This window comes from Dietzia sp. IN118 (assembly GCF_032905965.1).
GTDB classification, from domain to species: Bacteria; Actinomycetota; Actinomycetes; order Mycobacteriales; family Mycobacteriaceae; genus Dietzia; species Dietzia kunjamensis.
Genome location: NZ_JAUMSR010000001.1, coordinates 1,205,608 through 1,433,405, shown reverse-complemented (window position 1 = coordinate 1,433,405; position 227,798 = coordinate 1,205,608). Strand labels below are relative to the sequence as shown.

The 227,798-nt window shown below is 70.5% G+C and carries 213 protein-coding genes, 1 tRNA gene and 4 pseudogenes (2 of these 218 only partly in view); 75 read left to right on the top strand and 143 right to left on the bottom strand.

The window, feature by feature from the left end; translation table 11 throughout:
- Window positions 1-284, bottom strand: partial view of an Asp-tRNA(Asn)/Glu-tRNA(Gln) amidotransferase subunit GatC gene (gene gatC / locus Q2K20_RS06975; RefSeq protein WP_067718272.1) — the 5' portion only. The gene continues 16 nt to the left of window position 1, outside the view; the window shows 284 of its 300 coding nt (coding positions 1-284); it begins with the start codon at window positions 282-284; its stop codon lies off the left edge, out of view.
- A gap of 77 nt (window positions 285-361) precedes the next feature.
- Here gatC and Q2K20_RS06970 point away from each other — a divergent pair, with 77 nt between their 5' ends.
- Window positions 362-1,018 carry an amino acid-binding protein gene (locus Q2K20_RS06970; RefSeq protein ID WP_096907214.1) on the top strand — a complete coding sequence of 219 codons (657 nt, stop codon included), beginning with the start codon at window positions 362-364 and terminating at the stop codon, window positions 1,016-1,018.
- Window positions 1,019-1,066: 48 nt separating this feature from the next.
- Here Q2K20_RS06970 and Q2K20_RS06965 read toward each other — a convergent pair whose 3' ends face one another.
- Both Q2K20_RS06965 and ligA read right to left on the bottom strand, forming a co-directional pair.
- Entirely contained in the window at window positions 1,067-1,441 is a 375-nt protein-coding gene (locus Q2K20_RS06965) for a hypothetical protein (RefSeq protein ID WP_096905276.1), read from the bottom strand.
- Window positions 1,438-3,636 (bottom strand): NAD-dependent DNA ligase LigA, encoded by a 2,199-nt coding sequence (gene ligA / locus Q2K20_RS06960; RefSeq protein ID WP_096905275.1) that lies wholly within the window; start codon window positions 3,634-3,636, stop codon window positions 1,438-1,440. The genes Q2K20_RS06965 and ligA overlap by 4 nt, the downstream gene beginning before the upstream one ends.
- A 59-nt stretch (window positions 3,637-3,695) precedes the next feature.
- Here ligA and Q2K20_RS06955 point away from each other — a divergent pair, with 59 nt between their 5' ends.
- Window positions 3,696-4,391: an exonuclease domain-containing protein gene (locus tag Q2K20_RS06955; protein WP_096905274.1), complete on the top strand. Its 696-nt coding sequence runs from the start codon at window positions 3,696-3,698 to the stop codon at window positions 4,389-4,391.
- A gap of 31 nt (window positions 4,392-4,422) precedes the next feature.
- Here the strand turns inward: Q2K20_RS06955 and Q2K20_RS06950 are convergent, their stop codons facing one another.
- From Q2K20_RS06950 to Q2K20_RS06925, 6 genes are all read right to left on the bottom strand, one after another.
- Complete coding sequence (locus tag Q2K20_RS06950) at window positions 4,423-5,496, bottom strand: cobalamin-independent methionine synthase (RefSeq protein WP_240341310.1); 1,074 nt, start codon at window positions 5,494-5,496, stop codon at window positions 4,423-4,425.
- Between the two features lie 5 nt (window positions 5,497-5,501).
- Window positions 5,502-6,632 carry a tRNA 2-thiouridine(34) synthase MnmA gene (gene mnmA, locus Q2K20_RS06945; protein WP_132060994.1) on the bottom strand — a complete coding sequence of 377 codons (1,131 nt, stop codon included), beginning with the start codon at window positions 6,630-6,632 and terminating at the stop codon, window positions 5,502-5,504.
- Window positions 6,629-7,840, bottom strand: a complete 1,212-nt coding sequence (locus Q2K20_RS06940; RefSeq protein ID WP_096905271.1) for a cysteine desulfurase family protein — start codon at window positions 7,838-7,840, stop codon at window positions 6,629-6,631. Before Q2K20_RS06940 ends, mnmA begins: the two co-directional genes overlap by 4 nt.
- A gap of 92 nt (window positions 7,841-7,932) precedes the next feature.
- Entirely contained in the window at window positions 7,933-8,883 is a 951-nt protein-coding gene (locus Q2K20_RS06935; protein ID WP_096905270.1) for an electron transfer flavoprotein subunit alpha/FixB family protein, read from the bottom strand.
- Window positions 8,884-8,935: 52 nt separating this feature from the next.
- Window positions 8,936-9,721 (bottom strand): electron transfer flavoprotein subunit beta/FixA family protein, encoded by a 786-nt coding sequence (locus Q2K20_RS06930; RefSeq protein WP_067718293.1) that lies wholly within the window; start codon window positions 9,719-9,721, stop codon window positions 8,936-8,938.
- A gap of 175 nt (window positions 9,722-9,896) precedes the next feature.
- On the bottom strand, window positions 9,897-11,528 hold the full coding sequence (locus tag Q2K20_RS06925) for an AMP-binding protein (RefSeq protein WP_096905269.1): 1,632 nt from the start codon (window positions 11,526-11,528) through the stop codon (window positions 9,897-9,899).
- 251 nt (window positions 11,529-11,779) lie between these two features.
- Between Q2K20_RS06925 and Q2K20_RS06920 the strand changes: the two genes are divergently transcribed.
- Complete coding sequence (locus Q2K20_RS06920; protein WP_269501151.1) at window positions 11,780-13,102, top strand: PQQ-binding-like beta-propeller repeat protein; 1,323 nt, start codon at window positions 11,780-11,782, stop codon at window positions 13,100-13,102.
- On the opposite strand, the gene Q2K20_RS06915 is transcribed toward Q2K20_RS06920, so the two are convergent.
- From Q2K20_RS06915 to Q2K20_RS06905, 3 genes are read right to left on the bottom strand one after another with little or no spacing between them, the layout of a single operon-like run.
- A complete protein-coding gene (locus Q2K20_RS06915) occupies window positions 13,087-14,304 on the bottom strand; it encodes a THUMP-like domain-containing protein (protein ID WP_269501150.1) in 1,218 nt (405 codons plus the stop codon). The genes Q2K20_RS06920 and Q2K20_RS06915 overlap by 16 nt on opposite strands.
- Window positions 14,305-14,314: 10 nt before the next feature.
- Window positions 14,315-15,061, bottom strand: a complete 747-nt coding sequence (locus Q2K20_RS06910) for an NUDIX hydrolase (RefSeq protein WP_256819668.1) — start codon at window positions 15,059-15,061, stop codon at window positions 14,315-14,317.
- Window positions 15,058-15,909 (bottom strand): ABC transporter ATP-binding protein, encoded by an 852-nt coding sequence (locus tag Q2K20_RS06905; protein WP_067718305.1) that lies wholly within the window; start codon window positions 15,907-15,909, stop codon window positions 15,058-15,060. The genes Q2K20_RS06910 and Q2K20_RS06905 overlap by 4 nt, the downstream gene beginning before the upstream one ends.
- A 151-nt stretch (window positions 15,910-16,060) precedes the next feature.
- Here Q2K20_RS06905 and Q2K20_RS06900 point away from each other — a divergent pair, with 151 nt between their 5' ends.
- Both Q2K20_RS06900 and glgB read left to right on the top strand, forming a co-directional pair.
- Window positions 16,061-18,079 (top strand): maltotransferase domain-containing protein, encoded by a 2,019-nt coding sequence (locus Q2K20_RS06900; RefSeq protein ID WP_269501149.1) that lies wholly within the window; start codon window positions 16,061-16,063, stop codon window positions 18,077-18,079.
- 11 nt (window positions 18,080-18,090) lie between these two features.
- Window positions 18,091-20,472: a 1,4-alpha-glucan branching protein GlgB gene (gene glgB / locus Q2K20_RS06895; RefSeq protein WP_194307346.1), complete on the top strand. Its 2,382-nt coding sequence runs from the start codon at window positions 18,091-18,093 to the stop codon at window positions 20,470-20,472.
- An 18-nt stretch (window positions 20,473-20,490) separates the two neighbouring features.
- On the opposite strand, the gene Q2K20_RS06890 is transcribed toward glgB, so the two are convergent.
- Window positions 20,491-21,435, bottom strand: a complete 945-nt coding sequence (locus Q2K20_RS06890) for a tetratricopeptide repeat protein (RefSeq protein ID WP_154827822.1) — start codon at window positions 21,433-21,435, stop codon at window positions 20,491-20,493.
- 35 nt (window positions 21,436-21,470) lie between these two features.
- Window positions 21,471-22,670 carry an acetyl-CoA C-acetyltransferase gene (locus Q2K20_RS06885; RefSeq protein ID WP_163375937.1) on the bottom strand — a complete coding sequence of 400 codons (1,200 nt, stop codon included), beginning with the start codon at window positions 22,668-22,670 and terminating at the stop codon, window positions 21,471-21,473.
- Between the two features lie 75 nt (window positions 22,671-22,745).
- On the opposite strand from Q2K20_RS06885, the gene mce reads away from it, so the two are divergent.
- Window positions 22,746-23,216 carry a methylmalonyl-CoA epimerase gene (mce, locus tag Q2K20_RS06880; RefSeq protein ID WP_269501140.1) on the top strand — a complete coding sequence of 157 codons (471 nt, stop codon included), beginning with the start codon at window positions 22,746-22,748 and terminating at the stop codon, window positions 23,214-23,216.
- Window positions 23,217-23,250: 34 nt separating this feature from the next.
- Window positions 23,251-24,129 carry a hypothetical protein gene (locus Q2K20_RS06875; protein ID WP_235027794.1) on the top strand — a complete coding sequence of 293 codons (879 nt, stop codon included), beginning with the start codon at window positions 23,251-23,253 and terminating at the stop codon, window positions 24,127-24,129.
- Here the strand turns inward: Q2K20_RS06875 and Q2K20_RS06870 are convergent.
- The 17 genes from Q2K20_RS06870 to rho all read right to left on the bottom strand — a co-directional run bounded on the left by Q2K20_RS06870 (window position 24,110) and on the right by rho (window position 39,353).
- Window positions 24,110-24,412: an ATP/GTP-binding protein gene (locus Q2K20_RS06870; RefSeq protein ID WP_244294106.1), complete on the bottom strand. Its 303-nt coding sequence runs from the start codon at window positions 24,410-24,412 to the stop codon at window positions 24,110-24,112. The genes Q2K20_RS06875 and Q2K20_RS06870 overlap by 20 nt on opposite strands.
- Window positions 24,413-24,427: 15 nt before the next feature.
- Entirely contained in the window at window positions 24,428-25,108 is a 681-nt protein-coding gene (gene nucS, locus Q2K20_RS06865) for an endonuclease NucS (RefSeq protein ID WP_154827828.1), read from the bottom strand.
- Window positions 25,109-25,158: 50 nt separating this feature from the next.
- Entirely contained in the window at window positions 25,159-25,617 is a 459-nt protein-coding gene (locus Q2K20_RS06860; protein WP_194307303.1) for a DUF2550 family protein, read from the bottom strand.
- A gap of 46 nt (window positions 25,618-25,663) precedes the next feature.
- Window positions 25,664-26,035: a F0F1 ATP synthase subunit epsilon gene (locus tag Q2K20_RS06855; RefSeq protein ID WP_067718322.1), complete on the bottom strand. Its 372-nt coding sequence runs from the start codon at window positions 26,033-26,035 to the stop codon at window positions 25,664-25,666.
- A 9-nt stretch (window positions 26,036-26,044) separates the two neighbouring features.
- On the bottom strand, window positions 26,045-27,493 hold the full coding sequence (gene atpD / locus Q2K20_RS06850; protein WP_067718325.1) for a F0F1 ATP synthase subunit beta: 1,449 nt from the start codon (window positions 27,491-27,493) through the stop codon (window positions 26,045-26,047).
- A 3-nt stretch (window positions 27,494-27,496) separates the two neighbouring features.
- Window positions 27,497-28,489: a F0F1 ATP synthase subunit gamma gene (locus Q2K20_RS06845; RefSeq protein ID WP_096905258.1), complete on the bottom strand. Its 993-nt coding sequence runs from the start codon at window positions 28,487-28,489 to the stop codon at window positions 27,497-27,499.
- A 54-nt stretch (window positions 28,490-28,543) separates the two neighbouring features.
- A complete protein-coding gene (atpA, locus tag Q2K20_RS06840; RefSeq protein ID WP_096905257.1) occupies window positions 28,544-30,181 on the bottom strand; it encodes a F0F1 ATP synthase subunit alpha in 1,638 nt (545 codons plus the stop codon).
- A 90-nt stretch (window positions 30,182-30,271) separates the two neighbouring features.
- On the bottom strand, window positions 30,272-31,090 hold the full coding sequence (locus Q2K20_RS06835; protein ID WP_069389645.1) for a F0F1 ATP synthase subunit delta: 819 nt from the start codon (window positions 31,088-31,090) through the stop codon (window positions 30,272-30,274).
- A 14-nt stretch (window positions 31,091-31,104) separates the two neighbouring features.
- A complete protein-coding gene (locus Q2K20_RS06830; RefSeq protein ID WP_096905256.1) occupies window positions 31,105-31,677 on the bottom strand; it encodes a F0F1 ATP synthase subunit B in 573 nt (190 codons plus the stop codon).
- A gap of 25 nt (window positions 31,678-31,702) precedes the next feature.
- Window positions 31,703-31,942, bottom strand: a complete 240-nt coding sequence (locus tag Q2K20_RS06825) for an ATP synthase F0 subunit C (RefSeq protein ID WP_067718337.1) — start codon at window positions 31,940-31,942, stop codon at window positions 31,703-31,705.
- A gap of 98 nt (window positions 31,943-32,040) precedes the next feature.
- Window positions 32,041-32,724, bottom strand: coding sequence for a F0F1 ATP synthase subunit A (gene atpB / locus Q2K20_RS06820; RefSeq protein WP_235027792.1), 684 nt, complete (start codon window positions 32,722-32,724; stop codon window positions 32,041-32,043).
- 363 nt (window positions 32,725-33,087) lie between these two features.
- Entirely contained in the window at window positions 33,088-33,531 is a 444-nt protein-coding gene (locus Q2K20_RS06815) for a hypothetical protein (protein WP_067718342.1), read from the bottom strand.
- Between the two features lie 10 nt (window positions 33,532-33,541).
- A complete protein-coding gene (locus Q2K20_RS06810; protein ID WP_067718345.1) occupies window positions 33,542-34,708 on the bottom strand; it encodes a glycosyltransferase family 4 protein in 1,167 nt (388 codons plus the stop codon).
- A 3-nt stretch (window positions 34,709-34,711) separates the two neighbouring features.
- A complete protein-coding gene (locus Q2K20_RS06805) occupies window positions 34,712-35,365 on the bottom strand; it encodes an L-threonylcarbamoyladenylate synthase (RefSeq protein WP_159148354.1) in 654 nt (217 codons plus the stop codon).
- Window positions 35,362-36,315, bottom strand: a complete 954-nt coding sequence (prmC, locus tag Q2K20_RS06800) for a peptide chain release factor N(5)-glutamine methyltransferase (protein WP_269501121.1) — start codon at window positions 36,313-36,315, stop codon at window positions 35,362-35,364. The genes Q2K20_RS06805 and prmC overlap by 4 nt, the downstream gene beginning before the upstream one ends.
- A 3-nt stretch (window positions 36,316-36,318) precedes the next feature.
- Window positions 36,319-37,404, bottom strand: coding sequence for a peptide chain release factor 1 (gene prfA, locus Q2K20_RS06795; RefSeq protein ID WP_067718354.1), 1,086 nt, complete (start codon window positions 37,402-37,404; stop codon window positions 36,319-36,321).
- Window positions 37,401-39,353, bottom strand: coding sequence for a transcription termination factor Rho (gene rho / locus Q2K20_RS06790; protein ID WP_269501117.1), 1,953 nt, complete (start codon window positions 39,351-39,353; stop codon window positions 37,401-37,403). Before rho ends, prfA begins: the two co-directional genes overlap by 4 nt.
- A 433-nt stretch (window positions 39,354-39,786) precedes the next feature.
- On the opposite strand from rho, the gene Q2K20_RS06785 reads away from it, so the two are divergent.
- Entirely contained in the window at window positions 39,787-41,448 is a 1,662-nt protein-coding gene (locus Q2K20_RS06785) for a long-chain-fatty-acid--CoA ligase (protein WP_269501115.1), read from the top strand.
- Window positions 41,449-41,512: 64 nt separating this feature from the next.
- Here Q2K20_RS06785 and thrB read toward each other — a convergent pair whose 3' ends face one another.
- Genes thrB through argS form a run of 5 tightly spaced genes read right to left on the bottom strand, consistent with a single transcriptional unit; the run spans window position 41,513 to window position 47,967 of the window.
- On the bottom strand, window positions 41,513-42,475 hold the full coding sequence (gene thrB / locus Q2K20_RS06780; protein ID WP_096905249.1) for a homoserine kinase: 963 nt from the start codon (window positions 42,473-42,475) through the stop codon (window positions 41,513-41,515).
- A complete protein-coding gene (gene thrC / locus Q2K20_RS06775) occupies window positions 42,472-43,554 on the bottom strand; it encodes a threonine synthase (RefSeq protein WP_069389615.1) in 1,083 nt (360 codons plus the stop codon). Before thrC ends, thrB begins: the two co-directional genes overlap by 4 nt.
- Window positions 43,551-44,903, bottom strand: a complete 1,353-nt coding sequence (locus Q2K20_RS06770; protein WP_163375942.1) for a homoserine dehydrogenase — start codon at window positions 44,901-44,903, stop codon at window positions 43,551-43,553. Before Q2K20_RS06770 ends, thrC begins: the two co-directional genes overlap by 4 nt.
- Window positions 44,900-46,318: a diaminopimelate decarboxylase gene (gene lysA / locus Q2K20_RS06765; protein WP_067718365.1), complete on the bottom strand. Its 1,419-nt coding sequence runs from the start codon at window positions 46,316-46,318 to the stop codon at window positions 44,900-44,902. The genes Q2K20_RS06770 and lysA overlap by 4 nt, the downstream gene beginning before the upstream one ends.
- A complete protein-coding gene (argS, locus tag Q2K20_RS06760) occupies window positions 46,315-47,967 on the bottom strand; it encodes an arginine--tRNA ligase (protein ID WP_132060919.1) in 1,653 nt (550 codons plus the stop codon). Before argS ends, lysA begins: the two co-directional genes overlap by 4 nt.
- 193 nt (window positions 47,968-48,160) lie before the next feature.
- On the opposite strand from argS, the gene Q2K20_RS06755 reads away from it, so the two are divergent.
- Window positions 48,161-48,233, top strand: a tRNA-Arg gene (locus Q2K20_RS06755).
- Between the two features lie 61 nt (window positions 48,234-48,294).
- On the opposite strand, the gene Q2K20_RS06750 is transcribed toward Q2K20_RS06755, so the two are convergent.
- From Q2K20_RS06750 to Q2K20_RS06730, 5 genes are all read right to left on the bottom strand, one after another.
- On the bottom strand, window positions 48,295-48,774 hold the full coding sequence (locus Q2K20_RS06750) for a MarR family winged helix-turn-helix transcriptional regulator (protein ID WP_227022013.1): 480 nt from the start codon (window positions 48,772-48,774) through the stop codon (window positions 48,295-48,297).
- A 76-nt stretch (window positions 48,775-48,850) separates the two neighbouring features.
- Window positions 48,851-51,487: an AAA family ATPase gene (locus Q2K20_RS06745; protein WP_132060916.1), complete on the bottom strand. Its 2,637-nt coding sequence runs from the start codon at window positions 51,485-51,487 to the stop codon at window positions 48,851-48,853.
- A complete protein-coding gene (locus Q2K20_RS06740; RefSeq protein WP_119191787.1) occupies window positions 51,484-52,671 on the bottom strand; it encodes an exonuclease SbcCD subunit D in 1,188 nt (395 codons plus the stop codon). Before Q2K20_RS06740 ends, Q2K20_RS06745 begins: the two co-directional genes overlap by 4 nt.
- Before the next feature lie 50 nt (window positions 52,672-52,721).
- Window positions 52,722-53,477, bottom strand: a complete 756-nt coding sequence (locus Q2K20_RS06735) for a hypothetical protein (RefSeq protein ID WP_269501093.1) — start codon at window positions 53,475-53,477, stop codon at window positions 52,722-52,724.
- Window positions 53,474-56,362, bottom strand: a complete 2,889-nt coding sequence (locus Q2K20_RS06730) for a DEAD/DEAH box helicase (protein ID WP_269501092.1) — start codon at window positions 56,360-56,362, stop codon at window positions 53,474-53,476. Before Q2K20_RS06730 ends, Q2K20_RS06735 begins: the two co-directional genes overlap by 4 nt.
- Before the next feature lie 157 nt (window positions 56,363-56,519).
- Here Q2K20_RS06730 and Q2K20_RS06725 point away from each other — a divergent pair, with 157 nt between their 5' ends.
- Window positions 56,520-57,275, top strand: a complete 756-nt coding sequence (locus Q2K20_RS06725; RefSeq protein ID WP_206472388.1) for an HNH endonuclease family protein — start codon at window positions 56,520-56,522, stop codon at window positions 57,273-57,275.
- A 9-nt stretch (window positions 57,276-57,284) separates the two neighbouring features.
- Here the strand turns inward: Q2K20_RS06725 and Q2K20_RS06720 are convergent, their stop codons facing one another.
- The 5 genes from Q2K20_RS06720 to Q2K20_RS06700 are packed head-to-tail and all read right to left on the bottom strand — an operon-like array spanning window position 57,285 to window position 63,788.
- A complete protein-coding gene (locus Q2K20_RS06720; protein ID WP_159148515.1) occupies window positions 57,285-59,342 on the bottom strand; it encodes a DEAD/DEAH box helicase in 2,058 nt (685 codons plus the stop codon).
- Between the two features lie 55 nt (window positions 59,343-59,397).
- Window positions 59,398-60,633, bottom strand: coding sequence for an MFS transporter (locus Q2K20_RS06715; RefSeq protein ID WP_067718383.1), 1,236 nt, complete (start codon window positions 60,631-60,633; stop codon window positions 59,398-59,400).
- Window positions 60,630-61,964, bottom strand: coding sequence for a M20/M25/M40 family metallo-hydrolase (locus Q2K20_RS06710; RefSeq protein WP_159148516.1), 1,335 nt, complete (start codon window positions 61,962-61,964; stop codon window positions 60,630-60,632). Before Q2K20_RS06710 ends, Q2K20_RS06715 begins: the two co-directional genes overlap by 4 nt.
- The gene (locus Q2K20_RS06705; RefSeq protein WP_159148517.1) at window positions 61,961-63,157 is read right to left on the bottom strand and encodes an amino acid deaminase/aldolase; all 1,197 of its coding nucleotides are present in this window, start codon (window positions 63,155-63,157) and stop codon (window positions 61,961-61,963) included. Before Q2K20_RS06705 ends, Q2K20_RS06710 begins: the two co-directional genes overlap by 4 nt.
- Entirely contained in the window at window positions 63,150-63,788 is a 639-nt protein-coding gene (locus Q2K20_RS06700) for a TetR/AcrR family transcriptional regulator (protein WP_067718391.1), read from the bottom strand. The genes Q2K20_RS06705 and Q2K20_RS06700 overlap by 8 nt, the downstream gene beginning before the upstream one ends.
- 142 nt (window positions 63,789-63,930) lie before the next feature.
- Here Q2K20_RS06700 and Q2K20_RS06695 point away from each other — a divergent pair, with 142 nt between their 5' ends.
- The 3 genes from Q2K20_RS06695 to Q2K20_RS06685 all read left to right on the top strand — a co-directional run bounded on the left by Q2K20_RS06695 (window position 63,931) and on the right by Q2K20_RS06685 (window position 69,998).
- On the top strand, window positions 63,931-65,265 hold the full coding sequence (locus Q2K20_RS06695) for a D-arabinono-1,4-lactone oxidase (protein ID WP_069389882.1): 1,335 nt from the start codon (window positions 63,931-63,933) through the stop codon (window positions 65,263-65,265).
- An 83-nt stretch (window positions 65,266-65,348) separates the two neighbouring features.
- Window positions 65,349-66,044 (top strand): hypothetical protein, encoded by a 696-nt coding sequence (locus tag Q2K20_RS06690; protein WP_159148518.1) that lies wholly within the window; start codon window positions 65,349-65,351, stop codon window positions 66,042-66,044.
- Window positions 66,045-66,173: 129 nt separating this feature from the next.
- Window positions 66,174-69,998 (top strand): multifunctional oxoglutarate decarboxylase/oxoglutarate dehydrogenase thiamine pyrophosphate-binding subunit/dihydrolipoyllysine-residue succinyltransferase subunit, encoded by a 3,825-nt coding sequence (locus tag Q2K20_RS06685; RefSeq protein ID WP_269501069.1) that lies wholly within the window; start codon window positions 66,174-66,176, stop codon window positions 69,996-69,998.
- Between the two features lie 98 nt (window positions 69,999-70,096).
- Here the strand turns inward: Q2K20_RS06685 and Q2K20_RS06680 are convergent, their stop codons facing one another.
- Window positions 70,097-71,083 (bottom strand): glycine betaine ABC transporter substrate-binding protein, encoded by a 987-nt coding sequence (locus Q2K20_RS06680; protein WP_269501067.1) that lies wholly within the window; start codon window positions 71,081-71,083, stop codon window positions 70,097-70,099.
- Window positions 71,084-71,152: 69 nt separating this feature from the next.
- On the opposite strand from Q2K20_RS06680, the gene Q2K20_RS06675 reads away from it, so the two are divergent.
- A complete protein-coding gene (locus Q2K20_RS06675; protein ID WP_376780858.1) occupies window positions 71,153-72,226 on the top strand; it encodes a magnesium and cobalt transport protein CorA in 1,074 nt (357 codons plus the stop codon).
- Here the strand turns inward: Q2K20_RS06675 and Q2K20_RS06670 are convergent, their stop codons facing one another.
- From Q2K20_RS06670 to Q2K20_RS06660, 3 genes are read right to left on the bottom strand one after another with little or no spacing between them, the layout of a single operon-like run.
- Window positions 72,227-72,832: a suppressor of fused domain protein gene (locus tag Q2K20_RS06670; RefSeq protein ID WP_235027826.1), complete on the bottom strand. Its 606-nt coding sequence runs from the start codon at window positions 72,830-72,832 to the stop codon at window positions 72,227-72,229.
- Window positions 72,832-73,338 carry a general stress protein gene (locus tag Q2K20_RS06665; protein WP_182640350.1) on the bottom strand — a complete coding sequence of 169 codons (507 nt, stop codon included), beginning with the start codon at window positions 73,336-73,338 and terminating at the stop codon, window positions 72,832-72,834. The genes Q2K20_RS06670 and Q2K20_RS06665 overlap by 1 nt, the downstream gene beginning before the upstream one ends.
- Window positions 73,335-74,369, bottom strand: coding sequence for an HpcH/HpaI aldolase/citrate lyase family protein (locus tag Q2K20_RS06660; protein ID WP_269501054.1), 1,035 nt, complete (start codon window positions 74,367-74,369; stop codon window positions 73,335-73,337). The genes Q2K20_RS06665 and Q2K20_RS06660 overlap by 4 nt, the downstream gene beginning before the upstream one ends.
- 69 nt (window positions 74,370-74,438) lie before the next feature.
- Between Q2K20_RS06660 and Q2K20_RS06655 the strand changes: the two genes are divergently transcribed.
- The 4 genes from Q2K20_RS06655 (at window position 74,439) to Q2K20_RS06640 (ending at window position 78,703) form a co-directional block, all read left to right on the top strand.
- Window positions 74,439-75,752, top strand: a complete 1,314-nt coding sequence (locus Q2K20_RS06655; RefSeq protein WP_119191780.1) for a magnesium transporter MgtE N-terminal domain-containing protein — start codon at window positions 74,439-74,441, stop codon at window positions 75,750-75,752.
- Window positions 75,749-76,300, top strand: a complete 552-nt coding sequence (locus Q2K20_RS06650) for a DUF1003 domain-containing protein (RefSeq protein WP_067718401.1) — start codon at window positions 75,749-75,751, stop codon at window positions 76,298-76,300. The genes Q2K20_RS06655 and Q2K20_RS06650 overlap by 4 nt, the downstream gene beginning before the upstream one ends.
- A 168-nt stretch (window positions 76,301-76,468) precedes the next feature.
- Window positions 76,469-77,524 carry a lytic transglycosylase domain-containing protein gene (locus Q2K20_RS06645; RefSeq protein WP_269501048.1) on the top strand — a complete coding sequence of 352 codons (1,056 nt, stop codon included), beginning with the start codon at window positions 76,469-76,471 and terminating at the stop codon, window positions 77,522-77,524.
- Between the two features lie 39 nt (window positions 77,525-77,563).
- Window positions 77,564-78,703 carry an Mrp/NBP35 family ATP-binding protein gene (locus Q2K20_RS06640; RefSeq protein WP_067718407.1) on the top strand — a complete coding sequence of 380 codons (1,140 nt, stop codon included), beginning with the start codon at window positions 77,564-77,566 and terminating at the stop codon, window positions 78,701-78,703.
- 97 nt (window positions 78,704-78,800) lie between these two features.
- Here the strand turns inward: Q2K20_RS06640 and tatB are convergent, their stop codons facing one another.
- The 4 genes from tatB to sigE form a co-directional block, all read right to left on the bottom strand.
- The gene (gene tatB, locus Q2K20_RS06635; RefSeq protein WP_119191777.1) at window positions 78,801-79,271 is read right to left on the bottom strand and encodes a Sec-independent protein translocase protein TatB; all 471 of its coding nucleotides are present in this window, start codon (window positions 79,269-79,271) and stop codon (window positions 78,801-78,803) included.
- Window positions 79,272-79,331: 60 nt separating this feature from the next.
- On the bottom strand, window positions 79,332-80,849 hold the full coding sequence (locus Q2K20_RS06630; protein ID WP_269501040.1) for a S1C family serine protease: 1,518 nt from the start codon (window positions 80,847-80,849) through the stop codon (window positions 79,332-79,334).
- 10 nt (window positions 80,850-80,859) lie between these two features.
- A complete protein-coding gene (locus Q2K20_RS06625; protein ID WP_206472408.1) occupies window positions 80,860-81,291 on the bottom strand; it encodes an anti-sigma factor family protein in 432 nt (143 codons plus the stop codon).
- A gap of 139 nt (window positions 81,292-81,430) precedes the next feature.
- Window positions 81,431-82,051: an RNA polymerase sigma factor SigE gene (gene sigE / locus Q2K20_RS06620; protein WP_119191775.1), complete on the bottom strand. Its 621-nt coding sequence runs from the start codon at window positions 82,049-82,051 to the stop codon at window positions 81,431-81,433.
- Between the two features lie 202 nt (window positions 82,052-82,253).
- On the opposite strand from sigE, the gene Q2K20_RS06615 reads away from it, so the two are divergent.
- Window positions 82,254-82,862, top strand: coding sequence for a hypothetical protein (locus Q2K20_RS06615; RefSeq protein ID WP_317176757.1), 609 nt, complete (start codon window positions 82,254-82,256; stop codon window positions 82,860-82,862).
- 41 nt (window positions 82,863-82,903) lie between these two features.
- Here Q2K20_RS06615 and glgC read toward each other — a convergent pair whose 3' ends face one another.
- Complete coding sequence (gene glgC, locus Q2K20_RS06610) at window positions 82,904-84,130, bottom strand: glucose-1-phosphate adenylyltransferase (protein WP_119191774.1); 1,227 nt, start codon at window positions 84,128-84,130, stop codon at window positions 82,904-82,906.
- A 143-nt stretch (window positions 84,131-84,273) separates the two neighbouring features.
- On the opposite strand from glgC, the gene glgA reads away from it, so the two are divergent.
- Window positions 84,274-85,440, top strand: coding sequence for a glycogen synthase (gene glgA, locus Q2K20_RS06605; protein WP_069388937.1), 1,167 nt, complete (start codon window positions 84,274-84,276; stop codon window positions 85,438-85,440).
- Here glgA and Q2K20_RS06600 read toward each other — a convergent pair.
- The 8 genes from Q2K20_RS06600 to dapE form a co-directional block, all read right to left on the bottom strand.
- Window positions 85,429-86,394 (bottom strand): putative RNA methyltransferase, encoded by a 966-nt coding sequence (locus Q2K20_RS06600; RefSeq protein ID WP_241504315.1) that lies wholly within the window; start codon window positions 86,392-86,394, stop codon window positions 85,429-85,431. The genes glgA and Q2K20_RS06600 overlap by 12 nt on opposite strands.
- Window positions 86,391-87,866, bottom strand: a complete 1,476-nt coding sequence (locus Q2K20_RS06595) for a leucyl aminopeptidase family protein (protein WP_269501022.1) — start codon at window positions 87,864-87,866, stop codon at window positions 86,391-86,393. Before Q2K20_RS06595 ends, Q2K20_RS06600 begins: the two co-directional genes overlap by 4 nt.
- Before the next feature lie 78 nt (window positions 87,867-87,944).
- Window positions 87,945-88,112 carry a DUF3117 domain-containing protein gene (locus tag Q2K20_RS06590; protein ID WP_067718434.1) on the bottom strand — a complete coding sequence of 56 codons (168 nt, stop codon included), beginning with the start codon at window positions 88,110-88,112 and terminating at the stop codon, window positions 87,945-87,947.
- A 92-nt stretch (window positions 88,113-88,204) separates the two neighbouring features.
- Window positions 88,205-88,573 carry a DivIVA domain-containing protein gene (locus Q2K20_RS06585; RefSeq protein WP_067718436.1) on the bottom strand — a complete coding sequence of 123 codons (369 nt, stop codon included), beginning with the start codon at window positions 88,571-88,573 and terminating at the stop codon, window positions 88,205-88,207.
- A 75-nt stretch (window positions 88,574-88,648) separates the two neighbouring features.
- On the bottom strand, window positions 88,649-89,545 hold the full coding sequence (gene folP, locus Q2K20_RS06580; protein WP_119191771.1) for a dihydropteroate synthase: 897 nt from the start codon (window positions 89,543-89,545) through the stop codon (window positions 88,649-88,651).
- Window positions 89,542-90,099, bottom strand: a complete 558-nt coding sequence (locus Q2K20_RS06575; protein ID WP_269501017.1) for a TIGR00730 family Rossman fold protein — start codon at window positions 90,097-90,099, stop codon at window positions 89,542-89,544. The genes folP and Q2K20_RS06575 overlap by 4 nt, the downstream gene beginning before the upstream one ends.
- Window positions 90,096-90,896, bottom strand: coding sequence for a TIGR00730 family Rossman fold protein (locus tag Q2K20_RS06570; RefSeq protein ID WP_067718445.1), 801 nt, complete (start codon window positions 90,894-90,896; stop codon window positions 90,096-90,098). Before Q2K20_RS06570 ends, Q2K20_RS06575 begins: the two co-directional genes overlap by 4 nt.
- An 85-nt stretch (window positions 90,897-90,981) precedes the next feature.
- Window positions 90,982-92,199, bottom strand: coding sequence for a succinyl-diaminopimelate desuccinylase (gene dapE, locus Q2K20_RS06565; RefSeq protein ID WP_269501548.1), 1,218 nt, complete (start codon window positions 92,197-92,199; stop codon window positions 90,982-90,984).
- A 7-nt stretch (window positions 92,200-92,206) separates the two neighbouring features.
- On the opposite strand from dapE, the gene dapD reads away from it, so the two are divergent.
- The gene (dapD, locus tag Q2K20_RS06560; RefSeq protein WP_067718447.1) at window positions 92,207-93,175 is read left to right on the top strand and encodes a 2,3,4,5-tetrahydropyridine-2,6-dicarboxylate N-succinyltransferase; all 969 of its coding nucleotides are present in this window, start codon (window positions 92,207-92,209) and stop codon (window positions 93,173-93,175) included.
- Between the two features lie 120 nt (window positions 93,176-93,295).
- Here the strand turns inward: dapD and dapC are convergent, their stop codons facing one another.
- The 3 genes from dapC to Q2K20_RS06545 all read right to left on the bottom strand — a co-directional run bounded on the left by dapC (window position 93,296) and on the right by Q2K20_RS06545 (window position 97,403).
- Window positions 93,296-94,408 carry a succinyldiaminopimelate transaminase gene (dapC, locus tag Q2K20_RS06555; RefSeq protein ID WP_268099746.1) on the bottom strand — a complete coding sequence of 371 codons (1,113 nt, stop codon included), beginning with the start codon at window positions 94,406-94,408 and terminating at the stop codon, window positions 93,296-93,298.
- A gap of 5 nt (window positions 94,409-94,413) precedes the next feature.
- A complete protein-coding gene (gene fdxA / locus Q2K20_RS06550; RefSeq protein ID WP_067718452.1) occupies window positions 94,414-94,737 on the bottom strand; it encodes a ferredoxin in 324 nt (107 codons plus the stop codon).
- An 86-nt stretch (window positions 94,738-94,823) separates the two neighbouring features.
- The gene (locus Q2K20_RS06545) at window positions 94,824-97,403 is read right to left on the bottom strand and encodes a bifunctional FO biosynthesis protein CofGH (protein ID WP_067718602.1); all 2,580 of its coding nucleotides are present in this window, start codon (window positions 97,401-97,403) and stop codon (window positions 94,824-94,826) included.
- A gap of 99 nt (window positions 97,404-97,502) precedes the next feature.
- Here Q2K20_RS06545 and Q2K20_RS06540 point away from each other — a divergent pair, with 99 nt between their 5' ends.
- Both Q2K20_RS06540 and Q2K20_RS06535 read left to right on the top strand, forming a co-directional pair.
- Complete coding sequence (locus Q2K20_RS06540; protein WP_096905226.1) at window positions 97,503-98,159, top strand: PH domain-containing protein; 657 nt, start codon at window positions 97,503-97,505, stop codon at window positions 98,157-98,159.
- Window positions 98,156-99,841 carry a PH domain-containing protein gene (locus Q2K20_RS06535; RefSeq protein WP_269501014.1) on the top strand — a complete coding sequence of 562 codons (1,686 nt, stop codon included), beginning with the start codon at window positions 98,156-98,158 and terminating at the stop codon, window positions 99,839-99,841. The genes Q2K20_RS06540 and Q2K20_RS06535 overlap by 4 nt, the downstream gene beginning before the upstream one ends.
- Here the strand turns inward: Q2K20_RS06535 and Q2K20_RS06530 are convergent.
- The 4 genes from Q2K20_RS06530 to typA are packed head-to-tail and all read right to left on the bottom strand — an operon-like array spanning window position 99,812 to window position 104,926.
- Window positions 99,812-100,240 carry a hypothetical protein gene (locus Q2K20_RS06530; RefSeq protein ID WP_120283651.1) on the bottom strand — a complete coding sequence of 143 codons (429 nt, stop codon included), beginning with the start codon at window positions 100,238-100,240 and terminating at the stop codon, window positions 99,812-99,814. The genes Q2K20_RS06535 and Q2K20_RS06530 overlap by 30 nt on opposite strands.
- The gene (gene mshB / locus Q2K20_RS06525) at window positions 100,237-101,133 is read right to left on the bottom strand and encodes an N-acetyl-1-D-myo-inositol-2-amino-2-deoxy-alpha-D-glucopyranoside deacetylase (RefSeq protein ID WP_269501008.1); all 897 of its coding nucleotides are present in this window, start codon (window positions 101,131-101,133) and stop codon (window positions 100,237-100,239) included. Before mshB ends, Q2K20_RS06530 begins: the two co-directional genes overlap by 4 nt.
- Window positions 101,130-102,992 carry an ABC transporter substrate-binding protein gene (locus tag Q2K20_RS06520; protein WP_269501007.1) on the bottom strand — a complete coding sequence of 621 codons (1,863 nt, stop codon included), beginning with the start codon at window positions 102,990-102,992 and terminating at the stop codon, window positions 101,130-101,132. The genes mshB and Q2K20_RS06520 overlap by 4 nt, the downstream gene beginning before the upstream one ends.
- A gap of 11 nt (window positions 102,993-103,003) precedes the next feature.
- Window positions 103,004-104,926 (bottom strand): translational GTPase TypA, encoded by a 1,923-nt coding sequence (gene typA / locus Q2K20_RS06515; RefSeq protein WP_067718464.1) that lies wholly within the window; start codon window positions 104,924-104,926, stop codon window positions 103,004-103,006.
- Between the two features lie 357 nt (window positions 104,927-105,283).
- On the opposite strand from typA, the gene Q2K20_RS06510 reads away from it, so the two are divergent.
- The 3 genes and pseudogenes from Q2K20_RS06510 (at window position 105,284) to aqpZ (ending at window position 107,671) form a co-directional block, all read left to right on the top strand.
- Window positions 105,284-105,964: a hypothetical protein gene (locus Q2K20_RS06510; RefSeq protein WP_082924021.1), complete on the top strand. Its 681-nt coding sequence runs from the start codon at window positions 105,284-105,286 to the stop codon at window positions 105,962-105,964.
- On the top strand, window positions 105,961-106,734 hold the full coding sequence (locus tag Q2K20_RS06505) for an SIR2 family NAD-dependent protein deacylase (RefSeq protein ID WP_390890237.1): 774 nt from the start codon (window positions 105,961-105,963) through the stop codon (window positions 106,732-106,734). The genes Q2K20_RS06510 and Q2K20_RS06505 overlap by 4 nt, the downstream gene beginning before the upstream one ends.
- 149 nt (window positions 106,735-106,883) lie before the next feature.
- Window positions 106,884-107,671, top strand: a pseudogene (gene aqpZ, locus Q2K20_RS06500) (aquaporin Z).
- 99 nt (window positions 107,672-107,770) lie between these two features.
- Here aqpZ and Q2K20_RS06495 read toward each other — a convergent pair.
- The 8 genes from Q2K20_RS06495 to Q2K20_RS06460 form a co-directional block, all read right to left on the bottom strand.
- A complete protein-coding gene (locus Q2K20_RS06495) occupies window positions 107,771-108,625 on the bottom strand; it encodes a hypothetical protein (protein ID WP_269501002.1) in 855 nt (284 codons plus the stop codon).
- A 127-nt stretch (window positions 108,626-108,752) separates the two neighbouring features.
- Window positions 108,753-109,982: an acetyl-CoA hydrolase/transferase family protein gene (locus Q2K20_RS06490; RefSeq protein ID WP_083249746.1), complete on the bottom strand. Its 1,230-nt coding sequence runs from the start codon at window positions 109,980-109,982 to the stop codon at window positions 108,753-108,755.
- A 122-nt stretch (window positions 109,983-110,104) separates the two neighbouring features.
- Complete coding sequence (locus tag Q2K20_RS06485) at window positions 110,105-111,091, bottom strand: TIGR03560 family F420-dependent LLM class oxidoreductase (RefSeq protein WP_269500999.1); 987 nt, start codon at window positions 111,089-111,091, stop codon at window positions 110,105-110,107.
- Window positions 111,092-111,170: 79 nt separating this feature from the next.
- Entirely contained in the window at window positions 111,171-112,409 is a 1,239-nt protein-coding gene (locus Q2K20_RS06480; protein WP_269500997.1) for a glucose-1-phosphate adenylyltransferase family protein, read from the bottom strand.
- Between the two features lie 150 nt (window positions 112,410-112,559).
- Window positions 112,560-113,429, bottom strand: coding sequence for an ABC transporter ATP-binding protein (locus tag Q2K20_RS06475; RefSeq protein WP_096905219.1), 870 nt, complete (start codon window positions 113,427-113,429; stop codon window positions 112,560-112,562).
- Between the two features lie 14 nt (window positions 113,430-113,443).
- The gene (locus tag Q2K20_RS06470) at window positions 113,444-114,493 is read right to left on the bottom strand and encodes an iron chelate uptake ABC transporter family permease subunit (RefSeq protein ID WP_096905218.1); all 1,050 of its coding nucleotides are present in this window, start codon (window positions 114,491-114,493) and stop codon (window positions 113,444-113,446) included.
- Window positions 114,486-115,508: an ABC transporter permease gene (locus tag Q2K20_RS06465; RefSeq protein ID WP_067718483.1), complete on the bottom strand. Its 1,023-nt coding sequence runs from the start codon at window positions 115,506-115,508 to the stop codon at window positions 114,486-114,488. Before Q2K20_RS06465 ends, Q2K20_RS06470 begins: the two co-directional genes overlap by 8 nt.
- 19 nt (window positions 115,509-115,527) lie before the next feature.
- Window positions 115,528-116,439, bottom strand: coding sequence for a siderophore ABC transporter substrate-binding protein (locus Q2K20_RS06460; RefSeq protein ID WP_269500994.1), 912 nt, complete (start codon window positions 116,437-116,439; stop codon window positions 115,528-115,530).
- 196 nt (window positions 116,440-116,635) lie between these two features.
- Here Q2K20_RS06460 and Q2K20_RS06455 point away from each other — a divergent pair, with 196 nt between their 5' ends.
- From Q2K20_RS06455 to Q2K20_RS06445, 3 genes are all read left to right on the top strand, one after another.
- Window positions 116,636-116,935, top strand: coding sequence for a hypothetical protein (locus tag Q2K20_RS06455; RefSeq protein ID WP_096905216.1), 300 nt, complete (start codon window positions 116,636-116,638; stop codon window positions 116,933-116,935).
- Between the two features lie 56 nt (window positions 116,936-116,991).
- A complete protein-coding gene (locus Q2K20_RS06450; RefSeq protein WP_256819740.1) occupies window positions 116,992-117,558 on the top strand; it encodes a protein-L-isoaspartate O-methyltransferase family protein in 567 nt (188 codons plus the stop codon).
- 62 nt (window positions 117,559-117,620) lie between these two features.
- Window positions 117,621-119,318 (top strand): fumarate hydratase, encoded by a 1,698-nt coding sequence (locus Q2K20_RS06445; RefSeq protein WP_269500988.1) that lies wholly within the window; start codon window positions 117,621-117,623, stop codon window positions 119,316-119,318.
- A 124-nt stretch (window positions 119,319-119,442) separates the two neighbouring features.
- Here the strand turns inward: Q2K20_RS06445 and Q2K20_RS06440 are convergent, their stop codons facing one another.
- Entirely contained in the window at window positions 119,443-119,928 is a 486-nt protein-coding gene (locus Q2K20_RS06440; RefSeq protein ID WP_269500987.1) for a VOC family protein, read from the bottom strand.
- Window positions 119,929-120,085: 157 nt separating this feature from the next.
- Between Q2K20_RS06440 and Q2K20_RS06435 the strand changes: the two genes are divergently transcribed.
- The 3 genes from Q2K20_RS06435 (at window position 120,086) to Q2K20_RS06425 (ending at window position 123,478) form a co-directional block, all read left to right on the top strand.
- Window positions 120,086-120,592: an LGFP repeat-containing protein gene (locus Q2K20_RS06435; RefSeq protein ID WP_067718496.1), complete on the top strand. Its 507-nt coding sequence runs from the start codon at window positions 120,086-120,088 to the stop codon at window positions 120,590-120,592.
- Between the two features lie 28 nt (window positions 120,593-120,620).
- Complete coding sequence (locus Q2K20_RS06430) at window positions 120,621-122,204, top strand: cation:proton antiporter family protein (protein ID WP_067718499.1); 1,584 nt, start codon at window positions 120,621-120,623, stop codon at window positions 122,202-122,204.
- A gap of 83 nt (window positions 122,205-122,287) precedes the next feature.
- On the top strand, window positions 122,288-123,478 hold the full coding sequence (locus Q2K20_RS06425) for a multidrug effflux MFS transporter (RefSeq protein ID WP_235027729.1): 1,191 nt from the start codon (window positions 122,288-122,290) through the stop codon (window positions 123,476-123,478).
- Here the strand turns inward: Q2K20_RS06425 and Q2K20_RS06420 are convergent.
- Window positions 123,453-124,190 carry a CPBP family intramembrane glutamic endopeptidase gene (locus Q2K20_RS06420; RefSeq protein WP_067718502.1) on the bottom strand — a complete coding sequence of 246 codons (738 nt, stop codon included), beginning with the start codon at window positions 124,188-124,190 and terminating at the stop codon, window positions 123,453-123,455. The two genes, Q2K20_RS06425 and Q2K20_RS06420, sit on opposite strands and share 26 nt — an antisense overlap.
- Before the next feature lie 82 nt (window positions 124,191-124,272).
- Between Q2K20_RS06420 and Q2K20_RS06415 the strand changes: the two genes are divergently transcribed.
- From Q2K20_RS06415 to Q2K20_RS06400, 4 genes are all read left to right on the top strand, one after another.
- Window positions 124,273-125,148 (top strand): oxygenase MpaB family protein, encoded by an 876-nt coding sequence (locus Q2K20_RS06415; RefSeq protein ID WP_069389791.1) that lies wholly within the window; start codon window positions 124,273-124,275, stop codon window positions 125,146-125,148.
- Window positions 125,149-125,236: 88 nt separating this feature from the next.
- The gene (locus Q2K20_RS06410) at window positions 125,237-126,277 is read left to right on the top strand and encodes a DUF808 domain-containing protein (RefSeq protein WP_067718505.1); all 1,041 of its coding nucleotides are present in this window, start codon (window positions 125,237-125,239) and stop codon (window positions 126,275-126,277) included.
- A complete protein-coding gene (locus Q2K20_RS06405) occupies window positions 126,277-126,804 on the top strand; it encodes a DUF488 family protein (protein WP_067718508.1) in 528 nt (175 codons plus the stop codon). The genes Q2K20_RS06410 and Q2K20_RS06405 overlap by 1 nt, the downstream gene beginning before the upstream one ends.
- Before the next feature lie 39 nt (window positions 126,805-126,843).
- The gene (locus tag Q2K20_RS06400; RefSeq protein WP_069389787.1) at window positions 126,844-127,326 is read left to right on the top strand and encodes an FABP family protein; all 483 of its coding nucleotides are present in this window, start codon (window positions 126,844-126,846) and stop codon (window positions 127,324-127,326) included.
- 88 nt (window positions 127,327-127,414) lie between these two features.
- Here Q2K20_RS06400 and Q2K20_RS06395 read toward each other — a convergent pair.
- Window positions 127,415-127,687: pseudogene (locus tag Q2K20_RS06395) on the bottom strand (ABC transporter permease); the annotation flags it as partial.
- Window positions 127,688-127,811: 124 nt separating this feature from the next.
- Here Q2K20_RS06395 and Q2K20_RS06390 point away from each other — a divergent pair.
- Complete coding sequence (locus Q2K20_RS06390; protein WP_096905210.1) at window positions 127,812-128,498, top strand: phosphate signaling complex PhoU family protein; 687 nt, start codon at window positions 127,812-127,814, stop codon at window positions 128,496-128,498.
- 63 nt (window positions 128,499-128,561) lie between these two features.
- Window positions 128,562-128,918, top strand: a pseudogene (locus Q2K20_RS06385) (VOC family protein); the annotation flags it as partial.
- An 88-nt stretch (window positions 128,919-129,006) separates the two neighbouring features.
- On the opposite strand, the gene ilvD reads toward Q2K20_RS06385, so the two are convergent.
- From ilvD to Q2K20_RS06360, 5 genes are all read right to left on the bottom strand, one after another.
- The gene (gene ilvD / locus Q2K20_RS06380) at window positions 129,007-130,746 is read right to left on the bottom strand and encodes a dihydroxy-acid dehydratase (RefSeq protein ID WP_096905209.1); all 1,740 of its coding nucleotides are present in this window, start codon (window positions 130,744-130,746) and stop codon (window positions 129,007-129,009) included.
- A gap of 109 nt (window positions 130,747-130,855) precedes the next feature.
- Window positions 130,856-132,217 (bottom strand): cryptochrome/photolyase family protein, encoded by a 1,362-nt coding sequence (locus Q2K20_RS06375; protein WP_200841542.1) that lies wholly within the window; start codon window positions 132,215-132,217, stop codon window positions 130,856-130,858.
- A gap of 99 nt (window positions 132,218-132,316) precedes the next feature.
- Entirely contained in the window at window positions 132,317-133,354 is a 1,038-nt protein-coding gene (locus tag Q2K20_RS06370) for an LLM class oxidoreductase (RefSeq protein WP_269500964.1), read from the bottom strand.
- A 244-nt stretch (window positions 133,355-133,598) separates the two neighbouring features.
- Window positions 133,599-134,219: a hypothetical protein gene (locus Q2K20_RS06365; protein WP_067718525.1), complete on the bottom strand. Its 621-nt coding sequence runs from the start codon at window positions 134,217-134,219 to the stop codon at window positions 133,599-133,601.
- Window positions 134,220-134,233: 14 nt separating this feature from the next.
- Window positions 134,234-135,151: an endonuclease/exonuclease/phosphatase family protein gene (locus Q2K20_RS06360; protein WP_067718528.1), complete on the bottom strand. Its 918-nt coding sequence runs from the start codon at window positions 135,149-135,151 to the stop codon at window positions 134,234-134,236.
- A gap of 110 nt (window positions 135,152-135,261) precedes the next feature.
- Here Q2K20_RS06360 and Q2K20_RS06355 point away from each other — a divergent pair, with 110 nt between their 5' ends.
- Both Q2K20_RS06355 and Q2K20_RS06350 read left to right on the top strand, forming a co-directional pair.
- Window positions 135,262-135,438: a hypothetical protein gene (locus tag Q2K20_RS06355; RefSeq protein ID WP_156523619.1), complete on the top strand. Its 177-nt coding sequence runs from the start codon at window positions 135,262-135,264 to the stop codon at window positions 135,436-135,438.
- Window positions 135,435-136,317, top strand: a pseudogene (locus tag Q2K20_RS06350) (pseudouridine synthase). Before Q2K20_RS06355 ends, Q2K20_RS06350 begins: the two are co-directional and overlap by 4 nt.
- A 91-nt stretch (window positions 136,318-136,408) precedes the next feature.
- On the opposite strand, the gene Q2K20_RS06345 reads toward Q2K20_RS06350, so the two are convergent.
- Complete coding sequence (locus Q2K20_RS06345; protein WP_067718532.1) at window positions 136,409-136,936, bottom strand: DinB family protein; 528 nt, start codon at window positions 136,934-136,936, stop codon at window positions 136,409-136,411.
- 58 nt (window positions 136,937-136,994) lie between these two features.
- Window positions 136,995-137,771 carry an isocitrate lyase/PEP mutase family protein gene (locus Q2K20_RS06340; protein WP_259870867.1) on the bottom strand — a complete coding sequence of 259 codons (777 nt, stop codon included), beginning with the start codon at window positions 137,769-137,771 and terminating at the stop codon, window positions 136,995-136,997.
- A 118-nt stretch (window positions 137,772-137,889) separates the two neighbouring features.
- On the opposite strand from Q2K20_RS06340, the gene Q2K20_RS06335 reads away from it, so the two are divergent.
- From Q2K20_RS06335 to Q2K20_RS06315, 5 genes are all read left to right on the top strand, one after another.
- On the top strand, window positions 137,890-138,096 hold the full coding sequence (locus tag Q2K20_RS06335; protein WP_007629964.1) for a dodecin: 207 nt from the start codon (window positions 137,890-137,892) through the stop codon (window positions 138,094-138,096).
- Between the two features lie 121 nt (window positions 138,097-138,217).
- Window positions 138,218-138,646, top strand: a complete 429-nt coding sequence (locus Q2K20_RS06330) for a hypothetical protein (protein WP_067718538.1) — start codon at window positions 138,218-138,220, stop codon at window positions 138,644-138,646.
- An 87-nt stretch (window positions 138,647-138,733) separates the two neighbouring features.
- Complete coding sequence (locus Q2K20_RS06325) at window positions 138,734-140,326, top strand: ABC transporter transmembrane domain-containing protein (protein ID WP_096905204.1); 1,593 nt, start codon at window positions 138,734-138,736, stop codon at window positions 140,324-140,326.
- On the top strand, window positions 140,323-142,146 hold the full coding sequence (locus tag Q2K20_RS06320; RefSeq protein WP_317176756.1) for an ABC transporter ATP-binding protein: 1,824 nt from the start codon (window positions 140,323-140,325) through the stop codon (window positions 142,144-142,146). Before Q2K20_RS06325 ends, Q2K20_RS06320 begins: the two co-directional genes overlap by 4 nt.
- Before the next feature lie 232 nt (window positions 142,147-142,378).
- Window positions 142,379-144,613, top strand: coding sequence for an NADP-dependent isocitrate dehydrogenase (locus tag Q2K20_RS06315; protein WP_067718640.1), 2,235 nt, complete (start codon window positions 142,379-142,381; stop codon window positions 144,611-144,613).
- 103 nt (window positions 144,614-144,716) lie between these two features.
- Here Q2K20_RS06315 and Q2K20_RS06310 read toward each other — a convergent pair whose 3' ends face one another.
- Entirely contained in the window at window positions 144,717-145,088 is a 372-nt protein-coding gene (locus tag Q2K20_RS06310; protein ID WP_067718544.1) for a carboxymuconolactone decarboxylase family protein, read from the bottom strand.
- Between the two features lie 194 nt (window positions 145,089-145,282).
- Between Q2K20_RS06310 and Q2K20_RS06305 the strand changes: the two genes are divergently transcribed.
- On the top strand, window positions 145,283-146,257 hold the full coding sequence (locus Q2K20_RS06305; protein WP_269500946.1) for a hypothetical protein: 975 nt from the start codon (window positions 145,283-145,285) through the stop codon (window positions 146,255-146,257).
- 29 nt (window positions 146,258-146,286) lie between these two features.
- Here Q2K20_RS06305 and Q2K20_RS06300 read toward each other — a convergent pair whose 3' ends face one another.
- The 5 genes from Q2K20_RS06300 to Q2K20_RS06280 all read right to left on the bottom strand — a co-directional run bounded on the left by Q2K20_RS06300 (window position 146,287) and on the right by Q2K20_RS06280 (window position 149,341).
- Window positions 146,287-146,460 carry a hypothetical protein gene (locus Q2K20_RS06300; protein ID WP_241504306.1) on the bottom strand — a complete coding sequence of 58 codons (174 nt, stop codon included), beginning with the start codon at window positions 146,458-146,460 and terminating at the stop codon, window positions 146,287-146,289.
- Window positions 146,461-146,543: 83 nt separating this feature from the next.
- On the bottom strand, window positions 146,544-147,188 hold the full coding sequence (locus Q2K20_RS06295; RefSeq protein ID WP_119191749.1) for a mismatch-specific DNA-glycosylase: 645 nt from the start codon (window positions 147,186-147,188) through the stop codon (window positions 146,544-146,546).
- Window positions 147,189-147,282: 94 nt separating this feature from the next.
- A complete protein-coding gene (locus Q2K20_RS06290) occupies window positions 147,283-147,723 on the bottom strand; it encodes a YtoQ family protein (RefSeq protein WP_067718552.1) in 441 nt (146 codons plus the stop codon).
- A gap of 220 nt (window positions 147,724-147,943) precedes the next feature.
- Entirely contained in the window at window positions 147,944-148,240 is a 297-nt protein-coding gene (locus Q2K20_RS06285) for an SMI1/KNR4 family protein (protein ID WP_067719213.1), read from the bottom strand.
- Window positions 148,241-148,489: 249 nt separating this feature from the next.
- Window positions 148,490-149,341 (bottom strand): SDR family oxidoreductase, encoded by an 852-nt coding sequence (locus Q2K20_RS06280; RefSeq protein WP_317176755.1) that lies wholly within the window; start codon window positions 149,339-149,341, stop codon window positions 148,490-148,492.
- 109 nt (window positions 149,342-149,450) lie between these two features.
- Between Q2K20_RS06280 and Q2K20_RS06275 the strand changes: the two genes are divergently transcribed.
- The 5 genes from Q2K20_RS06275 (at window position 149,451) to arfB (ending at window position 151,913) form a co-directional block, all read left to right on the top strand.
- The gene (locus Q2K20_RS06275; protein WP_067719208.1) at window positions 149,451-149,846 is read left to right on the top strand and encodes a winged helix-turn-helix transcriptional regulator; all 396 of its coding nucleotides are present in this window, start codon (window positions 149,451-149,453) and stop codon (window positions 149,844-149,846) included.
- Between the two features lie 262 nt (window positions 149,847-150,108).
- The gene (locus Q2K20_RS06270; RefSeq protein ID WP_182640314.1) at window positions 150,109-150,441 is read left to right on the top strand and encodes a hypothetical protein; all 333 of its coding nucleotides are present in this window, start codon (window positions 150,109-150,111) and stop codon (window positions 150,439-150,441) included.
- Between the two features lie 173 nt (window positions 150,442-150,614).
- Window positions 150,615-150,851, top strand: a complete 237-nt coding sequence (locus Q2K20_RS06265) for a hypothetical protein (protein WP_200841554.1) — start codon at window positions 150,615-150,617, stop codon at window positions 150,849-150,851.
- Window positions 150,852-150,884: 33 nt separating this feature from the next.
- Complete coding sequence (locus Q2K20_RS06260; RefSeq protein WP_200841553.1) at window positions 150,885-151,427, top strand: hypothetical protein; 543 nt, start codon at window positions 150,885-150,887, stop codon at window positions 151,425-151,427.
- Window positions 151,428-151,472: 45 nt separating this feature from the next.
- Window positions 151,473-151,913: an alternative ribosome rescue aminoacyl-tRNA hydrolase ArfB gene (arfB, locus tag Q2K20_RS06255; protein WP_119191747.1), complete on the top strand. Its 441-nt coding sequence runs from the start codon at window positions 151,473-151,475 to the stop codon at window positions 151,911-151,913.
- On the opposite strand, the gene Q2K20_RS06250 is transcribed toward arfB, so the two are convergent.
- Window positions 151,879-152,874: a LysR family transcriptional regulator gene (locus Q2K20_RS06250; RefSeq protein WP_096905197.1), complete on the bottom strand. Its 996-nt coding sequence runs from the start codon at window positions 152,872-152,874 to the stop codon at window positions 151,879-151,881. The genes arfB and Q2K20_RS06250 overlap by 35 nt on opposite strands.
- 125 nt (window positions 152,875-152,999) lie before the next feature.
- Between Q2K20_RS06250 and Q2K20_RS06245 the strand changes: the two genes are divergently transcribed.
- Window positions 153,000-153,992 carry a putative oxygenase MesX gene (locus tag Q2K20_RS06245; protein ID WP_119191746.1) on the top strand — a complete coding sequence of 331 codons (993 nt, stop codon included), beginning with the start codon at window positions 153,000-153,002 and terminating at the stop codon, window positions 153,990-153,992.
- 20 nt (window positions 153,993-154,012) lie between these two features.
- Window positions 154,013-155,065 (top strand): methionine synthase, encoded by a 1,053-nt coding sequence (locus Q2K20_RS06240; protein WP_067715552.1) that lies wholly within the window; start codon window positions 154,013-154,015, stop codon window positions 155,063-155,065.
- An 86-nt stretch (window positions 155,066-155,151) separates the two neighbouring features.
- On the opposite strand, the gene Q2K20_RS06235 is transcribed toward Q2K20_RS06240, so the two are convergent.
- A complete protein-coding gene (locus tag Q2K20_RS06235) occupies window positions 155,152-155,688 on the bottom strand; it encodes a dihydrofolate reductase family protein (protein WP_067715554.1) in 537 nt (178 codons plus the stop codon).
- A 245-nt stretch (window positions 155,689-155,933) separates the two neighbouring features.
- Here Q2K20_RS06235 and Q2K20_RS06230 point away from each other — a divergent pair, with 245 nt between their 5' ends.
- Complete coding sequence (locus tag Q2K20_RS06230) at window positions 155,934-156,083, top strand: VOC family protein (protein ID WP_156523563.1); 150 nt, start codon at window positions 155,934-155,936, stop codon at window positions 156,081-156,083.
- A gap of 9 nt (window positions 156,084-156,092) precedes the next feature.
- Here the strand turns inward: Q2K20_RS06230 and ychF are convergent, their stop codons facing one another.
- Window positions 156,093-157,172, bottom strand: a complete 1,080-nt coding sequence (ychF, locus tag Q2K20_RS06225) for a redox-regulated ATPase YchF (protein ID WP_119191793.1) — start codon at window positions 157,170-157,172, stop codon at window positions 156,093-156,095.
- 99 nt (window positions 157,173-157,271) lie between these two features.
- On the opposite strand from ychF, the gene Q2K20_RS06220 reads away from it, so the two are divergent.
- Together Q2K20_RS06220 and Q2K20_RS06215 are read left to right on the top strand one after the other, a co-directional pair.
- Entirely contained in the window at window positions 157,272-158,777 is a 1,506-nt protein-coding gene (locus tag Q2K20_RS06220) for an AI-2E family transporter (RefSeq protein WP_269500939.1), read from the top strand.
- A gap of 11 nt (window positions 158,778-158,788) precedes the next feature.
- Entirely contained in the window at window positions 158,789-159,286 is a 498-nt protein-coding gene (locus Q2K20_RS06215) for a DUF6542 domain-containing protein (protein WP_259839696.1), read from the top strand.
- Between the two features lie 71 nt (window positions 159,287-159,357).
- Here the strand turns inward: Q2K20_RS06215 and Q2K20_RS06210 are convergent, their stop codons facing one another.
- Window positions 159,358-160,338 (bottom strand): 4-hydroxy-3-methylbut-2-enyl diphosphate reductase, encoded by a 981-nt coding sequence (locus tag Q2K20_RS06210; protein ID WP_069390312.1) that lies wholly within the window; start codon window positions 160,336-160,338, stop codon window positions 159,358-159,360.
- Window positions 160,339-160,411: 73 nt separating this feature from the next.
- Here Q2K20_RS06210 and Q2K20_RS06205 point away from each other — a divergent pair, with 73 nt between their 5' ends.
- From Q2K20_RS06205 to Q2K20_RS06195, 3 genes are read left to right on the top strand one after another with little or no spacing between them, the layout of a single operon-like run.
- Complete coding sequence (locus Q2K20_RS06205; protein ID WP_269500938.1) at window positions 160,412-160,801, top strand: hypothetical protein; 390 nt, start codon at window positions 160,412-160,414, stop codon at window positions 160,799-160,801.
- Window positions 160,798-162,090 carry an exodeoxyribonuclease VII large subunit gene (gene xseA / locus Q2K20_RS06200; protein WP_069390313.1) on the top strand — a complete coding sequence of 431 codons (1,293 nt, stop codon included), beginning with the start codon at window positions 160,798-160,800 and terminating at the stop codon, window positions 162,088-162,090. The genes Q2K20_RS06205 and xseA overlap by 4 nt, the downstream gene beginning before the upstream one ends.
- Window positions 162,090-162,323 carry an exodeoxyribonuclease VII small subunit gene (locus tag Q2K20_RS06195; protein ID WP_067715599.1) on the top strand — a complete coding sequence of 78 codons (234 nt, stop codon included), beginning with the start codon at window positions 162,090-162,092 and terminating at the stop codon, window positions 162,321-162,323. Before xseA ends, Q2K20_RS06195 begins: the two co-directional genes overlap by 1 nt.
- A gap of 74 nt (window positions 162,324-162,397) precedes the next feature.
- Here Q2K20_RS06195 and Q2K20_RS06190 read toward each other — a convergent pair whose 3' ends face one another.
- A complete protein-coding gene (locus tag Q2K20_RS06190; protein ID WP_119191745.1) occupies window positions 162,398-162,958 on the bottom strand; it encodes a DUF4245 domain-containing protein in 561 nt (186 codons plus the stop codon).
- Window positions 162,959-163,123: 165 nt separating this feature from the next.
- Between Q2K20_RS06190 and glpX the strand changes: the two genes are divergently transcribed.
- The gene (glpX, locus tag Q2K20_RS06185) at window positions 163,124-164,134 is read left to right on the top strand and encodes a class II fructose-bisphosphatase (RefSeq protein WP_067715604.1); all 1,011 of its coding nucleotides are present in this window, start codon (window positions 163,124-163,126) and stop codon (window positions 164,132-164,134) included.
- A gap of 74 nt (window positions 164,135-164,208) precedes the next feature.
- Window positions 164,209-165,612, top strand: coding sequence for a class II fumarate hydratase (locus Q2K20_RS06180; RefSeq protein ID WP_067715607.1), 1,404 nt, complete (start codon window positions 164,209-164,211; stop codon window positions 165,610-165,612).
- Between the two features lie 88 nt (window positions 165,613-165,700).
- Here the strand turns inward: Q2K20_RS06180 and Q2K20_RS06175 are convergent, their stop codons facing one another.
- The 5 genes from Q2K20_RS06175 to Q2K20_RS06155 form a co-directional block, all read right to left on the bottom strand.
- Complete coding sequence (locus tag Q2K20_RS06175; RefSeq protein WP_163375979.1) at window positions 165,701-166,294, bottom strand: LGFP repeat-containing protein; 594 nt, start codon at window positions 166,292-166,294, stop codon at window positions 165,701-165,703.
- A gap of 86 nt (window positions 166,295-166,380) precedes the next feature.
- Window positions 166,381-167,736: a PhoH family protein gene (locus Q2K20_RS06170; protein ID WP_067715613.1), complete on the bottom strand. Its 1,356-nt coding sequence runs from the start codon at window positions 167,734-167,736 to the stop codon at window positions 166,381-166,383.
- Window positions 167,737-167,958: 222 nt separating this feature from the next.
- Window positions 167,959-169,197, bottom strand: a complete 1,239-nt coding sequence (locus tag Q2K20_RS06165; RefSeq protein ID WP_269500937.1) for an acetyl-CoA C-acetyltransferase — start codon at window positions 169,195-169,197, stop codon at window positions 167,959-167,961.
- A 29-nt stretch (window positions 169,198-169,226) separates the two neighbouring features.
- Entirely contained in the window at window positions 169,227-169,679 is a 453-nt protein-coding gene (locus Q2K20_RS06160; protein WP_069390320.1) for a MaoC family dehydratase, read from the bottom strand.
- A gap of 13 nt (window positions 169,680-169,692) precedes the next feature.
- Entirely contained in the window at window positions 169,693-170,847 is a 1,155-nt protein-coding gene (locus Q2K20_RS06155; RefSeq protein ID WP_069390329.1) for an acyl-CoA dehydrogenase family protein, read from the bottom strand.
- A gap of 182 nt (window positions 170,848-171,029) precedes the next feature.
- Between Q2K20_RS06155 and Q2K20_RS06150 the strand changes: the two genes are divergently transcribed.
- Window positions 171,030-172,046, top strand: coding sequence for a MaoC family dehydratase (locus Q2K20_RS06150; RefSeq protein WP_269500936.1), 1,017 nt, complete (start codon window positions 171,030-171,032; stop codon window positions 172,044-172,046).
- 26 nt (window positions 172,047-172,072) lie between these two features.
- Window positions 172,073-172,831, top strand: a complete 759-nt coding sequence (locus Q2K20_RS06145) for a FadR/GntR family transcriptional regulator (RefSeq protein WP_159148176.1) — start codon at window positions 172,073-172,075, stop codon at window positions 172,829-172,831.
- 19 nt (window positions 172,832-172,850) lie between these two features.
- Here Q2K20_RS06145 and fabG read toward each other — a convergent pair whose 3' ends face one another.
- From fabG to Q2K20_RS06130, 3 genes are read right to left on the bottom strand one after another with little or no spacing between them, the layout of a single operon-like run.
- Window positions 172,851-173,591: a 3-oxoacyl-ACP reductase FabG gene (fabG, locus tag Q2K20_RS06140; protein WP_159148175.1), complete on the bottom strand. Its 741-nt coding sequence runs from the start codon at window positions 173,589-173,591 to the stop codon at window positions 172,851-172,853.
- Entirely contained in the window at window positions 173,578-174,771 is a 1,194-nt protein-coding gene (locus Q2K20_RS06135; protein ID WP_317176754.1) for a CaiB/BaiF CoA-transferase family protein, read from the bottom strand. Before Q2K20_RS06135 ends, fabG begins: the two co-directional genes overlap by 14 nt.
- Window positions 174,768-176,012 (bottom strand): acyl-CoA dehydrogenase family protein, encoded by a 1,245-nt coding sequence (locus Q2K20_RS06130; protein WP_269500935.1) that lies wholly within the window; start codon window positions 176,010-176,012, stop codon window positions 174,768-174,770. Before Q2K20_RS06130 ends, Q2K20_RS06135 begins: the two co-directional genes overlap by 4 nt.
- Before the next feature lie 121 nt (window positions 176,013-176,133).
- Here Q2K20_RS06130 and Q2K20_RS06125 point away from each other — a divergent pair, with 121 nt between their 5' ends.
- The 3 genes from Q2K20_RS06125 to Q2K20_RS06115 are packed head-to-tail and all read left to right on the top strand — an operon-like array spanning window position 176,134 to window position 179,603.
- Window positions 176,134-177,300, top strand: coding sequence for a CoA transferase (locus Q2K20_RS06125; protein ID WP_269500934.1), 1,167 nt, complete (start codon window positions 176,134-176,136; stop codon window positions 177,298-177,300).
- Window positions 177,297-178,478, top strand: a complete 1,182-nt coding sequence (locus Q2K20_RS06120) for an acyl-CoA dehydrogenase family protein (RefSeq protein ID WP_067715640.1) — start codon at window positions 177,297-177,299, stop codon at window positions 178,476-178,478. Before Q2K20_RS06125 ends, Q2K20_RS06120 begins: the two co-directional genes overlap by 4 nt.
- Window positions 178,479-178,499: 21 nt before the next feature.
- Entirely contained in the window at window positions 178,500-179,603 is a 1,104-nt protein-coding gene (locus Q2K20_RS06115; RefSeq protein ID WP_067715642.1) for a zinc-binding dehydrogenase, read from the top strand.
- 214 nt (window positions 179,604-179,817) lie between these two features.
- Here Q2K20_RS06115 and Q2K20_RS06110 read toward each other — a convergent pair whose 3' ends face one another.
- The 6 genes from Q2K20_RS06110 to Q2K20_RS06085 form a co-directional block, all read right to left on the bottom strand.
- Window positions 179,818-180,960 (bottom strand): thiolase family protein, encoded by a 1,143-nt coding sequence (locus Q2K20_RS06110; RefSeq protein WP_069388699.1) that lies wholly within the window; start codon window positions 180,958-180,960, stop codon window positions 179,818-179,820.
- Window positions 180,961-181,029: 69 nt separating this feature from the next.
- Window positions 181,030-182,235, bottom strand: coding sequence for an acyl-CoA dehydrogenase family protein (locus Q2K20_RS06105; protein WP_067715648.1), 1,206 nt, complete (start codon window positions 182,233-182,235; stop codon window positions 181,030-181,032).
- Window positions 182,236-182,335: 100 nt separating this feature from the next.
- Complete coding sequence (locus tag Q2K20_RS06100) at window positions 182,336-183,097, bottom strand: SDR family NAD(P)-dependent oxidoreductase (RefSeq protein ID WP_067715710.1); 762 nt, start codon at window positions 183,095-183,097, stop codon at window positions 182,336-182,338.
- Between the two features lie 77 nt (window positions 183,098-183,174).
- Entirely contained in the window at window positions 183,175-184,248 is a 1,074-nt protein-coding gene (locus Q2K20_RS06095) for a phosphotransferase family protein (protein ID WP_269500933.1), read from the bottom strand.
- A 67-nt stretch (window positions 184,249-184,315) separates the two neighbouring features.
- A complete protein-coding gene (locus Q2K20_RS06090) occupies window positions 184,316-185,683 on the bottom strand; it encodes an MFS transporter (RefSeq protein ID WP_269500932.1) in 1,368 nt (455 codons plus the stop codon).
- Between the two features lies 1 nt (window position 185,684).
- Window positions 185,685-187,373 (bottom strand): class I adenylate-forming enzyme family protein, encoded by a 1,689-nt coding sequence (locus Q2K20_RS06085; protein ID WP_269500931.1) that lies wholly within the window; start codon window positions 187,371-187,373, stop codon window positions 185,685-185,687.
- A gap of 118 nt (window positions 187,374-187,491) precedes the next feature.
- On the opposite strand from Q2K20_RS06085, the gene Q2K20_RS06080 reads away from it, so the two are divergent.
- Window positions 187,492-188,109 carry a TetR/AcrR family transcriptional regulator gene (locus tag Q2K20_RS06080; RefSeq protein WP_269500930.1) on the top strand — a complete coding sequence of 206 codons (618 nt, stop codon included), beginning with the start codon at window positions 187,492-187,494 and terminating at the stop codon, window positions 188,107-188,109.
- Window positions 188,110-188,169: 60 nt separating this feature from the next.
- On the opposite strand, the gene Q2K20_RS06075 is transcribed toward Q2K20_RS06080, so the two are convergent.
- A complete protein-coding gene (locus Q2K20_RS06075) occupies window positions 188,170-188,886 on the bottom strand; it encodes a LysR family transcriptional regulator substrate-binding protein (protein ID WP_317176753.1) in 717 nt (238 codons plus the stop codon).
- Between the two features lie 68 nt (window positions 188,887-188,954).
- Here Q2K20_RS06075 and Q2K20_RS06070 point away from each other — a divergent pair, with 68 nt between their 5' ends.
- Window positions 188,955-189,416 carry a MaoC family dehydratase gene (locus Q2K20_RS06070; RefSeq protein WP_269500928.1) on the top strand — a complete coding sequence of 154 codons (462 nt, stop codon included), beginning with the start codon at window positions 188,955-188,957 and terminating at the stop codon, window positions 189,414-189,416.
- 92 nt (window positions 189,417-189,508) lie between these two features.
- Complete coding sequence (locus tag Q2K20_RS06065; RefSeq protein ID WP_269500927.1) at window positions 189,509-190,258, top strand: SDR family NAD(P)-dependent oxidoreductase; 750 nt, start codon at window positions 189,509-189,511, stop codon at window positions 190,256-190,258.
- A 104-nt stretch (window positions 190,259-190,362) separates the two neighbouring features.
- On the opposite strand, the gene Q2K20_RS06060 is transcribed toward Q2K20_RS06065, so the two are convergent.
- From Q2K20_RS06060 to Q2K20_RS05945, 24 genes are all read right to left on the bottom strand, one after another.
- Complete coding sequence (locus Q2K20_RS06060) at window positions 190,363-191,394, bottom strand: MBL fold metallo-hydrolase (RefSeq protein ID WP_269500926.1); 1,032 nt, start codon at window positions 191,392-191,394, stop codon at window positions 190,363-190,365.
- Window positions 191,391-191,717, bottom strand: coding sequence for an EthD domain-containing protein (locus tag Q2K20_RS06055; RefSeq protein ID WP_269500925.1), 327 nt, complete (start codon window positions 191,715-191,717; stop codon window positions 191,391-191,393). Before Q2K20_RS06055 ends, Q2K20_RS06060 begins: the two co-directional genes overlap by 4 nt.
- 79 nt (window positions 191,718-191,796) lie before the next feature.
- Entirely contained in the window at window positions 191,797-192,411 is a 615-nt protein-coding gene (locus Q2K20_RS06050) for a TetR/AcrR family transcriptional regulator (protein WP_269500924.1), read from the bottom strand.
- A gap of 95 nt (window positions 192,412-192,506) precedes the next feature.
- Window positions 192,507-194,009 (bottom strand): class I adenylate-forming enzyme family protein, encoded by a 1,503-nt coding sequence (locus tag Q2K20_RS06045; protein WP_317176752.1) that lies wholly within the window; start codon window positions 194,007-194,009, stop codon window positions 192,507-192,509.
- An 85-nt stretch (window positions 194,010-194,094) separates the two neighbouring features.
- Entirely contained in the window at window positions 194,095-195,183 is a 1,089-nt protein-coding gene (locus Q2K20_RS06040) for an NAD(P)-dependent alcohol dehydrogenase (RefSeq protein ID WP_269500922.1), read from the bottom strand.
- The gene (locus tag Q2K20_RS06035; RefSeq protein WP_269500921.1) at window positions 195,180-195,944 is read right to left on the bottom strand and encodes an SDR family NAD(P)-dependent oxidoreductase; all 765 of its coding nucleotides are present in this window, start codon (window positions 195,942-195,944) and stop codon (window positions 195,180-195,182) included. The genes Q2K20_RS06040 and Q2K20_RS06035 overlap by 4 nt, the downstream gene beginning before the upstream one ends.
- Window positions 195,944-196,708, bottom strand: a complete 765-nt coding sequence (locus Q2K20_RS06030; RefSeq protein ID WP_269500920.1) for an SDR family NAD(P)-dependent oxidoreductase — start codon at window positions 196,706-196,708, stop codon at window positions 195,944-195,946. Before Q2K20_RS06030 ends, Q2K20_RS06035 begins: the two co-directional genes overlap by 1 nt.
- Window positions 196,705-197,928: an acyl-CoA dehydrogenase family protein gene (locus Q2K20_RS06025; protein WP_269500919.1), complete on the bottom strand. Its 1,224-nt coding sequence runs from the start codon at window positions 197,926-197,928 to the stop codon at window positions 196,705-196,707. Before Q2K20_RS06025 ends, Q2K20_RS06030 begins: the two co-directional genes overlap by 4 nt.
- Before the next feature lie 28 nt (window positions 197,929-197,956).
- A complete protein-coding gene (locus tag Q2K20_RS06020; protein WP_269500918.1) occupies window positions 197,957-198,937 on the bottom strand; it encodes a phosphotransferase family protein in 981 nt (326 codons plus the stop codon).
- Window positions 198,934-200,172 (bottom strand): acyl-CoA dehydrogenase family protein, encoded by a 1,239-nt coding sequence (locus Q2K20_RS06015; RefSeq protein ID WP_269500917.1) that lies wholly within the window; start codon window positions 200,170-200,172, stop codon window positions 198,934-198,936. Before Q2K20_RS06015 ends, Q2K20_RS06020 begins: the two co-directional genes overlap by 4 nt.
- Window positions 200,169-201,326, bottom strand: coding sequence for a thiolase family protein (locus tag Q2K20_RS06010; RefSeq protein ID WP_269500916.1), 1,158 nt, complete (start codon window positions 201,324-201,326; stop codon window positions 200,169-200,171). The genes Q2K20_RS06015 and Q2K20_RS06010 overlap by 4 nt, the downstream gene beginning before the upstream one ends.
- Window positions 201,326-201,703: a Zn-ribbon domain-containing OB-fold protein gene (locus Q2K20_RS06005; RefSeq protein WP_269500915.1), complete on the bottom strand. Its 378-nt coding sequence runs from the start codon at window positions 201,701-201,703 to the stop codon at window positions 201,326-201,328. The genes Q2K20_RS06010 and Q2K20_RS06005 overlap by 1 nt, the downstream gene beginning before the upstream one ends.
- A 52-nt stretch (window positions 201,704-201,755) precedes the next feature.
- A complete protein-coding gene (locus tag Q2K20_RS06000; protein ID WP_269500914.1) occupies window positions 201,756-202,544 on the bottom strand; it encodes an enoyl-CoA hydratase/isomerase family protein in 789 nt (262 codons plus the stop codon).
- A gap of 121 nt (window positions 202,545-202,665) precedes the next feature.
- Window positions 202,666-203,775, bottom strand: coding sequence for an ABC transporter ATP-binding protein (locus tag Q2K20_RS05995; protein WP_269500912.1), 1,110 nt, complete (start codon window positions 203,773-203,775; stop codon window positions 202,666-202,668).
- Between the two features lie 82 nt (window positions 203,776-203,857).
- Complete coding sequence (locus Q2K20_RS05990) at window positions 203,858-205,489, bottom strand: ABC transporter permease (protein WP_269500911.1); 1,632 nt, start codon at window positions 205,487-205,489, stop codon at window positions 203,858-203,860.
- Window positions 205,490-205,631: 142 nt separating this feature from the next.
- Window positions 205,632-206,684, bottom strand: a complete 1,053-nt coding sequence (locus Q2K20_RS05985) for an ABC transporter substrate-binding protein (protein WP_269500910.1) — start codon at window positions 206,682-206,684, stop codon at window positions 205,632-205,634.
- 130 nt (window positions 206,685-206,814) lie between these two features.
- The gene (locus Q2K20_RS05980) at window positions 206,815-207,870 is read right to left on the bottom strand and encodes an ABC transporter substrate-binding protein (RefSeq protein ID WP_269500909.1); all 1,056 of its coding nucleotides are present in this window, start codon (window positions 207,868-207,870) and stop codon (window positions 206,815-206,817) included.
- Between the two features lie 115 nt (window positions 207,871-207,985).
- Complete coding sequence (locus Q2K20_RS05975; RefSeq protein WP_269500908.1) at window positions 207,986-208,780, bottom strand: SDR family NAD(P)-dependent oxidoreductase; 795 nt, start codon at window positions 208,778-208,780, stop codon at window positions 207,986-207,988.
- A 61-nt stretch (window positions 208,781-208,841) separates the two neighbouring features.
- Window positions 208,842-209,810: a zinc-binding dehydrogenase gene (locus Q2K20_RS05970; protein ID WP_269500907.1), complete on the bottom strand. Its 969-nt coding sequence runs from the start codon at window positions 209,808-209,810 to the stop codon at window positions 208,842-208,844.
- A gap of 37 nt (window positions 209,811-209,847) precedes the next feature.
- Window positions 209,848-211,794 carry an FAD-dependent oxidoreductase gene (locus Q2K20_RS05965; protein WP_269500906.1) on the bottom strand — a complete coding sequence of 649 codons (1,947 nt, stop codon included), beginning with the start codon at window positions 211,792-211,794 and terminating at the stop codon, window positions 209,848-209,850.
- A gap of 45 nt (window positions 211,795-211,839) precedes the next feature.
- Window positions 211,840-213,156 carry an FAD-dependent oxidoreductase gene (locus tag Q2K20_RS05960; protein ID WP_269500905.1) on the bottom strand — a complete coding sequence of 439 codons (1,317 nt, stop codon included), beginning with the start codon at window positions 213,154-213,156 and terminating at the stop codon, window positions 211,840-211,842.
- A 113-nt stretch (window positions 213,157-213,269) separates the two neighbouring features.
- Complete coding sequence (locus Q2K20_RS05955) at window positions 213,270-214,886, bottom strand: MFS transporter (protein WP_269500904.1); 1,617 nt, start codon at window positions 214,884-214,886, stop codon at window positions 213,270-213,272.
- A complete protein-coding gene (locus tag Q2K20_RS05950; protein WP_269500903.1) occupies window positions 214,883-215,560 on the bottom strand; it encodes a nitroreductase family protein in 678 nt (225 codons plus the stop codon). Before Q2K20_RS05950 ends, Q2K20_RS05955 begins: the two co-directional genes overlap by 4 nt.
- A gap of 12 nt (window positions 215,561-215,572) precedes the next feature.
- Entirely contained in the window at window positions 215,573-216,697 is a 1,125-nt protein-coding gene (locus Q2K20_RS05945; RefSeq protein WP_269500902.1) for an acyl-CoA dehydrogenase family protein, read from the bottom strand.
- A gap of 117 nt (window positions 216,698-216,814) precedes the next feature.
- On the opposite strand from Q2K20_RS05945, the gene Q2K20_RS05940 reads away from it, so the two are divergent.
- A complete protein-coding gene (locus Q2K20_RS05940; protein WP_269500901.1) occupies window positions 216,815-217,204 on the top strand; it encodes a nuclear transport factor 2 family protein in 390 nt (129 codons plus the stop codon).
- A gap of 17 nt (window positions 217,205-217,221) precedes the next feature.
- Window positions 217,222-217,590 carry a hypothetical protein gene (locus tag Q2K20_RS05935; protein ID WP_260488048.1) on the top strand — a complete coding sequence of 123 codons (369 nt, stop codon included), beginning with the start codon at window positions 217,222-217,224 and terminating at the stop codon, window positions 217,588-217,590.
- A 93-nt stretch (window positions 217,591-217,683) separates the two neighbouring features.
- On the opposite strand, the gene glyA is transcribed toward Q2K20_RS05935, so the two are convergent.
- The gene (glyA, locus tag Q2K20_RS05930) at window positions 217,684-218,988 is read right to left on the bottom strand and encodes a serine hydroxymethyltransferase (RefSeq protein WP_269500900.1); all 1,305 of its coding nucleotides are present in this window, start codon (window positions 218,986-218,988) and stop codon (window positions 217,684-217,686) included.
- Between the two features lie 136 nt (window positions 218,989-219,124).
- On the opposite strand from glyA, the gene coaA reads away from it, so the two are divergent.
- Complete coding sequence (coaA, locus tag Q2K20_RS05925) at window positions 219,125-220,057, top strand: type I pantothenate kinase (RefSeq protein ID WP_119191733.1); 933 nt, start codon at window positions 219,125-219,127, stop codon at window positions 220,055-220,057.
- Here the strand turns inward: coaA and Q2K20_RS05920 are convergent.
- A complete protein-coding gene (locus Q2K20_RS05920) occupies window positions 220,054-221,169 on the bottom strand; it encodes a tocopherol cyclase family protein (protein ID WP_269500899.1) in 1,116 nt (371 codons plus the stop codon). The two genes, coaA and Q2K20_RS05920, sit on opposite strands and share 4 nt — an antisense overlap.
- 139 nt (window positions 221,170-221,308) lie before the next feature.
- Between Q2K20_RS05920 and Q2K20_RS05915 the strand changes: the two genes are divergently transcribed.
- Window positions 221,309-221,707 carry a PH domain-containing protein gene (locus tag Q2K20_RS05915; protein ID WP_269500898.1) on the top strand — a complete coding sequence of 133 codons (399 nt, stop codon included), beginning with the start codon at window positions 221,309-221,311 and terminating at the stop codon, window positions 221,705-221,707.
- Complete coding sequence (locus Q2K20_RS05910; protein ID WP_269500897.1) at window positions 221,704-223,311, top strand: PH domain-containing protein; 1,608 nt, start codon at window positions 221,704-221,706, stop codon at window positions 223,309-223,311. The genes Q2K20_RS05915 and Q2K20_RS05910 overlap by 4 nt, the downstream gene beginning before the upstream one ends.
- Before the next feature lie 74 nt (window positions 223,312-223,385).
- Here the strand turns inward: Q2K20_RS05910 and Q2K20_RS05905 are convergent, their stop codons facing one another.
- The 3 genes from Q2K20_RS05905 to Q2K20_RS05895 all read right to left on the bottom strand — a co-directional run bounded on the left by Q2K20_RS05905 (window position 223,386) and on the right by Q2K20_RS05895 (window position 226,044).
- Window positions 223,386-224,078, bottom strand: a complete 693-nt coding sequence (locus tag Q2K20_RS05905) for an MOSC domain-containing protein (RefSeq protein ID WP_269500896.1) — start codon at window positions 224,076-224,078, stop codon at window positions 223,386-223,388.
- A complete protein-coding gene (locus Q2K20_RS05900) occupies window positions 224,078-224,845 on the bottom strand; it encodes an isoprenyl transferase (RefSeq protein ID WP_269500895.1) in 768 nt (255 codons plus the stop codon). Before Q2K20_RS05900 ends, Q2K20_RS05905 begins: the two co-directional genes overlap by 1 nt.
- A gap of 125 nt (window positions 224,846-224,970) precedes the next feature.
- Window positions 224,971-226,044 (bottom strand): 3-deoxy-7-phosphoheptulonate synthase, encoded by a 1,074-nt coding sequence (locus Q2K20_RS05895; protein WP_317176751.1) that lies wholly within the window; start codon window positions 226,042-226,044, stop codon window positions 224,971-224,973.
- Between the two features lie 542 nt (window positions 226,045-226,586).
- Here Q2K20_RS05895 and Q2K20_RS05890 point away from each other — a divergent pair.
- Window positions 226,587-227,798 carry the 5' portion of an LLM class flavin-dependent oxidoreductase gene (locus Q2K20_RS05890; RefSeq protein WP_269500893.1) on the top strand. 39 nt of this gene lie beyond the right edge of the window, so 1,212 of the gene's 1,251 nt are visible here — the first part of the coding sequence; the start codon lies at window positions 226,587-226,589; the stop codon falls past the right edge of the window.

Sequence of the window (227,798 nt, the reverse complement as noted above, 5' to 3'; positions counted from 1 at the left end):
AGGATCTGCGGAACCTCGAAGCGCTGTTCGTCGGCTGCCGGGGCCTGGTCGAGTGCCTGCTCCGGGGTGAGGCCGGGCGTGACCACGTCGTCGCGGTAGACGTTGGTGATCGCGGTGGGGTGGCTCATCGCGGGCACGTCCTCCGCGGCGACCTCGGACACCGCCTGCACGTGGTCGAGGATGTCGGTGAGCTGCTGTGCGAACGAGTCCAGCTCGGAGTCGCTCAGTTCCAGGCGGGAGAGCCTGGCCAGATGCGCGACGTCCCCGCGTGAGATCGAGGTCACGTGCCTGCCCCTTTCCGTGACGTGGTCGGTACCGGCCCAGCCTAGTCAGCCCGAATGCGTGCGGCACAATGGGCGTCATGTCTTATCTGCTCCGTGTCATGCTGCCCGACCGACCGGGCAGTCTCGGCTCCCTCGCGGTGGCGCTGGGGACCGTGGACGCGGACATCATCAGCCTCGACGTGGTGGACCGGTTCGACGGGGTCGCCGTCGACGACATCGTCGTGGAGGTCCCGCACGGCACCTTCCCGGACGCCCTCATCACCGCCGCCGAGCGCCTGGACGGCGTGATGGTGGACTCCCTCCGGCCGTTCGGCGGGATCCTCGACGCGCATCGGGAACTCGAACTCATCGACGCCGTCGCCGGGGCGGGTGCCGGGGCTTCCCAACTGCTCGCCGACGAGCTCCCGGCCGCGCTGCGCGTCGGCTGGGCGCTGGTCGTGGAGGTGACCGCGGACGCGCGGTGCCGTCTGATCGCGCGGGGCGAGTCCGCACCGATGTGGGAGGGCGGCGAGGTCTCCGTGCTGTGCGGCCTGGAGCGGGTGACCGCACTGGACGACGACGACGACGGCGTGCCGGCGGAGTGGACGGCCATGGACACCTCGCTCGCGGCCGCGCCGTTGAACTCGGGACACATCCTCGTGGTGGGCCGACCGGGCGGTCCCTCGTTCAGGCCGTCCGAGGTCGCTCGGCTGGGGTACCTCACGGGGATCCTGCGGTCCCTCGACGCCGGCTGACCGGGCGGGCCCGCCGCTCCCTCGACGCCGGTCCGGCACGGATGTCGGTCAGCGGCGGGGTCCGCGTCGCCACGGCCACACCGCGACCGCCGCGAAGAGGAACGCCGTGACCGGCAGGACCCATGCCAGGTCCGTCATGAGGACGATCTGACGGAACTGTTCGTTCGACAGGAACTGCGCGACTTCGTTACAGGAGTAGAGGCAGGAGACCGGGTTCGACATCGGGCCGACCCAGAGCCACACCAGTCCGGCGAACGCTCCGGTCGATGCCCCCGCCACGGCGGAGGCCGACACCGCGAGGATGCGCCGGCGACGCTCGCTCCGCAGACCACGGAGGGAGACACCGACCGCGAGCGCGAGACCGACGCCCGCTCCGAGGAACAACGGCCAGGGGAACTGGACGAGGGGCGTCATCGGGGTCACGGGTCGGTCTGCTCCGGTTCCGCGTCCACCTCCGGGTCCAGGTCCCCTTCCCCCGCCCCGGCCGGACCGTTGTCCATCAGGTCGACGAAGCCGGCCTCGTCCAGGATCGTCAGGCCCAACTCCTCGGCCTTGGCCGCTTTGGACCCCGGGTTGTCGCCCACCACGACGTAGTCGGTCTTCTTGGAGACCGACCCGGAGGCCTTGCCGCCGCGAGCGATGATCGCCTCCTTGATGCCGTCGCGCGTGAAGCCCTCGAGTGAGCCGGTCGCCACGATCGTCAGTCCCTCCAGCGTCCGCGGGATCGATTCGTCACGCTCGTCGGCCATCGAGACACCTGCGGCGGTCCAGCGGTCGACGATCTCGCGGTGCCAGTCGACGTCGAACCACTCGACCACCGAGGCCGCGATGGTCGACCCGACCCCGTCCGTCTCCGCCAGTTCCTCCTCGGACGCGGCGCGGATGGCCTCCATGGTCCCGAACCGGGTCGCCAGGGCGCGCGCGGCCGTGGGGCCCACGTGTCGGATCGACAGCGCGACCAGTACCCGCCAGAGCGGTCGGTCCCGGGCGGTGGCGAGGTTGGCCAGCAGCTTGCGACCGTTCTCGGTGAGCACGGTGCGTTCGGGTTCGGCCCCCGCCTCGATCTGCTTGCGGGTGGCCTTGTCGACGCGGGTGTAGAGGTCTGTCCTGAGCAGGTCGGCTTCGGTGAGATCGAACAGTCCGGCCTCGTTGACCAGCACCCCGCTGGTCAGCAGATCCGAGGCGCCCTCGTACCCGAGCGCCTCGATGTCCAGGGCGTTGCGCGAGGCCAGATAGAACAGCCGCTCCCGCAGCTGGGCGGGACACGAACGCTGGTTGGGGCAGCGCCAGTCGGCGTCGCCCTCCTTCGCCGGGGCCAGGACCGTATCGCACTCCGGACAACGTTCGGGGAAGACGAACTCGCGCTCGGTGCCGTCGCGCCGCTCGACCACCGGGCCGAGGACCTCGGGGATCACGTCACCGGCCTTGCGGATCACCACGGTGTCGCCGATCAACACGCCCTTGCGGATCACCTCGGTCTGGTTGTGGAGGGTGGCCAACGAGACCGTCGAACCGGCGACCGTGACCGGCTGCATGTGGGCGAAGGGGGTGACCCGCCCGGTGCGCCCGACGGAGACCCGGATGTCCAGGAGTTCCGTCATGACCTCCTCCGGTGGGTACTTGTAGGCGATCGCCCACCGCGGCGCGCGGGAGGTCTGACCGAGTCGCCGTTGGACCGCGCGGTCGTCGATCTTCACGACGAGACCGTCGATCTCGTGTTCGGGGTCGCTGCGGTGCTCACCCCAGAACCTCATCCGCTCGACCACCTCCTCCACCCCGGTGGCGGGCGCGGTGTGCGGTGAGACGGGCAGGCCCCACTCGGCGAGGGCGAGGTAGACGTCGTGGAGGCTCTCGAAGGTCGCGCCCTCGACCGCGCCGAGACCGTGGCAGTACATGCCGAGTCGACGTTGGGCGGTGATGGCGGGGTTCTTCTGGCGCAGTGACCCGGCCGCACTGTTGCGCGGGTTGGCGAACGGTGCCTTGCCCTCGGCCACGAGACGAGCGTTGAGCTCGGCGAAGTCCTCGAGCCGGAAGAACACCTCGCCCCGCACCTCGATGAGCGAAGGCAGCGGGCGGTCGTCCGACGGGGTGAGCGTGACCGGGATGTCGTCGATGGTCCGCGCGTTGAGGGTCACGTCCTCCCCCGTACGCCCGTCACCGCGGGTGGCGGCGCTGACCAACCTCCCGTCGCGGTAGACCAGGTCCAGGGCCACCCCGTCGATCTTGACCTCGCACAGGAACGGCAGCCGGTCCTCCGATACTCCCGCCTGCTCGACGGCGGAGGCGACCCAGTCGCGCAGCTCCTCCTCGGAGAACACGTTGTCCAGGCTGGTCATCCGCTCGAGGTGCTCGACCGGGGCGAAATCCGTCGAGAAGCCACCGCCGACCAGTTGGGTCGGCGAATCGGCGGTCCGCAGCCCCGGGTGCGTCACCTCGAGCGCCTGCAACTCCTCGAAGAGCCGGTCGAACTCGGCGTCGGAGACGATGGGCGCGTCCTTGACGTAGTAGCGGAACTGGTGATCGCGGACCGTCTCCGCGAGCTCGGTCCACTCCTGCCGCACCTCGGGCGGGATGTCCCCCGTGCCGACGGGCTGACTGTTGTCATCGGGAAGGCTCACGAGGACAGGGTAATGCCGGGCAGGGCCTCGATGTCGGAGCGCTGCCCTACGGTGAGCCCATGACAACCCACACACAGCCACCCCTCGCCATCGACCGGAACCGACTGCTCGCGTTCGACCTCGAGACCACGGGCCCGGACCCCCGGACCGCCCACGTCGTCTCCTCCGCCCTCATCGCGATAGACGGGCAGCACAAGAAGGAACGGAACTGGCTCGCCGACCCGGGCATAGAGATTCCCGAGGGGGCGACGGCGGTCCACGGCATCACCACGGCCCATGCCCGCGAGAACGGCCGCCCCCACGCCGAGGTCATCGCCGAGACGGTGGCGGCCATCCGCCGCGGATGGGGCGAGGGACGCACGCTGGTGGTGTTCAACGCTTGCTACGACCTGACGATCCTGCGCCGGTGGGACCCGTCGTTCGAGATTCTGGGACCCGTGATCGACCCGTACGTCGTGGACCGCGCGGTGGATCCCTACCGGAAAGGCAAGCGGACGCTCGAGGCCCTGTGCGGTCTACACGGGGTACGACTCGACAGCGCCCACGAGGCCGCGGCGGATGCGCTCGCCGCCGCCCGGCTGGCGTGGAAGATGCTCGGCGGACAGCCGGAGTTGTCGGGTCCGGACTGGCGGGAGGTCAATGCGCGCCAGGCGAGCTGGCACGAGACGCGCCAGCGGGACTTCGTCGCGTACCTCGAGCGGTCCGGCAAGGACTCGTCCGACGTCAACACCCTCTGGCCGATGGCAGTGCTGTAGCGCCGCGTTGTCTGTTACTCCGCGTCGTCTGTTACTCCGCCACCCGCGGGGTGGTCTCGGCCACCAGACGGGCGCCCCGGAGGGCGGCCGCGGCTCGGCCCTCACCGGTCGAGGTCTCCTCGGCGGTGGGCGTGAGGATGACGCGGTCCAGGGTGGAGTACCTGGGCGCGCTCAGTCGGTCGAGCAGAGCCAGCAGTCCCACTGCGGTGTCCTCGGCCTCCGCCACGGTGCGTGGCGGCGGGCCGCCGCCGGGTAGACCCTCCAGGTGGAGGATCCCGCCGTTACCGAGGACCGTCCCGGCTGCATCCAGCGCGGCATGCGACCGGGCTGTGTGCAGCGGCGCGGTCGCCAGGCACACCCCGTCGAGAGGCGTCTCACCCCGCGGGGGGTCGCTGACGACCTCCCAGACCGGAGGTGCCCCAGGGTCGGAGGTGACCGGGAGCCGGATCAGGACCTCTGCGGCCCCGGCGTCGCGGAGCGCAGCGGCGAACCGGCAGAGCGACAGGGCGAGTCGATCGGGCGGGACGGCCGCGATCGGGTCGAGACGGCTGGGCGAGCGGACCGTCCCGGCGGCGACATGCCAGAGCAGGGGCTCGTCCACCAGGATCCGTGCGCCTGCCCCTATCCGGCCCGCCAGCCGCACGGCTCGCGCACTCGCGCCCTCCGCCAGGGAGGCGGCCAGGTCTCGCCGGGCGCCGCGATCGCTGAGCACGGGGAATCCGCCGGGCAGTTCCACCCCGGCCGCGAGAGACCACGGGCCCACCACACGGACCTGCAGGCGGCGGGAGTCGATGGCGGGGTCCCCCTCGGGATCACGGGCCCGCTCGTCGGCCTCCTCGAGGGCGTCGGCGTCCCGGTCGAGGAAGTCGGCGGCACGACGGGCGAGGCGGCCCGGGGCGTCGGCGAGTCGCCATCCGCGTGGCGAGACGTCGACCGGCAGGTCGGCGAGCATCGCCAGCGTGCGGCCGACCTGGTCGGCCCCGGGGCCGCGATCCGGAAGCTCGGGCAGGAACGGCAGCGCGTGGCATTCCCCCATGATCACCCGCGCCGATTCCCGCGGGTCGGTGCCGGGCATGGGGCCGGCCCCGGTGCTGGACGGTCCCACCGGCGTCACTCGGTTCCCGCGGCCGGACGGGACGCGGAGATGGTGCCGCTGCCCAGAACGCGGTCGCCGTCCGGTTCGGGCCGGTACAGCACGGCGGCCTGCCCGGGGGCGACGCCGCGGATCGGCTTCTCGAGCGTGATCTCGAGCCGGGCATCCGGTCCGTCGCCGAGGCGGCGGACGTGGCCCGGGGTCGCTTCGCCGTGGGCGCGGATCTGCACCAGGCAGTCGGTCTCGTGGATGTCGTCGTCGACGAGCCAGTAGGGCGAGGACGCGGTCATGCCGGACGAGAGCAGATGGTCCGCGCCACCGACGGTGACGGTGCCACTGTCGGCGTCGATCGCGGTGACGTAGCGGGGGCGGCCGTCCGCCGCGGGTCCGCTGACCCCGAGGCCCTTGCGCTGGCCGATGGTGAACCCGTGGATGCCCTCGTGGCGGCCGAGCTCGTCGCCGGTGTCGGCGTCGACGACCGCTCCGGGACGCATGCCGATGCGCGCCCCGAGAAAGGCGCGGGTGTCGCCCGAGGGGATGAAGCAGATGTCATGGCTGTCGGGCTTGGAGGCGACGGGCAGCCCGGCGGCCTCGGCCTCGGCGCGGACCTGCGACTTGAGTGAACCCCCAAGGGGGAACATCGAGTGCGCGAGCTGCTCCGGGGTGAGCACGCCGAGGACGTACGACTGGTCCTTGGCGTCGTCCACGGCGCGTCGTAGGACCGGCCGTCGGGTGCCGTCGGGCAGTTCCTCGGACGACAACCGCGCGTAGTGGCCGGTGGCGACGGCGTCGAAGCCGAGCGCCATGCCCCGGTCGAGGAGGGCCTCGAACTTGATCCGCTCGTTGCACCGGAGGCACGGGTTGGGGGTCTCGCCTCGGGCGTAGGACTCGACGAAGTCGTCGATCACGTCGGCACGGAAGCGCTCGGCGAAATCCCACACGTAGAACGGGATGCCCAGCAGATCGGCGACCCGGCGGGCGTCCCCCGCGTCCTCCCGCGAACAGCACCCGCGCGAACCCGTTCGCAGGGTCGCCGGATCCGCGCTGAGTGCGAGGTGGACGCCCACGACGTCGTGTCCGGCGGCGACGGCTCGGGCAGCGGCAACGGCGGAGTCCACTCCCCCGCTCATGGCGGCGAGGACCCTCATGACGCGGCCACCCCGGTGCGGGCCATCCCGGTACGGGCGAGCCCGAGGCCGGCGACGCGGGCGCGTTCGGCCGCGGGCCCGATGGCCGCGACGGCGGCGTCGACGTCGTCCTCTGTGGTGGTGTGCCCCAGGCTCAGGCGCAGACTGCTGCGGGCAGCGGCCTCGTCGGCACCGAGGGCCAGCAGGACGTGACTCGGCTCTGCCACACCGGCCGTACAGGCCGAGCCCGTGGAGCATTCGATCCCCGCGGCGTCGAGCAGCAGGATGAGTGACTCGCCGGAACAACCCGGGAAGGTGAGGTTGGCGATGCCCGGCAGGCGCTCCCCGCCCCCGTTGGCGATCGCGCCGGGGACCTCGGCGAGCACACCTGCGACGAGCCGATCGCGCAACCGGCTCAGACGCCGGGACTCGGACTCCATCTCGCGGACCGCTTCCTCGAGCGCGGCGGCCATCGCGACGACCCCCGGCACGTCCACGGATCCGGACCGCAGGTCCCGCTCCTGGCCACCCCCGTACCCGATCGGCACGCAGTCGGCACCGCGGTCGAGGAGCAACGCACCGACGCCGAGCGGTCCACCGAACTTGTGCGCGGAGAGACTGAGAGAGGTCACGCCCAGGGCGGAGAAGTCGACCGGGACGTGCCCGACGGCCTGGACGGCATCGGTGTGGACGGCCGCGCCCACCGCGCGGGCCGGGCCGGCCGCCGCCGCGACATCCGTGAGGGTGCCGATCTCGTTGTTGCCGAGCATCACCGCGACGAGGGCCAGTCGCGGGCCGAGCTCGTCGGCGAGGTCGCGGACCGTTGCCGGGGTGACGGCGCCGCGGGGGTCCACGGGCAACACCCGGACGGCCTTCCGACCGCCACGGTCGGTCGCCAGGTGGGCGGCGGCGTCGAGGACGGAGTGGTGCTCGGTCGCCCCCACGGCCACCACGTCGCCCGCCGAGGCACCCACCTGCCCGAGAACGGCGAGATTGTCGGACTCCGTCCCGCCTGAGGTGAACACCACCTCGGACGGTCGACAGCCGAGGTGGTGCGCGAGGGACTCGCGGGCCTCCTCGACGCGGCGGCGGGCGCGGCGTCCGGAGCCGTGGAGCGAGGACGCGTTGCCGACCGAGGAGGACGCCTCGGCGTAGGCGTCGACGGCCGCCGCGCGCATCGGGGTGGTCGCGGCGTGGTCGAGATAGTGCACAGAGCGGGTGGTGGGCATATCGCTGGCAAGGATACGCACGAACGCGCCGGACCCCGGCACCGCAGGGGTGCCGGGGTCCGGGCGACGCTGGTGGACGCGGTGCGTCCTGCTCACTTACGAGCGTTGATGGCCTCGGTGAGCTGCGGGGCGACGTTGAACAGGTCGCCGACGATGCCGTAGTCCGCGATCTCGAAGATCGGGGCCTCCTCGTCCTTGTTGACGGCGACGATGGTCTTCGACGTCTGCATGCCGGCGCGGTGCTGGATGGCGCCCGAGATACCGAGGGCGATGTACAGCTGCGGCGACACGGTCTTGCCGGTCTGGCCGACCTGGAACTGGCCCGGGTAGTAGCCCGAGTCCACAGCGGCGCGCGACGCGCCGACGGCGGCCTTGAGCGAGTCGGCGAGCGGCTCGACGACCTTCTCGAAGTTGTCCGCGGAGCCGACGCCACGACCACCTGAGACGACGACGGTCGCCTCGGTGAGCTCGGGGCGGTCGCCGCCCACGATCGGGTTGCGCGAGATGACCTTGGCGGCGTTCTCGGGCTCGGGGACCTGCACCTCGACGACCTCGCCGGCGCCGGCGGCCGGGGCGGCCTCGACGGAGCCCGGACGCAGCGTGTAGATCGGGGTCTCGCCGGAGACGGTCGCCTCGACGGTGAAGGCGCCACCGAAGATCGAGTGGACGGCCGAACCGTCGGACTTGATCTCCACGACGTCACACAGGGTGCCGGAGCCGGTGCGGGCCGCGAGACGACCCGCGACCTCCTTGCCCTCGAACGTGGCGGCCAGGACGATCGCGGCCGCACCCTGCTCGGCGAGGCCGGCCAGGACGTCGACCTTGGGGGTGACGAGGTAGTTTTGGACCGCGTCACCCTCGGCGACGTAGATCTTCTCCGCGCCGGCCTCCTTGAGGGCATCGGTGAGCGCGGCGGCGGTGCCGGTCTCACCGAAGACGACCGCGGAGGGCTCTCCGAGGGCACGAGCGGCGGTCAGCAGCTCGAGGGACACCTTCTTGAGTTCGCCGTCGACGTGCTCGACCGCGACGAGGACTTCAGCCATGGTGGATTCTCCTTGAAAAAGACTGGGATGAGTCGGTCGGGGTGAGTTCGCGTCAGATGAGCTTCTGCGACACGAGGTACTTGGCGACGTCGTTGCCGCCTTCGCCCTCGTCGGTGACCTTCTCGCCGGCGGCGCGCGGCGGCTTGGGGCTCGCGGAGGTGACGCTGGACGCGGCGTTGTCCTTGCCCACCTGGGCGGCCTCGACGCCGGCGTCGGCCAGCGTGAGGGACTCGACCGGCTTCTTCTTGGCGGCCATGATGCCCTTGAAGGACGGGAACCGCGGCTCGTTGATCTTCTCGCCGACGGAGACGACGCACGGCAGGGTGGCCTCGACCTCGAAGATGCCCTCGTCGGTCTCACGCTCGCCCTTGGCGACGCCGTCGGCGATCTCCAGGGTGCGCATGTGCGTCAGCTGCGGGAGGCCGAGGTACTCGGCGAGGATGGCCGGGACGGCACCCATGCGGCCGTCGGTGGCCTCGTTGCCGGCGATGACCAGCTCGGTGCCCTCGATGGTGCCCAGCACGTTGGCCAGCGCCCACGAGGTCTGGACGACGTCGGAACCGTGCAGGGCCTCGTCGTTGAGGTGGACGGCCTTGTCGGCGCCCATGGACAGGGCCTTGCGGATGGCCTCGGTGGCGCGGTCCGGACCGGCGCACAGGACGGTCACCTCGCCGCCGTGGGCCTCCTTGATCTGGAGCGCCTGCTCGACGGCCTTCTCGTTGATCTCGTCCAGGACCGCGTCCGCGGCCTCGCGGTCCAGGGTGTAGTCCCCGTCCGTGAGCTTGCGCTCGGAATAGGTGTCGGGAACCTGCTTGATCAGTACGACGATGTTCGTCATGGGCCTGCGTCGACCTCCTGCGAGTCGGGGCGGGGTGCGCCCCCGTCTAGACCGGGCGCACCGGATTGTGGTCCTGCCAGACACAATAACGCGGCCGTGGCCGCGGTGACGGTGCCGGGGCGGTCGGTGGCGGGGCACGGCGCCCGGTCGGCGGCCACCGGGTGGGGCGGGTGGTTCAGTTGATGCGCTTGTCCCAGCCGGACCAGGCGGCGTCGCGCAGTTCGTTCTTGCGGACCTTTCCGGTCGACGTCCGGGGCAGGGCCTCGGTCAACTCCACCGCACCGGGCACCTTGTAGCGCGCGATCCTGGTCCGGCAGTGCTCGATCACGGCGGCCTCGTCGAGCGTGGAGCCCGGCCGGACCACGACGTAGGCCTTGGGACGCTCGCCCCACTTCTCGTCGGGCATGGACACGACCGCGCAGTCGACCACGTCGGGGTGGGACACGACCGCCTGCTCGACCTCGATGGTGGAGATGTTCTCGCCGCCGGAGACCACGACGTCCTTGGCGCGGTCCAGCAGTTGCACGTATCCGTCCGGGTGCATGACGCCCAGGTCGCCGGAGTGGAACCACCCGCCGGCGAACGCGGTGGCCGTGGCCTCGGGGTCGCCGAAGTACCCCTTCATGACCCCGTTGCCGGTCATGACGACCTCGCCCATGGTCACGCCGTCGGCGGGGACGTCGACCAGCCGGCTCTCCCCCGGTGAGGTGCGCTCGACCACACGCACGGTGTCGGCGTGGATCATGGCGACGCCCTGGCGCGACTTGAGCCCGGCCCGCTCGTCCGGATCCAGGTCGGCCCATCCGGGCTGCGGGGTGCACACCGTGAACGGGCCGTAGGTCTCGGTCAGTCCGTACACCTGGGTGACGTCGATGCCGAGGTCCTCGAAGCGGCGCAGGATGGTCGGCGAGGGCGGCGCCCCGGCGGTGACCATGCGGATCCCGTCGATCGGCCGGGCGGCCGGGTCGTCGGCGATGGTGGACAACACGGCTGGTGCACCGGCCAGGCGGTTGACCCCCTCGTCGTCGAACAGTCTCCAGATCTCGTCCCCGCGGACGGCGCGCAGACACACGTGGGTCCCCCTCGCACCGGTCAGCGCCCAGGTCGTGCACCACCCGTTGCAGTGGAACATGGGCAGCGTCCAGAGGTACTTCGAGTCGGCGTCCAGGCCCTGGGTGACGATCTCGCCGAGGGAGTTGAGGTAGGCGCCCCGGTGCGTGTACATGACGCCCTTGGGTCGGCCGGTGGTGCCGGAGGTGTAGTTGACCGCGATGACGGAGTCCTCGTCGGCGACCGTCCACGAGACCGGCTGCGGGGAGGCGGACGCGAGGGCGTCCTCCATGGCCTCGGCGCGCGGGCCGAAGCGGGCCGGGTCGGGTTGCGTGCCGTCGGCGTCCGGGGCGACCAGGACGAGACGCAGCGCGTCGGGGACCTCGTCGCCCAGCCCCGCGAGGAGTTCCGCGTCGGCGATGAGGACGGCGATCCCGGCGTGCTCCACGATGTAGGCGATCTCGGCCGGGGCGAGGCGGGTGTTGAGGGCGACCACGGCGCCGCCCGCGAGGGGGACGCCGAACTGCGCGAGCAGCGCCTCGGCCGAGTTCGGCGCCAGGACGCCCACCCGGTCACCGCGCGCCACGCCGCGCATCTTCAGCAGGGAGGCCAGCCGGGTGGCCCGGTCGGCGAACTCGGCGTAGGTCTGACGGCGCGGGCCGTCGACGACCGCGGTGGCGTCGGGTGAGACGCGCGCGGCCTTCTCGAGGAAGCTCAGCGGGGTGATCGCGGTGTCGAGTCCGGAGTTCGCTGTCATCGGGGTGTGGCCGCCTTCCGTGGGCACGGGTGATGCCCGTCACGGTAGCCGCGGAGTGCACTCCGAGATCCGTGATTCCCCCGCCCCGCACCCCTGCCCGTCGGTCCCCGCGTCCGCCACGTCGGAGCGCCGGTCGGGTGGGCGGCGGGCGGCGGACTACTCTCTCGTGTGACTGTCTCGACTCGACGGGGGGACCTGTGGCACCGGCACCGGCACCGACACCGGCACTGACACCGCGCACCGCGCGGGCCTTGGTCGCCGTCGCGCTGGCGGCGGGGGTGGCCGCCGGCTGCGCCTCGGATACGGAGAGCGGCGGCGCCCGCCTGGGCCAGGCCGCGAGCTGGTCCTCGCTCGCGGGTGGCCCGCCGAACTCCGGTCGCGCACACTCCGGGGTCTCGGACGCCCCCGGACTGCTGTGGTCACGCGCCCTCGGTGCGCCCGCGGTCGGCGTGGCCTCCTCGGACGGCATCGGCACGTCGTTCCAGGCCACGATCTCCGAGCGCGGGTGCAACCTCTTCGCACTGACCGCCGACGACGGCCGCAAGCGGTGGTGTCTGCGCCTGCCGACCGACGGGCCGCGGATCACCGCGACAGTCGACGGGCGCGGTTCGCTGTTCGTGCCCCTCTACGGCGGGGTCGGCGCCCTGACGGCCGAGGGCGAGAACCGATGGACCGCCGCGACCCGGGGCGTGCCCACGACCGTGACGTTGCTGGACGGACGCCACCTGCTGCTCGTGTCGCACCTGGGGGCGGCACGGGTGATCAACGCCCACACCGGTCTGGACGTCACGCCCGAACTGCGGATCGCCGGCGACATCTCCACGGACGACCCGGCGTACGGGCTCCCGTGGTGCGCGACCGGCGCGCGGGGTTGCCCGGTCCCCGCCCCCGCGGCCGTGGACACGGACACGGCCACCGCCTACCTCACCGCGTGGACGCCGGGCGCCGACGATCCGGAGTTGGTGGCGGTGCGACTGGTCGCCGGTGAGTTCACTGCCCTCGACGTGCTGTGGCGTGCACCCCTGCCCGACGGGCGCCTGGGGACGCCGGTGGTGCTGTCGAACGACCGGGACGAGGTCTACGTCCACGCGGCCGACGGCGATCTCGCCGCGTACTCGACGTCCGACGGCGCGGCACTGTGGACCGCCCCCGTCGGGTACCGACCGGACACGCCTCCCGCCCTGTTGCCCGACGGCACCGTGGTCAGCGGCGGTCGCACGACGACCGTGTGGAGGGGACCCGACGACGACCACGACGACGACGCGGGCCCGGCGCCGGTGGTGGCCGTTCGCGGGCAGGACGGAACCGGCCGGGTGGTCTGGCGCCGGGACGACCTGCGCCAGCTCACCAACCCCGCCGCGACGCCGGACGGGCGGGTGCTGGTGGCCGTGCGCTCGGGCGGATCCGACGACGAGCCCGGCATCGCGGTCCACCTGCTCGACGGCACCGACGGCGCCACCCTCCACCGGATCGAGGTGCCCGCCGCGACGGGCCCGGTCTCGGGACTCAGCGTCGACGCGGACGGCCGGATCGCGCTGACGACCGCGGTGGGCGCCCTCTACGTGTTCGAGTGAGCGGTGCGCGGCCCGCACACGAACACCACGGCGGAGCTGCCGATCCGGGTCACCACCAGCGCGAGTGGCCGTGACCCGCTGAGCGAGAGCGAGCGCCGCAGCACGTCCGGGTCCGTGTCCACGCCGCGGACGAGGATCTCCAGCGACCCGCAGTCGCGCTGACGCAGCACGCGGCGCAGCTGCTTGCGGTCGAGCCTGCACTTCTCGAGCACCTCGAACCCGGTGTAGCCGTCCGGGATCCGCGGGCCGGTCAGGTGGGCGATCCTCGGGTCGAGCTGACGGAGCCCGTGGCGGCGGGCCCAGTGCCGCACGAGTCCGGCGCGGACGACCGCCCCGTCGGGGTCCACGATGAACCGCTCGGCCTCCTCGTGGGCGTCGACCTCGTCGTCGTCGCCGTCGGTCACCTCCTCCACGTGGACCGCGACCCCGTCCGCGACGAGACGCGGTGGTCCCCACGGCCCGGCCGCGTCGGCGGCGGCCGTGCGCACCACGGTCGCACGGCGGCGCACACCCGCGGACAGTCCCGGCGACCACAGGCACGCCTCCCGCACCGAACCGTCGAGGGACACCAGTTCGACCTCCCCGCAGTGGTCGAGCACCGAGGTGTCGAGGCCCGGGGCGCACTTGATGACGTGATCGCGGTCGGCGGCGACGGCGAGCAGGTCGGGCAGCGGCGGGCTGAGCCGCGCCGGGTCGTGGACCCGACGGCCCCCGGACCGGCGGGCGGGGTCCGCCACCAGGACGGCGTCGCGGCTGGGCGGGGCGAGCGCGTCGGCCACGCACACGAGTGCGTCGGGGACGTTGTGGGCCGCCATCCGCGCGCGGACCGGATCCAGATCCGAGCCGATCACCCGGTCGGCCCTCCGGACGAGTTCGGCGAGCTCGGCGCCGACGGAACAGGTGACGTCGTGGACGTCCCGTCCTGCCAGGCGCCCGGCCCGCAGGGCCGCGACGGGCCACGCGGTGGCCTGCTGGACGGCCTCGTCGGTGAGCAGCATCGCCCCGGCGCCCCGGATCCCACCCCTCGCGCGCGCCCGGGCGGTGACGACGTCGATCGCCGCCGCCGCATGCACGGGATCCGCGCGCCGGACGGCCGCTGTCGAGGCCACGAGGTCCGCGCGGGACCACGCCAGGCCGGCGGCCAGGTCGAGCAGGTCACGTCCGGCGGCGGTGCGCAGGAACTCCAGGTCCTCGGGGGTCACCGACGCAACGTTAGTTCCCGCCCGGAGCGATGGCCCGCGGGGTGGCCAGGACCTCGTCGACATCGGCGGCGGCGGCCAGATCGGACAGCACGTCGAGGGTCGGGCGCAGCATGCCGAGCCGGCCGAGGGTCCCCGCCTGCGCGGCGTCGTCGGCGCGGATCCACTCGGTCGCGCGCGCCTCGGTCGTGCCGCCGTCCGGTTCGACACCGTCGGGCAGGGCCGCCACGAAGAACAGGGTGTCGTACCGGCGCGGGGGTCCGACCGGGGTGGTCCACCGGTCCCATGGGCGCAGCAGGTGCGCGGACAGCACCAGGCCGTGCGCGGCGAGCAGCGAATCCAGGTCGCCCTCCCCCGCGTCGAGTGCGCGCCGCTCGTCGGGGCCCGGCGGGTCGGCCGGTGCGGCGGCTCCCGGCCCGGTCGCCGGCTCGGCGAGCAGCACCCCGGTCTCCTCGAACAGTTCCCGCGCCACCCCGCGGACGGCCGCAGCGGCGCGGTCCGCGTCGATCCCGAACCGCCCGGCCCACCACTCCGGCTCGGGCCCGCGCCAGGGGCGGGTGCCGTGGTAGTCCCGCGGTTCGACGCCTCCGCCGGGGAACACCGACATCCCGGCGGCGAACTGCATGGTCGCCACCCGGTGCTGCAGGAAGACCTCCACTCCCCCGCCGACCCGCGCGTCGCGGACCAGGGCGACCGTGGCGGCCTCGCGGACCGGCACGGACTCCGGCGCGAACGCCGCGGGAGCCTCACGTGCCGTCATGCCCGTGGTGCCCGCCGGTGCCGGCCCGAGCGGCGCGCCCGGCGCGCGAAGTAGCGTCCGTCGATCGCGTCCACGACGATCGACTGGGAGAAGGCCCTGCTGAGATTGTCGGAGGTGATCACCTCGTCGATCAGCCCCATCGCGGTGACCTCGCCCTCCGCCAGGAGCATGGCGTGGGTGAACCCCGGGGGGATCTCCTCCACGTGGTGGGTGACCAGGACCGTGGCGGGGGCGTCCGGATCCATCGCCATGTCCCCGAGGCGGGCGACCAGGTCCTCCCGGCCGCCCAGGTCCAGCCCCGCCCCCGGCTCGTCGAGGAGCAGCAGTTCGGGATCGGTCATCATGGCGCGGGCGATGAGCACGCGCTTGCGCTCCCCCTCGGAGAGGGTGCCCCAGGTTCGCTCGGCCAGGTGCTCCGCCCCGATCGACTCGAGGGTGTCCGCGGCGCGCTCGAAATCCTCCGGGTCGTACTTCTCCCGCCAGCGGCCCAGCACGGCGTATCCGGCGGAGATGACCAGATCCTGCACCACCTCGTCGCCGGGGATGCGACCGGCCACCGCGACCGACGACAGGCCGACACGGCTGCGCAGCTCGGTCACCTCCGTCCGGCCCAGCTGCTCCCCGAGGATGACGGCCGTCCCCGTGCTCGGGTACTCCAGGGCCGAGGCGATCCGCAGCAACGAGGTCTTGCCCGCGCCGTTGGGGCCGAGAACCACCCACCTCTCGTCCAGTTCCACCTGCCAGGACAGGGGCCCCACGAGGGACGTGCCGTCCCGCCGGAGCGAGACGTCGCGGAGGTCGAGGACGAGGTCGGGGTCGATGTCGATCAGGGTGCTCACGACGCCCATCTAACCGGTAATCGGGAGGACGGGTGGCGAAGAACACGGCCGTGCAGGTGAACGCCGACTCGGGCACCCCTGAAGGATCGGCCCGACTTCGCTAGCGTCGTGGAGGTGACGCCGCCCACCGCGGCGCCCACCCGCCGAGAGGAGCACCGACGTGAACGACCGTCTGGCCATCGATGAGGTCCGCCCCCTCGTCTCCTGCGGGAGGTTCCCGTCCAAGTCCGTGGTCGGGGAGATCCTGCCCGTCTCCGCGATCGTCTGGCGCGAGGGCCACGACGCCCTGTCCGCCAGCCTGGTCGTCCGCCGACCCGGCGGCGCGTCCTCCCGCACCACGATGGTGCCCGGCACCGAGCCGGACACCGTCCACGCGCTGCTGCCCACGGATGTGGCGGGGATGTGGTCGTTCCGGGTGGAGGCGTGGTCCGACCCGTTCGCCACGTGGCGCAGCGGCATCGTCAAGAAGATGGCCGCGGGCCTGGACTCGGGCGAGCTGGGCAACGAGTTCGAGGTGGGCGCCCGCGTGCTCGACACCGCGATCGCCCGGGCGACGGTCGCCGGCGCCGCCGCCCGGGTCGACCTGCTGACCGGGGCTGCCGCCGCGCTGCGCGGCCCGGGCGACGCGGCCACCCGGACCGCCCCGGCGCTGTCGGACGAGGTCGCGGCCGCGCTGGCCGCCGATCCCGTCCGCGAACTCGTGACCGTGGGTCAGACCCACCGCGTGTGGGTGGACCGTCGCGAGGCGCAGTTCAGCTCCTGGTACGAGTTCTTCCCCCGCTCCACCGGCGGGTGGGACGACGAGGGCCGTCCCATCCACGGGACGTTCACCACCTCGCGCTCCTACGTCGATCACGCGGCCGACCTCGGGTTCGACGTCGTGTACCTGCCGCCGATCCACCCCATCGGCGAGATCAACCGCAAGGGCCGCAACAACACCCTGACCCCCGGGCCCGACGACGTCGGGTCACCGTGGGCCATCGGCTCCGCCGAGGGCGGACACGACGCGGTCCACCCCGACCTCGGCACCGTCGACGACTTCCGGGACCTGGTGACCTACGCCGGGGAGCGCGGCGTCGAGGTCGCACTGGACCTTGCCCTGCAGTGCGCGCCCGACCACCCGTGGGCCGCCGAACACCCCGAGTGGTTCACCGTGCTGCCCGACGGGCACATCGCCTATGCCGAGAACCCGCCCAAGAAGTACCAGGACATCTACCCGGTCAACTTCGACACCGACCCCGAGGGCATCTACGCCGAGGTGCTGCGTGTCGTCCGGCTGTGGACGTCCCTCGGGGTACGGATCTTCCGGGTGGACAACCCGCACACCAAGCCGGCCGACTTCTGGAACCGCCTCATCAGCGAGGTGAAGCGGACCGAGCCGGACGTGCTGTTCCTGGCGGAGGCCTTCACCCGGCCGGCCCGGCTGTTCGGACTGGCCAAGCGCGGGTTCTCGCAGTCCTACACCTACTTCACGTGGAAGACCACGAAGGCCGAGTTGATGGAGTTCTGCGAGCAGTTGCTAGCCCACGTCGACGAGGCCCGCCCCAACATGTTCACCAACACCCCGGACATCCTCCACGAGTCGCTCCAACGTGGCGGCCCGGCGATGTTCGCGATCCGGGCGGTGCTCGCCGCGACGCTCTCGCCCGCGTGGGGCGTGTACTCCGGCTACGAGCTCTACGAATGGCAGCCCGTCGCCGACGGCAGCGAGGAGTACCTCGACTCGGAGAAGTACGAGCTGCGGCCCCGTGACTTCGCCGCCGCGGAGGCCGCCGGGCAGTCGCTCGCCCCGTGGCTGCGCACCCTCAACCGGGTCCGCCGCGAGCACCCCGCCCTGCAGCAGCTGCGCACCCTGACGTTCCACGACGTGGACAACGACCAGATCATCGCCTACTCCAAGGTCGACCCGGCCACCGGAGACTGCGTTCTCACGGTGGTCTCCCTGGACTCCCTCGGCGTCCAGGAGGGCACCCTCCACCTCGACATGGCGGCCCTGGGGTACGACGCCGACGCCCGGTTCAGCGTCCGCGACGAGGTGACGGGCTCCGAGTTCCACTGGGGGTCGAGCAACTACGTCCGGCTCGAGCCGTGGACCGCCGTCGCACACATCATCGCGATCCCGCCCTGCGACGAAGCACGTAGGGTCGAACAGTCCTACCGCACGCACACCGTGGATTGAGGCGAACGGCCATGGCACAGCACAAGAAGAAGGACCGCTCCACCGACCGGCTCCAGCCGGAGCAGACCTCGTCGTCGTCGCCCTCGTCGTCGTCGCCGCCGTCTTCATCACCGCCGTCACCGCCGTCACCGACACCGCCCGCGCCGGCCACGGCGCCCGTCGCGTCCCCCGGGCCCGTCACTCCCACGGAACCGACGCCGATCCCGCACGACGTCCTCGGCCGGCTCCGGTCCGGTACCCACCACGACCCGCACTCCGTCTACGGCGCGCACCGCGACGGCGACGGCTCGGTCGTCCGCACCGTCCAGCCGGGCGCGGTGGAGGTGGAGATCGTGTTCGACGACCGCACCGTCCCCATGACCCCGGTCGGCGACGGACTGTTCCACGCGGCGGTGCCCGAGACGGAGGTGCCCGACTACCGTTTCCGGGTCCGCTACCCCGACGGCCACACGCGCACCGTCGCGGACGGCTACCGCTTCCTCCCGACGCTGGGCGAGGTCGACCTGCACCTCATCGGCGAAGGGCGCCACGAACGACTGTGGGATGTCCTCGGCGCCCACGTGCGCACCTACGAGACCGCGGGCGGACCGGTCACCGGCACGTCATTCGCCGTGTGGGCGCCCAACGCCCGCGGGATGAGCGTCGTCGGCGACTTCTGCGGATGGAATCCCACCGCGCTGCCCATGCGCTCGATCGGGTCCTCCGGGGTGTGGGAGTTGTTCGTCCCCGACGTCGCCGACGGCGCCGTCTACAAGTACTGCGTCCGCGGGGCCGACGGCCGGACCATCGACCACGCCGACCCCATGGCGGTGGCCACCGAGGTGCCGCCCTCGACCGGGTCGAAGGTGTTCACCTCCGGCTACGAGTGGAACGACGACGAGTGGATCGCCGCCCGCGCGACCCGCGACCACTCGCACTCCCCGATGACCGTCCTCGAGGTCCACGTCGGCTCCTGGCGGCCCGGCCTCGACTACCGCGAGTTCGCGCACGAACTCGCCGACCACATCATCGAGACCGGGTTCACCCACGTGGAGTTGATGCCGGTCGCCGAGCACCCCTTCGGCGGCTCGTGGGGCTACCAGGTCTCGTCGTACTTCGCCCCGACCAGCCGGTTCGGCACCCCGGACGACCTGCGCTACGTCATCGATCACCTCCACTCCCGCGGTATCGGAGTCCTGGTGGACTGGGTACCCGCCCACTTCCCCAAGGACGAGTGGTCGCTCGGCCGGTTCGACGGCACCCCGCTCTACGAGCACGCCGACCCCCGACGCGGCGAACAGCCCGACTGGGGCACCTACGTCTTCGACTTCGGCCGCCACGAGGTGCGCAACTTCCTCGTCGCCAACGCCCTGTACTGGGCCGAGGAGTTCCACATCGACGGACTGCGGGTGGACGCCGTGGCCTCGATGCTCTACCTCGACTACTCCCGCGAGGCCGGCGAGTGGACCCCTAACATCCACGGTGGACGGGAGAACCTCGAGGCCATCTCGTTCCTCCAGGAGGTCAACGCCACCTTGGCCCGGGAGCACCCCGGTTTCCTCACCGTGGCCGAGGAGTCCACGTCCTGGGGCGGCGTCACGTCGCCCACCTACACGGGCGGCCTCGGGTTCTCCATGAAGTGGAACATGGGCTGGATGAACGACACCCTGCGCTACGTGGGGCTCGACCCGATCTACCGCGGTTTCCACCACGGCGAGATCACCTTCTCGATGATGTACGCCTGGAGCGAGCGCTTCGTCCTCCCCCTGAGCCACGACGAGGTGGTCCACGGCAAGGGATCGATGTGGGAGCGTATGCCCGGCACCTCGTGGGACCGTGCGGCCGGCATCCGCAGCCTGTACGCCTACATGTGGGCGCACCCCGGCAAGAAGCTGCTCTTCCAGGGCCTCGAGTTCGGGCAGACCACCGAGTGGGACGCCGACAAGGGTGTCGCCTGGGAGAATCTCGAGGGCTGGGAGGGCGAGTATCACCGTGGCATCCTCGCCTGCGTGCGGGACCTCAACGCCCGCTACGCCGACAATCCCGGCCTGTGGTCGCTCGACGACGACCCCTCCGGCTTCTCGTGGATCGACGCCAACGACGCCGCCCACAACACGCTGTCCTTCCTGCGGACCGACCACGCCGGCAACACCGTCGCGTGCGTGGTCAACTTCTCCGGCGCCGCACTCGGCGATTACCGCATCGGGCTCCCCGAGGACGGGTACTGGGAGGAGATCCTCAACACCGACGCCTCGGCCTACGAGGGCTCGGGCGCGGGCAACCTCGGCGGTGTCCACGCCGAGCCGGCACCCCACCACGGACGGCCCTATTCCGCGGCGATCACGGTCGGCCCCCGCGCCACCGTGTGGTTCCGACACGCGGCACCGACGACGACGGAGATCGCGGGCGCCTGAGCGGCCGGGAGCCGAGCGTCAGTAGAGCGCGCTCGCGAGGTCCCGGCGCGCGGCCAGCACGCGTGCATCGTCCACCGGCAGCGCCTCGAGGAGCTCGAGCAGGCGCGCACGCAACGTGGCCCGCTCGTCACCACCGTGGACACGGATCGCGTTCACCAGCGTCGCGAACGCGGCCTCGTACTCGCCGCCCACCAGGGCGGCGTCGGCGGCCCGCAGGGCGTCGGGGACGGACCCCTCGCCCGTGTCGGCCGCCTCCACCGAGCGGCGAGAGGCCTGGACGTAGCGCAGCGCCTCCACCAGGGAGTGCTCTCCCGGGCGGGAGTCCACGAGCGCCGTGAAGCGCTCCTCCGCGGCCGCCAGGTCGCCCTCGGCGAGCGCGTCCTCGGCGGCATCCCGCTCGGGGTCGGTGGGCTCCTCCGGCTCCACGTCGTCGGTGTCCGGTGCGGGCCCACCCAACTTGCCCTCGGTCGCCCGGAGCACGGCCGCGAGCCACTGACGTAGGGCCTCCTCCGGCTGCTCACCCTCGAAGTCGGCGAGCGGGCGGCCCGCCGCCACCGCGTACACGGTCGGCACCGCCCGGGCCTGCAGCGCCTGCGCGATGCCCGGGGAGACGTCGACGTCGACGGTCGCATGGACCCACTGACCGCCGGCCTCCATCGCCAGTGCGTCCAGCAGGCTGGTCAGCGCGGTCGGCGCCCGCTGGGACACCAGCTCGAGGATCACGGGAACCTGGGCGGACCGGGCCAGGACCTCCTGCTCGAAGGAGGCCTCGTCCACCTCCACCAGGACCGCCGGACCGGAGCCCGGCGGCGGGCCGCCCTGCCCCGGGGCGCGACCGGTCTCGGTCGCGCCCCGGCGGGTCTCGGCCCGCTTCTTCAGACCGGACAGGTCGACGGCGCCTGCGAGCGACGCCGCGAGCTTCTGTTCGGCGGCGGACGGGGGTCGGTTACCTGGTCTCGTCACGGCTCCGATCCTGCCACGACGGGCGCGCGGGGGTGTCAGCCGGCCGCGGGCACCCGGATGATCAGGGCGTCACCCTGGCCGCCGCCGCCGCACAGGGCAGCCGCTCCGAGCCCGCCGCCGCGGCGTGCGAGCTCGAGGGCCAGGGTCAGCACCACGCGGTTGCCGGACACCCCGATCGGGTGACCGATCGAGATGGCGCCGCCGTTCACGTTCACCTTGTCGGGGGTCAGGTCGAGCATGCGGGTCGAGTGCAGTCCGACGGAGGCGAAGGCCTCGTTGAACTCGAACAGGTCGATGTCGGAGACGTCGACTCCCGCCCGCTCGCACGCGTTCAGCACCGCGTCGGCGGGCTGGTGCTGGAGGGTCGAGTCGGGGCCCGCGACGGTGCCGTAGCCGACGATCTCGGCGAGCACGGGCCAGCCCTCGGCCTCGGCACGGGCCGCGGACGTGATGATGGTCGCCGAGGCGCCGTCCGAGATCTGCGACGACGAACCGGCGGTGATGGTCCCGTCCTTCGAGAAGGCCGGACGGAGCTTGCTCATCGACTCGGGGGTCGAGTCGGCGCGCACGCCCTCGTCGGTGTCCACGACGGTGTCGCCCTTGCGGCCCTTGACCGTCACCGGCACGATCTCGTCGGCGAACCGCCCCTCCTTCGCTGCCGCGGCCGCGCGCTGGTGGGAGATCGCCGCGAACTCGTCCTGGTGCTCACGGGTGATCTCCAGCTCGACGTTGCGCGCCTCCGTGAGCGCACCCATCGGCTGGTCGGTCGGAACGTCGTGCAGGCCGTCGTACGCCATGTGATCGAGCACCTCGATCGAGCCGTACTTGTACCCGCTGCGACTCTTGGGAAGCAGGTGCGGGGCCTGGGACATCGACTCCTGACCGCCGGCCACGACGACCTCGGAGTAGCCGGATCGGATCGCCTGGTCCGCCAGGGCGATCGCCGTCAGGCCGGACAGACACATCTTGTTGATGCTCAGGGCGTCGACACGCTTGGGCAGACCTGCGGCGAGCGAGGCCTGCCGCGCGGGCATCTGGCCGTTTCCGGCCGAGAGCACCTGCCCCATGATGACCTGGTCGACGGCCTCCGGGGACACACCGCCCCGCTCGAGGGCCGCACTGATCGCGATGCCGCCCAGCTCCGGGGCGGACAGCGAGGACAGTCCGCCCTGGAGCCGGCCGAAGGGGGTGCGGGCGCCGGAGACGATGACGGTACGGGTGGGGTCGGCGGTCATGGGACACCTTCCGATGGAGGGGATGAGACTGTGGGGCCAAACTACCGCGAGTGGGGACCGACTAGCGTGGGAGGTATGACGACTACCCCAGCAGGCCAGCCCCTCCTCCTCTCCGAGCTCGTCGTGGCGATCGACCACGTCGGCGTCGCGGTCCCCGACTTCGACGCCGCCGTGGCCTGGTATCGCGACAACCTGGGAATGGAGAATCTCCACGAGGAGGTGAACGAGGAGCAGGGCGTGCGCGAGGCGATGCTCGGCTCCCCCCGTCGTCCCGATGGCAGCGCCCTGTTGCAGATCCTCGCGCCCCTGGACGAGTCCTCCACGATCGCCAAGTTCATCGACCGCAACGGCCCCGGCATCCAGCAGATGGCCGTCCGCGTGACCGACATCGACGCGATCACCGCCCATCTCACGGGCCGGGGCGTCAGGGTCCTCTACCCGGCACCCAAGAGGGGCACCGCGGACTCGCGGATCAACTTCGTCCACCCCAAGGACGCGGGCGGCGTGCTCCTTGAGCTCGTCGAGCCGGCCGACGGGCAGCACTAGTCGCTCGCCCGGCTCCCGCCGCTAGGGTGGGGACATGTCGAGCATGCACACGTCACCCACCACCGCGGAGTCCTTCGCGGTGGTGCGCAAGGGATTTGACCGTGAGCAGGTGATGGGAGCACTCACCCGTCTCGAGACGGAGACGGGGGTACTGCGCGCTGACCGGGATGCCGCCGTCGCCCGGGCTGAGCGGGCCGCGGCGGACGCAGACCGGGAACGAGCACGGGTGGCACACCTCGAGGCCAGGGTCGCCGAACTCGGTCGGGCTCCCGTGACCAGCGGTCAGATGTCGGACAGGTTGTCGACGATGCTCTCGCTGGCCACCGCCGAAGCGGAGTCCATCCGTGACTCCGCGCACGCCACCGCCGACCGGATTCGCGCGGAGGCCGAGGAGGACGCGTGGCGGCTACGGGAGACCGCGGGCGCCGAATTGGCCGCGGTCCGCAGGAGTGCCGAGGCGGTCCGCACCGAGCACTCGTCCGTCCTCGATGCGGCACGCGCCCGCGCCCGGGAGATCATCCTCGCCGCGGAACGAGAGGCCCGGCGACTGGACGACGAGGCGGCGCGCCGGCGGCACGAGATCGATGAGGACCACCGACTGGCCTCGGATCTACGCCGGAGCGAGGACCTGCGCGCGGCAGCGCAACGCCAGGACGCCTCGCTGGCGGCCGCGGAGTCCACGCGTCGCGAGGCCGAGGAGGAGGCCCGTCGGCTCGTCGACGACGCCCGCCGCCGGGCGGAGCGTCTGGTCTCCCGGGCACGACGGCATGTGGACGACCTGCGCGTGCTCCGCGAGCGTGTGCTGGACGAGCTCGGCGCCATCCGGGCGACACTCGAACCCATCCCCGGGGCGCGCGACGACGGGGAGTACGACCTGCCGGAGGAACCGGACCTCAACTCCAGCGACGGGTGAGCCCCCTCCGGCCACGACCGGACCAGCACCCCGTGTGCCAGTGGCGACGTTCCTCGTCTCCACCGGGACGGTCCGGCCACGCCACGACGTGCGCGGTCCCGGACATCACCAGGTGATCGCAACCGGGGCACCGGTAGTCCTTGCCCGCTCTGGCCCCGGGGATCCGCCGCACGTGGTACGAATCGGGGTCACCGGCCGGCCCGGGTTCGAGCGCCGACCCCCCGAGTCCGTGCCGCGGCGGTAGCGGCCGGTCGGCTTCGCCGCGTCGGTGTCGCCTGGGCATCCCGATGGCCTGCGGTCAGAAGAGTCGGAGATCGGTGGACTCGATCCCGCGCAGCGAGTCGTAGTCCAGGGTCACGCATCGGATCCCGCGGTCCTCGGCAAGCGTGCGCGCCTGGGGCTTGATGATCTGGGCGGCGAAGATCCCACTGACCGGCGCGAGCAACGGGTCGCGGTTGAGCAGTTCCAGATAGCGGGTCAGCTGCTCCACGCCGTCGATCTCACCGCGGCGTTTGATCTCGACGGCGACCGTCGTCCCCGTACCGTCGCGGCCGAGGATGTCGACGGGGCCGATCGCCGTCATGTACTCCCGGCGGACCAGGCTGTACCCCTGCCCGAGCGTCTCGATGTGCTCGGCGAGCAGTTCCTGCAGGTGTGCCTCGACGCCGTCCTTCACCAGTCCCGGGTCCACGCCCAGTTCGTGTCGGGAGTCGTGGTGCACCTCGGCGACGGTGATCCGTAGCTGCTCCCCCGCCTTGTTCTCCACCACCCACAGCTGCTGCTCCGGGTTCTCCGGGTGATCTCCCTCCACGAGGGAACAGGGTGGGGTCATCCAGTTGAGCGGCTTGTAGGCACGGTCGTCCGCGTGGACGCTCACCGACCCGTCGGCCTTGACCAGCAACAACCGCGGGGCCATCGGAAGATGAGCCGTGAGGCGACCGACGTAGTCGACCTGGCACGTGGCTACGACGAGACGCAACGGTTCCTCCTGGGTACGGGCACCGCCCCCGGCACGCGGCGCGGATGGTGTCAGCGGTGGGGACGCCGGGGGCGGACCTGCTCGGTGGAGCAGGCCTCGACCCACGCGAGCATCCCGGTCAGTTTTGCGAGGGCCACGCAGAGTTCACCTTCGACCGGACGGGCGCGGCGGTCGTGTCCGGAGAACGGAACGATCACCTCGCCCTCCTCTGCCACGTCGAGCTCCGGACCGGTGGGCTGTCGACGCGGGCCCAGCACGAGGGTCCGCCGGTCCAACCGCACGTCGGCACCGAACTTCACGCTCAGCAGACGGTATAACGCGACCTCGGTATCCGAGTACCGGACGGCGCCGTATCCCCACGCATCCTCCCCGGCCCTGCGAACGAGGACCGACGTGGAATTACGACGCACGACGACCAGTCGATACACGACGGCCGCGACCACCGGGACGAGCACGAGCAGGATGACGAGCCCGAGAATGATCTCGATGGGAGCCGTCACTCTGCTCATCCCCTTCCGGCGGTCGCGGCCGTGTGTGACGGGCGGACCGTGCGTACTAGGCGCCGGCCTTCTCGATGGCGAGGAGTCGGCCCCGGGCGGTGGCCGCGGCGGAGGCGTCATCGCCGGCCTCGGACAGCTGCCGCTCCGCGGCGGCGCGATCGATCGCGTCCGACCACTCTGCGGACTCCCCGAGGATGCTGACCTTGTTCGCGGTCACCGACAGGAAGCCGCCCTGGACGGCAGCGACCTTGCGCCCCTCGTCCGTGTACACCGTGACGGTACCGGCGGCATCCAGCTCACCGAGCAGAGGCTCGTGACCGGCCTGGATACCGATCTCACCCTCGCTGGTCTTGGCGACCACCATGGATGCGGTCCCGGACCAGAACCTGCGCTCGACGGTGACGAACTCGACTTCGATCTCAGCCATGGACGACCGTCACTTCCCGGAGAGCTTCTTGGCGTTGGCCTCGACATCGTCGAGACCGCCGATGCCGTTGAACGCCTGCTCCGGAAGGTGGTCCAGCTCGCCCTTGCAGAGCTTGTCGAACGCCTCGATGGTGTCCGACAGCGGGACGACCGAACCGACCTGACCGGTGAACTTCTCGGCGACCAGGAAGTTCTGGCCGAGGAAGCGCTCGAGGCGACGGGCACGCTGAACCGTGACCTTGTCCTCCTCGGACAGCTCGTCCATACCGAGGATGGCGATGATGTCTTGGAGTTCCTTGTACTTCTGGAGGATCTGGATGACCTCCTGGGCGACGCGGTAGTGCTCCTCGCCCACGATGCCCGGCTCGAGGATCCGAGAGGTCGAGGTGAGCGGGTCGACGGCCGGGTAGATGCCCTTCGACGCGATGGAGCGGGAGAGCTCCGTGGTGGCGTCGAGGTGGGCGAACGTCGTGGCCGGCGCCGGGTCGGTGTAGTCGTCGGCGGGGACGTAGATCGCCTGCAGCGACGTGATCGAGCGACCACGCGTCGAGGTGATTCGCTCCTGCAGCTGACCCATCTCGTCCGCGAGGGTCGGCTGGTAACCGACGGCGGACGGCATGCGGCCGAGCAGCGTCGAGACCTCGGAACCGGCCTGCGTGAAGCGGAAGATGTTGTCGATGAACAGGAGGACGTCCTGGCCCTGCACGTCGCGGAAGTACTCGGCCATGGTGAGGGCCGAGAGGGCGACGCGCATACGCGTCCCCGGCGGCTCGTCCATCTGACCGAACACCAGGGCGGTGTCCTGGAGGACGCCCATCTCCTCCATCTCGAGGAAGAGGTCGGTGCCCTCACGGGTGCGCTCACCGACGCCGGCGAACACCGACGTACCGGAGAACTCACGCGCGATACGGGTGATCATCTCCTGGATGAGCACCGTCTTGCCGACACCGGCACCACCGAACAGACCGATCTTGCCGCCCTTGACGTACGGGGTCAGCAGGTCGATCACCTTGACGCCGGTCTCGAGGATCTCGGTCTTGCCCTCGAGCTGGTCGAAGGCCGGCGGCTCGCGGTGAATACCCCACTGCTCGCCGTCCCGGCCGGTGCCGGGCGCGTCGAGGCAGTCGCCCAGGGCGTTGAAGACGTGGCCCTTGACGACGTCGCCGACCGGAACCGAGATCGGCTGACCGGAGTCGACCACCTCGGCACCGCGGACGAGTCCGTCGGTGGACTGCATCGAGATGCAGCGCACCATGTTGTCGCCCAGGTGCTGGGCGACCTCGAACGTCACGGTCTTGGCGACCGCCGCGAGGGTGATCTCGGCGGTGAGGGCGTTGAAGAGGGCCGGGAGGGCGCCGCGCGGGAACTCCACGTCGACGACCGCACCCAGGACGCGGGCGACCCGACCGGTGAGACCGGCCGTGCCCGTCGTGCTCTGATCGGTAACAGCTGTGGTCATTGCTTAGTCACTTCCTGCGCTAGCGGCGAGCGCACCAGCGCCACCGACAATCTCGCTGATTTCCTGGGTGATCTGTGCCTGGCGTGCCTGGTTCGCCTCGCGGCTCAGGCCCTCCACCAGCTCGGTGGCGTTGTCGGTCGCCGACTTCATGGCGGTCCGTCGTGCCGCCGACTCCGACGCCGCCGCCTCGAGGAGCGAGGCGAAGGCACGGGTCGACATGTACCTCGGGAGGATGTTGTCCAGGAGGGTGTCCGCATCCGGCTCGAAGGAGACCTCCGGCTTGAATTCGGACTCCGACCTGGGGCTGTCGTCCATCATGCCGTCGCCCAGGTCCAGCTCCTCGATCTCGACCTCGGTCTCGATCGGGGCCAGTCGACGCGCCCGCGGGGTCTGCGTGAGCATCGACTTGAACTGGGTGTAGACGATGTGGACCTCGTCGACGCCCTTGCGGGTGGTGTCCGTGCCGTCCCCCTCGAGGAACTCGGAGGCGTCGAACGTCGACTCGCCGCCGGCCTTGAAAGCCGCCGACAGGAGCTGAAACGCCGGACGCGCTTCCTGGTAGTCCGGCTTCTGCGAATGCCCGTGCCAGGCACCGGCGAGCTCGACCTCGCGGAACGTGTAGTACACGATCCCCTTGTTGCCCATCACGTAGATGTCGACCTCACGCCCTTCGCTCTCGAGGTAGGCGATGAGCTCGGCGGCCTCCTTGAGCACGTTGTGGTTGTAACCACCACACATGCCCCGGTCGGAGGTCACCACCAGCACGGCGGACCGCTTCGGGTTCTCCGGCTCGTTGAGCATCGGGTGCTTGAGCGACGAGGCACTCGCGAGATCGGTGAGGATCGCGGTGATCTGGTCCGCGAAGGGCTTGGCCTCCGCGACCCGGGCCTGGGCCTTGGAGATCTGCGAGGTCGCGATCAGCTCCTGGGCCTTGGTGATCTTCTTGGTCGAGTTGACCGACTTGATCCGGTCGCGTAGTTCACGCATGTTGGCCATGGGCGTGGATCACTCTCCTCTCGACCTTGAATCGGATGGCTGTCATCGCAGGCCTCAGGCCTTCTTCTTGGTGACCGTGAGCTTCTCACGATCGATCTCGTCCTCGGACAGCGCCTCGGCCTCGGGCTCGTTGACCACACGGGAACCGTCGGTGGCGACGAAGCCCTCCTTGAACTCGTTGGTCTTGGCCTCGAGGGTCGACTTGGACTCGTCGGAGAGCGCGGCTCCCCCCTCGATCTGGCTGTAGACGTCGGAGGCGGAGTGCCGCAGGGTCTCGAGCAGCTCGCCCTCGAAGCGACGGACGTCCTCGACCGGGACGGAGTCGTAGAAACCCTCACCGGCGAGGTAGATCGAGACGATCTGGTCCTCCACGGCGACCGGCGAGTTCTGGTCCTGCTTGAGGATCTCGACCAGACGCTGGCCACGCTCGAGCTGCGCCTTCGAGGCGGCGTCGAGGTCGGACGCGAACGTCGCGAACGACTCGAGGTCGCGGTACGCGGCCAGGTCCAGACGCAGCGAGCCGGAGACCTTCTTCATGCCCTTGGTCTGCGCGGCACCGCCGACTCGGGAGACGGAGATACCGACGTTGACGGCCGGACGCACACCGCGGTTGAACAGGTCGGACTCGAGGAAGACCTGACCGTCGGTGATCGAGATGACGTTGGTCGGGATGAACGCCGAGACGTCATTGGCCTTGGTCTCGATGATCGGGAGACCCGTCAGCGACCCACCGCCCATCTCGTCCGAGAGCTTGGCGCACCGCTCGAGCAGGCGGGAGTGCAGGTAGAAGACGTCGCCGGGGTACGCCTCGCGACCCGGGGGGCGACGGAGCAGCAGCGAGATCGCGCGGTACGCGTCGGCCTGCTTGGACAGGTCGTCGAACACGACCAGGACGTGCGCACCGTCGTACATCCAGTGCTGCCCGATGGCCGAACCGGTGAACGGCGCGAGCCACTTGAAGCCGGCCGAGTCAGAGGCGGGGGCGGCGACGATGGTGGTGTACTCCATCGCGCCGTTCTCCTCGAGCGTCGCCTTGACACCCGCGATGGTGGAGCCCTTCTGGCCGATCGCGACGTAGATGCACCGGAGCTGCTTGGTCTTGTCGCCCGACTCCCAGTTGGCCTTCTGGTTGAGGATCGCGTCGATGCAGACCGCGGTCTTGCCCGTCTTGCGGTCACCGATGATGAGCTGACGCTGACCGCGACCGATCGGCGTCATGGCGTCGATGGCCTTGATGCCGGTCTGCATGGGCTCCTCGACCGGCTGGCGCTCCAGAACGGACGGCGCCTGCAGCTCGAGGGCGCGGGTGCCTTCCGACTCGATGTCGCCGAGGCCGTCGATGGGCTGCCCGAGCGGGTTGACGACGCGACCGAGGAAGCCGTCGCCGACCGGAACGGAGAGGACCTCCCCGGTGCGACGCACCTCCTGGCCCTGGGCGATCTCATCGAAGTTGCCGAGCACGACCGCACCGATCTCGCGGTCCTCGAGGTTCAGTGCGACGCCGAGGATGCCGCCCGGGAACTCCAGCAGCTCGTTGGCCATCGCGGACGGGAGTCCGCTGATGTGGGCGATACCGTCGCCCGTGTCGGTGACGATTCCGACCTCCTCGCGCGACGCCTCGTTGGAGACCGTCGAGGTGTAATTCGCAATCGCACTGCGGATCTCGTCGGAGGAGATAGTCAGCTCCGCCATGTCATTCCTGCTCTCACTAAGTGTGGTCTGGATGTGTCTTGTCAGGTGAGCATCGACCGAGTGCGACCGTTGCTCGTCGGGTGTCGAGGCCTAGGGAAGCGCCCGTCGTACGGCCGAGAGCCGCCCGGCGACGGAACCGTCGATGATCTCGTCACCGACGCGGATCACCATGCCGCCGAGGACCGCTTGGTCGACCTGGACGTGGACCGCCATCTCCCGTCCGTAGATCTCGGCGAGCTTGCCCTCGAGTGCGGCCCGCTGCTCGGTGGTGAGTTCCGTGGCACTGGTGACCACGGCCACCGACTGTCCCTGGAGTTCGGCCGCCTGCCTGGACAGCGCGTCCAGATCGTCGGCGGGCATGGCGTCCGGCCGGGCGATCGCCTGCCCGGCGAGCGCCTCGGTGACCGCGGTCACCTTGCCGTAGAGGACATGACCGAGGAGTGCGCGCTTGGACTCCGTGGTGGTCGTGCGGTCGGACAGAGCCTGCTCGAACTCCGCGTCGCCCGCGACGATGCGGCCCAATCTGAACAGTTCGTCCTCGACCGTCCCGAGCTGACCCTGCTCCCGGGCCGAGAGCAGGAGCGCTTCCCGGCCGAGGGTGACGAGGCCCTCACGGAGATCCCGCGGGGTGGACCAGGACAGTGCGACCGCAGCAAGCACGACCGCGAGGGTCGACTCGTCGATCTTCCAGCCGAACACCGAACGGGCGAGGTCCTCGCGGGCCTCGACCGGTGCGGACGAGTCCGCGACGGCGACACGCAGGGAGCGGTCACCCTCCAGGACGTCGACGACCCGGAAGAGCTCGGCACCGACCTTGGCGCCCGTGGCGCCCCCGGCCGGGTTCGCGGAGAGCGTGGACTGCAGGACCGACCGGGACTGCTCGAGGGCGTCGCGGCTTGCTGCGTGCATAGTCTGCTTCTTCCTTACTTCTGGCCCGCCCCGGCGACCTTGTCCAGGTCGGCGAGGAAACGGTCGATGGTGCCCGAACGGCGGACCGGATCGGACAGCTGCTCACCCATGAGCCGCTCGGCGAGCTCGACCGACTGGCGTCCGAGGTCGCCACGGAGCTCCGTGACGATCTGCTGACGCTGCGCGGCGAGCTGCTGCTGCCCGGCGGCGACGATGCGGTCGCTCTCGGCCTGGGCCTCCGCCTTCATGTCGGCGAGGATCTGCTGCCCCTGCGCACGCGCGTCGTCGCGGATCTTCGCGGCTTCGCCACGCGCCTCGGCGAGCTGGGCGTTGTACTTGTTCAGGGCCGCCTTCGCCTCGGCCTGTGCGGCCTCCGCCTTCTCGATGCCGCCCTCGATGCGCTGGGTGCGCTCGTCCAGGACCCGCTTGAACATCGGGAGGACGAACTTCCAGAACACGAACAGGACGACAGCGAACGGGATCAGCGACCAGACGATGTCGTACAGCGCCGGCGAGAGGACGTTGGGCGTCTCCTCCAGCGGGAGCCCCTCGGTCTCGCTCGCGGCGAGAATGTGGATCGGATTCATGTCGTTGACCTTCGCCAGCCGGCGATCAGAAAATGAAGCCGGTGACGATACCGATGAGCGCCAGGGCCTCGGTGAAGGCGATGCCCAGGAACATCGTGGTGCGCAGCTGGCCGGCCATCTCGGGCTGGCGGGCCATGCCCTCGATCGCCTTGCCGACGACGATGCCGATGCCGATGCCGGGGCCGATCGCGGCGAGGCCGTAGCCGATGGCGCCGTAACCGCGGGCGGTCGTCTCGGTTGCCTGGGCGAGAGTGACGATATCCATGTGGGTTTCCGTTCCCTTTCAGATGGCCGGTGCGGGATGTCCGCACTCGGTCGTCGGTGTGGTCTGGGTGTCCCGGCGCTCGCGGCGCCGGAAGTCTTTTAGTGACTGTCGGCGTGCAACGACAGGTCGATGTACACCGCGGTGAGCAGCGCGAAGATGTACGCCTGCAGGAAGATCACCAGCAGCTCGAAGAACGTGAACGCCACCGACACGATGATGGTCACGAGGCTGACCGCGGTCCACCCGTTGAACTGCCAGAAGAAGAAGTTCGTGGCGGAGAACAGCAGCACGATCATGATGTGCCCGGCCAGCATGTTGGCCATCAGACGGATGGTCAGCGTGGCCGGCCGCAGGATGAAGGTCGACACGAACTCGATCGGCACGACCAGCAGGTGCAGCGCCGGGGGAAGGTTCGGCACGACGACCGACTTGCCCACGAAGGAGAAGAAGCCGTACTTCTTGGCTCCCGCATAGATGAAGACCACATACGCGACCGCGGCCATGACCAGCGGCATGCCGATCCGCGCGTTGGGCGAGATGTTGAAGCCCGGGATCACGGCGGGCAGGTTCATGAACAGCGTGAGGAAGAAGATCGTCGCGATGACCGGGAGGAACCGGTCACCGTCCTTCTTCCCGATGATCTCGTCCGAGATGTTGTTCTTGACGAAGTCCAGCGCGATCTCGCCGACGTTCTGCAGTCCGCGCGGCACGACGGCCGACCGGCGCATCGCCAGGTAGAACAGCACCGCGACGACGGCCGCCGCGATCAGCCGGATGATCATCAGCCGGTCCAGAGCGAACGGAGTCCCCTCGAAGAGCACGGCCGGCGGGAAGAAGTCATTTAGTGACGGCGGATGGAACTCGCCCTTGAATGCCAGCAGTGACGTGCTCAGCGCTCTCTCCCCTGTTCGGGCCGCCTGCAGAGACGGTGGTCATGTCCAGTGTTTCGTTCCGACCTGCGGAACCCGGGAGGGCCCGGGGATTCTCGCGGCGTGTACCGCCGCGCCCTTTTCCGGTTTCCCTCCGCAGAGCATCGTAGCAAAGGCCATCCCCTGCGGACCCCTGGGGGCACCTCACGCCGTTATCAGCTCCACATCTTTCCGAAACCAGTCCGTGACCGATCGGGAGTGCCGGAAAATCCCAGCTCAGGGCTCCACGTACGGGGCGCGCGTGCGCAGAATGGCCACCGTCTCCGACGCGAGGACCACGACCATGGCCACGACGATGGTCGTGGCGAACGCGGGCTTGGAGTAGAAGTCGAGCGGCTTGAGAGCCGCGACGACCCCGATCGCCACAATGAGCTTGAGGAGCCACGTTCCCAACAGGACGGCTCCGGTCACCTGGGGTGAGGTTCGGGCCGTGGCGATCACCACCACCGCGGTGAGGAGGACGAACACGCCACCGATCGCGGCCCCGAGCAGGGCGCCCCACAGGCCGGAGCGACCATCCACCGCCCACCACAGCCCTGCGCTGATCACCATGAGCACGGCGAGCGCGGCGGCGCCGAGGGTCACCGCCCTGCGTAGTCCGATGGTGTGGGCGCTCTCGACCTGGTGTCCGGGGGCGTCGTGTCCGGGGGTGTCGTCCATACCCCGCAGCCTAGTCGCCCGGGGATCGGGGCCCGTCGGCCGTCCGGTGCTTCCCGCGCGAACTGCGGAGGCGAGGGACGAGGGTCGCCGCCAGGACGGAGAGGAGACCGGCCGCGATCGCGGGGACGATCACCTCGGTGGGCAGCATCGTCGCCCCGACGGCCCCGAACGCGATGAGGGAGACCCACGCGTAGATGACCAGCGCGACCCTCCGGTGGGAGTGCCCCAGCGCGAGCAGCCGGTGGTGCAGGTGCATCTTGTCGGGTGCGAAGGGGCTACGGCCGGCCCCGACCCGCCGCACCACCGCCATGACCAGGTCGAGCATCGGCACGAACATCGCGGCCGCGACCACGATCACCGGCGAGAGCAGGACGATCATGTCCTGGGGCCCGTACAGGCTCTGCGAGATCTTCCCGGAGGCGCTCGTCGAGGCCGCGGCGAGGACCAGTCCGATCAGCATGGACCCGGAGTCGCCCATGAAGATCCGGGCGGGTTGGAAATTGTGGGGCAGGAACCCGATGAGCGCCCCGGCCAGGACCGCGGTGACCAGTGCCGGCGGGTAGGCCCCGACGGTCCCGCCCTGGTCCAGCATGATGCCCACGGAGAACACGCAGATCGCCGTGGCCGCGATGGCCCCGAGTCCGGCGGCGAGCCCGTCGAGTCCGTCCACGAAGTTCATCGCGTTGACGATCGTCAGTGTGAACACGACCGTGAGCAGTCCGGCCTGGAGCTGGTCGAGGACGAGGATGTTGCCGTCCCCGAAGGGGATGTACAGCAGCGTCCACGACACGCCCATCGCGACCAGGACCCCGGCCGCGGCGGCCTGGCCCGCGAGTTTGGTGACGGCCCCGAGCCCGAGGATGTCGTCCACGATCCCCACCAGCACGATCACCCCGCCGGCGACGATGGTGGCCTCCACGTCGGGGGCGAAGGGCGGGAAGGCCCGGTTCAGGGCCGGCAGCTGCGCGGCGAGGTAGACGGCGATGAGCATCCCGGTGAAGATGCCCACCCCGCCGAGCCGGGGGGTGGGGACCTGGTGCACGTCCCGCTCCCGCGGGTAGGCGAGCCCGCCGATCGCGGGTGCCACTCCCCTGACCAGACCGGTGACGACGAAGGTGACCAGTCCGGCGGTGACCGCGATGAGCAGCAGCTCCCGGAACGGGACCCCGGCACCCATGGTTCAGCCGTGCAGGACCGCGGGGTCGACGCCGAGGACCTCTCCCACGCGCTCGGCGGTCACCGCGCCCTCGCGGACGATGCGCGGACCGGGCCCGGTGAGGTCGACGATCGTCGAGGGCTGGCCGATCGCACACGGGCCGCCGTCGAGGTACACGGCCACCGAGTCGCCGAGCTGCTCCCGGGCCTGGGCCACGGTGGTGGCCGGCGGTTGACCGGAGACGTTGGCACTGGACACCGCGAGCGGGCCGACCTCGCGCAGGAGTTCGATGGCGACGGGGTGCAGCGGCATCCGGAGCATGACCGTGCCGCGGGTCTGGCCGAGGTCCCAGCCCAGGGACGGTGCCTGGTGCACGATGAGACTCAAGCCCCCCGGCCAGAAGGCGCGGATGAGGTCGCGGGCGGCGGCCGGGGTGCTCACGACGAGGCCGTCGATGGTCTCCCACGAGCCGACCAGGACCGGCACCGGCATGTCCGGGCCACGGCGCTTGGCGGACAGCAGCGAGACCACCGCGTCCGGGTCGAAGGCATCGGCGGCGATGCCGTAGAGCGTGTCGGTGGGGGTCACGACCAGCCGGCCCGAGCGCAGGGCGCCGGCAGCGGAACTGAGACCGACCTCGCGGCCGGTGTCCTCGGTGCAGTCGTAGGTGATGGTCACCGGGTGGTCCCCTTCCGGACTGTCGTGTCGACCTTGTCGTCGTCGTCGTGTGTGTCGTCGTGGCCCGCGTCGAGTCGCGTCGCGGTGACGAATCGCGGTCGGCCGGCGAGGTCGGTGTGCTGCTCCACGGTACCGAAGCCCCCCTGCGCGGCCACGACCGCGGCGACCGCGGCGCCGGTGGTGTCGTCGTGCTCGACGGCGAGGTGCCCTCCCGGGACGAGGAGGGCGGCGGCCACGCCGACGAGGGGGGTGACGACGACGAGGCCGTCCCGTCCCCCGAACAGCGCCGTCGCCGGCTCGTGCGCGAGGACGTCGGCGGGGAGATCATCGGTGACCGGGATGTACGGGGGGTTGGACACCACAGCGGCGGCGCTGCCCCGCAGGTGCGAGAAGACGTCGGCGTCGGTGGCGTCGGCGTGGTGGACCTCGATCGGGGTGTCCCCGGCGGCGGCGCGCTCGGCGGCGTTGCGGCGCAGCCACTCCAGCGCGGCCTCGTACAGTTCGACGGCGTGGACGCGGGCGTCGGGCCGGGCGTGGGCGATCTCCAACGCGAGGGTGCCGCTGCCGGCGCAGAGGTCCACCACGACCGGGCCGGGGCCGGGGCCCGGTGCGGGCAGGGCCGCGAGCGTCGACTCGACCAGCAACTCGGTCTCCGGTCGCGGGATGAACACCCCCGGCCCGACGGCCAACTCGAGCCGTCCGGAGACCGCGCGGCCGAGCAGGTACTGCAGGGGGGTCCGGTCGCGGGCGCGGGCGGCGACGATCCGCTCGACCTCGCTCACCGCGGCGGCGTCGAGGTCGTCGGCGAGCATGAGCCGGGTGCGGTCGATGCCGAGCACGTGCGCACAGATGAGCTGGGCCTCGACGTGCGCGGAGTCGACGCCCGCCGCACCGAGCGCCTGCGCGGCCGAGCGCACGACCCCGGTCACCCCGGCCGGGCGCGGGTTCATGGACTAGGCCTCTTCCATTCGTCGCCGCCGTTCCTCGGTGGCGAGGGCGTCGAGCACCGCGTCGAGGTCCCCGTCGAGCACCGCGTCGAGGTTGTGCGCCTTGAACCCCACCCGGTGGTCGGCGATGCGGTTCTCCGGGAAGTTGTAGGTGCGGATGCGCTCCGACCGGTCGACGGTGCGGACCTGGGTGGCCCGGCCTTCAGACGCCTCGGCGTTGGCGGCCTCCTCGGCGGCGGCCTGGAGTCGCGCCGCGAGCACCTGTAGCGCGCGTTGCTTGTTCTGCAGCTGACTGCGTTCGTTCTGACACGTGACGACCGTGCCGGTGGGCAGGTGGGTGATCCGCACCGCGGAGTCGGTGGTGTTGACGCCCTGCCCGCCCTTGCCGGATGAGCGGTAGACGTCGATGCGCAGGTCGGACTCGTCGATCTCGACCGGACCCACGTCCTCGGGCTCCGGGTAGACGAACACGCCCGCGGCCGAGGTGTGGACCCGGCCCTGGGACTCGGTGACCGGCACCCGCTGGACCCGGTGCACCCCGCCCTCGAACTTGAGGCGGGACCACACCCCGTCGCGAGACGGCTGGCGAGCCCGGATGGAGAAGGTCGCGTCCTTGTACCCGCCGAGGTCGGACTCGGTGAGGCCCAGGACCTCGATCACCCATCCGTGTTTCTCGGCGTACCGCGTGTACATGCGGGCGAGGTCGGCGGCGAACAGTGCGGACTCCTCGCCGCCCTCCCCCGACTTGATCTCCATGACCACGTCGTCCGCATCGTGTGGGTCGCGGGGCGCCAGCAGGTCGGCCAAGCGGGTCTCGAGCTCGGCCGCCTCAGCCTCCAGCTCCTCGGCCTCCCCGGCGAACGAGGAATCGTCGCCGGCGAGCTCCCGCGCCGCGGCGGCGTCCTCGCGCGTGGACACCAGCGCACGGTGACACTGCACGATCGGGGTGAGCTCGGCGAAGCGTTTGCCCACCCGGCGGGCGGCGGTGGCGTCCTCGTGCAGAGCGGGGTCGGACAACTGCGTCTCGAGGCCCCCGTACTCGGCCAGGACGTCGTCGATCGAGGACGGCGACCGTCCCTCGCTCCCGGTCACTCCTCGTCCTGCGGCAGGGTGGGCGTCGTCTTGGCCACCTGCAGCAGGAATTCGTAGTTGTTGTTGGTCTTGCGCAACTGCGACATGAGCAGGTCGATGGCCTGGTGGGAGTCCAGCCCCGAGAGCACGCGGCGCAACTTGTGCATGATCCCGGCTTCCTCGGGGGTCATGAGCAGCTCTTCCTTGCGCGTCCCCGAGGGTCCCACGTCGACCGCGGGGAACACCCGCCGCTCGGCGATGCGACGGTCCAGTTTGAGCTCGGCGTTGCCGGTGCCCTTGAACTCCTCGAAGATCACCGTGTCGCCGGCCGAGCCGGTCTCCACCATCGCGGTGGAGATGATCGTCAGCGATCCACCGTTCTCGATGTTGCGCGCCGCGCCGAGGAACCGCTTGGGCGGGTACAGGGCCGTGGAGTCGACGCCGCCGGACAGGATGCGACCCGAGGCGGGCGAGGAGTTGTTGTAGGCGCGGCCGAGTCGCGTGATGGAGTCGAGGAGGACGACGACGTCCTGCCCCATCTCCACCAGACGCTTGGCCCGCTCGATCGCGAGCTCCGCGACCTGGGTGTGGTCCGACGGCGGACGGTCGAAGGTCGAGGCGATGACCTCGCCCTTCACCGAACGCTGCATGTCGGTGACCTCCTCCGGCCGCTCGTCGACGAGGACGACCATGAGGTGGCACTCCGGGTTGTTGACCGCGATCGAGTTGGCGATGTTCTGCAGGATCGTGGTCTTACCGGCCTTGGGCGGGGAGACGATCAGCGCGCGCTGCCCCTTGCCGATCGGCATGATCAGGTCGATCACGCGGGTCGAGATGATGTTCTTCTCGGTCTCGAGGCGCAGTCGCTGGTTGGGGTACAGCGGGGTGAGCTTCGCGAAGTCCGGGCGATTGCGGACCTGGTCCACCGGGCCACCGTTGACGGTGTCGATGCGAACCAGCGGGTTGAACTTCTGACGGTTCTTGCCGCCACCCTGGCCCCCGCCGCCGCCTTGGCCGCCGCCCTGGCCGTCGTTCTGGCCGTCGCGGGGCATCTTCACCGCGCCGGTGATCGCGTCACCGCGACGCAGGCCGTGACGACGGATCATGTTCATGGAGACGTAGACGTCGTTGGGTCCCGCCAGGTAGCCGGACGTGCGGACGAACGCGTAGTTGTCCAGCACGTCGAGGATGCCCGCGACCGGCTGCAGGACGTCGTCGTCCCGCACCTCCGTCTCACCCTCGGCCGGGCGCCCCCCGCCGCGATTGCGCTCGCGGCGCCGGCGGCTGCGACGGCCGCGGCCCCCTCCGTCGTCATCACGGTTCTGACCGTCACCGCGCGGGCCGTTGTCGCCGCCGCCCTGGTCGGACTGGTCGTTGCGTCCGCCCTGCTGATCGCGGTTGCCGCCCTGGTTGCCCTGGTCGTTGCGGCCGCCCTGCTGATCGCGGTTGCGGCCGCCCTGCTGATCCCGGTTCTGCTGGTTGCGCCCCTGACGCTGCCCGCCACCGCGGTTGCCGTCCTCGCGACTGGAGCGGTCCCCCTGGCGACCGGAGTCGGAGTCATCCGACCCGCCCCGGGGGTTCTCCGCACCGCCCCCGGCCCTGTCGCCACGATCCCGTCGGCCGGACTCGGTCGGCGGGGCGGGCGCCCCGCTCCGTGCAGACGCCTCGTCTCGTGCAGACGCCTCATCGCGGTCCGGCGTCTTCTCCGGAGCCGACTCGGCCTTCGCCGCAGGCTCGTCGGCCACCGCGGGTTCGGTTTTCGGGGCGGGCGCGGTCTTCGGGGCGGGCTCACGGGCCGGCGCGGGCCTGCCACCCCGGGCGCCCTCGATCATCGCGACGAGGTCGCCCTTGCGCTTACCCGACAGGCCTTTGAGGCCCATCTGCTGGGCCAGCGACTTGAGGTCGTTGAGGCGCATCGCCGACAGCGAGGCACCCTGTGCTGGCGTGGAAGTGGTGTCCGTCGAGGTCACGGGGATCCTTTCTGGGCCCGGGGCCGGGGCGGTGTACGCCGCCTCGCATCGAGCAGGTGTCCGGGAAGCGGACTCGGCGTCCCGGGGTGGCCGCTGGGGCCTTCCGTGGCGGCAACGTGGCCGGACACGGATCTTTCGTCTGAGGGGGATCCTCGTGAGGGGAGAACCGCTCGATAGTGGGGATCCCTGTACGCCACTCGCCGATCGGCCTGTCCCACCGAGTCCGATCCACACCACACCGACCTGGTGCGGAGGGTGCTGCGAGGATTGACTCGGAATGCTGGGACGACCGGGCGCCCGTGGCTGGGTGCAAGCATACTACTCTGTGGCCGATCGCGCGCAGGTCCCCCTTCCGCGAGTCGCGACTGGCGGTCACCGCGTCGGATGCGGGCGGTAACGTACAGCACACGACAAGGGCCACACGACCTCGGAGGTGACCGTGCTCGGAACGATGCTGGACACGCCACTGCTCGTGTCCCGGATCCTCGAGCACGCGGCGGAACGACACGGTGGGTCCACTGTCACCGGATTCGTCGGCGACCTGGAACCCCGTCCGGTGCGATACGACGTGCTGGCCTCCCGCGCGGCCGCCACCGCGCACGCCCTCGCCGGGCTCGGGGTACGACCCGGCGATGTGGTGGGCATCCTGTCCGGCAGCCGCACCGAGGTCGTCGAGGCGATGTTCGCCCTCCCCGCGATGGGCGCGGTCGCCCTCCCGGTGAACGTCCTCCGATCAGTGGAGTTCATGGTCTCCGTCCTGAGCGACAACCGGGTCGGAGTCGTCCTCGTGGACCCCGAACTGCTCCCCGCGGTCCTCCCGGTGGCCGCACAGGTCGAGTCGCTGCGCCACCTCGTCGTCGTCGACAGTCGGATACCCACCGACTGCGGTGACATCGGCGCGGAGGTCCACGCCCTCGAGGCCCTCCTCGACGGCCAGCCCACCACCTACCCGTGGCCCGACCTCGACGAACGCTCCGCCGCCGCGATCGCCTACACCTCCGGCACCACGGGCGCCTCCAAGGGCGTGGCCTACACCCACAGGTCCATCTGGCTCCACTCGATGCAGATGTCCATGGCCGAGAGCGCCGCCCTGCGCAGTGGCGACACCGTCCTGACGACCGTCCCGATGTATCACGTCATGTCCTGGGGACTGCCGTACGCCGCCTTCATGACCGGCGCCGGCCTCATCACCGCCCGGCCCCGCCCGGGTCGGGTGATCAACACTGGGCACGACATGGCCGACCTCCTCCGCGAGTTCCGGCCGAACAAGATGGCCACCACGCCGGCGACCCTCCAACGACTCCTCCGGCGGCTGGAGACCCACCCGCAGCCGATCGGCCATCTCAGCGAGGTCCTCGTCGGCGGATCACCCGTCCCCGAGGCCCTGTTCGACGCGTTCGTCGAGCGTCACGGGGTCACGATCATGCAGGCCTACGGACTCACCGAGTCCAGCCCCATCGCGACGTTCGCGCGACCGGACCCCCACTCCTCCGCGACCCGGCGACGCGCACAGATGCTCGGTCAGGGACGGTTCCCCGCCGGAGTGAAGGCACGCATCGTGGACGGCGGCCGGGTCCAGCACAACAACGGGTGGTCCGTCGGCGAACTCCAGATCCGCGGCCCGTGGGTGACGGCCCGCTACCTCGGCGACGAGGCCTCCGATCGCTTCGTCGACGGATGGCTACGCACCGGGGACGTGGCCAGCATCTCCCCCAAGGGCTACCTCGACGTGGTGGACCGGGTCGACGACATCATCGCCTCCGGCGGTGAACTGATCTCGACGGTCGAACTCGAACACGCGGTCCTGCTCGACGACCGGGTCGCAGAGGTGGCCGTGGTCGGTGTCCCGGACGAACGCTGGGGCAACCGGCCGCTCGTCCTGGTCCAGCTCAAGACCGGGGCGACCGCGTCCGCCCGCGCCCTCTGGGAGGGTCTCGAGGGCGTCGTGGAGAACTGGAAGCGCCCGGATCACTGGGCTTTCGTCGACCACATCCCGCAGACCACGGTCGGAAAGTTCGACAAGATCAGGATCCGGGCGCGCCACGCCGCGGGCGACTACGAGATCACGACGATCGCCCCGGAGGCGTCCGACTGAATCCCTCCGACGGGGTCTCGAAGGGACGCTCTACCGATCGGACGGGGCGTCGCCCGACCGGGTGTCAGTCTCCGGCCACGACCCGGGCACCGTCCGCGATCTGCAGGTCCAGCACCGTCCATCCCTGCGCCTCGGCATCGGCGCGCAGGTCGGTCGGCAACCCGTCGGTGCCCAACACCAGCACGGTCGGGCCGGCGCCGGAGACCGTCGCCGCGAGACCCCGCTCACGCAGTCTGGTGACCCACTCGGTGGTGCCGACCAGGGCCGGGGCCCGGTAGGACTGGTGGAGCCGATCCTCGGTCGCGGCCAGCAGGAACTCCGGATGGGCCGCGAGCGCGACCGACATCAGCGCGGCGCGGCTCGCGTTGAAGGCCGCGTCCTCGTGCGGGACGGTGGCCGGGAGCAGGCCGCGGGTCTGCGCGGTCGACGACGTCTCGGACGGCACCAGAACGGTGGCGACGATCGAGGGATCCACCTCCATGCGGACCGCACGGTAGTGCACGCCGGTCGCCGAGCGCTCCGTCCACGACACCACGACCCCGCCGAGGACACTGGCCGCCGCGTTGTCCGGGTGGCCCTCGAACTCGCTCGAGAGCTGGACCAGGTGGTCGTTCGTCAGCACCCCGCCCATCAGACCGTTCGCCGCGACCAGTCCGCCGACCGCGGCGGACGCCGACGACCCGAGACCGCGGGAGTGCGGGATCGCGTTCCGGCAGGAGATCCGTACGCCCGGCACACCCACGCCACCGGCACGCAGCCCGGCCTCGACGGCCTTGGCCACCAGGTGCGAGGCGTCCTCGGGAACCTGACCGGCGCCCTCCCCCGACACCTCCAACTCGAGGCCGGAGTCGATCGTGGTCACCGTGATCGTGTCGTACAGCCCCAGGGCCACCCCGAGAGCGTCGAAACCCGGCCCGAGGTTCGCGCTGGACGCCGGTACCTCGATCGTGACCGTGCGCCCGACCGGCAGGATGTGCCCACCCGAGCTGCCGAAGACCTCCGGGCCGGGACCGCTCACCTCGCTCACTGCAGGCCGAGGGCGCCGGCGACGGCCGACGGATCCACCGGGATGGCCTCGACCTCGGGCATCCCCAGTAGGGCGGTGTCGGGGTCCTTGAGTCCGTTGCCGGTCACGGTGCACACGATGGTCTGTCCCGCCTCCAGCTCACCGCCCGCGTGCGCGTCGAGCAACCCCGCCACCGAGGCCGCGGAGGCGGGCTCGACATAGACGGCATCCTTGCCGGCGACCATGCGGTACGCCTCGAGGATCTGCTCGTCGGTGCGCTTGCGGAACGTCCCCCCGGACTCGTCGCGGGCGGTCACCGCGCCGTCCCACGACGCCGGGGAGCCGATCCGGATGGCGGTGGCGATGGTCTCGGGGTTCTTGACCGGGGCGCCGTCGACCAGCGGTGCGGCGCCGGCGGCCTGCACACCCATCATCCGCGGGCGGGACGAGATGATCCCATCGGCGTGGTACTCGGTGTAACCCTTCCAGTACGCGGTGATGTTGCCCGCGTTGCCGACGGGCAGGAAGTGCAGGTCGGGGGCGCGCCCGAGAACATCGACGATCTCGAACGCCGCCGTCTTCTGTCCCTCGATCCGGACCGGGTTGACCGAGTTGACCAACCCGATCTCGGCGTAGGTGGCGGTGGTCTTGCGGGCCAACTCCAGGCAGTCGTCGAAGTTGCCGTCGACCTGGATGATGGTGGCCCCGTGCATCACGGCCTGGGCGAGCTTGCCGGCGGCGATCTTGCCCTGCGGGATGAGCACGGCGCACTCCATCCCGGCACGGGTGGCATAGGCGGCCGCCGATGCGGACGTGTTGCCAGTCGACGCGCAGAGGACGGCCTTCTGGCCGCGAGCCTTGGCATCCGTCACCGCCATCGTCATGCCCCGGTCCTTGAAGGATCCGGTCGGGTTGAGGCCCTCGACCTTGAGGTACACCTCGCAACCCGTCACGGCGGACAGGTGGGTCGCGCGAATGAGCGGGGTCCCGCCCTCGTAGAGCGTCACCGGCTCCCAGTCGTCCCCGATCGGGAGTCGGTCGCGGTAGGCCTCGATGAGGCCGGGCCACCGGCTGTGCACGGGCTGGTGGGTGTTGCTCATTCGGTGTCCACTCCCTCGAGACGGATGACGCTGGTGATGGCCGTGACGGCGTCCTGATCCGACAGTGCTGCCACGGTGTCGGAGAGCGCGCGCTCCGACGCCCGGTGGGTCAGGACGGTGAGCTCCGCGGAGGGCTCGACATCGTCGAGCTCGGTCTCCGGCAGTTCGACCTCGGTCTGTCGCACCTGTGCGATGGAGACGCCGTGCCGCGAGAACTCGGCGGCGACGAGGGCGAGCACGCCCGGCTTGTCGGCGACCCGCATGCGCACGTGATAGCGCGTCGAGATCTCGTCCATGGAGGCGACCGGAAGATCGGCGTACGTCGACTCCCCCGGGGCGCGACCCGCACCGACCTTGTTGCGGGCGGCGGCGACCATGTCGCCCAGGACCGCGGAGGCGGTCGGGGAACCTCCCGCACCCTGACCGTAGAACATGAGTCGACCGGCGGCCTCCGCCTCGACGACGACGGCGTTGAACGCCCCGTTCACCGTGGCGAGCGGGTGGGTGTTGGGCAGCAGCGCCGGGTACACGCGCGCCGACACGGCCTCGGACCCGTCCGACTGGGTGAGCTTCTCGCAGATGGCGAGCAGCTTGATGGTGCAGTCCATGTCGCGGGCCGACTCGAAGTCGTCCGGCGAGATCCGCGAGATGCCCTCGCGGTAGACATCCCCGGCGGTGACGCGGCTGTGGAACGCGATCGACGCGAGGATGGCGGCCTTGGCGGCCGCGTCATACCCCTCGACATCGGCCGTGGGGTCGGCCTCGGCGTACCCGAGACGGGAGGCCTCCGCGAGGGTCTCCGAGTAGTCGGCCCCGGTCGAACCCATCTCCGACAGGATGTAGTTGGTGGTGCCGTTGACGATCCCCAGCACGCGCTCCACCTGGTCGCCGGCCATCGATCGGCGCAGCGGGCCGATCACCGGGATAGCACCGGCCACGGCCGCCTCGAAGTACAGATCGGTGTGCGTGGAGTCGGCCACCGCCGCCAGTTCGTCCGTGTACTCCGCGAGCAGCGCCTTGTTGGCCGTCACCACGGCCTTGCCGTGGCGCAGCGCCTCGAGGAGGAGCGGACGCGGCACGTCGATGCCGCCCATGAGCTCGACGACGACGTCGACGTCGTCGCGCGCGACCAACGACGACGGGTCCGCGGTGAGCAGGTCCGGATCGAGCCCGCGATCCTTTGTGAGATCGCGCACCGCCACGCCGCGGAGGGCCAGGGGCGCGCCGATGCGGGCCGCTAGTGCGTCGGCGTTCTCGGTCATGTAGCGGATGACCTCGGATCCGACGGTGCCCATCCCGAGCACCGCCACCCCCACGGGTCGCACGCCTGACGCGCTTGCGTCGCTCACTGTCCCACCTCCAGGCTCGTCAGATCGTCCAGGGTCTCACGGCGCAGCACCAATCGTGCCCGCCCGTCGCGCACCGCCACCACGGCGGGTCGCCCGATCATGTTGTATCGGCTCGACATGGAGTAGCAGTATGCGCCCGTGGCCGCGACGGCCACCAGGTCACCGCCACCCACGTCCTCCGGCATCCACAGGTCGCGCACCACCACGTCGCCGCTTTCGCAGTGTTTGCCGACCAGCCTGGACACCACTGGCTCGGCGTCTGACGAGCGTCCCACCAGCCGGGCGTCGTAGACGGCGTCGTACAGGGCCGTGCGGATGTTGTCACTCATCCCGCCGTCGACACTGATGTAGCGCCGGTTCTCCCCGCCCGCGAGCTCGACGTCCTTGACCACGCCCACCTCGTACAGCGTGACCGTGCCCGGGCCGGCGATGGCACGACCGGGCTCGACGACCAGCGTCGGAGGGACGAGGCCGGCATCCCGGGCGAAACCCTCGACGATCTCCCGCAGGGACGCCGCCAACTGGGCCACCGGCGGCGGATCGTCCGATGAGACGTAGCTGATGCCGAGACCGCCGCCGAGATCGAGGTGGTCGAGCTGAGCTGTCCGCTCGGCGCCGAACTCGTCGACGATCTCGCGCAGCAGTCCGATCACCCGTCGCGCCGCGAGTTCGAACCCGTCGATGTCGAAGATCTGGGACCCGATGTGACTGTGCAGCCCGGTCAGCCGGATGTTCGGCGCGTCGAACACCGCGCGGACGGCCTGCATCGCCGCACCGCCCGCGAGCGAGAAGCCGAACTTCTGGTCCTCGTGGGCGGTCGCGATGAACTCGTGGGTGTGGGCCTCGACGCCGACCGTGACCCGGATGAACACGTCCTGGACGACGCCCTCCTCACCGGCGATCCGGTCGAGGATCTCGATCTCCGACATCGCGTCGATCACGACGTGGGCGACGCCACTGCGGACGGCCAGGCGCAGCTCGTCCGCTGACTTGTTGTTTCCGTGGACGGTGATCCGTTCGGGCGGGAACCCGGCCCTCAGCGCGATCGCGAGCTCGCCGCCCGAGGCGACGTCCAGCCCCAGCCCCTCCTCGGCGACCCAGCGAGCAGTCTCCGTGGTCAGGAACGCCTTGGATGCGTAGTGCACGCGGTCCGCCCCGCCGAACGCTTCCGCCATCTCGCGGCACCGGGAGCGGAAATCGTCCTCGTCGATCACGAACAGTGGCGTACCGAACTCCGCGGCGAGCTCGCTCGCGGTGACACCCGCGAACTCCACCACTCCGTCGTCGCGCCGGTCGGCACCGCGTGGCCACACGGAGGGCGCCAGTGCCATGACGTCGTTCGCGTCGGCGGGCCGCTCACCGATCCCCGGCGCGTGCGGGACCTCGTGCCGGGCCCCGGCGGGGTGGGCGCTCACATCTTCTCCGGTGCGCTGACGCCGATCAGGCGGAGGCCGTTCGCGAGGGTCTGCCGGGTGGCCGTACTCAACGCGAACCGGGCGGCGTGCAGCGGGCCCGGCTCCTCGTCACCCATCGGCAGCACACGACAGGTGTCGTAGAAGCGGTGATACGCGGCGGCCAACTCCTCGAGGTAGCGCGCGATGCGGTGGGGCTCGCGCAGGTCCGCGGCGCTGGCGACGACCCGGGGGAATTCACCGATGGTGCGGATGAGCGCACCCTCCCGGTCCTCGGTGAGCAGCGCCAGGTCCGCGCCCTCGGGGGTGACCCCCAGATCGGCGGCGTTGCGCGCCAGGGAGCAGAGACGGGCGTGCGCGTACTGCACGTAGAAGACGGGGTTGTCGTTCGTCGCCGACGTCCACAGCGCCAGGTCGATGTCCATGGTCTGGTCGACCGAGGACCGGATCAGCGCGTACCGCGCGGCATCGACGCCGATGGCGTCGACGAGGTCGTCGAGCGTGATGACGGTTCCCGCCCGCTTGCTCATCTTGACCGGGGCGCCGTCCCTGACGAGGTTGACCATCTGACCGATGAGCACCTCGATCGTCGCCGGGTCATCGCCCAGGGCCGCTGCGGCGGCCTTGAGCCGGGCGATGTACCCGTGGTGGTCGGCTCCCAGCATGTAGATGCACAGGTCGAAGCCGCGTTCGCGCTTGTCCAGGAAGTAGGCGATGTCGCCGGCGATGTAGGCGGCGTCGCCGTCGGACTTGAGCACGACCCGGTCCTTGTCGTCACCGAACGCGGTGGACCGGAGCCACCAGGCGCCCTCGGACTCGTAGAGGTTCCCGTTGCCCTTGAGCGTCTCGATCGCGCGGTCCACCGCACCGGAGGTGAACATCGAGTTCTCGTGGGTGTAGACGTCGAAGACGGTTCCGAACTCGGCCAGCGAGTTCTTGATGTGGCTGAACATCAGGTCCACGCCGAACGCTCGGAACGTCTCGAGGGCCTCGGACTCCGGCTGCTCCAGCACGTCCGGGTGCTCGGCGACCACGTTCGACGCGATGTCCTGGATGTACGCCCCCGCGTAGCCGTCCTCGGGGGTCGCCTCGCCGCGAGCAGCCGCGGCCAGCGAACGGCTGAAGCGGTCGATCTGCGCACCGTGGTCGTTGAAGTAGTACTCACGCGTGACCGCTGCGCCGGAGGCCTCGAGCACACGACCGAGGGCGTCACCGACCGCCGCCCAGCGTGTTCCGCCCAGGTGAATGGGCCCGGTAGGGTTCGCGGAGACGAACTCCAGGTTCACCCGGCGGCCGGCCATCGCGCCCCCGTTGCCGTACTCCTCGCCCGCGGAGAGCACGGTGGCAACGAGCGAGCCCTGGGCCCCGGAATCGAGACGGATGTTGAGGAACCCCGGTCCCGCGATCTCGGCCGAGGCCACGCCCGGGTCGGCCACCAGCGCGGTCGCGAGATCCTGCGCCAACTCGCGAGGGGCCGACCCCACCTTCTTGGCCAGTTGGAGAGCGATGTTCGTCGCGTAGTCCCCGTGCTCGGGGTTGCGCGGCCGCTCCACCGTCACCGACTCCGGAACGACCGACGTGTCGGCCCCGCGGTCGGCGAGAACGGAGATGAGGGCGGCGCGGATGACGGCGGCGAGATCGGCGGGAGTCACGTCTTCCTATCCTAGGTGTCGGCACGTCGCGGGGGGAATCGGACGTCTGTCCGGGCGACCCGTCCGAGCCCCGACGGGCCCGATGCGGCCCTGCCTGACCGCCGGTGCTACGATCAGTCTCGCTGTTCGAGCGATCCCCGCCAGTGCGGGGTGTCCGCTGGAGCGGCCTCCGGCCCGTGAGGGTCGGTATCCCGCCCTCGTAGCTCAGGGGATAGAGCGTTGGTTTCCGGTACCAAAGGTCAGGGGTTCGATTCCCTTCGGGGGCACAAGCAAGACGAGAAGGGCCCGGGCGGTTGCCCGGGCCCTTCTCGTCTCTCCCGCTCCGCGTCAGGTGGGCCGGGTGATTCCGTCCACCTCACCGATGCGGTCGACGACTCGCTCGTAGATGTCGGTGAGTGCGAGTACCTCGTGCTCGGAGAGCACGTCGATGAACAACTCCCGGACCTTCTCGACGTGCTTGGGGGCCACTGACGCGATCGCCTGGGCGCCCGCCTCGGTGAGGGTGACGACGGTCCCGCGACCGTCCTCCGCGCATTCTCCCTTGGCCACCAGGCCGCGCCCCTCCATACGCCGGACCTGGTGAGAGACCCGGCTGCGGTCCCAGCCGAGTGCGGCGCCGAGTTCCCTCGCCCGGAGTCCCCGGTTGTCGGCCTCACTGAGGCTCACCAGAACCGAGTAATCGGATTGAGACATCGAGGCGTCCCGCTGGAGTTGGCGCTCCATGGCGAGTTCGAGCAGTTGGTTCACATCGCGGTACCGGCGCCACATGCGCTGCTCTTCATCGCTCAACCAGCGTGTCTCCGTCATGGGGCTATTACAGCACGACGACCCACTCGGCATTCCTCCACCACCGCTCCGGGGCGCCCGCCGCCGTCAACGGCGTTCACTCGCGATCGGCGCCAGACCTCTGCATGACGTGGGTGTGTGCGCCCCCGATGCCCGCGAACCGGGCGCGGTCGCACGTGAGCACGATGACCTGTGACGTCGCCGCAGCCGCGGCGATGACCGCTCCCATGGTGAGTCGGCGAGAGGGATCCGTATAACCCATGGTGTCGTCGAGGAAAACGGGGACGCCGTCGTCACCGACGAGTCGCGCACAGGCGATCCGGACGATCACCGCCAACTGCTCCCTGGCGCCCCCGGACAGCGATTCGTAGTCGACGGTCACATCCCCGACCCGCCTGGACAGGATGGTCAGATCCTCGCCGAGCCTGACGTCGAAGTCACGCCCGTACACGAGGGAACCGAGTTCGACGACCGCCCTGTGGAACGGGGCCTGGTACGCGAGCAGAGCCTCCGATCGACGCGCCGCGAGTGTGCGGTGGAGCAGGTCCGCCGCACGGGCTCGGCGCCACAGCGCGGCGTTCTCCCTCTCCGCCGCCTCGAGTTCGCGCTCGGCGGAAGCGACCCCCTCGAGCCGGCCCTGGTCGCCGATCGCGTTGACCCGGCCCATCGACGTGGCGACGGCAGCAGCCGATTCGCGTTCCTCGGCGGCCAGTGAGGACAGTGAGGCCCGGGCGTTGTCCAGCAGACCGGGCGGCGCGTCGGCGAGCGCCTCGTCCAATTCCGCCTTCGCCTCCCGTGCCTTCCCACGGGCGGTCTCTGCCCGGAGGCGCGCCTCCCCCGCCCTCTCCTCGAGGCTGAGGTCCGGGGCGGCGTCACGCGCGGCCGACAGCGCCTCCCCGCACTCACCGTGCCGGCCGGCTGCCTCGTCTGCCAGTGCGATACGGGTCGCGTACTCGGTGCGGAGTGTTTCGGCCTCGGCGGATGCGGCGCGATCCTCCGCCCTGCAGCGGACGACCGATTCCTCCGCGGCGGCGTACTCGGTCTCCGGATCGCCCTCCCCCTCCGCGACGGCCCCGCCTTCCCGCCCCTCCGCGACCTGGCCGGACGGCACGGTCCCGGCCGGGACCCGTGAGCGCAGGTCGTCCCGCCTCGCGGTGAGATCATCCGCCGTCTCGCCGCCGAGGAGGTCCGATCGCCGTCGACGCAGTGCCTCGATCTCGGCACGCAGGGCGCCCGCCCGCCGGGAGCGTTCCTCCGCCTCCGTGGGGTTCTCCACACCGAGCTCCGCGAGAAGGTGGTCCAGCCGGAGGCGAGCGGACTGCTCGTCCCGTCGGACGGAGTCCGTGTCACCCGCGGGGACGACAGTCAGCGAGACCGTCCCGACCTCGAAGACGGTGTCCTCCACGATCTCGTGCGTCCACCCCGCAGAGGCGTCGAGTCCCTCCCCTCCGACCCGGAACTCGCCCTCACCGGTGATCTCCACCCGGGGAGCACTGGCTGCGGACCGGATGACGGCCTCCCGCAGCGTCTCGTCCGCGCGGCGGATGGCGTCGACCGAGTCATCGGCGACGTCGACCGCGGCGAGCTCCGCCTCCTTGCGGCGCAGCTCGTCCCCCACCTCTGTCAGGATCCCGAGGAGTCGTTCCAGGTGCTCGAGGTCCGCACGCCTGCGGTCGCCCTCCTCGACCGCGCGTGCGGCATCGAGGCGGGTGCGGGCCCGGATCACTCGCTTCTCCGCCGCCTCCAGTTCGGCCCTCGCCCGACGGGCCCGCTGCTGGGCGGGTTCCAGCCTCTCGGCCGCGGTGGCGGCGGCCGCCCGCAGATCGGTCTCCCTCCGCTGTTCGGTCATCGCCCTGTCGATGAGTTCCCGACGCTCTCGTTGCTCGCGCAGCGCGGCGTCATGCGCGGCCACCGCCCGGTCGACCTCGGCATCGGCGGATGCGCTGACCCCTCTGAGGTCCGCGACTGCCCGGCCCGCGGCCTCGAGACGCCCGACTTCCTTCTCGAGCGTGGCGAGCGAGTCGAGTCGCGCGCGATGGACGGCGGACCGGGCTTCGTGGTCCGCGACCGCCGCGTCGAGTTCCGAGTGCCGGGCCCGTGCCTCGGACAGCGCGGCCCGCGCCTCGATGAGCCGGGACTCCGACCGCGCCAGGTCGCCGGTCGGCTCGCCCCGCCGCGCAGTGAGATAGCGATTGCGTTCCTCGGCGACGCGCTCGACCAGCGAGTCGTCGCCGGTCGGGTCCTCACCGCCCGCCGCGGCGTCCAACGCGCGGCGGAGAGAGTCCATACCCTTGGCCGCGTCGACCTGGCCCAGAGGTTCGTCCTGGGCTATGCGCAGGGCGCGCCACAGTGACCTGTCGACCTGACGGTCCAACAGGTCGCGGACGAAGTCGTGGGCGTCGTCTCCCGCCATCGCCGTGCGTGCCGAACCCGGGAACTCGAGGGAGGTGCGTTTGCCGCGGACGAACTCCTTGCGGTAGCGCATCCGTTCGCCGTCGACGGAGAACTCGGCCTCCACCACCACGGGAACGTCCCTGCCGACAGGGCTGGCGGCCTTGATCTCGGCACGCCCGGACGAGGCCTTGTGCTCGAGAAGCATCTCCAGGGCGTCCATGAGGCTGGTCTTCCCCGACTCGTTGGGGCCCTCGATCACCAGCACCCCACGCGGGGGCAGGTCGACCTCCTCGCGCACCACCCCGCGGAAGTCCTCGATCGTCAACCGGTGCAGGATCATCGCGTTCCCCCGTCCACGAGCCGGTACAGCAAGCTCAGGGCGTGCCCGGCGTCCTCGGCGTCCACCCCGCCGGTGGCCGCCATGTCGACGAGGTCCGCGACCGCGCGGCCCGCGTACCCGTCCACGAGATCCGTGAAGTCCGAGTCCTCCGCGCGGACCACGAGGTGGGTGCGTGACTGGCGCAGAAACGCGGAGGCGAACACCGCGTCCCAGGTCTCCAGGAGCGCATCGATCCGCGCGCGCAGGGCCACCCCGACGGTGCCGGTCAGCCCGAGTTTCAACACGGTGCGCGGCTTGTCCTGCACCGCCTCGATCCGCTCGGCGAGGGAGTCGAGGTCCCCGTCCGTATCAATCTCCGCGTCCACCGCCAGGAAGGACCACCGGCCCGTCGCCAGCGGGGTGACCTCGCACGCTCGCCTCTCGCCCGACGGATCTCTCCCACCGAGCTCGACCAGCAGGACGTTGCCGGAGTCCTTCTCCACGTCGTTGAAGTCCGTGGTCTCCGGACTCCCCGAGAACCAGATGCGCCCGCCGGAGCCCACGCGGGTGACCGAGTGCCTGTCCCCGAGCGCCACGTAGTCCAGGCGGCGGGACTCGGTCGCCTCCTCGAGCGAAGCCACGGCGATCGCCTCGACCGACGGGGAGTGCCCGCCGTAGATCTCGTCGGTACCCCCGTGCGCCACGAGGACCCGCACGGAGTCAGTGGGTTCGAGAGACGCCAGAAGCGCCGGTAACCGCGATGGGTCCGGGCGCTTGGACGTCCACGGGACGCCGACCACCTCGACGCCGGGGACGACCTCGACCGGGCCCGAACCGTCGAGGACCACGACGGCCCCGCCCTCGAGCGCCGGGGAGAAGTCCCTGCACCGGAACACCGAGGACACGTCCAGTGGGTCGTGGTTGCCCGGCAGCACCAGCACCGGCACCGGGAACGCGGACAGGGCCTCGACCGCGCGGAGTACCACCGACCGGGGCACCGCGTTGTCCTCGAACACGTCGCCCGCGACCACCACGAACTGTGCCCCGTGTCGCTCCGCCAACCCACCGAGTGCCTCCACGGCCGCGAGCCTGTCCGCCGTGAATACGGCCTGGGACTCGTCTCCGAGGAACCGCCGGGTCATACCGAGCTGCCAATCGGCTGAGTGGAGGAATCGGATGGCGTCGCCGTCCCGTGGGTTGGTCATGGCCGCATCGTAGGACGCGGGTCCGACAGGCTACGCATCGGCGGCCCGCCTCACCGCGGTCGGTACCGGCCGAACGCGTCGAGGAAGTCCTCGAGGTCCGCCACCACCCGGAGTTGCTCGAGCGCGTCGTTGGTCGCCGCCGCGGCGAGCCTGCGGGTGACGGGCGCGTCCAGCAGGTCCTCGAGACCGGCCGGTCCGGGTGACGGCGACGCCGGCAGGTTCGGCTCACCACCCCACAGCGCCTCCTCCACGTCGAAGGACACCTCGTCGTCGTCCCCTCCGCCCCGGAGGACGGCGCCGAGTTGCTCGGGTCGCAGACCCCTGAGCTCGAACAACACCTCCGGCCGGGAGTCCCACCACTCGACCATGATGTAGGCGGCCGCCAGCACGTGTCGGCAGGGGCCGGGTTGCACCGGACAGTGGCAGGTGAACGCGGTTGCCCCGTGCACCGCGGGCAGGAGGAGGAACCCGACGGTGTCGGAGAAGTCCCCGGCCAGGGCGCCGAGCACGCCCCGTTCCTCCCGCCTGAGGGCGGTGCGCAGGGCGTCGGAGTCGGTGTCGTCAAGCGGGGCGAACGTGAACTCCACTGTGAAGGGTTCCGGTCTGCTCCCGTCGACGTCGATCCGGACCGACCGGCCCGAGTGGTGCAGGGAGAGGACCTTGTCCTTGCGGGCGTCCTGTCGGGCCATGTGGGCGTCACCCCGGGAGACCCCGGATTCGATGTCACTCGCCCAGCGTCTGCTCCACATGTGTGCGCCGAACTGCCCGGCCCGGGACCTCGCCCGGATGCCCGCTTCGCCGCTCACGGTTCGTCCCGCCCCACGTCGGTGAACTCGACGAGTGCCGCCAGGTCCGCGTCCGCGAGCTCGGTCAGCGCGCCTGCCAACGGTCCCAGCGTCAACTCCGCGAGGTCCCGCTTGGCTTCGAGGAGTTCGTCGATACGGTCCTCGACCGTGCCCGGTGCGACGAGCGTGCGCACCTGGACCACCCGGGTCTGGCCGATGCGGTGGACCCGGTCGGTGGCCTGGTTCTCCACCGCCGGGTTCCACCAGCGATCCAGGTGTACGACGTGGTTGGCCTCGGTGAGGGTCAGTCCGGTCCCTCCCGCGCGTAGCGACGCGAGCATCACCGGTGGGCCGTGCGATGCCTGGAACTCCTCGACCATCTGAGCCCGTCCGGCCGCGGTGACCCCGCCGTGCAGGAATGGCACGGCGGTGGCGGCCCGACGCTCGAGTAGGGGCAGGATCAGATCGCCGAACGCCCGGTACTGGGTGAACAGCAGCACCTTCTCCCCCGCGTCGAGGATCTCGGTGAGGACCTCGTCGAGTGCGGCGAGTTTGCCCGAACGGTGGCGGCCGCCGCGCAGGAGTGCGGACCCGTCCCCGAGGTAGTGGGCGGGGTGGTTGCACACCTGCTTCAGGGCTGTGAGCCCCGAGAGGATGGCGCCCTTGCGGGCGGCCCCCTCGGACTCCTTGACCTGTTCCATCATGTCCTCGACGACCGCCCGGTACAGGGTCGCCTGCTCACGGGTCAGCGGCGAATCGACCCTGATGTGTTGCTTGTCCGGGAGATCGGCGACCACGCGGGGGTCGGATTTGAGGCGGCGCAGCACGAACGGTGCGGCGAGTGCCCGGAGCCTCGATGCCGCGGCCTCGTCGCGGTGGGACTCGATGGGGATCGCGAACCGGGCACGGAAGGTGCTGGCCGAACCCAACATCCCCGGATTGGCGAAGTCCAGGACGGCGCGGAGCTCGTCCAACCGGTTCTCCACCGGTGTCCCGGTCAGCGCGATCCGGTGCTCCGCCGGGATCGAGACGACGGCGCGCGCGACCGAGGTGGAGGGGTTCTTGATGGTCTGGGCCTCGTCGGCGACCAGCCGCCGCCAGGCCACCCGGGCGAGGAGTTCCGCGTCCCGGGACGCCGTCCCGTAGGAGGTCAGCACGAGGTCGGCGGCTCCGAGTAGTGTGGCCGCGTCGTCACCCCGTTCGCGGGCCGGTCCGTGATGGACGTGGATCCGCAGCTCCGGGGCGAACGTCGCCGACTCCCGGGCCCAGGTGGCCACCAGGGTGAGCGGCGCCACGACGAGAGTGGGGCCGGTCCGGCCCGCCGCGTGCTCGGACGCGGTGAGCGCGAGCACCTGCATGGTCTTTCCGAGCCCCATGTCATCGGCCAGCACGGCGCCGACATCGGCGCTCGACAGCGCGGTCAACCACCGCACCCCCTCCAGTTGGTACGGACGGAGCGTGGCGCGGAACCACGGTGGGAGGTCGACCGGGATCGACGACGACGAGGGGATCCAGTCGATGGTCGTGGGCGCCTCCACCTCGACGCCCTCGCCTTCCTCGGACATCAGGGCGGCGACCAGTGCGGGTGCCGTGACCCGCCCCCCGCGCCGCGCGGCGAGGAAGCGGGCCGCCCGACGCAGTGCACCGGGGTCCGCCCGGACCCATTGTCCGCGGAGCTTGACCAGATCGGACGCGGCGTCGAGGAGCATCTGGGCCTCGGCGGGGTCGAGGGGGACGTCGTCGACGACCATCTCCCAGTTCACGTCCGCCAGCTGATCGAGCCCGAGCCGGCGACCCGAGTCGACGTTCTCGGTGCCCGGCTCCGTGACCGCGACCCGGACGGCGGTCCGCACCCTGGTCCAGGCTCGCGGCAGGAGGATCTCGACACCTCTCCCCCGTAGTGCCTCCACCCCCTCGTCGACCAACTGCACCACCAGGTCGGTGGGCATCATCAGGTCCGGACTGCCGGCGGTGTGGGTGGCACGCCCCAGCGGTGGCCACGACCGGACCGCCCGGTCGACGACGTCGCGCACCGCGTCACCCACGGCCGACGTATCGGGCAGCTCGGTGAAGGGCCGAAGGGAATCGATGCCCGTGCGCACCAGCGTCTCCAGCCGCCACAGGATCTCCCCGGGCGCGGCGTGCCCGGCCCCGCCGTCGGAATCGCCCGGGCCCTCGTCGTCACCGCCGGTCGGCTCGACGATCCGGAACACCACCTCGACGTCCCGTGCCGCCGCCGCCCGTCCGAATTCGCCGATCGCTTCCGCCAACGCCTGGCCCCCGGACGTCACGCCCCCGCCCGTGATCAAGGCCGTGCCCAGGTCGCTCCGGCGATCGCCCGCCAGGGGCCCCAGGGCCATCCGCGCGTGCTGGTCCGCCAGGGCGGCGAGTAGTCGGTCGAGGTCCTCGCGGTTCGCCACCAGCCCGTGGCACCGGGACAGGCTCTCCGCTGCCCACGCCGACACCACGGGTGAGGCGGCGAGAGTCCATGACGCGTCCCATGCGCCCTCCGCACGGCCGAGGACGGGGACGACGTGCCCCGCACGCACGAAGGCGGCCACGCCCGACGAGAGCGCCGCGAGGGCCCGCAGCCCGGATCCGACCCAGTGGTCGGTGGCGTCGACCATCCCGCACAGATCCACCGCCGCGCCGACCGAGACCCGGATCCCCGGCACCGTCGCGGTCCGGACCCGGCCCTCGACCGGGGCACGAACCCCGATCCGGTGCGTCAGCGAGTAGCGCTCCAGGAACCGGATCACCTCCGGCGGGGCTCCGGCCCGGCCCACAGCCGTGACCTCGGCGGCGGGGGCGATCGATACCGGCCTACGCAATCCCGTCTCGCACCACAAGCCGACGACCCCGGACTGCCACACGGCGTGTAGTCGGGGTGCGGCGGTCGGGGTCACGTGCACATGTAAGCACGTGGGTCCGACAGCGGGCCGGCGTGCTCCCCTGAGAGGTACGGGCGAGGCCGCTGTCCACAGGCGCCCACCTGTCCACAGTCCCGCCCTGCCGACCCCCTCGGCGGGCGGGAGCCGGCGACCCCCGCGTCAGACTCGAGGCGTGAGCCATGATCCCCGTACCCGGAGGCACCTTGCTGGCCGAGTCGTGCCGCCGCCCGCACCCCGGGCGCTCGCCCTGGCCCTCGTCGTGCTCGGCGTGCTCGCCGCCGTGTGGTGGTCCGGCCAACCGCCCCGCTCCGTCCCGGGCAGCCCACCGCGGGACGCGGTGGGGGCACTGCTCGACGCGGTCGAGGTGGTGGAGTCGCGGAACCCCGCTCCCGGGTACGAGCGGGACTGCTCGGGCGCGTCAGGGTGCGTGTTCGGCCCGGCCTGGAGTGACACGACCGGGGCGCCGGGGGCCGGAAACGGGTGCTCCACCCGTCACGATGTCCTGGCCCGCGACCTCGTCGGCGGCACCAGGACACCCGGGGCACGGTGCGAGGTGTCTGGCGGAGTCCTGACCGATCCGTACACCGGCAGGCTCGTCGACGCGGGCACCACGGGGGTGCGCGGCATCCACGTCGACCACGTCTACCCGCTCTCGGCAGCGTGGGACCTGGGGGCGTGGTCGTGGCCGGCCGGGCGCCGTGCCGCGTTCGCCAACGACATCGACCGGAACCTGCTCGCCGTCACAGCGTCGGTCAACACCGGCAAGAGCGACTCGACCCCGGCGGACTGGCTACCCCCGGATCCCGGTCGACACTGCTTCTACGCCTCCCGGTACCTCACCGCGGCCGTCGCCTACGGCCTGCCGGTGACGAGGGCCGACCATGACGCTCTCGCCGGTGCGGTCCGGCGGTGCCCGACCGGCCCGTAGGGCCCGGCGTCAGTGGCGGTCCGGGCCCCCGCCGGAACGCCCGCGGAACCCGCCACCGCGGCGGTCGTCGTCACCGCGGCGGAAGCCCCCACGGTCGTCGCGCTTCTCGTCACGGCCGCCACGCCGGTCACCACGGTCACCTCGGTCGCCACGGTCATCGCGACGGGGTCCGCCGCCACGCGGCTTGCCGCCCCTGTCGTCCCGGAACGACGACGGACGACCCGACGGAGCGCCGGAGTCGGGGCGGATGTCGATCTCGGAACCCCCGACCCGGATTCCCTTCATCGAGTTGAGCTGGTCCGCGGGGAGATCCGCCGGCAGCTCGACGATCGAGTGGTCGAACCGGATCGAGATGCGTCCGATGTCACCGCCCCGGAGCCCGGCCTCGTTGGCCAGGGCGCCCATGATCGAGCCGGGCTTGACGTTGTTCCGCTTACCCACGGCGATCCGGTACTGCCCCATGTTCTTCCCCGACCGCGACGGACGCGGCCCGTCCGAGAAGTCGCGTGCCGGCCGCTCGCGACGGTCGTCCCGGCGCGGCGGGCGCTCGGGCTCCCGCATGAGGAAGTCGTCCGAGTTCCGCGACTGGGTCGCCAGAGCGGCGGCGATGTCGGACATCGAGACCGAGTGCTCGGAGGCGTACTCCTCCACCAGTCGGCGGAAGAGCGCGATGCTCGGGTCCTCGAGGCTCTCGGTGATCGACTGTGCGAACTTGGCCATCCGCATCTCGTTGACGTCGTCCACGCTCGGGAGCTGGATCTCGGTCAACGGTTGGCGGGTGGCCCGCTCGATCTGGGAGAGGAGCCGGCGCTCGCGCGGGGTGACGAAGAGCAGCGCCTCACCGCTCCTACCGGCGCGACCGGTCCGGCCGATCCGGTGGATGTAGGACTCGGTGTCGTGCGGGATGTCGTAGTTGACGACATGGCTGATCCGGGGGACGTCGAGACCTCGGGCGGCCACGTCGGTGGCGACGAGGATGTCCGTGCGACCGTCCTTCAGCGCCTCGATCGTGCGCTCACGCAGGTTCTGCGGGATGTCGCCGTTGATGGGCGCGGCGGAGAACCCCCGTGCACGGAGTCGCTCGGCCAGCTCCTCGGTGGCGGACTTCGTCCGGACGAACAGGATCATCGCGTCGAAGTCCTCGACCTCGAAGATCCTCGTCAGAGCGTCGAGCTTGTCGCGGTGATTGACCAGGACGTAGCGCTGCGTGATGTTCGGCGCGGTCGAGGTCTTGGACGCGACCTTCACCTCGGTCGGATTGGTGAGGTACTTCTGCGAGATCCGCCGGATCGCGGCGGGCATGGTCGCCGAGAACAGGGCCACCTGGGTCGTCTCCGGGGTGTCCGACAGGATCCGCTCGACGTCCTCCTGGAACCCCATCGCGAGCATCTCGTCGGCCTCGTCCAGGACGAGGTGCCGCAGACCCGACAGGTCCAACGTGCCCTTCTTCAGGTGGTCGATCACACGCCCCGGGGTGCCGACGATGATCTGCGCACCGCGTCGCAGCCCCGAGAGCTGGATGCCGTAGGCCTGCCCGCCGTAGATGGGCAAGACGTTCACCTGCGGCATGTTCGCCGAGTACGTGACACAGGCCTCGGCGACCTGGAGGGCGAGCTCTCGGGTCGGCGCCAGGATGAGGGCCTGGGGGCTCTTCACCGCCGGGTCGATCAGCGACAGGATGGGCAGCGCGAACGCGGCGGTCTTACCGGTGCCGGTCTGTGCCAGGCCGACCACGTCACGCCCCTCGAGGACCAGCGGGATCGTCGCGGCCTGGATGGCGGAGGGGACTTCGTAACCCACGTCCCTGACCGCCTGCGCGACCGCGGGGGCCAGCCCCATGTCGGCGAACGTCACCTCGGGCTCGTCCTCACCGCCGGCTGCAGGGGCGGCGGCGCCGGTGCGCGCGGGCGCGGCCGTGTCCGCAGCGCCGTTGTCCGCGGCGCCATTGTTCGCGGCGCCATTGTTCGCGGCGCCGTTGTCCGCGGCGGAGGCTGGTTCGGGATTGCTGGCGTCGGTGTCGACCTCGTCGCCGGCGGTGGCGGTACGGTCCTCGTCGTTGTTCTCCATGAGGTTTTACATTCTACGGCGTCCGGGGGCTGTTGAGCGACACGGCTGCCGCAGGTCACTCCCCCGTGGTCACCGGGTTCGTGGCCTCACGGGTCTCCTCGGCGATGATCCACGGGATCGCGGCCCCCAATAGGAGCACACCGGACACCGCGAACCCCGCCTTGTAGCCCAGCAGGTCCACCACCAGCCCCACCACGACCGGTCCCAGGATCGCTCCGGAGTCGCTGGCCATCTGGAAGGTGGCGAGGACCTTGCCGCCTGCCCGGTCCGCGCCGATCACGTCCGCGACAGCGGCCTGTTGCGACGGGTTGAGGATCCCGGCGCCCATCCCGGCGATGACCGAGGCCGCCACGAGCAACGGCACGGTGTCACACCAGCCCAGGACGAGGGTGGTGACACCGGAGATCACCAGACCCAGGATCACCATCGGACGTCGCCCGTACCTGTCGGACAACCACCCGGCCGCGGAGACCACCGAGGCGGTCCCCACCGCGAACGACGCCAGCGCGGTGCCGGCGATACCGGCGCCGGCATCGAAGTTGGCCGCGGCGAACAGCGGGACGATGGCGACCCGCACACCGAACGAGGTCCACCCGTTGACGAAGCTGGAGATCAGCGCGGCACGGTACCCGCTGTGCCGTAGCGCCTCGGCGACCGGGAGGGGTTCCTGCTCGGGGGACCCGTCGTCGGGTGAGGGCCGTCGGCCCCCGCGGAGGAAGACCGCCACCACGCCGGTCGCCACCAGCAGCGTGCCGGCGTAGACGAAGAACGGGATGCGCATGCCGAAGCCCGCCAACAATCCGCCCAGAACCGGACCGCCGATATTGCCGATGAGGAACGCGGTCGCGTACAGGCCGGCGATCCGTCCCCGGGCGCCGGGCGGGGACAATCTGGTGAGCAGGGCCATCGCGGAGATCGTGAACATCGTCGACCCGAGACCGCCGAGACCGCGGAAGACCAGGAGCTGCCAGTAGTTCTGCGCCAGCCCGGTCGCCAACGTGGAGACCACCACGATGAGGAGACCGGACATGTAGACCCACCGCTCGCCGAGTTTGTCGACGAGGAACCCACCGGCCGGCGCGAACACCAACCTGAAGAACGCGAATGCGCTGACGATGACCGACGCCGCCGTGACCGACACGTCGAAGCTGCGGGCGAACTGCGGCAGCACCGGCGCGACCAGGCCGTAGCCGATCGCCACGGCGAACGCGGCCGCGACGAGGACCCAGACGTCCGCGGGCAGGCGGGTCCGCGCAGACGGCGTCGGATGTCCGGTGAGCGCGCCCCTCACGCGGATCGGAGCACTCGGGCGAGCACGTCGGCACCGAAATGCAGTGCGTCCACCGGTACCCGCTCGTCCACGGCGTGGAAATGGCCGAAGACGTCGAACTCGTCGGGCACGCGCAGTGGGACGAACCCGTAGCCGTCGATCCCGAGCGGGGCCAGATGCTTGTTGTCCGTGCTCGCGGGCAACAGGTACGGCACGACCATGGCATCGGGGTCGGATTGCCTGACGGCCTCGCGGATCACCTCCACGAACGGGGCGTCGGCCGGTGCGGCGATCGGTGGTTCCCAGATCCACTCGACCGTCACGTCGGGGCCGAGCTCCTGCTCGATCTCGGCACGGAACGTGTCCTCACCTCCGGGGAGTACTCTGCAGTCGATCTCCGCGCGTGCCTCGGTGGGGATGACGTTGGTCTTGTACCCGGCGGACAGGACCGTCGGTGAGGCGGTGTGGGACAGCGAGGCGGAGACGAGGGGCCCGAAGTGCCCGAGGACCTCGAGCCGATCCGGCAGTTCGGCGACCTCGCCGCTTCCTCCGGCCAGCCGACCGACCGCCGCGGCCAGCGCGGTGTTTGCCTCGGTCGGCTGCACCGGAAAGTCGAGATCGGCCACGCGATGAACCGCCCCGGCGATCGCGGCGACGGCGTTGTCCCCGGTCGGGCGGGACGCGTGTGCGGCGGTCCCGTGTGCGGTCACCGTGGCCCAGGCGACGCCCTTCTCGGCGACGGCGATCGGGTAGAGGCGGCGGCCGTCGACCGGTACCGACCAGCCCCCGACCTCGCTGAGCGCCTGGGTCATGCCGTCGAAGATCTCGGGCCGCTCCCGGACCACCCACTTGGCACCCATGATCCCCGCGGCCTCCTCATCCGCGAAGAACGCGAGCAGCAGCGGCCGCCGGGGCACGATCCCCTCCCGGCGGTAGTGGCGGACCACCGCGAGCATCATGCCGATCATGTTCTTCATGTCGACGGTGCCTCGACCATAGAGCCAGCCGTCGCGGATCTCACCGTCGAACGGCGGGACGGTCCAGTCCTCGGCGACCGCGGGGACGACGTCGACGTGTCCGTGCACGACCAGTCCGCCCGCGTCCGGGTCGGCTCCCTCGATCCGGGCGAACAGGCTCCCTCGTCCGGGAACAGACTCCACGAGTTCGCTGGAGATGCCGACCTCGTCGAGGTACTCGGCGATCCGGCGGCACACCCTCGTCTCGCCGTCGCCGATCGTCGCGGGGTCACCGGTGTTGGTCGAGTCGATCGACACTAGGTCCGCCGTGATCGCGACGGCCTCGGCATGCATCCGCTCCCGCGCCTGCCCGGACATCTGCTGGGCGTCGGTCATCCGAAACACTTCCCTTCACCACGGTAGGTGGGCCAGCGATCCACCACGACGGGCCCGTCAGCAGTCTCGTCCACCACGTGGAGAGTGTCGAACCGCTCGCACAGTTCCCCCGCCTTCGCGTGACGCCACCATGCGCTCTCGCCGATGGCCACCTGCCCCCGCACGGGCGTCTGGACCTCTCCGGCCCCCTCCCGACCGAGGTATCGCAACCCCGCCGGGGCGGCGGGCACCGGGAGCCGGTCGCGCCCCGGGACGCCGGACGCGACGTATCCCCCGTACAGGAACGTGGTGAGACCACGGGCCGGCGTCCGCACGGCGGGCAGTGCGAACAGCAGCGCCGGCCGCGGGGTGAAGGTCCGATAGGCGTCGAACAGCCCCGGCACGTACAGTCCCGATCCCGCGGTGACCTCGGTGACGGCGGGCGCCCCGGCGCTCTCGGCGACGGACCCGGATCCCCCGGAGTTGATGATCTCCGGCGGTGTCCCGGTGACCGACTCGATCGTGGACGCCACCGCCGGTCGCACATCCCGCAGCCGCCGCATCGAGAGCCGTTTGACGACGCCGATCCCCGGTACGTCATCGGGCACTCCGGCCACCTGCGCCTCGTAGAACATCGCGCCCACCACGCGGAAGCCGGTGGCGACGGCCCGCCGTACCAGCGGCTCGACGTCGTCCGGTCCGCGCAGCGGGGAGCGGCGCACGCCCAGGTGGGCGGGCCCGAGCCGGAGGGAGCAGTCGACGTCGATGCACACCCGCGCCCCGGACGCCCCCGCCTCCCGCGCGATCTCCAGCTGACGCGGATGGTCGACCATGAGTGTCACGCACTCCAGCGCCTGCGGATCTGCTCCGAGGCGTCCCAGGGCCGAGCGGTCGACGGTGGGGTACCCCATCAGGACGTCGTCGCACCCCGATTCCACCAACCACAACGCCTCGTCCAGCGAGTAGGCCATGATTCCGCGGACGGAGTCGTCGCCGCGCAGCCGGTCGCCGAGCACCTCCCGCAGCACGCCTCGGGATCTCACTGACTTGCTCGCCACCCGGATCCTGGTGCCCCCTGCCCGACGGCATAGGTCGTCCACGTTCGCCCGCAGACTCGGCAGGTGCAGAGCGGCGAGGGGCGCGTCGAGGCCCGCGGTCGCGACCCGGAGCGCGTCGACGACCACGGGGAGGCCGTCCGCCTCCCTGCTAGGCACCGTCGACCGGTCGCGCGTCCCGTACGACGAGGTCGACCGCCCGGTGGAGGAGGTCGTTGGCCTCGTCGTCGTTCCGGTAGATCTGCCACCGCAGGCTGATGCCGGTGATGATCGACAGGACGACGCGCACCATGTCGTCGAGGCCCATCGCCCACTGCACGTCGGCGGACTGCGCCGTGCGCTCGAGCACCGAACGCACGATGGCCTCGTTGGATTCCTGCTGGTCGCGGGCCAAGCCGACTTCGGGCAGCCCGTGGGTCCTCAGCGAGTACGACACGATCTCGTAGGTGAGGAGCTGCCGGTCGGGCGATGCGGAGATCACCGCCCAGATCAGGTCGATCGCCTCGTACAGCCGTCGCCGCAGGCCCTCGGTGCCCCGGATCCCGGAATCGAAGTCGACGCTCACGAAGGCCCGGGCGGCCTGGTGGACCTCCGAGTTGACGGCGCCGATGACCTCGCGGAGAAGCTCTTCCTTATCCGTGTAGCAGTAGTGGACGACCCCCAGCGACACGCCCGCCCGTTCGGCCACGCCGCGGACGGTCACCGCACCCAGTCCGTCGTGTTCGGCGATCTCGAGGGCGGCCTGGAGGAGCTGCGCCCGGCGCTGATCGGCAGGAAGTCGTCTGGTCACCCGTCCATGGTACGACGACGAGGTGGACGTGCACACCGTTCACGGCACCCGCTCCCCCGGCGTGCCGGGCGTCCGCCCCCACTCCGGGTCGATGGTCCAGGACCGCCTCCCGCCCCGCCTCGCGCGGGTACCCTCTCCTGCCATGACGACCTCGGTGGCCCCCTGGCAGAACTGGGCCGGCAATGTCCTGGCCTCTCCCTCGGGCCGGTCGCTCCCGACGACCGTTGCCGAGGTGAGCGACGTGGTCACGCGGGCGGCCGAGCGCGGAACCAGGGTCAAGTGTGTCGGCGCGGGCCATTCCTTCACGCCGGCGGCCGCGACGGACGGCGTGCTCGTGTCCCTGGACGACCTGGCCGGCGTGGAATCGATCGTGCCGACCCGTGGTGCTGACGGTCGCGTCGACGGCGCGGACGTGACCGTCTGGGCGGGTACCCGGCTGCACCGACTGGGACCGCTGCTGTGGGAGCTCGGTCTGGCACAGCCGAACCTCGGGGACTTCGCCGAACAGTCCCTCGCCGGGGCGGTGTCGACCGGGACCCACGGCACGGGATGTGCGGCACCGGGCCTGCCCGCCACGGTCGTCGGCCTCCAGCTCGTCACCGCCGACGGTTCCGTTCTCACCTGTTCCCGCGAATCCGACCCCGAGGTGTTCGAGGCGGCCCGCCTCGGGATCGGCGCACTGGGGATCATCACCAAGATGACGGTCCGATGCGTCCCGGCCTTCGCACTGCAGGCCGAGGAGCGTCCGTGGACCCTGACCGCCGCACTGGCGGACCTGGAGGGTTTCGCACGTTCCGCGGACCACGCCGAGTTCTTCTGGTTCCCCCACACCGACGCGATCAACGTCAAACGCAACACCCGGTTGCCCGGGGACGCCGAGCTGCACCCGGTGGGACGCATCCGGGGTCTGATCGGCGACGAACTCCTCTCCAACGAGGTCTTCGACGTGGTGTGCCGAGCCGCGACCCGACGTCCGGCGCTGACCCCCCGGCTCAACCGGGTCGCCTCACGGGCTCTGTCCGCACGGGACTTCACCGACCGGAGCTACCGGGTCTTCGCCTCCCCGCGGCGGGTCCGCTTCCGGGAGATGGAGTACGCCGTGCCCGTCGCGGCGGCGGCCGGGGTGTTGCGCGACCTCCGCGACACCATCGACCGCTCCGGCATCGTAACCCCGTTCCCCGTGGAGGTGCGGTTCGCCGCCGCCGACGACGTGTGGATGTCCACGGCGTACGGACGCGAGGTCTGCTACATCGCCGTGCACCAGTACCACCTGATGGATCACACCGAACTGTTCCGTCTCGCGGAAGGGATCTTCCTCGCCGCCGGCGGGCGACCGCACTGGGGAAAGATGCACACCCGCACCGCGGAGGACCTGTCCGCCATGGTGGACCGCTTCGACGACTTCGTGTCCGTCCGTGACCGTCTCGACCCGGAGCGTGTCTTCGGCAACGACTACACCGAGCGTGTGCTGCCCTGAGCCACCACCCCGCGCGCCTTACGTACGGTGGAGGTTCGAGCCCGGCCCGCCCCCCGCGCCGCCTTGACCTCCAGGAGTGCCCAGTGCCCGATCGAGTGCCCGCTGAATCCGACGTCTCCGGCCCGGCCGCGGGGGTGATCACTGCCGCCCTGCGCCGGGCGATCCGGAGCCAGACCGGTGCCGCCCGTGCCTACGTACGCACACTCCGGGCCCATCACCCCGACGAGAGCCCGGCCCGGATCCGCCAGCGTCTCGACGCGCGGTTCCTGAACACCGTCACCGCGTCCGGTGCGGCCGTGGGTGCCACGGCCGCGGTGCCGGGTCTCGGAACCATCGTCGCCTTCGGCGCGATCGGCGCGGAATCGCTGGTGTTCCTCGAGGCCGCCGCGTTCTACACGCTCGCCGTGGCCGAGGTCCACGGCGTGGACGTCCGCCACGACGAGCACGAGGAACTGCTGGTCATGACAGTCATGTTGGGTGCGTCCGGCACCGCCATCCTGGCCAACGCGGTCAGCTCGTCGGGAGGGGCGGCCACGGGCGGCTCGTTGGCCGGCCGTGCACTCCGGGTACCCGGGCTGAAGGAGATCAACCGTCGGATGATGACCCGCTTCGTCAGGAAGTTCGCCGTGAAGCGGGCAGGGCTCGCCGTGGGCAAACTGGCACCCGCGGGGCTCGGCGCCGCCGTGGGTGGATGGGGCAACCGGAAGCTGGGGCGGACGGTCGTGGAGACCGCTGATGCCGCGTTCGGCACGCCACCGGACTCGTGGCCCGCCACGTGACCCTGCCGTGACGGGCCGGGGGCATCCCCCTGTCAGGTGAGATCGGAGAGCCCGGCTCGGGCAGAAGGTCTAGCCTGGATCCATTGACGTGTGAAACCCACCACAGAACCAGAGAGGCACCAAGAGATCGTGAGCAACAACGTCTCACAGTTCGGACAGAACCAGTGGCTCGTAGACGAGATGTACGAGCGGTTCGCCAAGGACCCGTCCTCCGTGGACAAGTCCTGGCACGAGTTCTTCGACGCCAACCCGGAGGCCGCCTCCTCCTCCGGTGGTGACTCGACCAACGGCACCTCCCCCGGCAGCTCGGGCGGGAAATCCGGCAAGAGCAGTCGGCCCCGATCGGGAGGTGGGAGCAGTGGGGAATCGGTCACATCAGACAAGAAGCCGTCCGAGATCACCGTCGACGATTCCACCCCCGAGGCGTCCGTTAAGGACATCGCGGCGAAGCCCGCTGCCGACGCCTCGCCCAAGCGCAAGGCCCGCGGGGAGGGGGTGCCCGCCCTGGAGCACAAGTCGGAGGCGCGGAAGAAGTCCGACACCGCGGCGACGAAGAAGCCGTCACGCCCCGAGTACGAGCCCCCCGCGGAGCAGGAGAGCAAGGTCATCCGGGGCGCGGCCAACGCGATCGTCAAGAACATGAACGCGTCGCTGTCCCTCCCCACCGCGACCTCGGTCCGCGCGGTCCCGGCGAAACTGATGGTCGACAACCGGGTGGTCATCAACAACCACCTCAAGCGCACCCACGGCGGGAAGATCTCCTTCACCCACCTCATCGGGTACGCCATGGTCCAGGCCGTCAAGGCCTACCCGAACCTGAACAACCACTACGAGGAGGTCGACGGCAAGCCGAACGTCGTCACCCCGAACGGGATCAACCTCGGTCTGGCGATCGACATGAAGACCAAGGCCGGCCGGTCCTTGGTCGTGGCCGCGATCCGCAACTGCGAGAAGCTCGACTTCCGCGGATTCCTCGACGCCTATGAGGACATCGTCGCCCGCGCCCGCGAGGGCAAGCTGACGATGGACGACTTCTCCGGCGTCACGATCTCGCTGACGAACCCCGGCGGAATCGGCACGGTGCACTCGGTCCCGCGCCTCACCGTGGGCCAGGGCGCCATTCTCGGCGTGGGCGCGATGGAGTACCCCGCCGAGTTCCAGGGCGCGAGTGACGAGCAGTTGGCCAACAACGCCATCGGCAAGATCACCACCCTCACCTCCACGTATGATCACCGGATCATCCAGGGCGCCGAATCCGGCGAGTTCCTGCGTGAGATCCACCGCCTGCTGATCGCGGACGAGTTCTATGACGAGATCTTCGACGTACTCGGCATCCCCTACGAGCCGGTCCGGTGGCGTCAGGACATCACCGACCCGCGGGTGGACAAGGACGCACGCGTCCTCGAGCTGATCGCCGCCTACCGCGACCGCGGCCACCTCATGGCCGACATCGACCCGCTCGACGGGAAGCACGCCAAGCGGCGTCGCACGTTCCACCCGGACCTCGACGTCAACTCCCACGAGCTCACCCTGTGGGACCTCGACCGCAAGTTCTCCGTCGGCGGGTTCGTCGGCAAGGACAAGATGCGGTTGCGGGACGTACTGTCCGCGTTGCGTGCGGCCTACTGCCGCAAGATCGGTATCGAGTACACCCACATCCTCGAGAACGAGCAGCGCCAGTGGATCCAGGAGCGCCTCGAGGGGGTCGACGACAAGCCGACCGTCGCCGAGCAGAAGTACATCCTGTCCAAGGTGAACGCCGCGGAGGCCTTCGAGACGTTCCTGCAGACCAAGTATGTCGGCCAGAAGCGCTTCTCCCTCGAGGGCGCCGAGTCCGTCATCCCGATGATGGACGCGGTGATCGACGAGGCCGCCGAGTTCGGCCTCGACGAGGTCGTGATCGGCATGCCCCACCGCGGGCGGCTCAACGTGCTCGCCAACATCGTGGGCAAGCCCTACCGGCAGATCTTCACCGAGTTCGAGGGCAACATGGACCCCTCCGCCGCGCACGGGTCGGGTGACGTCAAGTACCACCTCGGGGCCGAGGGCATCCAGTACCAGATGTTCGGCGAGAACGAGATCAAGGTGTCGCTCACCGCCAACCCGTCGCACCTCGAGGCCGTCGATCCGGTCCTGGAGGGAATCGTCCGCGCCAAGCAGGACCTCATCGAGGATCCGGAATGGCGCTCCGAGTACCCGGTCGTGCCGCTCATGCTGCACGGTGACGCGGCATTCGCCGGACAGGGAGTGGTCGCGGAGACCCTGAACCTCTCTCAGATCGACGGTTACCGCACCGGCGGCACGATCCACATCGTCGTCAACAACCAGATCGGGTTCACCACGGCGCCCGAGGCCGGGCGCTCCAGCCAGTACTCCACGGACGTCGCCAAGATGATCGGCTCGCCGATCTTCCACGTGAACGGTGACGATCCCGAGGCATGCGTGCGGGTCGCCCGGCTGGCGATGGACTTCCGCCAGCAGTTCAAGAAGGACGTCGTGATCGACCTCGTCTGCTACCGCCGCCGCGGTCACAACGAGGCCGACGACCCGTCGATGACGCAGCCGCGGATGTACGAGGTCATCGACGACAAGAAGAGCGTCCGTCAGTCCTACACCGAGGATCTGGTCGGTCGCGGCGACATCACCGAGAAGGAGGCCGAGAACGCTCTCCGCGACTTCCAGGGTCAGCTTGAGCGGGTCTTCAACGAGGTCCGCGAGCTCGAGAAGCACCCGGTGAAGGCATCCGAGTCGATCCTGCCCAACCAGCCGCTGCCCAAGCGCCTGGTGACGGCGGTGGACGAGTCGGTCGTCCACGCCATCGGCGACGCCTTCGGCAACCTGCCCGCGGACTTCCACATCCACTCGCGGGTGAAGCCGGTCTACGAGGCGCGCCAGAAGATGGCCTACAACGGCAACATCGACTGGGCGTTCGCCGAGCTGCTGGCGATCGGTTCCCTCGTCCTGGAGGGCCGGACCGTGCGTCTCGCAGGTCAGGACTCGCAACGCGGAACCTTCACGCAACGCCACGCCGTGGTGGTCGACAAGACCACGTCGGAGCCCTACTCGCCCCTGCAGAACCTCGAGGACGCCGAGGGCCGCTTCGAGGTGTGGAACTCCGCACTCACCGAGTACGCGGGCGTCGGATTCGAGTACGGCTACTCGGTCGGGGACCCGGAGGCACTGGTGCTGTGGGAGGCGCAGTTCGGTGACTTCGTCAACGGCGCGCAGACCATCATCGACGAGTACATCTCCTCCGGTGAGGCCAAGTGGGGTCAGAAGTCCTCCGTCACCCTTCTCCTGCCGCACGGGCACGAGGGGATGGGCCCGGACCACACGTCCGGCCGCATCGAGCGGTTCCTCCAGCTGTGTGCCGAGGGCTCGATGACCGTCGCGCAGCCGTCGACCCCGGCGAACTACTTCCACCTCATGCGTCGTCATGCCACCGACGGCATCAAGCGGCCGCAGGTGGTCTTCACGCCGAAGTCGATGCTGCGGAACAAGAAGGCCGTCAGCGCGATCTCGGACTTCACCAACGGCAAGTTCCGTTCGGTTCTCGACGACCCGACGTTCGCCGACGGTTCGAAGGACCCGGGCAAGGTCAAGACCATGCTGCTGGTGTCCGGGAAGCTCTACTACGAGCTCGCCGCCCGCCAGGAGAAGGAGGGCCGCGACGACATCGCGATCGTCCGGGTCGAACAGATCCACCCGGTGCCGCACCGCCGGCTGCGCGAGGCGCTGGACCACTACCCGAACCTCACCGAGGTCCGGTGGGTTCAGGAGGAGCCGGCGAACCAGGGAGCGTGGAGCTTCCTCGCCCTGGAGCTGCCCGAGCGCATCGAGGACTTCCCGCCGCTCAAGCGGGTCTCGCGTCGCCCGATGGCCGCGACCTCGACGGGTCTGAGCAAGGTCCACGCCGTCGAGCAGAAGGCGCTGGTGGACCAGGCGTTCGAGTAACCGCCGAATCGGAGGACCGCGGACCTCGAGTGACCGCGTAGGAGGAAGGGCCCGACCACCAGGTCGGGCCCTTCCTCGTGTTCCACACCTCGCGGAGGTCAGTAACCGTGCTCGTCCAACCAGTAGTTCGCCAACGCGACGGGGGTCGCGGAACCGAATTCGACCCCCAGCAGGAGCTCGCGGACGTCCTCGGTGGTCAGCTCCCCGCTGATCCGGTTCACCAGGGCGAGCTGATCCTCCGAGAGCGAGCCCTTGCGGAACACGGGCACGAGGTGCTGGGCGAGGACGGCGTCCTCGTCGTCGTCCAACGCGACGATGTCCTCCGGATGGAGGACGGGGTCGGCCGACTGGACCAGACCCACCCCGATCTCCCCTTCCCGCAGGGCGTCGAACACCGCGCGGGGGTTGGGACCCAACGCCACGCGACGGCCGAAACCGCAGTCGTAGGTGGTACCGACGGATGTGGCGAGCTCCCGGTCCGCGAGGGCCTCCTCGCGTGCGCCGAGGGTGAACTCACCGCACCTCCCGGCCAGGTCGGACATCGTCCGCAGGTCTCGCGATTCCGAGGTGTGCCGGGTGACCGCGTACACGGGGGCGTCCTCGGCGGGCGCAGGATCCGCCGCGGTCACGCCCTCCGGGAGGGCGGCCATCATGGCGGTGTACACCTCATCGGCCTCGACCTCGGTGGAGTTCTCGTCGAAGGTCCGGAGCAACTCACCGGTGAACCCGATCGTGAACGTCGCCTCCCCGGTCACCACGGACTCCACGACCTCGTCCTGGGTCCCGGCCTGCGGGCGGGCGGTCACCCGCGACCCCGACCGCACCAGGGCGTTGCCGTAGATATGACCGACGATCTCGACCTCGCCGAAGGATGCGGTCTCGACGACCACCACCGGATCGTCCCGGTGCGCGGGAACGATCGAGGACTGCGCCTGGCAGCCGGACAGTGCCATCGCGCCGACCCCCGCGAGCACCATCGCGCACCGCCCCGCCCGATCCCCCGTCCGCAGCATCCGACCACGCCCTTCCTCACCCCGGCCGCGCCGGTCGGCGCGGATCACCTCGAGGGACAGTCTCCCAGCCACGCCCGCCGGTCGTCACTCCGAGGGCCCGCACGGCGGATATTGTCAGGCGAGACGAGGAAAGGGGACCGGGTGCCCGCGATCCCACCACGACGGCCGTCGACAACCCGAGCAGATGCCACGCCACGAGGCCCGGCCGGGTCGGCTCACCACGCGACCGTGGACTGCGTCATCTACACCGACGGTGTCGGTGAACGCGGCCGGGTCCCGCACCGCGAGGCGATCCGCCGTGTACGCGACGCCGGTCGAGGCTTCGTCTGGATCGGCCTCGATGCCCCGGGGCGCGACCAGATGGAGGCGCTGTCCCGGGACCTGGGGCTGCACGAGCTCATCACCGAGGATGCGACCAGTGGCCGGCAGCGTCCCAAGTTGGAGGCCTACGACGACGCTCTCGTGCTCAACATGTCGACCGTGCGGTACCTGGCCCACGAGACGGTCACCCAGGTCACCGACATCGTGTCCACCGGCGAGGTCATGGTGGTCCTGGGCCGGGACTTCGTGGTGACCGTCCGCCACGGGGACCAGATCACCCCGACGGACTTCGTCGGCGAGCCCGGGTACTCCCAGGAACGGTTCGCGACCGGGCCGGCGGCGGTGATGCACGCCGTGGCGGACCGTGTGGTCGACAACTACATCGAGGCCGCCGAGGGGATGGCCGCGGACATCGACGAACTCGAGTCGGCGCTCTTCACGCCACGCACCCGGGTGGACATCGAACAGATCTACGTCCTTAAACGAGAACTACTCGACCTCAAGCACGTCATCGGGCCATTGACCACGCCCCTGCAACGCCTGTCGTTCGATCATCTCGACCTCGTCCCGGCGGAGGCCCGCCACTACTTCCGCGACGTCCAGGACCACCACGCGCGGGCAGCAGCGGTGGTCGCGACCCTGGACGAGCAGGCCACCTCGCTCGTCAGCGCGGCGGCGACGATCGTGGGAATCCAACAGAACACCGACATGCGCAAGATCTCCGCCTGGGTCGCGATCGCGGCCGTACCCACGATGATCGCGGGCATCTACGGCATGAACTTCCGACACATGCCCGAACTCGAGACACGGTACGGGTACTTCGTGGTGCTGGGGATAATGGTCGCGATGTGCGCCGGGCTCTTCCTGCTGTTTCGCCGGAACCGCTGGTTGTGATCAGCGGTTCAGCCCGGGGTTGACCGCCGAGCGCCCGGGATCGGTGACATCGATGCCGGCCTCCGCCCACGCCTCCTCCAGTTCCGCCGCGCCCTTCATCCGTACCCACGCCGCCTCCGTGTGGGTGACCGGAACGGCCCGGAACACGGTGACCGGCGCGGCGTCACCGGGCAACGGCACGTCCGGGATCTCCGGAGCCCGCAGGACGACCCCCGTGAACGACGCGCCCGGCCAGAGCGGCTCGCCCAGGTCGATCAGTGCTCCCTCCGACAGGACGAGGCCCTCCACCGCGGGTGCGGCCGCGAGCACCGCCAGCGCGCGGACCAGACCGTCCACCCCGCCACGCAGGATCAGACTCAGCTCCGCCCGCGGCGCGGTGGGGTCGGGAACAAGGGCCGAGGGGTCCCCCATCGGTTCGGCTGAACACCCCAGTGAGACATACCGCACCACGCCGGACTCGATGTCCACGAACCGCAGGATCCTGATCGGAGACGCGCCGAGGAATGTCACCGACGCCTCCTGGGGCTCCGGGCCGTGGTGCTCGATCAGATGCGCCCGCACCACGGAGAGCACGTCCGAGGAGCTCGTCGGACCGCCGGGCAGCACTACTTCAGCCCGAGGCGGGCGAGCTCGTCGCGCACCCGTTCCGCGTTGGCGGGCTCACACAGGACGTCGTACCGTCCCGCGACGAGCTGCGAGGTGGACGCGAAATCACGCTTACCCCGGGTGGCCGCGTAGGACAGCGAGGCCGAGACGACCCCGAACACCGACCCGCCCACCAGGCCCGTCAGGACGACTCCCCACATGGGCTGCGTGAAGATGCCGAGCAACAGGCCGATGAACAGCCCGAGCCAGGCGCCGGTGGCCAGGCCACCGAGCAGGACCTTGGGCCATGTGAGCCGGCCGGTCACCCGCTCGACCTGCATCAGGTCCACTCCCACGATCGTGACCTCATGGACGGGGAACTCCTCGTCCGCGAGATGATCGACCGCGGCCTGGGCCTGCGCGTAGGTGGGGTACGACCCGACCACCCAACCGGTCGGCGGCGTGGGCAGGCCCGGGGTCTGACCAGCCCGGGTCCTACCGCCTGCCGGATTCACGCGAGAGCTCATGATGTCCGTCCTTCCGGGTCCGTTCCTGCACCGGCCTGATCCGTCACGGTCATCCCGCCCGCACGACCCCGCGCGGACACGACCATCGCCATCTTACGACTGGCCTCGTCGAGCATCTCGTCGCCGAACATCACCGCACCGCGAGCACCTCCCTCGACGGACGTCGACCGCGCGTAGGCGGCGAGGATGGCCTCGGCCTGGTCGAACTCCTCCTGGCGGGGGCTGAACACCTCGTTGCCCGCGTCGACCTGGGCCGGGTGCAACACCCACTTGCCGTCGAAGCCGAGTGCTGCGGTGCGGGCGGCCGCACGGCGGAACCCCTCCACGTCCCGCACCTTCAGGAAGGGCCCGTCGATCGCCTGGAGGCCGTGGGCGCGGGCGGCGACGAGGATGGTCATGAGTACGTGGTGGTAGGCGTCACCCGGGGCGTAACCCTCCGGTTGCTCCCCGACCGTGAGGGTGCGCATCCCGACGGAGGCCATGAAATCGGCCGGACCGAACACCAGCGTCAGGACACGCGGACTGGCCGTCGCGATCTGATCGATGTTGGTCAGCCCCAGGGCGTCCTCGATCTGGGGTTCGATGCCGATGTGCCCGACCGGTAGGCCCGCCGCCTTCTCGACCTGGGTCAGCACCAGGTCGAGGGCCACGACCTCCGCCGCGGAGCGCGCCTTCGGCAGCAACAGTGCGTCGACGCGGGCACCCGCGCGACCGACTATCTCGGTGACGTCCCGCACCGTGTACTCGGTGTCCCACGCGTTGACGCGCACCACCACCGTGGGTGCGGCGAAGTCCCCGCCGTTCAGGGCGGCCACCACGTTCTGGCGGGCCTCCTCCTTGGCGGGACCCGCCACCGCGTCCTCGAGATCCAGGAAGACCTCGTCCACCGGCAGTCCCCTGGCCTTGTCGATCATCTTGACACTGCTGCCGGGCACGGCCAGTACCGTGCGCCGGGGACGGGCACGGAGTTCGGCGAGCGCCGTGGCGGCGTCCTCCGATGGCGCGGGTGTCGCGTGGGGGGCTGCGGTCATCGTGAGTGGCACTCCCTTACGTCCGGTATGGCGGGCGGGCGCCGCCCGTGGGTGACTAGCCTGGTCGACATGGCGAACCTCAACAAGGCCTTCGTCGCCAGGCTAGCCGGACTACCGGTGATCGGCCCTGACGGGGACGACATCGGACGGATCCGGGACGTCGTGGTGACGATGCGGTCTCGGCACAAGCCCCCCCGGGTGATCGGACTCGTGGTCGAACTACCCACGCGTCGCAGGATCTTCGTGCCGATGCTCAGGGTCGCCTCGATCGACCCCCGGTCCGTCTCCCTGGTCTCGGGCACCATCAATCTGCACCGGTTCCAGTCCCGACCCGGGGAGAACCTGGTGCTCGGGGCGTTGGTGGACTCCGTGATCGGAGTCGAGCGGGACCAGCTCGGTTCGGAGAAGTCGGGCGGTGACCAGAAGGACATCCGTTACCAGGTGGTCGACGTGGAGATCGAGCGTCAGCGCTCGAGGGACTGGCTCGTCTCCCGACTCGCCGTACGCGCACGACGCGGGCGCGCCTCGCTCGGCCGCCGCGGCGAGGTGTCGATCCATCCGTGGAGCCGGATCCGGGGACTCGACGACGACGCGATCGGCACCCCGGAACACAGTGCCGAGAGCCTGGTCGAGCACTACGCCGACATGCGCCCGGCCGACGTCGCGAACGCCCTGCGGGAACTGCCGGAGGTCCGTCGGCTGGAGGTCGCCCGGACACTGGACGACGAGCGATTGGCCGACATCCTGCAGGAACTGCCCCACGACGAGCAGACCGAGATCGTCACCCGGCTAGAGCTAGAGCGCGCGGCGGACGTGCTCGAGGCGATGGACCCCGACGACGTGGCCGATCTGCTCGGCGAGTTGCCGGAGCAGGACGCCGAGTCATTCTTGGAACGCATGAACCCCGAGGACTCGGCTCCCGTCCGGCGTCTGCTCACGTTCGACGCGGACACCGCGGGCGGGCTCATGACCCCCGAGCCGATCATCCTGTCTCCGCAGACGACGGTGGCCGAGGCCCTCGCCCACTGCCGCAACCCCGACCTCAGCCCGGCCCTGGCCAGCCTCGTCTTCGTCGTGAGGCCCCCCACCGCGACACCGACGGGCAAGTACCTCGGATGCGTCCACATCCAGGCGCTGTTGCGGGAGCTGCCGTCGATGATGGTGGCCGAGACCGTCGACACCAGCCTGTCCACGCTGCGCCCGTCCGACTCGACGGACGCCGTGACCAGGTTCTTCGCCACCTACAATCTCGTGTGCGGGCCGGTGGTCGACGACGAGGGACACCTGCTCGGCGCGGTGGCGGTCGACGATCTGCTAGACCATGTCCTCCCGGACGACTGGCGGGACATGGACCTGCACGACGACAGGGAGGCGACCCGATGAGCGAGCCCACCGTGCGGTCCTCGCTCTCGATGCCGGTGACCTCGCGCAGACCGAGGATCAGCTTCGACGCAGACGCGGTCGGCCGCTACAGCGAGTCCGTCGCGCGGTTCTTCGGGACCGGCACATATCTGCTGATCCAGACGATCATCGTGATCGTCTGGATCATCATCAACGTCGCGGTGGTCGCCCTGCGCTTCGACCCGTATCCCTTCATCCTGCTCAACCTCGCGTTCTCGACGCAGGCCGCCTACGCCGCTCCGCTGATCCTGCTCGCACAGAACCGGCAGGAGGACCGCGACAAGGAGTCCGTCAGGGAGGATCGCCTCCGCGCCACGCAGACCAAGGCGGACACCGAGTTCCTCGCCCGGGAACTCGCCTCGGTCCGGCTCTCCGTCGGTGAGACGGTCACCCGCGACTACCTCCGGCGGGAGCTCGACGACCTCCGTGATTCCGTCGAGCGGATCGAGACCCTCCTCTCCGGCCTCGAACCCGGGACGTGTAACGCCGATCACAACAAAACCGATTCAGACGTCAAGGGCCGGGGGTAGCCTCGGCCGGGACGGAACGTCGTGGGGCGCAGCACGTTCGCTGGGCCGACCGGGAAGTCGTAGGGGGAAGTCTTGCGCCGTTTTGCGCACAACGCCGATCGCCGGGTTCTGACCAGTGCCGCCGTTACCGCCAGCGCGATCGCTGTGCTGTCGGCCGTGGGACTGAACATGGACACCAGTCGCCCCGCGCCGCCGGACATCACTCCGCTGGCCGAGTACGCGCCCAGCACGCCGACGGTCACCGAGGCTCCCGCCACCTCCCGCACCTTAGAGCCGTCCCCGGAGGAGGAACCGGCCGCCCCGGAGGACCCCGGCGCCGCCCACATCGAGCCGGCGACCATCCCGGACGGGCCGCTGGGCATCCCCGGCATCGCCCTCGACGCCTATCACCGCGCCGCGGACCGCCTCGATGCGGAGAAGCCCGCCTGCGAGATGGACTGGACTCTCCTGGCCGGTATCGGCCAGGTCGAGTCCAACCAGGGACGTGGTCGGTTCGACGTCCACGGCAACACCATCGGCCGCATCCTGGGCCCCCGCCTCGACGGGAGCCTTCCGGGAACCGCCGTCATCACCGACACGGACGGGGGCCGGTTCGACGGCGATGCGGAGTTCGACCGCGCGGTGGGCCCCGTGCAGTTCATCCCCTCGACCTGGGCCGGTCTCGGTCGCGACGCCAACGACGATGGGGTGGCCGATCCGAACAACATCTACGACGGCGCGCTGTCGGCGGCGTCCCTGCTGTGTGGGCAGGGGGGATCGATGGCCGATCCCGCCGCCCGCACCCGGGCGGTCCTGGCCTACAACAACTCGCTGGCCTATGTCGCCAACGTGAACGCCTGGGCCCACGGCTATGCGGTCAACGCCGTCCCGCTGCCGTCGGACCTGCCGGAGATCCACCAGCCCGAACCCACCATCGAACCCCCGGAGCCGCCCGAGCGATGCCCCGAGGGGTGGGAGGGCGAGCCCACCGAGGCACCCGAGCCCGTTGCTCCGGGTGAGCCCGAGGCCCCGGTGCCCGGTTGCACGGAGGTCGAGCCCCCGGCGTCTCCCGTCCCGCCCGCGCCCAGCGCCTCCCCTTCGCCGTCGGCGACGCCGACTCCGGCGCCGTCGCCCGAACGCCCGGCGCCTCCGGCGGTGGCGCCCCCGGCTCCCGCGTTACCGGGTTTGCCCGTGATCGAGTTGCCCTGCATACCTCCGTTCTGCGTGCCGTCGCCGCCTGCCTGAATCGTCACCCGGTGCCGTGACGCCTAGACTAGGGGCATCATGAGTGCACCCAGCGAAGAACTGATCCGGGCCGCCCTGGCGAAGGTCGACGACCCGGAGATCCGGAAGCCGCTCACGGAGCTCGGCATGGTCAAGGGTGTCGAGGTGGACCCCGCCACGGGCCGGGTCGACATCGGCATCTACCTGACCGTCGCCACCTGTCCGATGCGGGACACCATCACCGACCGTGTCCGCACGGCGGTGGCCGATGTCCCGGGCGTCGGCGAGATCGCTGTCGAGCTCGACGTGATGAGCGACGAGCAGCGCACCGAACTGCGCAAGCATCTGCGCGGGGATGCCGCGGAGCCCGTCATCCCGTTCGCCCAGCCCGGCAACCTGACCCGCGTCTACGCGGTCGCCTCGGGCAAGGGAGGGGTCGGCAAGTCCACCGCGACGGTCAACCTCGCCACGGCCCTCGCCTCGCGGGGGCTGTCCGTGGGTGTACTGGACGCCGACATCTACGGCCACTCGATCCCGCGGATGCTGGGGACCGACGCGCGACCGACCCAGGTGGAGCAGATGATCCTGCCGCCCGTCGCGCACGACGTGAAGGTCATCTCGATCGCACAGTTCACGAAGGGCAACACCCCGGTGGTGTGGCGCGGGCCCATGCTCCACCGGGCGTTGCAGCAGTTCCTCGCGGACGTCTACTGGGGTGATCTCGACGTCCTGCTGATGGACCTGCCCCCCGGCACGGGCGATGTGGCGATCTCGATCGCGCAGCTCATCCCCTCCGCGGAGATCCTCGTGGTCACCACGCCCCAGCAGGCTGCCGCAGAGGTGGCCGAGCGGGCCGGATCGATCGCGCTGCAGACCCGTCAGCGCATCGCGGGTGTCATCGAGAACATGTCATGGCTCGAGCTGCCCGACGGCACCAGGATGGATGTCTTCGGAACCGGTGGCGGTGCCGAGGTGGCGGCCAATCTGTCCCGCTCGGTCGGTGCACCCGTCACGTTGCTCGGTCAGGTCCCCCTGGAGCAGGCCGTGCGCGAGCACGGGGACGAGGGCACGCCCATCGTCCTCGCCGAGCCGGATTCGCCGTCCGGGCGCGCATACCGCGAGATCGCGGACGGTCTGGCCGTGCGCCCCCGGGGCCTGGCGGGGATGAACCTCGGGATCGATACCACCCGGCACCTCTGACGGACGGCGACGGCCGGGGGCTCAGCCCCCGGCCGTTCGTGCCGTCTGTCCGCCGCGGGTCGGGCCGGACGCGCGCCGGACCGGTCGTGAGGGCGGATCAGGTGGCGTCGCTGTCCCACACGGGTCCCGATGACGGGGGCGGCGGCGCCGGGGTGTCCCGGACGGGTGCGGTGCCGGCGGTCCGCGGCGCCGTCGACCGGCGGGGGTCGGCGGAGGCCGTTCCCGCGGTTCCCGCCCCGGCGGCGACCGCGGGAGCGCCCGCCGGCGCAGCGGCTCCGAAGTCCCCGGAGAACAGGGAGTCGTCACCGTCCAGGAGATGCTTGGTGACCATCGCGCGCGGACTCAGCCCACGCAGGTCGTTGAGCTGCTTGAGGGGCTCGCGGAACTCCTCGAACTCCGTCCCGTAGTCGTCCCTGAGCTGCTGCTGGGCGTTGCTGGCGAACTCACGGACCTTGCGGATCGCCGAGGCCAGCCAACGGGCGGCCTCGGGTAGGCGCTCGGGCCCCAGGACCACCAACGCCACCACGCCGAGCACCAGGAGCTCGGACCACCCCACGTTTGTGAACATCGCAGCCAGGATACGTCGCCGGGCTCACCGGTGGGAACCCGAGTCGTCCGGTGCCCCCGGTCAGCCCAGCGCGGGGCGCACGGTCAGTTCGACCCGCGTTCCACCGCGGATGACCTCGACCGGGACGTCGACGTCCGCCCCGGCGCGACGGACGGCCACCACCAGTTCATCGGAGGAACGCACCTGCCGGTCACCGACCCTGGTCACGACGTCCCCTTCCCGGAGTCCGCCCTCCTCGGCGGGCGAGCCCTCACGCACGTTGACGATCTCGGCGCCCTCCACCGACCCGTTGTCCGCCTTGCGGGCGTTGACGCCGATCGTGGCGTGGCGGACCGCCCCGTCGGTCATGAGCGACGTCGCGATCTCGCGGACGTCGTTGACCGGGATGGCGAAGCCGAGACCGATGGAACCCCCGGACTGGGTGAAGATGGAGGTGTTGATACCGATGACCGCTCCGGTCCCGTCGATGAGCGGTCCCCCGGAGTTGCCGGGGTTGATGGCGGCGTCCGTCTGGATCGCGTCGATCACCACGTCGCCGTCCGAGGTGGACTCCCCGAGGGCGATCGGGCGCCGGGTCGCCGAGACGATGCCCTCGGTGACGGTGCGGGCGAGTCCGAGGGGCGAGCCGATGGCGATGACCTGCTCCCCCACCTGGACGTCGTCCGAGTCCCCCAGGGTGGCGACGGTGAGGTTCTGGACGTCGTCGACCTTGAGGACCGCGAGGTCGGTGGCGGGGTCACGCCCCACCATCTCGGCCGAGGCCCTGGAGCCGTCGGGGAAGATGACATCGATGTCCGCGCGGTCGGCGGCGCCGTCCATGGTGACGACGTGGTTGTTCGTCACGATGTAGCCCTGTGGGTCGATGACGATGCCGGAGCCCTCCCCCTGGGCTGACGCCGTGGACACCGAGATGTTGACGACGGCGGGTTGGACGCGCTGGGCGACCTCACCGATCGGGTTGTCGGATCGAATGACGTTCTCCGGGGCGTCGGCGATCCGGACGGTGGAGGTGGTGAGGACGCGCGCGGAGTCCGCCACGACGGCGCCGATGGCGCCCGCGACGAGGGCGACGACGGCGACGGCCGCGGTCGCGCCGGCCACGGCCTGACTGCTCAGCCGACGTTCGAACAGTGCCTCGGACAGCGAGAGCCTGGCAGCGGGGGCCCCGGCCGCGCCCGACAGGTCGACCGGCTCGTGGTCGGGAGTGGCGGGCACCGCGGGTGCGCCGTACCCGACCGGGGCGTCGGGGTCGCGCCACGGGTCCGGAGCGGGCGGCGGTGAAACCTCGGACTCGTCCTGCCACGCCGGATGCCGCTCGATGCCCCGCGCGGTCCCGGGGGCCGGGGCGAAGGCCTGCTCGAGGACCGGGTCGGCGTCGCTGCTGAGGAGCGGGCCGGGGTGCGCGGCGGCACCGACTCGGGACGGGTCGAATCCACCGGTGACACCGTCGGGTCGGGCGAACCGGGCGACTTCGTCCTCGCCCACGGCCGGCCGATGGATCGGGGCGGGTTCACGAAGCGGGCGGTCCGGTTCCCCGTCCCGCGCCGTGTGCCCGGGCGCGCCTGTGTCGTCCTCCACCCGGCCCACCCTAGTTGCCGCGTCGCCACAGCCGGCGAAGCAGTCTCGACCAACCGTGGGTCTCCTCGGACCCGGCCACCGGATCGGGGCCCGTCCGCGTGGCCGGATCGGGTGCGTCCTCGAGTGACCGCAGCCGTTCGAGGAGTTCGCGGGGCATCTGGATGGGGCCGGATCCGCGCAGTGCGCGGCGTGCCTCACGCTGGTCCTCGACCTCCCGACGACAGTGCGGACACCGGGCCAGGTGGGCGTCGGCCCGGGACTGCCCCGAGGGCGGTAGCCGACCGTCGACATAGGCTGCGGCGGCTTCCGTGGAGAGGTGGTCGGTGGACAGGAAGCTCTCTCTGGCGCGGGGCGGGCCGGTCCTGTCGACCACTTTCCGCGCCGAGTCGAACGACAGCGTGAACTCGGGGCCGGGTCCGCGTCCGTGGAGGTGTCTGTCCACGCGCCTCCCCTTCTCCGGTCATCTCGTGGGCTCGTCTGAGTCCCCGTCGAGGTGTCAACGTCCGGCGTACTCGCAGGGTTCCCGCACCGCCACCCGCTGTTCCCGGTACGGACGCGGGTTGTGCCGATCGCCCGAGGGATCAGTCGATGCGCTGGTGGGCGCCGGTGACCCCGGCCGCCTCGAGTTCCGCACGCAACGCGGCCCGTCCGCGGTGGATCCGGCTCCTGACCGTGCCCATCTTCACGCCCAGGATGCGTCCGACCTCCTCGTAGCTGAGGTCCTCGATGTCACTGAGGACCACGGCGGCGCGGAACTCCGGGGACAGGTTGGCCAGCGCGGTCTGCAGGACGGGGTCGAACGTCTCCTCCGAGATCACCTGCTCCGGGCTGCGTTCACGACCGGGCACCCTTTCGGCGTCCTCGGGCAGCGCCTCGAAGCGGATGCGCCCGCGCCGGCGTGCGGAATCGAGGAACAGGTTGGTGACGATGCGGTGCATCCAGCCCTCGAAGGTCCCCGGCTTGTAGCGGTCCAGCGAGCGGAACACCCTGATGAACGCCTCCTGGGTGATGTCCTCGGCGTCGTGGGCGTTCCCGCAGAGGCGGTACGCCAGGCGGTAGACACGGTCACCGTGCTGCGCGACGAGCTCGGACCAGGACGGCATGTCCGTAGCCTCGCCGGTGGCGTCGAAACGAGCGGTCCCGGCCGCCTCGCCGAGGGCGACCGGTGCGATCGCCGTCCCGTGCACGGTTCGTGAGTACATGCGCTGCCGCCGCCTTCCGGCCCGGGCCTGTGGGAGCCCGCGCGGTGGTGGCCGCGCCCTCGTGGCGCGACGTGTGCCCACCCTCCCCTACGGGGCTGTCCTCACGGTATACGCGTACTGAGACAGCCCTGAGAGTCTGATACCGATCCGATCACCGCGCGTTGATCACCGCTGCCTCCCCGGTCGGGGATACGCTGCTCAGGTGTCCGATTCCTCTGATGTCCCCGCCACCGATCGCTCCGGTCTCGACGGGATGGCGCAACGCAGCGCCGCCCTCGTCGACGACTCGCTCTACGCCTACGCACGGGCCGAGGCCGAGGAACTCGGGGCCGCCTCGCCAGACGCCCTGACCGCGGACGCGATCCGCCTGGTGGCCCGCTTGAACGGCACCCGCGCCGCCGTGTGCATCACCCCCGCGCCGGGAGTCCCCGCTCTGGCGATCCTCGCGGCGGCCGCGCCCGGCTCCGGAACCGTGGTCACCTGCATCACCGACGACCCGCATCACCTCGAGGCGGCGCGATCGGCCGTCCGCGGCGCGGGCCATCCCGCCTCCTCCGCCCGCTACATCGCCGCCCGGCCGCTCGAGGTGGCGGACAAGCTCGCGGACGGCGCCTACGACCTCGTGGTCGCGGACGTCCCGGCACATTCGGTGCCGCGCGTAATCTCCCGATCCCACCAGCTGTTGCGCGCCGGCGGCGCGCTGGTCCTGATGGGTGAGCACGCCCCGCTGCCCGAGGACGCGGGGCTGCCCGAGCGCGCGCACGTCACGGTGCTCCCCGTGGGGACCGGCCTGACCGTGGTCACCCTCTGAGCGGTCGTCCCCTCCCGAGGGTTCACCCCCCGGGCGCGAGGTCAACCCGGCAGTGAGGTGGTGGTGTTCTTGGCGACGCTCACCACGCCGCCCGCGCTGACCGGGAACCGGCTGCGGTCGCGTTCGTGATCCACACCGATCAGGTCCCCGTCGCCGATGTGGCAGTTCTTGTCGACGATCGCCTTGCGGACCACGGCCCCGCGACCGATGCGGACGCCCGGCATGAGGACACTGCCCTCGACGACCGCCCCGTCCTCGACGATGACGTTGTTCGACAACACCGAGTTGCGCACGGTGGCGGCGGAGACGATCGTCCCCGAGCCGACCATGGACTCCTGGGACATGCCGCCGTTGACGAACTTCGCCGGCGGCAGGTTGTCCTGCTGGGTCCGGATGGGCCACAGGGAGTTGTAGAGGTTGAACACGGGGTGCACCGACACCAGGTCCATGTGCGCGTCGTAGAACGCGTCGATGGTGCCCACGTCGCGCCAGTACCCGGCATCACGCTCGGTCTCGCCGGGGACGTTGTTCAGGGCGAAGTCGTAGACGTAGGCCCGCTCCTGCTCGACGAGGGCCGGGATGATGTCGCCGCCCATGTCGTGGGTGGAGTCGGGCTTCTCCGCGTCCGCCTTGAGCGCCTCGATGAGGGCGTTGGTGGTGAAGATGTAGTTGCCCATGGAGGCGAAGGTCGCGTCCGGATCATCCGGCGTGCCCGGGGGGTCGGAGGGCTTCTCGACCCAGCCGCGGATCAGGTCGTCGTCGCCGGCGTCGATGCAGCCGAACGCGAACGCCTCGCTGCGCGGGACGCGGATCCCCGCGACGGTCACGGCGGCGCCGGTGGAGATGTGGTGGTCCAGCATCTGCCTGGGGTCCATCCGGTACACGTGGTCCGCGCCGAACACGACGATGTGGTCCGGCTTCTCGTCGTAGACCAGGTTGAGCGACTGCAGGATCGCGTCGGCCGACCCGGTGTACCAGCGGGGGCCCAGACGTTGCTGGGCGGGGACCGGTGCGACGTACTCGCCGCCCATCCCGCGCATGTGCCACACCTGGGCGATGTGGCGGTCCAGCGAGTGGGACTTGTACTGGGTGAGGACGCAGATCTGCATGAACCCCGCGTTGACGAGGTTGCTGAGCACGAAGTCGATGAGACGGTAGGACCCCCCGAACGGCACCGCGGGTTTGGCCCGGTCCGCCGTGAGCGGGAAGAGTCGCTTGCCCTCGCCACCGGCGAGGACGATTGCTAGGACGTGCGGCTGATTCCTCACGCCCCCACCGTATCGACTCCGCCCTCACCCGGACCGGTCATCGTGGGGTTTGCCCCCGACCAGTACCGAACCGTAACCCCGCGGTCGGGCGGTGTTCGCCGGGCACGCCTCGGGCGGGGGCCCGAGCGACTACCTTGGCCGGTGTGCGAGTAGCGATGATGACGAGGGAGTACCCGCCGGAGGTTTACGGCGGTGCCGGAGTGCACGTGACCGAACTGGTGGCCAACCTACGGCCGCTGTGCGAGGTGGACGTGCTGTGCATGGGGGCCGACCGCGACACCGCCCGCGCTTTCCGACCGGATCCCGAGTTGGGCGCGGACGCCAACCCCGCGATCCAGACTCTCTCCGCCGGGTTGCGCATGAGCGTCGCGGCCGAGGGCGCGGACCTCGTCCACTCCCACACCTGGTACACGGGGCTCGCCGGGCACCTCGCGGGGCAGCTCTACGGCATCCCGCACGTTGTGTCCGCGCATTCACTGGAACCCAGCCGGCCGTGGAAGGCCGAGCAGCTCGGCGGTGGATACCGGGTCTCGTCGTGGTCGGAGCGCACCGCCTTCGCGGGAGCCGACGCGGTGGTCGCGGTGAGCGCCCGGATGAAGGACGAGATCCTGCGCGTCTACCCCGAGATCGACCCGGACCGCATCCACGTGATCCTCAACGGCATCGACACCTCCGTGTGGTCACCCGTCGAGACCTTCGCCGGCGAGGGTTCGGTCCTGCGCCGGAACGGGGTGGACCCGGACCGGCCGATCGTGGCGTTCGTCGGACGGATCACCCGGCAGAAGGGCGTGCCCCACCTGGTGCGCGCCGCCCGGGACTTCCACCCTGACGCCCAGCTGGTGCTGTGCGCCGGCGCCCCGGACACCCCCGAGATCGCCGCCGAGATGGAGTCGCTGGTGGCGGAGCTGCAGTCCACCCGCGACGGTGTGTTCTGGCTGCGCGACATGCTGCCGCGCGAGGAGGTCATCGAGATCCTCTCCGCCGCGACGGTCTTCGCCTGCCCGTCGGTCTACGAGCCACTGGGCATCGTCAACCTGGAGGCGATGGCGTGCGACACGGCGGTCGTGGCGTCCGATGTCGGCGGGATCCCCGAGGTGGTCGTCGACGGCGAGACGGGCACCCTCGTCCACTACGACGCATCCGCGACCGACGCATTCGAGGCCGGGCTCGCGGCTGCCGTCAACGACCTGGTGGCGGACCCGGGCAAGGCCGCCCGGATGGGGCTGGCGGGCAAGGAGCGGGCCCGTACCCGGTTCTCGTGGGAGGCGATCGCCGAGCAGACCCATCGGATGTACGCCTCACTGCTGTAGAGGCTCCCCCGGCCGTGGAGGCGGCCTCCCGGCCGGCAGCGCCCGGTAGGTGTGCACCTCGACGTGTATCCGGACCGGGCGGTCCTGCGGGCCCAACCGGGCCTCGAGCCCGGACCTGTCGAGGTGGACGCCGCTCGGCCCCATGAGCGCCAGGTCCACGGCCACCGGGGCGGGGACCTCGGTGAGCACGTCGACGGTACGCACCTCGCCGGGGCGGAAGTGGTCGGCGAGGTCCGCGTCCAGGCGGTCCGACTTGTCCGGGGCCGGCTCCAGCATGCCGCCGGCCGAACGCAGTGGCTCGAGATGGCCCGGCCCGGGAACGGCGACGACCAACGTGCCACCCGGCCGGAGCACCCGGGCGAACTCCGCCGGGTTCCTCGGGGCGAAGACCACCTGCACCAGGTCGACGCAGTCGTCCGCGAGCGGGAGTCCGTCCCAGGTGTCCGCGACCAGGGCCGCGACGTCATCGTGGACCCTGGCGAGTCGGCGCGCCGCCGCGGTGGAGATCTCCGTGCCGACCCCGAGCGCGCCGGCCGGTCGCCCGGCCGCGGCCAGCGCGTCGACGACACCGGCGAGGTAGAAGCCGGTCCCGGCGCCGGGCTCGAGCACCACCGGCCGGGCCGGTCCCGCGTGGACGCCGCCGGTCCCGGGCGCGAACACCTCGCGGGCGACTCCGGCGAGGATCGCCACGAGGGGGTCGAACAGTCCCGAGCCGAGGACCCGGTCGCGCGCCGCGACCTGATCCGCACCGTCGCCGGGGAAGCGCCGGCCGCGGGGACCGAAGAGGCTGAGGTGCCCCTGCCGGGCCCGGTCGAACGAATGCCCGGCAGCGCACACCACCGCCCGGTCCACGGCCTCCATACCCTGTCCGCAGACCGGACAGCGCAACAGCGGCACGACGCGGTCGAGGGCGGCCGGCCCCGAGCCCGCAGGTGCTGACGGGGAGGAACTCACGGGCGGGGCCGGTCCGCGAGGTCGCGGAGCAACGCCATGAGCGTGCGCGTCGCGAACCCCGTGGCTACCGGCCCGACCTCATCGATCTCCTCGGACGAGCGGGCCGGCCCCGCGATGTCGAGGTGCGCCCACGGCCGACCGTCCACGAAGCCCTCGAGGAACAACGCCGCGGTGATGGCACCCGGCCCCGTGGGTGCCTGCCGACGGTCGGCGATGTCGGAGCGGACCGCCGGGCGCAGATCGTCGGGGAGCGGCAGCCGCCACCATCGCTCCCCCGCCGCGGCCCCCGCCGCGGCGACCCGGTCGGCGAGGTCGTCGTCGTTCCCCATGACCGCTCCCGTGCGCATCCCCAGCGCGACCTTCATCGCACCCGTGAGGGTGGCCACGTCCACGACGACCTCCGGGTCGCACTCGGCGATGCCGTGGGCGAGCGCGTCGGCGAGGACCATCCGGCCCTCCGCGTCCGTGTTCGTGACCTCGGACGTCGTTCCGCCCACGTGCGTGACGACGTCACCCGGGCGGTAGGCGGAACCGGACAGCATGTTCTCGGCGGAGGGCACCACCACGGTCAGGTCGACATCGGCGTACCCGGGCGACCCGTCCGAACAGAACGCCGCGGCCGCCGCCACGACCGCGGCCGAGCCCGCCATGTCCGTGCGCATGAGGTGCATCCCGTCGGCGGGCTTGACCGAGATCCCCCCGGTGTCGAAGGTGATGCCCTTGCCCACCAGCAGCACCCGCGGGCCCGGGCCGGGGCGGCGGGCCACCAGGACGCGCGGGCCGGCCGCCGAGCCCCCGCCCACCGCGAGCACGCCGCCGAACCCGCCGGAGACGAGCCCCTTTCCCTCGATGACCTCGGTCCGCATGCCCGCCTCGCCCAGTGCCTCGGCCATCCGGGACACCAGCCACTCGGGTGTCTTCAGATCGGAGGGGGCCCCGGCGAGATCGCGCGCCATCGCCGTGGCCCGTGCGGCATCCTCGGCCGCCGCCACCGCGCGGGCGACGATCACCTCGTCGTCGTCGCCACTTCCCGGACCGCCTGCCACCTCCACGACCAGATCGGGAACGACCGGTGCGGGGTCCGCGGCGAAGACGTCCTGGCCCCGCGCACCCAGGAGGTACCCGATGACCAGATCGCCTACCCGGTCCGCCGGTAGGGCCCCGGGCACGGCCACGGTCACCGGCCCCTCCGCCCGCGAGTCCCGTAGGTGGCGGGCCAACGCGGCGCCCACCCGCCGGTGCCCCAGACCGTGATCCGCCGCCCCCGACCAGCCCGGACGGGGCGCGGAGTCGGCCAACTCGACCTCGACCACCGGTCGCCCGTCGTGGACGGAGACCCGCGCCTCGTCGGCGCGCCCCAGCGGCACGCGACCGGGCTCGGGAGCGCGGGTGACGACCGCCAGCGCGGCATCGGGGGCGGGACCGGAGACGACACGGACCGAGGGCAGGGGACGGCCGGGGACGGCGGACATCGACGAGGACCTTCCGGGATATGAGTCGGCGCACCCGCCACGAGGGTCGGATGCGCCGGCATCGGTGGGGCGACGAGATCAGGAGATGGCCTGCGACAGCTCCTCGCTGAGCGACTTGGCCTCATCGGGGGTCAGCTCGACGACGAGACGCCCGCCACCCTCCAGAGGGACGCGCATGACGATCCCACGGCCTTCCTTGGCCGCCTCCATCGGTCCGTCACCGGTCCTGGGCTTCATAGCCGCCATCGAGTCGTTTCCCTTCGTCCTTGTCCGCGGGGCGGCGCACTGTACGAGCGCCCGTGCCCACGATCGGTACTGCTGAGTGGATGATGTCGATTCTAGCGCGTCCGGCCGCGTCCGGACGCCGTAGCGGGACGACCGTCCACCCCGTTCTGCGCCCCGTTCGCCGCGGCGTCCCCGGCCACGGTGACGTCCTCGCCCAACCGGGCCCGGAGCCGGTCGATCTCCACCGCCGCCTGCTCGAGTGCCCAGTCGACCTCTGCCATTGTGTATCCACGGGCCGACATGCCGAATCGCACCGACCGGAGATCATCACCGGCCAGGGCCCCGTCCGGCAGGTGGGTGACCGTGTGGTCCCGGGCCACGGGCGGCAACACCTCGGAACGGCCGAACACCACGAGCGACAGCCCGAACAGCCCCGCCGCGACGACCAGGGTGACGACCACGTAGACGACGATGGTGAGCATTCCCGTGCTCCCCTCCTGTAGTGACTAGCGCCGCGACCAGTCTGGCACACGGCCCGCCCCTGGCGGTGTGGCAAGTCACGCCAGGCCGCGTACGGTTCGCGCAGGTCGGCGCGTCCCCACGATCGACGACACCATCTCGAGGGCGCGCAGTGTGCCCGGGACGTCGTGGGTGCGGAAGACCCGCGCCCCGAGGTAGGCCGCGACCGAGGTCGCCGCGAGGGTGCCCTCCGCGCGGTCGTCCACGCCCGCGTCCAGGGTCTCGCCGATGAAGTCCTTGTTGCTCAGCGCCATGAGGACCGGGTGCCCGACCGCCACGATCTCGTCCATCCGTCGCAACAACTCGAGGCCGTGGAAGGTGTTCTTGCCGAAGTCGTGGGTGGGGTCGATGAGGATGCCGTCCGGCGGGACACCGGCCGCCAGCGCGCGGTCGGCAGCTGCCGAGAGTTCGTCGACCACGTCGCGGACGACGTCGGCATACCCCACGCGGAACGGCCGCGTCCGGGGCACCGCGCCGCCCGTGTGCGAACAGACGAACCCGGCGCGCGCCTCCCCCGCCGCGGTCAGGACGCCGGGATCGTGCCCCGCCCACGTGTCGTTGACCAGGTCCGCCCCGGCCGCCAACGCGCGCCGGGCGACCTCGCCCCGCCAGGTGTCGATCGAGATCACCACGTCCGGGTGACGGTCACGCACGGCCTGTACGAACGGCACGACCCTGCGGGTCTCCTCCGCGGCGTCGACGAGGTCACCGGGCCCGGCCTTGACGCCGCCGATGTCGAGGATGTCTGCGCCGGCCGCCACCACCTCGTCGACCCGCGCCATCGCCGCCGTGTCGGTGAACGTGGCCCCACGGTCGTAGAAGGAGTCCGGCGTACGGTTGACGATCGCCATCACCAGCGGGCGATCGACCGGGACCGGGCGGCCACACAGGGTGGGCGCCGGCGCCGGCGCCGGAGCGGCACCGGCACCGGTCATCCCCGACCTCCACAGGCGTCGAGCGCGGCCTCGAGATCGTCACGCACGACCAGGCTCGCCATCGCCTCGTCCTTGACCAATCCGGCCTCCACCAACCCTCCGACCCAGTCCAGCAAGGGGCGGTAGAACCCGATCGGGTCGTAGAGCACCACCGGCTTGTGGTGGAAGCCCAGGGACGCCGAGGTCCACATCTCGAACATCTCCTCCATCGTCCCGATCCCGCCGGGCAGGGTGAGGAACGCGTCGGATCGTTCCTCCATCTCCCGCTTGCGTTCCCGCATGGTCGTGACGACGACGAGTTCGTCGGCCGCGGTGTCGGCGACCTCGCGGACCCGCAGCCCCTCGGGGATCACACCGACGGTGCGTGCGCCACCCGCGCGGGCCGACTCGGCGAGCGCACCCATCATCGAGACGTTGCCGCCGCCCGAGACGAGCGACCACCCGCGTCTGGCGATGCCCTCCCCCACCTGCGTCGCGATGGCCAGCATCTCCGGGTCGTACGTGGAGGAGGCGCAGTAGACGCAGACACGGCGACCGGCGACCGGCGCCGTCACCGCTCGACCCCGCGGTGCTCCTCGCCGTACAGGTCCTCCCGCTCCTCGGACGTCAGCGCCGCCCTGTGGTGGGCCTCGCGGATGTACTCCACGGTCTCCGCCACGGAGTCCGTCACCAGGAACAGGTCGGGGTCGGACGCGGAGATCATCCCCTCCTCCGCCAGCGTGCCGCGGATCCAGTCGGTCAGCGGGGCCCAGAAGTCCACGCCGAGCAGCACGATCGGGAACCTGGTGATCTTGTCGGTCTGGACGAGGGTGATGGCCTCGAAGAACTCGTCGAGGGTGCCGAACCCGCCCGGCGTGCACACGAAGGCCTGCGTGTACTTGACGAACATCGTCTTGCGGATGAAGAAGTAGCGGAAGTGCAGTCCCAGGTCCACCCACCGGTTCAGGCCCTGCTCGTGGGGCAACTCGATCCCGAGCCCGACAGACTCGCCATCCGCCTCCCACGCCCCCTTGTTCGCCGCCTCCATCTGCCCGGGGCCACCACCGGTGACCACCGCGTAGCCGGCCTCCACCAGCGCACGGCCCAACTCCACGGCCTGCTCGTACGCCGGGTCCCCGGGCCGGGTGCGGGCCGAACCGAACACACTGACGGCGTCCGACAGTTCGGCCAGCGCGCCGAAGCCGTTGACGAACTCGCTCTGGATGCGCAGCACCCGCCACGGGTCGGTGTGCAGCCAGTCGGTGTCCTGGTTCTTGTCCAGCAGCCGCTGGTCGGTGGTGGTGTGTTCGCCACCCTTCTCACGACGGACGAGGACGGGGCCTCGCATGTGCACGGGGTCGTTGGGGGCCATGGGCCGGGGGTCTCCTTCGATGATCTGGGGGTGGGGCCGAGAGTGGCGGTACCCGGGACATGGGCGATCCCGGGGCTCCCGCGCCCTAGCCGGTGAGGTAGGTGCGCAGCACCCTGCCGACCTCGGTGATCTGTGCCGCCGGACAGTACTCATCACGCTTGTGGGCCATGCCGGGGTCGCCGGGGCCGAGGTTGACCGCCGGGATCCCCAGGGCCGCGAAACGGGACACGTCGGTCCACCCGTACTTCGCACGGACCCGCCCGCCGGCCGCACGGACGAGTTCCGCCGCGGCCGGGGCCCCCAGACCGGGCAGCGCCCCCGGCGAGAGGTCGGTGAGTTCCCAGGACAGACCGGGCTCGGCGAGCGGGGTCTCCCCTTCCGCCACCCGTGGGAGACCGGTCAGCCCCAGTGCGTCGAGGGCGTGCGCGAGAGCGGCATCGGTGTCCCTGTCCGGGGCGGATCGGAAGTTCACGTCGAGCCAGGCCTCGTCCGGGACCGTGTTGCCGGCGACCCCCGCCGACATGCGGACGGCCTGCAGACCCTCGCGGTAGACGCACCCGTCGATGTCCACCGACCGGGCCTCGTAGGCCGCGAGTGCCCCCAGCACCGGCGCGAGCCGATGCACGGCGTTGTCGCCCAGCCAGCTCCGCGCCGAATGGGCCCGCACGCCGCGGGCGTGGACCCGGATCCGCAGGGTCCCCTGGCAGCCGGCCTCGATGAGCCCGCCGGTCGGCTCACCGAGGATGGCCACATCGCCCGTCAACCAGTCGCGGTGCGTGCGCTCGAGGACCCCCAGACCGTTGGCCGTGGCTTCGATCTCCTCGCAGTCGTAGAGCACCAGGGTGAGATCGTGCGCCAGCTCGTCGGAGTCCGCCAGCGCGGCGAAGAGGTGCAGGAACACCGCGTCCCCGGACTTCATGTCCACTGTCCCGCACCCGTGCAGGACCGTGTCCGTCCCTTCGCCGGTGACCCGGCACGGGACGTTGCCCGCCAGGGGGACCGTGTCGAGGTGTCCGGCGAGCACGACCCGGGTCGGGAGGCCCCGGGAGGTACGGGCGAGGACCCGGTTGCCGTCGCGGACCACCTCCGTCCGGTCGGCGGCGGGCCCGGTGAACCCGGCGACGGTCGCGACGAGAGCGTCGTGGACCGCGGCGGCGATCGCATCCTCCTCCCGTGAGGGACTGGGGATGTCGACGAGGGCGCGGGTGAGGTCGACCGGGTCGGCGGTCAGATCGAGGGCGGCGGTCACGGCCCCCACCCTAGTTGCCCGTGACCCGTGCCCGTCGGGGCAGACCGCTAGCATCGGGGCCATGAGTGCACATGGAGCCGTGGCCACCGGAATCGCCACCCTGACGTCCGACCACACCGTTCTCGACGTGTGGTACCCCGAGCCGGAGCTGGGCGCCGCGTCCGCCGGCGGTCACCGGGTGCTGTCCGGAGACGAGGTACCCGCCGAACTGTCGCCGCTGACCGGCGCCGACGCCGACCGGGGGGTCGAGACGGTGGCCGTGCGGGTGGAGATCGAGGACCTGACCCAGCCGCCGGCCGACGCCTACGACGCCTACCTCCGGCTCCACCTCATCAGCCACCGCCTCATCAAGCCGCATTTCGCGAACATGGACGGCTTGTTCGGCAAGCTCAGCAACGTCGTGTGGACCAACTTCGGACCGTGCGCGGTCCCGGGTTTCGAGCTGGTGCGCGCCAAGCTGCGGGCCCGCGGCCCGGTCACGGTGTACGGCGTGGACAAGTTCCCGCGCATGGTGGACTACGTGGTCCCGTCGGGCGTTCGCATCGCCGACGCCGACCGCGTCCGCCTGGGCGCCCACCTGGCCGAGGGCACCACGGTCATGCACGAGGGGTTCGTCAACTTCAACGCCGGCACGCTGGGCGCGTCGATGGTCGAGGGTCGCATCTCCGCGGGCGTCGTGGTCGGCGCCGATTCCGATGTCGGCGGCGGGGCCTCTATCATGGGCACGCTCTCCGGCGGCGGCAAGGAGACCATCTCGATCGGTGAACGGTGCCTGCTCGGGGCCAACTCGGGTGTCGGTATCTCGCTGGGCGACGACTGCGTGGTCGAGGCCGGGCTGTACGTCACCGCCGGCACGAAGGTGGATGTCCGGGCGGGCGCCTGGGCCGAGCGGGAGCCCGTGAAGGCCGGCCAGCTCTCGGGCATGGACAACCTGCTCTTCCGGCGCAACTCACTGACCGGTTCCGTCGAGGCGGTGCCGTGGAAGCGCGAGGGCGTCGAGCTCAACGCGGATCTGCACGCCAACGACTGACGCCGACGCTCATCGGCGGCGTCACCCTCCGTCGACAAGGACGTTCCGCACACATCGCCCGAGAGGCGGTGCGCGGAACGTCCTTCTCGATGGGGTGGCCGGGTGACGCGGGCGGCCTGCTCAGCCCAGTCGGCGCACGGCCTCGTCCACCGTGGCGTCGGTGGCGGTCAGCGCGATGCGGACGTGCCGCGCCCCGGCGGGTCCGTAGAACTCGCCCGGCGCGACGAGCACGCCGCGCTCGGCGAACCAGTCCACGGTGTCGCGGCAGGCCTCGTCGCGGCTGGCCCACAGGTACAGGCCGGCCTCTGAGTGATCGATCCGGAATCCGGCCGCCTCGACCGCGGGCAGCAGGCGTGCACGGCGGGCCCGGTACCGCTCACGCTGCTCGGCCTCGTGGGCGTCATCGCCCAGGGCGGCCGTCATGGCCGACTGGACGGGCAGCGGCATCATCATCCCGGCGTGTTTGCGCACCTCGAGCAGCTCGGCTACCAGGCCGGGGTCACCAGCGACGAACCCGGCGCGGTAGGACGCGAGGTTCGAGGTCTTGGACAGCGAGTGCAGTGCTAGGAGACCGGTGTGGTCGCCGTCGCAGACACGCGGATCGAGGATCGAGGGCGCCTCACCCTCCCACACCAGTCCGAGGTAACACTCGTCGGAGGCCACGATCACGCCGCGGTCGCGGGCCCAGCCGACCACCTTGCGCAGGTGGTCCACGCCGAGCACCTTGCCACTGGGGTTCGACGGCGAGTTGAGGTATAGCAACGTCGGCGAGGACGGGCCGAGCTGCATGAGCGAGTCGGCGCGAACCACCGTGGCCCCCGCCAGCAGTGCGCCGACCTCATAGGTCGGGTAGGCGACCTCGGGCACTACGACCGAGTGGCCCGGCCCCAGTCCGAGCTGGGCGGGCAGGCCCGCGATGAGTTCTTTTGTGCCGATCGCCGGTAGCACGGCGTCGGGAGTGAGCCCCGTGACGCCGTACCGGCGCTCCAGCGCGTCGACCGCGGCCCGCCGCAGAGCGGGGGTGCCGACGGTCGTGGGGTACCCGGGCCGGTCCGAGCCTGCGGCGAGCGCCTCGCGGATCACCGGGGCGACCGGATCCACGGGCGTACCGACGGTGAGGTCGACGAGACCGTCCGGGTGGGCGGAGGCGCGCGAGCGGGCGTCCGAGAGGGTGTCCCAGGGGAACACCGGGAGCGCGCGCCCGGGCGGTCGACGCTCCGGGCGCGACACCACCGGGGTCACTCCTGGTTCATGGGCGGGAGCGCCTTGACCATCGGGTGGTCGTAGTCGACCTTGCCGACCTTGGCCGCGCCGCCCGGCGATCCGAGCTCGACGAAGAAGTCCGCGTTCGCGGCGTTGTACTCGGTCCACTCGTCCGGGACGTCGTCCTCGTAGAAGATGGCCTCCACGGGGCAGACCGGCTCACACGCCCCGCAGTCGACGCACTCGTCGGGGTGGATGTACAACATCCGTCCACCCTCGTAGATGCAGTCGACAGGACACTCCTCGACGCAGGACTTGTCCATCACGTCGACGCACGGCTCTGCGATCGTGTAGGTCACGTCAGCCACCTTCCTCGTAGCGGTATGACCTGAATCGTATGTCACAGGCCACGCGGATGCGGAAGCCGCCCCGTGAGCCGATCGACCTATGTGGCGACGGTCACCCCGACGGGTCGGTGGGCGGGTCCGTAGACGGTGTCACGACGGCGGACCGGGCGTCCGATCCCGGTGGCGATCTCCTCGATCTCCTCCGGGGTCTTGGCCGAGCCGTTCTCTGCGCCGGCCATCCGCGAGATGGTCTCCTCCATCAGGGTCCCGCCCAGGTCGTCGGCGCCGGATCGCAACATGGTCCGCGTCCCCGCGACCCCGAGCTTGACCCAGCTCGTCTGCACGTGGTCGATCGCCCCGTGCAGCATGATGCGGGCCAGGGCGTGGACCGCGACGTTCTCCTCCCGGGTCGGTCCGGGCCGTGAGGCGCCGGCCAGGTACAGCGGCGCGCTGCGGTGCACGAAGGGCAGCGGGACGAACTCGGTGAAGCCGCCCGTGCGTTCCTGGATCCCGCGGAGGGTCCGCAGGTGGGCCACCCAGTGGCGCGGGGTGTCCACGTGGCCGTACATCATCGTCGAACTCGACCGCAGCCCCACCTCGTGGGCGGTGGTGACGATGTCGATCCACTCGGAGGCGGGGAGTTTGCCCTTGGTGAGGACCCAGCGCACCTCGTCGTCGAGGATCTCCGCCGCGGTACCGGGGATGGTGTCCAGCCCCGCCGCACGGAGCTCGGTGAGCCACTCCCGGACCCCCACGCCGGATCGCGAGGCGCCGTTGGAGATCTCCATGGGGCTGAACGCGTGCACGTGCATGGACGGCACCCGCTCCTTGACCGCGCGGACCAGGTCGGCGTACCCGGACACCGGCAGGTCCGGGTCGATGCCGCCCTGCATGCACACCTCGGATGCGCCGGAGACGTACGCCTCGTACGCCCGGTCGGCGACCTCGGCGGCGGACAACGAGAACGCGTCGGCGTCGCCCTTGCGCTGGGCGAAGGCGCAGAAACGGCAGCCGGTGTAACAGATGTTGGAGAAGTTGATGTTCCGGTTGACCACGTAGGTGACGGTGTCCCCCACCACGTCCGCGCGGATCCGGTCGGCGAGCCCCGCGAGGGCGGCCAGGCCGTCCCCGGTGGCTGTCGCCAGCGCGAGGTACTGCTCATCGGTGAGGCCGGCGGGGTCCGCCTCGGCGGCGCGCAGCGCGGCCACGACCTCGGCGTCGGCCCGCTCGGGGACCAGCGCCGCGGCCCCGAGCTCCGCCGCGCGGGCCCGGATGACGTCCCAGTTGCCGAAGGCCTCGCCGATGTCCGACCGGGTGTCCGTATTGCGGCCCTCGGAGTCGATCGCCGTGTGCAGATCGGTCCGTCCGCTCGAGTCCCAGTCGTCGTCGGGCTCCTGCCAGGGCCGTCCCTGCGGCTGCACCACCTCGTCGTCGTCCCCCACCACGGCGAGCCCGCTCGACGGGTCCGCCAGCGCACGGACGTGGCCCGCCACCCGCGGGTCGATCCACGCGTCTCCCGCACCGACGTAGCGGGGATGCGCGGTGAGTCGTTCGGTCAGCGTCCACCCGCGCGCGGCGAGGTCGGCGGTGAGCTCGTCGAGATGCGGCCACGGCCGCTCCGGGTTGACGTGGTCCGGGGTGAGCGGTGAGATGCCGCCCAGGTCGTCCACACCGGCGTCGATCAGGGCCAGCACGTCGTCGCGGTCGACGAGGTTGGGCGGGGCCTGCACGGCCACGCGCGGGTCGAGAACCAGTCGGGCGACGGCGATCGCGGCGAGGAACTCGTCGGTGTCCGCGTCGTCCGCGGCGCGCATCGCGGTGTCCGGCTTGGCGCGGAAGTTCTGGACGATCACCTCCTGCAGGTGACCGAACTCGCGGGCGAGCCCTGCCAGCGCGAGCAGGCTCTCCGCCCGCTCGGTGCGGTTCTCCCCGATCCCCACGAGGATCCCGGTGGTGAACGGCACGGCGAGGCGGCCCGCGTCGGTGAGGGTGCGCAGCCGTACGGCCGGATCCTTGTCGGGGCTGCCGTAGTGGCACTCGCCCGGGGTCGTGAACAGCCGGGTGGCGGTGGTCTCGAGCATCATGCCCATCGACGGGGCGACCGGCTTGAGCGTGGACAGTTCGGACCAGCTCATGACGCCCGGGTTGAGGTGCGGCAGCAGCCCGGTCTCCTCGAGCACCCGGATGGCCATGGCGCGCACGTAGTCCAGCGTCGAGGAGAAGCCGCGGGACTCGAGCCACTCCCGGGCCTCGGGCCAACGGTCCTCCGGCCGGTCCCCGAGGGTGAACAGCGCCTCCTTGCACCCGGCCTCCGCGCCGCGGCGGCACAGGTCCACGACCTCGTCGGGGTCGAGGAACATGCCCTCGCCCGCCGCGCGGAGCCTGCCCGGCACGGTGACGAACGTGCAGTAGTGGCAGCGGTCCCGGCACAGGCGGGTCAGCGGGACGAACACCTTGCGGGAGTACGTCACCACCCCGGGGCGCCCCTCGTCCACCAGGCGTGCGTCCCGGCGGCCGGCGGCGAGGGAGGTCAGCCGCGCCAGGTCCTCGCCCCGCGCGGCGAGCAGCACGGCAGCCTCGGTGACGTCCAGGGTGAGCCCGTCGGAGGCCCGGCGCAGGGCGCGCCGCATGGCCGACGCCGTGGGCCGGGGATCGGCGGGGTTCGGTGCGTGATCCATGCCCGTGATGATGCCCCACCTCGCGTGCGTGGCGAGCGGTCGGCGCTCCACGGGTGGTCAGGGGCCTGACGCGTCCTCCCGCCCACTAGTCTTACCGTCATGCCCGATCACGCAGTCCCCCTCCGCACGAACGGGGACCCCCTGGTGTCCAGCCCGGCCGCAGCCGACGGGGGTGCACACGCGCTCCGCGCGCCGCGCCCGACGCTCGACGAGCGGGACGCAGGCGGCGAACTGCCGGACACCGGCGATGCACTGCTGACGAACAACCGGGTGCTGGTCACCGCGCCGCGGCACCGGATCGAGAAGCGCACGCCGCTGCTCTTCGTGATCGAGGGGATCTGGTCCTGGGCGGTCCTCGCGGGCCTGCAGGTCGGCTGGTATTTCTGGGGCGACAACGTCATGGCGTTCTGGAACTGGGTGGCGCTGGCGGTGACGGTGCCGTTCGCGTTCATGGGCATCGTCGTGGCGCCGTGGTGGCGATACATCGTGGCCCGGTGGGACGTCTCGGACACGGCGGTGTGCTCACGCAAGGGGTGGTGGACCACCCAGTTCCGCATCGCGCCGCTGGCCCGTCTGCAGACCGTGTACACGACGCGCACGCTGTTCGAGCGGTGGTTCGGCCTGGCGACCGTCAACGCCTCCACCGCGTCCGCCCAGGGCACGGTGGAGATCCGCGGGCTCAACCTGGCCGACGCCGAGGCGCTGGCCCAGCACCTCATCGCGATCGCCAACCTGGACTCGGAGGACGGGACGTGACCGGGCCCGAGACGGCGGCCGGGGTGACGGCGGGGTCGGACGACGACGAGGGCGTCACCTCCGCTGGCATCGCCCCGGCTCCGGAAGCCGAACCGGCGGAAGAGGTCCTCTCGGCCGACGAACCCGCGATCGGGGAGAAGATCGACCCGGAGGCCCCGTGGCAGCGCCTGTCCTGGCGCATGCTGCTCGTGTACCCGCTGGGCATGCTGACCCGTCTGCTCCCGCTGTTCCTCATCTCCCTGTGGTTGGGCTCCAACCGGAGCAACTACTGGTTCGAGATTATCGTGGTCTCGCTGGTGATCCTCAGCGGTGTCCTGCGGTGGCTGTCGACCAGCTATCAGGTCGGCCGCACCCACATCATCCTGAAGAAGGGCTTCTTCAGTCGACAGGTGGTCACTGTCGCCCGTCAGCGCATCCGGAGCGTCGACACCGAGTCCGACCTGTTCCACCGGGTCCTCAAGGTCTCGATCGTGGAGGTGGGGACCGGGCGGGCCGACTCCGGGAAGTCGGACGCCGAGCGGTTCCGCCTCGACGCCATCGACACCACACTCGTCGACCCGCTGCGGGACGAGCTCCTCAAACACCGACGCGCCATGGACCCCTCGCTCGACGTGGAGGACGAGGAACAGTGGGGGTCGAAATACGGGGAGGACATCGCCCGGTGGAAGGTCACCTGGTCGCGGTTCGCGCCGTTCTCCTTCATCGGGTTCGGCGTGCTGTTCTCCCTGTGGCTCATCACCTGGCAGATGGGCGACATGCACGACCGCATCATGGACCTGGCGGTGGTCGAGGGGACCATCGACTGGCTGGATTCACTGGGGCAACCCTGGGCGTTCGTCGGCAAGGGGGTCGCGATCTGGCTGGTCGCCGGGGTGCTGGCGATCATCACCTACGCCATCCGGTACGGCAAGTACGCGCTGACCGACCGGGGCCAGCTGCTCTACGTTCAGAACGGCATCCTGCGGCGCAAGCACATCGCCCTCGACAAGGCCCGGTTGCGCGGCGTGGAGATGCGGCTGCCGGTCTACCTGCGGATGCTCGGCGGCGGCCGGCTGGAACCCATCATGACCGGCACCAAGAAGGGCGCCACCGCGTCGACCCTGCTGCCGCAGGCGCCGATCGCGGACGTGCGTCGGGTGGCGATCCGCATCCTCGGAAACGAGACGCCGGTGACCGTCCCGCTGCGGCGGCACCCGTGGAAGGCCTCCCGTCGGCGGGTCACCCGGGGCCTGCTCCCGTTCTGGATCGTCGCCGGGATCATCGTGCTGGTGCGGATCGACTCGGGCCCGTCGGCGGACATCTGGGTGCACTGGGGCATCCCCGCCGCACTGGTGTTCTTCGTGGTGCTGTCGGTGGACCGTATCCGCATGCTCGGACACGCGCTACTGCCGGAGGTGTTGGTGACCTCGAACGGGTCGTGGACCGCCAAGCGATCCGTTCTCGAGGCGGACGGGATCATCGGCTGGACCGTCACCCAGTCGGTGTTCCAGCGCACGGCGCGCGTCGCGACCGTCTCCGCGGCCACACCGGCCGGGAACGGCGTCTACTCGGTGGTCGACATCGACGCCGACGAGGCGTGGGCGCTCGCCGAGGCGCTGACGCCGGGGATCACCGACGTGTGGCACCACACCGGAGAGCCCGGGGGCCGTGTCTCACCGTCGATGGGCGTCCGACGCGGGTGACGGCCACAGCGTGGCCATCCACAGCGGGACCAGACCCCCGAACACCAGGAGCGCGAGCCCGCGCAGTCCGATCGGCACGGGCATGTCTCCCCCGGGGCCCAGATTGATCGCGACCAACGTGAGGATCCAGACGAGGGCGGGGAACGCCGCCACGATCTTCCGCTGCGACCACATCGACCCGACCCGCACCAGGAACAGCGACCACGCCCCGGCGGCGAGGACACTGATCGGGACCGGCACGAGACCGACATACATGGTCAGCCACGCCGAGGCGAGCACGCAGCTTGCCACCGCACCGATCGCGAGCAACACCAGCGCAGTCCCCAACTCGGCGACGGAAGCCGCCCGCGCACGCGGTACCACGGAGGCCCCCTGCGCGCCCTGCGCCGCGGCTGTCATGGTCGCTCCCCGCCCAGCCCGTCGAGCAGGTGCGCCGACCCGGCCGGGCACGTGACGTACGGCCCGTCGTCCTCGGCGCGGTCACGGGCGATGTACCACTCCACCTGGGGGACGGACTGCAGGACCCCGTTGGTCAGGGCGAGGAACCAGGGCTCCCCCTCCGGGCCGGGCACCAGCTCGAGCTGGGTGGCGTGTCCGGTCAGGGCGGCCAGTTTGGCGGCGTAGTCGGCGTCGTCCAGCGGGACGCGATGGGTCAGTCTCGAGTCCGGGACGGACGGCAGTTCGCCGGACTCCGGGTGCCGCAGGTGCGCGGGCGGCGCAGGGTGGGTCCGGGTGGTCTCCGACCGCGCGGTGACCGTCCAGGCCACGCGCTCCGGCCGGTGGGCGGCGTCCTCGATGGCGGCGTGCACCACCTCGTGGGCCCGGATGTGGTCGGGGTGGCCGTAGCCGCCCCGCGGGTCGTAGGTCACCACGAGATGGGGCCTGAAGTCGTCGAGGACGGCCACCACCTCGTCCACCGCCTCCCTGCCCGACTGCACGAACGCACGCGGGTGGTCGGCCGAGGGGGTCCCCGCCATCCCGGAGTCGCGCCACCGGCCGGCGCCGCCGAGGAAGCGGGTGCGGTCGACCCCGAGGGCACGCAGGGCACCCGCCAGCTCGCCGATCCGGTATCCGCCGAGTTGGTCGGCGCGGTCCGCGACGAGGCCGACGAACTCCTCGCCGAGCACCTCGCCCTCCTCCCCGAGCGTGCAGGTGACGACCCGGACGTCGGCACCGGCGGCGACCAGCGCGGCGATCGTGCCGCCGGTCGTGATCGCCTCGTCGTCGGGATGGGCGTGGACGAACAGGGCGCGCACGCCGTCGGCGGGCGGGGTCGCGGTGGTCGGTGTCATCCGGTCCTCCTCCAGGCGGGTGCGGTGTCGAACACGTCGGTGGCCGGCCTCTGGTCCGGGTCGTCGCGGGCAGGCTCCGTCCCGCTCACGTCGACCCCGTCGGCCGCCAGCAGCAGGGCCGGCCGCACGAGCGGCACCCGCAGGGCCAGTTCGGCGACCCTGTCGCCCGCGGCGGCGAGATCGACCACGGCACCCGGGGCGGGCGGGGCGCCCTGACCGGACGACCCCCCCGGCTCCGCCACGCCGAGCGCCCGGTTGAGCTCGGGGTCGCAGACTCCGGTGACGTCACCGGCCCGCGCGGCCGCGCCGCGGCCGAGTGTGCGCGAGGGGGTGGTGGGCGTCGTGGTGACGGTGGAGGTGGCACTCGTCCGTCGATCGGGGGTCTCCCCCGTGTCCGGGTCGGGCGGGATGAGGCTCGACACGGTCGTCGGCGTGCGGGACGGGGCCGCGGTCGTCGTCCCGGTGGCGGCCGGGGGGGTCGCGCAGGCGAAGCGCGACACCGCGGCGACCTCGGGCCGTCCGTCGGTCCGCTGCCAGCCCACAACGCCGTCGACGAGCCCGTGCGGGAGGGCGTCCGCGTACAGGGCGGTCGCGTCCAGCTCCCACACCCGGGCGCCGATCCCGGCAGAGCGCAGTTGGTCGGCGACGGTGTAGGCAGCGGTCACGGCCCGCTCGTCCGCACCCTCGACCCCCAGGGTCACGGCGAGCGGGGCCCCGTCACGTCGCCACCGCGTGCCCGTGCGGGTGAAGCCGGCGTCGCCCAGCGCGCGCTCGACGGCGTCCGCGTCAGCGGTGACGGTGTCGGCCGATCCCGCCGGGAACGGGAAGGATGACACGGACGGATCGGCCTCCCGCGTGACGATGCGCCCGACCACCTCGGGGTCGATCGCCGCGGCCACCGCGCGACGGACCGCCGGATCGGCCACCGCCGGCGCGACCGTGTTCAGCCCGAGTTCGAGCTGGGCCGCGCTCTCCAGGGGCGCGGTGGTCACTCCCGGGACCGTGGCGGCCACGTCTGCCGCCACCGGGTTCGCCGAGACGATCGCCATCACCCCGGGACCGCCCCTCAGCGCCTCGCCGAGCTGGCCGGCTCCGGTGGCGCGTCGCACGACGATCTGGTCGACCTCGGGCGCGCGGGCCCAGTACCGGTCGTTGCGCACGAATTCGATCTGCCCCCGGCCGATGTCGGCCGTGCGGATCATGAACGGACCCGCGCTCGTCACGGGCAGGAACTGCATCGAGCCCTGGAACCCGTCGGGCGCACCCTTGAGGATGTGCGCGGGGAGGAGGTGGGTGAACAGGCCCCGCCAGTGCTCCGGCACGACGTCGAACTCCACGTCGACGACCTTGCCGCCCGCACCGGAACGGACCTCCACGATCCTCTCGTACCCGGCCGGATCGACCACGCCGGGCTGGGTGGTCATCTGCCGCCAGAGGTACTCGAAGTCCTCCGCCGCGACGGGGACACCGTCAGACCACTGCGCCTGCTGATCGATCGTGTACCGGATGGTCGAGGGGGCCCCGGGGACCCGCGCGGCGGAGACCAGGAGATCCCGGTTGAGCGTCTGTTCGCCACCGGGGCCCGGGTCGAACGCGCTGGGCAGCAGCAGCGAGGCCACGAGGTCGGTGTCCACCCCCTGGTCGGCCAGGAGGTGCGGGTTGAACCCCGGGTCCACCCGGTTCAGCGCGAGCAGGAGACCGTCCTCCGTGAGGGTGACCGACGCGCCGTCGGTGCGCTCCTCGCCCACCACCGCCGGTGGGGGCGGGTCGGCGACGCACCCGGTGACGACGACGAGGGCCAGCGCGGCGCACACCGCGGCGGCACCCCGCCGGCGCACCGACGCCCCCCTCGTCGTCATCTGTTTCCGGTCTAGCCGACCGTCTGCTGGTCGCGCGACTTGGACCGGCTGCGGGCCTTGGCCCGCTCGTTGGCGGTGAGCAGGACCTTGCGCACACGGACCACCTCGGGGGCCACCTCGACACACTCGTCGACGGCACAGAACTCCATGGCCTCCTCGAGGGAGAGGTTCTTGTGCTTGGACAGCGTCTCGGTGGCGTCGGAGGAGGCCGCACGCATGTTCGTGAGCTTCTTCTCCTTGGTGATGTTGACGTCCATGTCCTCCGAGCGCGGGTTCTCCCCCACGACGACACCCTCGTAGACCTCGGAGCCGGGCTCGATGAAGAAGTCACCGCGGTCGGCCAACCCGAGCAGCGCGAACGTGGTCGCCTTGCCCGCACGGTCCGCGACCAGCGAACCGGTGTGCCGGGCCCGGATCTCCCCGGCCCACGGCTCGTACCCGGCGGAGTACGAGTTGGCGATCCCCGCACCCCGGGTATCGGTCATGAAGGTGGTCCGGAAACCGATGAGGCCGCGCGCGGGGACGGTGAACTCCATGCGCACCCAGCCGGAGCCGTGATTGCTCATCTGCTCCATGCGGCCCTTGCGGGCGGCCATGAGCTGGGTGACCGCGCCGAGGTGCTCCTCGGGGACGTCGATGGTCATGTGCTCGAACGGCTCGTGGAGCTTGCCGTCGATCGTCTTGGTGACCACCTGCGGCTTGCCGACGGTGAGCTCGAACCCCTCGCGGCGCATGGTCTCGACGAGGATGGACAGCGCCATCTCGCCACGACCCTGCACCTCCCAGTCGTCGGGCCGCTCGGTGTCGAGCACCTTGAGTGAGACGTTGCCCACGAGCTCCTGGTCGAGGCGCGCCTTGACCATGCGCGCGGTGAGCTTCTTGCCGCCGTTCCGGCCGGCCAGGGGCGAGGTGTTGACGCCGATGGTCATGGAGATGGCGGGCTCGTCGACCGTGATGGCCGGGAGGGCGACCGGGTTCTCCGGATCCGCCAGCGTGTCACCGATCATGATGTCGCTGATACCGGCGACCGCGACGATGTCGCCGGCGACGGCCTCCTCGGTGGGCACCCGCTCGACACCGTCGGTCTTGAGCAGCTCCGAGATCTTGACGGACTTGGTCTCCTGCTCGCCGCCCGGCAGGTTGTGGATCCACGCGACCTGCTGCCCCTTGCGCAGCCGGCCGTTGTGGATGCGCACCAGACCGATACGGCCGAGGAAGTTGGAGGCGTCCAGGTTGGTGACGTGGGCCTGAAGCGGGGCGTCGGCGTCTCCGCGGGGGGCGGGGATCACGTCGTAGAGGAGCGCGAACAGCTCGTCGAGGTTCTCCCCCTCCGGCTCCTGGCCGTTGGCCGGCTGGGTGGTGGACGCCTTGCCGGCGCGGCCGGAGGCGAAGACCACGGGCAGCTCGAGCGCGTGCTCGGCGGCGGCCTGGGCGGCGGGGTCCTCCAGATCGGCCGCGAGATCGAGGAGCAGGTCCTGGGCCTCCTCGACGACCTCGTCGATCCGGGCGTCCGGCCGGTCGGTCTTGTTGACGACGATGATGACCGGCAGGGAGGCGGCGAGCGCCTTGCGCAACACGAAGCGGGTCTGCGGCAGCGGCCCCTCGGAGGAGTCGATGAGCAGGACGACGCCGTCCACCATGTTCAGGCCACGCTCGACCTCGCCGCCGAAGTCCGCGTGGCCCGGGGTGTCGATGATGTTGAAGACGAGGTCGGCGCCACCCGCACCCGCGCCGTGTCGTCGCACGGAGGTGTTCTTGGCGAGGATCGTGATGCCCTTCTCACGCTCGAGGTCGCCCGAGTCCATGACCCGGTCCACGAGCTCCGCGCGTTCGTCGAACGCGCCGGACTGGCGCAGCATCGCGTCGACGAGTGTCGTCTTCCCGTGGTCGACGTGGGCGACGATTGCGACGTTGCGGAACTCGGTCAAGGCCATACGCTGGGTTCTCCCTCGGAGGCTTACGGGCGCCCGGGGCGGCTCGTGGGCCGCCGGGCTGGTGGTGGGAATCGACGGCGCTAGTCAGCCGCGATCCACAGGCGCGTCCGGTCGAGCGCGCGTGCGGATCCACTTTACCCGCTGATCCGGACGATTCCCCCATCCTGAGACCACCCCGACAGTGCGGACGCCCTGTGTGTTATTTACATCACGTATAACTTCTGTAACATCAGCACCAGAACGCGCGTCTGCCCGACTCCCGGTGCCCGTGACTCGGGACACTTATGAGAATATCTAGCGGTCGACCGGTCGGCCCGTCCGCCGGTCCGCCCGCCCATCCGAAGAATGGACTCGCCAGTGATCCGCCACTCGCTCAGGACCTCGTTCCGGACCATCGGTCTCGGGGCCGTCGCCGCCGTCGCGGTCGGTCTCGCCGCACCCGCCACCGCCAGCGCGCAGTCGCTCGACGAACTGGGGCGCCCGACCGAGCCCGTGCTCCAGGCGATCGAGAACCTCGCCGAGCAGCAGTGGATCCCCGAGGAGACCCGGGGCACCATCGCCCGCGCCGTCGGGTTCTTCCGTGGCACCGGCGAACCCGGCACCCCGATTCCCGAGAACGGCCCGGTCATCGCACAGTTCGCCTACCCCACGATCATGCAGCAGTGCATCGGCGGTGAGCAGACCGCCGTCGGTGCCGCGACCGCCGTGCCCGGCCCGGCCGATCTGCCGCTGCCCGGCATCGCCCCCGGCCATCTCGGTTTCATCTTCACCGCCCTGGGCACCGAGGGTGTCGCGGCCCAGCAGGCCCAGCCCATGACCGTCGACTGGATCAACGTCAACAACGGTCGTCGCGGTACCACCGTCCTCGGGTACAACGGCCTCAACGAGGGTGGCCCCGCCACCGTCAACGGGGTCGCCGACACGGGCCCGGGCCAGGTCCTCATGCTCCTGCAGGGTGGCGTCACCACGAACCTGGAGGAGGGCGGGACCGCCAACTGCGTCGCCTTCCCCACCGTGGGGACCGCGTTCGTCCGGTGACCGCCGACGGTAGCGGGCCCCACCCCGTCGCCGACCAGGACCTGACCGAGGCCCGTCTCGCCCTCGCCGGCGACGGGCCTCTGGTCGTTCTCAGTGGCGCCGGGATGAGCGCCGAGAGTGGTGTGCCCACCTTCCGCGACGCCCAGACCGGCCTGTGGGAGCGGTACGACCCGTCCGCACTGGCCACGCCGGAGGCCTGGGCACGCGACCGGGACACCGTTTGGGCCTGGTACCGCTGGCGCGAGCGCCTGGTCTCCGGCGCGGAGCCGAATGCCGGGCACGTCGCGGTGGCCCGCGCCCAGGCCCACCGTGACGTCGTGGTGGTCACGCAGAACGTCGACGACCTCCACGAGCGCGCCGGATCGAGCCGGGTGCACCACGTTCACGGGAGTCTGTTCGCCCACCGCTGCGACACCTGCGACGCTCCGATGGAGGTCGGCCCTCCTCCCGCCGAGCCCGTCGACCGCCTCACCCCGCCGAGCTGCGACCGGTGTGGCGGGCGCGCCCGACCGGGCGTCGTGTGGTTCGGCGAGATGCTCCCGGGCCGGCCCTGGGACGCGGCAGTCGACGCGGTCACCTCGGCCGCGGCGGTGCTCGTCGTCGGCACCTCCGGCCTGGTCCACCCCGCGGCGTCACTACCCGGACTCGCCGCCGACGCCCGGATCCCGGTGGTCGAGGTGAACCCGGGCCCCTCGAGACTCGGCTCCGAGGTCTCGGTTCACGTCCGGGCCACCGCAGGGCAGGCGCTTCCTCACCTCTTGGCACCCTGATCCCCTCGGGCCGCCTTACGGCCCTGCCACACACCGGCTGGCGGAAACCTCTCTGGGGCCGATAGAGCGCGCTAGCGTAGCGCGCAGGGACCCACGCCCGGAGTTCCCGCTCCTCCGTTCGCACGGAGGCCAGGACCGGAGGTCACCTCATGTCTGATTCGTCCCCGGCAACCCCGTCTACCGCCCCGGCCACCACCGCGGTCATCGCCGCCGAGCTGATCGGCACCTTCTGGCTCGTCCTCGGCGGTTGCGGCACCGCCGTGTTCGCGGCCGTCCAGATCGCCACCGCCGATACCGGCGACGTCCCCGTCGGCGTGGGATACCTCGGGGTCGCGATCGCGTTCGGACTGACCGTCCTCACGGCGCGTACGCGTTCGGCCACATCTCGGGCGGTCACTTCAACCCCGCCGTGACCATCGGCGCCGCGGTCGCGGGCCGACTTCCCTGGGCGAAAGTGCCCGTCTACATCGTCAGTTAGGTCGTCGGGGGTCTGGTCGCGGGCGCGCTGATCCTCGTCGTGGCGAGCGGAAAAGACGGATTCGAGGCCACCGGCAGCATGGCCGCCAACGGCTACGGGGCCAACTCGCCCGACGGCTACGGCCTGCTCTCGGCGCTGCTCATCGAGATCGTGCTCACGGCCCTCTTCGTGTGGGTCATCCTCGGCGCCACCGATCACCGGGCCCCCGCCGGCTTCGCGCCCGCGGCCATCGGCCTCACACTGACGCTCATCCACCTCATTTCCATCCCGATCACCAACACATCGGTGAACCCGGCACGGTCGACGGCCGTGGCGTTCTTCAACGGGGGCGGCGCACCGGGCCAGCTGTGGCTGTTCTGGGTGGCACCGGTCGTCGGTGCCCTGATCGCCGGAATCCTGTACGGCCCGTTGTTCGGCGCTCACGGGCTCAACGGTCGATCCGTGGCCGTCTCGGCCTGACGCACTGCCGACGGGGTCAACACGAAGGGCCCGAGGGAGAACTTCCTCCCACGGGCCCCTCATCGATGCGGCCGCTGCGAGGCGCGAGGCCTCCTCCGGTCAGTGGCGGGGTTCATCCCCGCGGGTCCGGCCCAGCATCTTGTCCACGATGCCCGGCTTGTCGTCAGGATGACGGTCCGGATCGACGGTGTCGCCGGGCGTCCCGGTCCGGTGCCCCGACCTCGCCTGCGGATCAGAACCACCGGGGACATCGTCGGTCCGGGCGTGGCGCCCGCCGGCGTCACCCGCGCCGACTCCGGATGCTCCCGCGGCCGCGGCACCCGCTCCGTGGCGGCCCCGGTCACCGGAGTCGTTACCGGACCCGGAAGTGGCGGACGAGCCCATACCGGTCCCGGTGGCCATCCCTCCGTGATCGGTGCCACGGCCACGCCCCTCGTCGGAGACCCGGTCACCGCGCAACGCACCGCGGTCGTGATCGTGACCGCGGTCGCGATCATGGCTCAGGTCGCCGCCATGGTCGCGATCGTGCGTGAGACCCCGATCGCCACCGTGGTCGCGATCGTGCGTGAGACCCCGATCGCCGTGGTCGCGACCGCGGTCGAGGTCATCAGCACGGCCCTTGGGATCGAGCTTCTCGGCGGTCTGTTCCATCCGCCGGACATCGTGCTTCTGCTCGTCGACGGTGCCGCGCTGCCGCTCGGCCTCCACCCGGAGCTTGTCGGCCTCGGCGGCCTTCGCACGGGCCTCCTGCTCGGCTGCACCCGCCCGGTGCTCCTGCTCGCGGACGACCGCGTCCTGCTGCTCGAGCTGCTGCTCGCGTTCTCGTGCGCTGCGCCGCAGTTCCGCGGCCTCGGTGAGCTTCTTCCGGTTGCTGCTCTTGACGGCCATCGCGATGAGCGCGATCACGATGATCAGCGCGATCACCCCGATGATGATCCAGATGATGGGGTCCACAGCTGCCTCCCTTTCAGGGGTCGGGTTGCGTCTGGAACGTAACCCCACCCCCAGACGGGTGCCACCGGTCGCGCCCGTGGCGGTATTGGCTCGGCGCCCGCGGCACCGGCCCGGCGCGCGGTGACCGCTAGTGGTGAGCCCGCGGGAGCAGTCCCGCCTCCCGCGCCTCCCGGCTGAGCCGCTCCCGGTGATCCGGGTGCGCCACAGCGATCAGCGCCGCCGCCCGCCCGGCCACCGATTTGCCCCTCAGCTCCGCGATACCGAACTCGGTGACGACGTTCTCGATGATGTTCTTGTGGGTGGTGACCGGACTGCCGGGCGTGAGCGACAGGGAGATCCTGCTGACGCCCCCGGAGGTCTGCGACGGGGTGACGATAAACCCGTGGCCTCCCGGGGAGAAGGTGCAGCCCCGGGCGAAATCCGCCTGTCCCCCGGCACCCGACCAGTACCGGCCGCCGATGGTCTCCGAGGCCGCCTGCCCGAACAGGTCCACCTCGCTGGTCGCGTTGATCGAGTAGAGATTGTGCTCCTGGCCGATCACCCTCGGGTCGTTGACGATGTCCACGGGGAGCATCGCCACCGACGGGTTGTTGTGGAGCCAGTCCATGAGTCGCTGCGACCCGAGTGCGAAGGTGGTGACGTGCTTGAACGGCCGCCCCGTCTTGCGCGACCCGTCGATCACCCCTGCCTCGACGAGGTCCATCACCCCGTCGGACAACGCCTCGGTGTGGATCCCCAGATGACGGTGATCCGTCAGTCGGGACAGGAACGCGTTGGGTAGCCTGCCGACCCCGAGTTGGAGACAGGCCCCGTCGGGGACACGGTCGGCGATGACGTCCGCGATCGCGTTGTCCGTCTCCCCCGGTGGCGGCGCCTCCATGGTGATCATCGGGGTGTCGTTACGGGTCACGCCCACCACCTGGGAGATGTGGATGTGGTTGCGCCCGAAGGTGCGGGGCATGTGCGAGTTGACCTCGACGAAGAACGGCACCTGGCCGATGAACGAGGCCACGTAGTCGGCGTTCGTGCCCATCGAGAAGAAACCGTGCTCGTCGATCTCCGACACCGTGGCGATCGCCAAGCCGGGGGGCGAGAACTCACGCAGCGTGGCCGGCACCTGCGCGAAATCGACGGGGATGAGGTCGCAGTGGCCCCGATGGAAGTTCTCCCGCGACCCGCGACCCAGGAAGTAGTCGACGTGCCGGAGCCTGCCCGGGTAGGCCCCCTCCATGAACGGCAGCGACTCCCAGGGATCCATGTGGTGGACCGTCACGTCGTCCAGTCCGGCGGCCCCGGCGTCCAGCGCCCGCAGCAGCGCGGGCGGGGCGGCGTTCTGGATGGGCACGATGACGTGCATTCCCGGCGTGATGTGGTCGAGGACCGCCTCGGCCGGACGCTCCTCGTACTCGACGTTCCTCGTCACTGACCCCTGCTCTCGTAGTTCCGGACGTCGCGGTGCGGTGACACACCCCGGCGGTTTCAGGACAGGGCCGGGATGACCTCGCGCTCGAACAACTCGAGTCCGGAGGTGTCGGTGGCGATCTCGGGGAAGTAGAAGATGCCGTACTCCATTCCCAACGCCTCGAGCTCGGTCAGCTTCTCGACGATCTGCTCCGGCGTCCCCACCGCCGGGAGCCCGCGGTACGCGCCGAGCTGGAGCTCTGCCTCGTCCTCACCGACGTGCGTCGCCATCCGGCCCTTCAGGTACGCCAGCCGATCCGCGACGTCCTTCTCGGTCTCCCCGATCGCCACGTTGTAGTTCGCGGTCCGGGTGATCTCCGCCGGGTCACGACCGACGTCCCGACAGTGCCCGAACAGCACCTTCGACTTGTGGTCGAAGCCCTCGGCGGTGCCGTCGAAGTTGGTGTAATCCGCGTACCTCGCGGCGGTGCGGAGGGTCTTGCGCTCGCCCCCGCCCGCGATCCACAGGGGTATGCCACTCTCCTGCAGAGGCGTCGGCTGCACGATCGCCCCGTCGACCCGGTAGTGCTCGCCGTCGAGTGAGACCACACCGTCGGACCACGCCTCGGACAGGATGCGCAGGCCCTCGTCGAGCATGGCCAACCGATCACCCGCGGAGGGGAATCCGTAACCGTACGCCCGCCATTCGTGCTCGTACCAGCCCGCGCCGATCCCCATCTCCACCCGGCCGCCGGAGATGTGGTCGACCGTCGCGGCGATCTTCGCCAGCAGGGCCGGGTTGCGGTATCCGAGGCACGTGCACATCTGACCCAGTCGGACCCGGGAGGTGGTCGCACCGAGCGCCGACATCAGACTCCATGCCTCGTGAGTCGCCTCGGTCGAGGTGAGGGGCGCGGTGTGCATGTGGTCGTACACCCACACCGACTCCCACGGCCCGGCGTCCGCGCGGGCGGCCAGGTCGGAGATGACCGGCCAGTGACGGGCGGCCGGCACGTCGACCAGGTCGAGGCGCCAACCCTGGGGCAGGAACAGTCCGAATCGCATGGGGCCGAGCCTAGCCCCGGAACCCGGCCCGGGTGGCCGACCCACGACCGGTTCCGACGGGTGGGCCAGCGCTACCAGATCAGACGCTGCGGTCCTCGTCGTCGTCATCGGGTGGGTCCAGCGTCCCGGCGGCGAGCGCGAACCCGGCCAGACGGGGTCCGTCCGGGGCGCTGCCCAACAGCGCGACGCGCACCGTCGACTCGGTCGCACCGGGCTGCCGTTCGCCGATCCTCGCGTCGGCGGGGACCTCCACGTCGGCATCGACGACCGCGGTCTCCACGTGCGCACCGGACCGGACCACGGCACCCGGCAGGATGACGCTGTCCCGGACCCTGGCGCCCGCCTCGATGACCGCCCCGGGCCCCACGACGGAATGCTCGACCGTCCCGTGGACCACCGCGCCGTGGCCGAGGAGTGACCCGACGACCTGCGCCGCCTCCCCGGTGCGGGCGGGACCGCTGAACGCCGACGCGGTGCGCAGCGACCACCCCGGGACGTCCAGCTCGTGGACCGGGGAGTCGCCGAGGAGGTCCATGTGGCCGGCCCAGTAGGACTCGACGGTCCCCACATCCCGCCAGTACCCCTCGTGCCGCCACTCCCGGGCGTGCCCCGCCCCGACCATGGCGGGCAGGATGTTGTCCCCGATGTCGCCCAGGTCCCCGGCGCCGCCGGCGGTGACGACGTCCTCGTGGGCCCGCTCGAGGTAGCTAATGAGGGCGGTCGTGTTGAAGACGAAGATCTCCGCGCAGATCAGGTCGCCGTCCGGATCGTCCGGCTTGTAGCGGTACTCGGTGACGGCCCTGTCCTCGCCCACCCGGACCACTCCGTAGCGGGAGGCGTCCTCGGGGGCCACGCGAGTGGTGACCATCGTGAGCTCGGCGAACGAGTCCAGGTGATCGCGGACCAGTTCGTCGTAGTCGAGGCGGTACACCGCGTCCGCACTGACCACGACCGTGACGTCCGGGGCCGCCTCGCGCAGGGGCTCGATCTGCTTCCACAGTGCGTCCGCGGTCCCCGAGTGGAAACCGTCCCGGCCCGTGCCCTGCGACGGGTGCAGCACCAGCAGACCGCCGTCGAGTCGGTCGAGATCCCACGGGCGGCCGCTCCGCAGATGGGACCCCAGGGACACCGGATGGAACTGCTGCACCACCCAGACATCCCTCAGGCCCGAGTTGGCGGCGTTGCTCAGGGAGAAGTCCACCAGCTGGTACCCGGCCCCGTAGGGAACGGCCGGCTTGGCCCGGTCCCGGGTGAGCGCACGGAGCCGGGAACCGGCTCCACCTGCGAGGACTATGGTGACGACCGACAGCGGCGCCATGCGAGGTCTCCTCTCCGGTCAGGCGTGGGACTACCCACCCCATGCGAGTACGACACTCTAACCGGACTGCGGCGTCATCCCACCGGTCGCCAGGCACCGTGTGACCGGATCAGGCCGCGGCGGCTCACGCGGTGGGCTCAGGCCGCGGGATCAGGCGGTGGACAACGCCGCGCCACACTCCTCCAACTCGTCCTCCCCGTCGAAGTACAGGGCCACGTACCGCCCGGCGACCTCGGCGACCTGCATCTCCATGTCGTAGACATCCTTGAGGACATCGGTGCGCATGATCTCGGCCGGGGTGCCGTCGGAGACGATCCGCCCGTCCTTCATGGCGATGATCCGGTCCGAGTACGCGGCGGCGATGTTGATGTCGTGGATGACGAGCACGATGGTCTTGCCCCGCTCCGCGGCGGTGCGACGCAGCAACCGCATGATCGAGGTGGCGTGCCGGAGGTCAAGGTTGTTCAGAGGCTCGTCCAGCAGGACATAGTCCGTGTCCTGCGCCAAGACCATCGCGATGTGCGCCCGCTGGCGCTGGCCACCGGACAACTCGTCGAGATACCGGTCGGCGAGGTCCTCGAGTTCCATCGCCCCCAGGGCGTAGTCGACGTGCTCGGCGTCGTCCGGTCCGGGCCGGCCACCGTTGTGCGGGAACCTGCCGAATCCGACGAGCTCCCGCACGGTGAGCCGGATGGAGACGGCGTTCTCCTGGCGGAGCACCGCGAGACGGCGGGCCAGCTCACGCCCACCGTTGACCGACACGTCGACGCCGTCGACGAGCACCGTTCCGGAATCCGCAGCCTGGAGTCGGCTCATGACCCCCAGCAGTGTCGACTTTCCTGCGCCGTTGGGCCCGATGAGAGACGTCACGCCACCGTGCGCGAAGCACGCCGTCACGTCGTGCAGGACCCGGGTGTCGCCGTAGGACGAACACACCGACCGCGCCTCGATGCCGCAACCGGCCGACCACCGGTTCTCACCGGATCGGTCGTCGCGGCGTCGGAACGGGAGAAGGGACATGATGTGCCTCTCTTTCAGCGTGCGCGGTTGGTCAGGAGCAGGAACAGGAACAGCAGGCCACCGGCGAACTCGATGACGATGCTCAGGGCGGACTCGACACCGAGGGCGCCGAGGACCATCTCGCCCCCCGCCAGGGCGATCACGCCCAGCAGCGAGGCCACCGGCAGGGTGAACCGGTGCAGGGTGGTGCCGAGCAGGGCGTACGCCGCGTTGGCGACGATGAGGCCGAAGAACATCACCGGCCCGATCAGGGCCGTGGAGGCGGACACCAGGAAGGAGACCACCACCAGGACCACGATGGTGACCCGACGGTGGTTGACACCGAGCGCGACGGCGGGATCGCGCCCCAGCAGCATCACGTCGAGTCGACGACCGAGGATCGCCACGGCGACGAGTCCACCCACGACGATGACCCCGCACGCCACCAGGACGTCGAGTTGGACCCCTCGGAAACTCGCGAACATGGCGTCCTGGACCTGCAGGTAGGCCGCCGGGTCCAGCAGGCGCTGGAAGAACGAGGAGGCGGAGCGGAAGAACACGCCGAACACCACACCCACCAGCAGCAGCAGGTGGATATCGGTTCTCCGACCCCCGAGCAGCCACAGGTAGAGCGAGGTCGACGCGACCACCATGATCGCCGTCTGACCGAGGAACCCGGAGAGACCGCCGCTCGTCAGGCCCCCGATGACGGCGGCATCGCGCGGGATCATGAAGAACACGAGCAGGGTCTGGATGAGCAGGTACAGCGAGTCGAAACCCATCAGCGCCGGCGTGAGGATCCGGTTGCCGGTGACGGTCTGGAAGATCACCGTCGAGACCCCGACCGCGACCGAGACCAGGACGATCGCCACCGCGTGGCGCGACAGTCGGTCGAGCGAGTAGGACCACGCCCTGGAACCGACGGTGTCCGGCAGCCCGGAGAGGACGAGAGCGGCCAGTGCCGCAACGGCCGCGACAGCACACACGAGGGTCACGATCCACCGTCGCCGGTGGTCGGCCTCCGCTCTCGTCCGTCCCCGGGTGAGGCTCTCCGGCGGTGCGACGAGGATGGCGGTCTCAGGCATTGCGCACCCCTCTCAGCATCATGGCCAGGAACACGGCGCCGCCGAGGATCCCGACGATCGTCCCGACGGGGATCTCGCCGGCACCGGGGGCGCCGCCGGCGAACAGCCCGGGCAGCGACCGGCCCACCATGTCGCAGATCAGGACGGTGACCGCCCCGAGCAGTGCCACGAGAGGCAAGCCCCGGCGGGCGTCGTCTCCCACCAGGCGTGAGACGACGTTGGGAACGACGAGCCCGAGGAGCGGGAGGGCACCGACGGTGACGACGACGACGGCGGCGACCGCCGCCACGATCGCCATCCCGGCGGCGACGACGGTCTTGTGGTCGAGCCCGAGACCGGTCGAGACGTCCTCACCCAGGCCCGCCACGGTGAAGCGGTCGGCGGCGATGTAGGCGAGGACACCGAGGACCGCCACCAGCCACAGCAGCTCGTACCGCCCGGCCAGGACCGCCGAGAAGTCGGCGAGCATCCACGAGTTGAGCATCTGGAGAAGGTCACGCGACAGGGCCAGAAAGGCTGCGACCGCCCCGATCACGGAGCCGAGCATGATGCCGATGAGGGGCACCACGAACGAGTCCGACACGGGGACGCGACGGATGCAGGCGAGGAACAGGGCGGTCCCGGCGAGCGCGAACACCATGGCCACGAGCATCTTGGCCACGATCGGGGCGCCCGGCGCGATGATCGCCACCACCACGAGTCCCAGCCCCGCCGATTCGACGGTCCCCGCGGTCGACGGTTCGACGAAGCGGTTGCGGGTGAGCAACTGCATGAGCAGACCGGCGATCGCCAGGGACGCCCCCGCGAGGGCGGCGGCGGCGGTGCGGGGCAGACGGGCCTCCACGAGGTAGACACGGTGCGCCTCGGTGAGCCCTCCGGTGAGCGCGTCCCACACGGTGATGTCGGCCGCGCCCACGAACACGCTCGCGACGAGCGAGAGCACGAGCGCGACGACGCCGAGCGCCGGCCACAGCGAGTGACGCTGCGGTCGGCGCTCGACCAGGGTGGTCGTCATGAGAAGTGGACTCCCACCGTCAGGAGACGGCGGAGTCGATCTCGTCGATCATCGACTCGAGGACGCCGATGCCGCCCCCGACGAGGTACCAGTTCTGGCCGTCCAGGAAGTGGACGTTGTCGTTGGTCGCGGCGTTGGTCCGGTTGAACAGCGGGTTGTCGAGCAGGGCGGTGGCCGCCTCGCCCTCCGCACCGATCGCGGCGTCGCGGTCGATGACGAAAACGTGGTCGGGGTTCAGCTCGGCGATCTGCTCCCAGCTCAGCGGCGCGCCGTGGCTGCCCTCGGACTCGAGCTCACCGGCGGGCGTCATGCCGAGCTCGTTGAAGATGAGGTCGAAGCGTGAACCCGGTCCGTACCCCGTGACCTTGCCACCGGAGGTCATGAGCACCAGCGCCGTACCCGCGCCCTCGGCCTTGGCGCGGGTCTCGGTGACCATCTCGTCGATCTCGGCGAGCTCGTCCGCGGCCTTGTCCTCGGCCCCGAACAGCGCGGCGATCTCCTCCACCTTGGCGCGGTTGGAGGCGATCGTCTCGGCGGTGTCCGGATCACCGGCGATCACCTGGTCGGAGATCTTGGCGAACTCGGGCTCCATCGCGCGGGTGCGGTTGCCGAACAGGATGAGGTCGGGCCCCAGTTCCGCGATCACATCCATCTTCGGCTCCTTGAGGCTGCCGATGTCCGTGTACTCGTCGCCCACGTAGGCGTCCAGCGCCTCCGGGAAGACCCCGGTCTTGACCAGGCCGACGACGCGATCCTCGAGATCGAGCTCATCCAGCGTGTCGGCAGCGGCGTGGCTGGTGAGCACGACGCGGGTCGGCCCCTCACCCTCGTTTCCGGCGGACTGTGCATCCGAGCTCCCGCAGGCGGTCAGTGCGCCACCGGTCAGCGCGATGGCGGCCGTCGCTGCGACGATCTTGGGGAATCGCTTCATGTCACTCCAAGGTTGGTTCGGAAGGTTAGGCTCACCTTAAACACCCTCGCGGCTCCTGGGCAAGTCTCAAGTATGGCTTACCTCACTTCGAGAGTATTGCCAGCCTCACGGCCCGGACAATCCGGGGCCCTCCGACTCCCCCGGGGTGCGGGGCGACCGGATGCGACGGGCCGGCGGACGACGCACAATCGACGGTATGAGCACCGAACGCGAGTACGACCAGGACACCGACGGCGACTACGACGAGAACACGCTCGACGGCAGCGAGGGTCTCGACGCCGACACCATCTCGACCGACGGTGAGGACCTCACCGTCGACGCGCCGGAGTCGTGGAAGCCCGTCGAGGAGAACGACACCCTCGACGAGAAGCTGTCAGCCGAGCGCCCCGACGTCGACGCCGCGGAGCGCGAGGACAAGGGCGTCGCCGAGGAGCCCCACGACCAGATCGACGACCTCGACCCCGAGGGCGAGACGCGCGTCCTCGGCGAGGCGTAGAGCCAGGGCGGGGCGATCAGCCCCGCCGCCATGCCCCGGCGGGAGGAGGTCTCGCGGTGAGCACCCCGAGCATCCCGGAGGCGATGCGCGCGCAGGATCGCCGCCGATTCCTCCCGCCGGAGGTCGTGGCCGACCACGAACTCGACGCCCCGCTACCGATCGGGTTCGGGCAGACCAACTCCCAGCCGTCGACGGTCGCGGCGATGCTCTCGCTCCTCGAGCCGTTCCCCGGGATGCGGGTGCTCGACGTGGGCTCGGGCAGCGGGTGGACCTCGGCGATCCTCGGCGAACTCGGGGGGCCGGATTCCTCCGTGTCCGCCGTCGAACTCGTCCCCGAGCTGGTCGAACGCTCCCGGGCGGCGATACGTCAACCGTGGGTGCGAGTCCACCCCGCCGAGCCCGGGACACTGGGACTTCCCTCCCTCGCCCCGTTCGACCGCATCCTCGTCTCCGCGATGGCCGACGACCTCCCCTCGGAGCTCGTCGAGCAGCTCACCGCGAACGGGGTCATGGTGGCGCCCTGGGCCGGGGTGATGCACCGCGTACGCCGTACCGATGACGGCATCGACGTGACCGAGCACGGCGGGTACCGGTTCGTCCCCCTCCTCCACACCCGATTCTGACCCCGTGACCCCGGCCACTATCCTGGGGGAAGTTTGTCCACCTCCAGAACCAGGAGCCCCTGATGGCCGACTTCCTCTACGAGGACCTTCTTCCCGTCGGGGAGGACACCACCGAGTACCGCCTCCTCACCACCGAGGGCGTCTCCACGGTCGAGGGTCCTGACGGCCTGACGTTCCTCCGGGTGGATCCCGAGGCGATCCGTCTGCTCACCGAGACGGCGATGCACGACATCTCCCACTACCTCCGTAGTGACCACCTGGCCCAGGTCGCCAAGATCCTCGACGACCCCGAGGCCAGTGACAACGACAAGTTCGTCGCCCTGGACCTGCTCAAAAACGCCAACATCGCCGCGGGTGGGGTGCTCCCGATGTGCCAGGACACCGGTACGGCCATCGTCAAGGGTGAGCGCGGTCAGCACGTTCTCACGCCCGGTCCGGACGAGCAGGCCGTCGCCCGCGGCGTGTACGACGCCTTCACCCGGCTCAACCTGCGCTACTCGCAGAACGCCCCCCTCACCATGTGGGACGAGAAGAACACCGGGTCCAACCTGCCCGCGCAGATCGAGATCGGCGCCAACACCACCCCGGGCGACGAGAACGCCTACAAGTTCCTCTTCATGGCGAAGGGCGGCGGGTCGGCCAACAAGTCGTTCCTGTACCAGGAGACCAAGGCGATCCTGAACCCCGACCGGATGATGCAGTTCATCGAGGAGAAGATCCGCTCCATCGGCACCGCCGCGTGCCCGCCGTACCACCTGGCGATCGTCGTGGGCGGCACCTCCGCCGAGTTCGCGGTCAAGACCGCCAAGCTAGCCTCGGCGCACTACCTGGACGAACTCCCCCGCGAGGGGGCCATGACGGGCCGCGGTTTCCGCGACGTGGAGCTGGAGGAGAAGGTCTTCGAGCTCACCCAGCAGATCGGGATCGGCGCACAGTTCGGCGGCAAGTACTTCTGCCACGATGTCCGCGTCGTCCGCCTGCCCCGCCACGGCGCCTCGCTGCCCGTCGCGATCGCGGTGTCCTGCTCGGCGGACCGTCAGGCCAGGGCCAAGATCACCCCGGAGGGCGTGTTCCTCGAGCAGCTCGAGTTCGACCCGGGCCGGTTCCTGCCCACCACCACGGACGCGGAGCTCGACGCCGCGACCGACGGCATCTCCGGCACCGGCAAGGGCGCCGCGGTGCGGATCGACCTCAACAAGCCGATGCCGGAGATCCTCGCCGAGCTGAGCAGACACCCGGTCAAGACCCGCCTGTCCCTGACCGGCCCGCTGGTCGTGGCCCGCGACATCGCGCACTCCAAGATCAAGGAGCGGCTCGACGCCGGCGAGGAGATGCCGCAGTACCTCAAGGACCACCCCGTCTACTACGCCGGTCCGGCCAAGACGCCGGAGGGCATGCCGTCGGGGTCGTTCGGGCCCACCACCGCCGGCCGCATGGACTCCTACGTCGAGCAGTTCCAGGCGGCGGGCGGATCCATGGTGATGCTCGCCAAGGGCAACCGCTCCAAGCAGGTCACCGACGCGTGCGCGACCCACGGCGGGTTCTACCTGGGCTCGATCGGTGGTCCGGCCGCGCGCCTGGCGCAGGACTGCATCAAGCACGTGGAGATCCTCGAGTACGAGGAGCTCGGGATGGAGGCGGTGTGGAAGATCGACGTCGAGGACTTCCCCGCCTTCATCGTGGTGGACGACAAGGGCGAGGACTTCTTCGCCCACACCGGTGAGGTCACGCTGACGATCGGCAAGCGCCCCGGCCTCTGACCCGCCCGCGTTCCCGCGTTCCCGCAGATCCGCTACTCGTTTTCCGGATCCGCTACTCCATATCGAGTAGCGGATCCGGAATGCGAATAGCGGATTTCGTAGGGCCGACGAGTGGGAGTCCGAGTCAGGCGTCGGTGCCCGCAGCCGCCGCCTCGATGGCCGCCACGTCCAGCTTCACCATGTCCATCATCACCGCGAACGCGCGCGCCGCCGACTCCCGGTCCTCGCCGCGCCACAGATCGTAGAGGGACTGCGGCGCGACCTGCCACCGCACTCCGAAGCGGTCGATCAGCCACCCGCACTGCACCTCACGGCCCCCTCCCGCGAGCAGACCGTTCCAGTAGTGGTCGATCTCCGCCTGGTCGGCGCACCGGATCTCCAGGGAGATCGCGTCGGTGTACTCGGGGTCCGAGCCTCCGTTGAGCGCGATGAAGGGCCGCCCGTCGAGCTCGAACTCCACGGTGAGCACGTCCCCCGCCTTCGGTCCCGGGGTGTCGACGGGGCTGGTGTCCACGGCGACCACGCGCGAGTCGGGGAAGACCGAGCAGTAGAACTCGGCGGCCTCCTCCGCCTGGGTGGCGAACCACAGACACGTGGTCATCACGGCCATCGCGGCCTCCTCCCGGGGCTCGCCCGGTCGGGCGGGTCGCCCGCTCCCAGTCTCCACGGCCCGGCGCCCCCCGGAAAGGACTCGGGCATCACGGTTCGGCATCGGCGGCGGCGGTGGGCGGGGTGGGCCCGGTGGGCGGGCGGCTAGGATCTCCGGCATGGACAGGATCACGCGTGTCCTCGCCCCCCTCGCTCTCGCCGTCGCCCTCGGTACCGGCCTGGTCGCCTGTTCCGCCGACGACGGTGGCGGCGCCGGTGAGTCCGCCGCACCGGTGTCCTCGACGGAGACGGCGACGACGACGAGGTCGACCCCCGTCCCGGGGCCCGCGGACTCGGGCGTCGACATCCCGGTGGCCGTTGCGGACCGCTGGAACGAGCTCGGCGGCGAGCAGAGCGATCTCGGCCGGGTGACGGGGCCGCCGACGGCTGTGGAGGGCGGCTCGGTCACCGACTTCGAGCGGGGGGCGATCGTGCTCACACCGTCCGGGAACGCGTTCGTGGTCCAGGGCGAGATCCTCGCCGCCTATCGCGAGGCGGGCGGCCCCGCCGGTGAGCTGGGCTTCCCCGTCTCGGACGAGACGACGACCGACGGCGGGTGGATCTCGGCGTTCGAGAACGGCACGATCGCGTTCCTGGACGGTCGGCCGGTCGTCGAGGTGCGGTGACGACCACCGCGCCGGGCGAGTAGCACCGTTGGAGACCGTCGCGATCTACCTCGTCGTGGTGTTCGGGTGCGGGTTCGTCGCCCGGATGATGCGCCTGCCCACCCTCATCGGCTATCTGGCCTCGGGGTTCATCCTCCACGCGCCCGGCATCGAGGCCCTGCCCGTGGTGGACTCACTCGCCGACCTCGGCGTGACGATCCTGCTCTTCACCATCGGGCTCAAACTGGACGTGCGGATGCTCCTGCGCCGTGAGGTCCTGGCCACGACGGCCGCCAACCTCCTGGCGGTCGCGGGATTGACCGCCGGCTTCCTGGGGATGCTGTCCATCATCGGGGTGCGGTTGCTAGCCGGGGCGGACTGGCAGGTGGTGGCCCTGCTGGGCTTCGCGCTGTCGTTCTCCAGTACCGTCTTCGTCGTCCAGGTGCTCGACGTGCGGTCCGACTCCCACACCCTCTACGGTCGGGTCGCGATCGGCATCCTCGTCCTGCAGGACGTGGTGGCGGTCGCGTTCCTCACGGCGATGACGGGCGCCCCGCCGAGCCCGTGGGCGTTGGCGTTGCCACTGTTGCTCCCCGCGGTGTGGCTCGTCCGCCGGGCCTGGAGCAGGCTGGGTCACGGCGAACTGCAGGCGTTGTTCGGGATCACCATGGCGCTGGTGCCGGGGTACTGGTTGTTCGAGAGCGTCGGCATCAAGGGTGACTTCGGGGCGATGGTGGTGGGAGTCCTCCTCGCCTCGCACCCGCGTGCCGCCGAGTTGTCCCGGACCCTCTTCGGTCTGCGTGAACTCCTGCTCGTGGGTTTCTTCGTCTCGATCGGCCTCCACGTCACGCCCACCCCGGAGACCCTGTTGCTGGGCCTCCTGCTCGTGGTGTTGCTCCCCCTGGAGGCCGCCGTGTTCACCCTCGTGCTGGCAGCGTTCGGGCTGCGCAAACGGACCTCGATCCTGGCGGGCCTCGCGCTGGCCAACTTCTCGGAGTTCGGGCTCATCGTCACCGCGACCGGGGTCGATGCGGGTCTCGTCGAGCAGGACTGGCTCGTGGTGGTGTCGGTCGCGGTCGCCGCGAGCTTCGTGATCTCGACACTGGTCAACCACCGCGGGACGCGGCTCGTGGCGCGGTTGTCCTCGCTCGTTCCCACCCTGCGGGACGAGCGCACCCACCCGGAGGACGCCCCGCTCGACATCGGTCACGCCCGGGTGCTGGTCCTGGGGGTGGGCCGGGTGGGCCGCGCGGTGCGGGACCGTCTGACCGAGGAGTACGGTCTGACGGTCGTCGGGGTGGAGAACGACCCCGTGAAGGTCGCCAGGCTCCGCGAGCAGGATGTGCACGTGATCGAGGCCGACGCGACCGACGACGACTTCTGGGACCGCTGTGTGAACGACGAGAAGGTGGACATCATCGTGCTGGCCATGCCGTTCCACGGCTCGAACCTCATCGCCCTCGAGCAGGTGGACACGCGGGATTTCGAGGGCGCCGTCGCGGTGGTCGCCCAGTACGACGACGAGAGGGACGAACTCATCGCTCGGGGAGCCGACGTGGCCTTCCACATCTTCGAGGGCACCGGGGTCGGCCTGGCGGACAGTGCCGCCGAGGCCGCGGGGGTGCGTGAATGAGGTCTGCCGGCCGACGACCCTCCGCCGCGCCCCCCACACCACCCACCGCACCGCCGATCCCCACACCCACACCCACCGCGTCGGTGCCCGCCACGATGCTCCTCGCACTCGCGCTCACCGGGGCGATCGGGCCGTTCGCGACCGACACCTATTTGCCCGCGCTGCCGCTGATCGTCGAGGAGTTCCGGATCACGGCCTCCACCGCCCAGCTCACCCTCACGGCGTTCATGGTCTCGCTGGCGGCGGGGCAGCTCGTGATCGGGCCCCTCTCCGACCGGGTGGGGCGGCGGACGCTGCTCGTCCTGGGCTCGGTGGGCACCGCACTCGCGGCAGTGGTGTGCGCGCTGGCCCCGTCCATCTGGATCCTGGTGCTCGGACGCGTCGCGCAGGGCTTCGCCGGTGCGGCCGGGATCGTCCTGAGCAAGGCCGTCGTGGTGGACGTCGGGCGCGGTGCGGGCGTGGCCAAGGCGTTCGCCACCCTCATGGCGATCCAGTCCGTCGCCCCGGTCATCGCACCGCTCATCGGCGGCGCGGTCGTGCCGTTCGGCGGCTGGCGGAGCGTGTTCTGGCTACTGGCCGGCCTGTCCGCCATCACGGTCGTCGGGGTCCTCGTCGCCGTGCCGGAGTCGCTCCCGGCCGCGTCCCGCCGTACCGGGAGCGTGCTGTCCACCGTGTCGGACATGCGGGGCGTCGCCACCCATGGCCCGTTCATCGCGCGCGTGTCGGTGTTCGTGTTCACCTTCGGCGTCCTGTTCGCCTACATCTCCGCCAGCCCGTTCATCTACCAGGACATGGTGGGCCTGTCCCCCACCGCGTACTCGGTGGCGTTCACCGTCAACGCGCTGGGGATCCTGGTCTCGAACCTCGCGGGCGCCCGGCTGATCGGCCGGTTCGCCCCGGAGAAGATCATGCGCACCGGCGTGGTGGGCATGGTGACGGCGATCGTCCACCTCGTCGTCGTCGTCGCCCTCTCCCCCGCCGGCACCCTGGGGTTGGCACCGGTCACCGTGGGGTTCGTCCTGCTCACCCTGTCCGTCGGGTTGGTCCTGCCCAACGCCGCGGCACTGTCCATGCAGGCCACCCGGGGCCGCTCGGGCTCCGGATCGGCGCTCCTCGGCGCCGCCCAGTTCGGACTCGCCGCCGTGGTCTCCCCGCTCACCGGACTCGCCGGACCGCACTCGGTGATCCCGCTGCTCGTCGTGATGGGGGCGTGCGCCGTCCTGGTCGTCGCGGCGACGTGGGCGGTGATCAGCCGGCCAGTGCGCGCCACGTGAGCGCTGCGGCGAGCGCCCCGACGGCGTTGAACGCCCAGTGCAACCCGATCGGGGCCAGGAGGCTGCTGCTGCGGCGACGGATCCAGATGAACCCGGCCCCGGCCACCGAGGTCGCGGTCACCGCCAGGCCGATCCCCGCGAGCTGACCCGCCAGACCGGTACCGAAGACCTGTGCGAGGCCGGCGTTGCCGGCCGTGAGCCCGAGAGACGACGTGACGTGCCACAGTCCGAACGCCGATGACCCGATCACGAACACGCCCGTGGTGCCGAAGGTCCGCTCGAGCGCCCCCTGCAGGACCCCGCGGAACGCGAGCTCCTCGGGCAGGACCGTCATCAGGGGGATCAGCACGAGCGCCGAGAACACCGCCATGCGCAGGTCCGAGTAGCGCTCGGACAGGAAGAACGGGCTCGTCGCCGGGATCAGGCACCCGGCCGTGACCACGGCCGCCACCAGCACCGTCGCCGCGAGACCGTACGCCAGCCCGCGGGGCATGTGCCGCGCCGCCAGCCCCAGGTCCGACCACCGCATCCACCGCGCCTTGGCGACCACGACCAGCACGAGAACGGCCAGCGGCACGATCCACTCGCGGAAGGGCAGACCCGCCAGGTTGGCGGTGAGATTGATGGCGACCAGCGTGGCCAGGACCGCGGCGACGCCCGCCACCCCGCGCACACGGGAGCGGCCGGACAGGGACGTCGACGTCGTGGTCATCAGTCGCGACGATACCGCGCGGCCCGTCCGTACCAGGGGTATGGTGACACGGACGACCACGTCACGTGACGGGGTGTCCACCATGGCAACGGTGACGACGACCGCGTCCCGCGCCCTGACCGGCGCCCGCCGCAGGGTGGGCCTAGTGGTCCATTCCCGGGTGGCGGGTGACGACGCCGACGCGAGACGCCAGCAGATCTGGCACTCCGAGGGCGAACGCTGGAACTCCCCCGACGACGCCATCTGCCGCGTCAACGGAGACGCCTCCATGTTCGCCGGCGGACTCACCGCACTCCTCCTACAGTCCCTGCACCCGCTGGCCATGGCCGGGGTGGCCGACCACAGCGACTACCGCGGCGACCCGTGGGGGCGCCTCCAGCGCACCTCGCAGTTCATCGCCACCACGACCTTCGGCACGATCACCGACGCCTCCCGGCTCATCCGGGAGATCAACGGTGCGCACCGCGCGGTATTGGGCACCGACTACCGGGGGCGCCCCTACGACGCCCGCGACCCCCACCTCCTGCGCTGGGTCCACGTCGCCGAGATCTGGAGCTTCCTCGAATGCCACCGCCTCTACTGGCGCGAGCCGCTGACGCCGGCCGAACGAGACGACTACGTACGACAGGCCTCGAGAACCGGGCTCATGATGGGCGCCGGGGAGGTGCCCCTCACCGTGCGCGACCTCGACGCGGCGTTGGAGGAGTACCGGCCGGAGCTCGAGGCCTCGCCCGCCGCGCTCGACGCGCGCCACTTCCTGCTCGACGGACCACCGATGGGACTGACCGACAGGCCCGCCTACGCGCTGCTGCGGGAGGGAGCCGTCGCGGCGCTGCCGGGGTGGGCCCGGACGATGCTCGAACTCCCCGACGGGCCGCTCGGATCCAGCGGACTCGGACGGGCATTGGGACGCGCCGGTGTCTCCTCACTGCGCTGGGTCCTCGACGCGACCGAGTGACGCGGCGCTACCCTGTGACGATCCGACCCTCCGGGGTCGGCCCTGTCGTCCGCGGGTTCCCCCCGCCCGTTGAGAAGTGAGGTCTGTGATGGCCGGTGGACTCGCCGCCCTGCTCGATGACGTCGCGGTGCTCGCGCGCATGGCAGCGGCCAGTACCGACGACGTCGCCGCCGCCGCAGGCCGCGCCGGCGTGAAGGCCGCCGGCGTGGTGGTCGACGACACCGCCGTGACCCCCCAGTACGTCCGCGACGTCGACCCGTCCCGCGAACTGCCCATGATCCGCAAGATCGCCATCGGGTCACTGGGCAACAAGGCGATCATCATCGTCTTCGCACTCCTGCTCAGCCAGTTCGTGCCGTGGATCCTCACCCCGATCCTCATGCTGGGCGGGCTCTACCTCTGCTTCGAGGGGGCGGAGAAGGTTTGGGAGCGGGTCTCCGGACACCACGAGGAGGCCGCCCCCGTCGTGGACCGGGGCCCGGACGCCGAGGCGAAGATGGTCCGCGGCGCCGTGACCACCGACTTCATCCTCAGCGCCGAGATCATGGTGATCTCCCTCAACGAGGTCGCGTCGGAGTCCTTCTGGTCCCGGGCGATCATCCTGGTCGTCGTGGGGCTGGGCATCACCGCGCTCGTCTACGGCGTCGTCGCGGTGATCGTGAAGATGGACGACGTCGGCCTCCACCTGGCGGGGAGGGAGTCCCCGGGTGTGCAGCGGTTCGGCCACGGTCTGGTCAAGGCCATGCCGACGGTGCTCGAGGTGATCTCCTTCGTCGGCATGCTGGCCATGCTGTGGGTCGGTGGCCACATCCTCCTCGTGGGGCTCGACGAACTCGGCGTGACGGGGCCGTACCACCTCGTACACGTCCTGACCGAGCCCGCGGCGGGCGTCGCGGGCGTCGGCGCGGTACTCGCCTGGCTCGTCGACACGGCGTGCGCACTGGTCTTCGGCCTCGCGGTGGGCGCGGTGGTCGTGGCGATCATGCACCTGATCCCGCGACGGAGCTCCGGGTCGCACGCCGGGGCGGACGCCGACTCCGACGCCGGGTCCGGCACCGACGCCGGGGGCGCGCGCGGTGACCACGGCGGGGCGACCCGAACGAGGACGGGAGAGGACACCGGCCACTGATGCTGTTCACGGTGGGGCACGGCAGGTTGGATCGCGACGAGCTGGCACGGTTGCTCACCGGCGCCGGCGTCGAACTCCTCGTGGACATCCGGCGCTTTCCCGGGAGCCGCGCGAACTCCGCCGCTGCCAAGGGCGCGGTGCCCGAGATCGTCGGCGAGGCGGGGATCGACTACCGCTGGGAAGAGGACCTCGGCGGCCGCCGCAGCCTCACCGCCGACCGGCGCCGGGCCTCCCCCGACACCTGGTGGCGGGTCGAGGCGTTCCGCGCCTACAGCGCCTGGACCCGGGACCCTGCATTCCGCGCCGCCCTCGATCGGGTCGTGGCCGACGCCCGATCGCGACAGGTCGCGGTCATGTGCTCGGAGTCGGTGTGGTGGCGCTGCCATCGTCGGATCGTCGCCGACGTCGTCGCCACGGTCCACGGTCTGCCCGTGGGGCACCTGATGCACACCGGAAAGATCACCGAGCACAGTCCGAGCGAGGGCCTGCGGCTCGACGAGCACGGCGAACCGGTCTGGGATGGCTGACCCCGCGCGGCCGGCGCACCGATGGCCTAGTCTCGCGCCATGTATCCCGCCTCGACGCCCGCCGCCAACCTGACCCCCGTCGCCGCCCTGCTGGGCACCTGGCGAGGCGAGGGGGCCGGTTCGTACCCGACGATCGACGACTTCACCTACACCGAGGAGATCACGTTCACCGACGTGGGCAAGCCCTTCCTGCACTACGTGCAGCGCACGTGGAGCCCCACCGGATCCCCCATGCACACCGAGACCGGATACCTCCGGGTCCCGGGTGACGGTACGGCCGAGCTCGTCCTGTCCCAACCCACCGGGCAGACCGAACTCTGCGAGGGAACGCTCGTCGCCGAGGCGGACGCCCTGGTGCTGGAGTTCCACTCACGCGTGCACAACAGTGCGAGCGCCAAGCAGGTCGACACCACGCACCGCCGCTACGAGACCGTCGACGACCGGATCACCACCACGTTCGCCATGGCAGCGGTCGGCCAGCCCCTCACCCACCACCTGCGTTCCGAGCTGCGCAGGGCCTAGACCGCAGCACAGGGCCGGTCGGTCACGAGGAACGACGAACTGATCCGGGCGCTGCGCGACCACCGGCCGCCGGGGCCAGCCGCGAGCGTCAGCGCGCGGCGCGGTCGCGCAGAACCAGCCGTGACAGCCCATCCAGCGCGAATCCGAGGATGCCGATCACGAGGATCACCGCCATGACCTGGTCGTAGGCCAACTGGTCGCGGGCGTTGAGGATCTGATAACCCAGGCCGGACCGCACACCGAGCATCTCCGCGGGCACCAACACGATCCAGGCCGTCCCGAGCGCGAGGCGGATGCCGCCCAGGATCGCCGGCCGGACCGCGGGGATGACGACCCGGGTCAGGCGCTCCCAGCCGCTGGCGACCCTGGTCGGGGACCGTTCTGTCTATTCATTCCCGGGCCGGGTCCCCCTTTCCGGAGGGCGGCGCGGTGAACAGTGGGAGAACGGAAGCCGTCCGTTACCGCACCGGCACTACAGTCGTGTCATGCGCACTGTCTTCCATTCCAAGCTCGATGAATTCTCGGACCAGCTGGTTCGCTTCTGCGAGACCAACATCCGCCTGCTCGACCGAGCCACCGCGGCACTGCTCGACGGCGACGAACTCGCCGCCATCGAGGTGATCGACGGCGCCGCGGAACTGGAGGATCTCCGTGAGGCCAGTGAGCAGCACGCGTTCGAGCTTCTCCTGCTCGAGTCCCCGGTGGCCGGCGACCTACGTCAGGTGGTCTCGGGGATCTACATCGTCGAGCACTTCACCCGCATGGCCGCGCTGGCCGGCCACATCGCGCGGGTCGCCCGCCGACGCCACCCGCTCCCCGTGGTGCCCGCCCCGCTCGTCCCGCTCATCCGGGAACTGTCGCAGCACGACGGTCGGATGGCCCGCGAGCTCACCGCCCTGCTCGTCGAGAAGGATGCGGACAGGGCCCGCACCCTGGACGCCGAGGACGACGCCGTCGACCGCCTCCACGCGGACCTCATGAAGCAGATCTCCGCCGAGGACTGGCCGCACGGTTCGGTGGCGGCCGTGGACCTGGCCCTACTCGCCCGTTACTACGAGCGTTTCGGCGACCACACCGTGAGCATCGCCAACCGGGTCGTGTACCTGGCGACCGGCGAGCGCCCCGAGGGCGGGTCGCTGTCCCATCTCGATGACGGCACGGTTCTGGACTGAGTACTGCCGGACGATTCCGCGCGGCGATATCCTGGGTTTCCGCGACCCGATGAGGAGACCGCCATGTCCCGACCGGTCCATTTCGAGATCCACGCCTCCGACCCGGCCCGGGCCTGCACGTTCTACGGTGACGCGCTGGGCTGGACGTTCGAGGACTGGAGCGAGTACGCCGGGAGCCCCTACTTCGGGGTGACCACCGGACCCGAGGACGCCCCCGGCATCAACGGCGCGATCAAGCAGCGGACCGGCGATCCGCCCGCGGCCGGGGCGCCGGTCCGGGGCGCCGTGCTCACCGTGGGGTGCGAGGACTTCGATGCCACCGCCCGGATGATCCTGTCGGCCGGGGGCACCGTGGCGCTGGACACGCACGCGCTCCCGGGAATGGCCTGGCAGGGCTACTTCCTCGACACCGAGGGCAATGTGTTCGGGTTACACCAGCCTGACCCGGAGGCCGGTAGACACCCGGTCGCGAGAGAACCGCGGCCGGGTGTCGTCGTGCCATCCGGGGTCAGCGGCAGATCGCCCCGGTGGACGCCGACTGCACCAACTTCGAGTACTTGGCGAGGACGCCGCGGGTGTATCGCGGCGGCAGGGGCTCCCACCCCTCGCGCCGGGACCGCAGTTCGGACTCGTCCACCAGCAGCTCGAGGGCCCCCTGCGAGACGTCCAGTCGGATCCGGTCGCCGTCCCTCACGAACGCGATCGGTCCCCCGTCAACGGCCTCCGGGGCGATGTGGCCGACGCACAGCCCGGTCGTGCCACCAGAGAAGCGCCCGTCGGTCATGAGCAGGACGTCCTTGCCCAGGCCCGCGCCCTTGATCGCACCGGTGATGGCGAGCATCTCACGCATACCGGGCCCGCCCTTGGGACCCTCGTAGCGGATCACGACGACATCGCCCGCCGTGATGGTCCCGTCCTCGAGAGCATCCATGGCAGCGCGCTCGCGCTCGAAGACGCGCGCGGTGCCCTCGAAGACGTCGGAGTCGAAACCGGCGGACTTGACAACCGCACCCTCGGGGGCGAGCGACCCGCGCAGGATCGTGATCCCGCCGGTCGGGTGGATCGGCTCGGACATCGCTCGGAGCACCTTGCCGTCCGGGTCCGGCGGAGCGATGTCGGCGAGGTTCTCGGCGACGGTGCGGCCGGTGACGGTGAGGCAGTCGCCGTGGAGCAGACCGGCGTCGAGCAGGGCCCGCATGACCACCGGGACGCCACCGATCTTGTCCACGTCGGTCATAACGTGGGCACCGAACGGCTTGACGTCGGCCAGATGCGGCACCGTGGCGCCGATGCGAGCGAAGTCGTCGAGGGTCAGTTCGACCTCGGCCTCGCTGGCGATCGCGAGCAGGTGTAGGACCGCGTTGGTGGACCCACCGAAGGCCATGACGACGGCGATCGCGTTCTCGAACGCCTCCTTGGTCATGATGTCGCGCGCGGTGATGCCCTGCCGCAGCAGTTCGACCACGGCCTCGCCGCTCGCCTTGGCGTAGTCGTCGCGCCGGCGGTCCGGGGCCGGCGGCGACGCGCTGCCCGGCAGGGACATACCCAGCGCCTCGGCGGCGCTCGCCATCGTGTTGGCGGTGTACATACCGCCGCACGCGCCCTCGCCCGGGCAGATGGACCGCTCGATCGTGTCGACGTCCTCCCGGCTCATGAGACCGCGCGAGCAGGCCCCGACGGCCTCGAAGGCGTCGATGATCGTGACCTGCTTCTCCGTTCCGTCGGAGAGCTTGGCGAAGCCGGGAAGGGTGGACCCGGCATAGAGAAACACGCTCGCCAGATCCAGCCGCGCAGCGGCCATGAGCATGCCGGGCAGGGACTTGTCGCAGCCGGCGAGCAGCACAGAGCCGTCGAGCCGCTCGGCGCTCATGACGGTCTCGACGCTGTCGGCGATCACCTCACGCGAGACCAGCGAGAAGTGCATCCCCTCGTGGCCCATCGAGATGCCGTCGGACACCGAGATGGTGCCGAACTCCAGCGGGTAACCGCCTCCGGCGTGAGTCCCCTCCTTGACGGCCTTGGCCAGCCGGTCGAGCGAGAGGTTGCACGGGGTGATCTCGTTCCACGAGGAGGCCACACCGATCTGCGGCTTGACCCAGTCGTCGTCGCCCATTCCCACGGCGCGCAGCATCCCGCGCGCGGCCGTCTTCTCCAGGCCGTCGGTCACATCGCGGCTTCGGGGCTTGATGTCGGCCTCACGGCCGGTGGTCGTGTTATCGGAGCGGGGGGTGTCGGTGCCGGAGGTCATGGGGCCAGCCTAGGCACTCCCCGCGGTCGGCGCCCTCGGACCCTCCCGGGGGGCCGACGATCGAGCGGGGCCCGGATCGGGCGTGACGGCCGGCGGCCCCACGGCCCGGTCAGCGATCGGCGTCCCTGGCCAGGTCGTACCGACGTAGGGCCTCGCGGCGTTCCTCGGCGTGGTCGACGATCGGCGACGGGTAGCCACCGTCGTAGCCGCCCGGGGCGCGCCACGGCTCGTGGGCGGCGGCCCCGGACAGGTGAGCGAGTTCGGGCACCCATCGCCGGACGTACTCCCCGTCGGGGTCGAATCTCCGCCCCTGAGTCACCGGGTTGAACACCCGGAAGTACGGGGAGGCGTCGGTTCCCGTGCCGGCCACCCACTGCCACCCGTGGTTGTTGGAGGCGAGATCACCGTCGACGAGGTGGTCGAGGAAGTGCCGCGCCCCGACCGGCCACCAGACGTGGAGGTCCTTGACGAGGAAACTGGCCGTGACCATCCGCACCCGGTTGTGCATCCACCCTTCGGCGAGTAGTTGCCGCATCCCGGCGTCGACGAACGGGTACCCGGTCCGGCCCTGCCGCCACGCCTCGACGAGGTCCTCCACCCCGGGGCCGTGGTCGTAGGGCATGCCCGCGAGCGGGTCGCGCAGGTCGCGCCACGCGGATCGTGGCCGGTGCCACAGGACGTCGGCGTAGAACTCACGCCATGCGAGTTCGGTGACGAAGCGGCGGGCTCCCTCCCCGCCCGCGGCCGGGTGGTCGGCGAGTTCGGCCAGGATCGTGCGTGGGTGGATCTCCCCGTACTTCAGGTACGCGGACAACCGACTGGTGGTGTCGAGGTCCGGTCGGTCCCGCTGCTCGTCGTATGCCTGGAGATCGTCGTGGAGGAACTCCCGCCACCGGGTGAGAGCCGCGGCCTCCCCCGCTGCTGCGGTCCCGCCCGCTCGTGCCGGGACCTCAGGTGGGCCTTCCCCGGACGCGGTGGTCCACGGGATGTGGTCGGGCCGCTCGCCGGGCGGGGGCCACCCGTGCTCGTGCCAGGCGCGGGAGAACGGTGTGAAGACCTTGTACGGCTCCCCGCTGCCGCTCAGGACCCGGCCCGGACCGACGGCGTAGGGAGACCCGGTGGTCACCAGTTCGCGACCGTCGGCGTCGAGTGCGGCGCGTACGCGGTCGTCGCGACATCGTCCGTAGGGGGTGGATTCCCGGCTGATGTGGACGCGGCCGGCGCCGACCTCGCGGGCGAGCCCCGCGATCACCTCGGCGGGGTCTCCGGTCCGCACGACCAGTGCACCGCCCGTGTCCCCCGAGAGCGCGGCGAGGGAGGCCGCCAACCGCCCCGCCCGTACACCGGCCCGCCGCAGCAGCGCGGGGTCCCGGACGAAGACCGGCAGGACCTCGTCCCCGGAGGCGACGGCCTCGAGGAGGGCGGGGTGATCGGTCAGCCGCAGATCACGTCGGAACCACAGGATCGAGATCCCCACAGGGCCTCCCTCGTCGACGGGCACGACCGCCCCCGGGGCGGCGGGCGGCGCAGTGATCTCCCGAGTGTGGCAGACCCGGGCCGGGGATCCCGTTCAGTCGAGCGCGGGGAAACGGGGCACGACGTACTCGGCCAACTCGGCGATCACCTCGAGGACCGGTCGGCGGCAGGCCCCCAGCCCCAGCTGTACGTGGTTGACACCGATCCCCCGCAGGTCCTCCAGGTGGTCGACCAGTCGCCGACGACCGATCCGGAAACCGAAGTCGATCGGGGAGGCGGTCTCGTCGGGGTTCTCCGCCAGGTCGATGCGGAGCGACTGTGCGAAGGGTTTGAACACCTCGCCGTCGTTCCCACCGCCCTCGTTCCCACCACCGCCGTCGCTCCCGGCTCCCCCGGCCGCGGCGACCACCATCTCCCGCCACTGCTCGACCGTGCGCCGCTGGACGTCGAAGTCCCGCGGGTAGGTCATCCACCCGTCGCCGTGGGCGGCGAGGTACGCCACGCTCTGCTGACACGAGCCGATCATGATCGTCGGCACCGACGCGGCGCTGGGCTTGGGCACCACGTCCGCGCTGTGCATCCATCCGCCGGACCACCGGATCCCGCGCATCTCGGTGGTCAGGGCGTGCGTCATCACGCGGAGGTTCTCGCGGAACCGCTCACCGCGCTCGCCCTGCTCGAGGCCGAACGCGCGGAACTCCTCGGGCCTGTCGCCGGACGCCAATCCCAGCAGGAACCGTCCGCCCGACAGCCGGTCGACGCTGGACGCGGACTTGGCCACGTGCAGTGGGTGCCGCACCGGCAGGACGATGCCCGCGGTGCCCAGCGCGATCCGCGAGGTGTGGGCGGCGATGTGGGTGAGGTAGATCCACGGGTCGTAGGCCTGACCGACGTCGCCGAAGGACGGCACGCGCAGCGGGATGTCACGGACGTAGAGGGCGGCGAAACCGCCGGCTTCGGCGGCCCGTGCGAGGCGCACCTGGGCCGCCGGGTCGTGGACGTCGTCGCTGTCGGTCCGGCTCCGCATCGGGAACCCGAGGCCGACCGTGAGTCGGCCGGGCGCGTAGGTGCGCCGGAACCCCGGCAGGGCGCGGGGGTCACCGTCGGAGCGGGTGCACGGCGAGGAGGTCATGGCTTCCACCTTGGCACGGGCGGCACGGCGGGCCGAACGCCCACGGTCACCCGGTGCCGCCACGCCGGGCGACACCGCCTGCCGGCCCGGCCGCGGAGCCCTCCTCGACCGAACTCGTCTCCCTCTTCCGGATCGCGATGGTGGTGTGGGCCGCGCCTCGAGCCTGCGCGGGTACGGCGACGACGACGAGGCCGGCTCTCGTCGCGAACGGCGCAGCTCGCTCCGGGGACGGGCGGGCCGAGATCTACCTGTGCCGGTAGGCGGGCGCCGGCCGGGCGGGCGGCGTGGCCGCGGGGAGCAGCAGCTCTGGGCCACGGGCCATGAGCACGCCGGCGAGCAGCGCGCCGAGTCCGCCCGCCGCCAAGTCCCCGACGGTGTCCTCGTAGGTCACGTAGATCTCGTCTGCGAGGTAGGCGTAGCCGAACCACTCGACCATCTCCCACATCGCGCCCAGCGCGAGCCCGAACGCCGTGGTGAGCACGACCGCGCCGGTGACGGTGAACCCGCGGGCACCCGGCGCCCGCACGATCCCGCGGTGCGCACAGAACACGTACGCCACCACAGACAGGGCGCCGGCCAGGAAGAAGTGGATCGGGATGTCCCACCACCAGACGGTTCGGTAGAGGTCCACGACGTTGCTCCACGCCGCCACGAGCAGCGTGGCCGACACGGTGACGTCCGCCCACGCGCGCATGCCGAGGAACCGGGGCAGCATGAGTCCGGGTAGGGCGAAGGCCACGATGGCGGCGTCCGTCACCCCGTGGAACAGCAGGGCCGAGACCACGCTAAGGACGCCGAGCAGGCGCAGGGCGTCCGCCACCGTCTGGAATGCGCTCCCGGCGGGGCGCAGGAAGTTGTCGATCACGTCCGTCGGGCTCCTCACTGTCCTCGCGTCTCGTCTCGCCGCCCATTGTGCTCCTCATCGCCCGGGCCGGCCGGGTGCACCACAGCGTGCACCGGCAGATGGTCCGAGGGCCACCCGCCCTCGTGGCGGAGCGGATTGATCGCGGCGTCGGTGACCGAGAGATCGGGAGTGGTGAGGATCCAGTCGATCCGGGCGCCGTCCCGTCGCGGGCGCCGGTAGTCGGCGTAGGTGCCCCACTGCTCGCTGTGCCGGGCGCGGGCGACCCGCCAACTGTCCACCAGTACCCCGTCCGAGAGGAGTGCGCGCACGGCCGGGCTCGACGGGCCCGCGTTGAAGTCGCCCGTCACGACGGCCGGCAGGCCCCGTGCGGCCACCACCTCCAGGAGGGCACGGGCGGAGCGCAGCCGGGACCGGCCGGACAGCGGGTCGAGGTGTGTGTTGACCACCAGCAGGTCGTGACCGGTGACCCGGTCGCGAAGGTGCACCTCGACCATCACCCGGGGGAACAGGTTGCCCCAGGACACCGACCCGGCACGGTGAGGCGTGTCCGACAGGGCGGACTGTTCCCAGCCCAGCAGCTCGAGACGGGTCGCGTCGAAGAAGATCGGACACGCCTCTCCCCCGCCGTCCGCCGAGCGGCCACGACCGACGTGGTCGTAGCCCGGGCCGAGGGCCTCGAGCACGGTGGCGAATTGTCGGGCGGCCACCTCCTGCGCGCACAGAACGGTCGGTCGCTCGGATGTGAGAAGCGCCCGCACGCGCGGCGCCCGGTGATGCCACCGGTCCGCCGGCCGGGTGAGCGCAGCGGGCACCGGCCGCCGGATGTTCCACGTCATGACGTGCAGGCCGGGCGCGGGCACCGGGCCGACCAGCGGCGGGTCCCCCGCCGACGGCTCGGCGGCGGGGTCCGACCCGGCCTCGCGCTGCGCCATCTCCCCACCCCACACCGTTCTCGCCTCTGCATCGCTCCTGCCGGGCGACCTCCACCCTATTCGGCGCGCGGCCCGCTGCGGACCGGTCGCAACCGTGACACGATCCTCCCGTGGATCAACACACGCCGGTCGGACAGCAGTGCGTGGAGTGTCTGCCGGCCGCGCGGGTGTTCTTCTCCGCGGTCGTCCGCCGCGCCGGGGTCGGGTCCGAGCACACCATGTACGTCCCGAGCCGTCTCGACAACGACTTCCTGCCGGCGCGGGCGGTCACCGGACAGGACGTGTGACCGTGCCCGCACCGCCGCCTCTACCGGTCCGGGACGGCGTCAGCCCCACCCGCCTGAGAGTCCCCGCCGCCGGCCCGTGGGCGGGCATCGCCGACTACATCGAGACGAGGTTCGACCACCTCGACCCGGGCGAGCTGCGGCGCCGGATCCCCGCCGGGGAGATCGTCGGCGCCGACGGCCGGGCGATCGACCACCACACTCCGCTGGGCACCCACGAGTTCGTCTGGTACCACCGCGACCTGCCCGACGAGACCGTCCTGCCCTACCGGGAGGAGATCCTGTACCGGGACGACCACCTCGTCGTCGTCGACAAACCGCACTTCCTCCCCACCACCCCGTCCGGCCACTTCCTGCGCGAGACCGCACTGGTCCGGCTACGCACCCGCTTGGGCAACGACGACATCACGCCGATCCACCGCCTCGACCGCGAGACCGCCGGGGTGGTCATGTTCTCCGTCCGCGCCGACACCCGCGGCGCCACCCGTGACCCACCGCGAGCACATCCGGTCGCGGCGCGGCGAGCTGCGCGTCACCCTCCACCCCGAGCTACCGCCCAATTCCGAGACCCTCGTCGACGTGCTCGCGACCGGACTCAGCGCCTCCGGGCGGCCCGTCGTCCACACGCTTCTCACGCCCCGCACGGGGCGGCTCCACCAACTGCGCGTGCACCTCGCCGCGCTGGGGATCCCCATCCTCGGCGACCGGCGCTACCCCGACCTGCTGCCCGAGGCCCCCGACGACCCCGACCTGCCGCTGCAACTCCTCGCCCGCGAGCTCGGGTTCACCGACCCAGTCACCGGCGAGCCCCGACGGTTCGCCACGCGCCGGACCCTCACACACGCCCCCGTCAGAGACGCCGCTGGAACGTCAGGTGCGTGACGCCGCTGGGCGACGGCGTGGGCGCCGACCACGGGCCAGTCGGCGAGCCCGCCCGCGAGGCCCCGGGGCGGAAAACAGGGACCGCGCGTTCTCACCCGTCGACGTCACCCAGATGGTGTTCGACGTCGTGCACGATGTACTGGCACAGAGAGGCGATGGTGAAGACGTAGCCGTCGCCGCGTCGACCGGTCCTGTCCCGGTCCGCGGGGCCGACGCGGTCGAGAACCTTCAGCGTCCGAGCGGTGGTGGCGTCGAGTCGGCGGGCGAGATCGTCCGGGTCGCTGCGCCAGTACCCGTGCTCGACGACCGCCGCCTCGCCGTCGAAATCGTCGTAGGTCGGCTCGGCTCGGTCGAGCATCGCCGCTATGCGGTCCCCCAGGACTTCGATGAGGTCACGGCAGTGGCCCGCGTACTCCAGCGGCGACCACACCCGCGGCGACGGTCGCCGCTCGACCCCGGTCCGCCGGAGGACGGCGAGCCACCGGTCGCGGGCGGAAGCCAGTCGGTCGCTCGTGAAAGCCGGGTCGTGAGGCCGGTATCCACAGTCGTCACAGCCAGACTCGAGAACGGTCGTCCAGTCTTTCGTGTCCGGCAGCGAGGGTTCGGGAGGGGTGTCCATGCCTCCACCGTCTCACCCTGGCACCGGGCCCGCGGCCTGATCGGCCCGGTCGGCGACGTCAGCCGTTCTCCGGGAGCCAGTCGGCGAACCGGTGGGTGGAGGCCTCGGCGAGCCACATCTGCCAGAGCGGGCCGAAGGACACCCGGCGCACACCGAGTTTCTTCAGGGCCGCCAGGTCGCCGGCGCCGTGTCCCCTCACCGGATGGGCGGTCGCGTTGACGGGGATCGTCACCGCCTGCACGAGACGCGTCAGCTGATCGGCGGTCGTCACGCCCACCGGGTACACCGATCGCGCTCCGGCATCTTCCATGAGCGCGATACGGGCCTCGGCTTCCGCCACCGGGTCCGGGAAGACGTCCGTTCCCAGCTTGACGGCATCGGTGCGTCCGTTGATGACGAAGGGGACCCCGGCGTCATCAGCCGCGCGGCGAGCGGCGGCGATGTAGTCAGCGTGCTCCTGACGGTCCCGGACGCGTTTGCCCTCGCGGTGCACGACGTCCTCGATGTTCGCGCCGACGGCCCCGGCCTCGAGCAGGCGGGTGATCAACTCGGCGGGGTCGAGACCGTAGCCCGACTCGACGTCCGCGCTGACGGGAACGGACACCGCGTCCGTGATCCGCTTGACCACGTGCAGGTACTCGGAGAAGTCCATCTTCTCCCCGTCCGCGCTGCCGATCGCGTCGGCGACGGGGTGGCTGCCCACCGTCAGTCCCTTGAAGCCGGCATCGGCGGCGACCCGGGCGCTCCAGGTGTCCCACACGGTCGGCAGGACCGTCAGCTCACCCGATTCGTGGAGCTCGGCCAGCGTAGTTGCTCGTGCACGGACGTCGGGCATCTCGATCCTCCTCTGGAACGGGAACTTTCGCCTCCCGACCCTACGCCGGTGGCCGAGCGCGCGGACCACCGTAGAGTGACCCGTATCACACATCGCCGCGCGCACTCCGGAGGTCACCATGAACCACGTCTACAGCGTCACCGAGATCGTCGGCTCCTCGCCGGACGGAACGGACCAGGCCATCGCCAACGCGGTCGCGGAAGCGTCGAAGACCTTGCGGAACCTCGAGTGGTTCGAGGTCCAGTCCGTCCGCGGCAAGCTCGACGGCGGGGCGGTCGCCCACTGGCAGGTGACCATCAAGGTGGGGTTCCGGCACGAGTCCTGACCAGACGCGTCCGGCCACCTCCGGGTTCCCGCGGATCCCTTTATCCACAGGGCGTTCCGGCGGCTCCACAGAACGCGCCGCGGGGCTGTCGCCGGCGCTCGGGAGCGCCGAGACTCGGGGCATGAGATTCGAGGACCTCCCCGACAACTGGAACACGCTCCCGCTCGACGACGCCCCGCTCGCCGCCGGCGTGATCGACCTCGTCCTCGGTCACCACGACCGCGGCCGGAACACGATGCTCATCCTCCCGTGCGACGAACACGACGTCGGCCTTGCCGCCCCCATCCTCATCAGCGACGTGGACTGGCTGTGCACATCGCACGAGCGCCGCGACGCGATGGCCGTCCTGCCAGCCATCGCGTCGCCCGGATTCGTCGTCGGCCTGTCCGCCAGGCGCCGCCTCCCCGACGAAGTGGTGCGGGGCTGGCTGCGAACGATCGAGGACGAGCTGGATGCGACGGGGCAGGCGCTCCTGGCGCTGGGGGTGGCGGACGTGGACACCGTGGAGATCGTCGGCGGCCGCGCCGCGCGCAACGGCAGCCGCGCGTGAGTGGGCGGCACGCGGCCCGGTGAGCCGCCTCTGACCACCGCTCGCGGATGACAGGAACCCGGCGTCCCGCCGCTACCATCGACCCTCGTGCCCGACAACTCGCAGACCCCGGGAACGGGCAGCATCGTCGACTACTCGGCGCTTCCCGGGCCCGGGGGCCGCCGGTCGAAGCTGCCCGCCGTCGACTCACCGCGGTGGACCCTCAAAGTGGCGTTGTCCCAGCGTCCGTGGAGCTTCATCGCCTCCGGCGGCATGGCCGTGGGATTTCTCTGCAACGGGCTCACCCCCGTCGTCGTGGGCCGTGCAGTCGACGACGCGATCGCCACCGGCCGTCTGAACCGGCTCTGGTTATGGATCGGCGTGCTCGCCTGCGTGTTCCTGGTGGCGATGGTCGCCAACTGGACCGCACGCTTCATGTTGGTCCGCAGTCAGCAACTCGTCAGCCACGACCTGCGCACCGCGGTCACCGACCGCATCCAGGACCCGCGCGGGTTCGCGGGCCGGGAACGCACCGCGGGCGGCCTGCTGTCCATCGCCTCGTCGGACACCACGCGCGTCGGGGACATCGTCATGATGACCGTGATGCCCGTCGCCGAGGCGGCGGCCATCACGTACGGCGCGGCGATGATGTTCACGATCAACCCGTGGCTGAGCCTGGCCACCCTGGTCGGCGGCCCGGTGTTGGTCATCGTCGCGCTCCGGGTGGCACGGCCGCTGCAGCGCCGGTCGGTGGCGCGCCAGCAGGCCATCGCCCAGGCCGCCGCCACCGCGACCGACGTGGTGCAGGGGCTGCGGATCCTCAAGGGGCTGGGCGCCATCGTCACCGTCCGGAGGCGCTACGACGAGGTGTCGGACGACGCCTACCGCAAGACCGTTCACGCCGACGCGGCCGAGGCACGGCTCAACGGCGCCACCGAGGCGACCGGAGCCGTCTTCGTGTCCACGCTCGGGATCGCGGCGGGCGCGTTGGCGCTCGCCGGGCACGTCACCATCGGCGAGCTGATCACGGTGGTCGGCCTCACCCAGTTCCTCGTGGTCCCCATGACCATGTTCGGCCGCAACATCGCCTCCCGCTGGGCGTCGGCGGAGGCGTCCGGCCGACGGATACGCGAGGTGCTCGGCGCGGATTTCGAGCGTATCTCGGAGGCCGACGCCGCCACCACGGAGCGGTTCATCCGCGCCCTTCCGTCAGGCCTGACGGTCGTCGACGGCACCGACGCCGAGCTGATCCGCCTCCTCGAGTCACTGCCCCGCACGCGGGTGGCGGTCGTGCCCCACGCCGCCGACCTGTTCGACGGCAGCGTGGCGGACAACGTCCACCCCGATCGCGCGGCGGCGGAACACGCCCTGCGGGTCGCCTGCTGCGACGACATCCCCGACGGCCCCGACAAGCGGGTCGGTGAGAGCGGGCGGATGCTCTCGGGCGGTCAGCGGCAGCGCGTCGCCCTCGCGCGTGCCGTCGCGCTCGCCCCGGAGGTACTCGTACTGCAGGACCCCACCACCGCTGTGGACTCGGTGACCGAACAGAACCTCGCGGACAACATCGCCCGTGAGCGGATCGGGAAGACCACGATCGTCTTCAGCCCGGCCCCGGCGTGGAACGCCGTCGCGGACGCGCGGCTGACCGCACGGCGACTGCGCGAGACCGCGGAGGGTCTGCTCGTGGGGGCCGAGGGATGACGACGACGAGTTCGACACCACCCCTGAAGACCGACACCGCCCTGAGGTTTCCGGTCGCCTCCGCGGGCCAGGTCCGTCGCGAGGTGGCCAGGCAGCTCTCCCGGGTCCGCCACGCCGGGCGGTGGCTGGCGCTGGCGTTGATCCTGCTGAGCCTCGGGGCGACCGCGGGTGTGCTCATCCCCCAGCTGATGGGTCGGATCGTGGACCTGGTCACCGGTGAACGCGGGGGGTCGCTGTGGCAGATCGGCGGACTGCTGTTGGCGGCGGCGGTCGGCGGCGCGGCGCTCAGCGCATCCGGCTTCTACCTGGTGGCCCGGCTGTCCGAGCGGGTGATCGCCAACCTGCGGCAGGACATGGTCGGCACCGCACTCGGACTGCCCACCCACCGGGTGGAGGACGCGGGCTCCGGCGACCTCGTCAGCCGGTCCACCGATGACGTGGCCGAACTGTCCTCGGCGGTCACCGAGACCGTCCCGACGCTGTCCACCTCGGCCCTGACGGTCGTGGCGACAGTGATCGCGCTGTTCGCCCTGGACTGGCAGTTCCTCGTCGTCCCCCTCGTCGTCGCGCCCGTCTACTACCTCGCCGCGCGTCGTTACCTCGCCAAGGCCCCGGACCGCTACGCCGCGGAGCGCGCGGCAATGGCCGAGCGGGCGCGACGGGTCCTCGAGGCCATCCGTGGCCGGGCGACCGTACGCGCCTTCTCGCTCGAAGACCGGATGCACACCCGGATCGGCAACGCCTCCTGGGACGTGGTGCGCAAGGGCATCCGAGCGCGCACGACGATGCTCGTGCTCAACGTCTGGATGCTGGTGGGCGAGTTCCTCATGCTCGCGATCGCTCTCACGGTGGGCTACCGCCTCGTCGCCACCGGCTCCCTCACCGTGGGCGCGGTGACCGGGGCGGTGCTCATGATCATCCGCCTGCGGGGTCCGCTCATGACCTTCATGCGCATCCTGGACGTGGTCCAGTCGGGCTACGCGTCGCTGTCCCGGATCGTCGGCGTGGTCGTGGACCCGCCCGTACCGGTGCCCGACAGCGGTGTCGAGCCGCCGCAGGGCCGGGTCGACCTGCGCGATGTGAGCTTCAGCTACGGCGACTCGTGGGCGGTGCGCGACATCAGCCTCTCCATCGAACCGGGTCGGACCGTCGCGATCGTCGGTGCGTCGGGCGCCGGCAAGACTACGGTCGCCGCTCTGCTGGCGGGCCTCCTGGTGCCGGATGCCGGCGAGGTGCTCGTCGACGGTTACCCGGTGTCATCGCTGTCCGATCGGGAGCGCATCGCTCGTCTGGCCACGGTCAGCCAGGAGGTCCACGTGTTCTCGGGGACCCTGCGCCACGACCTCACCCTGGCCCGGCCCAAGGCCACCGACGACGAGCTGCTCGACGCGCTGCGCCGGGTCAACGCCTCCGCGTGGTTCGAGCGCCTGCCGGAGGGGCTCGACACGATCGTCGGGGCGCGCGGGCTCCAGCTGGATCCGGTCGCCGCGCAGCAGCTGGCCCTGGCCCGCGTCCTCCTGCTCGATCCGGCCGTCATCGTCATGGACGAGGCCACGGCCGAGGCCGGCTCGGCGGGCGCGGAGGCGTTGGAGCGCGCAGCCGACGAGGTCATCCGCGACAGGTCCTCCCTCGTGATCGCCCACCGGCTCGATCAGGCCTCTCGCGCGGACATCATCCTCGTGATGGACTCCGGACGGATCGTCGAGCGCGGCACCCACGACGACCTGGTCGCTCACGGCGGGATCTACCACCGACTGTGGGCCGCATGGTCCGCCGGCCGGCGGGCGACGGCCGTGGACAGCACTCCGGGCCCGGCCTAGAACGGGCCCGACCGGGGTGAGCGACGTCGGGAAACCCGGCGAGCGAGCGCGAGTTGGACCACACTGCAGGGGAGGCCGTCCCCGACTCCCGGTCCGTACGCGCGGAACGGGGCGCCCATCGGCCCGCCCGGGCTCCGACACCGTCGGTCCGACCTGGGGGATGATGGTGGGCGGCCAGATGGCGCAGTTCCACAAGAACACGATCAGCCCGAAACGAGAAGAGTCGACATCCATGACCCAAGGTCCCCAGAAGATCATTTACACCCTCACCGATGAGGCCCCGCGACTCGCGACCGAGGCGTTCCTCCCGGTCCTCCGCACTTTTGCCGAGCCCGCCGGTATCGCCGTCGAGACCAGTGACATCTCGGTGGCCGCGCGCATCCTCGGAGCGTTCCCCGAGCGACTCACCGACGAGCAGAAGGTGCAGGACAACCTTGCCGAGCTCGGTCGTCTGACTCAGGACCCGGACACCAACATCATCAAGCTGCCCAACATCAGCGCCTCCGTCCCGCAGCTCACCAAGGCGATCGCAGAGCTGCAGTCGCAGGGTTACGACATTCCCGACTTCCCGTGGGACCCGCAGACCGACGAGGAGAAGGAGACCGCCAAGCGGTACTCCGGCATCCTCGGAAGTGCGGTCAACCCGGTCCTACGCCAGGGCAACTCCGACCGTCGTGCCCCGAAGGCCGTCAAGGAGTACGCCAAGGCCAACCCGCACTCCATGGGCAAGTGGTCCATGGCCTCGCAGACCCACGTCGCGCACATGACCCACGGCGACTTCTACGCCGGCGAGAAGTCGATCATCCTCGACCGTGACTGCGATGCTCGCATGGAGGTCGTGACGCCCGACGGGAAGACCGAGGTCCTCAAGACCGTGCCGCTGCAGAAGGGCACCGTCGTGGACTCCATGTTCATGAGCAAGAAGGCTCTGCTGGAGTTCTACGAGGAACAACTCAATGACGCCAAGGAGACCGGCGTCATGTTCTCGCTGCACGTCAAGGCCACCATGATGAAGGTGAGCCACCCGATCGTGTTCGGGCACGCCGTCCGCGTGTTCTACAAGGACGCCTTCGAAAAGTACGGCGAGCTGTTCGATGAGCTCGGCATCAACGTCAACAACGGCATGGGCGACCTGTACGCAAAGATCGACACCCTGCCCTCGGCCAAGAAGGAAGAGATCATCGAGGAGCTGCACCGCTGCCACGAGCAGCGGCCGGAGCTCGCGATGGTCGACTCGGCCCGCGGCATCTCCAACTTCCACTCCCCCTCGGATGTGATCGTCGACGCTTCCATGCCCGCGATGATCCGCATCGGCGGCAAGATGTACGGCGCCGACGGCCGCAAGAAGGACACCAAGGCGGTCATCCCGGAATCCACCTTCGCGCGGATCTACCAGGAGATCATCAACTTCTGCAAGACCAACGGCGCGTTCGACCCCACCACCATGGGCACCGTGCCGAACGTCGGACTCATGGCGCAGAAGGCCGAGGAGTACGGCAGCCACGACAAGACCTTCGAGGTCGAGACCGGCGGCGTGGCCAACATCGTCGACGCCGCGACCGGTGAGGTCCTGGTCTCTCAGGAGGTCGAGGCCGGCGACATCTGGCGCATGTGCACTGTCAACGACGCGCCGATCCGTGACTGGGTCAAGCTCGCCGTGGACCGTGCCCGCGCCTCCGGCATGCCCGCCGTCTTCTGGCTCGACCCGTACCGGCCGCACGAGAACAACCTGATCACGCTGGTCAACAAGTACCTCCAGGATCACGACACCGAGGGCCTGGACATCCAGATCATGTCGCAGGTGCGCGCCATGCGCTACACCCTCGAGCGCGCGTGGCGCGGCCTGGACACCATCTCGGTGACCGGCAATATCCTGCGCGACTACCTCACGGATCTGTTCCCGATCCTCGAGCTGGGCACCAGTGCCAAGATGCTCTCGATCGTGCCGCTCATGGCCGGCGGTGGGCTCTACGAGACGGGTGCCGGCGGTTCCGCGCCGAAGCACGTCCAGCAGCTGGTGGAGGAGAACCACTTGCGCTGGGATTCGCTCGGGGAGTTCCTCGCGATCGGTGCCAGCCTCGACGACCTCGGTCGCAAGTACGACAACCCGAAGGCCACCATCCTCGCCCAAGCGCTGGACACCGCGACCGGCAAGCTGCTGGAGAACGGCAAGTCGCCCTCGCGCGTGACCGGCGAGCTCGACAACCGGGGCAGCCAGTTCTGGCTGGCGTTGTACTGGGCGCAGGAGCTGGCGGCGCAGACCGAGGACGCCGAGCTCGCAGCGCGGTTCGCCCCGCTCGCCGAGAAGCTGGACGCCGACAAGGACAGAATCCTCGAGGAGCTGACGGTTGTCCAGGGCCACTCGGTCGATCTCGGCGGCTACTACCAGCCCGACACCGAGAAGCTGAAGGCTGCGATGCGTCCGAGCAAGACGCTCAACGACCACCTCGACAGCGCCTTCGCCTGATCTCCCGCTGAACCCGCACCACCCCACCGCGCCCCCGCCGGAGTGATCCGACGGGGGCGCGGTGTGTCGTGGGACGAGGACTACGACGACGACTCAGCTCATGTCACTCGCCGAACGCCGAGCTCAGACACCGCATCGCAGCCAGGGTCTTGGGCACGCCGATGTACGGCATGAGGTGCACGAAACACTCGGCGACCTCTTCCTTGGTCATGCCGGCCACCTCGACCGCGGTCCGGATGTGCCCGGTCAACTGGGGCTCGGTGCCGCCCATCGCCGCGAGGGCCGCCATGGTGAGCATCTGACGGTCGCGCAACTCGATCCCCGGCCGCTGGTAGGTGCCGCCGAACACCGCGCCCACCACCCAGTCGGAGGCACCCGGCGCGAACTCGTCCAACTGCTGCTTCCAGGCGGCCGCTCCCTCCGGTGACTGCGTCTGCTCGACGAACTGGTCGCCCTTGTCCATGCTCAGTTCCACGGGTGTCCTCCTCGACGATTCGGAAAGTGCCTGGTCAGGCTAACAGTCGCTGCCCTTGTCGTCGGGAGGGTCGGGAGCCGGGCCGGAGTGTCGCAGGGCTGTGCGATAGTGCAGTTCGGTCCTGCCTCCCGAGGTGCGGAGCGGCTCCCCGGTCAGCTGTGTGAAAGGTGTGTCGGAATTCGAGAGCCTTGGTGGTGTCGGGCGCGCTCCTGCTAGTGGCGGGGTGTTCGTCCGGGCAGGTCGGACAGGACGCGTCGGAACAGGCCGAGGGGTCATCCTCCTCCGCCACGGAGACCATCACGGTCACAGCGTCCTCCCCCGCCGCCGTCCCCGACGCGCTGACCAGTATCGATCCCTCCTCTCTCGCCTCGCAGCACCATGCGGGAACGTATGTGTGGAAGTGCTCCACCGGCGGTCAGTACGTGGGCCTGTGCGTGTCCGGGGGCGGGGCGGTGACCTGCACCGGTGTGCCGGGGGCGGAGGCTCCGGATCTCACCAAGTATTTCCCGGGCCGTCCCGGCGCTATGGAACTCGGCCCGGCAGGACTGCGCTATACGTTTGTCGAGGGAGTGCCGCCGGTGTCCGCCCGGCTCGAGACCGGTCAGTCCGTGGAGTTCGGCGACCTGCGGTGCGCCAAGCCGGACGCCGCCACCCTGGAGTGCAGTTCCGGCGGCAACTCGTTCACCATCAGCGGCCCGGGCCGGGCCATCACTACGGCGGGCACGGTGCTCGCGGAGCGGGACTACTCCAATCATCCCGACTCCGGATCCGGCACCACATCGTCGTCCTCCACGACCGCCGCCAGCGGACATCCATCGGGCTACATGGGTGCCAGCGGTATGGTCAGCGGGGTCCGCACGGCCTCGGGCGCTCTGGTCACCGCCTCCGTTCCGCCGTGTGACGGCAGGGGGATCCTCATCCTCGACTCGTACGTGGAGTCATCCGGTCCCCAGGAGGGCATCGCCGCGCTCCTGGACCGTCACCCGGGTGCCGAGTTCGCCATGCCGGGCCGGTGCCCCTCGCTGCGCGGCAGCCTGGACGGCGCCCGTGTCTATCCCATCTTCACCGACCACGGACACGACACCGTGGCCGTGTGCCGCGACAAGGCGGCCCGCGGAGGCAATGCGCGGCTGCTCACCATCACGGCGGAACACATCGACCCCTGCTGATCCTCGGGACCTCCCCGAGACCCCGAACGCTAGAGACCGCGGGTGAGCAGCCGATCCCAGGTACCCGGCATCGGAGCAGACACGATCAGGTCCGTCCCGTCCGGCAGCGGGATCAGCATCGTCGCGGCGTGCAGATGGAGGCCGCGTGCGGCCGCGAGAGGCCACGACAGTGTTGAAGCGGGGATCCCCGTATCGGTCGTCACCGGCGATCGGGTGCCCGGCGTGCTGGAGATGCACGCGGATCTGGTGCTTACGGCCGGTGAACAGATATCCGGCCACCCTCGACTCACAGCGTCATGCCTCGGGCATCGGTGCCGTGATCACCACCCGTGCCCTCAACGACACGCCAGACCTCTTGCCAGTACCCGGCCAGCGAATCGACGGTCTCGTGCGCGTTCAATCCGCTCGGCTGGGGCACCACCCAGAGCGCCACACCGGCCGGCCAGCCTCGAATCGCAGACGCATCCTGTGGGCCCGTGGTCGCCCGCGGCTGCACGAAGGCCGCCCGGTAGGCGGTGATCCCCACGATCGCCACGAGACCGGGCCTCAGGTCGCGGACCCGCGAGATCAATCGTTCCCCTCCGGCGCGGAGCTCATCGCGGGAGAGTTCATCGGCCCTGGCGGTGGCACGACCGACGAGGTTGGTCACCCCGATCCCTCGCGAGGTGAGCTGACGTTCGTCCGGGGCCGAGAGTCCTGCGGAGGCGTCCACGAGCTCATCGGTCAGACCTGCACGGTGGAGTGAGGGCCAGAAGCGGTTCCCCGGGCGGGCGAACGGCGCGTTGACCGCAGCGGTCCACAATCCGGGGTTGATTCCCACGATGAGCAGTCGGAGACGCGCCGGCGCGACGGGCAGCACATCGTCCATCGCGTCCGGGTCATCGGTGGCGAACCGGGCCAGATCCTCGCGCCGCGGGCGAGCGCCGCCCATAGGGGAAGGACGTCGCGGGCTCCCGGCAGGCGCCGGAGGACCCGTCACGACTGCACCGTCTTCGCGGCCGGGCTGCACGGGGAGCACCGCCCGGTCAGGGCTTGAGGATGTACTGCAGCGTCTCCACCACCTGATCGGTGGTCGTACACCACGCCTGTGCCTCGGCGTCGACCTCCTTGAGCGGGTGGATGATGTCGGCATCGTGGAGAGTCACGTAAGGCTTGCCGAGCGCCGCGCAGTGGCCCGCGTCAAAGGCGGCGTTCCACTGCTTGTACTTGTCCCCGAAACGGACCACCACCATGTCCGCCTGCTCGATCAGGGTTCGTGTGCGGATGGAGTTCACCTTGGCCGACTGGTGGTCGCGCCAGAACTGGTTCCCGGTCTCCCCCAGATGGTCCCCGGCGGCGTCGCTGGCCGGATGGTCGGTGACGGGGGCGGTGAACACCACATCCAGACCGGCGGCTTCGGCACCGCGCCTGATCTCCTCGCGCCAGTCGGTGTGGATCTCACCGGCGAGGTAGACGGAAAAACTCATGACTCAGTCCTCCTGTGTGCGGTGGCGCCGGTTCTCGTCACCAGCTCTGAACGCCACCTTCCCTGGACGCTAGTCGTTGACCCGCACCCAGCCGAATCCCGGTAGGTCAGCTGGCCCGGGGACCCCGATCGGCAAGACCCGTGCCGAACTCCAGGAGTTCGTCGAGCGAGTGCGCACTCAGCGTCGCCTCACTCTCGTCCATGACCCCCATGTCGACTTCTTAGATGCGCCCGTCCCCCTCGTTGAGCAGGATTGCCGTACCGCCTCCGTCGTCGCCGATCATGAGGTATCCGGGCATGTACTCCGACACTTCATAGTCCGCGTTTCGCTGGACGATCTCCTCCACCTCGAGGATGCTCAGGCTGCTCGGGGTGAATCCACCGTTGTGCACTGTCACCAGTGCGACGTAGGCCGCGGGTAGTGGCCTTCCGTGCTCGTCTTCCGCCAGCGCGATCTCAGCGGGGGTCGCCGGCGGGTTCCATTCGAACGCTGAACTCCACTGATGCTGGGACGCCATCTGCTTCCGCCGATCTCTGTCACGCCGGTGTCGCCGCGAACCGACTGCTGCTCCCCCAGCACGTTACAGAGGACGATTGCGCTGCACGGTGGGCCGCGCGACTTCCCCGCACGCCACCTCGCCTGCGGCAACTACCAGCAGAACAGCCCCGCTTCCCATGGAGGAAGCGGGGCCGTCATCGTTCGTCAGCATCAGTGGAGCGGGGAACCACGCGGGCCACCGACCCATCGCGGCACTACGTCGAGGACGTCATCCCTGCGAGAGAGCCTCCGCCACGGAGGTCGACGGGCGCCCGATGAGGTCCTGCAGGTCGGTGCTGTCCGAGTAGAGGGCGCCACCGGCGATCACCGGGTCCATCCCGGCGAACATCTCCGCGACCTCGGCGGGCAGACCGAAGCCCTTGAGGGTCTCCCCGTACTCCCCGACCGCCTGGTTGACGTACTGGACATCGGCTCCGATCACGGTGCCCACCGCGGCAGCGATCTCCGGGTAGGTCACAGCCGGCGCTCCGGCGAGCTCATACACCTTGCCGACGTGCCCGTCGGTGGTCACCACCACCGCAGCGGCCTCCGCGTAGTCGCGACGGGCCGCGCCTGAGACCTTCGCATCGCCGGCAGCGCCGAAGAATTTTCCGACCGCTCGTCCCGAGTCGAGCGCGGACGCGTAGTTCTCCCAGTACCAGCCGTTGCGGAGCAGGACGTGGTCGATTCCACTGTCGGCGAGCAGCTTCTCGGTGCCACGATGCTCGGGGGCCAGGCCCAGCTCGGAGGTGTCGAGGTTGAGCAGGCTGGTGTAGGCGATCAGCGAGACCCCGGCGGCCTTGGCGGCATTGATGATGTTGGTGTGCTGCGCGAGGCGCTGGCCCACCTCACTACCCGATACCAGGACGAGTCGATCGACGCCCTCGAGCGCCTCGGTGAGTGCCGCCTCGTCCTCATAGGAGGCGACGCCGAGCTTCAGGCCCTTCGCGGCAAGGGGCTCCGCCTTTGCTTCGTCACGGACCACGGCGACGATGTCGGACGCTTCGACGCCGCGGGCGAACAGAGAGTCGATGACCAGACCGCCGAGATGGCCGGTTGCTCCGGTTACTGCGATACGCATGGGAAGAACTCCTTGGGTTAGTTGGTTGGTGATTCGTCACCCACTTTGCCACTAACTTTCTATTAGCGCAACCCATTTGTTAGCAATTACGTATGCCATGATGGCGGGTATGACCTCCCCTGACCACGCGCCCCACGAGCCCCTCCCGGCCGACGTGTTCGCCCGGGGCTGCTCATCCCGGGGAGCCCTGCAGCACCTCACCGGCCGGTGGGGCGCGCTCACGATCGTGGCGCTACGGCTGGCCGACGAGCCCCTGCGCTTCAGTGAGGTCCGGCGCCGCGTCGACGGCATCAGCGACCGGATGCTCTCCCAGACTCTGGGCGACCTCGAACGGGATGGCATGGTCGTCCGCACGGTGCACAGCACTATCCCGCCGCACGTCACCTATGCACTCGCCCCGCTCGGCCTCCGGGTCGCCGATCCGCTCCAGCAACTGACGGCGATCATCGAGTCCGAGCTCCCCAGCGTCCTCGAAGCCCGGGCCCTCTACGACGAATCCCACTGAGCCGCCGGGCCGAACCACTTCGAAGGCCCTACAATGCTTCTCCCCTTGCGGAGAGGCTGTTTCGACGGCTGTAAAGTCTTCCTGGCCGTGCGATCCGCGAGGCATATTCGACCGTCTCGGCCGCCGGCCCGATCTGGCCGATCTGTGGGTGCCATCGCTGGCCGATCTCCCTCCGTCAGGGACCGCAGCCGAGGTCCGCAGGAACTACTCCTCCCTTCCGGCGTGGTGGCTGCGGCCGGTGCTTGTGTATGTGGCGCTGTTCATGACGATCGTGCCGCCCGAGGTGTTGCGCCGCCAGCGCGCCGCGGTGACGGCGTGGATCGACGAGGTTCTGGAGGCCTCGCAGCGCGACAGGGCCATCCGCCTCGGCGACAGCTTCGCCGAGCGCGATGTGATCAGTGGCGTGGAGATCTTCGGTGAGCCGATGCGCGGCGTGTGGGTGTGGCGTAAGCCGTCGATCATGCCGCACCTGTACCTGGGGTGGGCGCTGGCGGATCCGCGGACGGCCGAGACCTTCGATGAGTCCGACGCGGTGTTCCTCCGCAGGACCCCCAAGTCCCTTCGACGCAGGTCCCGTCTCGAGCATCAGGGGTAGCTGTCGCCGGACCCGGAATCCGTGGCCGCGATGTTTTTTGACGACGACGACTTCACCGGCGGCCACGTCGACCCGAACGGCTGCAGCTGCCGGCACCCCTTTTCACGCGTCCCGGCTCGGCGCACCGGTCTCGACACCTTGCAGGGCTTCAGGTCGCTTGCCAGACTGTGCCCATGACCGCCGACGAGGCTTTCCCGATGCACGTCTTCGATGCGTTCGGGGTGGATCCCTCGATGTATCCCGAGCTGATCGGGGGCGCTGTCCGGGTCATCGAGAAGTGTCCTGCGAACGGACCGATCACCGTGATGACCGCCGGCGTGTCCAGACTCCCGACCGACTCGGGTGAGCGGGTCGAACTCGCCGTCGAGGTTCTCGACGGTCAGCAGGGGGCGGCGCAGGTCGCCCTGTAGATCGTCTGTGACGACATCGCCGCCCACCGGCGCGTGCCACCCGTCGAGGCGCCGTGGCGCAACGACGGCCCGTTTCTCAACGGCACCGGGATCTCCGCGATCATGGCGACGGGATCGCGCTGGGGCTCGACATTTGACGAGGTCCGTACCGAGGGCGGCACAGTCGTCGGACACATGCGCACCCTTCGCCTGCTCACCGATGCCGAAGCCGGGTTCGCGGCGACCAACGGCTGGGATGCGCTGGTCGACGCCGCCGGATCCGTCGATGCCCTCCTCGACGTGACCCGGGAGAGCACCGTGGCATCCGGTGGAGCGAGCGGATTGCCCGTGTTCCTGTCGAAGCTGCACGCCCAGCACCCGCCGCGGTGGGTGACGTTCGTCGGGGACAGCATCGAATCGGTGACCGGACTGGAATCCGAGGAGTACATGGACGACGCGGCCAACCACGAGATCTGGGACGTGTGCTCGTTCACCGACCGGTTCCGGTGGGGCGCCGATTTCCTTGCCGTTGCCCGCCCCGGTGACACCGCACTGTTCACTGACACCTCTGGCGTGTACGAGCTGGAGGTCGACTGACTCTGCGGCGAAAGGCGCCTGAGGACGAGCGGGGACAATGACACCATGGACGATCTGCTCATCGCGCCGGGGCCCGGGGCACCACACGGCCTCCGGATCCCGGCGGTCGAGCTCGTCGAGCAGTTCTCCCGCTCCTCCGGCCCCGGCGGCCAGGGCGTCAACACCACAGATTCGCGGGTCCAGCTCAGCCTCGATCTCGCCACCACCACTGCACTCGAAGAGACGCAGCGGGCCCGGGTGCTGCGCAATCTCGCCTCTCAGCTCGACGACACGGTACTGACGATCGCGGCCTCCGAGGAGCGTTCCCAGCGGCGGAACCGGGCCGCGGCCCGCGTCCGTCTCGCCGGGCTTCTTCGTGAGGCCGTTGCCCCGGCGGGTCCCCGTCGACCGACGCGCCCGACCCGGGGTTCGCAGCGCCGCCGACTGGAAGCCAAGAGCCGGCGCGGTGCCATCAAGGAGAACCGCCGACGTCCCGACTCCGACTAGGCCCGCCCGGGCGTTCACGGGCGTCGAGCAGGTCGATTCCGTAGTCGGCCACGACGGCCCGCATCTCGGCCAGGTAGCGCTGCGCCTGTTCGGTGAGCGGGATTCCGGAGTGGCTGATCCATCCGATCTCGATGCTCTGGTCCACTTCGAGGGGGATGGCGACGATCTCGGGATCCAGGTCGTCACTGATGATGCCGGTCGAGATCGTGTAGCCGTCCAGCCCGATCATGAGGTTGAAGATGGTCGCACGGTCGGACACCCGGATCTCCCGGGCACTGGAGAGTGTGGAGAGGATCTCCTCGGCGAAGTAGAACGAGTTGTTCGCGCCCTGGTCGAACGTCAGCCGCGGAAGGTCTGCGAGATCCTCGAGCGTGACGTGGTCCCTGGTGGCCAGGGGGTTCTGCCGGGAGATGAACACGTGCGGGGTCGCCGTGAACAGCGGGTGGAACACCAGCCCGGAGTCCCGCAACAGCTTGTCGATGACCTTGCGGTTGAAGTCATTCCGGTAGAGGACTCCCACCTCACTGCGGAGTGTCCGGACGTCCTCGATGATGTCCCACGTGCGGGTCTCCCGGAGCGAGAACTCGTACTGCTCCGCGTCGCCGGACCTGACCATCCGGATGAACGCCTCCACGACGAACGAGTAGTGCTGTGCGGATACCCCGAGCAACCGCCGTGAGGGTGGCTGGCCGAGGTAGCGCTGCTCCAGCAGCGACATCTGTTCGACGACCTGTCGGGCGTAGCCGAGGAATTCCGCGCCCTCGTCGGTCAGCGTCACTCCCCGGGCGGACCGGGCAAGCAGGGTGCGCCCCACCCTGGATTCGAGGTCCTTCATCGCGGCGGACATGGTCGGCTGGGCGACGTAGAGCAACTCCGCAGCGCCGGTGATCGAGCCCTCCGCGGCGACCTCGATGAAGTAGTGCAGCTGCTGGAGTGTGATACCTCTGGATTCCCGGCGCATAGCTACAGCCTATAGAGATCCATAGCAAACGTTAGTTACCCGATACCTGAACTGGGACTGCAGGATGGGGATACAGAATTTCCGCAGCGCCGAGCCCGGCCGACCAAGCCCTGAATTGGACGTACATGTCGAACGAACTCACGTTCAGCATCACCACCACCCGCTTCGACGAGAACTACTCTCCGTCGGAGAGCTCTCGGACCACCACGAACTTCGCGAACCTGGCTCGCGGCGAGCATCGGCAGCAGAATCTCCGCCGAACCCTGTCGATGATCAACCACCGATTCAACGACCTCGCACGCCGGGATAACCCGACCGGGGACCGCTATTCGGTCGAACTCGAGATCGTCTCCGCGGACCTGCAGTTCTATACGGACGATGCCGATCACGGGTTCCCCCTGATCGAGGTACTGGATATCCAGATCGTCGATCACCAGACCGGGCACCGCCTGCCGGGCATCGTGGGCAACAATTTCTCGTCCTACGTCCGCGACTACGACTTCAGCGTTCGGCTGCCGTCGGTCAATGAAGGAAGCTCCGAGTTCACCGTGCCCAGCGACTTCGGTGTCCTGCACGGAAAGCTGTTTCAGCACTTTCTCGACTCCGCGGCGTACGGGGAACGATTCGAGGTGGATCCCGTGATCTGCATCAGCGTGTCGACGAGCAGGACCTACCACCGGACCGGTTACCAGCACCCGGTCCTCGGCGCCGAGTACCAGCAGAACGACTACTCGTTGACCGACGAGTACTTTCACAAGATGGGGCTCCAGGTCAGGTACTTCATGCCACCCGGCGGGGTCGCCCCGCTCGCGTTCTATTTCCGCGGCGAACTGCTCAACGACTACTCGGACCTGCAGCTCATCGGCACGATCAGCGTCATGGAGACGTTCCAGAAGATCTATCGGCCGGAGATCTACAACGCGCACTCGGCCGCAACTGACGTCTACCGGCCGTCCTTGGATCAACAGGACTACTCGCGCACCCCGATTGTCTACGACCGTGACGAGCGCAGTCAGCTCGCGAAGAAGCAGGGCGCGTACACGGAAGAACACTTCATCAAGCCGCACCGAGAACTCCTCGAGCAGTGGGCCGCCCGCCACGCCGTTCTCGTCGGATGACCACCGGAGGAAAGTCGACCATGAACCGGATCCTGCCCACGTCCACCGTCGGCAGCCTGCCCAAGCCCTCGTGGCTCGCCCAGCCTGAAGTCCTCTGGTCGCCCTGGCGGTTGCAGGGCGACGAGCTGAGCGAGGGCAAACAGGACGCGCTGCGTATCGCAGCCCACGAACAGAGCAACCGCGGCATCGACATCGTCAGCGACGGCGAGCAGACCCGTCAGCACTTCGTCACGACCTTCATCGAGCATCTCGACGGCGTCGACTTCGATCGGCGCGAGACCGTCCGGATCCGCAACCGCTACGACGCGAGCGTGCCCACAGTAATCGGCGACGTGAGCCGCTCAAAGCCCGTGTTCGTCGACGACGCGAGGTTCCTCCGGCAGCAGACCGATCAGCCGATCAAGTGGGCGCTCCCCGGCCCCATGACGATGATCGACACGCTCTACGACGGCCACTACAAGAGCCGTGAGAAGTTGGCGTGGGAGTTCGCGACGATCCTCAACCAGGAGGCCCGAGATCTCGAGGCCGCGGGGGTCGACATCATCCAGTTCGACGAGCCCGCGTTCAACGTCTACTTCGACGAGATGAAGGACTGGGGCGTGGCGGCACTGGAACGAGCAGCCGAGGGACTCCGCGCGGAGACCGCGGTACACATCTGCTACGGCTACGGGATCAAGGCCAACACCGACTGGAAGGCCTCCCTCGGGTCGGAATGGCGACAGTACGAGGAGTCGTTTCCACTACTGCAGCAGTCCAGCATCGACATCATCTCGCTGGAGTGCCACAACTCTCGTGTCCCGATTGACCTCGTCGAGCTAGTCCGGGGCAAGAAGGTCATGCTCGGGGCGATCGACGTGGCAGACGAGCGCGTCGAGACCCCGCACGAGGTCGCCGCCACTCTCCGGCGGGCACTCGGGTTCGTCGACGCGGACAAACTCCTGCCGAGTACGAACTGCGGGATGGCGCCCTTCCCACGGGACATCGCGCTCGCGAAGTTGAGCGCGCTCAGCGCGGGCGCTCGCATCGTTCGCGAGGAGATTTCTGCCGCGTCCCTCACCGAGGCAGTGAGGTAGCCAGGGTTCAGTCATCCGGATCCCGGGCGACCCCGTGGCACAGCTCGCGCGTTCATCACGTCAGCTGGGCTGAACCGCGCGCAATTTCAAGGGCTTGTCAGTGGCCCCTGGACGTCGTACCGGACCACCACGAAGTCACGGTTCCGCTCGCACCCCGTGAGTTGGAGATCGAAGGCACCGCCGAACAGCGGCTTTCCTGAACCGAGGGTCACGGGCGCGATCGAGACCACCACCTCGTCGAGCATCCCGGCCCCCGCGAATTCTGCCGCGATGCCACCACCCCCCATCACCCACACATCGCGGCCGCCGGCCGCGGATTCAAGAGCTCCGCGATGATCCACAGGGTCCCCGGCGACGAAGGAGACATGTTCGTTCGCCGCCTCCAGACTGCGGTGGGTGAACACGAAGGTGGGGATCTCCGGCAGCCACTCACGGTCGTGCTCGAGCACCCACATATACGTGGACGAGCCCATGACCTGGGCTCCCACATCGACGAGGAACGCCGCGGTGCTGCCCGGCCCGTTCTCGTCGATATCGTGCTTGAAAAGCCAGGCCAGGGAGTGCTCATCGTCGGCCAGGAACCCATCGAGGGTCGAGGCTGCGAAGTAGCGGTAGCGGGTCATGGAAGCCCTCCTGAGGCGCGGCGGTTCCGCGTGATCGGATCCGGACCGAGGTGTGCGATGTCCCGGTTTCCGCATGGTAAACCCGCATCCCACCGAGCCCCGGCACACACCGTTCTCTTGTGCGGCGAATCGCGGAGGGCGATGGTGCTGTCATGAACATCGAACGCATCGTTCCCGATCTGACGGTCTGAGTCTGATCACCGCCGATGACACAAGCCCCGGAGAACCCAGACGTCTCAATCTTCGTGGACGACGTTCAGACCGCGTACGACCGCACCGTGGCGGCAGGTCTCCAGATCGTGCACCGGCTCAGATCAGAGAAGTGGGGCGTCGTCCGGTTCTTCTACCGCGACGCATCAGGCAATGTGGTCAACGTCGGCATGCATGCTCGGTGACCGGCCGACTCACACGTTGAACCGGAACTCCACCACGTCGCCGTCGGCCATCACGTAGTCCTTGCCCTCCATGCGCACCTTGCCGGCGGCCTTGGCTGCGGCCATCGACCCGGCGGCGTCGAGGTCGGCAAAGGAGACGATTTCGGCCTTGATGAAGCCCTTCTCGAAGTCCGTGTGGATCACGCCGGCGGCCTTGGGGGCGGTGTCGCCCTTGCGGATTGTCCAGGCGCGCGACTCCTTGGGGCCGGCGGTGAGGTAGGTCTGCAGGCCCAGGGTGTGGAACCCGGCGCGGGCGAGCGAGTTCAGGCCCGGCTCGTGCTGGCCGATCGACTCCAGCAGCTCCATGGCGTCGTCCTCGTCCAGTTCGAGCAGCTCGGCCTCGACCTTCGCATCGAGGAAGACCGCGTCGGCGGGGGCGACCGCGGCGCGGAGTTCGGCCTGACGCGACTCGCTGGTCAGCACTGACTCGTCGGCGTTGAACACGTAGAGGAACGGCTTGGCGGTCATCAGGTGCAGGTCACGCAGCAGCCCGCGGTCGACCTCGTCCTGCGCCTTGAACAGGGTCCGACCGTCCTCGAGCAAGGCCTGCGCCTTGCGGACCTCGTCCAGCAACGCCACGAGGGACTTGTCCTTGCGCGAGTCCTTCTCGAGCCGCGGGATCGCCTTCTCGATGGTCTCCAGGTCGGCCAGGATCAGCTCGGTGGCGATCACCTCGATGTCGGCCATCGGGTCGACCTTGCCGTCGACGTGGATGACGTCCGGGTCGTCGAAGACGCGGACGACCTGGCAGATCGCGTCGGCCTCACGGATGTTGGCGAGGAACTTGTTGCCCATCCCCTCACCGGTGCTGGCGCCCTTGACGATGCCCGCGATGTCGACGAACGACACGACGGCGGGCAGGATCCGCTCGGAGCCGAAGATCTCCGCGAGTCGGTTCAGGCGTGGGTCCGGCAGATCGACCACGCCGACGTTGGGCTCGATGGTGGCGAACGGGTAGTTCGCCGCGAGGACGTCGTTGTTCGTCAGGGCGTTGAACAGGGTCGACTTACCGACGTTGGGCAGTCCGACGATTCCGAGGGTGAGGCTCACGAGGGCACAGTCTACGGACAGCACCCCGGCTCCTCCCCCGCGGCCGTCGGGCGCCTCGTCAGGGAGCACACCACCGTGACCTCTGACATCATGTGACCCATGACCGACGAGCCGAAACCGCGTCCCCCCGTCGAGGACCAGGAGCAGCACGTCGACCGTTCCGTCCTCATCGGACTGGGCGGGCGCTGGGTCACCGACTGGGCCCTGCGACTGGCCATCCTTCTCGTCGCGGGCTGGTTGGTATCGAGGATCGGTGGCGCCCTGTGGGTCGGCATCCTCCCGATCCTGTTGGCGCTCATCGTCTCCACGGTGCTGTGGCCGCCGACGGGGTGGATGGTGCGGCACAGGGTCCCCAAGACGCTGGCCTCGCTGTTGTCCATCATCGCGTCACTCGGCCTCGTCTCGGGCGTGGTCGCCCTCATCGCCCCGTCGATCGTCGAGCAGAGCGTGCAACTCGCCGACCAGACCTCGGAGGCGATCACCCAGGTCCAGGACTGGTTGCGCGGCCCGCCGCTGAACATCCGGGACGAGCAGCTCGACGGGGTCCTCGAGCAGCTCAGCTCCACCCTGCAGGACCGCGGTGACCAGATCGCCTCGGGTGTGTTCAGCGGTGTCAGCGCGGTGGGGTCCTTCGTGATCACCCTCGTGCTGGTTCTGGTCCTGACGTTCTTCTTCATCAAGGACGGGCCGAGGTTCCTCCCGTTCGTCCGCCGCATCTCCGGGCGCACCGCCGGCCGTCACCTGACCGAGGTCCTGACCCGCGCCTGGAACACCCTCGGCGGCTACATCCGCGCCCAGGCGATCGTGTCGTTCGTCGACGCGGTGCTCATCGGTCTGGCTCTGGTGATCCTGGGCGTACCGCTGGCGTGGGCGTTGGCCGTCATCACGTTCATCGCCGGGTTCATCCCCATCGTCGGCGCCTTCACCGCGGGTGCGCTCGCAGTCCTCATCGCCCTGGTCGCCAACGGCTTCACGACCGCGATCATCGTCCTGGTCGTGATCATTCTGGTGCAGCAGCTCGAGGGCAACGTTCTCCAGCCGATCGTCCAGTCGCGCGCGATGAACCTGCACCCGGGGGTCATCCTGCTCGGCGTGGCCGCGGGTAGCACGCTGTTCGGCATCATCGGCGCGTTCCTGGCCGTCCCGCTCCTCGCGGTACTGGCGGTCGCGCTGCGCTACATCAACGAGCAGATCGATCTGCGTACCGGTGATGTGACCGCGTCGGATCTGGCGTCGGCGACAGACGAGGGACGTCTGACCGCGTGGCTCGCCGAGCTGTCGAGCTCGCGCTTCGCACCTCTGCGCAAGAGCAGCACCGCGATCATGGCCGGGATGATCGACGAGCGCCCCGACATCGCCGGGCCCCGGCGCCCGGTCCCCACCCGTGCGGGCGCAGGGGTCACCGTGGAGGCCGACGACGACGAGGTGGGCGGCGGCTCCACCACCGCCGCACCGGGGTTGTCGGATGAACCCCCGCCGGCGGCGGGCCCCGTCGATCCGAAGGCGGTCGACGGCTACCGCCCGTCCCCGCAGGAGCAGGAGGCGGAGAAGCCCAACCCGCTACGGCGGTTCGGCCGTTTCCTCGCCCGCCGACTGGGAGGTTAGAGTCTTCTCCCGTGACTAGACGCAGGAGTGGACGGGTACCCGCGGACGAGCGGTCCGTGCTGTCCTCGACGCGGGGGCTGCCGGCCTGGACCGCGGTCCTCCTGGCGGTGGCGATCTCGCTGACCGGCGTGGCCATCGACTCGGTCTCCGGGGACCTCGGCGCGGGCTTCACCGTGGCGTTCTTCCTCGGCTGCGTGGTGTCCGTGCTCGCGGTCGCGCGGCGCTCGGTGTTCGTCGCGGGGGTGCAGCCACCGATCATCATGGCCCTGCTGGTCCCACTGGTCTACGTCGTCTCCGGGGTCGGTTCGGGCGCGGACGTCTTCTCGCGGTCCCAGCTCGTGGCGATCATCCTGCCGCTGGCGACCCGCTTCCCGCTGATGATCACCACGACCGTCGTGGTGGTGGCGATCGCCCTGATCCGTGCTCTGGTGCTGGAGCCGCGGCCGCGGGTCGCCCGCCCCGCGGCGCCGCCCATCCAGCGCAGCGCCCCGGCACACGCCCGCCGTTGAGGCGGGGTGCGCCGGGGCGCTGACGGCTACCGCGTCCTCCCCCGCCACCTACCGGCGGGCGGGGGCGCGTATCAGACCTTCTTGGGGACCCGCAGTTCGCGGGGCAGCGAGAACGTGATGGTCTCCTGCGCCGTCCGGACGGTGGAGACGTCACCGAAGCCGTGGTCGGCGAGCAGGTCCACCACTCCGCGGACGAGGATCTCCGGCACGGACGCGCCCGAGGTCACGCCGACGGTGGTGACGCCCTCGAACCAGGACGTGTCGATCTCCTTGGCGTAGTCCACCAGGTGCGCGTCGCGGGCTCCCGCCTGCAGCGCGACCTCCACCAGTCGCACGGAGTTGGACGAGTTCTGTGACCCCACCACGATCACCAGGTCGCACTGCGGGGCCATGGTCTTGACCGCGACCTGACGGTTCTGCGTGGCGTAGCAGATGTCGTCGGACGGCGGGTCGATGAGCGTGGGGTACTTCTGCTTGAGGCGGCGCACCGTCTCCATGGTCTCGTCCACGCTGAGCGTGGTCTGCGAGAGCCAGATCAGCTTCTCGGTGTCCACGGGAATGTCCAGCGCGTCCACGGACTCGGGACCGTCGACCAGCGTCACCACGTCGGGCGCCTCACCGGCGGTCCCCTCGACCTCCTCGTGGCCCTCGTGGCCCACCAGCAGGATGAGGTAACCCTCGCGCGCGAAGCGCTTGACCTCGGTGTGGACCTTGGTCACCAGGGGGCAGGTGGCGTCGAACGTCTTGAGTTCGAGTTGGAGAGCGCTCTCCCGGACCGCGGGCGAGACGCCGTGCGCGGAGAACACCAGGTTCGCGCCGTGCGGGACCTCGTCGGTCTCGTCGACGAAGATCACGCCCTGGTCGGTGAAGGACTCGACCACGTGCTTGTTGTGGACGATCTCCTTACGGACGTACAGCGGCGCCCCATGCTTGGCCAGGGCTTTCTCGACCGTCTCGACGGCTCGGTCGACGCCGGCACAGTAGCCGCGCGGTTCCGCGAGAAGTACCCGCTTGGTTGCCGGTTCGGCGATCATGTCGGTCTGCTCGGTCATGTCCCCAGGGTACGGTTCATACTGGATTTCGACCATTACGCCTCCCTTCACGCCCCCCGGCAGAGAGGTCCGCATGCTCCGACCCCTGTTCCTGACCCGTGCCTCGATCGGTCTCGCTGCCACCGCGGCGGAGCATGTCGTGGCCCTGCCCGGCCGTGCGGTCGAGGCGGTCACCACGCTGCCCGCGATCCCCGTGCGGGTCGCCGGCGGCCTGGTCCAGTCCTATCTCCACGCCGGTCAGACCCTCACGGACCTGGCCGTCAAGGGCGACAAGGTGCTCGCCTCGGTGTTCCCGGCGCGGTCCGACCAGCCGGAGTGGGCGACGTTCGACGAGGACGAGGCCGACCCCGACGAGGTCCTGGACGTGTCCTACCGGATCTACGGGTCGTCCTCGAGAGCCGCCCGCGACCGGGACGACGACCCCGACGTGCCGACCGGCCGCGTCGCCCCCCGCGACGCGTGACGGCCTCGTCCCCGCGCACGCCGAGCAGCGCCGAGCAGCCGTGGCCGGTCCGGGTGGTCTCGGACCAGATCGCCGCGTGGATCCACCGGCTCGGGGCGGTGTGGGTCGAGGGTCAGATCACCCAGCTGAGCCTGCGCCCCGGCACCCGCACCGCGTTCCTCACCCTGCGTGACCCCTCCGTCGACAACTCGCTGACGCTCACGTGTCCACCCAGGCTCATCTCGGAGTCGCCGGTGCCGGTCACCGAGGGCAGCCGGGTGGTCGTGCGGGGGACGCCCCGCTTCTACACGGGCCGCGGGTCGTTCTCCCTGCAGGTCTCGGAGATCCGGCCCGTCGGCGTGGGCGAGCTCCTCGCCCGCATCGAGCGGCTCAAGCAGGCGCTGTCGGCGGAGGGCTTGTTCGACCCCCGACTCAAGCGGCCCCTGCCGTTCCTGCCCACGTGCGTCGGCCTGATCACCGGTCGGGCGAGCGCCGCCGAACGCGACGTCGTGGAGGTGGCCCGCGGCCGCTGGCCGGACGTGCGTTTCGCCGTGCGCAACACCCCGGTGCAGGGGGTGTCGGCCGTGCCCCAGATCCTGGACGCGCTGGCCGAGCTCGACGCCGACCCCGTCGTCGACGTCATCATCCTCGCCCGAGGCGGCGGGTCGGTCGAGGACCTGCTCCCCTTCTCCGACGAGGCTCTCATCCGCGCGATCTCGCGGTGCCGCACCCCGGTGGTCTCCGCGATCGGCCACGAGCCCGACTCGCCGTTGTCGGATCTCGTCGCCGACCTGCGGGCGGCCACCCCGACCGATGCGGCCAAACGGGTCGTGCCCGACGTGATCGAGGAGCGTCGTCGTATCGCCGAGGCCCGGTCCCGTACCGCCCGGGCGCTGCGCGGTTGGGTGGACCGGGAGCGCAACCAGCTGGCGGCCGTGCGGTCGCGGCCGTGCATGGCGAACCCCTACGGGATCGTCGAGTCGCGGGCGGAGATCGTCGCCGAGGCACTGCGCGCGGCCCGACGCGACATCACCCGGATCATCGACTCGGAGTCCACGTCGCTGGGCCACCTGTCGGCGCGTCTCACCACGCTCGGGCCCGCCGCCACCCTGGCCCGTGGCTATGCCGTGGTGCAGTCCGTCGCCGGGAGCCACGACGGCCGGGTGGTCTCGTCGATCGCCGACGCCCCACCCGGATCGCAGCTGCGGATCCGCGTCTCCGACGGCTCCATCTCCGCGGCCGCACTCGGGTCGACACCCGCCGCCGGCCGACCCACCCCTTCCACCGAACCGACCGAGGAGCAGTCCTGATGTCCGACGAGCAGACCCCCGTCTCCGAGCTGGGATACGAGCAGGCCCGCGACGAGTTGATCGAGGTGGTCCGCATCCTCGAGGCCGGCGGTCAGGACCTGGACGCCTCACTGGCGTTGTGGGAGCGGGGCGAGGAACTCGCCGAGCGGTGCACCGAACACCTCGACGGCGCGCGTGCGCGCATCGACGCCGTCCTGGGTGACGACGACGAGGGCGACTCCGGCCGGGGGTGATCCCGTCGCCCGGCCGGGCGCGAACGCCTACCGCCGCCCCGGTGCGATCACCGCGGGCACGGCACGCCGGGCGTCTACGGCGCGGGCAGCGGCTCGACGTCCTGAACGGCGGCGGCGAGTGCCTCGAAGTCGGACGTCGGCGCGGAGCCGGTGACGGCCACCCGGACGTCCTCGAGGTCGAGCACCCACACCGGCCGGACGTCGTCCCCGGTGAGGACGGCCCACTCGCGCCCGGAGACGGGCACCATGGTCCGGCTGGGCCGCGGCCCACCGCCGAGTGACCGGAACGCGTCCTCGGGGGCGTCGGACTGGACGAGTTCGATGTAGCTGCGCTCGCCCGTCACCCAGCCGACGTGGCTGGAGGTGGTCCCGGCGAAGCCCTGGACACGGCCGGAGTTGGGGGTCCACCCCTCCGGGACCTCGGGCGAGCGGATCGGGAAGTCCAGGCTCCGGGCGTCCTGTTCCAGCGAGGCCCGCGCGTCGAAGTCGGGGATCTGTCCCTGCTGCGGGCCGGACGGGCTGAAAGTGCACAGTCCGGCCACTCCGGCGAAGACGCCGCAGATCACCATGAGCACCACCACCGACCAGAACATGTCGCGGTTGCCCTGCAGGATTCTCGGTTTCGCCTCGGCCACGCCTGCGAGTATCCCACCCACCCGGGGAGAGTCCGGCGCGTGGCCCCCGGCGGGGTGGCCGAGGTGGAACAATGGGCGCCGACACCCCACCGCGGCCGTGCGCGACCCCGTCGCGCCCGTGCCACCCACAACCCCAGCCAGCGTTCACGAGGAGCCAGACCACCTATGTCACCCACCAAGCGTCCCGATCGAAACCTCGCAATGGAGCTGGTCCGTGTGACCGAGGCCGCCGCCCTGGCCGCCGGGCGGTGGGTCGGTCGTGGCGACAAGAACGGTGGCGACGGTGCCGCGGTGGACGCGATGCGCGAGCTCATCTCGACCGTCGACATGGATGGCGTCGTGGTGATCGGTGAGGGCGAGAAGGACGAGGCGCCCATGCTCTACAACGGTGAGAAGGTCGGCACCGGCGAGGGGCCGGCCGTCGACGTGGCCGTGGACCCGATCGACGGCACGCGGCTCATGGCGGAGGGTCGGCCCAACTCGATCGCGGTGATCGCGGTCGCCGAGCGCGGGTCGATGTTCGATCCGTCGGCCGTGTTCTACATGCGCAAGATCGCCGTGGGCCCGGACGCCGTGGGCAGGATCGACCTCGCCAAGTCCACCGAGTGGAACATCCGCTCGGTCGCGGAGGCCAAGAACATCGACGTCGGGGACATGACGGTGTGCGTGCTCGACCGGCCGCGCCACGCCGAGCTCATCGCCGAGATCCGGGCCGCGGGCGCCAAGGTCCGGCTCATCATGGACGGCGACGTCGCCGGCGGTGTGGCGGCGGCCTCCGACGACAGTTCGGTGGACATGCTCATGGGCATCGGCGGTACCCCGGAGGGGATCATCACCGCGTGCGCGCTGAAGTGCATGGGCGGCGAGATCCAGGGCCAGCTGTGGCCGCAGGACGAGGCGGAGCGCCAGAAGGCGGTCGACGCCGGACTCGACGTCGACGCGATCCTCGGCACGGACGATCTGGTCAAGGGCGACAACTGCTTCTTCGCCGCCACCGGCATCACCAACGGCGACATGGTCCGCGGTGTGAGCTACCGCGCCAACGGCGCCGTCACCCGCTCGTTGGTGATGCGGTCCAAGTCGGGCACCGTCCGCCACGTCGAGGGGCGCCACAAGATGGAGAAGCTCCGCGAGTTCTCCGCCGTCGACTACGGCCAGGCCGCCGGCGGCAACTGATCCCTCCCCGGCACCCCGCGCCCGCCGCTTCCGTCCTCCTGCACGGTGCGGCGGGCGCGCCTAGTCTGACCGGTATGGCCGATCAGACTGAATTCCGTATCGAACACGACACGATGGGCGAGGTCCGGGTCCCCGTCGACGCTCTCTGGCGGGCACAGACCCAGCGTGCCGTCGAGAACTTCCCCGTCTCGGGCAGCGGGCTCGAACGAGCGCAGATCCGCGCGCTGGGCCTGCTCAAGTCCGCGTGTGCGACGGTCAACGGTCGACTGGGACTGCTCGACCGGGACAAGGTCGACGCGATCGTCGCCGCAGCCGGCCGCATCGCCGAGGGGGAACTGGACGAGCACTTCCCCGTCGACGTGTTCCAGACCGGCTCGGGCACGAGTTCCAACATGAACACCAACGAGGTCATCGCCTCGCTCTGCGCGGCCGAGGGCGTCACCGTGCACCCCAACGACGACGTGAACATGTCACAGTCGTCCAACGACACCTTCCCGACGGCGACCCACGTCGCGGCCACGGAGGTCGTGATCGCCGATCTCGTCCCCGCACTGAACACCCTCGCCGAGTCCTTCGAGACCAAGGCCGGTCAGTGGCGCGAGGTGGTCAAGCCCGGGCGCACCCACCTGATGGACGCCGTGCCGGTGACGCTCGGACAGGAGTTCGCCGGCTACGCCCGGCAGATCCGCGCCGGGGTCGAGCGCGTCTGCGGGACGCTGCCCCGTGTCGGCGAGTTGCCGATCGGTGGAACCGCCGCCGGCACGGGCCTCAACGCCCCCGACGGCTTCGGCTCCGCTGTGGTCGAGGAGCTGCGCTCCCTCACCGGTCTGGAGGAGCTCCGTCTGGCGGCGGATCCGTTCGAGGCCCAAGCCGCCCGCGACGGCCTTGTCGAGCTGTCCGGGGCCCTGCGTTCCGTCGCCGTCTCGCTCACCAAGATCGCGAACGACATCCGGTGGATGGGGTCGGGCCCCATGACCGGGCTGTCGGAGATCCACCTTCCGGACCTGCAGCCGGGGTCGTCGATCATGCCCGGCAAGGTCAACCCGGTGCTGTGTGAGACGGTCGCGCAGGTCGCCGCCCAGGTCGTGGGGAACGACGCGGCCGTGGCGTGGGCCGGGGCCAGCGGTGCCTTCGAGCTCAACACCGCGATCCCGGTGATGGCGCGCAACGTGCTCGAGTCGGTCCGGATCCTCGCGAACTCGTCCACGCTGTTCGCCGAGCGCTGCATCGACGGGATCGAGCCGGACACCGATCGCATGCGGCGGCTCGCCGAGTCCTCCCCCTCGATCGTCACGCCGCTGAACTCGGCGATCGGCTACGAGGAGGCCGCCCGGGTCGCTAAGCACGCCCTCGCCGAGGGGATCACCATCCGCGAGGCCGTCATCGCGCTCGGCTTCGTCCCCGATCCACTGTCCGAGTCCGAGCTCGACCGGCGCCTCGACGTCCTGGGGATGACGGGCCTCGACCGCGAGCGCTGACCCGACGGTCTCGCCATGAGTGCGCACCGCGATGTGCGCCGCGGCCCGGGCTCGGCGCGCCCGGCCCGCGGCGCGTCGCGTTCCGGGGTCAGCCGGAGTGCTCGACCACCCGGATGGCCTGGTCCTCGAGGCGGATCTGTCCGCGTTGGAAGTCCGAGTAGATGACCTCGCCCTCGGCGATCTCGTCGCTCACCGGCCACCCCAACCGACCGGCGGGTCCGCCGTTGTCGCGGTAGGTGGCGAGGATCTGCCCGCGGACGATCCGCGCACCGGTCTGCGGTGACCAGAAGATGGCCCCGTCGGCGAAGTCCTGCTTCTTGCCACCCTCGAGCGCCTCTGCCGGGGCGACCGGGGCCCCGAGCGCGAGCGGGGTCTCCTTGGCGTCGTCATATCGGCGATAAATGGCCATGTTCGTGAGGAACTCCTCCTCGCCGATCTTCACCACGATCGGGTCGTCCGCATCGGCCCCCGCGGCGGGAGCGGCCGCGCCCGGGTCCGCGCCGGTCTGGCCCGCACCGGTCTGGCCCGCACCGACCTGGTCCGCAGCGCCCTGGTCCGTAGCGGTCTGGGACTGCGCCTCGGCCGGCATCCCGCCCGGGGTCTGCTCGCCACACGCGGCCAGCCCCAGGATGCAGGCGGTGATCAACCAGAGCGCGGGCGCCGGTGACGAGCGTCGGGACATGGGAGACCTCCGATACGGCATGCTTGATGCGGGCCCGGGCTCGCTCGCCCGGACCCGCATCATCCCACGGTCGCCGGAGCCTGCAGTCAGGCGGCGTGGATGCGTCGCAGCTCCCCGGAAGCTCCCTCGGGGTGGAATTCCTCCAGCATCGTGGTGACGAGTTCGGCGATGGCGGAACGCTCCGAGCGGTTGAGGGTGACGTGGGCGAACAGTGGGTGCCCCTTGAGCTTCTCCACCACGGCCTGGATGCCGTCGTGCCGACCGACACGGAGGTTGTCCCGCTGGGCCACGTCGTGGGTGAGGACGACCCGCGACCCGGTCCCCAGCCGCGAGAGCACGGTGAGCAGCACGTTCCGCTCGAGCGACTGCGCCTCGTCGACTATCACGAACGAGTCGTGCAGGCTCCTGCCGCGGATGTGGGTCAGCGGCAGCACCTCGAGGATGTCCCGGTCCATGACCTCGTCGATGACGTTCTCGCTGACCAGTCCCTCGAGGGTGTCGAACACGGCCTGGGACCACGGCGACATCTTCTCCGACTCGCTGCCGGGCAGGTACCCCAGTTCCTGCCCGCCCACGGCGTACAGCGGGCGGAACACGACGATCTTGCGGTGACGACGCCGCTCCAGGACCGACTCGAGGCCCGCGCACAGCGCCAGCGCCGATTTGCCGGTGCCCGCCCGGCCGCCGAGGGAGACGATCCCGATCGACTCGTCCAGCAGGCAGTCGATCGCAATGCGCTGCTCAGCCGAGCGGCCGCGCAGGCCGAAGACCTCGACGTCGCCGCGGACCAGCCGGAGCCCGCCGTCGTCGGCGACGCGCGCCAGTGCCGACGACGACTCGGTCTGGACGCGGACGCCGCAGTGCACCGGGGTCCCGCTCTCCAGTCCCGCGGCCCGGGCTGCGAGGCCCGAGGCGCGGCCCTCCGAGAACAGGGTGTCGACGAGGTCCTGGGTGGCCGGCAGGTCGGCGACCCCGCTGTACCCGGTCAGCACGACGTCCTGGGCGTGGTACTCGTCGGCCGGCAGGCCCACCGAACCCGCCTTGACCCGCAGGGGGACGTCCTTGGACACGAGCACGGTGTCGGCGCCCTCGGCCCGCAGATTGAGCGCACACGCCAGGATCCGGGAGTCGTTGCCGGTGTCACGGAATCCGGACGGCAGCACCGCCTGGTCGGTGTGGTTGAGCTCGACCCGCAGGGTGCCGCCGACGTCGGTGACGGTGATGTCGCCGTCGAGGCGCCCGTGCCGCAGCCGCAGGTCCTCGAGCAGCCGGAGGGCCTCCCGCGCGAAGTAGCCCAGCTCGGGATGATTGCGTTTGCCCTCCAGCTCGCTGATGACCGCGATGGGGAGCACCACGCGGTGCTCGGCGAAGCGGGTGACGGCCCACGGGTCGGACAGCAGAACCGAGGTGTCGAGGACGTAGGTACGTACGGTGTCGGTCACGGCGCGCTCCTCGCCCGCGGCACCCGCGAGCGTGTTGGGTTGGACCGGCCGGCCCAGGTCACCTGGTGGTGACGGGGCCGGGTGCCGGCCCCCTCCCGATCGAGACAGACGATCATCGGCTGGGACCTCCCGACGGTCGGCTTCCCCACCGACCGTTGCCGATGACGCTACGCCCGAATCACATCCCTGTAGTTAAGTCTGGGTGAAATATCAGGTGACCCGTCACGCCACCCGCTCGAAGGCCGCCGCCAGCCCCTGCCCACCGCCGAGGCACATCGTCTCCAGGGCGAGCCGGCCCTCCCGGCGCGCCAGTTCGCGCGCCATGGTGGTGAGGATGCGCGTACCGGTGGCCCCGACGGGATGCCCGAGCGAGATCCCGGAACCGTGGACGTTGAGCCGCTCGCGATCGGCGGCGGTGAACCCGTGGTCCGACTCCCATTCCCGCAGGCACGCGAGCACCTGCGCGGCGAACGCCTCGTTGAGTTCGATGAGGTCGAAGTCCGCCAGCCGCAGGTCGAGTTGCCGGAGTAACCGGGCCGTCGCGGGAACGGGGCCGATGCCCATCCGCGCGGGGTGGACGCCGGCCACCGCCCAACCGAGCGGTCGGACGTAGGCGCGCAGCCCCAGCTCCTCGGCGCGACCGCGGGTGGTCACCACGCACACCGCCGCGCCGTCGTTCTCCCCCGACGCGTTGCCGGCCGTCACCGTCGCGCCGGGGTCGACGCGGAGGCGGACGGGGCGCAGTGCGGCGAGGGACTCGGCCGTGACGCCTCGCCGGGGGTGTTCGTCGGTGTCGACGACGACGAGCTCTCCCTTCCGCTGAGGGACCTGCACCGGCACGATCTCCTCGTCGAACACCCCCGAGTCCTGGGCGGCGATCGCGCGCCGCTGGCTCTCGGCCGCCAGTTCGTCCTGCTCCGTCCGGGAGATGGAGTACTCCGCGCGGAGGTTCTCGGCGGTCTCGAGCATGCCGCCCGCCACCGGGTGGTCGCGGCCGCCGGAGGTCATCCGGCCACGAGCGATGCGGTCGATGAACTCGACCCGGTCGCTGCGGACCCCGCCGCGCAGACCCAGGGAGTAGAACTCACTGTTCGACATCGACTCCGCGCCACCGGCGATCACCACCTCGCTCACGCCGACGGCGACCTGCATCGCCGCGTTGAGCACGGCCTGAAGTCCCGATCCGCAGCGGCGGTCGATCTGGATCCCCGGCGTGCTGATGTCGAGCCCGGCATCGAGTGCCGCCACCCGCCCGATCGCGGGCGCCTCACCGTTGGGGTAGCACTGGCCCAGGATCACGTCGTCGATGTCCGTCGTTCCGAGGCCGGTGCGGTCGACGAGTCCGGCTATCGCGACCGCGGCGAGGTCGGCGGCCTGCAGTGGCGCCAGGACACCGCCCCGGCGGCCCACCGCGGTCCGCACGGGTTCACAGATCACCACGTCGGCCAGCGCCTCGGCCATCCTGGATCCGGGCCCCGGCGCCTGTCGCCTCACTCGACCATCATCCGCACGGTCTCGGCCACGACCGCCGGCCGGTCGGAGCCCTCGACCTCGACGGTCACCAGACTGTTGAGTTGCACCCCCGACGACTTCCGCTGGAGCGACGTCAACTCGATCCCCGCACGGATCCGTGACCCGACCGGTACCGGGGCGGGGAACCGCACCTTGTCCACCCCGTAGTTGATCATCATGGCGAAGCCCCGGATCTCCATGACCTCGGCGCCGAGCACCGGCAACAGCGACAGGGTGAGGTACCCGTGCGCGATGGTGCGGCCGTACGGTCCCTCGGCCGCCCGCGCCGGGTCGACGTGGATCCACTGGTGGTCCCCGGTGGCCTCCGCGAACGCGTCGATGCGCTCCTGGGTGATCTCCATCCAGTCGCTGTACCCGACATGCCGGCCGAGCTCGGCCTCGAGCTGCTCCAGCCCCTCGAACACCTTCATGACAGTCCTCTCCTCATTCCAACCCGCCACGTGCCACCAGTTGCGATGCGATGACGTTGCGCTGGATCTCGTTGGTCCCCTCGCCCACGATCATGAGCGGGGCGTCGCGGAAGTACCGCTCGATGTCGTACTCCGTGGAGTACCCGTAGCCGCCGTGGATCCGGACGGCGTCGAGCGCGATCTCCATCCCCACCTCGGAGGCGAAGAGCTTGGCCATCCCCGCCTCCATGTCGCAGCGCTCGCCGGCGTCGGCCTTCTCGGCGGCGAACAGGGTGAGCTGGCGGGCGGCGGTGAGCTTGGTGGCCATGTCGGCCAGGTGATGCCCGACGGCCTGGTGCTTCCAGATGGGTTGTCCGAAGGATTCGCGTTGCTGCGCGTACGCGAGGGAGTCCTCGAGCGCCGCGGCCGCGACGCCCAGCGCGCGGCTGGCCACCTGGATCCGGCCGGTCTCCAGGCCCTTCATCATCTGCGCGAAGCCCCTACCCGGTTCTGCTCCGAGGATTCGGGAGGCGGGGGTGCGGTACCCGTCGAAGGCGAGTTCGCACGTCTCGACTCCCTTGTACCCGAGTTTGGACAGGTCCTCGGAGACCGTCAGTCCGGGACCGTGCTCGACCAGGACGATAGAGATGCCCTGGTGTCTGGGCGTCGCGGACGGGTCGGTCTTGCACAGCAGAGCGATGAGGCCGGAGCGTCGCGCGTTGGAGATCCACGTCTTGGTGCCCGTGATCACGAGCTCCTCGCCCTGAGTCGTGGCGGTGGTGGTCATCGCCTGGAGATCGGATCCCCCGCCGGGCTCCGTCAGCGCCATGGTGGCCCGGATCTCACCGGTCGCCAACCGGGGAAGGTAGGTGGCTTTCTGCTCCTCGGTGCCGAACTCGGCGAGCAGTGTGGCGACCACGGTGTGCCCGCCCATGGCGCCGGCGAGTGACATCCACCCGCGGGCGAGTTCCTCGGTGATGCGGACGTAGCACGGCATCGAGACCGGCGTCCCCCCGAATTCCTCGGGCACCGCCAGGCCGTAGATGCCGATCGCCTTCATCTGCTCGATCCAGCGTTCGGGGTACTCGTTCGCGTGTTCCATCTCGCGCACGGACGGCTTGACCTCGCGATCGATGAACCGACGCACGGTCGCGACGAGGTAGGCCTCGTCATCGTTCAGGTCCGGCACGCAGAACACCTCGTCGTCGTCGTCACTTCGATCCGCCGGTCAGGCGGGCTCCGGACCTCATCGTCGCAACGCACCGCCCAATAGTCAATAATGATGCGCATGGTTTTGTGTAGAGTGTGAACGGTCAGCCGTCGGGCGCGCTGCCGCGCGACGCACGCCACCCGCGCCGGAAGGAGGCCGCGATGACCGGGAACCCCTCCCCGCAGGGGCCCGTCGTGGAGATCGGCGGCCCCTACTTCGACCAGCTCGAGGTGGGACAGGTCGTCGACACGGCCCCGGCGGTCACCCTGACCGACGGGCTGGCGGCCGCGCATCAGGCCGTCCTCGGTGACCGCCTGCGCCTGCCCCTGGACCGCCACCTGGCCCACGCGGTCACCGGCGCCGCGGTGGCGCACCCCGGGCTGGTGACCGACATCGCGATCGGTCAGTCCACCGTGGTGACCCACCGGGTCAAGGCCAACCTGTTCTATCGGGGCCTGCGCCTACTCACGGCTCCCCGGATCGGTGACACCCTCTCGACGCGGACCGAGGTGGTCGGTCTCAGGACCAACTCCCCCAGACCCGGCCGCGCGGCCACCGGATTGGCCGCGCTCCGGATCACCACCACCGACCAGGACGGCCGGACAGTCCTGGACTTCCACCGCTGCGCGATGCTGCCGCTGTCGCCGGGTGTCGATCCCGGGTCCTGCGTCCACGACGACGACCTGTCGGCCATCGGCGGCGACCACCGGCAGCCGTGGGCGTCGCCGCAGGGCTGGGACCTCGACGCCTACCGAGCCGCGCTCCCGCGCGGACTCACGCCGATCCCCGCGGCCGGCACCGTACTGCGCGTCGGCGCCGACGTGGTGTCCGACGCGCCGGCGCTGGCGCGACTGACGATGAACATCGCGCAGACGCATCACGACGGCCGCGCCTCGGGCTCCGGTCGGTTGGTCTACGGCGGCCACACCATCGGGCTCGCGCTCTCGCAGGCCACGCGCGCCCTGCCGTCCATGCTCACGGTGCTCGGGTGGCACTCGTGCGACCACGTCGGCTCAGTTCGCGAGGGCGACACCCTGAGCAGCGACATCGTGGTGGGCGCTGCGGTGGAGGCGGCAGGCGGTGGCACGGCGCTCGACCTCCGGTCGCTCGTGACCGCGCACCGGCAGGACGGCGACGCGCCCGTCCTGGACTGGACCTACACCGTGCTCATGCCCTGAGCCGGGAGACGGGGATAATGGTTGTCATGAGTTCAGGCAGCGGCGGCGGTCGCCCGGGGGTCGGCAGGCCCAAGAAGACGGCCCTGCTCGTCGCCCAGCAGATCGTCGAGGACATCTCCCGCCGCGGGAACACCGTCGGCGACCGGCTGCCCCCCGAGCACCTCATGTTGGAGGAGTACGGGGTCGGGCGCGGCACCCTCCGGGAATCGCTGCGCTACCTGGAGCTCCAGGGCGTCATCATGCTCAAGCCCGGCCCGGGCGGCGGCCCGGTCGTGCAGCAGCCCGACGGCGGCACCCTCGCCGCCAGCCTGAGCCTGCTCCTGCAGTTCGAGAACGCCCCGTTCTCGACGATCATGGAGGCCCGCGCGGCCCTCGAGCCGGGTATCGCGCGGCTGGCCACCACGCGGATCGACGACGCCGGTCTGGAACGACTCGCGGGGAACCTGCGTCAGACCCGGGACCGACTGGGCGACCCGGCGGCCTTCTCGGCCCACTCCGAGCTGTTTCACGAACTCATCGCCTGGAGCTCCGGCAACGCCCTCTTCGGGTATCTCTTCGACGCGCTGACGGGCCTCATCGCCGGCGCCTCGATGGGGATCAGCTACCCGAAGCGCCAGCGCGAACTGACCTGCGACATCCACGGGGACATCTACGCCGCGATCGCCGATCGCGACGCGGACACCGCCTCCCGGCTGATGTCCGTGCACATCGACGAGCACACCACGTACCTCGAGAAGCGGTTCCACTCCGAGCTCGCCCAGCCGATCCGCTGGGACCTCGGCTGAGCGGCCCGGTCCCGCACACTCAGATGTGCCGCCCGCCCGTGATCTCCAGGACGGTGCCGGTCATGTAACTGGACATGTCACTGGCGAGGAACAGCACCACCTGCGCGACCTCGCTCGGCTCGGCTGCGCGCCCCATGGGGATCTCGGCCAACTTCTCCTCCCAGACGTGCTCGGGCATGGCCAGCGTCATGGCGGTGCGGATGAGCCCCGGCTGGACCGCGTTGACGCGCACCCCCGCGAACGCCACCTCCTTGGCCGCCGCCTTGGTGAGCCCCACGATCCCGGCCTTGGCTGCGGAGTAGTTGGTCTGGCCGACGAGACCGACCTTGCCGGAGATCGACGAGATGTTGACGATCGCCCCTCCCCCGTGCCCGCGCATCCGGCCGGCGGCGGCGCGGGTGCCGTTCCACGTGCCCTTGAGGTGGATGGCGATGATGTCGTCGAACTGCTGCTCGGTCATCTTGCGCATGGTCGCGTCACGGGTGATGCCCGCGTTGTTGACGAACACCCCCAGCGGCCCGAACGCCTCCTCGGCCACGTCGATCATCGCCTCGACCGCCGCTCCGTCCCGGACGTCGCAGTGGACGTAGCGCGCGGTGTCCTGCCCGCCCAGGTCGGCGACGGCCGCGGCGCCCGCCTCGTCGTCGATGTCGCCGATCACCACCCGCGCGCCCTGGTCGATGAACGTCCGGGCGATCTCCAACCCGATGCCGCGCGCGGCCCCGGTGACGACTGCGGTCTTGCCCTCAAGTAGTCCCATGATGCGTGTCCTCTTCTCGTGCGTTCGCGCCCAGTTCCGCCAGGATCGCGTCGGTGTGCTGCCCCAGTGCGGGAACGGGCCCCATGGGCAGCTCTACATCGGTGAAGGTCATCGGCGGGAGCAGACCGCGGACCGGACCCGCGGGCGTCTCGACGTCCCGCCACCGATCCCGCGCCGCGAGTTGCGGGTGGTCGACCAGCCCGGCGACGTCGTTGAGCCGCCCCGCCGGGACGCCGAACTCGTCGAGCCGGTCGGCCAGCTCCACAGAGCCGTACCCCATGGTCAGGGAGCCGATCAGCGCGTCCACCTCGGCCCTCCGGGCGACGCGAGCGATGTTGGTGGCGTACCTTTCGTCGTCGACCAACTCCGGCCGCCCCAACACATCGCGCACCAGCGCGGCCCATCCCCGGTCGTTCTGGACGCCGATCAACACCTGCCCGTCGCGGGTCGGGAACGCGTCGTACGGGCAGATCGACGCGTGGGACAGTCCCATCCGCTCGACCTGTCTCCCCGCATACATCCGGGTGTACATGGGGTGGCCCATCCACTCGGCGGTGGCCTCGAACATGGACACCTCGACGGTGGCCCCGCGCCCGGTCCGTTCCCGCCGGAAGAGCGCCGACAGGATCGCCGACAGGATCGCCGACAGGGCGTACATCCCGGTGGCGATGTCGGACACCGGGACCCCGGTCTTGGCGGCGGCCTCGGGGGTGCCGGTGATCGAGCACAGCCCGGACTCGGCCTGCACGAGCATGTCGTAGGCCTTGCGGTCCGTGTACGGACCGCCGTCTCCGTAGCCGGAGATGGTGACGACGACGAGGTCCTTCCGTCGCTCACGTAGCGCCGTCGCCCCGAATCCCAACCGGTCCATCGCCCCGGGCGCCAGGTTGCTGATCACCACGTCTGCCCGGTCGACCAGGGCCAGCGCGGTCTCCCTGCCGCCCGGCGAGGCGAGGTCGAGTTCGATCGACTCCTTGCCCCGGCCCAGCCACACGAAGTGGGAGGCCAGCCCGTGCACGGCGTCGTCATAGGCACGGGCGAAGTCACCCTCCCCCGGGCGTTCGATCTTGATGACGCGCGCGCCGAGGTCGGCCAGGTGCCGGGTGGCCAGGGGCGCGGCGACGGCCTGCTCCACCGCGACCACGGTGATACCCGCCAGCGGAAGGGGCTCGGCGGTCACCGGGGACCCGCGTCCCGCATCGCCCCGCGCACGAGGCCACCGCCGATGATGAGGCGCTGGATCTCGCTCGTGCCCTCGTACAGGCGGAGCAGTCGGACGTCACGGTAGATCCGCTCCACCGCCACGCCCCGCATGTAGCCCGTGCCGCCGTGGATCTGGACCGCCTTGTCCGCGACGTCGGCGACCATCTCGGTGCAGTACAGCTTGGCCACCGAGGGGGCGATCCTGCGGTCCTCGCCGGAGACGTACTTGGCGGCGGCCTCGCGGACGAGGGCACGGCCCGCCATGACGCCGGTCTGCTGGTCGGCGAGCATCCCCTGGACCAGTTGGAACCCGCCGATGGCCTCGCCACCCTGGGTGGTGGTCGCCGCGAAGGCGAGCGACTCGTCGAGCGCCCGCTGCGCCGATCCCACGGCGACGGCGGCGATGTGGATGCGGCCGCGGGCCAGCGAGGTCATCGCCGCCCGGTACCCGGCGTCCTCGTCGCCCCCCACCAGGGCGGTGGCGGGTACGCGCACACCCCGGAAGTCCACCTCGGCGGTCCACGCGCCCTCCTGCCCCATTTTCTTGTCCCTGGGGCCGACACTCACGCCCGGGGCGTCCGCCGGGACGAGGAACACGGCGATCCCCGTCCCGCCGGCATCGGCGGGACGGGTACGTGCGAACACGATGAACAGATCCGCCAGCGGGGCGTTGGTGATGAAACGCTTGGTGCCGTCGATGATCCAGTCACCGCCTTCACTGCCCGCACCGCCGTCTCGCACGGCCTTCGTGGTCAGCCCGGCGGGGTTCGAGCCGGCGCCGTCCTCGGTCAGGGCGAACGAGGCGATGACCTCGCCGGAGGCGATCCGCTCGAGCCATTCAGCCTTCTGGGCGTCGGTGCCGAAGTTCACGAGAACCTGGCCGGCGATCCCGTTGTTGGTTCCGAACAACGACCTCATGGCCAGCGTCGTGTAGCCGAATTCCATCGCCAACTCGACATCCTGGGTCAGGTCGAGGCCCAACCCGCCCCACTGCTGTGGGATCGCGTACCCGAACAAGCCCATGTCGGCCAGGTCTGCACGGATGTCGTCGGGGACCGCGTCGGTGTCGGCGATCTCCCGCTCTCGGGGCACGACCACCGAACGGATGTATTCACGCGTGGTCGCGAGGATGGCCGCGAAGTCTTCCGCGTCGACCTCCGTGTCGCTCTCCGTGTCTGTGTCGACCACGGGGGTCGCGCTGCTCGGCTGCTCGCTCATGGTCTCGCCCCTGTCCGCCGCCGATGAGTGTCGCGGAACACAATCCACGCTGTACGCTTCAAACTATTATCAGGATTTGCACCGCGGGGCAACCGGCCCGCCGCACCACCGGGAGCCGTTGATGACAGAGCCCTCCGCATCCCGACCGCTGGACGGGATCCGCGTCGTCGAGCTCTCGAGCTTCGTCGCCTCACCCTTGTGCGGACTCACGCTGGCGCAGCTCGGCGCCGAGGTCATCCGGGTCGACCCGGTGGGTGGCGCGGCGGACGTGAACCGGTGGCCCCTGGCGCCCGACGGGACGTCGATCTACTGGACCGGGCTCAACCGGGGCAAGGCCTCGGTCACTCTCGATCTGCGCTCCGACGACGGCCGGCGGGCGTTCCGCGAGCTCGTCACCGCGCCCGGCGAGGGTGGGGGGATCCTCGTGACGAACTCGGGCGGGCGGTCGTGGATGAGTCACGACGTCCTGGCCGGATCCCGACCCGACCTCATCAGCCTGGAGCTCCTCGGTCGCCGCGATGGCCGCCCGGCGGTCGACTACACCGTCAACGCCGCCCTCGGTTTCCCCGCCATCACCGGCCCCGGCTCGGGCCGCGTCGTCAACCACGCCCTGCCGGCCTGGGACCTGGCCGCCGGACTGCACGCGGCGCTGGCCGTGGTGGCCGCCGTCCGCGAACGTGAGCGGACCGGCCGCGGGCGGCGGATCGTCCTGCCCCTCGACGACGTCGCGCTGGCCACCGCGGGGACACTCGGGTACCTCACCGAACCACAGCTCGACGGGTCGTCGCGGCCTGCCGTGGGCAATCACGTCTACGGGACCTTCGGCACGGACTTCACCACCTGCGACGGCGGTCGGTTCATGATCGTCGCCCTGACCGCCCGGCACTTCCACGACCTGGCCCGCCTCACGGGCACCCGGGAGGCCGTCGACGCGCTCGAGACCGCGACCGGCGCCGACTTCACGGAAGAGTCCGACCGCTACTCCTATCGCGAGGTCCTCGCCGCACTGTTCGCCCGCTGGTTCTCCGCCCACACCACCGACGAGGTCGCGCGGGCCCTGGACGACTCGGTGGTGCTGCACGAGCGCTACCGCACGTTCGCCGAGGTCGTCTCGGAGGGCGAACTCGAGGCCAACCCCCTCTTCTCCCGCCTCGACCAACCCGGCATCGGCCCCTATCTGGCCGCCGCGTATCCGGCGACGTTCGACGGGGACCACCTCGCCACGGGCCCGGCGCCCTCCCTCGGCGCGGACAACGACCGACTCACACCGGGAGGACGATCCGGATGACCCACAAACCCACCGCCCGCGAGGACGTTCCCGTCTACCTCACGGAGGAGCGCCTCGCGATCAGGGACCTCGCACGCGACTTCACCGCCAGAGAGGTCCTCCCGGTCGCGAACCGCCTGGACCCGGAGAAAGGCGACATCCCGGACGAGCTACGGCAGAAGATGGCCGACATGGGCTTCTTCGGGATCATGATCGACGAGGAGCACGGCGGCCTGGGACTGGGCGTCTTCGAGTACTGCCTGGTCGCCGAAGAGCTGGCCCGCGGGTGGCTGTCGGTGTCCGGTCTGCTCGCGCGGGGAAACGGCATGGGCGGAGGGTTCACCGCCGAGCAGCAGGCCCGCCTGCTCCCCCGCGTCGCCCGCGGCGAATGGCTGGGTGCGTACGCGCTCTCGGAGGCCGAGGCGGGATCCGACGTCGCCAACATCTCGTGCCGCGCCGTCCGCGACGGCGACGCCTGGGTGATCAACGGGACCAAGATGTGGTGCACCTACGCCGACCAGGCCGACTACCTCGTCCTGTTCGCCCGCACCGATCCGGACCGCGACCCGGACAAGCCGCACCGGGGCATCTCGACCTTCCTGGTGGAGAAGGAGCGCGGCTCCTTCCCCTCCGGCATCAGCGGCAACCCGGTCCGCAAGATCGGTTACTTCGGCTGGCAGACCTGGGAGTTGTCCTTCGACGACTTCCGGATCCCCGCGTCGTCGCTGCTCGGCGAGGAGGGCAAGGGCTTCTACATGGCGGTGTCCGGTCTCGAAGTGGGGCGTGCCCACACCGCGGCCCGCGCGATCGGACTCGCCCGCGCCGCACTGGAGGACTCGATCGCCTACGTCGCCACCCGGGAGCAGTTCGGTCAGCCGATCGGCCAGTTCCAGTATCTGCGCTTCGAGATCGCCAAGATGGCCGCGGACATCGAAGCCGCGCGTCAGCTCATGTACTCGGTGGCCACCGCGATCGACTCGGGACGGCGGTGTTCGCTCGAGGCCGCCATGTGCAAGCTCGTGGCCACCGAGATGGCCGAGCGGGTCACGTCGCAGGGCGTCCAGATCCACGGGGGTGCCGGCTACACCACCGACTTTCAGGTGGAACGGCACTGGCGCGACGCCCGCCTCACCAGGATCTTCGAGGGCACCAGCGAAATCCAGATGCGGATCATCTCGGACGAGCTCCTCGGCCGCTGAACGCTGCGTACAGTCGGCCCCATGAGAGCTGCGGTGTGCGTTGAGACCGGGTCCCCGCTGGTGATCGAGGACATCCCGATCCCGGAACCGCGCGCCGGCGAGGTCCTGGTCCACAACCACGCCTGCGGGGTCTGCCACACGGACCTGCACGTGATGAAGGGCGAGGTCGGGTTCCCGCTGCCGGGAGTCCTGGGCCACGAGATCTCCGGCGTCGTCGCCGAGGTCGGCGCCGGGGTCACCCACGTCCGGCCCGGCGACCGGGTGGTCGGCTCGTTCATCATGCCGTGCGGATCGTGCGAGAACTGCGCCCGCGGCATGGAGGACATCTGCTCCACGTTCTTCGAGTACAACCGCCTGCGCGGCACCCTGTACGACGGCGAGACGCGCCTGCACCGGGCCTCCGGCGAACCGTTGTCCATGTACTCGATGGGCGGGCTGGCCGAGTACAGCGTCACGCCCGCCACCGCGGTGTTCGCCCTCCCCGAGCAGCTCGACCTCACCGATTCCGCCATCCTCGGGTGTTCGATGTTCACCGCCTACGGAGCGGTCCGCAACGTGGGCGACGTCCGGACCGGGGAATCCGTTGCGGTGGTGGCGGTCGGTGGGGTCGGTCAGAACATCGTCCAGCTGTCGGCGGTCAGTGGCGCGGAGTCGGTGATCGCGATCGACGTGGACGACGACAAGCTCGCCCTCGCGCGCCGCATGGGCGCCACCCACACCGTCAACTCGCGTGAGGCCGACGCCACCGAGGCGATCATGGAGATCACCGGCGGACGCGGGGTGGACGTCGCCTTCGAGGCGCTGGGGTCGGCGGCCACCACCCGGCAGGCGACCGACATCGCCCGCGAGGGCGGGCGGGTCGTGGTCGTGGGCATCCCCCCCGCGGGCACCACGCTCGACGTGGACCTGGCCCGCATCGTGCGTCGCAAGATCCAGATCAAGGGCTCGTACGGCGCCCGCGCCCGTCAGGACGTTCCGGCGCTCGTGCGCCTGTTGGCGGCGGGGAAGCTCGACCTGGGCGGCATGATCTCCCGGCGCGTCCCGCTGGCCGAGGCTCCGGAGACCTACCAGGCGCTCGACCGCGGTGAGGTGCTCGGCCGGGCGGTCGTCCTCACCGGCGACTGAGCCGCCCGCGCACCCGGCGACTGAGCCGCCCGCGCACCCGGCGGCATCCGCGCGCGCCCCTGCCCGCAGCCGCACGAGCGCCTGTACGCCCACAACACAGCCGCCCCCGACGCTGAACGCCGGCCTGCGCATCTGCGCACGCCAGACGCCATCGTCGGGAGCGGCTGTGTCTCCAATGGCAGCCGCTCGCGCGGCTGCCCGGTGGGGGCTCGGATCAGAGCAGTTCGATGATGGTGGCGTTGGCCTGGCCGCCGCCCTCACACATCGTCTGCAGGCCGTACTTGATGCCCTCGTTCTTCATGTGATGGACGAGGTCGGCGAAGATCCGGGCGCCGGAGCCACCGAGCGGGTGCCCGAGGGCGATGGCGCCGCCGTTCGGGTTGAGCTTCGCCGGGTCCGCCCCGGTCTCGGCCAGCCACGCCATCGGCACGGACGCGAACGCCTCGTTGACCTCGTACACGCCGATGTCGTCGATGGACAGTCCGGACTTGGCCAGCGCCTTGGCGGTGGCGGGGATCGGAGCGGTGAGCATGATGACCGGGTCGTCACCGGCGAGCGTGGCGGTGTGCACCCGCGCGATCGGTGTGCACCCGTACTTGGCGGCCGCCTCCTCGCTCATCACGAGGATCGCCGCGGCGCCGTCCGAGATCTGCGAGGCGTTGCCGGCGTGGATCACACCGTCTTCCTTGAACGGGGTCTTGAGCCCGGCCAGCCCCTCGACGGTGCTGCCGCGGCGGATGCCCTGGTCGGTGTCGAAGACGCCGTCCGGGGTGGTCACCGGCACGATGTGCCCGGCGAAGAACCCGGCGTCCTGCGCGGCGGCGGCCTTCTCGTGCGACGCCACGGCGAACTCGTCGAGCTGGGTGCGCGTGAAGCCCCACCGCTCGGCGATCATCTCGGCACCGACGCCCTGGTTGGGGGCCGTGCCGTCGTAGCGGTCGAGGAACGCCTGACCGTAGGGGAACGACTCGGAGGAGACGTGCGAGCCCATCGGCACCCGCGTCATCGACTCGACGCCGCCGGCCACCACCACGTCGTGGAAGCCTGCCTCCACCACGGCCACCGCGAAACTCAGCGCCTGCTGCGACGAGCCACACTGCCGGTCGATCGTCACGCCGTTGACCGTCTCCGGCCATCCCGCCGACAGGGCGGCGGTCCGGGCGATGTCCCCGGCCTGCTCCCCGGCCTGGGTGACACAACCCCAGATGACGTCCTCGACGATCGATCCGTCGATCCCGGCGCGCTCGGCCAGCGCCGTGAGAACGGTCCCTGACAGATCGGCGGGATGCACCCCGGCCAGTCCACCCTTGCGCTTGCCCACCGCGCTGCGCACGGCCTCCACGATTACTGCACCCATGTTCTGCACTTCCTTGTCTCTGCGGTTCCGGCGCCGGGCGGCACCGACCGTTACTGGGACATCCTAGTTTTATCCGACGTACGGCGGGGTCTTCTTCAGCTCTCCGCGCGCGATGGTGCGACGGTGGACGGCGTCCGGTCCGTCGACGATCCGCAGCGCGCGCGCCCAGGCGTAGAAGTACGCCAGCGGGGTGTCGCCGGAGACGCCGGCGCCGCCGAAGATCTCGATGGCCCGGTCGATCACGGCACAGGCGACCTGCGGGGCGATCACCTTGATGGCGGAGATCTCGAACCGCGCCTCCTTGGCGCCGACGGTGTCGATCATCCAGGCGCAGTGCTGCACCTGCAGCCGCGCCTGGTCGATCTCGATGCGCGAGTTGGCGATGTGCTCCTGCACCACGCCCTGGCTCGCCAGCGACCCACCGAACGCGTGCCGGGACTTGGCGCGGTCGACCATCAGGGCCAGCGCCCGCTCGGCCATGCCGATGGCGCGCATCGCGTGGTGGATGCGGCCCGGCCCGAGACGGGCCTGGGCGATCGCGAACCCGGCGCCCTCCTCGCCGAGGAGATTCGACACGGGCACCCGCACGTCGGAGAACACGATCTCACAGTGACCGTGCTGGTCCTGGTATCCGAACAGCGGCAGGTTGCGCTCGATGGTCAGGCCCGGGGTGTCCCGGGGCACGAGGACCATCGACTGCTGCCGGTGGGTCTCGGCGGACTCGTCGGTCTTGCCCATGACGATGAGGATCTCGCAGCGGGTGTCGGCGATGCCGGTGATCCACCACTTGCGACCGTTGATCACGTACTCGTCGCCCTCGCGCCGGATGACGGTCTGGATGTTGGTGGCATCCGAGGAGGCGACGTCGGGCTCGGTCATGGCGTACGCCGAGCGGATCCTGCCCTCCTTGAGCGGCTCGAGGTACTTGGCCTTCTGCTCGTCGGTGCCGAACAGGTGGAAGGTCTCCATGTTCCCGGTGTCGGGGGCCTGCGAGTTGATCGCCTCCGGCGCGATGACGGGCGACCAGCCCGTGATCTCCGAGACGGCGGCGAACTCGAGGTTGGAGATCCCGGACCACTCGGGCAGGAAGAGGTTCCACAGCCCACGGCGCCGGGCCTCTGCCTTGAGGTCCTCCATGACCGGCGGGTAGGCGTTGTCCCCGTGCTCACGCAGGTACTCGGCCCAGACGGGCTCGGCGGGGAAGACGTGCTCCCGCATGAACTCCCACATGTTCTCCTGCAGCTCGATGCTGCGCTGACTGTGAGCGAATTCCATGTCTTTACTCCTGTAGAAGCGTGCCGCGGCGGCCCGCCGCGGGCGGGATGAGTGAAGTGGTGACTGCGTCAGTGCTGGGTTGGTTCAGTGCAGAGTCGGTTCAATGCATAGTCATCCCGCCGTCGACCACGAGCGTGGTCCCGGTGATGAACGACGATGCGTCGGAGGCGAGGAAGAGCAGCGCGGAGTCGAGCTCGGGCTGGAGCCCCAGCCGACCGAAGATGGTGCTGCCGGTGATGTCCGCGAGCATCTTCTCCGGGATCTCGTCGGTCATCTCGGAGGCGAAGTACCCGGGGGCCAGCGCGTTGACGCGGATACCGCGGCGGCTGCCCCACTGCGCGGCGAGGTCGCGGGTCAGCCCGAGCACGGCCGCCTTGGTCGCCGAGTAGGCGGCCTGCGGCGCGAAGCCGGCGGTCAGGCCCAGGACGCTCGCGACGTTGACGATGCTCGCGCCCGGCTCCATGACGGCCGCGCACTCCTTGGCCGCCCAGTAGGCGCCGTTCAGGTTGACGTCCACCACGCCGCGGAACTGCTCGGGGGTCTCCTTGAGCGCGGGCACGGCGGTCCCGATGCCGGCGTTGTTGACCAGCACGTCGATGCGTCCGTGGGTGTCCATCGTGTCGCGGACCATCGCCGCGCACGCCTCGGGGTCGGCGACGTCGCACGCCACGGTCGAGGCGGTGCCGCCGGCGGCGCGCAGTTCCTCGGCGAGGGCGTCGAGCCGCTCGCGGCGCCGGGCCGCCAGGACGACCGTGGCACCGGCCGAGGACAGGGCCCGCGCGAAGCCGGCCCCGAGCCCGGACGACGAGCCCGTGATCACCACGACGCGGCCGTCCAGCCGGAAACGGTCGAGCACGGGCAGCGCGACCTGCGGACCCGTCCTCGGATCGACCGGGGTGGGCGCTGCGGATACCGGCGTGCCGGAGGTGGACTCGGCCATCAGTTGGTCACCTTCCTGGAGTCGAGGATCGAGTGGCCGTGGTCGACCAGCTCGCGGATCTGCGGGCCGATGTCGCCGAAGTCCTGACCGGCCATGTCGCCGGCCTCGGAGCGCGTCGCCACGCCCTGGGCGATCGCCGCGAACTTGAACGTGGCGAACGCCAGGTACCACGGCATGTGGGACGGATCGGTATCGGTGGCCGCGCAGTACCGGTCGAGCAACCGCTGCGGTCCGGGCCAGCCCGGCTCAGTGGTGATGCTGGGGATGAGCGGCACGGTCGGCCCGTTCGGGTCACCCCAGTACAGAACCGTCTGCGCGAGGTCGGCGACCGGATCACCGAGGGTGGACAGCTCCCAGTCGAGGATCGCCTTGATGCGCCCCGGGTCGTCGGGGTCGACGACGTAGTTGTCGAGCCGGTAGTCACCGTGGATGATCCGCGACGACGGCGAGGTGGGCATGCTCTCGCCGAGACGCGCGGCCAGGTCGGGCAGCCGGTCGGCTCGAACGGAGTCGGACGCCTTCTCGGATTGCCCGAGCCAGCGTCGCAGCTGCCGCTCCAGATAGCCGTCCGGGCGACCGAGATCCCCCAGGCCCACCGCGTTCTGGTCCACCGCGTGGAGCGCGACCATCGCGTCGATCTGGGCGTCCGCCATGGCCGCCTTGTCGTCGTCGGATTCGGCGAAGCCCGCCGGCAGCGCGTCACGGATGACGTGGCCAACCACCTTCTCCATCACGTAGTACGGCACGCCCAGGTCCTCACCGGTGGTCTCGTTGAGCACCACCTTCGCGACCGGCACGTCCGTGTCCGCCAACCCGAGCTGGATCCGCGCCTCGCGGCCCATGTCGTGCGCGCTGGGCAGGAGCTCGCCCGTCGGCGGCCGCCGCAGGATCAACTCCCCCGCCTCGGAGCGGAGCGTGAACGTGAGGTTGGACTTGCCGCCGGCGATGAGGTCGGCGTCGAAGTCCGCCCAGACCTGGTCACCCGTGGCCTCGGCGATCTTCGGCCCCACGACGTCGGGGCGGAGCAACTGGTCGACGGACAGTCCCGTGGACTCGGACGATGAAGTGGTCATGGCGTGGATCCTCGCGGTTGATGGGCGACCGGGCGGGCGGTTCGGGTGGATCAGTTGTGGCCGACGCTCAGTTGTGGCCGACACGGTGCAGGTCGTGACCCCGGGTCTCCTTCATGAAGGCGGTCGCGACCATCGTCGCCACGCACAGGGCGATGATGTAGGCGCTGATCATCCAGTACAGATCCCACTCGATGAACTGGGCGTTGAGGTACGGCGCACTGCCGCCGAAGACCGCCACCGACAGGGAGTACGCGAACCCGATGCCCGCCGTGCGCATCTTGGTGGGGAACGCCTCCGACATGAAGGAGGACAGGATCGAGCCGGCGGCCGCGACCAGGGTCATGGCGACGAGCGAGGCGAGGAACAGCGTCCACGGGCGGTCGTCGATCATCCCCATGAGCATCGGCGTGGTGATGATCGTGCCGATGGCGAAGATGAAGATGACCGGGCGCCGGCCGATGTGGTCCGAGAGCAGACCCCACAGCGGGAGGGTGCACAGGGCGATGAGCTGGCTGCCGAAGATCGCCCAGAACGCGGCCTCCGAGTCCATGTCACGCTGCGTGATGGCGAACGTCGAGGCGTAGGAGCTCCAGGTGTAGTGCGCGACGGTGATGCCGGATACCATGGCCACGACCAGCGCGATGGCGCCGGCGAGCTTGCGCCGCGAGAACGTGGCGACCGGGGAGGTCGGATCGGCGGCAGCGGCCGCGGCGGCCTTGTCGAAGACGTCGGACTCCTCCATGCCGGACCGCAGGTACAGCACGAACAGCGCGAATACGGCGCCGAGCAGGAACGGCACACGCCAGCCCCACTCGCCGACGGCGGACTCGGAGAGCACGGCGGTGATGCCGCCGCCGATGCCGTAGGCGATCACGGTGCCGCCCATGATGGCGACGAACACGAGGCTGCCCCACATGCCGCGACGGTGCGGCGGTGCGATCTCGGCGACGTAGCTGTAGGCGGTGGCCGACTCGCCACCGTGGGCGAAGCCCTGGATCATGCGGCACAGGAGCAGCAGCGCCGAGGCGAAGATCCCGAGCGTCTCGTAGCTCGGGAGCAGGCCGATGAGCAGGCTGGCGCCGGCCATCATGAGCATGGTGGTGATGAGGACGAACTTGCGTCCGCGCACGTCCGCGATCCGGCCGAAGACGATCCCGCCCAGCGGGCGCATGAGGAACCCGACCGCGAAGACGGCGAACGTGGCCAGCAGCGCCGAGACCGGGTTCTCGTTGTTGAACATCACGGCGGCGATGTACGGGGCGAAGACCGCGTAGGCGGTCCACTCGTACCACTCGAACAGCTGCCCGGTGGTACTGGCGGCCAGCGAGCGGACGCTGCCGCGGTTCGCCTTGTCGGACTGGTGTGGGGCTGCGGTGGCGGCGGTGGTGGCGCCGGCCCGCCCGCGGTCGTCGGGGTCGATGGTGGCCTCGGCCATGTCAGTTCCCTTCGGTGGGAGTGGAGGAGTGGGAGGGGGTGTGTTCGTCGCGGAGTTCGCGACGGCGGATCTTTCCGGTCTGGGTTTTGGGGAGCTCGCCGACGACGTGGACCTCGCCCGGCCGCTTGTAGGCGGCGAGCCGATCCGAGGCGAACGCGATCAGCTCGTCCTCGGTCGCCGTCCGCCCGGCCTTGAGCGAGACGAACGCGACGACCTTCTCGCCGCGGTACTCGTCCGGCAGTCCCACGACGGCGGCCTCGAACACCGCGTCGTGCTCGTACAGGGCGTCCTCGACCTCCCGCGGCCAGACTTTGTAACCGGAGGCGTTGATCTGGTCCTTGAGGCGGTCCACGAGGTACACCCAGCCGTCGGCGTCCATGACAGCGACATCGCCGGTGTGCAGCCGGCCGCCGGGCATGGTCGAGGCCGTAGCGGCCTCGTTGCGCCAGTAGCCGGACACGATCTGCGGTCCCGACAGGACGAGCTCGCCCTGTTCGCCCGGGGCGACCGGCTGGTCGTCGACGCCGACGACCTCGGCGCCGATCCCCGGCAGCGGCACGCCGATGGACAGGGTGCCGCTGGTCTCGTCGACCGGCGCCCGCGACCCGGGCGGCACCGCGATGACCCCGGAGGTCGTCTCGGTCATGCCGTATCCGTTGTGGATGTAGTGGCCGAACCGCTCCGCGAAGCGCTCGACCGTCGACGGCGGGATGGGCGCGCCCCCGCTGTAGAGGGTCTTGACCGACGCGAAGTGCTCCGGTCCCGCCTCGTCGAGGCGCATGAGCGCGTTGTAGGCGGTGATGGATCCGATGGTGAAGGTGACCCCGTGTTCGCGGAACGCGTCGAGCATGACGCCGGGCCGGAAACGTCCGGCGAAGACGAGGGTGGAGTCGGTGATCAGCGCGACGGTGGCGTTGATGACGGCGCCGGTGATGTGGAACAGCGGGGCGATCGCCAGCACCACGTCGCCCGGGACGAGATCCACGAAGTCGGCGAAGCTCCGCGCGACCGCGATGACGTTGGCATGCGAGTTCATCGCCCCCTTGGGCGGCCCGGTGGTTCCCGAGGTGTAGGTGAGAAGCGCGAGGTCGTCGGGGGTGACCTCCGCCGGCTCCGGCGTGCGTCCCTCGAACTCGCGGATCAGGGAGACCAGATCGCCGTCCGGCGAGGGCTCGACCTGCTGGTCGTCGCCGAACGCGCGGGGGTCGTTCCGGGCCTGCAGGTCCCGCTCGCTCGTACTGAGGACCCATGCGACGTCGGTACCGCTCACGGCGTCGCGGATCGCGGAGGCGTCCCGATCCGTGGCGATGATCCCCACCGCACCGGAGTCCTCGACGGGCAACCGGAGTTCGCGGCCGAAGTACATCGGGTTGAGGACCACTGCGGCGGCGCCGATCTTCCACAGCGCCAGCATCGCCAGCGCGTACTGCGGGATGTTCTGCAGGTGGATGCCGACGCGGTCACCGGGCGCCACCCCGCGGACCTGCAGGGCGGTGGCGAGCGCATCCGCCATGGCGTCGACCTCGCGGGCCGACAGCGTGGTGTCGAAGTACGCGACGGCGGCCCTGTCCGGCGAGGAGTCGACACGCTCACGCCAGGCGTCCACGAGCGTCGACCGCCGCGTCACGAGACTCTCGTCGAGCCCCGGTCGGTACAGCGTGCGCCACGGCCGCGGGTCTTCCTGGCTCATCCTCGCTCCTCTCGTTCACGATTGTTGTGCGGTTCACCGACCGATCGATCGCTCGGTGTGCCATAGTGTTACCCACACCACAACCGGTGTCAAGCGAAGGGTGGCTAGTGTTGTGACGATGAGTGAGACCGCGACGTTGGCGCAGTGGCGCGAGTTCGGCACCGACGAACTCTCCCCTCCGCTCCGCGCGGCCCTGGTGGTCTTCGCAAGGCACGGGTATCACGGCGCCTCGATCCGGTCGATCGCCGAGGCCGCCGGACTGTCCGTCCCGGGCCTCTACCATCACTACCGATCGAAGCAGGCCATCCTCGCAGCGGTCGTCGACCAGGCCATGGCGGAGATGCTCACGCACACGCAGGCCGCGGCCGACGACGCCGGCGACCGCACCGTCACCAGGTTCGAGAACATCGTGGAGTGCCTCGCCCGCTTCCACATGGCGCGGCGCGACCACGCGTTCGTGGCGTCCACCGAGATGCGCAGCATGGACCCGGACGTGCGCGCACGCCACATCGCGCAGCGCGATGCACAGCAGAAGATGCTCGAGGACGCCATCCGCGCCGGTGTCGACTCCGGGGAGTTCTCCTGCGCCCACCCCGAGGACGCGGCCCGCGCCATCGCCTCACTGTGTGTGTCGATCGCGTCCTGGTACCGGCCCGACGGGCCGCTGTCGGCCGACGACGTCGTCGCCCGACACCTCGAGTTCGCCCGCGGGATGGTCGGCGCCGCACGCGGCTGAGTCGACGGCGCCGCACGCGGCTGAGATCGACCGCGCCGCACGCGGCTGAGACCCGCCCGGTCAGCGTCTGCGCTGCCCCCGACCCACCGGCTTCGGCGCACGTTCGGCGCGGGCCTTCGCCTTGGCGGCGGCCTTCTCCTTCGCGGTCCGCTTCTCGCGCGGGGGCTCGCCCGCTCCGCGCGAGGTGCCCGCCCTGCGACCCCGCACGATCCCCACGAACTCGTCGATCAACTCATCGGTCTCCCTCGCGGGCGACCAGGCGATGCCCATCCGGGTCGCGGGGACCCCGTCGACGGGCCGCGCCACCACGTCCCGCCGACTCAGCGCCCTCGCGTACGGTGCCGGCAGGACGAGCAGCCCCACGCCGGCGGCGACGAGATCCACCGCGGCGGACACCTCGTCGGGCGACGCCGTGACGGGGTCGACCGGCTCGAGCCACCGCTCCCCCTCGAGATCGGCGATCCCCAGCGAGTCGAAGGCGGCGAGTTCGTGGTCCTTCTCGGCGAGAACGGCCATCGTCTCGGTGTACAGCGGGACCCGGAGCAGGCCGGCCGGCGCCGAGCGCGGTGCATCGTCGGGCTCGCGGAGGAAGATCACGTCGAAGCCGTCGTCGCCGGCGGAGTCCGCGAGCTCCGCGCGCGGGTCACCGGCGCGCCGGGCCGAGATCGGCACGCGCGGATTCCGCTCGCGCCACCGCGCGAGCCACTTGTCCGGCTGGACACCGGGGACGTAACCGATCGTCAACCGACCGCTCGCGGGACCGCACTCGTCGTTCACCCCGTAACGGTAGCGTGTCACACGCTGAACTCAGTTCAGTCACGCAGCCCGACGACAGGAGAGCCCCCATGCCCGTGACCTTCCGAACCGTGGCGGAGTTCAAGGACTCCGCCGGCACCGACCTCGGCGCCGGCGACTGGTTCACCGTCACCCAGGGCCGAATCGACGACTTCGCGGACACCACCGAGGACCACCAGTGGATCCACGTCGACGCCGAGCGCGCAGCGGCCTCGGAGATCGGTTCGACCGTCGCCCACGGTTACCTCACGCTGTCCCTCATCCCCCGGCTCAGCTCCGAGCTGTTCACCTTCGACTCCTCGGGCCGCGCGATCAACTACGGGTTGGACAAGGTGCGGTTCCCCGCCTTCGTCCGACCCGGCGACCGCATCCGCGCCCGGGGGCGCGTGGAGTGGACGCGCGAGACCTCGGGCGGCGGAGTACTGGGGTGCGCCCGGTACACGATCGACATCGAGGGCAGCGACACTCCGGCGTGCGTCGCAGACGCCCTGATGGTGGCATTCCCCGCCTGACTGCCGACCCACACGCCTATACTGAACCTAGTTCGGTTTGCCACTTGCGCGGCGAACACTCCTGCTCCCCCATCCCACCGAGAGGGCAACACATGGAACGCTTCACCGATCGGATCGTCCTGATCACCGGTGCCACCGGAGGAATCGGTTCGGAGATCTGCCGCCGCCTCGCCGACGAGGGTGCCGTGATCGTCGCCGCCGACCTCGCCGGCTCCCCCGTGGACGACCTGGTCGCCTCACTCCCCTCCGGCCCGCACCTCGCACTAGCGCTCGACGTCTCGTCGGAGAAGGACTGGGAGGACGCCGTCGACCGCACGCTCGAGGCGCACGGCCGGATCGACGTCCTGGTCAACAATGCCGCGATCGGCAGCATCAAGTCCGTCAAAGAGGAGACGCCCGAGCACTGGCAGCGGGTGATCGACGTCGACCAGACCGGCGTGTGGCTCGGCATGAAGCACGCCGGAGGCGCGATCGAGCGCACCGGGGGCGGGGCGATCGTCAACGTCTGCTCGATCCTCGGCAGCGTCGGCGGCTTCGGCAACAGTTTCGCCTACCACGCGGCCAAGGGCGCGGTCCGGACCATGACGAAGAACGCCGCGATCCACTGGGCGACCAGGGGCGTCCGGGTGAACTCGCTGCATCCGGGCTTCATCGAGACCCCGCAGCTCCTCGAGCGCTACGAGGGCTCCGAGCGTCACCGTGGGATGGTGGCCAACACCCCCATGGGCCGCCTCGGGACGCCCGCCGAGATCGCCGGCAGTGTCGCGTTCCTCGCCAGCGACGACGCCGGGTTCATGACCGGCACGGAGGTCTACGCGGACGGCGGCTGGACCGCCCGCTGACCCGGGCGACCGACGGCGGCCGACGGCGAACGGGTCAGCGGCCCGCGGGATCGTCCCGCGGGCTGCTGACCCGGTCGACAGTCAGGCGACGAGGCCGGGCGTCGTCAGGCCGCGATGAAGTGCTGCACCCCGTCGCCGTCCACGTGGTCCACCACGGCCGCACCCCGGGCGACCAGGACGTCGAGGTGGGCCATCGTCTCGCAGACCGCGATCATCTGGTTGAAGTCGTCCAGCTCGGCGAACGTCCGCTCCCGGCGGGTCCAGGGCAACGAGCCCGCCACCTCGTGTCCGGTGGCCCCGGGGGACCCGAGCAGGACCCGCCGGGTCGCGTCGAGCCGCACATCGTGGTGATCGAGGAGTTCACGGACCCGTCCGTGGACACTCCCCCCGACGGCACCGTGCGCCGGCAGCATCACCGCATCGGGACGGCGCAGCATCCCCTCCAGCGAGACCAGGTAGTCGCCGAGGGGGTTGTCCCAGCCCCCCAGCTCGAACCCGATCGACGGCGAGATCCTGGGCAACACGTGGTCGCCGGTGAAGGTCACACCGAGGGCGGGATCGTCGAAGACCAGATGCCCCTTGGTGTGGCCGGAGGTCACCGTGGCCCGCATGTCCCGGCCCGCCACCGACACCGGACCCTGATCGGTCCATTCGTCCGGCAGCTCCCAATCGGACTCGAACCACTCTTCGGTGAGCGCCTGCGTCCGCGCGGCCTCGGCGACGCCGGGCGCCCCGGCGCGGCGGAGTTGCTCGAGCGAGTCAGCCGGCACCGTGTTCGCGAGGTTCCGGAGTGCGGTGAGCCCCGGTTCCTCCATCCGACCCAGGTGCACCCGCGCACCGACCCGCCGACGCAGTTCGGGGCCCATCGTGTAGTGGTCACGGTGGATGTGCGTGACGTGGACGTCGGCGATGTCCTCGAGGGCCAGGCCGATCGACGCCAGACCGTCCCGGAGGATCTCGAGGTTGCCGGGGACGTTCCAGCCGGCGTCGATGAGAGACACCCCGTCGACCCCGCGGACCACGTAGACATTGATCGCCCGCAGACCGTCCTGCGGCATCGGCAGGGGGATACGGTGCACCGAGTCGGCCACCTGATAGGTCCCGATCTCGGCCCAGTCCACCCCCTGGGTGGTCACGACTGCGAGACCATGACCTGCTCGTCGCCCATCACCATGATGGCGCGGCCCCCCATGGAGCCGACGTGCTCGGCGGCCTTGGCCCACTCCGGGCTCTCGAGCATCGCGTCGTAGGCCTCCTTCGAGTCGAAGCTGAGGACCGACACCCCGTCCCACCCGAGGGAGTGCTTGTTCCCACCGGTCTCCTTGACAGCGGTGTGGGACCAGCGACGCAGGCCGGGCAACGGGTAGGTGACGTCGGCGTGCTCGCCCCGCCACCACTCGATGAACTGCTCGTGGGTCCACTCGCTCGGCTTGGACGCCATGACGATCAGGTTGTACATGTCTTCCTCCACACTTGAATTCACTTCAACTTCTGTGGCCAAGGTAGCACCCGCACCCACCCGCCGGGACGGAACGTCGTCAGTGCACCAGCCTCACGCAGGCGTCGGTGACCGACTCCGCGACCTCGGACAGACTGCGACCACCGGCGGGCCGGTACCAGTTCCACACCGAGTTGATGAGGCCCAGCACGAACCGGCCGAGCTCCTTCTCGTCCCGCCGCGGGAACTCCCCCGAGTCCATCCCGCGCCCGAGCAGGTCGGACCAGGCCTTCTCGACCACGCGAACCATCTCGCGCGCGCGGACCCGCTCCTCCTCCTCGCGCGCCGATGACCGCGGCGTCGCGAGCATGTCGATGTGGTGCAGGAGGATGCGCGCCTGGAGCGCCTCGCTCTCGGTGATGTCGTAGGCGCTCGCGATCACTGCGCGGAGCTCGGACTCGACGTCGGAGGCGCCGTCGATCGCGGCCTCGAACCTCTCGTGATACCGGGTGAGCTCGGCGGTCATGATGGTCAACAGGCAGTGCGCCTTGGACTCGAAATAGTGGTAGAGGGCGGTCTGACCGATCCCCACCTCTTTCGCCACGGTCGCCCACTTGGTGTGTTCGTAACCGACACTTCCGAAGTTCGCCACGGCGGCGTCCAGGATGACCTTCCGCTTGGATCGCGGTCCCTCGGTCTTGGTGCTGGCCGTCATCGCGTAGTACCCCCGTGCTCGGTGATTATCGATCAAGATTAAGCGAAAGTGAGTTCAACTCACACTTTCTTTCGTGAAGACGCTCGCTGCAACCGCTAGGTCGTGGTGTCGCCGGCGAGCGTCGCAGCGAGCTCCGCGGCGCCGGACCGGTCGAGCTTGCCGACCCGGGACTGAGGCAGCGCGTCGACGGCGATGACGAACTCAGGCCACTTGAACTTGGGGAAGTCCGCGGCCTCCAGTTCGCGACGGACGTCCTCCAGGCTCGGAGCCTCCCCGTCCACGACCACCAGTGCGGCCGCCCGCTCCCCCAGTACGGGATCCGGGACGGGGACCACGCACACCTGGTGGATGCCCGGGATGCCGGCCACTGCGGCCTCGACCTCGTTGATGTCGATGTTCCGCCCGCCGCGGATGATGAGGTCCTTCTCACGGCCCCGGATGCTCACGCAGCCGTCGTCGAACAGCACGGCGCGGTCCCCGGTGGCCAGGAACCCGTCCTCGGTCACGTCCGGTGCCACGGGCTCGCCACCGCGCGCGTAACCGAGGAACACCGACGGCCCTTTGACCTGCAGCGAACCGACCTGGCCCACCCCGAGCTCCCGTCCGTTCTCGTCCACGACCCGGGACACGGTCCCGGGGAAGGGACGGCCGTCGCGGCCGAGCCGGACCTCGACCCCGTCCTCCGGAGAGGGCGTCGTGTGTCCCAGCGCCTCGGACATCCCGAACACCCGCAGGAACGTGGTGCCCAGCTTGAGCTCCGCGGAGCGCAACGAGTTCTGGTTCATGGGTCCGCCACCGACCGTCATGGCCTTCATCGCGGACAGGGCGCCGGCGGCGTCGTCGACGAGAGTGAGCTGGAGCGCCATGGTGGGAACGAGCATCGTCCACGCGACCTTGTTGTCACGCAGGACGGCGACGGCATTCTCCGGATTCCACTTCGCGTCGGCGACCATCGGACCGCCGAGCATGGTGGGCAGGTACATCCCGAAGCAGATCGCCGCTGCGGACGACAGCGGCACCAGCGCGCCGATCGCATCACCCGGCTGCAACCCCACCGCGTCGATGGTCGCCTCGCCCGCATACCGCAGGGCGTCCTCGGTCTGGATAACGCACTTCGGACGCCCGGTCGAGCCGGAGGTCATCGCCGCCACCGACCCGCCCTCCCAGCGGTCGACGCCACGCGACCGCCCGTCCGACGGGCCGTGTACCTCCCACCCGGACAGGGCCGCGCCGGCCGGGACGAAGCCGTGCCCGGGCAGGTTCCACACCTGACAGAGCGGGCCGTCGGCAATGACGACATCGGGTCGGAGGTCCTCCATCGCGACGTCGAACTCGGACCGCGTGGCGTGCCCGCTCATCACCGCGAGCAGACCACCGGTCAGTCCGACGGCGAGAGCGGCCGCCACGGTGCGCCAGGAGTTGTCCGCGCGGACGAGCACGGTGGCGGGGCCGTCGGTGGCCGACTCGAGAACGGTCGCGAGCTCCCGCGCGGCATCCAGGACCTCGGCGGTCGTGTGCGCGCCGTCTCCGTCGACGACCGCGATGGCGTCGGGGGTTCGGGCGGCACGTTCTGTGACGTCCCGGGCCAGCTGCTTCATGGTCGCGTTCTCCTCGATGGTGTGTGAAGGATGTGGGTGGGGTGTGACGGGGCCGCCGAGGGTCCGGCGTCGGTGGTGACGCGTGTCAGGGGACGACGACGAGGCGTCCGTCCGCCCGGCCGTCCCGCAGGTCCTGATAGGCCTCGAGGACCTCGTCCAGACGACGCTGCTCCACGACCGCCGCCAGGTCACCGGCCACCGCCAGATCGAGTACGTCCTGCAGGTGGTGATGCGGGCCCCAGAACGGAGCCTCCACGCGCCAGCCGCGCGGCAGCGCGCCGCCCTTGGTCACGGTCAGGCTCCCGCCGGCCGAGCCCACCACGACGAGGCAGGCGCCTCCGGCCATGAGGCCCGGTGCACCGCCCATGGTGTCCGGGGCGCCGACGAAGTCCAGCACGAGATCGGCTCCGGAACCGCCGGACAGCTCGGCGACGAGTGCGTCCACCTCCGCGACCGACGCCACGGCATGGTGGGCGCCCAGTCGCAGGGCGAGCTCGCGGGCGGACTCCCGCGGGTCCACGGCGAGGATCACCGACGGCTCGCGCAGGGCCAGCACCTGAAGTGCGAGATGTCCGAGGCCGCCGATGCCGATCACCACCACGATGGCGCCGCGGAGGTCGACGGGCTGGGACACGACCGCGTGGTAGGCGGTGAGTCCGGCATCGGTCATCGGCGCCACTTCGGGGCCGGCCGCCGGATCCAGCTCGACGAGATGCCGGGTGGACGGCACGAGGATGAAGTCCGCGAGTCCGCCGTCGAATCCCGTTCCGCAGCCGATCGGACCGCTGAGCTCGACGCAGTAGTTGTCCCGTCCGGCCGCGCACGCCCGGCACTGCCCGCACGACCAGACACCGTGCACCCCACACGAGCGCCCGATCCATTCACGGTCCCGGTCGTCGCCCACGGCCACGACGGTGCCCATCACCTCGTGGCCGAGGGTGAACGGCAGCGTGTAGGGCAGTACCCCGGCGGCCGCGTCCATGATGTGCAGGTCGGAATGGCAGAGACCGGCAGCGTCGACGCGCAGGAGAACCTGGCCCGGCCCCGGCCGGGGCACCGGGACGCGGTCCAGCGACGGCGTGACACCCCATTCGTGGAGCCTGAGTGCCCGCATCTCGCGGGGTAGCGCGGCGGTCTCCGTGGCGGTCTCCGTGGCTGTCTCCCTGGCGGTCATCGCGCGGTCCATCCCCCGTCCACGGTCAGCACGTGCCCGGTGACGTAGCTCGACGCGTCGGAGGCCAGGAACAGCACCGCGCCGTCGACCTCGCCCTCGCGTCCACCGCGACCGAGCATCGAGTTCCGGCGCACCCAGCCGGCTGACTTGTCGTTCGTGAAGAGTCCGTCGGTCATCTCGGTATCGAACCATCCGGGCACGACCGCGTTGACCCGGATCCCCTGACGCCCCCACTGTCCGGCGAGTTCGCGGGTCGTGCCGATCACCGCGGACTTGCTGGCCGCGTACCCGGCTCCACCGATCGGCGCGGTCGAGACCAGCCCGATCACCGAGGAGACGTTGATGATGGACATCTCGCGGTCCTCCGGACGTGCCTTGACCGCCGCCACCGACAGGTGGAAGCCGGAGGTGAGGTTGACCCGGAGGATGTCGTCGAACTCCTCGGCGCTCTCGGTCAGCGCGTCCGGCGGTCCGGGACGTCCGGCGTTGTTCACTAGGATGTCGACCCCACCGTTGATCTCGGCCGCGACACCGACGAGCCGCTCCCGGTCGGCCGGGACCGTGATGTCGCACTCCACCGGGACCACACCGGGGAGGTCCGCGGCGAGCGCCTCGAGGCGGTCTGCGCGGCGGGCCGCGGCCACCACGGTGGCCCCGGCGGCGGCCAGTGTGCGGGCGAACCCGTCACCCAGACCGGAGGACGCACCGGTGACGACGGCGACCCGTCCGGAGAGGTCGAACAGTTCTGCTGGGGTGGCCATCAGTACACCGCCGTCCGTCCACCGTCCACGGGGATCAGCGCGCCCGTGGTGTAGCCGGCCTGGTCGGAGGCGAGGTGCACGACCATCCCGGCGAGCTCACGCGGATCACCGAGACGCCCGGCCGGCAGGCGCCCCGTGACGAGCCCGAGGAACTCGGAGTCCCAGTCCGCCGCCATGTCGGAGGCGAACGCCCCGGGCATGATGCAGTTGACCCGGACGCTCGGGGCGTACTCCTGGGCGAAGGCGCGGGTGAGCGCGTTGAGCCCGTTCTTCGCCGCCGCGTAGGTGGCCTCCTGCGGGCTGGGCCGCTCGGCACCGATGCTGGAGATGTTGATGATCGAACCGCCGCCGGCCCTGACCATCCGGTCGCCTGCCACCGCCATGAGACGGAACGGGCCCTGGAGATTGACCTCGATCGTCTTGGCGAACAGTCCCTGGGTGACGTCGAGCGAGGTCGGCGCGAGTGGCGCGATCCCGGCGTTGTTGACCACGATGTCGAGCGAGCCGTGTTCGGCGACGATCGTGTCGACGGCGGGCTCGATGGCGTCCCAGTCCCCCACGTGCAGCGCCAGAGGGTGCGCGGGGGTCCCGGTGGCCTCGGAGATCTCCCGGGCCACGGCCTCGCACTGCTCGGCCTTGCGGCTGGAGACGATCACCGTGGCGCCGGCCTCGGACAGGGCCAGCGCCGTGGCCTTGCCCAGCCCTCGCGTGGCGCCCGTGACCAGGGCGACCTTGCCGTCGAGAAGTCCGGTAGGGGAACTCATCGCGTGACCTCCGTGGTGGCGGTGTACTTCTTCAGCTCGAGGCGAGCCATCGTGCGCAGGTGGACCTCCGACGGCCCGTCCGCGATCTGCAGCGCGCGGGTCAGCGCGAAGAAGCGCCCGAGGACGTTGTCGTCGCTCACGCCCGCCGCACCGTAGGTCTGCACCGCGCGGTCGACGACCCGGTGCGCGGTCTCCATCGCACTGATCTTGATCGCGGCCACTTCGGACCGCGCGGCGGCATTGCCCTGGGTGTCCATGAGCCACGCGGCCTTGAAGGTGACGAGCCGGATCTGGTCGATCTCGATCCGGCTGCGGGCAATCCACTCCCTGATGACGCCACGCTTGGCCAGGGGCTCGCCGAAGGCGACGCGGTCGGTGGCGCGCTGGCACATCATCTCCAGGGCCCGCTCGGCGATGCCGATCGCGCGCATGGCGTAGTGCATCCGGCCGGGTCCGAGGCGGCCCTGGGCGATCGCGAAGCCGCCGCCCTCCTCGCCGAGCATGTTGGTGGCCGGGACGCGGACGTTCTCGAACAGGACCTCGCCGTGACCGAGACGGTCGTGGTACCCGAGCATCGGCAGGTCGCGCACGACCGTGACGCCCTCGGTGTCCATCGGGACGAGGATCATCGACTGCTGCCGATAGGTCGCCGCCTCCGTGTCCGACTTGCCCATCACGATCATGAGCTTGCAGTCCGGGTCCAGTACACCGGAGGCGTACCACTTGCGGCCGTTAATGACGTACTCGTCGCCGTCGCGGATGATACTGGTGGAGATGTTGGTGGCGTCCGAGCTCGCGACGGCCGGCTCGGTCATGGCGAACGCCGACCGGATCTCGCACGCCAACAGCGGCTCGAGCCACTGCTTCTTCTGCTCGGGGGTGCCGTACAGCGCGAGGATCTCCATGTTCCCGGTGTCCGGGGCGGAGCAGTTGATCGCCTCGTTGCCGATGAGCGAGCGACCGACGATCTCCGCCAGGGGTGCGTACTCGAGGTTCGTCAGGCCCGCACCGAGGTCGCCGTGGGCCATGAAGAGGTTCCACAGGCCCTGCTCGCGGGCGGTGCGCTGGAGGTCCCGCATCACCTGCGGCTGCTCGTGCGGGTTGTCGTTCTCGGCGATCTGGCGGTCGTACACCGCCTCTGCCGGGTACACGTGCTCATCCATGAACACCTGAAGCTTCTCGGCGAGCTCCGCCGTCCGCGGGGAATACGCGAAATCCATGATCTGTCTCGTTTCTCGGGTGTGCGCGTCAGGCCAGCCGGTCGATGCCGGTGGCAATGAGTCGGCTGATCGTCTCGGGGAGCAGTTCCTGCGCGGGGTCGTGGTGCCTGCCCTCGCGGTGGCGCCGCAGGTTGTGGCCCATGATCGCGGCCATCTTGAACCGGCCGAGCGCGTCGAACCAGGTGAAGTCGGACAGCGGCCCGGCGGCCGCACTGTAGGTGTCGATCAGCTCCTCGGCGGTCGGCAGGCCGGCGACCTCGCGGCCCACGCCCGGGAAGTTGGTCCCGTCGGCGAAGACGAGGAACCAGCCCAACTCCACCCTCGGGTCACCCGGGCTCCAGATCTCCCAGTCGATGAGCGCGGCGGGTTCCGTGCCGGCGGACAGGATGTTGCCCAGCCGGTAGTCACCGTGCACCAGGACCGGGTCGACGGGACCCGGGACGCGGGCGGAGAGCAGCTTTTCGAATCGCCCCGCATCCGGCACCAGCTCGGCGGGGACCGCCGCCATCGTGCGGGCCCACCTCGCGAGCTCGTCGGCGGGCGAGAGGACGTCGCCGTCGACGGGCAGGGACGAGAGCGGGACCGCGTGCAGGACGGGCAGGATCTCCGCCGCACGGCGCATGCGCGCGGCGGCCAGCTCCGGCTCCACCGCGGGGTCGTCGAGCACGGGCTCCAGCGACTCGCCCCGGACCAGGTCCATCGCGAACCACGCCGGCGACTCATCGTCGGTCGCCCGGATGCCGGGGACGGGGACGTCGGTGTCCGCGAGCGCGGACATGATCCGGGCCTGACGGAGCATGTCGTGGCGTCCGATCGCCTTCTGCCCCGGCGGGACCGACTTGACGACGAACTCCTCGTCGGCACCCGCGATGCGGTAGGTCAGGCCGGAGTGCCCGCCGAGCATGGGCTCGAGGGTGCCGAACGGGCCGGCGACGCCGCGGGCCTCGAGCCCGGCGACGACCCGGTCCCGCAGTTCGGTCTCGTGAGTGGTCTCGGACGTGGTGGTCATGGCCTCGGCTCCCGGGGTAGGCCGAGCACGCGCTCGGCGAGGATGTTCCTCTGGATCTCGTCGGTTCCGCCGGCGATCCGGTAACCGGGGGCGCCCAGGACGTGTTCGGTCCAGGCCCAGGTCCCCCACCGGTCGCCGCGAAGGGTCAGGTCGGGGCCCAGCAGCGCGCGGACGGTCTCCGAGGTCCGGGCCATGGTGTCGGTGGCGAGGAGTTTGCCGACGGAGGCCTCCGGTCCGGGCTCCCGGCCGGCGCCGACGGCGGCGGCGACGCGCATACCCACGAGCCGCTGGACGAAGCTTCGGCAGACCAGATCGGCCACCGTGTCCCGGTCGAGTGCGTCGAGTTCGCGGCCGAGGTTCCTGGCCAGTTCGACGGCCTGGTCGGCGTTGTCCAGCCCGAGGTTGCCCGAGTCGAGCCGCTCGGCGGCCAGCACGGTGAGCGCGACCTTCCACCCGGCCCCGACCGGGCCGAGGCGGTAGCGGTCGTCCAGTTCGACGTCGTCGATGAGGACCTCGTTGAACGACGTGCCACCGGTCATCTGCTGGATCGGGCGCACGGTGATACCGGGGGCGTCCATCGGGACGATGAACACCGTCAGACCCTGGTGCTTGGGGACGTCCGCGTCGGTCCGACAGACGGCCACGCCGTAGTCGGCCACGCGGGCCCCGGAGGTCCAGACCTTGGACCCGTTGAGCACCCAGCGGCCGTCCTTCTGCACCGCGCGGGTACGCACGGCGGCCAGGTCGGACCCGGCCTCGGTCTCGGAGAACAGCTGGCAGGCGATGAGATCGGTGCGCAGCATCGCGCGGACGTATTCCGCCCGTTGCTCCTCGGTCCCCCACTGGGCGATGGTCGGGGCGATGAGTTGCTGGGTGACGGGGAACATCTCGGTGCGCTGCGGCAGGTCGTAGTCGGCCTCGAGGCGCCGGAAGGCCAGGTCGAAGGCGATCGGCAGGCCGCGACCGCCGTACTCGGCGCCCCACGTGATGGCGCCGAAGCCGGCGTCGGACTTGGCCTGCTCGTACTCGCGACGGCGGTCGGTCTCCGCGCGTTCCTGCTCCGCGGTCCAGTTCTCGAACACCACCACCGCGTCGGAGCCCTCACCCCACGGGCGGGCCTGCCGGGGGCTGGCCACGGTGTCCAGCCACTGCCGCGCGGCGTCGACAAACCCGGGCAGTCCTGCCGGCTGGGCATCGGTCCGGCCCGTGGTCTCACTCGTGGTCTGTGCGGTCATCGCCGGCCCCCTTCCAGGACGGTGCACGCGCTGATCCCGGGGGCGCCGTACACGTGGGTGAATCCGAGCCTCGGTTCGCCCCGGACCTGACGCTCACCTGCCTCGCCGCGCAGCTGCGTGACGATCTCGTGCACCTGCCGCAGTCCGGACGCGCCGATCGGCTCCCCGTTGGCCAGGCACCCGCCGTCGGTGTTCACCGGCAGGCGCCCGCCGATCTCGGTCTCGCCGTTCGCGAGCATGTGTTCCTGCTCGCCGTCCTCACAGAACCCGCATTCGGCCAGGTGCATGATCTCCGCACCGGACTCGGTGTCCTGGAGCTGGGCGACGTCGATGTCGGACGGGGCCACACCCGCGGCCTCGAACGCGCGGCGGGCCACCTCGGTGCTCACGCTGCTGGGCTCGCCCTCACCCAGGACCGCGGGGCTGAACACCTCGAAGGACCCGAACGGCCGCGTGCCGGTGGAGACCGCCCGTACGGCCACGGCGCGCCCGCCCATGCGGGCGGCGACGGATTCGGAGGCCAGGAGGATCGCGGCGCCACCCTCGCCGGGGTTGCAGAACATGAACTGGGTGAGGGGATCGTTGACCATCGGTGAGGCCGCGATCTCCTCCAGCGTCTTGAGGTCGCGGCGCCAGGCGTTGGGGTTGATGCTGCCGTTGCGATAGGCCTTCTCCGCCACGCGCGCCAGCGTGGTCTCGGAGATGCCGTGGCGGGCCATGTACCGGGAGATCTTCATGGCGAAGAACTGCGTGGTGACCATGAGCCCGTGGGTGCCGTACCCCTCGGTCAGGCCCCAGTCCTCGGCCCGCGGGTCGAACGCCCCACGGGGGTGCTTGTCGAAGCCCACGGCGAGGGCGACCTCCGCCGCGCCGGATCTGATCGCGTTGATGGCCGACACCAGGGCGCTGCCACCGGTGGCGCAGCCGTTCTTGACGTTGGTGAACGGGATGCCGGTGAGCCCGAGGTCCGCCACGAGGGTGTCGGCGAGGCCCGAACCGTCGCTGCCTCCGAACGCGATCTGTACGTCCGACCACTCCAGGCCGGCGTCGGCCAGGGCGGTACGGATCGCGGTCACGGCCATCTGCCGGCCGGTGATCCCGTCCTGACGGCCGAACTTCGACAGTCCGGCACCGACGATGGACACGTCCGACATCAGTTCTCCTCGGTGGTGGTGGCGGCCGACGCGAAGCGCGGCACCGGGTGGGCCTCGACCAGTTCGACCTCGCGGCCGATGAGCTCGGCGGGTGAGGTTCCGTCGAGAAGTGCCTCGACCTTGACGCCCTCGGGCAGTTCGACATACCCGACGGCGAAGGGGACGAACCCCTCGGCCGGCGGGACGTAGGGAGGCGACTTCGGGGGGAAACGCTGGATCGTGGCCGTCCACACCGTTCCCACGGTGGAGAGGTCGATCGCGGAGATGTCGGAGCTGCCGCAGCGCTGACAGGTCACGGAGGCGGGAAACGCCACGGTCGCGCAGTCGTCACATCGACTCCCCCGCAACCGCGGGGTGGTGTTCTCGTTCTGGTTCATCGTGTGCACTCCTGTTGGTCCGTTGACGTTCCCCGCTCCGTGATCTGTCAGATCAGCGGCCGACCCACTTGGGCTCGCGCTTCTCGAGGAAGGCCTGGATGCCCTCCTTGCCGTCCTCCGACTGCAGCGAGTTGCCCACGGCGAAGTGCTCCATGATCATGAGCGACTTGATGTCGGCGTCCAGGCCCTGGTTCACGGCCATCTTGGTCAGCTTCATCATGAACGGGCTCTTGTCCGTCAGCTGCCCGATGAACTCCTCGACGCACTCGTCGAGCTTGTCGGCGGGGGCCGAGTCGTTGATGAGGTCGAAGTCCTTGGCCTCCTGGCCCGAGAGCAGCTTGCCCGTGAGCATGAGCTCCTTGGTCTTGCGCAGCCCGATCATCCGCGGGAGGCGGTAGATGGGGCCGGCGCCACCGAAGAGGGCACGACGGATGTGGAAGTCGCCGATCTTGGCGTCGTCTGACGCGATGGCGAAGTCGCACGAGATCATGAGCTCGAAGCCACCGGCGGTGACGTAGCCCTCGAGGACGGCCACGGACGGCGTGTTCATCGAGTAGAGGCGGTCGCACACCTGGGCCGAGAGGACGCCGACGTCCATGGCATTGGTGGTGCCGACGAAGTCGCCCAGCAGCTCGTCGAGGTCGAAGCCCGAGCAGAACTGGTTCTGCACGCCTCGGAGCACGAGCACCTTGAGCTCGGGATCCGCGTCGACCTCCTTGATGATCTCATCCAGGCGGTGGAGCAGCTCCACCGTGACGGCGTTCTTCTTGTGGGGGCGGTTGAGCCACACCCGGGCGACGTCGCCGTCCTTCTCCAACAGCACGTGATCGGTCTGCACCATGATCGTTCCTTCCGTGGTTCCTGAACTGGATTCAGTTCATGTCTACAGTGTCGTGTCGGTCTCGTCAACCTTTTGGTTGAACTTGGTTCAAATTGGCCTCGGCAGGGACCGTTCCTGCAGGTCAGACCAGCGCAGCGGACTGCTCGAGGGGATAGATCTTCAGGCTCTCGGAGCGGAAACTGATGACGACGGGCTCCCCCGACTGCGCGCGGCGGAGCCAGTCCCCGTGTACCGCGGACGAGGCCCGGAGGCGGTACTGCTCCGGCCCGGCACCCACCTGGACGTCGTAGTGCCGGCCGCCGAACTCGGCGGACAGCAGCGTTGCGTCCAGGACGATCTCGCGGGACGAGACGTCCTCGTCCACGCGGTGGAGGGTGATGTCGTCGGGCCACAGCCGTGCCGAGATCGCCTGGCTGCCACCCGTGTCGCACCGCAGTGGCAACTCCGTACCGGCCGCGGTCGTCCACTCCAACCCCGAGCGGTGGAGTTCCAGCCGATTGGACATACCGATGAAGTCGGCGACGTACTCACTGACCGGGTGGTCGAAGACGTCCTGCGGGGTGGCCAGCTGCTCGATCTTGCCGTGCTTCATGATCGCCAGTCGGTCCCCCAGGGCGAACGCCTCGGAGTGATCATGGGTGACGAACACGGCGCCGAACCCGAGTTCGGTGTGGAGCCGGTGGATCTCCGTCCGCACCTGGTCCCGGAGCAACGCGTCGAGGTTGCTCAGCGGTTCGTCGAACAGGACGAGATCGGGCCGGGCCGCCATCCCCCGTGCGACGGCGATCCGCTGCTGCTGACCACCACTGAGTTGGGCGGGATAGCGGTCCAGCAGGTGGCCGCAGTCGACCATGTCGGCCACCTGCTCGACGCGTCCGGCGTCGAGGGCCTCCTTGAGCTTGCGGGCCTTGAGCGGATAGGCGATGTTCTTGCGCACCGTCATGTTGGGCCACAGCGCGTAGGACTGGAACACCATCCCGACGCTCCGCTTGTTGGGCGGGACGTCGACCCGGCCGGACGCGTCGAACATCGGCTTGCCGTTGAAGCTGATCGACCCCTTCTCCGGCGTCTCCAGGCCTGCCAGACACCGCAGCGTCGTGGTCTTCCCACACCCACTGGGACCGAGCAGGACGAGGAACTCCCCCGCGTCGATCTCCAGGTCGAGTTCGTCCACGACGACGTTGGTTCCGTATTGCTTGGTGAGACCGGAGATCTCGATTGTGGCGGTCATGAGAATTCCTCACATTCGTGCCGGCGCTCTCGCGCGGCGGGGACACCGGGGAACAGGGCGGGCGCGTGCCCGGGGGGCGGATTCACAGCTTCTCCAGGACGTTTCGGCCGCCGACCAGCATCGCCACCGCGACGCCGGCACCGGTGACCGCCGACATGAGGATGGCCATGGCCGCGACGAGCGTGTACGAGCCGTTGCTCCAGTGGTCGTAGAGCAACGTGCCCATGACCTGCGTGGTCGCCGAGCGGACCATGAGCGACGCCGCGAACTCGTGGGTCAGCAGGATGAACATCAGTGCGATCGAGCTGAGGATCGTCGGCCGGAGCATCGGCAGGGTGATGCGGGCCATCGTGGCCAGGGGTCCCGCTCCGGAGACCGCCGAGGCTTCCTCGTACTTGTCGCCCATCGAGATGAGCGCGGTCAGCTGCATCCGCACCGCGAACGGGATCATCAGCACCACGTAGACCAGGACGATGACGGCCCTGGTCCCGTAGAGCACGAGCGGGGGCTCGGTGTAGGTGAGAAGGAACCCGACACCGAAGATGATGGCGGGGATGCCCATCGGCAAGGCGGTGATGAGATCGGCGATCGTCCGCAGGAAGGGCAGATCCTGCCGCTTGACCATCAGATTCGCCACTCCGAAGCCGATAGGGACACAGATCAGCACCGCGATGATCGAGGTGACCACACTGGTCACCACCGAGTCCACGATGCCCGGGGTGGTGACCAGGGCTTCATAGTTCGCGAGGGTGAACAGGTCCCACGACAGGTCACCGGACCAGAACGGGGTCAGCGAGACGATGATGACCCCGACCAACGGCAGGACGAGCGCGACCAGTCCGTACAGAGCGACGATCACGGTGGCCCAGTGTGACGACCCGCCCACCGGGGAGAATGACTTGCCCCCGTGGGTGACGAAGCGGGCCTGGTTCCCCAGGAGAGCCTTCTGGCCGAAGACCACGAGGATCCCCATGACCACGAGCGGCGACCCCGCGGCCGCGGCGGCCGCGAAGTTGATGGGCGACTCCGAGGCCCTCAGGTACATCTCGGTGGCCAACACCTTGACGCCCTCGTTCTGACCCAGCAGGAGAGGTGCGGTGAACTGGCCCAGCCCCAGGAGGAGAGCCACCCCGGCGCCGTAGACGAGGGACGGGCGCAACAGCGGCAGGACGATCTTGAAGAACGTGCCGATGGTCGTCGAACCGGCGATCTGCGCGGCCTCGAGGTGCTCACCGCTGATGTTCTGCATCCCGGCGCTGACGAAGAGGTACACGAACGACGTGAGGCTGAAGCCGGTGATGATGATGATCCACGTGGGGCTGTAGACGTTCACCGGGCCGGACTGCAGGTCGCTCCACCACGGCAACATCCGGAGCAGAACGTTCACGTACCCCGGCCCCGGGGAGAGCAGGAAGGCGAATCCGACGACGTTCGCGACCGACGGGATGACGATCGGAAGGATGGGCACCAGCTTGAGAAACCCCATGCGCCGGGGCAACCGGGTGGTGGCGAACGCGAGGACGGTGCCGCACACCATCGCGATCACCAGTGAGAAGAATGCGAGTGCCGCGGTCGTCTGCAGGGTCTCGAGGATGTCCGCCCGGCCGTACTGCGAGCGGTAGCCCGCCGCACCGTTCTCGAACGCCAGCGTCTGCAGCTTGATGAGCGGCCAGACCACCAGGTATCCGAGCACGAGGATCAGTGGCACGTACATCAAGCGGTGACGCCATATCGTCCGTGAACCTGGACTTGTCATTACTGTTCGACCTCTACTTCGTGTAGTTCACCGGGACGGGGACCGGCCGTGGACGGCCGGCCCGCGGCGCGTGTCCACTGCACCGCGGGCCGGAGACGGGTCACTGGAGGAACTGCTGCTCCCACTGGGCCTGGAACTGCTGGACGGACTCGGGGTCGAGGGTGTCGGGATCGCCCAGCTCCACGTCCTGCGCGGTGACGTCGGACCCCTCCACCCCGGTGCCCGGGATGCCGGGCAGAACCGCGAGGTAGTCGGCCGAGATGGCCTCCTGACCCTTGGGCGAGACGAGGAAGTCCGCCAGCAGCTGCGCGGCGTTGGGGTTGGGTGCCGAGGCCAGCACGTGCGAGTACCACGGCACACCCCACGGGGTCTCGGGAAGGGCGAAGTCGACCGGGGCCCCCTTGGCCTGCTCGGTGAGGATGTTGCTGGCCGCCATCGGCGCCGCCCACACCTCGCCCGAGGCCAGCGCCTGGGTGATTCCCACCGCGCTCGGGTAGATGCGCGGCTCCATCTCCACCAGCCGGTCGAGGAAGCCGTCGCCGTAGTCCTCGTCGATGCTGCGGTACATGTCCACGTAGGTGGGGATGCCGTTGGGGTTCTGGATGCCGACCTTGCCCCTCAGTCGCGGCTCGAGCACGTCGTCGGGGGACTGCAGCCCCTCGGGCACGTTCGTCGTGTTCCAGCCGAGCCCGAACACGGTCGCGCTGGTGAGGAAGAACTTGTCCTCGAGAACGCTCTCGTCGGCGTTGTACTCGGGGTTCTCCAGGCCTGGCGCGACCAACTCGGCCGAGTAGTCCGTGTCGAAGCTGCGCTCGATCCACCCCGCGTCCGTGGTCATGTGGACGTCCGCGACACCGGAGCCGGTCGAGTTCTCGACCTCGATCTTCGGCAGGATGTCCGCGTCGGTCCCGCGCACGTAGGTGAGCGTGATGCCGGGGTATTCTGCCTCGAACGCCTGCTTGAGCGCCTCGAGGTTGTCCGGTGAGTGCGTGGAGTAGATGGTCACGCTCCCCTCCTCCGTCGCGGCCGAGACGATCTCGTCCCACGACCCCGCGAGCTCGGAATCCGACCCGTTGTCCGAGCCGCAGCCCGTGAGGATCAGCGCGAGCGCCGCCCCGCCGGCGACGGCGGCCTTGATCTTGGAGAAGCCCATGGCTTCCCTCCTTCCGCAGCTCCCAGCGGAGCCGAATTGAACTAGATTCAAATGGAGACTACGACGTGATCGGCGTCACTGCAATAGCTGACGTGAGTTAACTTTGATCGACCCACTTACGGGTGCATCGTCACCCGAGGAACATCTGCTCCCACCGGGCCACGTACTCGCTGACGGCAGAGGCCTCGAGCGTGTCGGGATCGGCCAGTTCGAGGTCTTGGGCGACGACGTCCGAGCCCTCGACTCCCGTGCCTGGAATGCCCGGCAGGGCGGCGATGTAGTTCTCCGACAGCGCCTCCTGCCCCTCGGCCGTGACCATGAAGTCGGCGAGGAGCTGGGCGGCGTTGGGGTTGGGCGCCGCCGACAGCACGTGGGAGTAGAACGGGATGCCGATGGGGTTCTCCGGCAGCGCGAAGTCGACCGGCGCCCCCTTGTCGCGCTCCACCAGGACATCCATGGAAGCGCCCGGCGCAGCCCAGACCTCCCCCGACGCCAACGCCTGGGTGACCCCCGGACCACTGGTGTAGATGCGGGGATCGAGAGCGGCGAGCCGCTCGACGAAGGCCTCACCGTAGTCGATGTCCATCCGCCGGTAGATGTGGACGACGGCGGGGTACCCCGCGGGCGTGACGACCCCGACCTTGCCCTCGAGTCGCGGGTCGAGCAGGTCCTCCGGCGACGCGAGACCCCCGGGGACGTTCTGCGTGTTCCAGGCCAGCCCTATGGAGGTCGCACTGGTGACGAAGAACGTGTCGTCGAGCACCCCGTCCTCGGCCCGGTAGTCCGGGTTCTCGACCGCGGGGGCGACCACCTCCACCGAATACTCTCCGGCGTCGAGGCTGCGCTGAATCCAACCGGCGTCGGTGGTCATATGGACGTCGGCGACCCCGTTGCCCGTCCGGTTCTCCACCTCGACCTTGGGGATGAGGTCGGAGTCCGTCCCACGGACATACGTCAGTTCGATCCCCGGGTACTTCGCCTCGAAAGCGGCCTTGAGCGCCTCGAGGTTCGCGGGGGCGTGGTTCGAGTAGATCGTCACGCTCCCCTCTTCAGTTGCAGCGGTGACGATCTCGTCCCACGATCCGGCGAGTTCCGACCCGGACCCGCCGGCGGAGCCACACCCGGTCACGACGAGCGCGGTGGCGGCGAGCCCCGCCACCGCCGCGGTAAGTTTTCCGAACCTCATACAGTCCCCTTACGAATGGTCGAGAGCTCACTGAGTTGAACTCACTTCAGCCACTGTATGAGTCGGATCACATTCTGTCCGGGTTTCGGTGAACTCGCTCGCCGCTCGCCGCCCGTCACACCGTGAAGCGGCCCCCGTTGCTCAGGAGCACCGCGCCGACGACGTTCGACGCCTGATCGGAGGCCAGGTAGCAGATGCTCTCGGAGAGCTGTTCCGCGGTGGCGTAGCCGAAGGCGCTGCCGTCGTTCATCCGCTTGCGGACCGACTCCGGCGTGCGCGCGGCCATGGCCGTGTCCACCGGGCCCGGAGCCACGGTGTTCACCCGGATACCGAAGTGGACGACCTCCTTGGCGACGGACTGGCTCAGCGCGTGGACGGCGGCCTTGGAGGACGCGTAGTGCGGGTATCCGACGAGGGTGTCGAACGCCGCGGACGACCCGACCGTGACGATCGCCCCCTCACCGTTCGGCCGCATGGCACGGACCGACTCGCGGAGGATGTGGAAGGTGCCGTCGAGGTTGACCGCGTGGATCCGCCGCCATGTGGAGTCCTCGAGCCGGGACAGCACGTCGACCGGCTCGCCCTTCTCCGCCGCCTCGTAGATGTGCCCTTTGGCCACCGGATCGTCGATCCCGGCGGCGTGGACCACCACGTCGAGCCGCCCGTCCTCGCTCACGACCGCCTCGAACAGCGCGCGGACCGCGTCGGGGTCGGCCACGTCCACGCCGTGGGCGACCCCGCCGATCTCGTCGGCGACCGTCCGCGCCGCCTCCTCCGCGAGGTCGACCACGTGAACGCGCCGGGCCCCCTCGCCCGCCAGCTGCCTGGCCACGGCCGCCCCGATACCCGAGGCCGCCCCGGTGACCAGGGCGACCCTGCCCTCGAACCGGCCGTTCTGTGCTGTCGTCATGATGTCCGTCCTCTTCTGGTTGGTCTGTTGTGGTGGCGTGCGTCGCAACGCAGTGTGCGGGTCACATGGTCACCACGAGGCGGCCGGTGACCCTCCCCTCGCGAAGCCTGTCGATACCGTCGGCCACCCGCTCGAAATCCAGGTGCTCGACCACCGGGGCGATCTGCCCGGCCCGGAGGTAGCGGTAGACGGACTCGATGTCGCATTTGGTGCCCCCCGAGGATCCTCGGATGACGGCCTTCTGGTGGATGACGTCCGCGGTGACGAGTTTTGAGGTGTGTGCCCCCATGCCGATCATCACGACCGTCCCGCCCACGCGGATCGCCCGGACCGCGGCCTGCGCGGTCGTCGCGAAGCCGGCGAAGTCGATCACGGAGTCCAGGCCCGACCCGGCCAACTCGGCGGCATCGGCGACCACGGTGGTGGCGCCCAGTTCCTCGCCCAGCCGGCGCGCGTCGGCGCTGGGGTCGGCCGCGTGCACCTCGGCGCCCAGGAGCACCGCGATGCGCGCCCCGATCTGGCCGAGCCCGCCGAGGCCGATGATCCCGACCCGGTCGCCAGCCTTCACCCCCGCCACCTCGGCGACGGCGTGATGCGAGGTCATCCCCGCATCCGTGCCCAGCGCACCCAACTCGTAGGACAGCCCCTCGGGTAGCGGGACCAGGTCGGTCGCGGGGGCCACGTGGAACGCGGCGTACCCACCGTCCCTGCCGTACCCGGGTACGGTCGCCCCGAGCGGGTGGACGCCGACCCGGTCCCCCACCGAGACCCCGGCGACCCCGGAGCCGAGCCCCACGACCTCCCCGGCGATCTCGTGCCCCAGGGTGATGGGGCACCGGTGGATGTTCTCCGCCCACGAGGGCTCATCGAGTTCCCCGACGTCGGAGTGGCACATCCCGGCCGCCCGCACCCGCAGGAGCACCTCGCCCTCCCCCGGTTCCGGCACCGGGATGGTCGCGAGGGTCAGCGGATTGCCCGTGCCCGTCCACTGCCATGCCCGCATCTGCGCAGGCGTAGAGCTGTCGTTCATATGAGTCCTCACTCGTGTTCCCCCGGCGGAGCCGCGGTCAGATCTCGGCACCGACCCGGTACCCCTCGGCGATCGCGTGACTGATCCGGCGTGGCGCCAGGCAGTCGCCGATCACGCTGACATCGTCGCGCCGGCCGAGCGCCCGGGCGAGCCCGTCCACCGCGGCCCGGGGTCGGTGCCACACCACGAGATCCGCGTCGAGTGCCGTCGCCTCGCCGCCGAACACGGGCACGAGACGGCCCACCTCGTCGTCGTCGTCGGATCCGGGCAACTCCAGCCCCGTGGCCACGTGGAACCGCGCGCCCGCGGAACCCAACCGGCCGAGCAGTGGTCCCACGCTCTCGGCGGGGACCCGCGAGGCCAGCGCGGTGAGCGGGGTGACGACCCGGGTGTCCCACCCGCGCCCGACGAGCGCCTCGGCGGCGCTGTAGGCCGGCCAGAAGCCGTCGGCCTCGTCGTAGACCACCGCGCGGCCGGCCGCGTCGGGCACCCGACCGGTGAGCACGTCGTCGACGGTCACGACGGCGGGCCCGTGCCCGACCCCGTCGAGGGGGTCGGGGCGGGAGCCGGTGGCGACGACGACGTGGTCGGCGGCGTCCACGAGTTCCGCCAGATCGTCCTGCCCGATCTCCGCGCCGAGGTTGACGTCCACCTTGAGTCGGCGCATCTCCCCGGAGAGGTAGTCGATCACGTCGATGATGGTGGCCCGGTGCGGTGACCGGGCGGCCACCCGGACCGCTCCCCCCAGCTCGGACGCGGCCTCGAACAGGGTCACTCGGTGACCCCGCCCGGCGGCCACCCGCGCGGCCTCCAGTCCCGCGGGCCCGCCGCCGATGACATAGACGTCCTTCGGCGGGTCCGCGCGGACGCCGACGCCGGGGTGACGGCCGCGGCCGATCTCCGCGTTGACCGCGCAGTGCAGATGCGGGTCGAAGGCGCGGCAGTCCTGGTTGATCCCCAGGCAGCCGCGGATCTCCTCCAGCCGCCCCTGCGCGGACTTGTTCGGCAGCTCCGGGTCGGCCAACAGTGCCCGGGCCATGCCCACCAGGTCGGCCTTGCCGCTCTTGACGATGTGGTCGGCGGTGGCGACGTCCCGGATGCGCTGACCCACGAGTACCGGCAGCCCCGTCTCCGCCCGGACACGGGCGGCCGAGTCCACCGCGACCGCGTCCGGATGGGTCGCGTCCTTGACGTACTTGCCGCGGGTGCCGTGGGTGATGCTGAAGTAGTCGATCGCCCCCGACGCGGTGAGGTGCCGTGCGATCCGCAGGCAGTCCTCGATCCCCATCCCGCCGGGGATCTCCTCCTCGCCGCTGAGCCGTACGCCCAGGACCATGCCCTCGGGCATGGCCTCACGCATGGCGGCGACGACCTCGTCGAGGAATCGCATGCGGCCCGCGAAGTCGCCGCCGTACCCGTCGGTCCGCCTGTTGGTGAGCGTGGACATGAACTGGGCGGGGAGGTAGCCGTGGGCGGCGTGGATCTCGGCGCCGTCGTACCCGGCCCGGGCGAGGTTGGCGGCGGAGACCGCCCACCCGTCGACGATGTCGCGGATCTCCTCACCCGACAGTTCGTGGGGCGGGTAGGCGTCGCGGACGGTCTTGAGCGGTGACGGTGCGGTGGGGGGCGAGTCCGATTCTCCCCCGATGAACTCGCGCCCGAGGTGGACAAGCTGACCGATGATCTTGGCGCCGTGCCGGTGGACGGCCGCCGCCTTCTCCGTCAGGGCCGGGACGACCTCGTCGACGTAGGCCTCGACGAGCTTGCGCGAGCGCAGCGTGGTGGTGGGGTGGACCACGGTCGCCCCGCCCACGATGAGCCCCACGCCGCCCGCCGCGAGGCGCTCGAAGTGCTCCTGGTCCCCGTGGGTGGGCACACCGTCGGTCGCCATGGACGTCCCCGCGGGCAGCGCCACCAGTCGGTTGCGCAGGGTGAGCGATCCGATCGAGAACGGGGAGAACGCTGAGGGGAACGGGGTGTCCACGGTGGGGCCTTTCCTGGAGGTGGGAGTGCGTCGGGCGGCGCCGGGTCAGTCGCTCGTGGCGGCGTCGCCGGCGCGCAGGCCGAACACCAGAGCGGGGGCCAGGCCACCCGCGTACGCGCGGCGGTACACCCCGCCGGTGTCCGAGCCCGCGGCGAGGAGACCGGGGATCGCCGTGCCGTCGGCGCGGAGGACCGAGGTGTCGGCCCCGATCCTGATCCCCACGAACGGGAACGTCACGGCCGGGGTGGTCTCGATGATGTAGTACGGGCCCCGGTCGAGCGGGGAGAAGTCGTACTCGCGCGGCGGCACGACCTTCTGGCCGGCCTCGTTGACCCGGCGGATCGCCTCCGCGATCGTCGCGCCGTCGTAGCCCCACTCCTCGGGCAGGTACTCGAAATCCTCGAGTGTCTCCGCGAGACCGCACCGCCCACCGCGCTTGGCGGCCTCGGTGTACTTGTCCACGGCCACGGCACCCTCGACATAGGAGCCGCAGATCCAGTCGCGGTACACCCGCTCGTCGGCCACCAGCAGGCCGCGGGCCTCGGGCTGTTCCATCAGGGCCATCGCGGTGAGGTGGTCGCCCTGTGTCTCGTCGATGAAGCGCTCGCCCTCGAGGTTGAACAGCAGGGCGTGCTCGGAGTAGTAGAGCGAGATCCCCACGAAGTCGCCGGAGTCCCGGAATTCCAGCCCCGACGGGATGAGGTGGCCGTAGAACCCCGCGTCCTCGAACCCGACAGCCGCGTCGACCGACTCCGCCAACGCCAGTCCCCCGCCGTCACTGTTCGGGTTGGAGCGGAGCGGGAACCGCGAGGCCAGCGGGTGGAGGTGCTTCTCCACGAGCTCCGCGTTGGCCTGGAACCCCCCGGTGGCCAGCAGGACCCTGCGCGCGCGCAGTTCTCGCTCCTCGCCGTCGTCGAACCGGACCGTCGCCCCGACCACGGCGCCGGCCTCGGTGAGGAGGCCCTGCACGAGCGCACCGGTGTGGATCGTGTTGCCGGCGTCCTTGATCTCCCGGGCGCACGCGTCGAGATACTGGTTGGTGTCGAAGGCGTGTCCGATGCCGTACCGCAGGACCGGGACCCCGTCGGCGCACTCGACCCCGCGACCGCGGATCCAGTCGAGTCCGGAGGCGAAGTCGTCGACGACCGCGTTACGCAGTTCCTCATCCCCGTGGGGGTTGATCTCCGCCATGATCTGACGCGTGGGCGCGGTCCAGGCATATCCTGCGAACCGCGCGGATCCACCGATCTCCCGGCCCTTCTCCACCACGGTGACGGTGGCGCCGCGCGAGGCGGCGCGCGCCGCGGCGGTGAGGCCGGCCATGCCGGCCCCGATGACGAGAAGATCGACGGCGTTCTCCATGGGGTCTCCCGGGTTCCTCGACGGTGTGTGACGGACCCCACCCTAGCACCAACCTGAAGTCAGTTCACTTACTCCGGCGCGTTCGGTTCGACCGGGGGCGATGTTGGTCCGGTTCACGTCTTCCGGGGCGCCCGCCGCCGGGCCCGACGAGTCGAGGGCACCGCACCGTCCACCCGCGGCCCGGAGACCTCGTCCGCCAGGGAGGCGACCCGGTGGCGCAGGCGCGTCTCGGGGACGGTCAGTCGACCCCGCTCCTGCTCCTCGAACTCCCCGCCGCTGGCCACCAGATACGTCTCGATGAAGAGGGAGGGCTCGGACCCGGAACGGTCGAGCCGCCACTGCCGACCCCCGAGACGCAACCTGGACCTGCGCAGCGCCCGCATCGCGAGACGGAACTCGGGCACCCGGTGCTCGGCCACGCGGTACTCGTAGCGGACCGACACCGGTCCCGGGGCCCCGCCGTCCGGCCCGCCGGAGGCGCCACTCGCCAGCACTGGTTCGATACCCGTCTCGGCCCCGAGACCGATCACCGCCAGCGAGACGCAACTGAGGGCCATGAGCGCCGCCGCCACGAGCAGGGCGGCCTGGAGCCCCACGTGATCGGTCACCACCCCCCACAGCAGCGAACCGACCGCCTGGGTCCCCTGGAACATCAGCAGGATGACGGCGATCAACCGGGGCCGGACCCAGTCCGGGAAGAACTGGTGCCCCATGGACATCCAGGTGCTCTGCACGCTCACCCACGCCGCCCCCGCGAAGAGCATGGCGATCGAGACCACCACGGACGAGGTGGAGACCGCCAGCACGGCCAGGGCGACGCCGTAGACGAACGCGCCCAGCGCGGCGAACACCGTCACGCGCAGGCGTCGACGCAGCCCGCCGAATCCCACCACCGCGACCACCGCGCCGGCGCCGATCAGCGCCATGATCACCCCGAACCCGTCGGAGCCCATGCCGAGCCGGTCGTGCACGGCCAGGGAGATGAGCGCCCAGAGCGCACTCGACGGGATACCGAAGAGGAACAGTTGGAACAGTAGGCGCGTGGTCCACGCCGAGTTGGCGACGAACCTCAGCGCCCCGGACAGTTCGGGGACTATCGCGCGCCTCGGCCCGGTCCGGTCGGGGGTGCGCCGCTCGAGGCCCCAGAGCGTGAGGGAGCAGCCGATCGACAGGGCGGCGACCACCGCGAAGGTCCAGGCGGCGCCGAAGAACCCGAGACCGAGGCCCGCGAGGAGCGGCCCCACCGACCGGGCCAGGTTGAACACGGCGCCGTCGACGAGCGCCGCGGTCGGGATCATCCGGCGGTCGACGGTCTCGGGCAGCAGCGACTGCCACGAGACGCCCACCACCACCAGCGCGACCCCGACCAGCACGACCGACAGGATCATGGGCAGCGCACCGTCGGCCCCGCTCACGGTCAGAGCGACCGCCGCCAGTGCGGCGAGGGTCGACAACGTGGTGGCCCACGCCATCAGTCGTGTCCGCGAGGCGTATCCGGCGACCACCCCGACAGGCAGCGAGAGCACCAGGAACGGCACCGCCATCGCCGCGGGCGCCAGAGAGATGACCGACGCCGACTCACCCCGCTCGGTGAGGACCCACTGGACCGACACGACGTGGATCCACACGGCGACCGCGTTGGCGAGCTGGACGGGCAGCAGGGCGCGGAAGACCCGCTCGCGCAGGAGCGAGGCGGCCCGGGGCGGTCCCGCGCCCGGCCCGTGGGTCACCAGAGGTCCCAGTGGATGAACTCCTCCGCCGGTGGCCGCCACGCCTGGCGGAACGAAGTGCCCGTGTGGTGGGCGACCGGGATCATGCACACCTGCTCGACCTCGGCCGGGTCGATGCCCACGATATCGGCGACGTCGGCCTCGCGGCCCAGGGTCATCCCCGTCCAGCACGTGCCCAGTCCGCGCAGGCGGGCGGCCAGCATGAAGTTCCACACGGTCGGGTAGACCGTGGCGAGCCGGTGCTTGGCCGTGAGCACGTCTCCCTCCGCGAGCCTGGGGGTCAGGCAGGGGATGACGATCGCCGGCACCTCGGACATCACCGCGGCGAGGTGCTCGGCCGACTCGCGGGTCCGGCGACTCTGCGCCGCGTGCCGGGGGTCGGGGTCGACGCGGTGGAACAGCCCCGTCTCACTGGCGCGGTAGAAGCGGTCGAACTCCTCGCGGTAGATCCGGCCGATCGCGGCGATACGGTCCGGGTCGCGCACGATCAGGAACTCGGTCCGCATGAGGTTCGAACCCTGCGGCGCCTGGAGCGCGTCCGCGACGCAGTCACGCAGCAGGGCGGGGTCGACCTCGCGTTCCAGGTCCAGCCGGAGCCGCACGGCTCGGGTCGTGGTGATGAGCTCGTGCGCACCGAGGTGATCGAGCACGGCGTGGTCCGAGGTGTCCGACACGTCCACCACGCCCTAGACGCCGACCAGGTCCGCGATCGTGCGCCGGGCCTCCCGGCCGCCGCCGAAGGCGCCCTCGTCTCCGAGAACGCGCCGCAGGTAGAAGTGCGCGGAGTGCTCCCAGGTGAAGCCGATCCCGCCGTGGAGCTGGATCGCCTCGTAGGCGCTGCGGGTGGCCGCGTCGGCGCAGACGGCGGCGGCCACGGCCACGGCGATCTCGACATCCGCGGCGTCGTCCTCATCGAGCACCGCCAGCGCGTACATCGCGGCCGCCAGCGCACGCTCCCGGTCGACCAGCATGTCGGCCAGGCGGTGCTTGATCGCCTGGAACGATCCGATCGACCGACCGAACTGCTGGCGCTGCTGCACGTACTCGACCGTGGCGTCGACCAGGTGGGACGCGATGCCGGCGTGTTCCGCGGCGAGAGCCGCGGTCTGGATCCGTCCAAGTTCGGCCGCCACCTGTTCGAACCGGTCAGGACCCACGATGACCTGGGCGGGCGCGCCGTCCAGCTGCAGGTCGGCGCGACGGCGGGTGAGGTCCATGCCCTCCCGCGGCTCGCGGCGGGAACCGTCCAGATCGACCACCGCGAGCACGGGGTGTCCGTCGGATTCGCCGACGACGACGAGGTGATCGGCCGCGGCACCCCAGAGCACCGCCTCGGCGAGCCCGTCGGCGGTCGTCCGCCCGTCCGCGGTCGCGAGCGGGACGGTCCGGTCCAGGGCCACGGCGAGGATCGACTCCCCCTCCAGCACCCGGGCCAGCAACTCCCCGACGGCACCGGGATCGTCGGCGCGGACCAGCGCCTGGCACCCCACCACCGCACTGGCGATGATCGGCTCGGGGAGCAGTGCTGCTCCGGCCTCCTGCAGGACGACCCCCAGGTCGCCGAGGCCGAAACCATGCCCGCCCAGCTCCTCTGGCACCGCGAGAGCCGCGATCTGGAGTTCGGAGTTGAGGGTGGCCCACCTGGGCTCGGAGAATCCGGGCTCGGACCCGGTCGAGGCGCGGACCGCCTCGTGGGAGGCGTGCCGTGCGATGAACTGCGAGACGACGGACCGCAGTTCCTCGCGTTCATCCGAGGGGAGGATGATCGACGGATCGGCCTCCGGCTGGACAGTCCGAACGTGCTGTGTCACGAGATGCCTCCACTTGCGCTGCGAGTTGAGCCGAGTTCAGTTCATCCAATGACAGCACGGTGAGACAGATCACGCAACCTTCTTGAATAGAGCCCAAGATTGAACTAAGTTCGATTCATGTCGCTGTCTGATTCCACACTCGTCACCTACTACGCGCGGATCGACGCGGGAGATCTCGACGCCGGACTCGAACTCCTGGCCCCCGAGGTCTCGTTCGCCATCATCCTCCCCGGTACCGCGGTCCGTGGCCAGAACCGCCACGGTGTTCGTGAGTACCTGGAGGGTCGGGGCACCGTCGACCGCCGTCACGTCCCCACCCACGCGACCCGGGAGGGAGAACTCGAGTTCGTCTACGGCGCCGTCGTGGAGGACGGGGTCACAATCACCGGCCACTTCCTCGCCTCCGCGCGGATCGACGACGACGGGCTCATCACCGGCTACCAGGTCGCGTTCGACCCCGAGCTCGGACTGGCGTCCCCCACCCTCGAGTCCCCCACCCGGCCCTGACGAACGGAGCACCCCACATGTCCACCGACACCCCACTGCTGCACGCCTGGTTCGAGATCATGGACTCGGACGATCCCGACAGGGTCCTCGATCACATCACCGACGACTTCCAGCTGTCCATCCTCTTCTCGAAGGGCGAGTCCGCGGCCGAGTTCGACGGTGACCGCGCCGGGCTGGTGGTCTACCTCGAGCAGCGCGAGAAGAGCGTCCTGACGCACCACATCCTCAGCGGGACCCGCGTCGGGGACACCGAGCTGTGCCTCGGGGAGACCCGCAGGGACGGCGAGTTCGAGGCGAGCTTCAATGCCAGCGCCCAGCTCACCGAGGGCGACAAGGTCCGGCGCTTGCTGATCTGCCGCAGCCCCAAGGTCCGCTTCACCGACTGACCCCGCCCGGCGGACTCGCCGGGACCGCCGACAGCGCAGAAACCCCCGCAGCCACTCTGGATGCGGGGGTTTCTCGTCGACGTGGTGGGCGCGTCAGCCCAGGATCTTCCAGTCCTCGAGCCCCTCGTACAGCGGCTTCGACGCGGCCAGCGCGGACACGCGCTCACGCAGGGCGGTGACGTCGGCGCCCGTGCCCGCGGCCAACGCGGTGCCGATGATGTCCGCGACCTCACGGAAGTCCTCGGCCTCGAAACCACGGGTCGCCAACGCGGGCGTGCCGATCCGCAGGCCGGAGGTCACCATCGGCGGACGCGGGTCGAACGGCACCGCGTTACGGTTCACCGTGATCCCGACCTCGTGGAGGAGGTCCTCCGCCTGCTGGCCGTCGAGCTCGGAGTCACGGAGGTCGACCAGCACCAGGTGCACGTCGGTGCCGCCGGTGAGCACGGAGACGCCGGCGTCCTTGCAATCCTGGGCGGTGAGCCGCTCGGCGAGGATCTGGGCACCCTCGATCGTGCGCTGCTGACGCTCGCGGAACTGCTCCGTGCCGGCGATCTTCATGGCGGTGGCCTTGGCGGCGATCGCGTGCATGAGTGGTCCGCCCTGCTGGCCCGGGAACACCGACGAGTTGAGCTTCTTGAACAGCTCGAGGTCGTTGGTGAGGATCATGCCGGAGCGCGGCCCGCCGAGCGTCTTGTGGACGGTCGTGGAGACGACGTCGGCGTGCGGGACGGGACTTGGGTGCAGGCCGGCGGCGACCAGGCCGGCGAAGTGGGCCATGTCCACCCACAGCTTGGCGCCGACCTCGTCGGCGATCTCGCGGAACTTCGCGAAATCCAGGGTCCGCGGGTAGGCCGACCAGCCGGCGATGATGACATCCGGCTTCTCCGCCAGCGCCATCTCCCGGACGGTGTCCATGTTGACCTGCATGGTCTCCGGATCCACCTCGTAGGCGGCGACCTCGTAGAGCTGGCCGGAGAAGTTGAGCTTCATGCCGTGCGTGAGATGCCCGCCGTGGGCGAGCGACAGGCCCATGATCTTGGACCCCGGCTTCGCGAGCGCCATGAGCACCGCGGCATTGGCCTGGGCGCCGGCGTGCGGCTGGACGTTCGCGTACTTGGCGCCGAAGACCTCCTTGGCGCGGTCACGAGCCAGGTTCTCCACCACGTCCACGTGCTCGCAGCCGCCGTAGTAACGGCGACCCGGGTACCCCTCGGCGTACTTGTTCGTGAGCACGGAGCCCTGCGCCTGCAGGACCGAGCGCGGCACGAAGTTCTCCGACGCGATCATCTCGAGCGTGTCTCGCTGTCGGGCGAGCTCGCCAGCCATCGCCTCGGCGACCTCCGGATCGAGCTCGGTCAGGGAGGCGGTGAACACGTCGGTGTTCGGGTCGGTCATCGTTGCTCCTCGCACGTGGGCTTTGCACTTCGTACGAATCGTGTGGGGCCACGGCTCGTCTCGTCGTCGTCGTCAGTCTAGTGCCACGCCACCCTGACACCCCCTCCCCCGTGGCCACCTGCCACAATCGGGAACCGTGAGCAGACAAGCCGGCGACTACACGCCGTACGTCGAGTTCGACCGTCGGAGCTGGCGGCGCCTGCGGCGTGCGATGCCCATGGTGCTCACCGAACAGGACCTCGAGGGCCTCCGGGGCCTGGGCGAACACCTCGACCTCGACGAGATCGCGGAGATCTACCTGCCGCTGAGCCGGCTCATCCACCTGCAGGTATCCGCCAGACAGCGGTTGTTCCAGTCGACCAATCTGTTCCTCGGCGAGACCGTGGACGCCCCCATGCCGTTCGTGATCGGCGTGGCCGGATCGGTGGCGGTCGGCAAGTCCACCTCCGCCCGTGTGCTGCGCGCGCTGCTCACCCGCTGGGACTCCCACCCCCGGGTGGACCTCATCACCACCGACGGCTTCCTTCACCCCAACCGCGAACTCCAGCGGCGCGGACTGATGCACCGCAAGGGCTACCCCGAGTCGTACGACCGGCGCGCGCTGTTGCGGTTCGTCACCGAGGTCAAATCCGGAGCCCCGGTCGTGCGCGCGCCGGTGTACTCACACACCAAGTACGACATCGTGCCCGGCGAGTTCATCGAGGTCCGCCGACCCGACATCCTCATCGTGGAGGGCCTCAACGTCCTGCAGACGGGTCCGCGCCTCATGGTCTCGGACCTGTTCGACTTCTCGCTCTACGTCGATGCGCGGATCGAGGACATCGAACAGTGGTACGTCGAGCGGTTCCTCGAACTGCGGAGCACGTCGTTCTCCAACCCCAACTCGCACTTCGCGCACTACGCCGACCTGTCCGACCAGGCGGCCCGGCTCGCCGCCCGCGAGATCTGGATGTCGATCAACCGGCCGAACCTGGTGGAGAACATCCTGCCCACCCGGCCGCGCGCGACGCTGGTGCTCCGTAAGAACTCGGACCACTCCATCCAGCGGCTGCGCCTGCGCAAGATCTAGAGCGGCGGCGCGCCCGTCTCCCCCTCCGGAACACCGCGCCGCCGCAGCTCGGCCTCGGCGCGGTCGAGTCCGCCGTGTTCGAGCGCGGCCAGGGCGCTGCGGTCCGACCACACCAGCCGCCCGTGCCGGCGCACCTCCACCTCGAGCTCGCCCGCGAGGTGTTCGATCGACCCGGCGGAGTTGCGCTTCTCCGACGGCAGCGGGACCGGCAGCACGTGTGCGCGGTCCAGGGGCGAACGCCCGCTGATCCGGATCTGCCAGCCGTAACCGCGGCCCTGGAACTCCCACCGCTCGTCGGTCACCTCGGCGCGGACCGGCGAGACGACAGGGTTGCCCAGCCGGATGACCTTCCCGCCGGGCAGTCGCACGACAACTGCGGTCACCTCGGTGCGCAGCGGCCCGGAGTGGATCTGCCCGCCGGCGAACGCCACGCACGTGTTCGGCTCGGAGAACGCCTGCGCCTGGCCCCACCACCACGAGTCGGGGAAGCCTTCGGCGCCCCAGTTCTTCTCGCCGTACACCTCGGCGCCGTCGAACTCCCAGTGCTCACCGTCGAGTTCGGCCCACCCAGAAGCGCGGCCGCCGAGCAGCCAGGGGTGCCAGTACTGGTTGAGGGCGGGGACGGACTGGAAGATGCTCGAGCCGCCGACGGCGTGGTGCGGCCACTGCACCGGGTCGGTGATGTTCACGTGGAGGCGCGCGCCGTCGCCCATGTCCACGCGGACCCCGTCGGGTCGGTAGTCGAACAGGTCGCCGGAGCGCGCGCCGATGCGGTCCGGATCAGCCCAGCCGTCGGGCGCGGCCATGAGGCGCAGGGTGGACGACGACGATGACGACGAGGAGAAAGACGACGACAACGAAGAGCCCCCGTCTCCGTCCCGGCGCGATCCACCGGCCTCGATCGGGATGGGCGCCTCGTCGGACGCGAGGCCGAGGGTCGCCCAGTGCCCGTCGGGTCCCCGGTTGACCCCGATGAGGGCGATCACCACGCGCCCGCGCTCACGGTCGGTGACGCGGAGGAAGTACCCCTCCATGGCCACGCCGTGTGCGCGGAGCGGATCTCCGAAGGGCAGGTCTGCGCCGGTCGCCCGGTATCGCCGGAGGATTCCCATGCTCCCGAGCCTTCCACAACACCCCTAGTCTGGACCCGTGAATGAGACTCAACTCGGGACTCGACTCGGCCTCCGTCCGCCTCGGGAACGGGTCGATCCCCGGTGCCGACGATGGTGGACAGCGCAGGTCGCCCTGTGGATGGTCGGGCCACTGCTCGTACTGGCGGCATCGACGCTGATCGTGGGCCCGTGGATGCTGCTCGCCACGGCCGGGTGGGCGTTGCTGACAGCAGCGGCGCTGGTGGTGGTGCCCCGGGTGCGGTGGGCGATCCACCGCTGGGAGGCCACCGACACCGCCGTCTACAGCCGTAGTGGGCTGTTCTGGGAGGAGTGGCGGGCGGCTCCCCTGTCGCGCGTCCAGACCGTCGACAAGACCCGCGGCCCGCTCCAACGACAGTTCGGCCTCGCCACCGTCGTGGTCACCACCGCCTCGTCCAAGGGCGCGGTGCGCATCAGCGCCCTCGACGCCACGCAGGCCGAGGAGATGGCCGACCGCCTCACCCTCCTCGCCGAGGACGATCAGCGCGACGCCACATGACCGGCCCGACCGATCCGGGCGGCCCGCACCACCCCTCCGACCCCGCCGGTCCGGTCGGCCCCGCGGGCGCGGACCACTCCGCCGGCGCGGACCACGACGACTGGCTGCCGCTGGACCGTCGGACGATCACCTCCACGACCGTGGTGGTCGCCGCGGCACTCGTCGCCGCGGCGGTGCCGACGGCGATCGGCATGCTGGTGGGCGGCCTGGCCATCGGCTGGGTCCTCCTCTGGACGGTGGGCGGGGTGGTCGTCGGGACCGTCGCCACCGCGATCGCCGAGTCCGCCCGCCTGACGGTGACCCGCTACCGCGTCGACGCCCACCGGATCGAGCGCCGGGTCCGCTTCCTGTCGAGCACCACGTCGTCACTGTCGACGCACCGGGTCCGCAACGTGGAGATCACCGCCGACGTCATCCAGCGTCGCCTCGGTATCGCCACCCTCAAGCTGGCCAGCGGTGAGACAGACGGGTCGAGGATGACGTTGGCCGCCCTCGACCGTGCCGAGGCCGAAATCCTGCGCCGCCGCCTGCTGGCCGACCGCGCCGACGCGGACACGCGCGAACTCGCCCGCCTCGATCCCCGGTGGGTCCGCTACGCCCCGGCCAGCCTCATGACCCCGGTGTTCGGCCTGGTGGGCTTCGGCATCGTGCTCCAGGTGGCCGACTGGTTCAACGCGGTGCCGACGGTGCTGGAGTGGGTGTGGGACCGCGTCGGCGGGCTGCCGTTGCCCGTCCTCGCCATCGGCGTGGTGGCCCTGACCCTGGCCATCGGCACCGTCGCCGCCACAGTGCTGTTCGTGGAGAACTGGTGGGGCATGCGCCTGGAACGTCACCGCGACGGTTCTCTCGAGCTGCGCCGAGGCCTGGTCGTGGGCCGGCACGCGACATTCGACGGCCGACGCGTCCGTGGCGTGACGCTGCACGAGCCGCCGGGGTTCCGCGCGGTCGGGGCCGCCCGGCTGGACGTGATCGCCACCGGCGTGGGTATCGGCAACGACGAGAACGGCAAGCCCAAGCAGAGCCCTGCGCTGGTCCCGGCCTCGCCGCGCGACGTGGCGGCTGGCGTGGCGGCGGAGATGCTCGGGACACCGGTGCCGGGTACGGCGGCGGGCACACCGGATGCGGCGGCGGGCACACCGGGGCCGGACGTGCTGCGCTCCCATCCGCCTGTGGCGCGACGACGACGAGCCGTCCGCGCGGTGGCCGCCACCCTCGCCCTCACCGGGATCGCCCTCGTACCCGCCCTCGTGTGGCCGTGGCTGTGGTGGGTTCCCGTCGCCGTGGCCGCGGTCGGTGGGACGGTCGCCGCGTGGGCTGTGGTCGACAACTACCGCGGACTCGGCCACGCGGTGGGCGGCACGGTGGTCACGGTCCGTAAGGGTTCGCTCCTGAGACGGACCGATGTCCTGTACCGCGACGGGATCCTCGGCTGGAACGTGCGGCGCACCCCGTTCCAGCGCCGGGCCGGGCTGGTGACGCTGGTGGCGACCTCGGCCGGCGGCGGCGGTGCGTTCCGACTGCCGGACGTCGCAGAGGCCGAGGCGCACGAGGTGTGGTCGACCGCCGGCGACGTGTGGGACCACCTGGCCGCGCCTCGCGACTGAGCGACTCTGCAGCTGAGCGACTCTGCAGCCGAGCGACTCCGCGGCCGAGCCACCCCGCACGGGCGCGAGCCCGGTCAGTCGGCGTCCACGGGCCTGTCGTCGGTGGCCGGATCCAGCTTCCGGACCAGACTGGGCGCCAGGTCGGACAGCGCGTACTCGTCGAGGAGCCGCCGGGCCTCGTCGTCGTCGACCCCGGCGAAGACCCGCCCGATCGTGACCCCGTGCGTGGGCACGGCGACCACCCGGATCTCGTCCCCGGCCTCGACGGGGCCCGCGGCGAGGACCCGCGCGTACGCGCCCGGGCGCCCGCCCTCGGTGAAGCGCCGCACCCAGCGCGGCTTGCCCACGTGGTGGCCGAAGGTCTGACACGGGATCCGCGGTGTCGTGACCTCCATGCGCAGGCGGCCCACCTCCAGCACGGTGCCGATCTGCAGTTGCGAGGTGTCGACGCCGGTCACGCGCAGGTTCTCGCCGAAGTACCCGGGCGGGATCGGGCCGCCGAACTCGGGCTCCCACTGCTCGACGTCGGAGTCCGAGAGCAGGTAGACGGCCTTCCACACCCCGCCGTGGTGCTGGCGATCTGCCTGGACGTCGCCGTGGAGGCCGTACTCGCGCACCTGGACGGGCCCGTCGACGGGCCGCTTGTCGATCGCGGTGACGCCGACCCGGCCGGGCACCTCGAGCAGCTGGTCCACCACGCACACGGCGCGGACGGTGAACACCTCGCCCACGGTGATCGGCGCGCGCTCCGCCTCCGCGCCGACCATCACTGACCGAACCGACGGTTGCGGGCTCCGTACTCGCGCATCGCCCGGAGGAAGTCGACCCGCCGGAACGCCGGCCAGTACGCCTCGGTGAACCAGATCTCAGAATACGCGCTCTGCCACAGCAGGAAGCCCGAGAGCCGCTGCTCGCCGGAGGTGCGGATCACGAGGTCCGGGTCGGGCTGGCCCGAGGTGTAGAGGTGCTCGCCGATGCCGTCGACGGTGATCGCGTCGACCAGCTCCTGTCCGCTGCAGCCCTTGTCGATCAGCTCCTGGACCAGCTCGCGGGCGGCGTCGGCGATCTCCTGCCGCCCGCCGTAGCCGACCGCGACGTTGACCTTGACGCCCGGCCGGCCCCTGCTCACCTGCTCGGCGTGGCGCAGTCGCTCGGCGAGCCAGTCCGGCAGCACCTCGAGACGCCCGACGATCCGGACCTCCCAGTTCTTCCCCGGGCCGGTGATCTCGTCCACCACGTCCGCGATGATCTGCAGCAGCTCATCGAGTTCCTCGGCGTCGCGACCGAGGTTCTCCGTGCTGAGCAGGTAGATGGTGGCCACGTCCACACGGAGGTCGTCACACCACCCCAGCATCTCGGCGATCTTGACCGCGCCCGCCCGGTGACCGTGCGCGACGTCGGTGAAGCCCGCCTCGCGTGCCCACCGGCGGTTTCCGTCCGCCATTACGGCGATGTGCCGCGGCAGCCTCGACTCGTCCAACGAGGCGCGGAGGCGCGCTTCGTACAGCGAGTAAAGGGGGAAGGAGACGGCCACGCGGAAAGGGTACCGCGCGCCGTCGCCCGCCCAGTGGTGCCCCTCGGGCCGCCGACCCCGGGCCGACAGGGGCGCGGGGCCGACAGCGAGGGCCGCGGCGGGGCCGGCGGCGAGGGTGGCGGCGGTCAGCCTCGTCGGCCCCGGCGGACGGCCGCGGCGAGCGCGCGCAGGCTGTCGGCGGTGGTGTCCCAGCCGATGCACGCGTCCGTCACGGACTGGCCGTACACCAGCTCGTCGGCCTCGACGGACTGGGCGCCGGGCTCGAGGAAGCTCTCGATCATCAGTCCGGAGATGCCCTGCTCCCCCGCGCCGATCCGCTCGGCCAGCTCGGCCACGAGCTCGGCCTGCCGCTCGTGCGACTTGCCCGAGTTGGCGTGGCTCGCGTCCACCATCACCAGACCGGGCAGCCCGACCTTGCCGACCGCCGCGACGGCCGACGCGACGGATTCGGCGTCGTGGTTGGGTCCGCCGGTCCCGCCGCGGAGAATAACGTGGCAGTCGGTGTTGCCGGCGGTCTCCACCACGGAGGCCCGGCCCTCGGCGTCGGTGCCGAAGAACACGTGCCGCGCCGCCGACGACCGGCAGCCGTCGACCGCGACCTGGACCTCGCCGTCGGTCCCGTTCTTGAAGCCCACCGGCATCGACAGTCCCGACACCAGCTGACGATGTACCTGGCTCTCCGTGGTGCGCGCGCCGATCGCGCCCCAGGACACGGCGTCGGCGATGTACTGCGGGCTGGTCGGCTCGAGGAACTCGGTCCCCACGGGCAGCCCCAGGTCGAGCACGTCGAGCAGCAGGGTGCGGGCGGTGCGCAGGCCGCGCGGGATGTCGTAGCTCCCGTCGAGCGCGGGGTCGTTGATGAGGCCCTTCCACCCGACGGTGGTCCGGGGCTTCTCGAAGTACACGCGCATCACGATGAGCAGGTCCTCGGCCGTCTCCTCCGCGAGCGCGGCGAGTCGCGCCGCGTAGTCGAGGGCCGCCTCGGTGTCGTGGACCGAGCAGGGGCCGACCACCACGAGCAGGCGGTCATCGCGCCCGGCGAGCACGTCGGCGACCTCGGCGCGACTGCGCTCGACCAGCGCCTCGCGGGCCTCGCCCAGCGGGAGCTCGCCGAGGATCTCGGACGGCGTCGGCAGCGGGGAGTAGGACAGGACTCGCCTGTCGGCGGTCTGGGTGGGGTTCTCGGCGGTGACGGTCACGGCTGTGCACTCCTGGCGATGTGGTCGTGGCGGGCCGGGTGCCGTGATCTCTTCGGTGCCCTGTGCCTGTCGCACCCGGATCCGCCGTCTGGAAAGGCGGAAGGCGGCGACCATGGTGGTCACCGCCTCTGGGCTCCGGGTGTCGAGACGTCCGTCTAGCGGACGCGTGCGCTCGCGGCGCGGGCTCCACCCGGAGCCCACATAAAGCGCCAATAAGCGCGAGCGTTCGACATGCCGGACACGATAGCAGACGGACCCGGGCCGGCCGGAATCGCCTCGCAGCCCTACCCCGACAGCCGCTCCCGCGCCTGGCGTGTCGCTCCCGCGCCTGCTCGACCAGGACGCAGCCGCGTCCCGCCATGGCGTCTGGCGTGCACCGCTGCGCAGGCCAGACGCCGTCGCGAGGGGCGGCTGCGGAACCGTCCACACCGGGGCAGGCCGTGCGGACACCCGCCATGTGAGGGGGAATACCGCGCCACGCCCTGTTGTTTGACATGTCAGCAAGTTAGGATGGGGACACCACCAGACGAGAGGCCACCATCATGCAGTTCGGAATCTTCAGCATCGCCGACATCACCCCGGACCCCACCACCGGGCGGATACCCACCGAGCACGAGCGACTGGAGGCGGTCGTCGAGTACGCCACTCTGGCCGAGCAGGTGGGCCTCGACGTCTTCGCGCTGGGTGAACACCACAACCCGCCGTTCGTGACGTCCTCCCCCACCACGACGCTGGGTTACATCGCGGGCAAGACCTCCGAGATCATCCTGTCGACGGCGACCACACTGATCACCACCAACGACCCGGTGAAGATCGCCGAGGACTACGCCATGCTGCAGCACCTGGCCGGCGGTCGGGTCGACCTCACGATGGGCCGCGGCAACACCGGCCCGGTCTACCCGTGGTTCGGCCAGGACATCCGGCAGGGGCTGCCGCTCGCGATCGAGAACTACGAACTGCTCCACCGCCTGTGGCACGAGGACGTCGTGGACAGGGAGGGCAAGTTCCGCACGGCCCTGCAGCAGTTCACCTCGACCCCGCGCCCGCTGGACGGCGTCGCGCCCTTCGTGTGGCACGGCTCGATCCGCTCGCCGCAGATCGCCGAGCAGGCCGCCTTCTACGGTGACGGCTTCTTCCACAACAACATCTTCTGGCCGATCCACCACACCAAGCAGATGGTCGAGCTGTACCGCCGCCGCTACGAGCACTACGGCCACGGCTCGGCGGACCAGGCGATCGTCGGCCTGGGTGGACAGTTCTTCGCCCGCGCCAACAGCCAGGACGCGGTCGACGAGTTCCGCCCCTACTTCGACAACGCGCCGGTCTACGGCCACGGCCCGTCGCTCGAGGACTTCACCGCCCAGACCCCGCTGACCGTCGGCTCGCCGCAGCAGATCATCGACCGATACATGACCATGCGCGAGCACGTGGGCGACTACCAGCGTCAGCTGTTCCTCATCGACCACGCCGGCCTGCCCCGCAAGACCGTTCTCGAGCAGATCGAGATCCTGGGCACCGAGATCGTGCCGACCCTGCGACGGGAACTCGACGCACTGCGCCCGGCCCACGTCCCGGACGGGCCGACCCACGCCGCGCGGGTCGCCGCCCGCGACGCCGACCTGGCCGCCGCCGGCGACCCCGCCTACTCCGACGCCTACCGCTTCGGTACCGGCGACAACTGGACGGGCCTCACCGCCGAGGGCGGTCAGCGCGCCCAGGAGCAGTCGTTGGCCCGCGCCCGCCGCAACCAGGCC

Excerpts from the sequence above, each read along its gene's own strand:
- Q2K20_RS06970 (WP_096907214.1), top strand. The coding sequence starts at position 362 with ATGTCTTATCTGCTCCGTGTCATGCTGCCCGACCGACCGGGCAGTCTC.
- Q2K20_RS06955 (WP_096905274.1), top strand. The coding sequence starts at position 3,696 with ATGACAACCCACACACAGCCACCCCTCGCCATCGACCGGAACCGACTG.
- mnmA (WP_132060994.1), bottom strand. The coding sequence starts at position 6,632 with ATGAGGGTCCTCGCCGCCATGAGCGGGGGAGTGGACTCCGCCGTTGCC.
- Q2K20_RS06940 (WP_096905271.1), bottom strand. The coding sequence starts at position 7,840 with ATGCCCACCACCCGCTCTGTGCACTATCTCGACCACGCCGCGACCACC.
- Q2K20_RS06935 (WP_096905270.1), bottom strand. The coding sequence starts at position 8,883 with ATGGCTGAAGTCCTCGTCGCGGTCGAGCACGTCGACGGCGAACTCAAG.
- Q2K20_RS06930 (WP_067718293.1), bottom strand. The coding sequence starts at position 9,721 with ATGACGAACATCGTCGTACTGATCAAGCAGGTTCCCGACACCTATTCC.
- Q2K20_RS06925 (WP_096905269.1), bottom strand. The coding sequence starts at position 11,528 with ATGACAGCGAACTCCGGACTCGACACCGCGATCACCCCGCTGAGCTTC.
- Q2K20_RS06910 (WP_256819668.1), bottom strand. The coding sequence starts at position 15,061 with ATGACGGCACGTGAGGCTCCCGCGGCGTTCGCGCCGGAGTCCGTGCCG.
- Q2K20_RS06905 (WP_067718305.1), bottom strand. The coding sequence starts at position 15,909 with ATGGGCGTCGTGAGCACCCTGATCGACATCGACCCCGACCTCGTCCTC.
- glgB (WP_194307346.1), top strand. The coding sequence starts at position 18,091 with ATGGCACAGCACAAGAAGAAGGACCGCTCCACCGACCGGCTCCAGCCG.
- Q2K20_RS06885 (WP_163375937.1), bottom strand. The coding sequence starts at position 22,670 with ATGACCGCCGACCCCACCCGTACCGTCATCGTCTCCGGCGCCCGCACC.
- mce (WP_269501140.1), top strand. The coding sequence starts at position 22,746 with ATGACGACTACCCCAGCAGGCCAGCCCCTCCTCCTCTCCGAGCTCGTC.
- Q2K20_RS06875 (WP_235027794.1), top strand. The coding sequence starts at position 23,251 with ATGTCGAGCATGCACACGTCACCCACCACCGCGGAGTCCTTCGCGGTG.
- Q2K20_RS06870 (WP_244294106.1), bottom strand. The coding sequence starts at position 24,412 with ATGCCCAGGCGACACCGACGCGGCGAAGCCGACCGGCCGCTACCGCCG.
- Q2K20_RS06860 (WP_194307303.1), bottom strand. The coding sequence starts at position 25,617 with ATGAGCAGAGTGACGGCTCCCATCGAGATCATTCTCGGGCTCGTCATC.
- Q2K20_RS06855 (WP_067718322.1), bottom strand. The coding sequence starts at position 26,035 with ATGGCTGAGATCGAAGTCGAGTTCGTCACCGTCGAGCGCAGGTTCTGG.
- atpD (WP_067718325.1), bottom strand. The coding sequence starts at position 27,493 with ATGACCACAGCTGTTACCGATCAGAGCACGACGGGCACGGCCGGTCTC.
- Q2K20_RS06845 (WP_096905258.1), bottom strand. The coding sequence starts at position 28,489 with ATGGCCAACATGCGTGAACTACGCGACCGGATCAAGTCGGTCAACTCG.
- atpA (WP_096905257.1), bottom strand. The coding sequence starts at position 30,181 with ATGGCGGAGCTGACTATCTCCTCCGACGAGATCCGCAGTGCGATTGCG.
- Q2K20_RS06835 (WP_069389645.1), bottom strand. The coding sequence starts at position 31,090 with ATGCACGCAGCAAGCCGCGACGCCCTCGAGCAGTCCCGGTCGGTCCTG.
- Q2K20_RS06830 (WP_096905256.1), bottom strand. The coding sequence starts at position 31,677 with ATGAATCCGATCCACATTCTCGCCGCGAGCGAGACCGAGGGGCTCCCG.
- Q2K20_RS06825 (WP_067718337.1), bottom strand. The coding sequence starts at position 31,942 with ATGGATATCGTCACTCTCGCCCAGGCAACCGAGACGACCGCCCGCGGT.
- atpB (WP_235027792.1), bottom strand. The coding sequence starts at position 32,724 with ATGATCATCCGGCTGATCGCGGCGGCCGTCGTCGCGGTGCTGTTCTAC.
- Q2K20_RS06815 (WP_067718342.1), bottom strand. The coding sequence starts at position 33,531 with ATGGACGACACCCCCGGACACGACGCCCCCGGACACCAGGTCGAGAGC.
- Q2K20_RS06810 (WP_067718345.1), bottom strand. The coding sequence starts at position 34,708 with ATGGGTGCCGGGGTCCCGTTCCGGGAGCTGCTGCTCATCGCGGTCACC.
- prmC (WP_269501121.1), bottom strand. The coding sequence starts at position 36,315 with ATGAACCCGCGCCCGGCCGGGGTGACCGGGGTCGTGCGCTCGGCCGCG.
- thrC (WP_069389615.1), bottom strand. The coding sequence starts at position 43,554 with ATGAGCAACACCCACCAGCCCGTGCACAGCCGGTGGCCCGGCCTCATC.
- Q2K20_RS06750 (WP_227022013.1), bottom strand. The coding sequence starts at position 48,774 with ATGACGGAGACACGCTGGTTGAGCGATGAAGAGCAGCGCATGTGGCGC.
- Q2K20_RS06745 (WP_132060916.1), bottom strand. The coding sequence starts at position 51,487 with ATGATCCTGCACCGGTTGACGATCGAGGACTTCCGCGGGGTGGTGCGC.
- Q2K20_RS06740 (WP_119191787.1), bottom strand. The coding sequence starts at position 52,671 with ATGACCAACCCACGGGACGGCGACGCCATCCGATTCCTCCACTCAGCC.
- Q2K20_RS06720 (WP_159148515.1), bottom strand. The coding sequence starts at position 59,342 with ATGGAGAACAACGACGAGGACCGTACCGCCACCGCCGGCGACGAGGTC.
- Q2K20_RS06710 (WP_159148516.1), bottom strand. The coding sequence starts at position 61,964 with ATGACCGACGCCCAGCAGATGTCCGGGCAGGCGCGGGAGCGGATGCAT.
- Q2K20_RS06695 (WP_069389882.1), top strand. The coding sequence starts at position 63,931 with ATGACGACCTCGGTGGCCCCCTGGCAGAACTGGGCCGGCAATGTCCTG.
- Q2K20_RS06665 (WP_182640350.1), bottom strand. The coding sequence starts at position 73,338 with ATGAGCTCTCGCGTGAATCCGGCAGGCGGTAGGACCCGGGCTGGTCAG.
- Q2K20_RS06660 (WP_269501054.1), bottom strand. The coding sequence starts at position 74,369 with ATGACCGCAGCCCCCCACGCGACACCCGCGCCATCGGAGGACGCCGCC.
- Q2K20_RS06655 (WP_119191780.1), top strand. The coding sequence starts at position 74,439 with ATGGCGAACCTCAACAAGGCCTTCGTCGCCAGGCTAGCCGGACTACCG.
- Q2K20_RS06650 (WP_067718401.1), top strand. The coding sequence starts at position 75,749 with ATGAGCGAGCCCACCGTGCGGTCCTCGCTCTCGATGCCGGTGACCTCG.
- Q2K20_RS06645 (WP_269501048.1), top strand. The coding sequence starts at position 76,469 with ATGGACACCAGTCGCCCCGCGCCGCCGGACATCACTCCGCTGGCCGAG.
- Q2K20_RS06640 (WP_067718407.1), top strand. The coding sequence starts at position 77,564 with ATGAGTGCACCCAGCGAAGAACTGATCCGGGCCGCCCTGGCGAAGGTC.
- tatB (WP_119191777.1), bottom strand. The coding sequence starts at position 79,271 with ATGTTCACAAACGTGGGGTGGTCCGAGCTCCTGGTGCTCGGCGTGGTG.
- sigE (WP_119191775.1), bottom strand. The coding sequence starts at position 82,051 with ATGTACTCACGAACCGTGCACGGGACGGCGATCGCACCGGTCGCCCTC.
- Q2K20_RS06595 (WP_269501022.1), bottom strand. The coding sequence starts at position 87,866 with ATGTCCGCCGTCCCCGGCCGTCCCCTGCCCTCGGTCCGTGTCGTCTCC.
- Q2K20_RS06590 (WP_067718434.1), bottom strand. The coding sequence starts at position 88,112 with ATGGCGGCTATGAAGCCCAGGACCGGTGACGGACCGATGGAGGCGGCC.
- Q2K20_RS06585 (WP_067718436.1), bottom strand. The coding sequence starts at position 88,573 with ATGCTCACCATCGTCGTCTACGTGGTCGTCACCCTGGTCGTCGCGGCG.
- folP (WP_119191771.1), bottom strand. The coding sequence starts at position 89,545 with ATGACCGGTGCCGGTGCCGCTCCGGCGCCGGCGCCGGCGCCCACCCTG.
- Q2K20_RS06570 (WP_067718445.1), bottom strand. The coding sequence starts at position 90,896 with ATGGCCCCCAACGACCCCGTGCACATGCGAGGCCCCGTCCTCGTCCGT.
- dapE (WP_269501548.1), bottom strand. The coding sequence starts at position 92,199 with ATGCTAGCGGTCTGCCCCGACGGGCACGGGTCACGGGCAACTAGGGTG.
- dapD (WP_067718447.1), top strand. The coding sequence starts at position 92,207 with ATGAGTGCACATGGAGCCGTGGCCACCGGAATCGCCACCCTGACGTCC.
- Q2K20_RS06545 (WP_067718602.1), bottom strand. The coding sequence starts at position 97,403 with ATGGATCACGCACCGAACCCCGCCGATCCCCGGCCCACGGCGTCGGCC.
- Q2K20_RS06540 (WP_096905226.1), top strand. The coding sequence starts at position 97,503 with ATGCCCGATCACGCAGTCCCCCTCCGCACGAACGGGGACCCCCTGGTG.
- Q2K20_RS06530 (WP_120283651.1), bottom strand. The coding sequence starts at position 100,240 with ATGACAGCCGCGGCGCAGGGCGCGCAGGGGGCCTCCGTGGTACCGCGT.
- mshB (WP_269501008.1), bottom strand. The coding sequence starts at position 101,133 with ATGACACCGACCACCGCGACCCCGCCCGCCGACGGCGTGCGCGCCCTG.
- Q2K20_RS06520 (WP_269501007.1), bottom strand. The coding sequence starts at position 102,992 with ATGACGACGAGGGGGGCGTCGGTGCGCCGGCGGGGTGCCGCCGCGGTG.
- typA (WP_067718464.1), bottom strand. The coding sequence starts at position 104,926 with ATGGCCTTGACCGAGTTCCGCAACGTCGCAATCGTCGCCCACGTCGAC.
- Q2K20_RS06490 (WP_083249746.1), bottom strand. The coding sequence starts at position 109,982 with ATGCACGTCATCGTGCCCATCCAGAACGCCGCCCCGCCCGCGCTGCTG.
- Q2K20_RS06485 (WP_269500999.1), bottom strand. The coding sequence starts at position 111,091 with ATGCGATTCGGACTGTTCCTGCCCCAGGGTTGGCGCCTCGACCTGGTC.
- Q2K20_RS06480 (WP_269500997.1), bottom strand. The coding sequence starts at position 112,409 with ATGGCGCCGCTGTCGGTCGTCACCATAGTCCTCGCAGGTGGAGCCGGT.
- Q2K20_RS06475 (WP_096905219.1), bottom strand. The coding sequence starts at position 113,429 with ATGTCCCTTCTCCCGTTCCGACGCCGCGACGACCGATCCGGTGAGAAC.
- Q2K20_RS06470 (WP_096905218.1), bottom strand. The coding sequence starts at position 114,493 with ATGCCTGAGACCGCCATCCTCGTCGCACCGCCGGAGAGCCTCACCCGG.
- Q2K20_RS06465 (WP_067718483.1), bottom strand. The coding sequence starts at position 115,508 with ATGACGACCACCCTGGTCGAGCGCCGACCGCAGCGTCACTCGCTGTGG.
- Q2K20_RS06460 (WP_269500994.1), bottom strand. The coding sequence starts at position 116,439 with ATGAAGCGATTCCCCAAGATCGTCGCAGCGACGGCCGCCATCGCGCTG.
- Q2K20_RS06455 (WP_096905216.1), top strand. The coding sequence starts at position 116,636 with ATGAGCACCGAACGCGAGTACGACCAGGACACCGACGGCGACTACGAC.
- Q2K20_RS06445 (WP_269500988.1), top strand. The coding sequence starts at position 117,621 with ATGGCCGACTTCCTCTACGAGGACCTTCTTCCCGTCGGGGAGGACACC.
- Q2K20_RS06440 (WP_269500987.1), bottom strand. The coding sequence starts at position 119,928 with ATGGCCGTGATGACCACGTGTCTGTGGTTCGCCACCCAGGCGGAGGAG.
- Q2K20_RS06435 (WP_067718496.1), top strand. The coding sequence starts at position 120,086 with ATGGACAGGATCACGCGTGTCCTCGCCCCCCTCGCTCTCGCCGTCGCC.
- Q2K20_RS06420 (WP_067718502.1), bottom strand. The coding sequence starts at position 124,190 with ATGACCACGACGTCGACGTCCCTGTCCGGCCGCTCCCGTGTGCGCGGG.
- Q2K20_RS06415 (WP_069389791.1), top strand. The coding sequence starts at position 124,273 with ATGGCAACGGTGACGACGACCGCGTCCCGCGCCCTGACCGGCGCCCGC.
- Q2K20_RS06410 (WP_067718505.1), top strand. The coding sequence starts at position 125,237 with ATGGCCGGTGGACTCGCCGCCCTGCTCGATGACGTCGCGGTGCTCGCG.
- Q2K20_RS06405 (WP_067718508.1), top strand. The coding sequence starts at position 126,277 with ATGCTGTTCACGGTGGGGCACGGCAGGTTGGATCGCGACGAGCTGGCA.
- Q2K20_RS06400 (WP_069389787.1), top strand. The coding sequence starts at position 126,844 with ATGTATCCCGCCTCGACGCCCGCCGCCAACCTGACCCCCGTCGCCGCC.
- Q2K20_RS06390 (WP_096905210.1), top strand. The coding sequence starts at position 127,812 with ATGCGCACTGTCTTCCATTCCAAGCTCGATGAATTCTCGGACCAGCTG.
- ilvD (WP_096905209.1), bottom strand. The coding sequence starts at position 130,746 with ATGACCTCCGGCACCGACACCCCCCGCTCCGATAACACGACCACCGGC.
- Q2K20_RS06370 (WP_269500964.1), bottom strand. The coding sequence starts at position 133,354 with ATGACCTCCTCGCCGTGCACCCGCTCCGACGGTGACCCCCGCGCCCTG.
- Q2K20_RS06360 (WP_067718528.1), bottom strand. The coding sequence starts at position 135,151 with ATGGCGCAGCGCGAGGCCGGGTCGGACCCCGCCGCCGAGCCGTCGGCG.
- Q2K20_RS06345 (WP_067718532.1), bottom strand. The coding sequence starts at position 136,936 with ATGGACACCCCTCCCGAACCCTCGCTGCCGGACACGAAAGACTGGACG.
- Q2K20_RS06340 (WP_259870867.1), bottom strand. The coding sequence starts at position 137,771 with ATGCCCGACGTCCGTGCACGAGCAACTACGCTGGCCGAGCTCCACGAA.
- Q2K20_RS06335 (WP_007629964.1), top strand. The coding sequence starts at position 137,890 with ATGAACCACGTCTACAGCGTCACCGAGATCGTCGGCTCCTCGCCGGAC.
- Q2K20_RS06330 (WP_067718538.1), top strand. The coding sequence starts at position 138,218 with ATGAGATTCGAGGACCTCCCCGACAACTGGAACACGCTCCCGCTCGAC.
- Q2K20_RS06320 (WP_317176756.1), top strand. The coding sequence starts at position 140,323 with ATGACGACGACGAGTTCGACACCACCCCTGAAGACCGACACCGCCCTG.
- Q2K20_RS06315 (WP_067718640.1), top strand. The coding sequence starts at position 142,379 with ATGACCCAAGGTCCCCAGAAGATCATTTACACCCTCACCGATGAGGCC.
- Q2K20_RS06295 (WP_119191749.1), bottom strand. The coding sequence starts at position 147,188 with ATGGGCGGCGCTCGCCCGCGGCGCGAGGATCTGGCCCGGTTCGCCACC.
- Q2K20_RS06290 (WP_067718552.1), bottom strand. The coding sequence starts at position 147,723 with ATGAGTTTTTCCGTCTACCTCGCCGGTGAGATCCACACCGACTGGCGC.
- Q2K20_RS06285 (WP_067719213.1), bottom strand. The coding sequence starts at position 148,240 with ATGGCGTCCCAGCATCAGTGGAGTTCAGCGTTCGAATGGAACCCGCCG.
- Q2K20_RS06280 (WP_317176755.1), bottom strand. The coding sequence starts at position 149,341 with ATGCGTATCGCAGTAACCGGAGCAACCGGCCATCTCGGCGGTCTGGTC.
- Q2K20_RS06275 (WP_067719208.1), top strand. The coding sequence starts at position 149,451 with ATGACCTCCCCTGACCACGCGCCCCACGAGCCCCTCCCGGCCGACGTG.
- Q2K20_RS06270 (WP_182640314.1), top strand. The coding sequence starts at position 150,109 with ATGACGATCGTGCCGCCCGAGGTGTTGCGCCGCCAGCGCGCCGCGGTG.
- Q2K20_RS06265 (WP_200841554.1), top strand. The coding sequence starts at position 150,615 with ATGACCGCCGACGAGGCTTTCCCGATGCACGTCTTCGATGCGTTCGGG.
- arfB (WP_119191747.1), top strand. The coding sequence starts at position 151,473 with ATGGACGATCTGCTCATCGCGCCGGGGCCCGGGGCACCACACGGCCTC.
- Q2K20_RS06250 (WP_096905197.1), bottom strand. The coding sequence starts at position 152,874 with ATGCGCCGGGAATCCAGAGGTATCACACTCCAGCAGCTGCACTACTTC.
- Q2K20_RS06245 (WP_119191746.1), top strand. The coding sequence starts at position 153,000 with ATGTCGAACGAACTCACGTTCAGCATCACCACCACCCGCTTCGACGAG.
- Q2K20_RS06240 (WP_067715552.1), top strand. The coding sequence starts at position 154,013 with ATGAACCGGATCCTGCCCACGTCCACCGTCGGCAGCCTGCCCAAGCCC.
- Q2K20_RS06235 (WP_067715554.1), bottom strand. The coding sequence starts at position 155,688 with ATGACCCGCTACCGCTACTTCGCAGCCTCGACCCTCGATGGGTTCCTG.
- Q2K20_RS06220 (WP_269500939.1), top strand. The coding sequence starts at position 157,272 with ATGACCGACGAGCCGAAACCGCGTCCCCCCGTCGAGGACCAGGAGCAG.
- Q2K20_RS06210 (WP_069390312.1), bottom strand. The coding sequence starts at position 160,338 with ATGACCGAGCAGACCGACATGATCGCCGAACCGGCAACCAAGCGGGTA.
- Q2K20_RS06205 (WP_269500938.1), top strand. The coding sequence starts at position 160,412 with ATGCTCCGACCCCTGTTCCTGACCCGTGCCTCGATCGGTCTCGCTGCC.
- Q2K20_RS06195 (WP_067715599.1), top strand. The coding sequence starts at position 162,090 with ATGTCCGACGAGCAGACCCCCGTCTCCGAGCTGGGATACGAGCAGGCC.
- glpX (WP_067715604.1), top strand. The coding sequence starts at position 163,124 with ATGTCACCCACCAAGCGTCCCGATCGAAACCTCGCAATGGAGCTGGTC.
- Q2K20_RS06180 (WP_067715607.1), top strand. The coding sequence starts at position 164,209 with ATGGCCGATCAGACTGAATTCCGTATCGAACACGACACGATGGGCGAG.
- Q2K20_RS06175 (WP_163375979.1), bottom strand. The coding sequence starts at position 166,294 with ATGTCCCGACGCTCGTCACCGGCGCCCGCGCTCTGGTTGATCACCGCC.
- Q2K20_RS06165 (WP_269500937.1), bottom strand. The coding sequence starts at position 169,197 with ATGGCCGAGGCGCTGGCCGACGTGGTGATCTGTGAACCCGTGCGGACC.
- Q2K20_RS06160 (WP_069390320.1), bottom strand. The coding sequence starts at position 169,679 with ATGAAGGTGTTCGAGGGGCTGGAGCAGCTCGAGGCCGAGCTCGGCCGG.
- Q2K20_RS06150 (WP_269500936.1), top strand. The coding sequence starts at position 171,030 with ATGACCGGGAACCCCTCCCCGCAGGGGCCCGTCGTGGAGATCGGCGGC.
- Q2K20_RS06145 (WP_159148176.1), top strand. The coding sequence starts at position 172,073 with ATGAGTTCAGGCAGCGGCGGCGGTCGCCCGGGGGTCGGCAGGCCCAAG.
- fabG (WP_159148175.1), bottom strand. The coding sequence starts at position 173,591 with ATGGGACTACTTGAGGGCAAGACCGCAGTCGTCACCGGGGCCGCGCGC.
- Q2K20_RS06130 (WP_269500935.1), bottom strand. The coding sequence starts at position 176,012 with ATGAGCGAGCAGCCGAGCAGCGCGACCCCCGTGGTCGACACAGACACG.
- Q2K20_RS06125 (WP_269500934.1), top strand. The coding sequence starts at position 176,134 with ATGACAGAGCCCTCCGCATCCCGACCGCTGGACGGGATCCGCGTCGTC.
- Q2K20_RS06120 (WP_067715640.1), top strand. The coding sequence starts at position 177,297 with ATGACCCACAAACCCACCGCCCGCGAGGACGTTCCCGTCTACCTCACG.
- Q2K20_RS06115 (WP_067715642.1), top strand. The coding sequence starts at position 178,500 with ATGAGAGCTGCGGTGTGCGTTGAGACCGGGTCCCCGCTGGTGATCGAG.
- Q2K20_RS06110 (WP_069388699.1), bottom strand. The coding sequence starts at position 180,960 with ATGGGTGCAGTAATCGTGGAGGCCGTGCGCAGCGCGGTGGGCAAGCGC.
- Q2K20_RS06105 (WP_067715648.1), bottom strand. The coding sequence starts at position 182,235 with ATGGAATTCGCTCACAGTCAGCGCAGCATCGAGCTGCAGGAGAACATG.
- Q2K20_RS06095 (WP_269500933.1), bottom strand. The coding sequence starts at position 184,248 with ATGACCACTTCATCGTCCGAGTCCACGGGACTGTCCGTCGACCAGTTG.
- Q2K20_RS06090 (WP_269500932.1), bottom strand. The coding sequence starts at position 185,683 with ATGGCCGAGGCCACCATCGACCCCGACGACCGCGGGCGGGCCGGCGCC.
- Q2K20_RS06085 (WP_269500931.1), bottom strand. The coding sequence starts at position 187,373 with ATGAGCCAGGAAGACCCGCGGCCGTGGCGCACGCTGTACCGACCGGGG.
- Q2K20_RS06080 (WP_269500930.1), top strand. The coding sequence starts at position 187,492 with ATGAGTGAGACCGCGACGTTGGCGCAGTGGCGCGAGTTCGGCACCGAC.
- Q2K20_RS06070 (WP_269500928.1), top strand. The coding sequence starts at position 188,955 with ATGCCCGTGACCTTCCGAACCGTGGCGGAGTTCAAGGACTCCGCCGGC.
- Q2K20_RS06065 (WP_269500927.1), top strand. The coding sequence starts at position 189,509 with ATGGAACGCTTCACCGATCGGATCGTCCTGATCACCGGTGCCACCGGA.
- Q2K20_RS06055 (WP_269500925.1), bottom strand. The coding sequence starts at position 191,717 with ATGTACAACCTGATCGTCATGGCGTCCAAGCCGAGCGAGTGGACCCAC.
- Q2K20_RS06050 (WP_269500924.1), bottom strand. The coding sequence starts at position 192,411 with ATGACGGCCAGCACCAAGACCGAGGGACCGCGATCCAAGCGGAAGGTC.
- Q2K20_RS06045 (WP_317176752.1), bottom strand. The coding sequence starts at position 194,009 with ATGAAGCAGCTGGCCCGGGACGTCACAGAACGTGCCGCCCGAACCCCC.
- Q2K20_RS06040 (WP_269500922.1), bottom strand. The coding sequence starts at position 195,183 with ATGACCGCCAGGGAGACAGCCACGGAGACCGCCACGGAGACCGCCGCG.
- Q2K20_RS06035 (WP_269500921.1), bottom strand. The coding sequence starts at position 195,944 with ATGGCCACCCCAGCAGAACTGTTCGACCTCTCCGGACGGGTCGCCGTC.
- Q2K20_RS06030 (WP_269500920.1), bottom strand. The coding sequence starts at position 196,708 with ATGAGTTCCCCTACCGGACTTCTCGACGGCAAGGTCGCCCTGGTCACG.
- Q2K20_RS06025 (WP_269500919.1), bottom strand. The coding sequence starts at position 197,928 with ATGGATTTCGCGTATTCCCCGCGGACGGCGGAGCTCGCCGAGAAGCTT.
- Q2K20_RS06020 (WP_269500918.1), bottom strand. The coding sequence starts at position 198,937 with ATGACCACCACGTCCGAGACCACTCACGAGACCGAACTGCGGGACCGG.
- Q2K20_RS06015 (WP_269500917.1), bottom strand. The coding sequence starts at position 200,172 with ATGACCGCACAGACCACGAGTGAGACCACGGGCCGGACCGATGCCCAG.
- Q2K20_RS06010 (WP_269500916.1), bottom strand. The coding sequence starts at position 201,326 with ATGTCGGACGTGTCCATCGTCGGTGCCGGACTGTCGAAGTTCGGCCGT.
- Q2K20_RS06005 (WP_269500915.1), bottom strand. The coding sequence starts at position 201,703 with ATGAACCAGAACGAGAACACCACCCCGCGGTTGCGGGGGAGTCGATGT.
- Q2K20_RS06000 (WP_269500914.1), bottom strand. The coding sequence starts at position 202,544 with ATGGTGCAGACCGATCACGTGCTGTTGGAGAAGGACGGCGACGTCGCC.
- Q2K20_RS05995 (WP_269500912.1), bottom strand. The coding sequence starts at position 203,775 with ATGACCGCCACAATCGAGATCTCCGGTCTCACCAAGCAATACGGAACC.
- Q2K20_RS05990 (WP_269500911.1), bottom strand. The coding sequence starts at position 205,489 with ATGTACGTGCCACTGATCCTCGTGCTCGGATACCTGGTGGTCTGGCCG.
- Q2K20_RS05985 (WP_269500910.1), bottom strand. The coding sequence starts at position 206,684 with ATGGGCTTCTCCAAGATCAAGGCCGCCGTCGCCGGCGGGGCGGCGCTC.
- Q2K20_RS05980 (WP_269500909.1), bottom strand. The coding sequence starts at position 207,870 with ATGAGGTTCGGAAAACTTACCGCGGCGGTGGCGGGGCTCGCCGCCACC.
- Q2K20_RS05975 (WP_269500908.1), bottom strand. The coding sequence starts at position 208,780 with ATGACGACAGCACAGAACGGCCGGTTCGAGGGCAGGGTCGCCCTGGTC.
- Q2K20_RS05970 (WP_269500907.1), bottom strand. The coding sequence starts at position 209,810 with ATGAACGACAGCTCTACGCCTGCGCAGATGCGGGCATGGCAGTGGACG.
- Q2K20_RS05960 (WP_269500905.1), bottom strand. The coding sequence starts at position 213,156 with ATGGAGAACGCCGTCGATCTTCTCGTCATCGGGGCCGGCATGGCCGGC.
- Q2K20_RS05940 (WP_269500901.1), top strand. The coding sequence starts at position 216,815 with ATGTCGCTGTCTGATTCCACACTCGTCACCTACTACGCGCGGATCGAC.
- Q2K20_RS05935 (WP_260488048.1), top strand. The coding sequence starts at position 217,222 with ATGTCCACCGACACCCCACTGCTGCACGCCTGGTTCGAGATCATGGAC.
- glyA (WP_269500900.1), bottom strand. The coding sequence starts at position 218,988 with ATGACCGACCCGAACACCGACGTGTTCACCGCCTCCCTGACCGAGCTC.
- Q2K20_RS05920 (WP_269500899.1), bottom strand. The coding sequence starts at position 221,169 with ATGGGAATCCTCCGGCGATACCGGGCGACCGGCGCAGACCTGCCCTTC.
- Q2K20_RS05915 (WP_269500898.1), top strand. The coding sequence starts at position 221,309 with ATGGTCGGGCCACTGCTCGTACTGGCGGCATCGACGCTGATCGTGGGC.
- Q2K20_RS05910 (WP_269500897.1), top strand. The coding sequence starts at position 221,704 with ATGACCGGCCCGACCGATCCGGGCGGCCCGCACCACCCCTCCGACCCC.
- Q2K20_RS05905 (WP_269500896.1), bottom strand. The coding sequence starts at position 224,078 with ATGGTCGGCGCGGAGGCGGAGCGCGCGCCGATCACCGTGGGCGAGGTG.